General features: G+C 71.4%; 167 protein-coding genes, 7 pseudogenes and 1 riboswitch. Of the genes and pseudogenes, 72 read left to right on the plus strand and 102 right to left on the minus strand.

Features of this window, described 5'->3' with window-relative positions; all coding sequences use genetic code 11:
• Positions 1-129: 129 nt before the first annotated feature.
• The 5 genes from ACIRR8_RS18660 to ACIRR8_RS18680 all read right to left on the minus strand — a co-directional run bounded on the left by ACIRR8_RS18660 (position 130) and on the right by ACIRR8_RS18680 (position 8,333).
• Entirely contained in the window at positions 130-3,777 is a 3,648-nt protein-coding gene (locus ACIRR8_RS18660; protein ID WP_404065684.1) for a LamG domain-containing protein, read from the minus strand.
• Between the two features lie 23 nt (positions 3,778-3,800).
• Positions 3,801-5,210: a VCBS repeat-containing protein gene (locus ACIRR8_RS18665; protein ID WP_404065687.1), complete on the minus strand. Its 1,410-nt coding sequence runs from the start codon at positions 5,208-5,210 to the stop codon at positions 3,801-3,803.
• Positions 5,211-5,895: 685 nt separating this feature from the next.
• The gene (locus ACIRR8_RS18670) at positions 5,896-6,285 is read right to left on the minus strand and encodes a GntR family transcriptional regulator (RefSeq protein WP_404065690.1); all 390 of its coding nucleotides are present in this window, start codon (positions 6,283-6,285) and stop codon (positions 5,896-5,898) included.
• A gap of 850 nt (positions 6,286-7,135) precedes the next feature.
• Positions 7,136-8,131, minus strand: coding sequence for a hypothetical protein (locus ACIRR8_RS18675; protein ID WP_404065692.1), 996 nt, complete (start codon positions 8,129-8,131; stop codon positions 7,136-7,138).
• A complete protein-coding gene (locus tag ACIRR8_RS18680; protein WP_404065695.1) occupies positions 8,121-8,333 on the minus strand; it encodes a hypothetical protein in 213 nt (70 codons plus the stop codon). The genes ACIRR8_RS18675 and ACIRR8_RS18680 overlap by 11 nt, the downstream gene beginning before the upstream one ends.
• Before the next feature lie 113 nt (positions 8,334-8,446).
• Here ACIRR8_RS18680 and ACIRR8_RS18685 point away from each other — a divergent pair, with 113 nt between their 5' ends.
• The 3 genes and pseudogenes from ACIRR8_RS18685 to ACIRR8_RS18695 form a co-directional block, all read left to right on the plus strand.
• Positions 8,447-8,731, plus strand: a complete 285-nt coding sequence (locus ACIRR8_RS18685) for a hypothetical protein (RefSeq protein ID WP_327110994.1) — start codon at positions 8,447-8,449, stop codon at positions 8,729-8,731.
• Between the two features lie 143 nt (positions 8,732-8,874).
• Entirely contained in the window at positions 8,875-9,441 is a 567-nt protein-coding gene (locus ACIRR8_RS18690; RefSeq protein ID WP_404065698.1) for a transposase family protein, read from the plus strand.
• A pseudogene (locus ACIRR8_RS18695) lies at positions 9,386-9,934 on the plus strand (ISAs1 family transposase); the annotation flags it as partial. The gene ACIRR8_RS18690 and the pseudogene ACIRR8_RS18695, both read left to right, overlap by 56 nt.
• 179 nt (positions 9,935-10,113) lie before the next feature.
• Here ACIRR8_RS18695 and ACIRR8_RS18700 read toward each other — a convergent pair.
• A complete protein-coding gene (locus ACIRR8_RS18700) occupies positions 10,114-10,368 on the minus strand; it encodes a hypothetical protein (protein ID WP_404065700.1) in 255 nt (84 codons plus the stop codon).
• A 263-nt stretch (positions 10,369-10,631) separates the two neighbouring features.
• On the opposite strand from ACIRR8_RS18700, the gene ACIRR8_RS18705 reads away from it, so the two are divergent.
• Entirely contained in the window at positions 10,632-11,870 is a 1,239-nt protein-coding gene (locus tag ACIRR8_RS18705; RefSeq protein ID WP_404065703.1) for a pentapeptide repeat-containing protein, read from the plus strand.
• Positions 11,871-12,267: 397 nt separating this feature from the next.
• Here the strand turns inward: ACIRR8_RS18705 and ACIRR8_RS18710 are convergent, their stop codons facing one another.
• From ACIRR8_RS18710 to ACIRR8_RS18735, 6 genes are all read right to left on the minus strand, one after another.
• Complete coding sequence (locus ACIRR8_RS18710) at positions 12,268-13,050, minus strand: phosphotransferase enzyme family protein (RefSeq protein ID WP_404065706.1); 783 nt, start codon at positions 13,048-13,050, stop codon at positions 12,268-12,270.
• A gap of 172 nt (positions 13,051-13,222) precedes the next feature.
• The gene (locus tag ACIRR8_RS18715) at positions 13,223-14,527 is read right to left on the minus strand and encodes an amidohydrolase family protein (RefSeq protein WP_404065708.1); all 1,305 of its coding nucleotides are present in this window, start codon (positions 14,525-14,527) and stop codon (positions 13,223-13,225) included.
• Positions 14,524-14,835 (minus strand): DUF6510 family protein, encoded by a 312-nt coding sequence (locus ACIRR8_RS18720; RefSeq protein ID WP_404065710.1) that lies wholly within the window; start codon positions 14,833-14,835, stop codon positions 14,524-14,526. The genes ACIRR8_RS18715 and ACIRR8_RS18720 overlap by 4 nt, the downstream gene beginning before the upstream one ends.
• A gap of 46 nt (positions 14,836-14,881) precedes the next feature.
• Positions 14,882-15,616, minus strand: coding sequence for an FAD-binding oxidoreductase (locus ACIRR8_RS18725; protein ID WP_404065713.1), 735 nt, complete (start codon positions 15,614-15,616; stop codon positions 14,882-14,884).
• Complete coding sequence (locus tag ACIRR8_RS18730; protein WP_404065715.1) at positions 15,613-16,218, minus strand: sulfite oxidase-like oxidoreductase; 606 nt, start codon at positions 16,216-16,218, stop codon at positions 15,613-15,615. Before ACIRR8_RS18730 ends, ACIRR8_RS18725 begins: the two co-directional genes overlap by 4 nt.
• A gap of 121 nt (positions 16,219-16,339) precedes the next feature.
• Complete coding sequence (locus ACIRR8_RS18735) at positions 16,340-17,317, minus strand: alpha/beta hydrolase (protein WP_404065717.1); 978 nt, start codon at positions 17,315-17,317, stop codon at positions 16,340-16,342.
• A gap of 353 nt (positions 17,318-17,670) precedes the next feature.
• On the opposite strand from ACIRR8_RS18735, the gene ACIRR8_RS18740 reads away from it, so the two are divergent.
• The 3 genes from ACIRR8_RS18740 (at position 17,671) to ACIRR8_RS18750 (ending at position 19,961) form a co-directional block, all read left to right on the plus strand.
• Positions 17,671-18,813 (plus strand): hypothetical protein, encoded by a 1,143-nt coding sequence (locus ACIRR8_RS18740; protein ID WP_404065720.1) that lies wholly within the window; start codon positions 17,671-17,673, stop codon positions 18,811-18,813.
• A gap of 509 nt (positions 18,814-19,322) precedes the next feature.
• Positions 19,323-19,754, plus strand: a complete 432-nt coding sequence (locus tag ACIRR8_RS18745) for a hypothetical protein (RefSeq protein ID WP_404065723.1) — start codon at positions 19,323-19,325, stop codon at positions 19,752-19,754.
• Positions 19,755-19,775: 21 nt separating this feature from the next.
• Entirely contained in the window at positions 19,776-19,961 is a 186-nt protein-coding gene (locus ACIRR8_RS18750) for a hypothetical protein (RefSeq protein WP_404065726.1), read from the plus strand.
• 571 nt (positions 19,962-20,532) lie between these two features.
• Here ACIRR8_RS18750 and ACIRR8_RS18755 read toward each other — a convergent pair.
• Entirely contained in the window at positions 20,533-20,817 is a 285-nt protein-coding gene (locus ACIRR8_RS18755) for a DUF5133 domain-containing protein (protein WP_404065728.1), read from the minus strand.
• Between the two features lie 104 nt (positions 20,818-20,921).
• On the opposite strand from ACIRR8_RS18755, the pseudogene ACIRR8_RS18760 reads away from it, so the two are divergent.
• A pseudogene (locus tag ACIRR8_RS18760) lies at positions 20,922-22,124 on the plus strand (IS3 family transposase).
• A gap of 505 nt (positions 22,125-22,629) precedes the next feature.
• Positions 22,630-22,875, plus strand: a complete 246-nt coding sequence (locus ACIRR8_RS18765; protein WP_030815810.1) for a hypothetical protein — start codon at positions 22,630-22,632, stop codon at positions 22,873-22,875.
• A 449-nt stretch (positions 22,876-23,324) separates the two neighbouring features.
• On the opposite strand, the gene ACIRR8_RS18770 is transcribed toward ACIRR8_RS18765, so the two are convergent.
• On the minus strand, positions 23,325-23,657 hold the full coding sequence (locus ACIRR8_RS18770) for a trypco2 family protein (protein ID WP_404065731.1): 333 nt from the start codon (positions 23,655-23,657) through the stop codon (positions 23,325-23,327).
• 564 nt (positions 23,658-24,221) lie between these two features.
• Here ACIRR8_RS18770 and ACIRR8_RS18775 point away from each other — a divergent pair.
• From ACIRR8_RS18775 to ACIRR8_RS18790, 4 genes and pseudogenes are all read left to right on the plus strand, one after another.
• Positions 24,222-24,350: a hypothetical protein gene (locus ACIRR8_RS18775; RefSeq protein ID WP_404065733.1), complete on the plus strand. Its 129-nt coding sequence runs from the start codon at positions 24,222-24,224 to the stop codon at positions 24,348-24,350.
• A gap of 36 nt (positions 24,351-24,386) precedes the next feature.
• Positions 24,387-25,031 carry a DUF5707 domain-containing protein gene (locus tag ACIRR8_RS18780; RefSeq protein WP_404065736.1) on the plus strand — a complete coding sequence of 215 codons (645 nt, stop codon included), beginning with the start codon at positions 24,387-24,389 and terminating at the stop codon, positions 25,029-25,031.
• 303 nt (positions 25,032-25,334) lie between these two features.
• Positions 25,335-26,123, plus strand: a complete 789-nt coding sequence (locus ACIRR8_RS18785; protein ID WP_404065739.1) for a calcium-binding protein — start codon at positions 25,335-25,337, stop codon at positions 26,121-26,123.
• Between the two features lie 374 nt (positions 26,124-26,497).
• Positions 26,498-26,695: pseudogene (locus tag ACIRR8_RS18790) on the plus strand (hypothetical protein); the annotation flags it as partial.
• A gap of 604 nt (positions 26,696-27,299) precedes the next feature.
• Here the strand turns inward: ACIRR8_RS18790 and ACIRR8_RS18795 are convergent.
• The 4 genes from ACIRR8_RS18795 to ACIRR8_RS18810 form a co-directional block, all read right to left on the minus strand.
• Complete coding sequence (locus tag ACIRR8_RS18795; protein WP_404065741.1) at positions 27,300-28,031, minus strand: carbonic anhydrase; 732 nt, start codon at positions 28,029-28,031, stop codon at positions 27,300-27,302.
• A 520-nt stretch (positions 28,032-28,551) separates the two neighbouring features.
• Positions 28,552-29,802 carry a glycoside hydrolase family 64 protein gene (locus ACIRR8_RS18800; RefSeq protein ID WP_404065743.1) on the minus strand — a complete coding sequence of 417 codons (1,251 nt, stop codon included), beginning with the start codon at positions 29,800-29,802 and terminating at the stop codon, positions 28,552-28,554.
• A gap of 368 nt (positions 29,803-30,170) precedes the next feature.
• Positions 30,171-31,937: a ThuA domain-containing protein gene (locus ACIRR8_RS18805; protein ID WP_404065745.1), complete on the minus strand. Its 1,767-nt coding sequence runs from the start codon at positions 31,935-31,937 to the stop codon at positions 30,171-30,173.
• The gene (locus ACIRR8_RS18810) at positions 31,934-34,771 is read right to left on the minus strand and encodes a PQQ-dependent sugar dehydrogenase (RefSeq protein WP_404065747.1); all 2,838 of its coding nucleotides are present in this window, start codon (positions 34,769-34,771) and stop codon (positions 31,934-31,936) included. Before ACIRR8_RS18810 ends, ACIRR8_RS18805 begins: the two co-directional genes overlap by 4 nt.
• Positions 34,772-35,321: 550 nt before the next feature.
• Here ACIRR8_RS18810 and ACIRR8_RS18815 point away from each other — a divergent pair.
• A complete protein-coding gene (locus ACIRR8_RS18815; protein ID WP_404065749.1) occupies positions 35,322-36,578 on the plus strand; it encodes a ricin-type beta-trefoil lectin domain protein in 1,257 nt (418 codons plus the stop codon).
• Between the two features lie 87 nt (positions 36,579-36,665).
• Here the strand turns inward: ACIRR8_RS18815 and ACIRR8_RS18820 are convergent, their stop codons facing one another.
• The 4 genes from ACIRR8_RS18820 to ACIRR8_RS18835 all read right to left on the minus strand — a co-directional run bounded on the left by ACIRR8_RS18820 (position 36,666) and on the right by ACIRR8_RS18835 (position 40,085).
• Entirely contained in the window at positions 36,666-37,457 is a 792-nt protein-coding gene (locus tag ACIRR8_RS18820; protein WP_404065752.1) for an ABC transporter permease, read from the minus strand.
• A complete protein-coding gene (locus ACIRR8_RS18825) occupies positions 37,454-38,536 on the minus strand; it encodes an ATP-binding cassette domain-containing protein (RefSeq protein ID WP_404065755.1) in 1,083 nt (360 codons plus the stop codon). The genes ACIRR8_RS18820 and ACIRR8_RS18825 overlap by 4 nt, the downstream gene beginning before the upstream one ends.
• 93 nt (positions 38,537-38,629) lie before the next feature.
• Entirely contained in the window at positions 38,630-39,472 is an 843-nt protein-coding gene (locus tag ACIRR8_RS18830) for a DUF4097 family beta strand repeat-containing protein (RefSeq protein WP_404065758.1), read from the minus strand.
• Between the two features lie 100 nt (positions 39,473-39,572).
• Entirely contained in the window at positions 39,573-40,085 is a 513-nt protein-coding gene (locus ACIRR8_RS18835; RefSeq protein WP_404065761.1) for a toxin-antitoxin system HicB family antitoxin, read from the minus strand.
• 276 nt (positions 40,086-40,361) lie between these two features.
• Here ACIRR8_RS18835 and ACIRR8_RS18840 point away from each other — a divergent pair, with 276 nt between their 5' ends.
• Positions 40,362-40,931: a DoxX family protein gene (locus tag ACIRR8_RS18840; RefSeq protein ID WP_404065764.1), complete on the plus strand. Its 570-nt coding sequence runs from the start codon at positions 40,362-40,364 to the stop codon at positions 40,929-40,931.
• 32 nt (positions 40,932-40,963) lie between these two features.
• Here the strand turns inward: ACIRR8_RS18840 and ACIRR8_RS18845 are convergent, their stop codons facing one another.
• A complete protein-coding gene (locus ACIRR8_RS18845; protein ID WP_404065767.1) occupies positions 40,964-41,455 on the minus strand; it encodes an FBP domain-containing protein in 492 nt (163 codons plus the stop codon).
• Positions 41,456-41,537: 82 nt separating this feature from the next.
• Here ACIRR8_RS18845 and ACIRR8_RS18850 point away from each other — a divergent pair, with 82 nt between their 5' ends.
• Together ACIRR8_RS18850 and ACIRR8_RS18855 are read left to right on the plus strand one after the other, a co-directional pair.
• Positions 41,538-42,110, plus strand: a complete 573-nt coding sequence (locus tag ACIRR8_RS18850; protein ID WP_404065769.1) for a TetR/AcrR family transcriptional regulator — start codon at positions 41,538-41,540, stop codon at positions 42,108-42,110.
• A 28-nt stretch (positions 42,111-42,138) separates the two neighbouring features.
• A complete protein-coding gene (locus ACIRR8_RS18855) occupies positions 42,139-43,323 on the plus strand; it encodes a GDSL-type esterase/lipase family protein (protein WP_404065772.1) in 1,185 nt (394 codons plus the stop codon).
• Between the two features lie 49 nt (positions 43,324-43,372).
• On the opposite strand, the gene ACIRR8_RS18860 is transcribed toward ACIRR8_RS18855, so the two are convergent.
• The 3 genes from ACIRR8_RS18860 to ACIRR8_RS18870 form a co-directional block, all read right to left on the minus strand.
• The gene (locus ACIRR8_RS18860; protein ID WP_404065774.1) at positions 43,373-43,957 is read right to left on the minus strand and encodes a DUF998 domain-containing protein; all 585 of its coding nucleotides are present in this window, start codon (positions 43,955-43,957) and stop codon (positions 43,373-43,375) included.
• 107 nt (positions 43,958-44,064) lie between these two features.
• On the minus strand, positions 44,065-44,271 hold the full coding sequence (locus ACIRR8_RS18865; protein ID WP_350681229.1) for a ferredoxin: 207 nt from the start codon (positions 44,269-44,271) through the stop codon (positions 44,065-44,067).
• Entirely contained in the window at positions 44,268-45,518 is a 1,251-nt protein-coding gene (locus ACIRR8_RS18870) for a cytochrome P450 (protein WP_404065776.1), read from the minus strand. The genes ACIRR8_RS18865 and ACIRR8_RS18870 overlap by 4 nt, the downstream gene beginning before the upstream one ends.
• 389 nt (positions 45,519-45,907) lie before the next feature.
• Between ACIRR8_RS18870 and thpR the strand changes: the two genes are divergently transcribed.
• Both thpR and ACIRR8_RS18880 read left to right on the plus strand, forming a co-directional pair.
• Positions 45,908-46,528 (plus strand): RNA 2',3'-cyclic phosphodiesterase, encoded by a 621-nt coding sequence (gene thpR, locus ACIRR8_RS18875; RefSeq protein WP_404065779.1) that lies wholly within the window; start codon positions 45,908-45,910, stop codon positions 46,526-46,528.
• A gap of 269 nt (positions 46,529-46,797) precedes the next feature.
• Positions 46,798-47,658: an oxaloacetate decarboxylase gene (locus ACIRR8_RS18880; RefSeq protein ID WP_404065781.1), complete on the plus strand. Its 861-nt coding sequence runs from the start codon at positions 46,798-46,800 to the stop codon at positions 47,656-47,658.
• A gap of 9 nt (positions 47,659-47,667) precedes the next feature.
• Here the strand turns inward: ACIRR8_RS18880 and ACIRR8_RS18885 are convergent, their stop codons facing one another.
• From ACIRR8_RS18885 to ACIRR8_RS18895, 3 genes are read right to left on the minus strand one after another with little or no spacing between them, the layout of a single operon-like run.
• On the minus strand, positions 47,668-48,504 hold the full coding sequence (locus ACIRR8_RS18885; protein ID WP_404065784.1) for a class I SAM-dependent methyltransferase: 837 nt from the start codon (positions 48,502-48,504) through the stop codon (positions 47,668-47,670).
• A complete protein-coding gene (locus ACIRR8_RS18890) occupies positions 48,501-49,127 on the minus strand; it encodes a hypothetical protein (RefSeq protein WP_404065787.1) in 627 nt (208 codons plus the stop codon). The genes ACIRR8_RS18885 and ACIRR8_RS18890 overlap by 4 nt, the downstream gene beginning before the upstream one ends.
• A 45-nt stretch (positions 49,128-49,172) precedes the next feature.
• On the minus strand, positions 49,173-49,655 hold the full coding sequence (locus tag ACIRR8_RS18895) for a MarR family winged helix-turn-helix transcriptional regulator (protein WP_404065789.1): 483 nt from the start codon (positions 49,653-49,655) through the stop codon (positions 49,173-49,175).
• A gap of 116 nt (positions 49,656-49,771) precedes the next feature.
• Between ACIRR8_RS18895 and ACIRR8_RS18900 the strand changes: the two genes are divergently transcribed.
• Complete coding sequence (locus ACIRR8_RS18900; protein WP_404065792.1) at positions 49,772-50,182, plus strand: Ohr family peroxiredoxin; 411 nt, start codon at positions 49,772-49,774, stop codon at positions 50,180-50,182.
• Between the two features lie 25 nt (positions 50,183-50,207).
• Here the strand turns inward: ACIRR8_RS18900 and ACIRR8_RS18905 are convergent, their stop codons facing one another.
• Positions 50,208-51,734, minus strand: coding sequence for an alpha/beta fold hydrolase (locus ACIRR8_RS18905; RefSeq protein WP_404065794.1), 1,527 nt, complete (start codon positions 51,732-51,734; stop codon positions 50,208-50,210).
• 93 nt (positions 51,735-51,827) lie between these two features.
• On the opposite strand from ACIRR8_RS18905, the gene ACIRR8_RS18910 reads away from it, so the two are divergent.
• Positions 51,828-52,847: a MerR family transcriptional regulator gene (locus tag ACIRR8_RS18910; RefSeq protein WP_404065796.1), complete on the plus strand. Its 1,020-nt coding sequence runs from the start codon at positions 51,828-51,830 to the stop codon at positions 52,845-52,847.
• Here ACIRR8_RS18910 and ACIRR8_RS18915 read toward each other — a convergent pair.
• Both ACIRR8_RS18915 and ACIRR8_RS18920 read right to left on the minus strand, forming a co-directional pair.
• Positions 52,844-53,335 carry a DUF4430 domain-containing protein gene (locus tag ACIRR8_RS18915; RefSeq protein ID WP_404065798.1) on the minus strand — a complete coding sequence of 164 codons (492 nt, stop codon included), beginning with the start codon at positions 53,333-53,335 and terminating at the stop codon, positions 52,844-52,846. The genes ACIRR8_RS18910 and ACIRR8_RS18915 overlap by 4 nt on opposite strands.
• Positions 53,336-53,475: 140 nt before the next feature.
• Positions 53,476-53,591: riboswitch (cobalamin riboswitch) on the minus strand.
• Between the two features lie 105 nt (positions 53,592-53,696).
• Positions 53,697-54,260 carry a TetR/AcrR family transcriptional regulator gene (locus tag ACIRR8_RS18920; protein ID WP_404066554.1) on the minus strand — a complete coding sequence of 188 codons (564 nt, stop codon included), beginning with the start codon at positions 54,258-54,260 and terminating at the stop codon, positions 53,697-53,699.
• 323 nt (positions 54,261-54,583) lie between these two features.
• Here ACIRR8_RS18920 and ACIRR8_RS18925 point away from each other — a divergent pair, with 323 nt between their 5' ends.
• Positions 54,584-56,482 carry an RICIN domain-containing protein gene (locus ACIRR8_RS18925; RefSeq protein ID WP_404065801.1) on the plus strand — a complete coding sequence of 633 codons (1,899 nt, stop codon included), beginning with the start codon at positions 54,584-54,586 and terminating at the stop codon, positions 56,480-56,482.
• Between the two features lie 65 nt (positions 56,483-56,547).
• Here the strand turns inward: ACIRR8_RS18925 and ACIRR8_RS18930 are convergent, their stop codons facing one another.
• Positions 56,548-57,195 carry a TetR/AcrR family transcriptional regulator gene (locus tag ACIRR8_RS18930; protein ID WP_404065804.1) on the minus strand — a complete coding sequence of 216 codons (648 nt, stop codon included), beginning with the start codon at positions 57,193-57,195 and terminating at the stop codon, positions 56,548-56,550.
• Positions 57,196-57,255: 60 nt separating this feature from the next.
• Between ACIRR8_RS18930 and ACIRR8_RS18935 the strand changes: the two genes are divergently transcribed.
• Positions 57,256-58,872: an FAD-binding oxidoreductase gene (locus ACIRR8_RS18935; protein WP_404065807.1), complete on the plus strand. Its 1,617-nt coding sequence runs from the start codon at positions 57,256-57,258 to the stop codon at positions 58,870-58,872.
• A gap of 54 nt (positions 58,873-58,926) precedes the next feature.
• Here the strand turns inward: ACIRR8_RS18935 and ACIRR8_RS18940 are convergent, their stop codons facing one another.
• Both ACIRR8_RS18940 and ACIRR8_RS18945 read right to left on the minus strand, forming a co-directional pair.
• Entirely contained in the window at positions 58,927-61,014 is a 2,088-nt protein-coding gene (locus tag ACIRR8_RS18940) for an FUSC family protein (RefSeq protein WP_404065809.1), read from the minus strand.
• A gap of 55 nt (positions 61,015-61,069) precedes the next feature.
• On the minus strand, positions 61,070-62,203 hold the full coding sequence (locus tag ACIRR8_RS18945; protein WP_404065812.1) for an NADH:flavin oxidoreductase/NADH oxidase: 1,134 nt from the start codon (positions 62,201-62,203) through the stop codon (positions 61,070-61,072).
• A gap of 158 nt (positions 62,204-62,361) precedes the next feature.
• Here ACIRR8_RS18945 and ACIRR8_RS18950 point away from each other — a divergent pair.
• Positions 62,362-62,718 (plus strand): annotated as a pseudogene (locus ACIRR8_RS18950) (ArsR/SmtB family transcription factor); the annotation flags it as partial.
• A gap of 76 nt (positions 62,719-62,794) precedes the next feature.
• Here the strand turns inward: ACIRR8_RS18950 and ACIRR8_RS18955 are convergent.
• Positions 62,795-63,835 (minus strand): NAD(P)-dependent alcohol dehydrogenase, encoded by a 1,041-nt coding sequence (locus tag ACIRR8_RS18955; RefSeq protein ID WP_404065815.1) that lies wholly within the window; start codon positions 63,833-63,835, stop codon positions 62,795-62,797.
• A 153-nt stretch (positions 63,836-63,988) separates the two neighbouring features.
• Between ACIRR8_RS18955 and ACIRR8_RS18960 the strand changes: the two genes are divergently transcribed.
• Positions 63,989-64,897: a helix-turn-helix domain-containing protein gene (locus tag ACIRR8_RS18960; RefSeq protein WP_404065817.1), complete on the plus strand. Its 909-nt coding sequence runs from the start codon at positions 63,989-63,991 to the stop codon at positions 64,895-64,897.
• Positions 64,898-64,944: 47 nt separating this feature from the next.
• Positions 64,945-65,376 carry a GNAT family N-acetyltransferase gene (locus ACIRR8_RS18965; RefSeq protein WP_404065819.1) on the plus strand — a complete coding sequence of 144 codons (432 nt, stop codon included), beginning with the start codon at positions 64,945-64,947 and terminating at the stop codon, positions 65,374-65,376.
• A gap of 9 nt (positions 65,377-65,385) precedes the next feature.
• Here the strand turns inward: ACIRR8_RS18965 and ACIRR8_RS18970 are convergent, their stop codons facing one another.
• The 3 genes from ACIRR8_RS18970 to ACIRR8_RS18980 form a co-directional block, all read right to left on the minus strand.
• A complete protein-coding gene (locus tag ACIRR8_RS18970) occupies positions 65,386-66,069 on the minus strand; it encodes a ScbR family autoregulator-binding transcription factor (protein ID WP_404065822.1) in 684 nt (227 codons plus the stop codon).
• 179 nt (positions 66,070-66,248) lie between these two features.
• Positions 66,249-67,109 carry an SDR family oxidoreductase gene (locus tag ACIRR8_RS18975; RefSeq protein WP_404065825.1) on the minus strand — a complete coding sequence of 287 codons (861 nt, stop codon included), beginning with the start codon at positions 67,107-67,109 and terminating at the stop codon, positions 66,249-66,251.
• A gap of 68 nt (positions 67,110-67,177) precedes the next feature.
• Positions 67,178-68,047: a ScbA/BarX family gamma-butyrolactone biosynthesis protein gene (locus ACIRR8_RS18980; RefSeq protein WP_404065828.1), complete on the minus strand. Its 870-nt coding sequence runs from the start codon at positions 68,045-68,047 to the stop codon at positions 67,178-67,180.
• Positions 68,048-68,285: 238 nt separating this feature from the next.
• Between ACIRR8_RS18980 and ACIRR8_RS18985 the strand changes: the two genes are divergently transcribed.
• Complete coding sequence (locus tag ACIRR8_RS18985; RefSeq protein WP_404065831.1) at positions 68,286-68,924, plus strand: ScbR family autoregulator-binding transcription factor; 639 nt, start codon at positions 68,286-68,288, stop codon at positions 68,922-68,924.
• Positions 68,925-68,962: 38 nt separating this feature from the next.
• Here ACIRR8_RS18985 and ACIRR8_RS18990 read toward each other — a convergent pair whose 3' ends face one another.
• Positions 68,963-69,574 (minus strand): LysE/ArgO family amino acid transporter, encoded by a 612-nt coding sequence (locus ACIRR8_RS18990; RefSeq protein ID WP_404065834.1) that lies wholly within the window; start codon positions 69,572-69,574, stop codon positions 68,963-68,965.
• A 66-nt stretch (positions 69,575-69,640) separates the two neighbouring features.
• Between ACIRR8_RS18990 and ACIRR8_RS18995 the strand changes: the two genes are divergently transcribed.
• From ACIRR8_RS18995 to ACIRR8_RS19010, 4 genes are all read left to right on the plus strand, one after another.
• Positions 69,641-70,555, plus strand: a complete 915-nt coding sequence (locus tag ACIRR8_RS18995) for a LysR family transcriptional regulator ArgP (protein ID WP_404065836.1) — start codon at positions 69,641-69,643, stop codon at positions 70,553-70,555.
• 68 nt (positions 70,556-70,623) lie between these two features.
• A complete protein-coding gene (locus ACIRR8_RS19000) occupies positions 70,624-71,286 on the plus strand; it encodes a response regulator transcription factor (RefSeq protein ID WP_404065839.1) in 663 nt (220 codons plus the stop codon).
• Positions 71,283-72,608, plus strand: a complete 1,326-nt coding sequence (locus tag ACIRR8_RS19005) for a sensor histidine kinase (RefSeq protein WP_404065842.1) — start codon at positions 71,283-71,285, stop codon at positions 72,606-72,608. Before ACIRR8_RS19000 ends, ACIRR8_RS19005 begins: the two co-directional genes overlap by 4 nt.
• 74 nt (positions 72,609-72,682) lie before the next feature.
• A complete protein-coding gene (locus tag ACIRR8_RS19010) occupies positions 72,683-73,531 on the plus strand; it encodes an endo alpha-1,4 polygalactosaminidase (protein ID WP_404065844.1) in 849 nt (282 codons plus the stop codon).
• A gap of 16 nt (positions 73,532-73,547) precedes the next feature.
• On the opposite strand, the gene ACIRR8_RS19015 is transcribed toward ACIRR8_RS19010, so the two are convergent.
• Together ACIRR8_RS19015 and ACIRR8_RS19020 are read right to left on the minus strand one after the other, a co-directional pair.
• Positions 73,548-74,351, minus strand: a complete 804-nt coding sequence (locus ACIRR8_RS19015) for a VOC family protein (RefSeq protein WP_404065847.1) — start codon at positions 74,349-74,351, stop codon at positions 73,548-73,550.
• 95 nt (positions 74,352-74,446) lie between these two features.
• Complete coding sequence (locus ACIRR8_RS19020) at positions 74,447-75,094, minus strand: lysophospholipid acyltransferase family protein (RefSeq protein WP_404065850.1); 648 nt, start codon at positions 75,092-75,094, stop codon at positions 74,447-74,449.
• Between the two features lie 250 nt (positions 75,095-75,344).
• On the opposite strand from ACIRR8_RS19020, the gene ACIRR8_RS19025 reads away from it, so the two are divergent.
• Positions 75,345-76,280, plus strand: a complete 936-nt coding sequence (locus ACIRR8_RS19025) for an aminoglycoside phosphotransferase family protein (RefSeq protein ID WP_404066556.1) — start codon at positions 75,345-75,347, stop codon at positions 76,278-76,280.
• Between the two features lie 83 nt (positions 76,281-76,363).
• Here ACIRR8_RS19025 and ACIRR8_RS19030 read toward each other — a convergent pair whose 3' ends face one another.
• From ACIRR8_RS19030 to ACIRR8_RS19055, 6 genes are all read right to left on the minus strand, one after another.
• Entirely contained in the window at positions 76,364-77,965 is a 1,602-nt protein-coding gene (locus ACIRR8_RS19030; RefSeq protein WP_404065853.1) for a glycoside hydrolase family 13 protein, read from the minus strand.
• Between the two features lie 180 nt (positions 77,966-78,145).
• Positions 78,146-79,099 (minus strand): carbohydrate ABC transporter permease, encoded by a 954-nt coding sequence (locus ACIRR8_RS19035; RefSeq protein WP_404065856.1) that lies wholly within the window; start codon positions 79,097-79,099, stop codon positions 78,146-78,148.
• Between the two features lie 18 nt (positions 79,100-79,117).
• Positions 79,118-80,086: a carbohydrate ABC transporter permease gene (locus ACIRR8_RS19040; RefSeq protein WP_404065859.1), complete on the minus strand. Its 969-nt coding sequence runs from the start codon at positions 80,084-80,086 to the stop codon at positions 79,118-79,120.
• A gap of 3 nt (positions 80,087-80,089) precedes the next feature.
• The gene (locus ACIRR8_RS19045; protein ID WP_404065862.1) at positions 80,090-81,442 is read right to left on the minus strand and encodes an ABC transporter substrate-binding protein; all 1,353 of its coding nucleotides are present in this window, start codon (positions 81,440-81,442) and stop codon (positions 80,090-80,092) included.
• A gap of 701 nt (positions 81,443-82,143) precedes the next feature.
• Positions 82,144-82,305, minus strand: coding sequence for a hypothetical protein (locus tag ACIRR8_RS19050; RefSeq protein WP_356750640.1), 162 nt, complete (start codon positions 82,303-82,305; stop codon positions 82,144-82,146).
• Between the two features lie 193 nt (positions 82,306-82,498).
• Complete coding sequence (locus tag ACIRR8_RS19055; RefSeq protein WP_404065866.1) at positions 82,499-82,786, minus strand: hypothetical protein; 288 nt, start codon at positions 82,784-82,786, stop codon at positions 82,499-82,501.
• Positions 82,787-83,013: 227 nt separating this feature from the next.
• Here ACIRR8_RS19055 and ACIRR8_RS19060 point away from each other — a divergent pair, with 227 nt between their 5' ends.
• From ACIRR8_RS19060 to ACIRR8_RS19070, 3 genes are all read left to right on the plus strand, one after another.
• Positions 83,014-83,982, plus strand: coding sequence for an LLM class flavin-dependent oxidoreductase (locus tag ACIRR8_RS19060; RefSeq protein ID WP_404065869.1), 969 nt, complete (start codon positions 83,014-83,016; stop codon positions 83,980-83,982).
• 117 nt (positions 83,983-84,099) lie between these two features.
• Positions 84,100-86,133, plus strand: coding sequence for an ATP-binding protein (locus ACIRR8_RS19065; protein WP_404065872.1), 2,034 nt, complete (start codon positions 84,100-84,102; stop codon positions 86,131-86,133).
• Between the two features lie 375 nt (positions 86,134-86,508).
• A complete protein-coding gene (locus tag ACIRR8_RS19070) occupies positions 86,509-87,636 on the plus strand; it encodes a serine hydrolase domain-containing protein (protein WP_404066559.1) in 1,128 nt (375 codons plus the stop codon).
• A 66-nt stretch (positions 87,637-87,702) separates the two neighbouring features.
• On the opposite strand, the gene ACIRR8_RS19075 is transcribed toward ACIRR8_RS19070, so the two are convergent.
• Positions 87,703-88,530, minus strand: coding sequence for a PepSY domain-containing protein (locus tag ACIRR8_RS19075; RefSeq protein ID WP_404065875.1), 828 nt, complete (start codon positions 88,528-88,530; stop codon positions 87,703-87,705).
• A 177-nt stretch (positions 88,531-88,707) separates the two neighbouring features.
• Between ACIRR8_RS19075 and ACIRR8_RS19080 the strand changes: the two genes are divergently transcribed.
• A complete protein-coding gene (locus tag ACIRR8_RS19080) occupies positions 88,708-88,956 on the plus strand; it encodes a DUF6296 family protein (RefSeq protein WP_404065878.1) in 249 nt (82 codons plus the stop codon).
• A gap of 138 nt (positions 88,957-89,094) precedes the next feature.
• Here the strand turns inward: ACIRR8_RS19080 and ACIRR8_RS19085 are convergent, their stop codons facing one another.
• Positions 89,095-89,541 carry a hypothetical protein gene (locus ACIRR8_RS19085; RefSeq protein ID WP_404065881.1) on the minus strand — a complete coding sequence of 149 codons (447 nt, stop codon included), beginning with the start codon at positions 89,539-89,541 and terminating at the stop codon, positions 89,095-89,097.
• A 316-nt stretch (positions 89,542-89,857) separates the two neighbouring features.
• Here ACIRR8_RS19085 and ACIRR8_RS19090 point away from each other — a divergent pair, with 316 nt between their 5' ends.
• The gene (locus tag ACIRR8_RS19090; protein ID WP_404065884.1) at positions 89,858-90,295 is read left to right on the plus strand and encodes a protein-tyrosine phosphatase family protein; all 438 of its coding nucleotides are present in this window, start codon (positions 89,858-89,860) and stop codon (positions 90,293-90,295) included.
• A 29-nt stretch (positions 90,296-90,324) separates the two neighbouring features.
• Here the strand turns inward: ACIRR8_RS19090 and lepB are convergent, their stop codons facing one another.
• The 3 genes from lepB to ACIRR8_RS19105 all read right to left on the minus strand — a co-directional run bounded on the left by lepB (position 90,325) and on the right by ACIRR8_RS19105 (position 92,068).
• A complete protein-coding gene (gene lepB / locus ACIRR8_RS19095) occupies positions 90,325-91,014 on the minus strand; it encodes a signal peptidase I (protein WP_404065887.1) in 690 nt (229 codons plus the stop codon).
• 122 nt (positions 91,015-91,136) lie between these two features.
• On the minus strand, positions 91,137-91,445 hold the full coding sequence (locus ACIRR8_RS19100; RefSeq protein WP_404065889.1) for a hypothetical protein: 309 nt from the start codon (positions 91,443-91,445) through the stop codon (positions 91,137-91,139).
• A gap of 113 nt (positions 91,446-91,558) precedes the next feature.
• The gene (locus ACIRR8_RS19105; protein ID WP_404065892.1) at positions 91,559-92,068 is read right to left on the minus strand and encodes a DinB family protein; all 510 of its coding nucleotides are present in this window, start codon (positions 92,066-92,068) and stop codon (positions 91,559-91,561) included.
• A 74-nt stretch (positions 92,069-92,142) separates the two neighbouring features.
• Here ACIRR8_RS19105 and ACIRR8_RS19110 point away from each other — a divergent pair, with 74 nt between their 5' ends.
• The gene (locus ACIRR8_RS19110; protein WP_404065895.1) at positions 92,143-92,508 is read left to right on the plus strand and encodes an iron chaperone; all 366 of its coding nucleotides are present in this window, start codon (positions 92,143-92,145) and stop codon (positions 92,506-92,508) included.
• Positions 92,509-92,514: 6 nt separating this feature from the next.
• Here ACIRR8_RS19110 and ACIRR8_RS19115 read toward each other — a convergent pair whose 3' ends face one another.
• The 6 genes from ACIRR8_RS19115 to ACIRR8_RS19140 form a co-directional block, all read right to left on the minus strand.
• Entirely contained in the window at positions 92,515-93,516 is a 1,002-nt protein-coding gene (locus ACIRR8_RS19115) for an alpha/beta fold hydrolase (RefSeq protein WP_404065898.1), read from the minus strand.
• A gap of 157 nt (positions 93,517-93,673) precedes the next feature.
• Positions 93,674-93,907, minus strand: coding sequence for a hypothetical protein (locus ACIRR8_RS19120; protein WP_404065900.1), 234 nt, complete (start codon positions 93,905-93,907; stop codon positions 93,674-93,676).
• Positions 93,908-93,913: 6 nt separating this feature from the next.
• Positions 93,914-94,582 (minus strand): TNT domain-containing protein, encoded by a 669-nt coding sequence (locus ACIRR8_RS19125; RefSeq protein ID WP_404065902.1) that lies wholly within the window; start codon positions 94,580-94,582, stop codon positions 93,914-93,916.
• 178 nt (positions 94,583-94,760) lie between these two features.
• On the minus strand, positions 94,761-95,276 hold the full coding sequence (locus ACIRR8_RS19130; RefSeq protein ID WP_404065905.1) for a lytic polysaccharide monooxygenase auxiliary activity family 9 protein: 516 nt from the start codon (positions 95,274-95,276) through the stop codon (positions 94,761-94,763).
• Positions 95,277-95,551: 275 nt separating this feature from the next.
• Positions 95,552-96,259, minus strand: a complete 708-nt coding sequence (locus tag ACIRR8_RS19135; protein ID WP_404065907.1) for a DUF4230 domain-containing protein — start codon at positions 96,257-96,259, stop codon at positions 95,552-95,554.
• A gap of 180 nt (positions 96,260-96,439) precedes the next feature.
• Complete coding sequence (locus ACIRR8_RS19140; RefSeq protein ID WP_404065909.1) at positions 96,440-97,141, minus strand: VanZ family protein; 702 nt, start codon at positions 97,139-97,141, stop codon at positions 96,440-96,442.
• A gap of 157 nt (positions 97,142-97,298) precedes the next feature.
• Here ACIRR8_RS19140 and ACIRR8_RS19145 point away from each other — a divergent pair, with 157 nt between their 5' ends.
• Together ACIRR8_RS19145 and ACIRR8_RS19150 are read left to right on the plus strand one after the other, a co-directional pair.
• Complete coding sequence (locus ACIRR8_RS19145; protein WP_404065912.1) at positions 97,299-97,799, plus strand: tetratricopeptide repeat protein; 501 nt, start codon at positions 97,299-97,301, stop codon at positions 97,797-97,799.
• Positions 97,800-98,006: 207 nt separating this feature from the next.
• A pseudogene (locus ACIRR8_RS19150) lies at positions 98,007-98,641 on the plus strand (DUF1275 family protein).
• Positions 98,642-98,865: 224 nt separating this feature from the next.
• Here the strand turns inward: ACIRR8_RS19150 and ACIRR8_RS19155 are convergent.
• The 3 genes from ACIRR8_RS19155 to ACIRR8_RS19165 form a co-directional block, all read right to left on the minus strand.
• Positions 98,866-99,126, minus strand: a complete 261-nt coding sequence (locus ACIRR8_RS19155; RefSeq protein WP_404065914.1) for a type B 50S ribosomal protein L31 — start codon at positions 99,124-99,126, stop codon at positions 98,866-98,868.
• Between the two features lie 92 nt (positions 99,127-99,218).
• Complete coding sequence (gene rpmG / locus ACIRR8_RS19160) at positions 99,219-99,383, minus strand: 50S ribosomal protein L33 (RefSeq protein ID WP_018515115.1); 165 nt, start codon at positions 99,381-99,383, stop codon at positions 99,219-99,221.
• Positions 99,384-99,510: 127 nt separating this feature from the next.
• Entirely contained in the window at positions 99,511-100,362 is an 852-nt protein-coding gene (locus tag ACIRR8_RS19165) for a phosphotransferase (protein ID WP_404065918.1), read from the minus strand.
• Positions 100,363-100,635: 273 nt separating this feature from the next.
• Between ACIRR8_RS19165 and ACIRR8_RS19170 the strand changes: the two genes are divergently transcribed.
• Positions 100,636-102,057 carry a PP2C family protein-serine/threonine phosphatase gene (locus tag ACIRR8_RS19170; protein WP_404065921.1) on the plus strand — a complete coding sequence of 474 codons (1,422 nt, stop codon included), beginning with the start codon at positions 100,636-100,638 and terminating at the stop codon, positions 102,055-102,057.
• A gap of 108 nt (positions 102,058-102,165) precedes the next feature.
• On the opposite strand, the gene ACIRR8_RS19175 is transcribed toward ACIRR8_RS19170, so the two are convergent.
• The gene (locus tag ACIRR8_RS19175; RefSeq protein ID WP_404065923.1) at positions 102,166-103,662 is read right to left on the minus strand and encodes a hypothetical protein; all 1,497 of its coding nucleotides are present in this window, start codon (positions 103,660-103,662) and stop codon (positions 102,166-102,168) included.
• A gap of 231 nt (positions 103,663-103,893) precedes the next feature.
• Between ACIRR8_RS19175 and ACIRR8_RS19180 the strand changes: the two genes are divergently transcribed.
• From ACIRR8_RS19180 to ACIRR8_RS19190, 3 genes are all read left to right on the plus strand, one after another.
• Positions 103,894-105,030 carry an aminoglycoside phosphotransferase family protein gene (locus ACIRR8_RS19180; protein WP_404065925.1) on the plus strand — a complete coding sequence of 379 codons (1,137 nt, stop codon included), beginning with the start codon at positions 103,894-103,896 and terminating at the stop codon, positions 105,028-105,030.
• A gap of 593 nt (positions 105,031-105,623) precedes the next feature.
• Complete coding sequence (locus ACIRR8_RS19185; RefSeq protein WP_404065927.1) at positions 105,624-106,325, plus strand: transglycosylase SLT domain-containing protein; 702 nt, start codon at positions 105,624-105,626, stop codon at positions 106,323-106,325.
• 183 nt (positions 106,326-106,508) lie between these two features.
• Positions 106,509-108,722, plus strand: coding sequence for a germacradienol/geosmin synthase (locus tag ACIRR8_RS19190; protein WP_404065930.1), 2,214 nt, complete (start codon positions 106,509-106,511; stop codon positions 108,720-108,722).
• 187 nt (positions 108,723-108,909) lie between these two features.
• Here the strand turns inward: ACIRR8_RS19190 and ACIRR8_RS19195 are convergent, their stop codons facing one another.
• On the minus strand, positions 108,910-109,410 hold the full coding sequence (locus ACIRR8_RS19195; protein ID WP_026242033.1) for a hypothetical protein: 501 nt from the start codon (positions 109,408-109,410) through the stop codon (positions 108,910-108,912).
• 294 nt (positions 109,411-109,704) lie between these two features.
• Here ACIRR8_RS19195 and ACIRR8_RS19200 point away from each other — a divergent pair, with 294 nt between their 5' ends.
• A complete protein-coding gene (locus ACIRR8_RS19200; protein ID WP_404065932.1) occupies positions 109,705-111,261 on the plus strand; it encodes a hypothetical protein in 1,557 nt (518 codons plus the stop codon).
• Between the two features lie 34 nt (positions 111,262-111,295).
• Here ACIRR8_RS19200 and ACIRR8_RS19205 read toward each other — a convergent pair whose 3' ends face one another.
• From ACIRR8_RS19205 to ACIRR8_RS19220, 4 genes are read right to left on the minus strand one after another with little or no spacing between them, the layout of a single operon-like run.
• Entirely contained in the window at positions 111,296-112,462 is a 1,167-nt protein-coding gene (locus ACIRR8_RS19205) for a thiolase domain-containing protein (RefSeq protein ID WP_404065934.1), read from the minus strand.
• Positions 112,455-113,507 carry a thiolase domain-containing protein gene (locus ACIRR8_RS19210; protein WP_404065937.1) on the minus strand — a complete coding sequence of 351 codons (1,053 nt, stop codon included), beginning with the start codon at positions 113,505-113,507 and terminating at the stop codon, positions 112,455-112,457. Before ACIRR8_RS19210 ends, ACIRR8_RS19205 begins: the two co-directional genes overlap by 8 nt.
• The gene (locus ACIRR8_RS19215) at positions 113,508-114,455 is read right to left on the minus strand and encodes a Zn-ribbon domain-containing OB-fold protein (protein WP_404065939.1); all 948 of its coding nucleotides are present in this window, start codon (positions 114,453-114,455) and stop codon (positions 113,508-113,510) included.
• 23 nt (positions 114,456-114,478) lie between these two features.
• On the minus strand, positions 114,479-115,309 hold the full coding sequence (locus ACIRR8_RS19220) for a crotonase/enoyl-CoA hydratase family protein (protein ID WP_404065942.1): 831 nt from the start codon (positions 115,307-115,309) through the stop codon (positions 114,479-114,481).
• Between the two features lie 166 nt (positions 115,310-115,475).
• Between ACIRR8_RS19220 and ACIRR8_RS19225 the strand changes: the two genes are divergently transcribed.
• On the plus strand, positions 115,476-117,101 hold the full coding sequence (locus tag ACIRR8_RS19225) for an acyl-CoA synthetase (RefSeq protein ID WP_404065944.1): 1,626 nt from the start codon (positions 115,476-115,478) through the stop codon (positions 117,099-117,101).
• A 210-nt stretch (positions 117,102-117,311) separates the two neighbouring features.
• Here ACIRR8_RS19225 and ACIRR8_RS19230 read toward each other — a convergent pair whose 3' ends face one another.
• Positions 117,312-118,832 carry an alpha/beta fold hydrolase gene (locus tag ACIRR8_RS19230; protein ID WP_404065946.1) on the minus strand — a complete coding sequence of 507 codons (1,521 nt, stop codon included), beginning with the start codon at positions 118,830-118,832 and terminating at the stop codon, positions 117,312-117,314.
• 161 nt (positions 118,833-118,993) lie between these two features.
• Between ACIRR8_RS19230 and paaK the strand changes: the two genes are divergently transcribed.
• The 5 genes from paaK to ACIRR8_RS19255 all read left to right on the plus strand — a co-directional run bounded on the left by paaK (position 118,994) and on the right by ACIRR8_RS19255 (position 123,833).
• Positions 118,994-120,289, plus strand: a complete 1,296-nt coding sequence (paaK, locus tag ACIRR8_RS19235) for a phenylacetate--CoA ligase PaaK (RefSeq protein ID WP_404065949.1) — start codon at positions 118,994-118,996, stop codon at positions 120,287-120,289.
• A gap of 181 nt (positions 120,290-120,470) precedes the next feature.
• Positions 120,471-121,364: an ABC transporter substrate-binding protein gene (locus ACIRR8_RS19240; protein WP_404065952.1), complete on the plus strand. Its 894-nt coding sequence runs from the start codon at positions 120,471-120,473 to the stop codon at positions 121,362-121,364.
• Positions 121,361-122,239, plus strand: a complete 879-nt coding sequence (locus ACIRR8_RS19245; RefSeq protein ID WP_404065955.1) for an amino acid ABC transporter permease — start codon at positions 121,361-121,363, stop codon at positions 122,237-122,239. Before ACIRR8_RS19240 ends, ACIRR8_RS19245 begins: the two co-directional genes overlap by 4 nt.
• Positions 122,236-122,988 carry an amino acid ABC transporter ATP-binding protein gene (locus ACIRR8_RS19250; protein WP_404065957.1) on the plus strand — a complete coding sequence of 251 codons (753 nt, stop codon included), beginning with the start codon at positions 122,236-122,238 and terminating at the stop codon, positions 122,986-122,988. The genes ACIRR8_RS19245 and ACIRR8_RS19250 overlap by 4 nt, the downstream gene beginning before the upstream one ends.
• Before the next feature lie 140 nt (positions 122,989-123,128).
• Positions 123,129-123,833, plus strand: a complete 705-nt coding sequence (locus tag ACIRR8_RS19255; RefSeq protein WP_404065960.1) for a GPR1/FUN34/YaaH family transporter — start codon at positions 123,129-123,131, stop codon at positions 123,831-123,833.
• A gap of 42 nt (positions 123,834-123,875) precedes the next feature.
• Here ACIRR8_RS19255 and ACIRR8_RS19260 read toward each other — a convergent pair whose 3' ends face one another.
• The gene (locus tag ACIRR8_RS19260) at positions 123,876-124,895 is read right to left on the minus strand and encodes an endonuclease/exonuclease/phosphatase family protein (protein WP_404065963.1); all 1,020 of its coding nucleotides are present in this window, start codon (positions 124,893-124,895) and stop codon (positions 123,876-123,878) included.
• Positions 124,896-125,137: 242 nt separating this feature from the next.
• On the opposite strand from ACIRR8_RS19260, the gene ACIRR8_RS19265 reads away from it, so the two are divergent.
• A complete protein-coding gene (locus ACIRR8_RS19265) occupies positions 125,138-127,000 on the plus strand; it encodes a glycosyl hydrolase family 18 protein (protein WP_404065965.1) in 1,863 nt (620 codons plus the stop codon).
• A 103-nt stretch (positions 127,001-127,103) separates the two neighbouring features.
• Here ACIRR8_RS19265 and ACIRR8_RS19270 read toward each other — a convergent pair whose 3' ends face one another.
• Positions 127,104-128,603: an acyl-CoA synthetase gene (locus ACIRR8_RS19270; RefSeq protein ID WP_404065967.1), complete on the minus strand. Its 1,500-nt coding sequence runs from the start codon at positions 128,601-128,603 to the stop codon at positions 127,104-127,106.
• A gap of 206 nt (positions 128,604-128,809) precedes the next feature.
• Here ACIRR8_RS19270 and ACIRR8_RS19275 point away from each other — a divergent pair, with 206 nt between their 5' ends.
• On the plus strand, positions 128,810-131,233 hold the full coding sequence (locus ACIRR8_RS19275) for a penicillin acylase family protein (RefSeq protein ID WP_404065969.1): 2,424 nt from the start codon (positions 128,810-128,812) through the stop codon (positions 131,231-131,233).
• A 73-nt stretch (positions 131,234-131,306) separates the two neighbouring features.
• Here ACIRR8_RS19275 and ACIRR8_RS19280 read toward each other — a convergent pair whose 3' ends face one another.
• Positions 131,307-132,857, minus strand: a complete 1,551-nt coding sequence (locus ACIRR8_RS19280; RefSeq protein ID WP_404065972.1) for an acyl-CoA synthetase — start codon at positions 132,855-132,857, stop codon at positions 131,307-131,309.
• Positions 132,854-133,963 (minus strand): NAD(P)H-dependent flavin oxidoreductase, encoded by a 1,110-nt coding sequence (locus ACIRR8_RS19285; RefSeq protein ID WP_404065975.1) that lies wholly within the window; start codon positions 133,961-133,963, stop codon positions 132,854-132,856. Before ACIRR8_RS19285 ends, ACIRR8_RS19280 begins: the two co-directional genes overlap by 4 nt.
• 223 nt (positions 133,964-134,186) lie before the next feature.
• Between ACIRR8_RS19285 and ACIRR8_RS19290 the strand changes: the two genes are divergently transcribed.
• Positions 134,187-136,100, plus strand: coding sequence for a serine hydrolase (locus ACIRR8_RS19290; protein ID WP_404065978.1), 1,914 nt, complete (start codon positions 134,187-134,189; stop codon positions 136,098-136,100).
• 196 nt (positions 136,101-136,296) lie between these two features.
• Positions 136,297-137,460 (plus strand): SGNH/GDSL hydrolase family protein, encoded by a 1,164-nt coding sequence (locus ACIRR8_RS19295; protein ID WP_404066562.1) that lies wholly within the window; start codon positions 136,297-136,299, stop codon positions 137,458-137,460.
• Positions 137,461-137,498: 38 nt separating this feature from the next.
• Here the strand turns inward: ACIRR8_RS19295 and ACIRR8_RS19300 are convergent, their stop codons facing one another.
• Together ACIRR8_RS19300 and ACIRR8_RS19305 are read right to left on the minus strand one after the other, a co-directional pair.
• Positions 137,499-139,082 (minus strand): phytoene desaturase family protein, encoded by a 1,584-nt coding sequence (locus tag ACIRR8_RS19300; protein WP_404065980.1) that lies wholly within the window; start codon positions 139,080-139,082, stop codon positions 137,499-137,501.
• A gap of 101 nt (positions 139,083-139,183) precedes the next feature.
• Entirely contained in the window at positions 139,184-141,451 is a 2,268-nt protein-coding gene (locus ACIRR8_RS19305; RefSeq protein WP_404065983.1) for a tetratricopeptide repeat protein, read from the minus strand.
• A 233-nt stretch (positions 141,452-141,684) separates the two neighbouring features.
• Here ACIRR8_RS19305 and ACIRR8_RS19310 point away from each other — a divergent pair, with 233 nt between their 5' ends.
• The gene (locus tag ACIRR8_RS19310) at positions 141,685-142,134 is read left to right on the plus strand and encodes a hypothetical protein (protein ID WP_404065986.1); all 450 of its coding nucleotides are present in this window, start codon (positions 141,685-141,687) and stop codon (positions 142,132-142,134) included.
• A gap of 57 nt (positions 142,135-142,191) precedes the next feature.
• Here the strand turns inward: ACIRR8_RS19310 and ACIRR8_RS19315 are convergent, their stop codons facing one another.
• From ACIRR8_RS19315 to ACIRR8_RS19365, 11 genes and pseudogenes are all read right to left on the minus strand, one after another.
• Entirely contained in the window at positions 142,192-144,585 is a 2,394-nt protein-coding gene (locus ACIRR8_RS19315; protein ID WP_404065988.1) for an ATP-binding cassette domain-containing protein, read from the minus strand.
• 146 nt (positions 144,586-144,731) lie between these two features.
• Positions 144,732-145,148 carry a VOC family protein gene (locus tag ACIRR8_RS19320; RefSeq protein WP_404065991.1) on the minus strand — a complete coding sequence of 139 codons (417 nt, stop codon included), beginning with the start codon at positions 145,146-145,148 and terminating at the stop codon, positions 144,732-144,734.
• A 10-nt stretch (positions 145,149-145,158) separates the two neighbouring features.
• A complete protein-coding gene (locus tag ACIRR8_RS19325; protein WP_404065994.1) occupies positions 145,159-145,578 on the minus strand; it encodes a helix-turn-helix transcriptional regulator in 420 nt (139 codons plus the stop codon).
• 102 nt (positions 145,579-145,680) lie between these two features.
• Positions 145,681-146,952: an ACP S-malonyltransferase gene (gene fabD, locus ACIRR8_RS19330; protein WP_404065996.1), complete on the minus strand. Its 1,272-nt coding sequence runs from the start codon at positions 146,950-146,952 to the stop codon at positions 145,681-145,683.
• Positions 146,952-148,016, minus strand: coding sequence for a ketoacyl-ACP synthase III family protein (locus ACIRR8_RS19335; protein ID WP_404065998.1), 1,065 nt, complete (start codon positions 148,014-148,016; stop codon positions 146,952-146,954). Before ACIRR8_RS19335 ends, fabD begins: the two co-directional genes overlap by 1 nt.
• Positions 148,013-156,423: pseudogene (locus tag ACIRR8_RS19340) on the minus strand (type I polyketide synthase). Before ACIRR8_RS19340 ends, ACIRR8_RS19335 begins: the two are co-directional and overlap by 4 nt.
• Complete coding sequence (locus ACIRR8_RS19345; RefSeq protein ID WP_404066001.1) at positions 156,416-160,882, minus strand: beta-ketoacyl synthase N-terminal-like domain-containing protein; 4,467 nt, start codon at positions 160,880-160,882, stop codon at positions 156,416-156,418. Before ACIRR8_RS19345 ends, ACIRR8_RS19340 begins: the two are co-directional and overlap by 8 nt.
• Before the next feature lie 24 nt (positions 160,883-160,906).
• The gene (locus ACIRR8_RS19350; RefSeq protein WP_404066004.1) at positions 160,907-171,730 is read right to left on the minus strand and encodes an amino acid adenylation domain-containing protein; all 10,824 of its coding nucleotides are present in this window, start codon (positions 171,728-171,730) and stop codon (positions 160,907-160,909) included.
• Between the two features lie 302 nt (positions 171,731-172,032).
• On the minus strand, positions 172,033-173,211 hold the full coding sequence (locus ACIRR8_RS19355; protein WP_404066007.1) for an acyl-CoA dehydrogenase family protein: 1,179 nt from the start codon (positions 173,209-173,211) through the stop codon (positions 172,033-172,035).
• A 101-nt stretch (positions 173,212-173,312) separates the two neighbouring features.
• Positions 173,313-174,467 carry a methyltransferase gene (locus ACIRR8_RS19360; RefSeq protein ID WP_404066009.1) on the minus strand — a complete coding sequence of 385 codons (1,155 nt, stop codon included), beginning with the start codon at positions 174,465-174,467 and terminating at the stop codon, positions 173,313-173,315.
• A 213-nt stretch (positions 174,468-174,680) separates the two neighbouring features.
• Positions 174,681-174,893, minus strand: coding sequence for a hypothetical protein (locus ACIRR8_RS19365; protein WP_404066012.1), 213 nt, complete (start codon positions 174,891-174,893; stop codon positions 174,681-174,683).
• Positions 174,894-175,057: 164 nt separating this feature from the next.
• Here ACIRR8_RS19365 and ACIRR8_RS19370 point away from each other — a divergent pair, with 164 nt between their 5' ends.
• On the plus strand, positions 175,058-175,612 hold the full coding sequence (locus ACIRR8_RS19370) for a GH25 family lysozyme (protein ID WP_404066014.1): 555 nt from the start codon (positions 175,058-175,060) through the stop codon (positions 175,610-175,612).
• Between the two features lie 205 nt (positions 175,613-175,817).
• Entirely contained in the window at positions 175,818-176,639 is an 822-nt protein-coding gene (locus ACIRR8_RS19375) for an endonuclease I family protein (RefSeq protein ID WP_404066017.1), read from the plus strand.
• Positions 176,640-176,652: 13 nt separating this feature from the next.
• Here the strand turns inward: ACIRR8_RS19375 and glsA are convergent, their stop codons facing one another.
• Positions 176,653-178,005 carry a glutaminase A gene (glsA, locus tag ACIRR8_RS19380; protein ID WP_404066020.1) on the minus strand — a complete coding sequence of 451 codons (1,353 nt, stop codon included), beginning with the start codon at positions 178,003-178,005 and terminating at the stop codon, positions 176,653-176,655.
• A gap of 260 nt (positions 178,006-178,265) precedes the next feature.
• Between glsA and ACIRR8_RS19385 the strand changes: the two genes are divergently transcribed.
• Positions 178,266-179,381, plus strand: coding sequence for a chemotaxis protein (locus ACIRR8_RS19385; protein WP_404066023.1), 1,116 nt, complete (start codon positions 178,266-178,268; stop codon positions 179,379-179,381).
• Between the two features lie 55 nt (positions 179,382-179,436).
• Here ACIRR8_RS19385 and ACIRR8_RS19390 read toward each other — a convergent pair whose 3' ends face one another.
• The 8 genes and pseudogenes from ACIRR8_RS19390 to ACIRR8_RS19425 all read right to left on the minus strand — a co-directional run.
• A complete protein-coding gene (locus ACIRR8_RS19390; RefSeq protein WP_404066025.1) occupies positions 179,437-180,396 on the minus strand; it encodes a D-2-hydroxyacid dehydrogenase family protein in 960 nt (319 codons plus the stop codon).
• A 111-nt stretch (positions 180,397-180,507) separates the two neighbouring features.
• A complete protein-coding gene (locus tag ACIRR8_RS19395) occupies positions 180,508-181,920 on the minus strand; it encodes an NADP-dependent succinic semialdehyde dehydrogenase (RefSeq protein WP_404066028.1) in 1,413 nt (470 codons plus the stop codon).
• Between the two features lie 149 nt (positions 181,921-182,069).
• Entirely contained in the window at positions 182,070-182,528 is a 459-nt protein-coding gene (locus ACIRR8_RS19400; RefSeq protein ID WP_404066030.1) for an ATP-binding protein, read from the minus strand.
• A gap of 179 nt (positions 182,529-182,707) precedes the next feature.
• Positions 182,708-184,804 (minus strand): xanthine dehydrogenase family protein molybdopterin-binding subunit, encoded by a 2,097-nt coding sequence (locus ACIRR8_RS19405; protein WP_404066033.1) that lies wholly within the window; start codon positions 184,802-184,804, stop codon positions 182,708-182,710.
• Between the two features lie 28 nt (positions 184,805-184,832).
• A complete protein-coding gene (locus tag ACIRR8_RS19410) occupies positions 184,833-185,843 on the minus strand; it encodes an FAD binding domain-containing protein (RefSeq protein WP_404066035.1) in 1,011 nt (336 codons plus the stop codon).
• Positions 185,840-186,403 (minus strand): 2Fe-2S iron-sulfur cluster-binding protein, encoded by a 564-nt coding sequence (locus ACIRR8_RS19415; protein ID WP_404066038.1) that lies wholly within the window; start codon positions 186,401-186,403, stop codon positions 185,840-185,842. The genes ACIRR8_RS19410 and ACIRR8_RS19415 overlap by 4 nt, the downstream gene beginning before the upstream one ends.
• A gap of 48 nt (positions 186,404-186,451) precedes the next feature.
• Positions 186,452-186,847, minus strand: a complete 396-nt coding sequence (locus ACIRR8_RS19420; protein ID WP_404066040.1) for a hypothetical protein — start codon at positions 186,845-186,847, stop codon at positions 186,452-186,454.
• A 109-nt stretch (positions 186,848-186,956) separates the two neighbouring features.
• Positions 186,957-187,194: pseudogene (locus tag ACIRR8_RS19425) on the minus strand (LLM class F420-dependent oxidoreductase); the annotation flags it as partial.
• An 88-nt stretch (positions 187,195-187,282) separates the two neighbouring features.
• Here ACIRR8_RS19425 and ACIRR8_RS19430 point away from each other — a divergent pair.
• The 3 genes from ACIRR8_RS19430 (at position 187,283) to ACIRR8_RS19440 (ending at position 189,524) form a co-directional block, all read left to right on the plus strand.
• Complete coding sequence (locus ACIRR8_RS19430; protein ID WP_404066043.1) at positions 187,283-187,639, plus strand: DUF6479 family protein; 357 nt, start codon at positions 187,283-187,285, stop codon at positions 187,637-187,639.
• A gap of 54 nt (positions 187,640-187,693) precedes the next feature.
• Positions 187,694-188,608, plus strand: coding sequence for a cation diffusion facilitator family transporter (locus ACIRR8_RS19435; protein ID WP_404066045.1), 915 nt, complete (start codon positions 187,694-187,696; stop codon positions 188,606-188,608).
• Between the two features lie 100 nt (positions 188,609-188,708).
• The gene (locus ACIRR8_RS19440; RefSeq protein WP_404066048.1) at positions 188,709-189,524 is read left to right on the plus strand and encodes a VOC family protein; all 816 of its coding nucleotides are present in this window, start codon (positions 188,709-188,711) and stop codon (positions 189,522-189,524) included.
• Positions 189,525-189,528: 4 nt separating this feature from the next.
• Here the strand turns inward: ACIRR8_RS19440 and ACIRR8_RS19445 are convergent, their stop codons facing one another.
• A complete protein-coding gene (locus ACIRR8_RS19445) occupies positions 189,529-190,047 on the minus strand; it encodes a DUF6328 family protein (protein WP_404066050.1) in 519 nt (172 codons plus the stop codon).
• A gap of 223 nt (positions 190,048-190,270) precedes the next feature.
• On the opposite strand from ACIRR8_RS19445, the gene ACIRR8_RS19450 reads away from it, so the two are divergent.
• Complete coding sequence (locus ACIRR8_RS19450; protein ID WP_404066052.1) at positions 190,271-190,651, plus strand: VOC family protein; 381 nt, start codon at positions 190,271-190,273, stop codon at positions 190,649-190,651.
• A gap of 10 nt (positions 190,652-190,661) precedes the next feature.
• On the opposite strand, the gene ACIRR8_RS19455 is transcribed toward ACIRR8_RS19450, so the two are convergent.
• Positions 190,662-191,156: a GNAT family N-acetyltransferase gene (locus ACIRR8_RS19455; protein ID WP_404066054.1), complete on the minus strand. Its 495-nt coding sequence runs from the start codon at positions 191,154-191,156 to the stop codon at positions 190,662-190,664.
• Positions 191,157-191,364: 208 nt separating this feature from the next.
• On the opposite strand from ACIRR8_RS19455, the gene ACIRR8_RS19460 reads away from it, so the two are divergent.
• Together ACIRR8_RS19460 and ACIRR8_RS19465 are read left to right on the plus strand one after the other, a co-directional pair.
• On the plus strand, positions 191,365-191,943 hold the full coding sequence (locus ACIRR8_RS19460) for a hypothetical protein (protein ID WP_404066057.1): 579 nt from the start codon (positions 191,365-191,367) through the stop codon (positions 191,941-191,943).
• Entirely contained in the window at positions 191,940-192,581 is a 642-nt protein-coding gene (locus tag ACIRR8_RS19465; protein ID WP_404066059.1) for a hypothetical protein, read from the plus strand. The genes ACIRR8_RS19460 and ACIRR8_RS19465 overlap by 4 nt, the downstream gene beginning before the upstream one ends.
• A 67-nt stretch (positions 192,582-192,648) precedes the next feature.
• Here the strand turns inward: ACIRR8_RS19465 and ACIRR8_RS19470 are convergent, their stop codons facing one another.
• The 3 genes from ACIRR8_RS19470 to ACIRR8_RS19480 form a co-directional block, all read right to left on the minus strand.
• Entirely contained in the window at positions 192,649-192,810 is a 162-nt protein-coding gene (locus tag ACIRR8_RS19470) for a hypothetical protein (protein ID WP_404066062.1), read from the minus strand.
• Between the two features lie 90 nt (positions 192,811-192,900).
• Entirely contained in the window at positions 192,901-193,698 is a 798-nt protein-coding gene (locus ACIRR8_RS19475) for a tyrosine-protein phosphatase (RefSeq protein WP_404066065.1), read from the minus strand.
• A gap of 77 nt (positions 193,699-193,775) precedes the next feature.
• Positions 193,776-194,303: a DUF6325 family protein gene (locus ACIRR8_RS19480; RefSeq protein WP_404066068.1), complete on the minus strand. Its 528-nt coding sequence runs from the start codon at positions 194,301-194,303 to the stop codon at positions 193,776-193,778.
• A 290-nt stretch (positions 194,304-194,593) separates the two neighbouring features.
• Here ACIRR8_RS19480 and ACIRR8_RS19485 point away from each other — a divergent pair, with 290 nt between their 5' ends.
• Genes ACIRR8_RS19485 through meaB form a run of 3 tightly spaced genes read left to right on the plus strand, consistent with a single transcriptional unit; the run spans position 194,594 to position 199,701 of the window.
• Complete coding sequence (locus ACIRR8_RS19485) at positions 194,594-196,456, plus strand: methylmalonyl-CoA mutase family protein (RefSeq protein WP_404066070.1); 1,863 nt, start codon at positions 194,594-194,596, stop codon at positions 196,454-196,456.
• Complete coding sequence (scpA, locus tag ACIRR8_RS19490; protein WP_404066073.1) at positions 196,456-198,693, plus strand: methylmalonyl-CoA mutase; 2,238 nt, start codon at positions 196,456-196,458, stop codon at positions 198,691-198,693. Before ACIRR8_RS19485 ends, scpA begins: the two co-directional genes overlap by 1 nt.
• Before the next feature lie 12 nt (positions 198,694-198,705).
• Positions 198,706-199,701, plus strand: a complete 996-nt coding sequence (gene meaB, locus ACIRR8_RS19495) for a methylmalonyl Co-A mutase-associated GTPase MeaB (RefSeq protein ID WP_404066076.1) — start codon at positions 198,706-198,708, stop codon at positions 199,699-199,701.
• Between the two features lie 77 nt (positions 199,702-199,778).
• Here the strand turns inward: meaB and ACIRR8_RS19500 are convergent, their stop codons facing one another.
• Positions 199,779-200,570 (minus strand): ABC transporter ATP-binding protein, encoded by a 792-nt coding sequence (locus tag ACIRR8_RS19500; RefSeq protein ID WP_404066079.1) that lies wholly within the window; start codon positions 200,568-200,570, stop codon positions 199,779-199,781.
• 148 nt (positions 200,571-200,718) lie between these two features.
• Between ACIRR8_RS19500 and ACIRR8_RS19505 the strand changes: the two genes are divergently transcribed.
• Positions 200,719-201,732: an ABC transporter substrate-binding protein gene (locus tag ACIRR8_RS19505; protein WP_404066081.1), complete on the plus strand. Its 1,014-nt coding sequence runs from the start codon at positions 200,719-200,721 to the stop codon at positions 201,730-201,732.
• Between the two features lie 68 nt (positions 201,733-201,800).
• Here ACIRR8_RS19505 and ACIRR8_RS19510 read toward each other — a convergent pair whose 3' ends face one another.
• Positions 201,801-203,009 carry a M20 family metallopeptidase gene (locus ACIRR8_RS19510; RefSeq protein ID WP_404066083.1) on the minus strand — a complete coding sequence of 403 codons (1,209 nt, stop codon included), beginning with the start codon at positions 203,007-203,009 and terminating at the stop codon, positions 201,801-201,803.
• 138 nt (positions 203,010-203,147) lie between these two features.
• Between ACIRR8_RS19510 and ACIRR8_RS19515 the strand changes: the two genes are divergently transcribed.
• Genes ACIRR8_RS19515 through ACIRR8_RS19525 form a run of 3 tightly spaced genes read left to right on the plus strand, consistent with a single transcriptional unit; the run spans position 203,148 to position 212,121 of the window.
• Positions 203,148-210,458, plus strand: a complete 7,311-nt coding sequence (locus ACIRR8_RS19515; RefSeq protein ID WP_404066085.1) for an amino acid adenylation domain-containing protein — start codon at positions 203,148-203,150, stop codon at positions 210,456-210,458.
• 5 nt (positions 210,459-210,463) lie between these two features.
• Positions 210,464-210,661 carry an MbtH family protein gene (locus ACIRR8_RS19520; RefSeq protein WP_404066088.1) on the plus strand — a complete coding sequence of 66 codons (198 nt, stop codon included), beginning with the start codon at positions 210,464-210,466 and terminating at the stop codon, positions 210,659-210,661.
• Positions 210,658-212,121: a DHA2 family efflux MFS transporter permease subunit gene (locus tag ACIRR8_RS19525; RefSeq protein WP_404066091.1), complete on the plus strand. Its 1,464-nt coding sequence runs from the start codon at positions 210,658-210,660 to the stop codon at positions 212,119-212,121. The genes ACIRR8_RS19520 and ACIRR8_RS19525 overlap by 4 nt, the downstream gene beginning before the upstream one ends.
• Positions 212,122-212,249 lie beyond the last annotated feature (128 nt).

Consider the following 212,249-nt stretch of genomic DNA (forward strand, 5'->3'; position numbering starts at 1 on the left):
GCGGGGCACCGCGCGGTTAAAACCCCCGGCCTGTTATCCCATGCGGGGGACCCCGTCGTTTGTGGGGTTGGGGGGGGGGGGGGGGGGGGGCGGGCCCGGGGGGGCCCCCCCCCCCCCGCCCGGGGAAAATCACATGTCTGGGAGCGGTGTCCCGTTGGCCATCTGCTGGATCGCGGTACGGTCCGCCGCTCCGCTGTAGAGGCGTACTTCGTCTATGGCTCCGGCGAAGTACTCGCTGCCGCCGCCGAGGGCCGAACGGCCCAGCTGCAGGGCGCCGGTGGCGCCCCAGAGGGTGTTGTCGGGGCCGTGGGCGATGTCGGCGAGCTGTCCGGCCACGTACAGCCGGATCTCGTTGGCGAACGCGTCGTAGACGACGGCGAGGTGCTGGCCGGCGATGTCGGTGTCCGGGAGCGTCTGGTCGTCGTGGAAGGTCTTCACCGGTGCCGCCGCCGTGTCGGACTCGGCAACCGCCAGCTCCCACGTCGAGGACGATCCGGCGTCGGGTGCGGGCCGGTAGCGGACGGCGAGGCGGTTGGCCGCCTTGCCCGGCAGGGACAGCACCGTCTGGGGCACGGTCGCGTCCGCCGTCGTGAGCTGGACCCGGGCCGTCGCGGTGAAGCTCGCCGTCCCGGTGACGGGAGCGGTGGCCGTGGACGCGTAGTCCCCGTCGCCGTCGAGCACCAGGTGCCCCGCGCCGACCATCGGGTACGGGCCCGGGAAGTACGGGTCGTCGGAGGGCGCGTTGTAGATCGAGGCGTTGCCGGCGAGGGTCAGCTTCTGGCCGTTTCCGGTGTCCGCCGAGGCTCCGGCGGCCGCCGCGTCGAGCTGCCAGTAGTTCACCCGGGTGGGCTTGACCGTCATCATCTCCGCCACCTGGGCGGCGGGCACGACGCGGTCGAAGACGCGGACCTCGGCGAGGTCGCCGGTGAAGTTGTCCCGGTAGCCGCTCTTGGCCGTGTTGCGGCCGATCTGGAGGGGCCCGTACGACTTCCACACCGACCGGCGGGAGGCAGTCCCCTTGGAGTCCTTGTTGATGTAGAGCCGCAGTTCGGACTTGGCCGCGTCGTAGACACCGGTCAGCAGCACCCACTGGTCGGGGACGACGGTGATGCCGGTGGCGACGGCCTTCCAGTGACCGAGGGTGTCGACGTCGGTCACCGGGACGGAGAAGGCCCAGGTGCCCGCTACCTGGTCGTAGCCGAGGGTGAATCCGGGCTCGCCGGTGCCGTCCTGGCTGACGACCGCCATGTCACGCTTGGGGGTGCCCTTCGGGCGGACCCAGGCACTGACGCTGAAGCTCTTGGCGGAGTCCAGCACGGTTTCGTTGGCGTCGGCGTAGGCGTCGCCGGTGCCGTCGAAGCGGGCGGCCGAGTCGGCCTTTCCGCCGGGACCCTCCACTCCGAAGGTGACACCGGGGCCCGTGGTGGCGGAGAAGGTTTGCGTCTCGTCGTGCGCCTCGGTGCTGCCGGGCTCGTCGGCGAGGTTCCACTGGGCGGCTACCGGGGCGCCCTCGGTCACCAGGAACTCGTAGTGCGCCTTGGTGCTGGGGTTGTCGGCCTTGTCGACCGCGATGACGTCGACCCAGTGCCGTCCGGCTCTGGTGGGCATCCAGGTCACGGTGGCGGAGCCGCCGGGTGTGGCGGCGTTGACCGTGGTGGCCGGGGTGGCGGTGCCGTTGAACGCGTACCGGTACTTGACCACGTCGGTGTCGGGTACCGAGTCGTTCGGGTTCGGCGCGAAGGTGAAGGAGCCGTAGGTGCCGACGCCGTCGTGGTAGACGGTGTCGGACGGGTACTGCTTGGACAGGACGTTCGGCTTGCCCGGCAGTGTCTTGTCGTACATGAACTCGCAGCGCACGGTGTCGCCGTCGTAGCTCCAGGGGCCGGCGCCGTCACCGTCGTGGGCGCGGGCGCTCCAGTAGATGACGGTGTTCTGCGGGATGGACGATTTAACCGTGTGGGTGAACTTGGTGCCGGATGTGGGGGCCAGCCAGGACGGGCTCATGTACGAGTAGGTCTTGGCCTGCTTGGTGACCGGGTCGGTCCAGTCGACCTTGAACTCGACCTTGACTTTGTCGGTCGTGCCGTTGCCGTGGTCCGGGTCGCTGGCCACCGCCTGGAGCTGCGGCGGCACCTCGGTGTAGGGGCGGCCGGCGCCGCTGGTGCAGACGCCGCCCGGGTTCTGGGAAAGCGTGGTGATCTTCCGCGGCAGGTTGTTGTAGCCGATCGACAGGAACGCGTTGCCGCAGATCCGCTTCCACTCGGGGAGCCGCGTCTCGTCGGCGGCACGCAGGCCCAGGGTCATGGACGACCAGCCCTCGCTCGCGGCGGTCTTCACCTCGCTGGTGAGCTCGCCGGAGGCGCCACCCTCAAAGTTCAGGTTGGGCTGGCTGGAACAGCTCGTCGGCGAGATGGCCTTGTCCACCGTGCCGATGTGGTCCGCCCAGTCGTCCTTGGTGTTGGACCAGCTGGAGGAGGAGTTGATGCTGTAGTTCTTGCCGCCGATGCGGTAGAGCCTGATCGGCTCCGCCTTCGGGGTGGCGCTGTAGATGTGCTCGACACGGGCGGAGAACGTCGCGCTGGTGATCTGCTTGCCCTTGTAGAACGACATGGGCATCGTGAACAGCGTGCGGCGCACCCCCACGCCGTTGCACGAGACCGGGTTGTAGTCGGTGGGGCACTTGCCGACGCCCGCGCTGCCGGAGTACTTCCAGTCCTGCTCGCCCGGGATGCCGGACATCACGCCGGTCCACGCGGTGCGCGGGGTGGTGCGCTGGATCGGGTCGATGACGACGGGGAAGACGGTGTCCTCGCCCTGCAGCAGCTTCTGGTCGGGGACGAGGGAGAGCTTGTCCTCGGACACCTCGACGCCCAGCGGCGAGGTCCTGCCACCGCCGCCCGGTCCTGCGAGGGGCGCCTGTGGTGTGACCGCCGGGGCGGGTGCGACATCGGCGGCAGCTGCGGCGAGCGCCTGGGAGACGGCCTTGGGCCCCCGGTGCCTGGCTGCGGTCTCACTGGCCGCGGCCGAGTCCCACATCACCGGCCGGCCGGCCTCGAAGACGGTCCCGCCGACGGTCTCGTCCTCCGCCCGGATGGCGCCGGAGGCATCCTCCTGGACCTTGAGGCCCTCGGTCGTCAGGCCCAGATCCAGGCGGGCCAGCCTCGGATCGTCCGCGGCCTCCGGGGTCTTGACGATCAGGAGGTGGCCGAAGCCGTCCACCTCGGCCCGCACGGTGAGGTCGACGCCCGGCAGCGCGTCCTTGTAGGTGGCCGTGTCACCGTCGATCGAGGGAGCGGCCAGCTTCCCGTACGGCCAGGTCAGAGCCATCTCGCGGCCCGCCTGCCGCATCGTGACGAACGGCTCGCCGGCCGTGCCGTCCGAGAAGGACAGCGCGACCGCCACCGCCTTCGGCGTGACCGTCCCGTCGGGGCGCCGTACGAGGGTCCGGTCGATGTCGACCCAGGTACCGCCCTGGAAGGTTCGGACCGGGTCGACGTACTCACGGGCCGTGAACGTCCCGCCGGGCTCGGCGAAGACCTCCCTGCGCGCGGTGCGCATGCCGAGAACCTCGACCTGCTGCCCGCTCCGGGCGGCGACAGCCAGCGCCTCGGCCTCGGTCGTTGCGGGCTCGGCTGCGGCGGCCACCGACGGGTCGGGGGCCAAGTCGGAAGCAGGGGCCTGCGACGGGGCGTTGAGGATCCCCGTCATCACAGCGCCCGCCACCACCGCGGCGAGGGCACCACGCAGCACCGGGCCACGCCGTATGCGTCCGGACATGCGTCTGTTCTCCAGGTCGTTCATCAACGGGCCACGGCTCCGAACGCGACATCGCCAGTGGGGATGCCGCCCTCGCCGGGCTTGAAGGTGCGGGTGGACGCGCCGCCCGATGCCACGTTCCAGCCGAAGACGTGGACGGCGTGGCCCGCGGCGGGCCCGTAGGGCATGCCCACATACAGGGCGGAGGGGGTCGCACCCAGGCTCATCCCGGCGAGCTGCCGGGGTGCGGGGTCTGCGGGGATGCCCTCACCCGGGGCGATCCAGGCGTCGGAGCCGCCGGGCGCACCGACGAGCGGGAAGATCTGCACGCCCCCCTTCTCCGAGTGTTCCTCAGACGTCTCCTCGCCCGGTACGCCGACCGCGAGCCGGGTGGTGGTGGCCGAAGCCGTGCTGTTGGGTGCGGTGTTGATCGCGGCCAGCCGCTGTCCGAAGAAGTCCCCGGCCTCGGCCTGCTCCTCGGCGTCCGCCAGGTTCTGGTCGATCCAGTTGACCTGGGTGACGGACCCGGAGGCCGTGATGCGGAAGACCTGGACCGCACCGGCGTCGACCGTCGTGGACAGGTCCTCGCCGGGTACGCCGACGGCGAGCAGGGACTCGGTCGTCGAGGTGGCGCTCGCGGGCCGGTAGGGGATCATCGCGAGCGAGGTGGCGAAGCCGTCGCCCGGCTCCTCAGCACCCTGGACGCCTTCTGTGTCCTGGCTCAGGCTCTGCAGCGGCTTGGGGATTTGGGAGACGAGGGTGTGGCTAAAGATCACGGCAGCGCCGGCGAACGGCGCGGAACCGATCGACTCACCCGGTGCGCCCACGGTGAAGTGATTCGGGGAGGCGGCCAGGGACGCACCGAACCGGTCATCCTGCTCAGCGACGCCTTGCACCCCAGGGGTGGCCTGGTTGATGCCCACTGCCGTCGCCGCGTTAGCGGCGACGTAGTAGAAACCGCCAGCCTTCTCAAGCGTACCGATGGCCTCACCGGGTGCGCCGATCAGCAGATAGGAGACTCCGGCAGCGGTCTTTCCGGCGGCGAGGGCGTAGCCGACCCAGTCGCCCGTCTCCGGAGCTCCGCCAAGCGGCGAACCGGAGCCCTGGTGGTATTCCTTGACCGCCCTCCCGTTGCCCAGACCGGTACCCGACCCGTAGACGACCTGGACCCCACCGGCGTCACGGGCCGTGCCGAGGTCCTCATAGGGGACGCCCACAGCGATGTCGCTGCAACCGTCTCCGTCGGCGTCCCAGATAGCCACAGCGAACCCGAACCCGTCGCCAGGTTCCGCTGCACCAGAAACTCCAGGAGTCTCCTGGGACAGCTGCATGCTGCCCTTGCCGCCGCCGTAGACGATGTGGACGACGCCGGCACCCCGGACACTGCCGACCGCTGCCTCGGGATCGGCAATCACCGTGTCCCGGACGCCGTCCCCGTTGAAGTCAGCCTCCACCCCCGAACACCCGGCCGCCAACGCGGCAGCAGATCCAGCAAGGGGCGCTCCCGGCCCCCAGCTCAAGGCCATCGTGACTGCAATGGCTGCGGTAGCAGCCAGGACTCTTCGTCCCCGGGCTGCACGCTGCAGCAGGCACATCGCACTGGTCAAGGAAGTATTCCCCTCTGGGTGGGCCGGGCTGTCCGGCGAACGCTTTTCGGGCATGTTCAGGGCAGGCACCACCGCCGCTTTCGAGGCGAGGGTCCCTGTAATCAGATCTGTCGTGCTTCCCGGCACACGGTCGGTAGCCCTGCCCGCTGCTACCGACGAAGCCGGAGCGGATCTCGTCAGCAGCCCCCCGTCAGGCCACCGGGCGAGCCACCTCACAGGAATGCGCAGCGCTGACCAGCTAGTTGCCACCGTGGCGCCAGAACCTCAATCCTCAGGACAACCACCGGCCCAGGTGAATATGACCTCGGACCGCAGCTCAGGCCGACCGCAAGCGCTGCGCCGGGCTCGGCGATCAGACTCGTCGAGGAAAGGCACGGCCTTCAACGGGTGACACGTTCGCAACCCGTGTCGTGCAATCACCCCTCGGCGGGCGCGACAGCGAACACGAGGGCGTGCGTGCCACGGTCCTTCGGTGTCCCTCTCCTTACTTCTCAGCTCCCATCTCCAGGGGCTCCGCTGTTGACCGGTTTGGCTATGGCTTGTCCAGGGTGGCGAGGGCGTGCCGGATTGCGGCAAGCACCTCATCGTTGGTGGCGTTGAGCTGTCTCGCGGCGGCTGCGTAGGTTGCGGCATGCTCCGCGAGCTTCGCCTTGATATCCGTGGTGGCCGAGGGGGCAATGACCTGGGTACCGGAACCTCGGCGGCTTTTGACCAGGCCCGCGGTCTCGAGCTCCCGGTAGGCCCGCATGACCGTGTTGTTGGCCAGTCCGAGGTCGGAGGCCAGCTGACGTACGGACGGCAGTCTGGCCCCCTGGCCCAGCCGTCCGACCGCGATGAGGTCAGCCAACTGGGCGCGGAGTTGCTCGTACGGCGGGACAGGGGAGGCATGGTTCACGCTGATACTGATGCCGTTGGTCGTCATCGCCGAATCTTGACGTAGGCGCGCGGCAACAGCAGAACGCTCAAGCAGTGGGCTGCCGTGGTGACGGAGACGAGCACCGCGACGGCTAGCCCTGCGATGACAAGACTGTGCGTCGCCCCTCCGCAGGGCACACTCACCACCCCGAGGCCCATCGTCGCGGAGACGACGAAGAGAGGAGCGCTCACCACGACACCCCACACCCCGACAGCCGCCCGGGCACTGATACGGCGTCGATCGTCGTTCCCGGACCGCGCTGTGATCCGCCGCAGGAACAGTGCGCACGCCACGCTCCCCAGGGCAAGCCCGCCCAGGACCGGCCAGGCGTAATGAGGACCTGGCCACGGGGAGAGCAGATAGGCACCTCCCGGACACCCGATGGACAACGCCCGCCCCGGACGCCCCTCCGAGTCCGCCGAGGCCGTCACACCCCCGATTACCAGCAGGACCCACAGGACAACAGCCTGCACGGCCAGAGCAGTCGTCAGCAACCGGGGCACGTAGTCCCGGATCCGGCGCGGAGTCACATCGGCCGCCCGCAGCCAACAAGGCTCAGGACGCGCCACCCTCTCCGCAGCGAGTAGTCCCCCCATGACACACAGACCGAACACAGGTATCCCGAACAGAAGGTCCACATCAGGCTCACGACTGAACTGGACCAGCGCATTGACACCAACACCGGCCACGACGCCAACCCACCGGGCAGACGCCTCCGGCCACGCCCGCCAAGTGCCACTCCTTCCCGCCGTGGCCGACACCACAACTCCCCCCTCCACAAGGTGTCTTGACTGTTTAATACAATCCTCCGACGATCCAACTGTGTCAAGCAGTTGATACGATTGACTTTCCGGTGTCAGCTCCAGCGATGATGAGACCCACACCAGGAGCCAGATCCCTGACGCGATGTGCACCCGTATAGCTTCTCGTCACCGGAAGTCGCACGGACGGCGCACAGGCACAGCAGCAGGCCGGAACGGCAGTCAGTCCGCCCGCGTCCTGCCAGCACGCACGCATGTTTTCGGACACTCCTATTGATCCCGCCCTGCGGACACCAGCCGGATCCGGTCCCGGGAAGCGGCAACCGCAGGGTGGCACTGAAGTGCTGTCGTGCGGCAAACAACCGGCTTAGCGGGTCGGGGGGTCCATCGGCCCACCGGCCGAGGATGTCGCGGTCGTGGCGGGCCTCGTCGCGGCCTCCGCTGGGAGGGACGTTGAAGCTGAGCCAATGATCGCGTTCTTCGGTCGGCAAGTCGCGTCCGAGGTCTCCGAGGTATACCTCGATGAAACCGTCGGGGTTCGTGCCGATAGAGATGCCCCAGAGTCCCAGGCAACTCAGCCGGTCGTTCTCCATTCGGTAGCGGGACGGCTGGGAGGTGTACCGCTTGAGAACGTCGCGCCGGAAGTAGACCCGGGTCAGGTAGTGCGGGGTGCCGCGATCGATGGCGTGTGTGCTCAGCTTTGCGGGATCGCACGTGGAGGTAATGCGCTCCCCGGTGCCGGGGTCGATCGCGACCGTGAACGCCGGGAATCGGCGTTCGGAGCTGTACGAGCGGGCCAGGTCGACAGGTGCCGCGTCAATGGGCAGCACGATCTGTTTCCCGACCAGCCGTACAAAGCCCGGGTGCTCCGAAGCGCGGATATCTCCGCTGTGGAAGGAAAAGTGCCGCGTGTCAGAGCTGTCCACCGCGTCGATGGTCGGTTCGGGTACGTGATCGAGTCTGTGGATGCCATCATGCTGAACCACCAGCAGGCGGCTTCGCACGGCGAGATATCGGCGGAGCGGCGTGCCCGCAATCTCGATGCTCAGTTCGGTATCAGTGCGGCGAGCGCGCACCAGCTCATTTGTCACGGCCGGCGTCGTCGAGGTAATACCAGGAGCCGTCTTTTCTCGGGATGGCGTCGAAGTACCACAGGAACGAAGGGGTCAACTCAAGCGTGGGTTCGGCAAGTCCGTGATGGGTTCGTCGCTGTACAAAGAACTCCGCGTTCTCCTCTTCGTCTCGCAGTCCCTCTTCGAAGACCGTGCGCTTCTCCGGGTAGGAGGTGCTCATCCCGGCGGCAGGGCCTCGGCGAAGTCGTGTAATGCCCGGTTTGTGATCGTGAGGGCCCAGGAGGTGAGGGGTGCCGAACGTCCACGAACTTGAGTGCTGGTAGCTTCGCGCCCGTGATCGTGTATCCGCTGTGGCATGTCGGCCACCAGAACGAAGCTGGCGGCGACGGCTCGACAGTGCACGTCGATGAGAGTGGCGTGTTCTGCGACGAGTCGGACGGCGACGACGTAAAGCTGCTCGGTATCTACTCAACCCTTGAACGGGTTGAAGAGCGTGTACGTCAGGCTCGACTGCTACCGGGCTTCCGTGACGAACCGGAGTGCTTCTACTTCGACCCCTGCGAGCTCGATGAGGATGATTGGACCGAGGGCTTCGTTCGAGTTCCGCCGGGCGAGTAGGTCCGTGGACAGAGCCTTGATGGGCTGCCGTTCCGTGGTCACGTTAGCCTCGGGGCTTCGGTGTTGTCGGATGACGCCTACTTCCTGACGGATGACCAGATTGGGCGGGTTTGGGTGCAGAACAGGCACGGACGCCCGTAATCATGGAGTTCTCTACGCTCTGTGATCCTGGGAAGTCCGTGCCTGCCGACGTATCATCTCTGATCCCCCCTGCCCTGGATCAACTCGGTCCCCGTCCGGGAGCCACCCCCAGGGAGATCCCCGACCTGCCGGAGTGCCTCGCGCAGGTCCCCGACCCACGTAATCCCCGCGGAGTGCGGCATCCGCTCGTCGCGGTGCTGGCCTTGACCGCCTGCGCGGTCCTCGCCGGTGCGAGGTCGCTGCTGGCGGTGAGTGAATGGGTGGGCGATGCCCCCGAAGAACTCCTCGAGCGGTTCGGTATCCGTGTCGACCCGCTCTTCCCGAAACGCTCCTGGCCTGCGGAAACAACAATCCGCAGAGTCCTGGCCCGGATCGACGCAAACGCCCTGGACCGGGCGGTCGGGATCTGGCTTGCCAGCCGGCAGCAGAACGCGGGCGGGTTGCAGGCACTGGCCGTCGACGGGAAGTCGCTGCGGGGGGGGTGCTCGCGCCAAGGGCCGGAGAATCCACCTCCTGGCCGCCTGCGACCACGTCGGCGGGCTGGTCCTCGCACAGATGGACGTCGGTGAGAAGACCAACGAGATCACTCGATTCCGGCCTCTGCTGGACACGCTGCCTGACCTATCCGGCACCGTCGTGACCAGCGATGCCCTGCACACTCAAGTCGACCACGCCACCTACCTGCGTGGGCGGGACGCCCACTACATCGTGATCGTGAAGCGCAACACGAAGAAACTCCGCACGCAGCTCAAGTCCCTTCCCTGGAAACAGATTCCGCTCCAGGACCGCACCCGCACGATCAGGCACGGACGCTGTGAAATCCGCAGGCTGAAGGTCTGCACGGTCAACAACCTGCTCTTCCCCGGCGCCTGCCAGGCTGTCCAGATCGTCCGCCGCCGCGTGAATCGCACGACTGGGAAGATCAGCCTCAGGACCGTCTACGCGGTCACCAGCCTCGCTGCGGAACAGGCCCCGCCCGTCCGGCTCGCCCAACTGATTCGCGGGCACTGGACGGTCGAGGCCCTACACCACGTCAGGGACGTCACCTTCGCCGAGGATGCCTCCCAGCTGCGGACCGGGAATGCGCCCCAGGCGATGGCGACCTACAGAAACCTCGCGATCGGAGCCCTCCGCCTCGCCGGCGTCCGCAACATCGCCGCCGGCATCCGCCGGACAGCCAGGGACCACACCCGCACCCTCGCCCATCTCGGCCTCACGTGATCAAAAAGGACGAAGTCCGACTACGCCGAAGCCTTGATCCCGGCGGAGCCGATCGCTGCCTCAGTCGGGGTGCAGTCCTGGAGGGCATGTGCTTGCGCCGCAGGGGGAGTCAGGTAACTGCTGATCCTCCAGTCGAAGCGGTTCGGGACGATTTCACCCTTTTTGAGGACTGTGACCCACTCCGTTGGCGTGGCGGTGAGCGAAGCCAGGTAGCCACCCGGCTTCGCATGTTCTGGAAGGTCATCGCAGCTTCCGCTGCTGTAGGTCATCGCCACGAACACGAGTGTAGGAAAGAGAAGGTTGACCTGGTGCACGGTTTTCCGCCCTCCAGCTCCGGCGCTTGTGGGCCGGATCGGTCGGCTCGTCTGCGGCGGGGAGTTGGGCTGTTGGAGGCTGCCCAGGTCCGGGGTGGGCGGCTGGCGTGTGGTGCTGGTGACGGAACGTCTGCCTCGGACGGCACTGCACTGGCTCCTGGTTGTGTGTCACAGAGTGGCTACACGCATTCGGCGCTCCCCTCGCGCGCGTGAGGATCGCCAGCGTGACGAATCCCTTGCAGCGACGTCCGAATCAGGACGGCCGCCACACCCCGAACCTCTGGCCCGTGTGGCTTGTCGCCCCCGGGGCCCTGTTCCTCGTCGGCGCAGCCGCCTTCGGCCTCTACCACGGTGCCGAGCTCCTCCTGAGCAGCGAGGCCACCGGTAAGAAGCCGGTCGGTGTGCAGGACGTCATCAAGACGACCGTCACCGTCCTGACCCTGATAGGTGCCGTCCTCGCCGCCCTGTACGCCTACCGCAAACAGCTCCTGAAAGAGGGCACCTCCCACCGGGCCGATGCCACCCAGCTCACGGAGCGGTACGCCAAAGCTGCCGAGCAGCTCGGCCACGACCAGGCCGCCGTCCGTCTCACCGGTGTCTACGCCATGGCACGCCTCGCCGACGACTGGCCCGAACAACGGCAGGTATGCATCGACGTGCTCTGCGCCTACCTCCGCATGCCCTACGAAACCGACATCACCGCACCCGCATTCCGGCACGGCGAGCGCGAAGTCCGCCTCACCATCATCCGCACCATCCGCGACCACCTCCAAGACCCCAGCACCGGCACCACGTGGTGTGGTCTGGACCTCGACTTCACCGGAGCCACCTTCGACGGCGGTGACTTCAGCGGCTCGGCGTTCTCCGGCGGTCAGGTCTCCTTCAGCAGCACGACGTTCTCCAGCGGTGTAGTCGACTTCAGTGGCTCGGTGTTCTCCGGCGGTTGGGTCTCCTTCGGCCGCGCGGCGTTCTCCGGTGGTGTAGTCGACTTCGCCAGCGCGGCGTTCTCCGGCGCCGAGGTCGACTTCAGCGGCTCGGCGTTCTCCGGCGGTCAGGTCTACTTCGGCAGCTCGGAGTTCTCCGGCGCCGAGGTCTCCTTCGGCGGCTCGGTGTTTTCCGGCGGTCAGGTCTCCTTCGGCCGCGCGGCGTTCTCCGGCGCCGAGGTCGACTTCAGCCGCTCGGGGTTCTCCGGCGCCGAGGTCGACTTCAGCCGCTCGACGTACACCAGAGGCAAGGTCGACTTCAGCAACGGGACGTTCTTTGGCGGTCAGGTCGACTTCAGCAGCTCGACGTTCTCCGGTGGTCAGGTTCCGTTCAACAACTCGCGGTTCTCCGGCGGCCGGGTCTCCTTCAGCCGCTCGATGTACACCAGCGGCGCCGTCGACTTCGAGGATTTACAAGTCCTCTCGACGGCCACCGTCCATTGGGGACCCTTCCCACCGATCCCCGTCAACCATCCATGAGCAACAGCAACCGAACTGCCCTTCCGCCGGGCCGGCACACCCACCGGTCCGCCCGGCTCGTTTGTCCGGGCGTGGACACCGCCATCACCACCCGCCGGTTGGCCCTCGGACCGCTCCCCGCCCTCCTGGCCGCCGTGCTCCTCAACGGGTGCGTGGCGGTACCGGGCGACTCGCCGGCTCCCCGGCCCACCCGGGCCGCCACGTCCACTCCGCCCGCGCCCGATGTACCAGCCTGCGGGCGGGTCGAATGTCCTGGTCCGGATCGAATCCGACCACCCCGAGCGTGCCCGCAGCGGCCCGTCGTCCCGGCCGCCCGGCGCTGTGCCCCAGCGCCGCGTGGCCGCGCCGGCTCTTCGACCCGGGCCCAATTTTCGACCTCAGACCAAGAAGAACACGCTCACCCCGCCAGCAGGGCGTGCACCCACTGGTCTTCGCGTTGCTCGGTGTACTCGGCGTCGTTTCGCCAAGCGTCACCGTGACCTTCGGCCCACAGCCTTTTCCAGGGCTGCACACCTAGTGCTGCCTGGACTCGCAGGAAGTCGTGCATGGAGCGCGTACGGCGCCCCAACATAGGCACCAACCGACGGCGTTCGGACTCATCGAGACCGTAGGCGTCGGCGAAGACTCGCAGTCGGCTCGCTGCGTCCGATCGCTGCCAGTCCGGATGCGCGGACAGCGGGATGAACCCGTGAACGGCGTAGGCAACATCCCACAGGCGCGAGCCGGGACCCGCACCGACCCAGTCGATGAACGCCCACCGCGCCTCGTCTGCGACCACGAGGTTCCAGGGGGCCAGGTCGTTATGGGCGATGATGCCATCGCCCTCAGCGGGGATCGGCGCCTGCCACCGCGCATCGGAAGGCGGTGTGAAGTCCTGCACGGCATCGTGGAAGTCCCGGATCAACCGCGCAACGCGAGCCAGCTGTCGAGCAGGATCGACCAGCGAGAACCGGTCGGGCCAGACCACATCACCCGGCATGAAGGTCAGGACCTCACGCCCCTGATCGTCAATGCCGAGCGGACGAGGCGCCGCACCGAATCCCACTTCGTGCAGGTGGGCAAGCAGGGCATGCACAGCCGGAGTCCATGGTCCGGCCGGACGGCGAACGGTGTCCCCGACGCGAACCACACCCTCACTGACGTTGCCACCGGACAAAGGCTGCTCATCATCGCGCCGCATCGAACCAGTGTGTCGGACCAGCTCGCCATGGTCACCCCAATTTGGGGAGCGTCAGAGTAGGAGCGGAGGTTAAAGAACAAGCTGAGTACCTGTGTCTGAACCCACGGTGGGAGCAGGAGCAGAGATTCCGCTGTAGGTGAGGTGTCGCAGCTGGGGGTGACGCGGTTTTTGTTCAGGTGAGGTTGGGTGGGCTTGTGGCCTTGAGTATTCCTGTGCGGTCGATGGCGATGTGTCCGTCCTTGATCACGGTGTGGATGTTGGCAGGGTCGCCGAGGGCGTTGATGTCGGCGAGAGGGTCAGTGCCGCAGATGATGAGGTCTGCTGCTTTTCCCGTGCTCAGAGTGCCGGTGAGGGTGTCGATGCCGCACAGGCGTGCGGCATCGGAGGTGGCGGCGCGGATGGCTTGGAGTGGGGTCATGTTTCCGAATCGGACCATGAGACCAAGCTCTTTGAGGTTGTGACCGTGCGGCGCGGTGAGTCCTGAGTCGGTGCCCATGGCGATGGGCACGTCGGCGTCCACCGTCCGGGCGAAGGCATCTTGGGCGACGCGGTGCCAGCGCACCGCCTTGGCGTGGATGTGCGGGCCGACCTGCCTGGGGTCGGGTTCGGTCATGGTTTCCAGAAGGGTGGGGACGAGGAACTGGCCCCGTTCGGCCATTTCCGCACGGAGTTCGTCGGTGAGGGCGTATCCGTGCTCGATGCTGTGGGCGCCCGCGTGGACTGCGGCGGCGATGCCCGGCTCGCCGATGGCATGAACCGCCACGCGCAGGCCCCCGTAAGCGGCGGCTTCCTCAACTGCTGCGCGTACCAGTTCGGGGCGCAGGCCGAGCCATTCGGGCTGGTCGTGGGGTGAGGTGACTCCTCCGCTGGTGGCGAGTTTGATGCAGTCGGCTCCGGCGGCCACGAGGGATCGGACGCGGACACGGATATCGTCGGAGGTGTCGACGATGCTCGGAGGGCTGCCGGGGAAGGCGACTGCGGCGGCGAGGCCGTCGATGCCTCCGGGGAAGCGGAAGTCGGCGTGACCGGCGGTCTGGCTGAGCATGGAGATGGCGACCAGGAGCCGAGGACCGGGCACACGCCGTTCGGCGACCGCACGGCGGAAGCCGGCGTCCAGGCCCATCAGATCGCGTGCGGTGGTGACTCCGTTGTGCAGGGTGGTCCGCAGGCGCTCCAGGACCTTCAGCACCCGGTAGGTGACGGGCTCTGCGATACCGAGTGCGGGATTTTCACCAGGGCCGGGCAATGCGAAGTGCACGTGGGTGTCGATGAAGCCGGGGCACACGGTGCGGCCGCGCAGATCGAGGCGGGGCACGCTCCTCAGTTCAGGGGTTTCGGGGAGCTGGTCGGCGGGACCACTCCAGCGGATGCGGGTTCCCTCGATGACGAGGACAGCATCGGCAACGGGAGCCGCCCCCGTGCCGTCGATGAGCCGGAGGTGGTCAAGGACGAGGAGCGGCTGATGTATAGGGGTCATCCGGTGGGCCGCTCATACGCTGAGCCGGCCGAGGGGGGCAGAGTGAAGCGGAAGGCTCCTTGGTCAGTGCCGAGTTGGAGCCAGAGACGACCGGGTTGCTGGACGATGCGCAGGGCAAGCTGCTGGCAGTGCGGGCAGCGTCCGGTGAACCCGGGCTGGGGGCCGTAGACGTGCAGTTCCGCGATGGAGGAGAGAGCGCGGCAGCCTGGGCATATGCGCCACGCTGTCATGGGGTCGATGGCGAACAGGTCGGCGAGGGGACCGGCGAGGCTGTTGCCGTCCAGGCGGATCGGAGTTCGCTGGTTCACGAGGGGCTCCCTGTGCGGCGCGGGGTGGGGGCGGTGGGGTTTCCTGTCAGCCGAATCTCTCGGTCCGGATGGTGTCCGGCGGCTGTCCCTGGGACTGGAGGAGATCGGCTGCGTGCTCGACGAACCCGGCGGGCCCGCAGACATAGCACCGGGCCTTCGGCGAGATGGGAAGATCTTCGAGGTCGCTCGCGGTAAGACGGCCTGTGGGGCGGCTCGCGCCGCCGGGTGCGTGGCGGGTGTAGAGAACGCGGATGGTCTCGTTCCCGGAGGCTGCGGAGAGTTCGTCTGCGTACCAAAGGTCCTGCGGGCTGCGTACGGAGCACAGCAGTGCGCAGGTGTCGCTGATCGGGTCCGCTGCGCGCCGGGCGCGGAGCATGGCCATCAGGGGGACGATGCCGCAGCCTCCCGCGATGAGGATGAGAGGTCCTTCGAGCTCCGGTGTCCAGACGAACCAACCGCCCAGCGGTCCTTTGACCTCGACTTCCGCGTTGTCGGGCAGTACGTCGTTCAGGTAGGGGGAGACTTCTCCGCCGGGTGCCGTCTGCACGCCCAGCTCGACGGTGGGGCCGTCGGTGGGTGCCGCGAGGGAGTAGCTGCGGACGGCCTGGTAGCCGTCGTCGGCGGTCAGGCGTACGTCGAGGTGCTGGCCGGGACGGTGGCCCGGCCAGCCCGGCACGTCGAAACGCAGGGTCTGGCCAGTGGCTGTCTGCTCCTGACGGCCGATGAGCCGGGCACGGAGCCAGCCGGCTGAGCCCTGTCGTCTGGCTGCGAGGGTGCTCATCGGTCGCCTTGGTAGCGCTGTTCTCGCCAGGGGTCGCCGTAGTCGTGGTAGCCGACCCGCTCCCAGAACCCTGGTTCACTGTCGGTCGTCAGGCACAGCCCCTTGACCCATTTGGCTGACTTCCAGAAGTACAGGTGCGGGATCAGCAGCCGGGCGGGGCCTCCATGATCGGGTGCCAGCGCGTAGCCGTCGAAGGAATGGACCAGCCACGCCTTGCCCCCGGTGACGTCCGCACGGGGCAGATTGGTGGTGTAGCCGTCGAAGGACTGGGCGACGACGTATCGGGCTGTGCTGTCGACCGCGCCGATCAGGTGGTCGAGGGAGACGCCCTGCCACCGCGTGTCGAATTTGGACCACCGCGTGACGCAGTGGATGTCGACGACCGGCCGGTCCTGCGGCAGGGCGAGGATGTCTTGCCAGGACCAGCTGCGGCTCTCACCGGTCTCACTGGTGACAGTGAAGGACCACTGGTCCGTGGGCACGTGCGGGGTCGGCCCTGCCGACAGCACGGGAAAGGACTCTGTGGGGTACTGGCCAGGGGGAAGCCGCTCGGTGATGCTGCGGCTACCACGGCCGTGAAACCCGGGCGACAGACCGCCCATCGGCATGTCCTCCGTTTCCGCAGGACACGGCATGACGCGTACGGCGCCGCGGAGCGGGCACAGCCGCATCATGCCGTGCAGGGCTCCCGGTCGGGATCACCGGCCGGGAGCCTGGTGGGGGTCAGCTGTCGTGGAGGGCGGTGCGCAGGGCGTCCACGGCGAGTTTGCGAGCGACATTCGCGGCGCGGGTGTCGCGCAGGCTGTCCAGAAGCAGGAAGTCGTGGACCATGCCCGCCACCCGGACCGAGGTCACGTCGACGCCGGCCTCGCGCAGCCTGTTGGCGTACTTTTCGCCCTCGTCGCGCAGGACGTCGGCCTCGTCGGTGATGACCAGGGTGGTGGGCAGGCCCTTGAGCTGGTCCAGGCTCGACTGCAGGGGCGAGGCGTAGTGCTGTTTCCGCTCGGCGGGGTCGCTGGTGTAGGCGTCCCAGAACCACTTCATGCCGTCGCGGGTGAGGTAGTAGCCCTCGGCGAACTGCTGGTAGGACGGGGTGTCGAAGTCGGCGTCAGTGACCGGGTAGAGCAGGACCTGGGCCCTCAGGTCGAGGCCGTCCTCGCGTTCCTTGTTCATGAGCGCGAAGACGGCGGACATGCACCCGCCGACCGACTCACCGGTCACCGCCACCCGGGAGGTGTCCATCCCGTGATCTGCGCCGTTCTTGCGCACCCACTGGCCCACCGCGTAGTTCTGCTCGACCTGCGTGGGGTACTTCGCCTCCGGCGCCCGGTCGTACACCGGGAACACACCCACCGCGTTCGCCCCCACCACCAGCTCACGGAAGAGCCGGTCATGGGTCTTGTCGTCACCGAACACCCAGCCCGCCCCGTGGATGTACACGACCACAGGCAAAGACCCGGTGGCACCCTTGGGGCGGATGATCCGGGTACGCACCGTGCCCCACTCGCCCGCGTCGACGTTCACCCACTCCTCATCGACCTCGGGCCGCTCCACCCCCTCGCCGCTCTGCAGACCGGCCAGGATGTCACGGCCCTGCTCCGGCGGGACCTCGTAGATCCGCGGGTGCGGGTCGGTCGCCTGAGCCAGTTCCCTGGCCGCGGGCTCGAGGAAGGGGGTGACGGGCGGGGGAAGCTGCGTCATGCGGACTCCAGTGTTTGTGAACGCCTCACGTGGAGGCGCAGACCCCGAGCTTCCTGTTCCATGTTTCCCGGTACGAGAAGTGATGCAAGTCGGCCAGGACGTCCGCGCCGAACGCAGCCGGGCCCAGGCTCACCCCGCGAACTCAGCTCGCTTCAGCCGGGTCGCCAGGGTCGCTTTGCGGTGCGCATCACTCTGATGCACCAGCCACCTCCGCCCCTCTCCGGAGTCACCGGTGGCGGCACAACAGGCCGTGTGTGCGGCGCAGTCGGCAGGTTCTGTTCTCCCGGAGAGTCGACACACCTATTTGGCCGTGAATCCCCCGACTTGCATCATTGATAGGTTCCCATTAAGGCATGCCGACAACCTTGCTCCTCCGTGACGAGGCGCGTCGCCGTGTGCGGCGTTCCGCGTTCCGCGCCGCGCTGGCCGTGGTCACGGGGGCGACCGTGACCGCCGCCGCTTTCACGATGGCCGGCACCGGCGCCCGTGCCGCCGAGGGTGATGTGGCCAACAGCGTCCTGGCCGACCTCACCATCTCCGACGCACCCGCCGCCGGGCTGGACGCCTTCGCTGGTGTCTTCGGCACAGCCGGCTCCCCGCCGAACGGGGGCCTTGACAACGGAGACCTCTCCGACCCGTCCGGGGTACTGGACTTCCTGACCGTACGCGGCCAGGCGGTCGCCAGGACGAACGCCGAACCGGACAGGAACTGGGCACAGGCGCAGGCCTCCGGGTTCACCCTCTCGCTGAACGACCGGGACTACCTCAGCGTGGGCTCCCTGGACGCCTACGCCGAGTGCATCCCCGCTCCCATCGGCCCGCTCGCCCTGGCCTACGCTCGAACCGACTCCAACACCATCGGCGTCCTGGGACGCCAGGTACCCACCGGAACGACCCAACTGGAGGTCACCGGAGCGGAACTCGGCGCCGACGACGTCAGCACGGCCACCCTCACCGTCCGGTACGACCAGATCGAGGACCCCGCCGGCGGCGGCTACCAGCCCCAGAGCTCCGCCCGGGCCGGCCTGGACATCATCATCACCGGCGTCCTGCGCGACGAAGAGGGCCAGGAGCTGTACGACGGGCCCCTCGTCGACGTCGAGCTCGGCCACGTGGACGTCACCTGCGACGCCACCACCTCACCGCCCGCCACCACACCTCCGCCCACGCAACCGCCGGTCACAGACCCGCCCATCACGATCCCGCCCGTCACCATTCCCCCCGTCACGGTGCCCCCCATCACCGTTCCCCCGGTGACCGACCCGCCCATCACGATCCCCCCGGTCACCGTCCCACCCGTCACCGTCCCGCCGGTCACGGTCCCCCCGATCACCCTCCCGCCCACCACCCTCCCGCCCACCACACCCCCGACCACCAGGCCTCCGGTCACCAAGCCCCCGACTCCCACCCCGACGGAGCCCGGCCCCAGCCACAAGCCCGATTACGGCTACGGCTACGGCTACGGCTACGGCTACGGCGACCACACCGAGCACTGAGCCGACCTGCAGCGGGCCCCTCTCCCCCTGATGACTGCACATTCAGGGAGCAGGCCGAATCACCGGGATCGTGAGCCCTCTTCAAGCTGGCAGGGCTCACCGCGAGTTGGGCAGTCCTGGGCAAGCGCGCGAAGCTCCTGTCAGACGGGTTCTCGGCCAAGATCACCCGTGTCTGCCAGGAGCTTCGCGCGCTTGCCCACCCGTCGTCGATTCTGCCCAGCCGTACCATGCGGTTCCTGGCCGAGCGACCAACGGTCATGCGACAGGAGCCCGGGACTCTCACGGAGCAGAGCGCTCGAACGGCCACCACCGCACACTGCCCCACCTATGCCAGAACTCCGCAGTTCCCTCTCGGAAACCGACGGATTGCCCCCCAACTCGATTACGCCAGACGGCAGTAGAAGACCATAATTGCTGGATGACGTCGTACGACCACCAGGACACCGGCCGCGTTCCCGGTCCCGGTCCTGGTCCCGGTCCCCTGCCAGTGTTCGCACCCCAGGGCGAGTTTGACTACGAGACGGTGCCTCTCTTGCAGGCCCAGATCACCCCGCCGTGGCCATCCACGGCGGCGTGATCCCGCACACGGCGACGAGCTGGGCCGCACCCGGCAGGGCAACAACAACGTCTACTGCCAGGACAACACACTGTCCTGGATCGACTGGGAGCTGGACGAGGAGCGCGAAGGGCTTCTGGAGTTCACCCGCCGCCTCGTCGCCCTGCGGCACGGCCAGCCCGCGCTGCGCCGCCGTCGCTTCCTGCGAGGGCCCGAGGAGCAGGGCGGTCGGGTCGAGGAGGCCGAGGCCGTCTGGCTGCGGACGGACGGGGAGCTGATGGCCGAGGACGACTGGGTACGCGACGACACCCACGCCCTTGCCCTCTACCTCTGCGGGGACGAGATCCGTGGCGAGGAAACAACCGATCCGGCCCGGCCGCAATAGGCGGACTCCCTGCTGATTCTGGTGAACAGCTGGTCGGAGGAGGTCAGGTTCCAGCTCCCTCCCGCCTCGTTCGGTCAGGCGTGGACAGTCGTCCTGGACACCGCCGATCCGGACCTCGCCGATGCCGACGAGGTCGAGTTCAAGGAAAGCAGCACCATCAGCCTCACCGCCCAGAGCCTTCGGGTCCTCCGCCGCCCCCAGCGGTAGATCGGACTCTCCCGCGGCCTCTCGACGACCGAAGGGTGTCACCACCGCTCCGCCGCACGGACAGGTGCACTCACGCAGCGTACCGGCATCGAAGCGGACGCACCCACGCCTACCCCCGCGGATCCTCGCAGGGCTGCCGGGGAGATGACCTCGTGGGGAATCGGGGAATCGGGTCTTCCCCTCGGTTCACCCGATCGCTTTTGCGCGCCCGACCATCCGGGGAAGGGAATTTCTGAACTGCGGTGAAGGACCGGTCTGAGGGCCCGGGGGCGACTGGTCCCAACATTTCATGGGAGGTCGAGGCCAGCGTTGGCCGGTTCCTGGAGAGCTCGCCGCGCTCCTGAACCAGACCGGGCGGCAGCTCAACAAGCTGCCCGGCAGGCCCCGTAGCTTAGAGGTACGGGGCCTGCCCACCGACTCGCCCAGCGGGTGGCGTGCCTCGCGCCACCGGCACGAGGCATGCGCTTCGTAGCTCGGTGCCGCCGAGCTCGCTGGTGTGGGCCTCAGATCACCGTGGCTCAGGCAAACTGCAGTGAGACAGCTCAAGGTCCAGCGTGACGCAACGCTTGGATTAGGTCGCAGTGGGCTGCGGGGTGTTCGTGGGCGAGCCCGGACGCTCTCGCTGTTCGGTTTCCGCCGCTATCGCGGATATCGCGGGAGCGGGCGTACGCAAGATCCTCTCTGCGCTCAACAGCGCGTCCTGGATAGTACGGGTGCCGGTGGTGACGCACAGTGTGTACGACACGTCCTCCAGGTTTCGGCTCAGCTCCGTCGCGGAGTCCCTGGAGTGCTCCAGCTGCAGTTCGTTGTAGCGAGCCAGCAAGGGGCGCACCGTTTCGGGGCGGGGCATCAGCATCTGTCACCATCCGTCACATCTGTGGGTTGCAACACGGGCCTTGACCTCGGGTTTTGGACACCGGAGACACTTGGATCTTGATGGTCCAGGAGAACGGAGTCCCCGTGGGGATGAAGCACTACCCCGCCGAGTTCAAGGCCGACGCCGTCGCGTTGTACCGGTCGAGGCCGGGAGCGACGATCAAGTCGGTCGCCGGTGATCTCGGGGTGAACACCGAGACGCTGAGGAACTGGATCCGGGCCGCCGACGGCCGCCGGCCTAACGCCCATGCCGGGCCGCCGGCCACCTCGCAGGCCGTCGGCGACGCCGTTCAGGCGGAGCTGGCCGCCGCCCGCAAGAGGATCCGCGAGCTCGAGGAAGAACGGGATATTCTCCGCAAGGCGGCCCAGTATTTCACGACGGAGACGCGCTGGTGAACCACTACCAGTTCGTTGACGATCACCAGCGCCGTCACGGCGTGAAGCGGCTCTGCGAGATCCTCGGCCTGGCCCGTTCGAGCTTCTACTACTGGCGTCGGACCGCGACAGCACGGGCGGCCCGCCAGGCTGTCGAAGCCGGGCTCGCGGCCCGGATACGCAAGGCCCACCAGGACTCCGACGGCACCTACGGAGCCCCCAGGATCACCGCGGAGCTCCGTGACGAGGGCGGCCCGGCGGTCAACCACAAGCGTGTCGCCAGGATCATGCGGACCAGCGGGCTCGAGGGCGTTCGTCTGCGTCGCCGGCACCGCACCACCGTCGCGGACCAGGCCGCGTCGAAGGCGCCGGACCTGATTGGCCGTGACTTCACCGCTGCCAAGGTGAACAGAAAGTACGTCGGCGACATCACCTACCTGCCGGTCAGCGGCGCGAATCCGCTCTACCTCGCGACCGTCATCGACCTCGCCTCACGCCGGCTGGGCCATAGCTGACCACATGCGGACGGAACTTGTCATCGACGCCCTGACGGCGGCTGAGCGGACCCGCGGCACCTTGACCGGAGCGATCATGCACACGGACCACGGATCGCAATACACGAGCAGGGCATTCGCTGAAATCTGCAGGTCAGCAGGGGTCCGTCAGAGCATGGGCGCCATCGGCTCCAGCGCGGACAACGCGGCTGCGGAAAGCTTCAACGCCGCCTTCAAGAGAGAGACGCTCAAGGGCCGCAAAGGCTGGTCGAGCGAGGGCGAGGCCAGGCTCAACGCCTTCCGCTGGCTGACCCGATACAACACCCGCCGCCGGCACTCCCGCCTCGGCCAGCGATCCCCGATCGCCTACGAGAACGCCATCCGACCAGCAGCAACTACCCTGGCCCAAGCCGCATAGACGTGTTCAAAATCCGGGGTCAAGGCCCTACCACTCGCCGCCTGCAACCTTGCAGCCCTCCTCGATCGTCGGCTCCACACGGGACTCAGCGATCAAGACTTCGGTTCGGGGCCCACCGCCCGGGTCGAAGACCTCATCGCCGCCTTCGGAAAGGTCCTGAGCACAGCGGGCAACCGCCCCCTCTCCAGGGCGGCACCGACTCACCCCCATCCAGGCCGCAACCACCTGGACCAGCAGCTGATACCGATGACACGGAGGCGGCCCGCCCCTCAGCCCTGGCTGAGGGGCGGCTGCGCCTCTTCGACGACACAGCCGCGCTCATGCCCCGTGTGAGGACCGGAGCCAGGGCAGGTTTGCCCGGTCGTACGGCTGGAACGCCTTCCGGGCGCCAGGGAACGTCTCTGCCCACCTGTAGAGGGGCGGGCGCCACAAGCTCCGAGATGCGGGCCCGGCGTCCGGAGGCGACGGTGGATGGAGACAGTATCCCTGCACCGACTGGAGTGACATGATCGTCAAGATGTTGCACGAGAAGGGCCTCAAAGCCGAGCACGCCTACACCGCGGCGTTCGCCTCGATCGGCTTGTCCGTCGTCTCCTGGTGCGGATCGATGAAAGTCGAGCCAGCCGGCACCGCGCGGGCCGACCGGTGGGGCATCTTCGTCGGCGAATGGGCACCCACCTTCTTCGCCCTCGGCCTCGCCCTGGCGAACTACGAACGCGACCACGACCTCCTCCACCCCATCACCCACTGACCTCCTCCGGAACTGGAGTCCCGGCCGCAGTAAGCCCGCCTGGACGGAGCGGAACAGTACGACACGGTGGAGTGCGAGCTATCCGGATCAGCACGAACATCGAAGCGGCGGGTAGAAACGGCCGCGCCCTATCCGGGAGCGCATGGTCCTCTGCCTTTCAGGCGCCGCCGAGAGCCCGCCTGCCGACGACCGCAGGGCCCGCGACTGGTCGGTACTGGGGCCCGACCCGCCAGGGGTCCATTACGGCCGTCGAGCAGCCACAGTCGACAAGGCAGCGGGCGGTAACCAGGCAGCCGGTGTGTAGCGGACGACGGTGTCCTCGCACGACCCCTCGGCGAACACCTTCAGCGCGTCGAGCTCGGCCCGGTCACCCCCGCCACCCGCTGCTGCTCCACGCCCGCCCCCCCCCCCCCCGGCTTTCCTTCCGCCTTGCCCAGGGTCCGGCCGTGTCAGTCCGGGATGCGCCCCCACCCGTTACCGGGCCCGTCCGGGCGCTCCTGCCCGGAGCGAACGAGCAGGTCCGTGCCGTCGGGGCGCTTGGGAGTGAGAGTGAAGGAGACCCGGTGGGTGCGGGCCCGGGAGACTCCTGCACCCACCTCGCCGCCGACTGCCCACAGCTTGAACTTGCCCTTCACCGTCGCGTCAGCGCGCACCTCAACCTCGAACTCCATCTCCACCGGACCCACCGCGAACACCACCCCCAGGTCCTGGCCCGCCCTCACGGCGGCTTCGAGCAGCTCGTCGCGCGCCGCCGTGACCGCATCAGCCGGCGGAACATCCATAAGATCTGCCTCCCGTCCAGTACCTGATTTCCAGTCAGATCGATGTGAACACCGCAAAGGCCGCGCAAGGGCCTCCCGACTCGACCGGTCGCAACCCTGACTCTGTCCTCGTCACAGAGCAGCGTTTCGACAGCCGTTCGGAAGGCGCCCCTCGCACCGATGTTCACAAGCAAGGGGGGGCTCAACTTCTGTGACGTGAACAGCCCCGCCCGCCTGATGCGGACGCACCTGCTGTCGACGGGCGCGTACGACAGTCAGAAGCTGCTTTCAAGCCCTGAATCGAGGGCGGGCATGGCAGCGACGGTCGCGCTCTGGAGGCGTCACTGCGTGACGTCTTTTCATGGCGCTACGGGTCGTCCTGATGCAGAAACAAGGTCTGACCTGACCGGCTTGTGCGTACAACCATCGGCCGCATTCGAGTGTCCGATCCAGTGAGCCAGTCGGCTCGTGGATCACTTGGGTCCCGCGGGGCCCTGCCCCGGGGCCTTCTTTCGTTGGGGACACATGCGTATTCGTGCCACGGTGGCCGCCGTTTCCGGTGCCATCGTTCTTTCCGCTCTCTCTGTGCCAACCGCACAGGCCGATGAGGGGCGTTCCTGGACTCTGCAGCCCGGCTTCACGGCCGTCCAGCCCAAGGCCGAGGACACGTCGAAGCAGGTGTTCGACGAGACCGTGACGAGCGGCGACCCGTAGATCACCTCGGCTGTTGTCAACGCCGGGAAGCCGATCGTGCTCGGCACCAAGGTCAAGAAGACGGTCTCCTTCTCCGCCACGGCCACCGCCGGCCCCATCTTCGGCGGTGTCAGCAGCGTTGCCGCGTTCATCTGGGCCGGCAGGTCCATCGATGACGAGGACAGCTTCGGCTTCCGCCCCGACGCAAAGTCAGGCTCTTGCAAGACTGTCAGCGCGACCACCACGACCTGCACGGGCACCATCACTCTTGATCCGGCGGAGATGATCAACTCTCACGCAACCGCGTGGCACGTCGGCGCTTTCGCCGTGACCGGATATAGCGACGGGTTCGAGGACTTCTCGGTCTCCAGGGTCGGCGTCCAGAGCTTCACGCAGCTTACGGTGAACGCCTCCCCGGAGCCGGTGAAGAAGGGCAAGATCATCACGGTCACCGGGAAGCTGACCCGCGCGAACTGGGACACCGGCACCTACAAGGGCTACGTCAACCAGTCCGTACAGCTCCAGTTCAAGAAGAAGGGCGCCAAGAGCTACACGACCCTCAGGACGGTCAAGACCGGCTCGAACGGCATCCTCAAGACCACCGTCAAGGCCACGGTCGACGGGACCTGGCGCTACAGCTTCACCGGCAAGTCGAACACCGCGGCCGTCGCCTCCGCGGGCGACTACGTCGACGTGAAGTAGAACCGCACCGGGCGGATTCGGCAGGACACCGCCCCGCCGAATCCGCCCGCCCGGAGTCCCACAGACGCCGGCGTCGACGGCACTTTTGTTCGTGGCACGGTCACCGCGACCGTTCCACGAACGATCAGGCAAAGCTCCCTTTCCGGACTCACCGCGCGTGACCTGGGGATTCGGGGATTCGGGGATTCGGGGATCAAGAACAGCTTTTGATGGTCATGTGCGTGCCACCCGCGTACCCGGGTGGGCATCATCCGCTCGCCTCGGGACGTTCCTGAGGCGCTTGAACATGGGAGAAACGCTTTCATGCATCACCGCACCGCCGTGGCGGGCTTCTCAGGGGTTCTCGCCCTGTCCACGCTCACCATTCCAGTGGACGCCCAGGCGGATGACTTCTCAGGCGACATCAGGATCACGAAGGTGGTCGTCAACGGAGGGAAGGACATCGTCCTGGGGACCAAGGAGGTGAAGACGTTCACCATCGCGGTGACCGCCACGGACAACTCGGGCATCGAGACGGGAAAAACCTGGCCGACGATGGGACATACACCCCTGCCGAACGGCGATTACCACGGTCTCGTGGGCCCCGACAACATCGCGGGCAAGTGCGTGCGCCAGAGCTCCACCACGACCACCTGCACCCACACACTGAAAATGAACCCGCGCATCCACCCCCAGGACAACACCACGGCCGGAACCTGGACCGTGCGCGCCCACGCCCTGGCCAACGACGGTGACTACTACACCAAGGATCCCGCCGCGAAGGCGAAGGTCCTGCGCAACGCCAGGCTGACAGTGAACGCCTCGCCGGAACCGGTGAAGAGGAACAAGACGATCACCGTCACGGGCGCCCTGACCCGCGCCAACTGGGAGACCTACACGTACGGGGGCTACGCCAAGCAGCCGGTGGCGCTCCAGTTCAAGAAGAGGGGCACCAGCACCTACAAGACCCTCAAGACCGTCAGGACGGACAGCAAGGGCATCGTGAGGACGACGACAAGGGCCACCGCGGACGGCTACTTCCGCTACTCCTTCGCCGGCACGTCCACCAGCCCGGCAATCGCCTCCGCTGCGGACTACATCGACGTGAAGTAGCCCTCGGAAGGATCACCTGTCCTTCAACAGAGGGCCCGCGAGTCCGCGATGAATACGCGTCGGTGACGGCCGCGCGGCCGGGAATGAGCGGTGCCGGCGCTACCTGCGGTGCTGACGCCCGGTCGCCGGCCAGCGCTCGGTCCCGTACGCCTGCACCACACACACGGAAACGTCCGCCGAACGGTCACCGTGACCGTTCGGCGGACAAGTTCGAGGGGCTACCGCCCCTTGCGCGGCGGAACCTTCGGCTGGAACTCGCACTGGACGAGCGGCGCTTCCGCTCATCCTTCGGGTGGGGAAAAGACCATACGGTCGTGCGGCCACGGCGGCGCTCCGCCCGTCGGCTTCGAACTGCCTGTCGGGCGGAGGTTCGGTTCAAGCGGTTTCTTAGCGAGCGCCGCTCCTCGCCCCCGGACATCGGCATCGACGTCGAGTCCGCCCGCCGGCTGGAGGTCTACGACCGGATCATCGATCGGTTCGGCGAGGAGTGTACGGCGTTCACCGGTATGCCCGAGACCTACCGTGCCCGGCACGCCCTGCGGGACACCGGCTCGGCTCTCGGGATCAGCCCGCCTGGTTATGCCCCACCACCGCGAACGCGACCAGGCTGAACTGCCAGCCTGGAAAAGTGAGCCGTGGTCGAACACGGCGTCCATGTGGGCCTCGAACTCCTGCTCCGACAACGCCTCCTCTCCCTCCCCGGCGCTCTCCCGCATCCACGTCGATGCGAGGAGGGAACGGCTCGGCGAGCAGGCGCCCGGGACAGCCGGAACCCCAGTCAGAAGATGCTTGCGCGAAAGGCAGCAGACCGTAGTACGGCGGCCCCTCCCCCAGGCCGTCGCAGACCTCCGCCACGAACGTACGGCAGGGCTCCGGCAGCATGAGGCCGTGCTCCGCCTCGAAGAACCGCACCACCTCCCAACCGGCCGGCGGCGCCCCGGAACGCTGCGCGCAGATCTCACGGAGAGCGGCCGGCTCGGCCCGGCCACAGGTTTCCGTGTTCATGCTGATCATCACGCAAGACCCTGAAGAAGCGGCCCAGCGCTGGCCAGGCTCCGTTCATCCCTGACTGCCGCCCCCCTCGGCCGAGCCACGGTCCCGCCGGCCCGCTCCCACCGCCTCTCGTGAACATCCACGAGCCTGGAACAGAGTGCGCAGCAAGGCGTGTCGAGCGAGTCAGCCCACTCGATGCACCCGTTGCGTACTCAGCTCATATCGCGCGCCTGCTATCTCCAGCTCCCCGGCAGCCACCTTGGCCGCGAGATCGGCCTCGGCCGCCAGACGGGAGCGGGTCAGTCGGACCTGTGCGCTCACCGTGGCGTCCACGCGTGCCTCGCCGTGCTGCGCGTGCACGATCGCGGGCTTGATCTGGTCGGCCACGTACTGGATGTGCGCGGGCAGACGCTCCCCCGTCTCCTCCGCGTGCACAGCGGCCGCCACCGCACCGCACGACTGGTGTCCCAGGACCAGGACCAGCGGGATACCCAGTTCCAGTACGCCGTAGGCGATACTCCCGAGCACCGCCTCGTCCAGGACCTCACCGGCCGAGCGGACGGTCATCAGATCACCGAGCCCCTGGTCGAAGACCAGCTCCGGTGGCACCCGGGAGTCGATGCAGCCGAGTATCAGGGCGAAGGGCGACTGGCCGGACACCAGCGAGCGGCGGAGGGAGCGGGCCTCGTGAGGGTGTTGCTGGTGGTACGTACGCCATCGATGGTTGCCCGCGGAGAGTGCGGCCAGCGCGGCCGCAGGTGTCGCGGGTCTCGACAAACGCTCCGCCGGCGGCCTGGTGACCGCTCCCACGGGCGAAGCGCCGGCTACGAGAACGCCTCCTGCCGCGGTGGCGGCGGAGGCACGGAGAAGGGTGCGGCGCGTGGGTGCCGCCGGTATCTGGGCAGGTCGGGTCATTTTCACCAGCGGACGGTAACTCCCCTTCCCTCACCGGACTTTGGTACTGGACAAGACTTGGCCGCGTCTTGAGTGTCTCTTGGGCAGCCGCAGCCCTGGTGCCCCCTGGCGTCCGCCGCCGCCGCAGGCCTGGAACCTTGCCCTCCGGCGGAGCCGCCCGCGCGTTCGCCCCCGGCAGGCGTACACCGCGAGCAGCGAGCGGACTCAGGCCGGACGGATACCGTCTGCGTGCCGGTCGAGACGGCACGCAGACGGCGCAGTGGTCCAGCGGACCCGAGACCCGAGAGCCGGAAGCCGGAGGCCGGGACCCGGGAGTTGGGAGCCGGAACCCGAGAACCGGAAGCCGGGACCGGGAGCCGAGACCCGGGACCCGAGACCCGGGACCCGAGAACCGGAAGTTGGGAGCCGGGAGCCGGGAGCCGGAACCCGAGAACCGGAAGCCGGAAGCCGGAAGCCGGGAGTTGGGAGCCGGAAGCCGGGACCCGAGAACCGGAAGCCGGGACCCGGGACCGGGAGCCGGTCAGCTGAAGCGGTCCAGGGTGATCCGGGCCTCCTGCGGGTTGCCGTCGTGGACGAGCGACTCGTGGGCGCCCACGTCGTCGAAGGCGAAACCGTACGCCTTGCCGTCCACCATCTGCGCGTGGATGAAGCGGGAGTAGTGGTTGGTCACGGCGTCCTTGTAGAAGTTCGCCGCGTTGTTGTCGGGGTGGTTCGTACCGTTCAGCAGGGTGGAGCGGTTGAAGCCCGCACACAGCGTGCGCGAGATCGGGCCCCGGACCAGATCGTTCGGGGCGTCCAGGTGCTTGTAGCAGCCGAAGATGCTGTCCGAGTCCGGCTTCTGGAACGAGGTCACGACCGCGCCCGCACTGTTGGTGAAGTTCATGACGTTCCCGGACACCCGGCCGTAGTACTTGGTGTTCGGCTCGTGCGCGAACGGGGTCACCGTCAGCGTGGAGGTGCTGTAGCGGCTCCAGACCCGGTTGACGTAGTCGTTCATGATGCCCGCCGGCAGCGCACCCGCGCCGACACCGTGGCCCGGAGACAGCGCGCGCAGGACCGTTCCGTCAGACCTGGTCTGGACCAGACCCGCCCAGCCGCCGGGCTGGTTCCTGAGCGAGGTGAAGACCGCGTTGTAGCCGCCCGGCTTGAGGCGCCCGGTGGACTTGACAGCACCGCCGGGAGCCCTGACACCGACGGAGTACGGGGCGGAGAACATGTCGACCTGCGTGCTGTTGATCCATAGGCCCGCGTCATTGAGCGTGTACTCGGTCCAGTTGAACAGGATGTTCCTGTTCGGGTCGCTCGGGTTCTGGACCGCCGGCTGGACAAGACCGCCCGTGGTGACCTTGAAGACGAGCTTCTGGCCGTACGAGAAATAGACCCGGCCGGAGAACTTCGGCATCCGGATCGTCATCGACTGCCCGTTGCGCGGCCCGGCGATCGACGCGTCCGGCGCCGGAGTGGGCGGATTGCCCCCGGCCGGCCACGGGTGGAACGTCCCGTTCGCGTCGGCCCAGCCCTGACGGCCCGTCGACAACTGCGTTCCCAGGTTGTAGACGTAGACCTGATCGCTACGGCCCGAGTCGTTCGTGAGAGTCAGCGGGATGGTCGCGGGGACCGCCGCCCCGGCAGTGGCCTGACCGGCAGCGGCGGCCTGGCCGGCAGCGGTGGTCAGGCCGGCAGCGGTGGCCTGGCCGGCGACGGTGGTCAGGCCGGCCGCCAGCGCCAGCGCGGCGGTCAGTGAAGCGAGGCCTCTCCAGGAAACAGGCATGCACGTCCTCCTCATCGGGTTGGATCCGCGGGTGGAACGGTAGAGGTCCCAGATCGATTCTGAGAGCGCTCTCAGAATCCTGCCGGGACAGGGCGCTGTCAACGAACCCGGCCCAACTCCTTACACCCACAAGGGAGATGAGTCCCACTTCGCCCTGATGTCTCGATGCCCCGGCCCGGCCCACAAGCCAAAGCCCCGCCGGACCCAACAGCCCAACCCCCGGCCCCCACCACACCGGCCCCCCGCACGCAAAAAACGGCGGCGGGCGCGTTTCGGCGCCACGCCACACCGCCGCCACCGGCCCCACACAGCGACCGGTCCCGGAACCACCACCTCCCGCAGCGACCCCGGAGCCAAAAAAGAACCACTCAGCCAGGAAGTACCCACTTCTGGTTGACGCCGGTGTGACAGGTCCACAGGTGCAGCCTCGTGCCGTCCGCCGAGGAGACCCCGGCAGCGTCCAGGCACTTGCCGGAGGAGGGGTTCTTCAACGTTCCGCCGGGCTGCGGCACCCACTTCTGCGCGCCTGTGCCGTTGCACGTCCACAGCTGGACCCTCGTACCGTCCGCCGTACCGGCACCACTCACGTCCAAACACTTGCCCAGCGCCCGCAACGTGTCATCCGCACCCGCCGTCCACCTCTGCGCGGCCGACCGGTTGCACGCCCACAGCTGGATCTGCGTGCCGTCCGCGCTCGACCCGTTCGCCACATCGACGCACTTGCCGCCGATGCCGGTGACAGCGCCCTCCTTGGGGCCGGTCGTGCCGCCGAGCTCCTTGATCCGGATGTTACGGAAGGACACGTCGTCGCCCTCGCCATGGTTCTGCAGGCCGATGTGGCCCTGCTGGAGGCTGCGGGCGGGGTCGGTGTTGGTGAAGTCGTTGATCTTGCGCCCGTTGAGGAAAAGCTGCAGACGCTCGCCCTCGACCAGGATCTCGTACGTGTTCCACTCCCCCGGCGGGTTCAGAGCCCCATCCCGTACGGCGAGATCGGCGGACTTGAAGCCGTACACGGCCCCGGTGGTGCGGTCGGGAGCATCGGTGGCGTCGATCTGGATCTCGTAGCCGTTGTTCACCGCCGACCACGGGTCGTCGGAGGTCGGGAAGCCCACGAAGACACCCGAGTTGTCGTCACCGGCCTGGCGCCAGTCGAGCTTGAGGGAATAGGACGTGTACTCCCTCGCCTGGTACCAGAACAGGCCGAGGCCGCCCTGGGAGGTCAGCGTGTGGTCGGCGTCGGTGAAGGAGCCCGGGCCCGCCTGCTTCCACCCCGCGGTCCCCGAAGTGCCGAACAAGGTGGTGTAGCCCGTCTCCGGGCGGCAGTCGGCCTCCGTCATCTCCGCGGCCCAGCGGATGCCGCCGAGCACGTGCCGGCGGAAGGCTGTCTCGGCGTAGGACTCCGCCGTGTGACCGCCGCCGGTGTAGAAGGCGCGCCCGCCCCGGTACTCCTTGCACCAGGCGATCGGATGGTCACCGCCCATCGTGCCGCCGCTGTAGGACGACTCATCCAGCGAGGCCAGGACGTGAGCAGAAGTCCGGGGATTGGTGCGGTAGTCGTACCACTCGTCGGTCCGCTGCCACGTCGGGCCGAGGTGCGCGGTGGCGTCGTGGGCACGGTCCTCCACCCTGACCGTGGCCGGCTGGATGTGCGGGTGGGACTTGAACAAAGCGCCGGCCAGGCCGCCGTACCAGGCCCAGTCATACTCGGTGTCGGCCGCCGCGTGGATGCCCACGTAACCGCCGCCCGCCTCGATGTACCCCTCGAAGGCATTCTGCTGGGCCGCGTTCAGGACGTCACCGGTGGTCGAGAGGAAAACCACCGCCTCGTAACCAGCGAGGTTCGCCGAGGTGAAGGCAGCGGCATCCTCGGTCGCCGTGACGGTGAAATTGTTGGCAGCGCCCAACTGACGCAGGGCAGTAACGCCCGCCGGGATGGAGTCGTGACGGAAACCTGCGGTCTTGGAGAAGACCAGCACGTCATACACCGGATCAGCAGCGGCGGCGGCCACCGACGACGTGACAACAGACGCCTCCCGGCCCGGTGCGGCGGCCGTGGAAACTGCCGCCGGCAAAGTGGCGGCAGCGAGCAGGCCGCAGGCGGCCCAACTGGCGAGACGGGTGAGTCGTCGGCTCATGACAGGCTCCACTTCTGGTTGGCGCCGGTGTGGCAGGTCCACAGATGGAGCTTCGTACCGTCCGCCGAGGAGACCCCGGCAGCATCCAGGCACTTCCCGGAGGACGGGTTCTTCAACGTTCCGTCGGCCTGGGCCACCCACTTCTGGGCGCCCGTGCCGTTGCACCCGTACAGCTGGATCTTCGTACCATCCGCCGTACCAGCACCACTCACGTCCAGGCACTTGCCCAGCACCCGGTACGTGTCATCCGCACCCGCCGTCCACTTCTGCGCGGCGGTCTGGTTGCACGTCCACAGCTGGATCTGCGTGCCGTCCGCGCCCGACCCGCCCGCGGCCTCCGCGCACTTGCCGCCGATGCCCCTCAGGTCACGTCCGGCCGGGGTGGTCTGACCGGTGGTGAAGGTGAAGTCGTCCAGGTCGAAGAGCGAGCCACTGCCGCCCTTGAAGACGAGGTAGAGCGTGGTGGTGGCGGCCGGCCGGTTGGCCAGGTCCGCGCTCACGTCGCGGAAGGTGTCCCAGCCGCCGGTGACCGGGACCGCGGCCGAGCCGAGCAGCGTGCCGGTGGGCGAACCGGCGCGAACCTCCAGCGTGCCTCCCGATCCGCCGGAGGAGACCCGGGCGGTCAGCCTGGTGGCGTTGGAGAGAAGGTACGGCGTGAAGGAGATCCAGTCGTTGTTGTCGATGTAACCGACGGTCTTTCCGCCGTTGGCCGAGGCCTTGTCGACGATCTGGATACCGGAGGAACCGCCGAAGTGCTCGGCCTGGCGCTTGCTGCCCTGGCTGATGTTCTGGTCGTGCGTGGTCAGCGCGGGCTGGCCGTTCGCCCCCTTGTCAGTGTACTCCGCATCCCAGACACCAAAAATGTTGGCGTTGGGATCATGCTCGCCGTCGGCGATCGTCTGCACGGTGCCGGAGCAGCCAGTGGCGGAGGTCTGCGGGTGGCCGTGGCTGTCGTGGCCGATGATGAAGGTGACCTTCACCTTGGAGCAGTCGATCGTGCCGTCCTCGGGATCGGTGACCGTGACCTTGAAGGGAACGGCCGCGCCCGGGTCGATGATCGAGCCGTCGGCGGGCAGATCGAGGGTGACGGTGGGTGCGGTGTTGCCGACCGTGATGATCACGGAGGCGGTAGCGGTGTTGCCGGTGCCGTCGGAGACGGTCAGCTCGGCGGTGTAGCGCCCGTTGGCGGTGTAGGTGTGCGAGGGATTCGCGGCCGAGGAGGTACCCCCGTCGCCGAACTTCCAGGCGTACGTGAGCGGGTCGCCGTCGGGGTCGGAGGTTCCGGCCGAGGAGAACGCGACCGCCAGCGGGGCCTGGCCCGAGGTGCGGTTGGCGATGGCCTTGGCGAGCGGGGCGCGGCCTCCGGTGACGTACTCGATGCGGTAGACCGCACTGTTGGCGTCCCCGTTGAAGTAGCCCGTGCCGTAATCCAGGACGTACAGCGCGCCGTCCGGGCCGAAGGCCATGTCCATGACCTGGGTACCCTGCCAGGGGAAGGCGTTGATCGACTGCACGGCGCCGTCGGAGCCCTGCTCGATGCGCTTGATCCACTTGCGGCCGAACTCGCCCGCGAAGTAGTCGCCGTCGAAGCTCTGCGGGAACTTGACCGCGGACGCCGAGGCAGCGTCGTAACGGTAGACGGGCCCGCCCATGGGTGACTCCGAGCCGTTGCCGAACTCGGGGACGGAACCGCCGTCATACGGTATCCAGGCGGGCTGGGCCGGGGGCAGGTCGGTCAGGCCGGTGTTGTTCGGGGAGGTGTTCTTCGGTGCGGCGCAGGAGAACGTGGCGCCCGAGGTGGACGTGGCGAAGTTGTAGTCCACGTAGGGGCTGTTGTTTCCGACGCAGTAGGGCCAGCCGTAGTTGCCGGCCTTGGTGATCCGGTTGAACTCCACCTGGCCGGCCGGTCCGCGTCCCGCGTTCGCCGTACCCGCGTCGGGGCCGTAATCGCCGAGATAGACGATACCGGTGGGCTTGTCGACGCTCATCCGGAAGGGGTTGCGGAAGCCCATGGCGTAGATCTCCGGCCTCGTCCGCGCGGTTCCGGGCGCGAAGAGGTTGCCGGACGGAATGGTGTAGCTGCCGTCGGCGGCGACCTTGATCCGCAGCACCTTGCCACGCAGGTCGTTCGTGTTCCCCGACGAGCGCTGCGCGTCGTACGCCGGGTTGCGGTTCAGGCGCTCGTCGATGGGCGTGTAGCCGTCGGAAGCGAAAGGATTGCTGTCGTCGCCCGTGGAAAGGTACAAGTTCCCTTGCGCGTCGAAGTCGATGTCACCGCCGACATGGCAGCACAGACCGCGGCTCGCGGGGACGTCGAGGACCTTCCTCTCGCTGGCGGTGTCGAGGGTTCCGTCGGTTCTGAGGACGAAGCGCGAGAGCCGGTTGACGCCGTCGAAGGGGGCGAAGTCGGCCGCCGACCCGCCCGCGGGCGCGTCGCCCGCGGGGGTGTTCAGCTTCGGCGCGTAGTAGAGGTAGACGAAGCGGTTGGTGGTGAACGCCGGGTCCACGCCCACGCCTTGGAGGCCCTCTTCGTCGTGCGAGTAGACATCCAGCTTCCCAGCGGTCCTCGTGGTACCGGCCGCGTCGGTGAGGCGAAGAGTGCCGTCCCGCGAGGTATGCAGGACAGACCGGTCGGGCAGCACCGCGAGCGTCATGGGCTCGCCGGTCTCGGCCACGCCCTTGGCGAGAGTGACCTGCTGGAACCCATCGGCAGCAACGCTCGGCACGGGGTCGGGCGCCGCTGAAGCGGGTCTCTGCTGGACGGTGAGGGCCCCCGCGGCGGCGAGCAAGGCGCAGGCCAGTGCCGCGACGGGTCGGGTGAGTCTCCTGTGCACGCGCGTCCTCCGTGTGGTGACGGGGTGAGGTCTGGAGCACAGGCGCGCGCCGTCGCGCCGGAGACCTGGGTGCTCCCGGGGGGAGGGAGGAGCGCTCAGGTCCTGTCGTTCGGTACAGAGCAGGAAGGTAATGGCTTTTTCGCGGACCAGAAAGCCCTTTGACGTAGTCAGCCTCAACTTTCTCTACTGGCGGGACAAAGCGGCTGGTCGAGCTCGACGTCGAAGCGTGCCTACGGGGTGGCCCGCCGGTCCTCGCGAGGGTGCGGCGGCAGCCGGAAGCCGTGCCGTCCAGATCTGTTGTTCCGTCATGTTGCGTATCGAGTAAGGGAATTGGTCCAGACGAACGCCTTGACGGGCCTGCGGCGCGCTCCTTAAATCGTTATCGCCAACTGTTGAACACTGCCGCCCCCGGCCATCCCACATCACTTCACTTCGTGTCCGCTCAAGGGCTGTCGGCATCCAGGAACAGCCATCATCCTGTCATGGACACGTCGCATCTGCTGGTCCCCGCCCGTCTCCGCACGCCCCCACGAAAGCGATGTGATGCCCCATGCGCACGTCCTGGCGCCACAGATCCCTCACCTGGCTGGCGGCGGCCGCCTGCCTCAGCCTCGCGGTCCTCACCCCCACCGCCGTGCAGGCAGCCCCGGCCCCGGCCGCCGGTGCCGTCGCCCCCGCCGCCGTGACCTTCGACGAGAACTTCGACGGCCCGGCCGGTTCCGGCGTCAACACCTCCAGGTGGCAGCTGGAGACCGGCGACAACGTCAACAACCACGAGCGGCAGTACTACACCTCGGGCACGAACAACGCCGCGCTCGACGGGCAGGGCAACCTCGTGATCACGGCGAAGAGAGAGAATCCGGCCAACTACAACTGTTGGTACGGGCGGTGCGAGTACACCTCGGCCCGGCTCAACACGGCCGGCAAGTTCACCGCCCAGTACGGACGCGTCGAGGCCCGTATGAAGCTCCCGCGCGGCCAGGGCATCTGGCCCGCCTTCTGGATGCTCGGCAGCGACTTCGGCAACGTCGGCTGGCCCGCCTCGGGTGAGATCGACATCATGGAGAACGTCGGATTCGAGCCGGGCACCGTCCACGGCACGCTCCACGGACCGGGTTACTCCGGCTCCGGCGGCATCGGCGCCGGCTACACCCTGCCGGGCGGCGCGGCCTTCGCGGACGCCTTCCACACCTTCGCCATCGACTGGAGCCCCAACTCCATCAGGTGGTCGGTGAACGGGAACGTCTACCAGACCCGGACGCCCGCCGACCTCGGCGGCCGCCAGTGGGTCTTCAACAAGCCCTTCTTCATCATCCTGAACCTCGCGGTCGGCGGCTACTGGCCCGGCGACCCCGACAGCTCCACCCGGTTCCCGCAGCAACTCGTCGTGGACTACGTGCGCGTGACCACCGACACGCCGCCCGCCGGCGCCAAGACCATCCGGGGCATCGGCGGAAAGTGCCTCGACGTGGCGGGAGCATCCTCGGCCAACGGCACCGCCGTCCAGCTCTACGACTGCAACGGCACCGCCGCTCAGCAGTGGGACGTCCGCTCCGACGGCACCATCCGCGCCCTCGGCAAGTGCCTCGACGCCAAGGACGGATCCACCGCCAACGGCACCCTCGTCCAGCTGTGGGACTGCAACGGGACCGGCGCTCAACGCTGGGCGGTCCCCGCCGCCCGCGACATCGTCTCCATCCCGGCCGACAAGTGCCTCGACGCCATCGGCAGCTCCTCGGCCAACGGCACCCGCACCCAGCTGTGGACCTGCTCCGGTACGCCCAACCAGAAGTGGACCGTAGCGTGATGAACGCCCGGCCCACCGCCTGCTGAGTCGGTGTGGCGGGGGGGGGGGGGGGGGGGGGGGCGCCCCCCCCCCCCCCCACCACCGCCGTCACCTCGGGTCGCGGTTGAACTTCGCGGCCGACCAGAGGTAGCCGAGCACCGCAAGCCCCAGGCACCAGGCGAGGGCGAGCCACCCGTGGTGGCCGATCTCGCTGCCGAGCAGCAGGCCCCGCAGGGTCTCGATGGCCGGCGTGAACGGCTGGTACTCGGCGATCGGCCGGAACCAGCCGGGCATGGAGCCGACCGGGGTGAAGGCGCTGGAGAGGAGGGGCAGCAGGATCAGCGGCATCGCGTTGTTGCTCGCGGCCTCGGCGTTCGGGCTGACCAGCCCCATGCCGACCGCGATCCAGGTAAGCGCCGTGGCGAAGAGGACAAGCAGCCCGAACGCCGCCAGCCATTCCACGGCGGTCGCGTCCGTGGAGCGGAAGCCGATGGCGAAGGCGACGAGGCCCACGAGGACCACGCTGAGGACCGACTGCAGCACGCTGCCGACGACATGGCCGATGAGCACCGAGGGCCGGTGGATCGCCATCGTACGGAAGCGGGCGATGATGCCCTCGGTCATGTCGTTGGACACGGAGACGGCGGTGCCGACCACGGTGCTGCCGATCGTCATCAGCAGCAGGCCCGGGACGACGTAGGCGATGTACGCGGAGCGGTCCGGGCCGCCGCTGCCGATGACCGAGCTCATCGCGTCGCCGAAGATGTAGACGAAGAGCAGGAGCAGCACGATCGGTGTGAGCAGCAGGTTCAGGGTGAGGGACGGATAGCGCCGCGCGTGCAGGAGGTTGCGGCGCAGCATCGTGGACGAATCGCGTACGGCGAGGGTGAGCGAGCTCATCGGGCGGTCTCCTGGGGCTGGTCGGTCCGGACGGTCTGCTCGGTCTCATCGGTCACGTCGGCCTGCTCGGTCACGCCGGCTTCACCGGCCTCACCGGCCTCACCGGCCTCACCGGCCTCACCGGCCACGGTGGCGCCGGTCAGGGCGAAGAACACGTCGTCGAGGTCGGGGGTGTGCACGGTCAGTTCGTCCGCCTCGGTACCGGCCGACTCCAGTCGGCCGAGGACGGCGCGCAGTTCGCGCTGGCTGCCGTCGCTGGGGACCCGCAGGACGAGCGCGTCATCGTCCCGGCTGACGTCGGGAAGGGCTGCGGCCGCGGCCCCGTACGCGGCCGGGTCGAGGAAGCGCAGTCGTACGTGTCCACCGGGGATGAGCCGTTTCAGCTCCTCCGCGGTGCCCTCGGCGACGATCCTGCCGCCGTCGAGGACGGCGATACGGTCGGCGAGCTGGTCGGCCTCCTCCAAATACTGGGTGGTGAGGAAGACGGTGGTGCCTCCCGACACGAGGTCGCGGATGATCTGCCACAGCGTGCGGCGGGAGCGCGGGTCGAGGCCGGTGGTCGGCTCGTCGAGGAAGATGATCTTCGGGTCGCCGACGAGGGTCATGGCGATGTCGAGGCGGCGCTTCATCCCGCCGGAGTAGCTCTGCGCGGGCTTCTTCGCGGCGTCGGTGAGGCCGAACCGTTCCAGCAGCTCCGCGGCGACCCGTCGGCCCTCGCGCCGGGACAGGTGGTGCAGGTCCGCCATGAGGAGCATGTTCTCCTCGCCGGTGATCAGCCCGTCGACAGCGGAGAACTGCCCCGTGACGCCGATCGCGGCCCGTACGCCGTCCGGGGATGCGGTGACATCGTGACCCGCGACCTGGGCCTGGCCCCCGTCGGCGGTGATGAGCGTGGAGAGGATCTTGACGACGGTGGTCTTGCCGGCGCCGTTCGGCCCGAGCAGTGCGAACACCGATCCGGCCGGGATGTGCAGGTCGATGCCGTCGAGGACGGTGTTGCCGCCGTACGCCTTACGCAGACCGACGGCGGAGACCGCGTCCGGCGGCGTGTGACCGGCAGCCAAACTGGATGTGGGCATGACAGATAGGGGCACGAGGCCCTCCCTTGTGAAGGTGGTTGACGTGGGACGCGGCGGCCAGGAGAGGGCCGGTGAGCCTGGGACGGTTCCCGGTCAGGGCTTGGCGCGGCGGATGTCGATGTTGCCGTGCCGGGTACGGGCGCGGATCCTGACGGAGTCCTCACCCTCCTCCGGGGCCTTCGACGCGGTCAGCGCGTTGCGCACCTGGCCGGAGCCCGAGCTGACGTCGAGCCAGACGGCGGTGGATTCACGGACGCCGACCTCGATGGCGCCGTAGGAGGTCTCCAGCTGCACTGTTCCTCGGGCCACCTCGGCGAGACGCAGAGTGCCGTGTGCGGTGGTCGCGGTGACCGAGCCCTCGGCGCGCGCGATGAGGATGTCACCGTTGGCACCTCTCACCCGCAGGTCGCCGCCTGCCGCGTCGACGCTCGTGGTGCCGTGGGAGTTCTTGAGGACGGCGGCGCCGTCCACGAGGCCGACGCGCACACTGCCGGAGCTGGTGGTGATCTCGGCCGGGCCGTCGACCCGGTCCACGGTGATCGAGCCGTGCGACGCGGTCAGCTTCAGCGGGCCGGTCGCGTCGAGGCGGACGTCGCCGGACGAGGTCTTCACGCCGACCTCGCCGAGCCGTCCCTCGCCGAGCACCTGGAGCCAGGCGCCGGTCACGTCGACACGTGAGCCTTCGGGCAGTTCGACCGTCACATCCACGGTGCCGATGCGGCCGAGCAGTCCGGGCTTGGGCGTCCGCACGGCGAGTGCGCCGCCCACGTACGTGACCCCGGTCTGCCCGGCCGTCCGCACGTCCTGGTCCCGCTTCGGGTCCCGGGGCCTTACGTCGACGACGGTGGCGGGGCCGTCGCCCGCGGTGAACTGGATGGAGCCGGCCTCCACATGCGCGGTGACCGAGATGGGTCCGGGTGTGTCGAAAGAAGGCATGGCTGTCCCGTCCTCATGGGTGCTGGAGACGTCCCCGCTGGTGGGACGTGGTGTGTGCGTGAAGTGGTACGGAGCGGCAGAGGTGCGCCGGCCGGGGCGGCTAGCGCACCCAGCCAGTGAAGCTCTGCCCGACGGTCCGGGTCTTCTCCGTCGTACGCGGCCGGGCGCCGCCGTCGACCGCAGACGCCACCGCCCGGACCAGCCACGCGTTGACCGACAGCCCTTCACCGGCCGCGGCCTCCTCGGCACGGGCCTTGAGGTGGGCCGGCAGACGCAGATTGACCCGGGCGGCAGCACTGTCGTCGCCGTCGGCCGGGGCCCTGAGCGGCTGAACGGGCTCGGCCGGTTCCGGGGCGGCCCCGTCGCCGGTCTGCGGCAGTGTCACCACGAAGTCGGGATCCAGCCCGCGCAGCCGCACATCGACAGAACCGGGGGCGAGTTCGCGCGTGATCTCGTCCATCGCGGCGGAGAGCACATGGAGCATGGTCAGCCTTGTCGCCGACTCCAGAGGGGCGGTGAGCCTCTCCGCCAGCGCACGGGCTTCGTCGCCGCCGGCTTCGGCGGCCACCGCGAGTTCGCGGCGGAGGGAGTCGACATACGGGGTGAGGTCCATGACGCCATGATGGCATCATCGTGGCACCAATTGCAAGCCTTCATGGCACCGAACGGCGCCAGGCGGCACCGCATGGCGCCACGGCGCCCGCTCATGGCACCACGCGAGGCCAGGCGGCGTCAGGAGAGGGCGGCCCTCTGCGGGCTGCCCCGTCAGGAGAGGGCGGCCCTCTGCGAGCTACCCCGTCAGGAGGGGGCCCTCTGCGGGCTGCCGCCGAACGAAGGACGCCGGGCATGGGAGCGTGTGCCTCTCCGCGCGGCGGGGCAGCCGACCGTCATGACTGTTCTGCGCAAGGTCGCCCGCCCCCTGCTCGCATCGATGTTCGTCAGTGGCGGGTACAACGCGGTGCGCCATCCCGCACCCCTGGTCCCTGTCGCCGAGCCCGTGACCGATCGCGTGACCTCGGCGATCGGACGGCGGACGTCCCTGTTGCCGGAAGATCCCGAGAGCCTCGTACGCCTGAACGGGGCCGTACAGCTCGGTGCGGGCCTCCTGCTCGCGCTGGGGCGTGCGCCCCGGCTGGCCTCGGCAGCTCTCGCCGTGACCCTGGTGCCGACGACCCTGGCCGCCCATAGCTTCTGGACGATCGAGGACCCGGAGAAGCGCGCGGCCCAGCGGATCCAGTTCCTCAAGAACGCGTCCCTGCTCGGCGGGCTCCTCATCGCCGCCGCCGACACCCACGGCAAGCCCTCGCTCGCCTACCGCACCCGCCATGCCGCCGGTCATGCCTCAGACGCCGTCGCCCACCAGGCGCATGCCGCCGCCGGCCGGGTCGGTGATGCGGCGGGCAGTGCGGTGGAGAGCGTCACGGATGTCGTCGAGGCGGCCCGCAAACGGCTGCCGTAACCCGGTGGCGCCGCTGCCGGAGGGGTTTCAGGTCAGCCGGTCACCTTGGCGATGAACGCGGCGAGATTCCCCACGGTCCGCTGGATCTGCTCCTCCAGGGTGAGCGACTCCTTGAGCCGCGCGCCGACGCCAGCGTCCTTCTTCCCGCGTACGTAGAGCGAGCAGGCCAGGTCGCTGCACATGTAGGCGCCGACCGAGTTGCCCTGCTGGCCGGCCTTGCCTGACTTCGGGGCCACCAGCAGGGAGACGCCCCCGGTGTGGACGGTCACGCACATCGAGCACATGCTGCGGCGGGTCTGCCAGGAGCCGGCGTCCGAGGAGCGCAGTTGGACGCCGACCGGACGGTCGTCCCAGCCGGCCACGAGGTACGCCCGGTCGGGGGCCTGCGGGTCGCGCCAGCCCAGGAAGTCCAGATCGTCCCAGGGTCGTTCGGCCAGGTCGCGGGGGATGTTCAGGCGCTTGGCCTCGCCCTTGGTGCAGTTCACGAACGAGGCACGGATCTCTTGCTCGGTCAGCGGTTTCATGACAGCCACGCTAATTTGCCTAAAGTCATTAGGCAAACGTATATTTCCTTAGGCATTCACTGGGAAGTGTTCGGAGGGTGGCATGGCGAAGACAGGACCGGCCGCGGAGCGCGTGGTGACAGCGGGGGCCGAGCTCGCGGACGAGATCGGCTTCGAGCAGGTGACCCCGTCCGAACTCGCCCGGCGGTTGGGCGTCAGGACCGCGAGCCTGTATTCGCACGTCAGGAACGCCCACGATCTCAAGACGAAGATCGCACTGCTGGCCCTGGAGGAGCTCGCCGACGAGGCGGCCGCCGCGATCGCGGGACGGGCCGGCAAGGACGCGCTCAGCGCCTTCGCCGACGCGTACCGCGACTACGCCCGCCGGCACCCGGGCCGCTTCACCGCGGCACAGTTCCGGCTCGACCCGGATGCGGCGGCGGCGAGCGCCGGCGTACGGCATTCCCGGATGATGCGGGCCATCCTGCGCGGCTACGACCTGACGGAGGTCCAGCAGACTCATGCCGTACGGCTGTTGGGCAGCGTCTTCAGCGGATACGTCGGCCTGGAGGCGGCCGGTGGCTTCAGCCACAGCGCCCCCGCCTCCCAGGTGAGCTGGACCGAGATCCTGGGCGCCCTCGACGCCCTGCTGCGCAACTGGCCCGCCCCCTCCTGACCCTCACCCTGCGAGGAGAGCCCGGAAGATGAACACCCACCACGGGTGGACCGCCACCCCCATCACCCACGACATCCTGCGCGGCGCCCTCGACCTGGAGCGCACCGGACGCGGCGTACTGCCCCACCGGCTGCCCGCCCACGCCCGGGAGCAGATCCCCGACGGACAGCTGGCCATGGCCGAGTCGCAGCCCTCCGGGGTCCGGCTGGCCTTCCGCAGCCGGGCCACCGCCGTCGAGCTTGACGTCGTCGCCACCAAGCGGGTCTACCCGGGAGCGCCGCCGCGTCCCGACGGGGTGTACGAGCTCCTCGTGGACGGTCACCTCGCGGGCCGGGCGAGTGCGCCTGAGGGCGACACGCTCACCGTCGACCTGGCCTCGGGGACCGCGCACAGCCGCCCGGGTCCTGTGGAGACCCTGCGGTTCACCGGCCTGCCGGACGGTGAGAAGGGCATCGAGATCTGGCTGCCGCACGACGAGACCACCGAACTCGTCGCCCTGCGCACCGACGCGCCCGTCCTTGTCCCGCTGCCCAGCGGCCGGCCGGTCTGGCTGCACCACGGCAGTTCCATCAGCCACGGTTCCAACGCCGCCACCCCGACCGGCACCTGGCCGGCGCTGGCGGCGGCTCTCGGCGGGGCCGAACTGATCAACCTGGGGTTCGGCGGCAGCGCCCTCCTCGACCCGTTCACCGCCCGCGCCATACGGGACACCGCGGCGGACCTGATCAGCGTCAAGATCGGCATCAACCTCGTCAACGCCGACCTGATGCGGCTGCGCGCGTTCGGCCCGGCCGTCCACGGGTTCCTCGACACCATCCGCGAGGGCCACCCCACCACGCCCCTGCTGGTCGTCTCGCCGATCCTCTGCCCCATCCACGAGAACACGCCCGGCCCGTGCGCCCCGGACTTCAGCGCGATGAGCGAGGGGCGGCTGCGGTTCGTCGCCACCGGGGATCCCGCCGAGACCGCCGCCGGGAAACTGACGCTCACCGTCATCCGGGACGAGCTGGCGCGGCTCGTCGGGCAGCGCGCCGCCACCGATCCGCACCTGCACCACCTCGACGGCCTCGCCCTCTACGGCGCGACCGACCACGCCGAGCTGCCGCTGCCCGACGACCTGCACCCGGACCCCGCCGCCCACCGGCGTATCGCCGGCCGCTTCGCCGACCTCGCGTTCGGCGACGGCGGGCCCTTCGCGGCGGAGAACCGCTGACGCCAGGAGCCCGCCCCCTCCTTCAGTCCCACGGCAACACACTCCCCGGTCAGCGCGGACTCCGCCGGCAGGAGACCACCACCAGGAAAGGCCACAGCGCCTGAAGGAACGTCACGACCCGCTCGGCGATGCCGGGCGCGCCCCCGCCCTGCAATTCGGCCAGGAACCAGAACGCGGTCGCCGCCATCAACGCACTCGCGGCGAGCGACACGTCCAGCCTCAGCCCCCACGGAACCGATCCCTTTCCCGAGACGGCGGCGAGGGGAGGCCATACCGCGAGCAGGACCAGGCCCGCGGTGGCCACGGCCCCGTGTTCCGTGGCTCCGCCGCTGCTCGGTGCCGGAACCAGCGTCAGGGCCAGGGCGCACAGTCCGCCGCCGGCCAGGGCGACCCGCCCGGCGAACGACGCCGCCCGGAGCGCGTGCGCCGTGACCACGTAGCACGTGCCCAGCACCAGCAGCATGCCCGTCATCAGCCAGTAGCTGCCGGCCCCGTAGGACGCCAGCACGCTCAGGGTCTGCGTCGCGGGGTCGTACGCCGGGCCCTGCCGCAGCTGCGCGATCGTCCAGGAACCGACCAGCAGCACCGGGGCACACCCGGAGGAGAGCAGAGCCCACCAAGGAGCAGATCGCATCAAGGCATCATAAATGCCGCATCGTTGCTTGTCGTTGACCTAGGTGCCGAGCCACGGGACCCAGGAGGCGGCCCCGCTGCGTCCCGTGGCGGTGGAGCGGCGGTACGTCAGTCGGACGACAGGGCCACCGCCCCCACCGGGCAGGCCCGCACGGCCTCCCCCACCAGCGGGTGGGTCCCGGTCGTCGACTCCCGGCCCGGGAGCACCTCGCTGAGGCCGTCGTCGTCCTGGGTGAACACGTCCGGCGCGGTCAGCGCGCACATGCCGGCCCCCACACAGCGTCCCTTGTCGACCTGGACTCCCACGCCACTCACCAGGCCACGGGGAGTTCGAGCAGCCCTTGGATCGTGTCCCCCGGTTTGTGGAGGATCTCGTGCGCGGGCGCGGCGAGCCTGAGGCCGGGCAGCCGCTCGAACAGCGTGCGCATCGCGATCTCCAGCTCGGCGCGGGCAAGGTTCTGGCCGAGACACTGGTGGATGCCGAAGCCGAAGGCGAGATGGTGGCGGGCGGAGCGGTCCCAGTCGAGTGTCTCGGCGCCGGGGAACACCTCGGCGTCGCGATTGATGAGCGAGGTGGAGAAGACCACACCCTCACCCTTGCGGATCGTCGCCCCGTCGACCTCCAGGTCCTCGACCGCCAAGCGCTGCAGGCCGTCGGCGATGGACAGGAACCGCAGCAGCTCCTCGACGACCACGGCGGTCGTCGTCCCGCCGGCCCGCATCGCCGCCAGCTGTTCGGGGTGGCGCAGCAGCGTGAACGTGCCGAGCGAGATCATGTTCGCCGTCGTCTCGTGGCCCGCGATGAGCAGGATGACGGCGAACGCGACCAGCTGTTCGCGGTCGACCGGTCCGTCCGGATGGTCCCGGTGGATCAGCTCGTCGAGGAGCCCGTCCCCGGGCTCGGTCCGCTTGCGGTCGATCAGCGCGCCCAGGTACTCCTCGAGTTCGTCGCGTGCCCGGTTCACATCGTCGGCTCCCGGGCCGCGCAGGAGCCGCTGCGAGCACTCGTCGAAGAAGGTGTGGTCGGCGTACGGCACACCGAGCAGCGCGCAGATCACCATCGACGGCACCGGCAGGGCGAACGCGCTCACCAGCTCGGCCGGCGGCCCTTGTCGTTCCATCGCGTCGAGCAGTTGGTCCACGGTCTCCTGGATACGCGGCCGGAGCGCGCCGATCCGCTTCACCGAGAAGGCCGGGATGAGCATCCTGCGCTGGGCGTTGTGCTCGGGGTCGTCGACGCCGAGCAGGGCCACGCGGCGCCGCTGGGCGTTCGCGAACCGCTGGGCCGGGATGGGGAAGTCCGGGTGGCTGCGGTCACTGGAGAGCCGCGGGTCGGCCAGCAGCCGGCGGGCCAGGGCGTGTCCGGTGACCGCCCAGACCGGGCGTCCGTCGAAGAGGGTGACCCGGCTCAGCGGGCTCTCCTCGCGGAGCGGTGCGTAGCCGGCGGGCGGGTGGTACGGGCACCCCCGGTCCTGGGGGAAGGACGTGGCGGGGGCCGGGGCGGTGGCAAGGGCGTGGGGGTCGAGGTCCTGGCGGGCCGGGTCCGTGGTGGATTCGGTCATGGGATCGGGTCGCCTCGCAGTGCTCGGTCGTGCGCGCGGAGCCGGTCGTTCCGCGCTTCCTCACCATTGGATGCCTAAGGCACCTATCTGGTCGACGGGTAGACCGGCCAGGTCACCGGGGCCGCGGATCTGGCCAGTGCTGTTCGTACGCGTTCGAACCGCACCGCATCGGCTCAGCTCCGAAGGGGCGCCCGGTCCGTGCCGGCCGTGGCCACCGATCCGCCGACGGCTTGAACCGGATGGGAGAGCGGGGCCTGAATCATGCCCTACGCCGACGGTGCGTCCTCGCGCGGCCTGGAGAGCCCGCTCATGACGTCACCGGCGGCCACGGCTCCGTGGGTGAGACCCGTGTTGTGCCGGGGGCAGGGCCGCCACGTACGGTACGGCAGGTGAACGAACCGCCCGAAGCCGCTGCCGAGCCCGCCGTGGACGAGCGTGCACCGGCCACGACGATCCGCGTGTTCCTGGCACTCGCCCCGCCCGACGACGCCAAGGACGAACTGGCGCGGGCGCTGGGTCCGGCCTACGCGGAGTACCCGCACCTGCGCTGGAACCGGATCGAGGACTGGCACATCACCCTGGCGTTCCTCGGCGAGCTCCCGCTCACCACCGCCCCGCTCCTGATGCCCCCGCTCGCCGAGCTCACCGCCCACCGCGGGCCCCTGCGGCTGGCGTTGCGCGGTGGTGGGCACTTCGACGAGCGGGTGCTGTGGAGCGGGATCGCGGGGGACCTCGAAGGGCTGCACCGGCTGGCCACCGACGTACGCGATGTCGTCAGGGCGTGCGGTGTGTCCTTCCCGGACCGGCCGTTGCGGCCCCATCTCACGCTGGCCCGCTCCCGCCGGGGCGACCACCGCGCCGCCGTGGAGGTCGCCGCGGGACTCGCGGCGTTCTCCGGCCGCGTGTGGGAGTCCGAACGGCTCCACCTGGTCGGCAGCAACTTCGGCCGTGGCCCGGGGCCGATCCGCTACCGCGACATCGAGGCCTGGAGTTTCGGTCACGGATCCTGACCTCCGGCCGTCGCGGTGACCGGTGCGGTCGGTGCAGTGCGATCGGTGGGCAGTGCTCTCGAGGGGCGGGGTGATCAATGCCGTACGTCGTCAACGCGGCGCCGCGCGGCACGAGTCGGGGCCGCGTGTCGCCGCGCCGCAAGCACACCCGGGCCGGTATATGTATGCGAGCACTCGCAAAAGGATCATGGTTGCGGCGAGTGCCCACGCCGATCGCCGGGTGCGTCCGTCACCACCCGCGGTGCACGGCCGCACCCAAGGAGAGAGACATGCGCTACGGAAGCGCGCTGCGCGAGCAGATCCGCACACCCGGGACCACCCCGCTCATCGGCATCTACGACATGTACTCGGCGTCGGTCGCCGCCCGGCACTACGACGGCTTCTTCGTCTCCGGCTTCGGCTTCGCCGCCTCCCACTACGGACTGCCGGACATCGGCTTCATCGCCTGGCCGGACATGGTGGCGTTCACCGAGCGGCTCCGGCTCGCCTTCCCCACCCACCATCTGCTGGTCGACGTCGACGACGGTTACGTGGACCCGGAGGTGGCCTGCCACGTGGTGCAGCGGCTGGAGCGGGCCGGGGCCTCCGGCGTCATCCTGGAGGACCAGCAGCGCCCGCGCCGGTGCGGCCACGCGGACGGAAAGAGGGTGCTGCCGCTGGCCGAGTACCTGGAGAAGCTGAACCTCGTCCTGGAGAGCCGGCAGGACCTGGTGGTCGTGGCCCGCACCGACGCCACCGAGGACGAGGACATCCTGCGCCGCGCACAGGCGCTCGCGGAGACCGATGCGGATGTGGTGCTGGTCGACGGCGTGCGGGACGTCGAGTGGATCCGCCGCATCCGCAAGGTCATCGACGACAAGCCGCTGCTCTTCAACCAGATCGCGGGCGGCAGGTCGCCGAGGCTCTCGCTCTCCGAACTCACCGAGCTGGAGTGCCAGGTGGCCATCTACAGCACGCCCTGCCTGTTCGCCGCGCACGCCGCCATCGACACCGCGCTCGGCGAGCTGAAGCAGGCCGACGGCCGGCTGCCGGAGTTCTCACCCGGCACGTCGGTCGGCGTACGGGCCTCGACCGCGCTGCTGGAGAAGAACATCAGCCGCCACCACTCACCCGGCCTCCGGACCGTCTGATGTGAGGCGTCAACGCCTGTGCGACACCGCCAGCTCGAAGAGGTAGCGCTTGGTCACGCTGCCTCCGTACCGGCCGTCGATCAGCGCGGCGACGCACCCGAGCAGCCCGTTCCTGGCCGCCTCCGGCAGCGCCCGGTGACCGGAGAAGGTCCGCAGGAGTTCCAGATAGCCGGACGTGGTGAAGGTGAGGTCCTGCTCGTAGCGGCGCAGGACCGTGGGGCCGAACCGGCCGGTCAGCGCCACCTCCCGTACGTGGTCCGACGCGTCGACGTCAGCCGTGGCGGGAGGCCGTAGACCGGGTGGTGTCTCCGGGTCGAAGCGCTCGTAGCAGCGCTGGACGTCGGCGAAGAACTCCTCGGTGCCGCCCCTCACATGCTGCCCCCGCACCACGGCGAGCGCCCCGCCGGGCCGCAGCGCGTCGGCGGCCTTCGTCACGCGCACCGCCGGGTCGATCCAGTGGAACGCGGTGGCCGAGACCACCGCATCGTAGGGTTTCGAGGGCAGCGGCCAGCTCTCGAACCGTTCCGTCACCACCTCCGCCTCCGTGGCACCGGCCAGATTGCGGCGGGCGATCGCGGCCATGTGCGGGCCCGCCTCGACAGCGGTGATCCGGCAGCCGCGGGCGGCCAGCACCACCGTCGCCTGGCCGGTTCCGCAGCCCACCTCCAGGACGCGGCTGCCGGGCCGGACACCCGCGAGCCCGGCGAGGCCGTCGTACAGCTGCGGCGGATATCCGGGCCGGGCCCGGTCGTACAGCTCCGCGTCCTCGTCGAAGGTGCGGGCCAGGCGTGCCCGCCGGGGTTCGTCGGGGCTGTCGTCGCGTCGGGTGCCCACCGCGCCGGTCATGCGGATTCCGGGCGGGCGGGCCGGGCGTGGGTCAGGAGGAACTCGGTCGCCCGGGCGACGGCCTCGGCCGAGGTGCCGTGGACGGCCTCGGACTCCTCCTCCTGCCGGTCGGCCGCCGTGGCGGTGTACCACCAGGCGGCCAGGCCCGGGTCGTGGTGGATGACGGCCGAGCCGCCCGCGTACGAGAGGGGGACGGACTCGCCGGCCGACCTCTTGACCACCGCGTGGGGCCACTTGAGGCGGGCGGACTGGCGCTTGATGCCGCCCCAGGCCGAGCCCAGCTGGGAGTAGCTGGCGCCGCTGCGGCCCGCCGCGGTGGCCGCGCTCTCGGCCAGCCGGTCGACGGACCGCTTGGCCTCGTACAGCGCGCGGAGCGTGGCCAGTTGCAGATCGGGAGCGGCCATGAGCGCGGGGTCGAACGGCTCGCCCGCGGTGCGGTAGGCGAGCGCGCGGGTCGAGATCCGCTCGGCCAGCGCGCGGACCGCGTCGAGCACCTTCTCGTCCATGGTGAACGTGTCGTCATCGGCCGGCTCGCTCCAGGCGGGCTCCACCGGTGTCATGACCGCGGTCCAGAAGTTCGCGTCGTTCGTGGCCGGGGTGGGGATGGCCGTCGTCTCGTCCATGCGACAATTTTAACTGTCACGACACGTCAATGACAAGAAGAGCTGTCAGTCGCGAGTTTCCCCCAAGGCCGCGGTGAGGCGGCCGAGAATCTCCTGCAGCCCGAGAACCTCCTCCACCGACAGGCCCGTCGCGGCGAGCACGCCCCTGGGGATGGACAGCGCTCGTTCGCGCAGCCGTACGCCGTCGTCACTCAGCTCGACGAGGACGGAACGCTCGTCCTCGCGACTGCGCTCACGCCGGACCAGCCCGGCCGCCTCCAGCCGCTTCAGGAGCGGCGAGAGGGTCCCGGAATCCAGGTGGAGCCGCTCACCGAGCGCCTTGACCGAGCGGGGGCCGTCCTCCCAGAGCACCAGCATGACCAGGTACTGCGGATAGGTGAGGCCGAGATCCTTGAGCGCCTCCCGGTAGAAGCCGCCGAACGCGCGCGACGCGGCGTGCAGCGAGAAGCAGACCTGGTGGTCGAGGCGCAGCAGTTCCGCGTCGGGCACTGCGGCGAGGTCGGGTGAGGCGTTCGGAGCGGGCGTCATGGATCCAGCGTACCGCTGGCCACGCCATTCAGTTGTGCGCAACTAGATTGTGTGCAATCTTTAACTCAGTCACCGCGACCGATCCGGTCGCGGTCCCGACGAGGAGGGTCATTCCCATGGAAGCGCTGTACACCGCCGCCGCAACCGCCAACGGGCGCGAGGGCCGTGCCGTGAGCACGGACGGGCAGATCGACCTGCCGCTCGCGCTGCCCCCGGCCCTCGGCGGCAACGGCAAGGGCACCAACCCCGAGCAGCTCTTCGCGGCCGGGTACGCGGCCTGCTTCGCCAGCGCGATGGCCGCGGTCTCCCGCGAGATGAAGCTCGACACCAAGGACGTCTCCGTGACCGCCGAGGTCTCCATCGGCAAGGACGGCGACGGCTTCGGCCTCGCGGTCGTCATGCGCGTGGAGCTGCCGGACTCCCTCAGCGGCGAGGTCGGGCAGCGGCTGGTCGAGGCGACCCACGCCTACTGCCCGTACTCCAAGGCGACCCGGGGCAACATCGACGTGGAGCTGGTCATCGAGTGATCCCGCGACCCAGGCGGTCAAGCGGTCAGTGGGCCAGACGGGCCAGCACCGCCCCGACCGCCCGGCGTACGGCGTCACGTGCCTCGTCCGCCGGGCCGAGGGTCTCGAAACCGTGGCGCCCTTCCGGTACGTCGACCACCTCGACGTCGGCCCCGCAGCGCCTCGCGGCGGTCAGGAACTCCTCCACGGTCGCGGCGATCTCGGCCATCTCGCGCCCCGCCCGGACCAGCACGACCGGAAGCTTCCCCGCCCGGGCGACCGCCCGCACCGGATGGAAGCGGGCGTCCTCCACCCCCCAGCTCGGCAGCGGGGCCAGGATCGGGTAGTTGGCGGCCAGGCAGCGGAGCCAGGCCGGGGGTGCGGCCAGCCAGTCCGCGGCGAGGGGGCCGCCGCCGGAGAAGAACCACAGGGCGATCCGGTCCGCGTCGACCCGGGGGTCGGCCCGTACCCGTTCCACCGCGGCGGCCACGTCCTCGGCGGCCCGCTCGTAGTCGGTCAGGGCGTGCAGCCGGTGGTCCACGGTGGCGGCCACGGCTCCGTGCCCGGCGACGTACCGGGCGTACCCCGTGAAAGTCGGCCAGTCCCGGGGCGTCGGCCGCACCCCGGCGGGTACGGGGCCGCCGTGGACGAACACCACGGCCGGGTGCAGCCCTGGCCCATCGGGCAGGTACAGGTCGGTGTTCCCGGTCCGTTCGCGGGGGCGTTCGGGTACGTCGAGGAGGAACGGGCGCAGATGCGGAGGCGGTTCGGCGGCGTCGGCGGGCTTCAGCCGGTGGCCCCGGCCGGCCGCCGCCTCGGCCAGGACCTCGGCCAGTTCGAGGGGGCAGGACAGCATCGGCCAGTGGCCCGTGGGCAGTTCGAAGAAGGTCACCCGGGGGTCGGCGAGGGCCTGGGTCGCGGGTTCGCCGAGGTCCACCATCAGCTGGACCAGCTCGATGCCCGGCCCGTTGCCCGTGCACAGCACCCCGGTCACGGGAACCGCCGCCACGGCGCCGGTGAGCCGCAGCGGCTGGAGGAGTGTGCCCAGGGGCTGCGGTGCCGCGAGGGCGGTGAGCCCGTCGAGGGCCGCCTCGGAGAGCCCGGCGGTGCTCCCCCAGCGGGACCAGGCGTCCCGGGCGGGCGGCGGCAGTTCACCGGCCTGCGCGCCCCCTCCCCCTCCCCCGTCTTGGGCGAGCTCCTCGCGCAGGCGCCGGTCGGGCACCGCGGCCAGGGCCGGGACACCGTCCTGCGGCAGCCCGGAGTCCAGGTGGACGATCCGGGCGATCGACCGTGCCCGCCGGTCCGCCGCGCCCAGCGCCGGGTGGATGCCGTAGTCGTGGCCGACGAGCACGATCTCGCCGCCGCTCCCCGCCGCCACCGAGTCGATCACCGCGAGCACGTCCGCGATATGTGTCTCCAGATCGACGGCGTCGCCGGGACCGGCTGGGCGCCCGCCGAGTCCGGTGAGCGCCACCGTACGCACCTCGGCGCCCTGCGCGGTCAGTCGCGCGGCCGTGTCCCGCCATACGTACGGTCCGGTGAACGCCCCCGCCACCAGGATGAATACGGTCATGGCTCCTCCTCGTCACACGCTCTTGCGCGCACCGGCCCGGTTCTCCGGCAGCGCTCGCCGGTACCGTAGGAACTCCCCCTGAGGGAGGTTCAAGTGTTCTCGTCGCACGACGGTCTCTGCACGATCGGCGAGCTGGCCGAGTACGCGGGCGTCACCGTCAAGACCGTCCGCTTCTACTCGGACGGCGGGCTGCTGCCGGAGGCGTCCCGCAGCGCGGGCGGGCACCGCAGGTACGCCCCGGAGGCCGTGGAGCGGCTGGGCCTGATCCGCTCGCTGCGTGGTCTCGGCCTGCCGGTCGCCGACGTACGGCGCGTCCTCGACGAGCAGGACGCCGGGGAGGCGGCCGATGCGCTGGAAGCGGCGGTGGACGGCCGGTTGCGCGTACTCGGTTCCGAGCTCAGGGCCCTGCGCTGGCGGGAGGCCGCACTCCAGCTCGTACGGGACTGCGCGCCGGAGGAGCGGCCCGCCCGGCTGCGCCTGGTCGGCGCGGTGGCCGCTCCGCCGAGCACCGCCGCACTGGTCCGGTTCTGGCGCGCGTGGCTGCCCGCCAAGATGCCCGCCCGATCGGTCGGGGCGTTCCTGGAGGTGGCGGTGGTGCAGCCGCCCGAGGCCCCCCGGCCGGATCAGGTGCTCGCCTTCGCGCGGCTGTACGCCTTCGTGACCCGGCCGTGCGGAAGGAGCGGCGGCCCGTGCCAGCCCAGGGCGCACAGCGCTGCCGGGGCCCGTGAGTCGGCCGTGCTGTACGCGGGTCTCGCGACGGCGTACGACCTGGCGGGCGGAGAGATGCGGCGGGGCGGTGGGCCGCGCCCGGGTGAGGCCCTGGACGGGTTCGTGGACGCGTACGCGAGCACGTACGGCACCCGCGACACTCCCGGATTCCGCCGCCGGCTCGCCGGTCAGCTCGCGGCCGATCCGCGCATCGACCGGTACTGGGAGCTGACGGCCGAGGTGCTCGGCGCTCCGGACGGCCGCCGGGAGCCGACACCGGGGACGGCCCATGACTGGCTGCTGGAGGCGCTGGACACCCAGCTGTCGACGGGGCTCGGGGAGCGGGGCGTCCGGATGCCGCTGACCGGGCCCGGGCCTGGTACGGCCCGGGCCCGGAAGCCCTAGAAGGCGGTCCAGGTGAACGCGACCTTGTCCCCGGCGTTCAGCTTGAACTGGCAGCCGCCGACCGGGATCGAGGTGCCGTTCACGGCGATGTTCCAGTAGGCCGCTCCCCCGCCGCTGACGTTCTTTATCGTGTCGACGGAGAAGTCGTCGAACGACGCGTACCAGGTGCCGTCCCAGGTGAAGTGTCTCTTCCGCGCGGCGTCGTCGAGGGCGGCGGTCGGCGTGGGAACGGCGGTCGGGTTGGCCCCGCCGTTGGTGCCGTCGCAGCGGTGCGTGCCACCGGTGGCGGTGGTCACGTCATGCCCCTTGGTCTTGATCTTTCCCTTGAACAGGCGCCCGTCCGGCCCCTTCACCGTCAGCGTGACCCTCACCGGGGTGTTCGTGGAAGCGGCCGTGGCCTGCGGCTGGGCGACAGCGGGTGCGGAGGCGAGAGCGAGACCCAGGGCGGCCGTGACGAGGAGGGCGCGGCGGGCGGATGTCAGATGCACGAGTGTGCCTTTCCGGTACGGGACGGCCTGCCGTGCCGCACCGGGACCCGACCGCCCGACCGCGTCCCCCCGCGCGTCTCGGCGGCGTACGCGCAGCCGGTCGGAGCCGCGGGGCTTCGCACTGCAGACCATGACAGGGGAAGCGGTACACGTCACGCGCCGGGCTGTCCGACTCGCGGCCCGGCGGGCCGCACACGGTTGCAGGTCAGCGCCGGATTCCCACCGGCTTCCCCCAGTCGCGCACGCATTCAGTTGTCGCTCCGGGTCCACCGAAGCTCTCGCATCCTACGGCCAGTTGACCGTCGGCCGCCGGGGAACGGGGCGATACGCCGACAGCCGTGAGCCTGCCCGTACGGAACGGTCAGCGGCGGGCGGCCGGGCCGAACCGCTCGGGCGCCAGCGTGGCGAGGAGGGACGTGACCACGAGGTCCGTCGAGGCGGCCATGTCCACGGAGTCCGGCGACAGCAGCCACTGCACCTGGAGGCCGTCCATGACCGCGATGACGGCGTTGGCCGCGTTCGCGGTCGTCTCCGCACGGTCGGCGGGGAGTTCGCAGGCCTCGCGCAAGGCGTCGGCGACGAAGACGCGGAGGCCGTCGTAGCGGTCGCGGAAGTACTCCTGGGCCGGGTGGTCGTCGGTGACGGACTCGGCCGAGAGGACCGCGTACAGCCGGACGATCCCTTCGCGCTCGGCGTTGCGGAGCGCGGTGTTCACCAGGTGGCGCAGGAAGTCCAGCCCCTGCGGGCGGTCCGGGCCGAGCTGTTCGATGTCGGCCCGGTCGCGCAGCTCAAGGACGCTGGTGAGGAGCAGCGCCTTGGAGCGGAAGTAGTGCAGGACGCCCGCCTGTGTGACGCCGACCCGGTCGGCGATCTCGGCCAGTGAGGCGTTGTTGTAGCCGCGGGCGGCGAAGGTGTCCATGGCGATGGACAGGATGTCCTGCTGCCGCTGCTGGGCTTCCGGACTGCGTGGCGTACGGGGCTTGGCCGGCCGGCGCGCCGACCTGCCCGACGACGGGCCCGAGGGCCTGCCCACTGACTGATTCCCCGCTGACTGGTTGCTCACCGGGCCAGCTTAAGCCTGCTAGGAACGGCGGCCCGGCCCGGATCTCCGGCTGTCCCGAGGGCGCGGCAGAACACTGCGACCGACTACTTACTAACCACTTAGTGGGTGTGGTTTCATGCCGTTGCCCCTCCGCTCCATGTCGTCGCCCCCCATGCGTTCACGTACCGACCGAAGGAGAGCCGCACATGCCTCATCCCCGCCCCCTGCGCCTCAGAGCACGCGCGGCAGGCGCCGCGCTCGTCGTGGCCGTCGCCGGACTCGGCGTCAACGCCACCGTCACCACCGCGCAGGCCGCCGACCCGGTCGCCCAGGTCTGGGTCACCACCACCGACGGCGGCAAGAAGCTCACCGCCGACGGAAGCGTTCCGTTCACCGGCACGCCGCAAGGCGTCGACATCCGGATCGACGCGAACAGCAAGGGCCAGAAGTTCACCGGCGCGGGCGCCTCGGTGACCGGCGCCTCCGCCCATCTCATCCAGAGCCTCCCCCAGGCCCAACGGACCACGCTGCTCAGGTCGCTGTTCTCCACGGACGGGGACGGCATCGGGCTCAACTACCTGCGCCAGCCGCTCGGCAGCACCGACTTCGACGCGAACTCCAACGCGTACACCTACGAGGACACCCGCGGTTCCTTCTCCATCGACCGGGACCGGGACCGGATCATCCCTGTCCTGAAACAGGCCACCGCGATCAACCCGTCCATCCGGTTCATGGGCTCACCCTGGTCCCCGCCGGCCTGGATGAAGACCAACAACTCCCTCAACGGCGGCAGCCTGAGGACCGAGCACCACCAGGCGTACGCCGACTACCTCGTCAAGGCGATCCGGGCGTACGGGCAGGAGGGCATCACGCTCACCGACCTCACCGCGCAGAACGAGCCCGAGTTCGCGACCAGCTACCCGTCCATGAGCATGACCGCCACGCAGCAGGCGGACTTCTTCCAGGTCCTGGACCGTACGCTGACCGCAGCCGGCCTCCCCACCAACCTGCTGGCCTACGACCACAACTGGGACCACCCGAACTACCCGCTGGACGTCTTCGCGCGCACGGGCAACATCCGGCGGATCATCGGCGCGGCCTTCCACTGCTACGGCGGGGCCCCGGCGGCGCAGCAGCAGATCGTCAACGCCGGAAAGCGGGTCTTCTTCACCGAGTGCTCCGGCACCGACAGCGCCAACCCGGCAACCACGTTCGGCGACACCCTCAAGTGGCACGCCGAGAACCTCGTCGTACAGAACATGCGCAACGGCGGCGAGACGGTGATCAACTGGAACCTGGCCCTGGACCAGAACGGCGGCCCGCACCAGGGGCACTGCACCAATCGCTGCAACGGCATCGTCGAGATCGCCGGCGGCCAGGTCACCCGGAACGCCGAGTTCTACGTCCTCGGCCATGTCACCAAATTCATCAAGCCGGGCGCGACCCGGATCGGCTCCACCAGCCAGGGTGCCGGGGGCGTGCAGAACGTCGCCTTCCAGAACCCGGACGGCACCCGTGCGGCCGTCGTCGTCAACACCGCCTCCGGCTCGCAGCGGTTCTCGCTGACGGACAACGGCAGGTCCCTCGCGTACACCCTGCCCGCCGGTGCCGTCGCCACCTTCACCTGGAACGGCGACGGCGGTACGACGGAGCCTCCGGCCGGATCCATCGACCCGGCCGCCTGGTACCGGGTGCAGAACACCAACAGCGGGGCCTGCCTGGACGCCGCCGACTGGGGCACCGGTGACGGGACCGCGCTGCAGCAGTGGGCGTGCGGGACCGGGGCCAACCAGGGCTGGCAGTTCCGGCCGACGAGCGGCGGCCACTACCAAGTGGTGAACCGCCACAACGGGAAAGTGTGGGACGTGGACGGCGGGGCCGGTGCGACGGCCGACGGCACCAAGGTCCACCTCTGGTCGTACGTGGGCTCGACGAACCAGCAGTGGCGGCCCGAGCCGCTGGCCGCAGGCGGCCGCTACCGCTTCGTCGCCCGGCACAGTGGCAAGTGCCTCACCGTCGACAGCTCCTCGACGGCCAACGGGGCCCGGCTCTCTCAGCAGCCGTGCACCGGCTCCGCCGCCCAGTCGTTCGCGCTGACCGGCTGACCGCACTGCGCATGTCGGGCCCCGTCGTCCTTTCGGCGGGGCCCGATCGCGTACTCGGGAAGCTCTCAGCCCCGGATCGCCGTCAGCAGCCGGGCGCAGCGCGCCGCCATGTCGTGCGCCGACTGGTCGGGGTGGTGGGTCCACCAGCCGACGAGGGCGCCGACCGTGCCGGTCCACACGTGCTTCAGCGCGTCGGCGTCCAGCGGGTCCTCGTTGCCCTGCCCGCGCAGCAGGTCCGCCGTTCCGGACGCGGCGAGGTCGTCGATGGTCCGCCGGTGCCGGTCCGCGGCGGCGTGCAGGTCGGTTCCGGGCTTCAGCGTCCGGTCGTACAGCACGGACCAGGCACCCCGCTGCTCCTCCAGGACGCCGAAGACGGCGCTCAGCACGCGGTGGGGCGTCTCCGCCTCGGGCCGCCCGTCCGCCATCGCGTCCTCGATCGCGCTGACGAGCCGGGGCGCGATCCGCTCCAGGCAGGCGAGGTAGAGGCCGTCCTTGGAACCGAAGTACGTGTAGAGCATCGGCTTGGTCACGCCCACGCGCCCGGCGATCTCGGCCATCGAGGCCGCCGCGTGGCCGTGGCGGCCGAACTCGTCCATGGCCGCGGCGAGGATCTGCTCCTCGCGTCGCGCGCGCGGAATCCCCTTGGTCCCGGCGCCGGGACGGGCCTTGCTCACGGGTCGGGCGGAAGGTGACGAACCACTTGCCGTGTCCATGACTGTGACTATACCTTCCAGTAAATTACCCAGAGGTAAATTACTGGAAGGTCATATCCCATGCCGGACACCTCCTCCCCTCCTCCGCAGCCCGACAGCACCGGCGCCCGGTCCTGGTGGGGCTGGGGCACCGCCGACCAGGCCCTCCCCGACGCGGAGTGCGCCTCGCTCGCCGCGCTGGTGCCGGGCGCGGCCAGGTCGCCGCTGCCCATCCCGTCGATCGCCTCGCTGGAGCTGCCCGCGCCCCGGGTGAGCGCGCCCGCCGCACTGGCCCCGCTCCTCTCCGCCGGCCCGGCCGACCGTGCGGCCCACACCTACGGCAAGGCCTTCCGGGACGTGGTCCGCGCGCTGTACGGGGACATGGCGGCCGCTCCGGACCTGGTGGGCCGTCCCCGGGACGAGCGCGATGTGGTGGAGCTGCTCGACTGGGCCGCCGGAGCGGACGTCGCCGTGGTGCCGTACGGGGCGGGCAGTTCGGTCGTCGGTGGCGTCGAGTACCGGGCCGGGGACCATTCCGGCGTCCTCTCGCTGGACCTGTCCGGGCTGGACCGGGTCCTGGAGATCGACCGGGTCAGCCGCGCCGCCCGGATCCAGGCCGGCGCCCTCGGCCCCGGCCTGGAGGCGCAACTGCGGCCGCACGGGCTGACGTTGCGCCACTTCCCGCAGAGCTTCGCGTTCTCGACCCTCGGCGGCTGGCTCGCCACCCGCGCCGGCGGCCATTACGCCACCCTCCACACGCACATCGACGACCTGACGGAGTCCTTGCGCGTCGTCACGCCCTCGGGGGTGAGCCAGTCGCTGCGGGTGCCGGGGTCCGGGGCCGGACCCTCGCCCGACCGGCTGTTCCTCGGCTCGGAGGGGACGCTCGGGATCATCACGGAGGCGTGGATGCGGCTCCAGGACCGCCCGTCCCACAAGGCCTCGGCCTCGGTGGTGTTCGAGCGGTTCCCCGACGCCGTGGAGGCCGTCCGGGCCATCGCGCAGTCGGGCCTGCACCCGGCCAACTGCCGTCTGCTCGACCCGGGCGAGGCGGCCCTGTCGGGTGTGGCGGCGGGCGGCGGAAGCGTGCTGGTGCTGGGCGTGGAGTCGGCGCACGGCCCGGTGGACGGCCGGCTCGCCGAACTCGTCGACCTGGCCCGGGGCCACAGCGGCTCACCGGTGGAGGAGGCGTCAGCCGACGGCGACTCGGCGGCCGGCACCTGGCGTTCGGCGTTCCTGCGCATGCCCTACCTCCGCGACGGTATGGCCCGGATGAGCGTGATCAGTGAGACGTTCGAGACGGCCTGCACCTGGGACCGGTTCCCGGAGCTGTACGAGGCGGTGCACCGGGACGTCGGGGCGGCCGTGCGGAAGGTGACCGGTGCGTCCGGCCTGATCAACTGCCGCTTCACACACGTCTACCCGGACGGTCCCGCGCCCTATTTCACGGTGATCGCGCCCGGCCGGCGCGGGGCGGAGGTCGCTATGTGGGACGAGATCAAGGCCGCCGCCATGGAGACGCTCGGCGAGCAGGGGGCGACGGTCACGCACCACCACGCGGTCGGCCGCGACCACCGGCCCGGCTACGACCGGCAGCGCCCGGAACCGTTCGCGCTCGCGCTGCGGGCCGCCAAGCAGGCCCTCGACCCGGCCGGGATCCTCAACCCGGGCGTGCTGTTCGACACGGCGGCGCCGTGAGCCGACCGTCCGGGCCGGGCGGGCCGGGCGGGCCGCCGGAGCCGGGCCGCGAGGTCAGCGAGGACTCGGCCCGGACGACGGCGGGGTCAGCGAGGCGTCGATCCGGGTGAGCTGCTCGGCCAGGCTCGTCATCCACACCTCCAGGTCGACCGAGAGCGGCGTCGGCGGACAGCCGTCCGGTCCAGCCCGTCGCCGAACGGACACCGGGCCGCCGCCGGTCAGCCGGGAGGCGATCCGGTCCGTCTCCGCCACCAGCTCCCGCGCGGTCATCCGGGCCCGGGCGGCGGCCGGGGCGCTCGCGCCGGATCCGGGGCGGAGGCCGAAGCGGGGCAGCCAGTGGGCGCCGAGGAGCATGTGGTTGGCCGCGATGAGCATCGCGTGCCAGTCGGTACGGGTGTCCTCTCCCGGCGCCTCGGTGCGGTACTGCGCGTACGCCGCCTCGGCCAGGCGCAGCCGGTGGACGCCCGGCAGGGTCTGCGGTGAGGCCCGCGAACCGCCCGGCGGCGCCAGCAGCGCGTCCGCCGTCACCGGCACCAGCGGGGCGCACGCGCGCAGCAGCTCCGCCATGGCCCGGTGGACCTCCCGCCGGGCTCCGGCCGGCCAGGCGAGGAGCCCGCACAGCAGGCCGATCACGCTGCCGGTGACGACGTCGACCATCCGCGCCTCGGAGAGCCGCCAGGTGACCGGCTCGATCTGGGCGAACGCGGTGGCGACGACCAGCGTGAACAGTCCTTGCGCGTACGGGATGCCCAGCAGCGGCCCCAGGGCGAACGCCGCCAGCATCACCGGGGCGAGCAGAGCGGCGTAGGCGTCGGTGTGCGGGCCCAGTCCGATCAGGAGCGCTCCCGCCGCGAGCGCCCCGGCCGCGTTCCCGGCCACCGCCAGCCGGACCGCCCGCCAGGTCGCGCCGGCCGTCGTCCGCCCCAGGGTCAGGACGGCGAGCAGCACCCAGAAGCCGTGGGACAGGTCGAGGGAGCCGGCGACCGCGCGGGCCGCCGCGAGTCCGAGCGCGGTCCGCAGGGCGTTCTGGAACAGCACCGACCGGAACGTCACGTTGCCGGTGACCCGCCGGGCCCAGAGTCTCGGCGTGGACAGATCCGCGTACCAGAACAGCCGGCGCGGGACGGCGGGCTCGGTGGGGTGGCCGTGGACGGCGATGTCGGCGGTGATCTCCACCATCCGCGCCGACTCGGCCAGCGCCAGCACCCGCGACTGCCGGCGCAGGACCGCGACCGGCGGCCGCTCGCCGGGCGGCCCGGAGGCCAGCCGTACGCGCTCCGCCTGGAAGCGGCGCATCGCCTCCTCCAGCGCACCGGCCTCCGGTGGGCCGGCTCCGGTGCGCAGGAAGCGGGCGCAGGCGGTGCACACCGCGGAGACCCGGTCCAGCAGGCCGGCGGACGCGGGGTCGGCGGCCGCCGGTGGTGTCTCGGCGAGCGTGGCCAGCTGGTCCAGGAGCCGGCGCACCGCGCGGCCGCCCTGCTCCAGCGCGCGGTCCGTCCGTCCCGCGCCGGCCGGGCGCTCGGCCGGCGGTACGGAGGCCAGCCTCAGCCGCGCGCCCACCGCCCGGAGCTCCTGAGGTGGTACGCCGCCGGGTCCGGCCGCGCGGGCCGCCTCGCCGAGCGCGCGGGCGAGGCGTTCCCGGTAGGAGGCGGCGGGCGGGTCGGGCAGCAGCAGTTCGCAGGCGGCGAGTGCCAGGACGCCGATGGCCAGCCCGGCCAGACGCTGGCCGAGGGTGTCGGGGGCGTACGGCGGAAAGCAGGCGAGGATGTAGAAGAGGTGGAGGCCCGGCGCGACCCCCGCCGGGCGCGGGCCGCCCACCGCCGCGAACGCCAGCAGGAACCCGACCATGAGCATGCCGCCGACGGCCGCCCAGGTGTCCACCGCGAGCAGTGTGCCAAGGGTCGCCAGGACCAGGGCCCACGGCAGCGCCCACAGCATCACCGAGACCCGCTGGCGGCCGGAGCCGGGGACCGGTGAGAGCAGGCCGACGGCGATGGGGGCGAAGAGGGCGTACAGCGCCATGACCGGGAGCCCGGCGCCGTACAGCAGCGGGTAGAACCCCGCGCTCGCCGCGACGGCGACGCGGAAGGCCCGGCGGAGGATGGTCGCCCTCTCCTGCCCGGTGGGGGTCACATCCGCCATTGTCGGCCCGGACCGGGCCGCCCGCGCGCGATGGCGGACGGGCCCGGGCGGGCGGTCAGGCCTTGGCCGGATCCTTCCGAGCGGTGCGGCGGCGGACCACGGCGTAGCCGTACGAGTCGGGCCAGCGGGGCTCTGCGCCGAGGGCGTCGGCCGCGCGGTGGGCCCAGTACGGGTCGCGCAGCAGCTCACGGCCGAGCATGACGGCGTCGGCCTGGCCCGAGGCGACGATCTCCTCGGCCTGGACGGGCTCCAGGATCAGGCCGACCGCGGAGGTGGGTGTGCCGGTGGCCTGCCGTACCTGCGCGGCGAACGGCACCTGGTAGCCGGGGTGGGCGGAGATCTGCGCGTCGCGGACGAGGCCGCCGGTGGAGACGTCGAGCAGGTCGACGCCGTGGGCGGTCAGCTCCTTGGCGAGGCGGACGGTGTCGTCGCCGGTCCAGCCCTCGCGCGGGTCCTCCTCGTTCTCGGTGAGCCAGTCGGTGGCCGAGGTGCGGAAGAGGACGGGCAGGTCGTCGGGCCAGACCTCGCGGACGGCGTCGACCACCTGGAGCGGGAAGCGCAGCCGGTTCTCCCAGCTGCCGCCGTAGGCGTCGGTGCGGTGGTTGGCGGCCGGGGAGAGGAAGGAGTTGATCAGGTAGCCGTGGGCGCCGTGGATCTCGACGACCCGGAATCCGGCGGCGAGCGCGCGCTCGGCGGCCGCGGCGAAGTCGCGTACCAGCTGCTGGATCTCGTCCTCGGTCAGCTCGTGCGGGACGGGCAGGCCGTCGAACGCGACGGCGCTGGGGGCCACCGGCTGCCAGCCGCCGTCGCTCTCGGCGACCGGGCCGCCGCCGTTCCAGGGCTGCTGGGTGGAGGCCTTGCGGCCGGCGTGGGCGAGCTGGATGGCGGGGACCGAGCCGTGGGAGGTGATCGCCGCGGCGATGCGGGTGAAGGCCTCCTGCTGGCGGTCGTTCCACAGGCCGAGGTCCCACGGGCTGATCCGGCCGTCCGGGCGGACGCCGGTGGCCTCGGCCATCACGAGCCCGGCGCCTCCGGCGGCGCGGGAGGCCAGGTGGGTGAGGTGGAAGTCCGTCGGCACCCCGGCCTCGGGGCCGTGCGAGGCGGCGGTGTACATGCACATCGGGGACATCCACACGCGGTTGGGGATCTCCAGGGACCGCAGGGTCAGGGGCGTGAACAGAGCACTCACCGGTACGTCTCCTCGATGGGTCGGGGCACGGAGTGGCGGTCCCGCCCTCGCCGGAGGGCGGGACCGTCATGGCCAGTACGATAGTCCTCGTAGTACGGCAGTTGTCAAACTACGAGGATGTTCGTACTTTAGAGGTGCGAGACCTGAGGAGGCCGCCCATGCCCACGATCGAGCCCGACGTCGCCGCCCCGTCCGGGCGCCGGCTCGCCCATCCCTCCGCGGAGGAGATCCGCCTGGAAGGCCTGCTGCACGCGCTGGCCGACCCCGTCCGGCTGACGATCGTGCGCGAACTGGCGGACGGGCACGCGGACATGGCCTGCATCGCCTTCGACCTCCCGGTCAGCAAGTCCACCACCACCCACCACTTCAAGGTGCTGCGCGAGGCGGGCGTCATCCGCCAGCACTACGAGGGCACCTCTCGCATGAGCAGGCTGCGCGAGGACGACCTGGAGGCCCGCTTCCCCGGGCTCCTGAAGGCCGTCGGGGCGGGGGCGCGCGCGGGCGCGCCTCCCGCCTACGCCCGGTCCGCGGGGCCCCCCGGGCCCTTTCGCGGGCCGGGGCCCCACGGCGTACGGCTGCTGAACAGACCACTCAGATGGTCGCGGTGTCGATCACGAAGCGGTAGCGGACGTCGCTGGCGAGGACCCGCTCGTACGCCTCGTTGACCTGGTCCGCCGCGATGACCTCGACCTCAGCGCCGAGGCCGTGCACGGCGCAGAAGTCCAGCATCTCCTGGGTCTCGGCGATCCCGCCGATCGCGGAGCCCGCCAGCGACTTGTTGCCGCCGATCAGCGAGAAGAGGTTGATCGAGACCGGCTCCTCGGGCGCGCCCACGTTGACCAGGGTGCCGTCCGTCCGCAGCAGCGCGAGGTAGGCGCCGAAGTCCAGCGGGGCCGAGACCGTGGAGAGGATGATGTCGAAGGTTCCGGCCAGCTCCTCGAAGGTCTTCGGGTCACTGGTCGCGTAGTAGTGGTCCGCGCCCAGCTTGAGCCCGTCGTCCTTCTTGCGCAGCGACTGCGAGAGGACCGTGACCTCGGCGCCGAGGGTGTGCGCGATCTTGACGGCCATGTGGCCGAGGCCGCCGAGACCGATGACCGCGACCTTCTTGCCCGGGCCGGCACCCCAGCGGCGGAGCGGCGAGTACGTGGTGATGCCCGCGCAGAGCAGCGGCGCGGCCTCGTCCAGCGCGATGCCTTCGGGGATACCGACGACGAAGCCCTCGGTCACGACGACATGCGTCGAGTAGCCGCCGTACGTCGGTTCGCCGCTGCGGTCGATGGCGTTGTACGTCTGGGTGTTCCCCTCGGCGCAGTGCTGCTCGCGGCCCAGCAGGCAGGCGTCGCACTGTCCGCAGGAGTCGACCATGCAGCCGACACCGACACGGTCGCCGACCGCGAACCTGGTGACGCCGGGCCCGGTCTCGGTGACGATCCCGGCGATCTCATGGCCGGGGACCATGGGGAAGATGCCCTCGCCCCAGCCGTCGCGGGCCTGGTGGATGTCGGAGTGGCAGATACCGGCGAACTTGATGTCGATCAGGACGTCGAACTCGCCCACCGGGCGGCGCTCGATCGTGGTGCGCTCCAGCGGGGCCTTGGCACGGGGAGCGGCGTAAGCGGCAACGGTGGTCATGCCGGAGGTTCTCCTCTGGGTGATGCGGTAGGAACGTCTCCCAGCATCACGGTCCCGGCCGCGCTTACCCAGGTCACCGCTTTGCCTACGTCCAGCGGGCCTACCACCGGCAGGGACAGGCTCGTGCGCGTACGACCAGGAATAATGGGAGCCATGGACGTTTCGCCCGACCCCTCCGCCCCCGAGCCGCTCGACCGGCGCGCCGAGCTCAGCGAGTTCCTGCGCACCCGGCGGGCCCGGCTCCAGCCGCAGGACGTGGGGCTGCCGGAGTTCGGCCGGGCCCGCCGGGTGCCGGGGCTGCGGCGCGAGGAGCTGGCGCAGCTGGCCGGTGTCTCGGTGGCGTACTACACGCGGCTGGAACAGGGCAACGGGCGCAATGTGTCGGCCGAGGTGCTCGACGCTATCGCCCGCGCGCTGCGGCTCAGCGACGCGGAGCACGCGCATCTGACGCACATGGCCAAGCCGGCGCAGCACAAGAAGAAGCGCCGGCCGGCCCGGGTGCAGCGGGTGCGGACCGGGCTGCTGCACCTGCTGGACAGCCTGGACGGCATTCCCGCGTACGTCTCCGGCGCCCGCTCCGACATCCTGGCCTGGAACCCGATGGCCGCGGCGGTCTTCGGCGACTGGGGCGCGCTGCCGGCCGAGGAGCGCAACTGGGCGCGGCTCGTGTTCCTCTCCCCCGCCTACCGGGACCTGTTCGTGGAGTGGGACTCCAAGGCCTCGGACATGGTCAGCTATCTGCGCCTGTACGCGGGCTGCCACCCGGACGATCCGCAGCTCTCCGCACTGGTGGGTGAACTCTCCGTCAAGAACGACGAGTTCAGGCGGCTGTGGGCCACGCACAACGTCAAGGAGAAGGGCCACGGCACCAAGCTGATCCGGCATCCGCTGGTCGGGGAGATGGCCCTGTCGTACGAGACGCTGCACCTGCCGGACGATCCGGAGCAGTACGTGGTCACCTACCACGCCGAACCGGGCTCGGCGTCGGCCGATGCCTTGCGGCTGCTGGCGAGCTGGGGCGCGGACGCGCGGCGTGCGGATGTGGGCGGCAGGGCGGGGTGAGGTCAGGCCGGACGGACCGGACCGGCCGTTGCTCTATCGTGTAATGCATGGAAGACACTGCTGACCCTTACGAGCTCCGGGTGGGCGTACCGTCCGTCGAGCTGTTCCGCCGTCTGCGCACCGACGCCGGGCTCTCCGACAAGGCGCCGGAGGCCGTCGCGATCGCCCTGCCCAACACGTGGCACGGCGTGGTCCTCCACCACGAGGGCGAGCCGATCGGCATGGGGCGGATCATCGGCGACGGCGGCACCGCGTTCCAGGTGGTCGACATCTGCGTGCACCCCGCGCACCAGGGCCGGGGCCTCGGCAGGCGCATCATGGCCGCGCTCACCGAGGAGCTGGAACGCCGGGCGCCCGCCACCGCGTACGTCTCCCTGATCGCGGACGGGCCCGCGCGCTTCCTGTACGAGAAGTTCGGCTTCACCGACACCGCCGCGCACGACTCGATCGGCATGTACCGCTCGATGGGCGCGGGCTGAGCCGCGCGGTCAGATCGGCGCCGCCGTCTCCACGCCGTACGCCTCGCGTCCGGCCCGGCCCGTGATGGCCTCCGTCGCCGCGGTGGTGCCCGACGGGTCGAGCAGGGGCAGGGCCTCCGGGGCGGCGAGGCAGGGCAGCAGGAGGCGCCAGAAGCCGGTGAGTGTCCGTGCGGAGAGCCACTGGGACTCGCAGCGTCCGAGCACCTCGAACCCGGTGGTCGCGGCCACCGTCGCGGCGGTGACGTCCGTACGGGAGACGCCGTCCGCGAGGGTGCCGGCGGCGGCCGCCTCGTCCAGCAACTCGCCTACACACCGCTGCCATTGTGCGGGCAGGCCCGGTTCGCCGCCTCGCTCTCGGTCGTAGCTCAGCCGGAATCCGGCGCGGGTCACCGGATCGCGGCCGAGCAGGTCCACCAGGGCGTGCGCGGTGTCGATCAGGGTCTGCAGCGCCGTGCCCGTTCTGCGGCGGATGGCGCCGGACACCGCCAGCAGGTTGTGCGACGCCTCCGCGACCACGGCCTGGGCCACCGCGTCCTTGTTCTCGAAGTGGAAGTGGAGGGCGCCCGTGCTGACGCCCGCGCCGGAGCTGATCAGGGCAAGCCGCGCCTGCCCGTAACCGTGCTCCTCGAACACGATGGCCGCCGAGCTGATGAGGGCCTGGCGGGTGCGCGCGGCGCGCAGCTGCTTGGTCACCGGGGCCTCCGCAGGAGGCAGATGCGGACGGGAAGGGGCTTTGGGCCGTGGGCCACGGAGGCCGGGGGCTCTCCGCCGGAGCGGTGAAGCAGCGTCATAGGGCATATGAAACCAACTTACCGGTTTGATTTCCAGGGGAATATCTGTGCGGAGCGGGGTCAGTTACCTTGCGAAGGCCGCTATCCGGTGGGTTCGACCGTGCCGAAAGAGTCCGCATGGTCCGTAACCCAGGTACGGAACGTCCTGGCGGGGCGGCCCGTCAGCTTCTCGACGGTGGGCAGCACGACCGCCTTCGCCCCGGCCCGCTGGCGCTCCGCGCTCTCCATGAACGCCTCGGCCACCGGCTGCGGATAGCGCGCGAGCAGCGCCTCGCGCGCCTGGTCCAGGGTGAGCTCCTCGAAGCGCAGCGGCCGGCCGAGCACGTCGGAGAGCTGAGCCGTCTGCTCGTACGCGGTGATCGCCTCCGGGCCCGACACCGCGTACGCCTGTCCCTCATGGCCCTGGCCGGTGAGGACGGCGGCGGCCACCGCCGCGATGTCCCGTGGGTCCACGCACGCGACCGGCGAGCGCCCGTAGAGGGCGCGCACCACACCGTCCGATGCGATGCCCTTGGCCCAGGAGAGCGTGTTGGACATGAAGGTCCGGGGCCGGATGAACGTCCAGGGCACTCCGGACTCCCTGATGACCTGTTCGTTGCTCCGCTGGAGCCGGGTGATGAAGTCGTCCGCGTCCGGCTCCTCCACCGCCATCATCGACAGTTTCACGAGGTGGCGGACGCCCGCCGCCGCGGCCGCGGCGGCGACCCTCTCGTCATCGGGCTCCGTGGGGCTGTTCGTCACGAGGAACACCGAGTCGATCCCGCGCAGCGCCCGGTCGAGCGAGTCGCGGTCCCCGTACTCCCCCGCCACGACGCCGACTTCGGGCCCTCGCACCGTCACCCGCCCGGGCCGCCTCGCCAGGATCCGTACCGGACCGTCGGCCGCCAGCAGACGGGCGACCTCGCCGCCCACCGTCCCGGTCGCGCCTGTCACCAGAATCACGCCACGCACTCCTCACACACCGTCATGATTTGCCTTCCACCTGCGACACCGCGTCCGTGCGCGCGCCTTCAGCCCGCGCCGACCGGGCCCGACAGCACCGTGTCGAAGACCGGCTCGCCGTCCTGGCGTCCTGTCACCCGGATCCTCGCCTCGCCCGGTGACACGCTCCGCAGGACCTCCGCGGCGATCGAGCACGGGCTGCCGAACTCCGCGTACCGGTGGAAGTGCGTACGCCCCTCGACCGGGACGAACCCGCGGTCCCCGGCGGCCAGGCTCGCCGCCTGCCGGGCCGCCTCCAGCAACAGCATCCCCGGCACATGGTCGTTGGGCCGCTGGAAGAGCGTCGGATGCCGGGTGTCCACGCGCAGCTCCCACAGGCCGTCGCGGGAGCCCTCCGAGAGGACCACGTCCTCGGGCCGGCCACGGCCCGCCCGGGTGGCGTCGACCGGCACGGCACGCGGTATCGCCACGCCCGGCTCCGCCGATCCGCCGCGCATCCGCCGGTATACCCGCGGACTGGTGAACCTCGTCGCGCCCATGCCCGTCGCGACCAGCCGGCCCGCGCGACGCACCACCCAGTCCACACGGCCCTGAACCGGCCTCCCACCACGCCACTTGAGCTCGGAGCAGATCACCTCCACGTCGATGATGGTGGGCAGGCCGCCCACGACCAGGCGCTCGGGCCGGATCGCGTAGTCCAGATCCGCCATCAGGAAGTGGTGGCCGACGGGGACTCCGTACCCGGCGTGGAAGGCCAGCATCGCCGCCTGCCGCATCGCCTCCGTCACCAGCAGCGGGTCATGCCGGTCGGCGCCCACCGGAGCGAAGAACGGATGGTCGTGCGGGAGCACCGCCTCCACGTGGAACCGATCCGGCCCCAGCCGCTGCCAGTTGCGCGGAAAGGCGTCCTCGGCCCTGCTCCGGTGAACCAGCTCCATTCCCACCGGATGCACCACTCGGACCTCCGGGCCCACGGCCGACGCCGCTACAGGACCGGTCAACACTGCTGCTTCTGGCATAACTCCCCCCAGGGGTCATGTGTTGGGCGAGCCGTTCCTGCGGTGCACGCGCGCTGATAAGATACAGACTAGGCGGTTTTTTTTCTATGCCCGCAGTTCGCCTGACACCCCGCCGGTCCGGCCGCACGACCGGCACAGCCCGACGAAGGAGACAGGGATGGCCAAGCAGGACCGGGCGATCCGAACCCGCCAGGCAATCCTGATGGCAGCGGCCGAGATTTTCGAGAAGTACGGTTACCAGGCGGCCACCATCACCGAAATTCTCAAGATCGCCGGGGTCACGAAAGGCGCGCTCTACTTTCATTTCCCGTCGAAGGAGGAGCTCGCGCTCGGTGTGATCGAGGCTCAGGAGCCCCCGCCGCCGGCTCCCGACCAACTCCTCAAGCTCCAGGAGCTGGTGGACATGGGGATGCTGTTCACCCATCGCCTCCGCACCAGTCTCCTCGCCCGCGCCGGAGTCCGTCTCTCCATGGACCAGCAGGCCCAGGGCCTGGACCGCACCGGCCCGTTCCTCCGCTGGCACCGGACCACCCACGACCTCCTCGCCCAAGCCGAACAGAACGGCGAACTCCTGCCGCACGTCAACCCCGCGGAGACCGCCGACGTCTATGTCGCGGCCTTCACCGGCACCCAGGCCGTCTCCCAGACGCTGACCAACTACCGCGATCTGGAACAGCGTTACATCACGCTCCAGCGGCACATCCTGCCCAGCATCGCCGCTCCCTCCGTCCTCACCGCCCTGGACCTCAGCCCTCAGCGCACCAGTCACCTGGCCCGGCCGACGCCCGCGTACTGACTTCCCCAAGGCGGTCAGGCGGTCAGGCGGTCAGGCGGTCAGGCGGTCAGGGCCAGCCGGGTGCCGAGGCCGATCATCATCGCGGCGACCAGTCCGTCCAGCACGCGCCACGACGACGGACGGCCGAGCACGCCGCTGAGCAGCCGGGCGCCGAAGCCGAGGGCGGCGAACCAGCAGACGCTGGCGAGGACCGCGCCGAGTCCGAAGGTCCAGCGCCGCGGACCCTGGTCGGCGGCGACGGAGCCGAGGAGGAAGACCGTGTCGAGGTAGACGTGCGGGTTGAGCCAGGTCATCGCGAGGCAGGCGAGCACCACGCCCCGCTTCGCCCCCGAAGGCGCGTCCTGGGCGAGGAGGGCCGACGGGCGGAAGGCACGGCGCGCGGCGAGGAGGCCGTAGCCGATCAGGAACACGCCGCCGAGCAGGGAGACCACGGTCAGGGCGGACGGCCAGGCCACGACGACGGCGCCGACGCCGGCGACCCCGAGGGTGATGAGGACGGCGTCGGAGAGGGCGCAGATGGCGACCACGGCGAGAACGGCCTCCCGGCGGACGCCCTGGCGCAGGACCAGGGCGTTCTGGGCGCCGATGGCGACGATCAGGGAGAGGCCGGTACCGAACCCGGCGGCCGCGGTGGTCAGAGCGTTGGTCATGACCCAGACGCTAGGCAGGTCCGGCATCCGTGTACAGCTAATGATTCTTACGTATCATTAGCTGCTGTGATGTCGGAACTGCCACTCGACCAGGTGCGGACCCTGCTGGCCGTCGTCGACGAAGGCACCTTCGACGCGGCTGCCAACGCCCTGCACGTGACGCCGTCGGCGGTCAGTCAGCGCGTGAAGGCCCTGGAGCAGCGCACCGGCCGGGTGCTGCTGATGCGGACGAAGCCGGTGCGGCCCACCGAGTCCGGCGAGGTCGTGGTCCGCTTCGCCCGGCAGCTGGCCCGGCTGGAGCAGGACGCGCAGGCGGCGCTCGGGATGTCCGGACCCGGCGAGCCGACGCGGGTGACGATCGCGGTGAACTCCGACTCCCTGGCGACCTGGTTCCTGCCGGCTCTCGGCCGCGTGCCGGAGGAGCTGGGCATCTGTTACGAGCTGCGCCGGGAGGACCAGGACCATACGGCAGCGCTGCTCCGCGAGGGGCTGGTGATGGCGGCGGTGACCTCCTCGCCCGAGGCCGTGTCCGGCTGTTCGGTGCGGAGTCTGGGCCGGATGCGCTATCTGCCGGTGGCGACGGCGGCCTTCGCCGGGCGGTGGCTCGGGCTCGGTACGGGGACTCCGTTGCGCGAGCTGATCGCGGACGCGCCGGTGGTGGACTTCGACCGGCGCGACGACATCCAGGACTCCTTCGTCCGCGCGCTCGGGTGCGGTCGGCGGGCGGGTGCGCGGCGCCACTTCGTACCGACGTCGGAGGGGTTCGTGGACGCCGTGGCCGCGGGGATGGGCTGGGGCATGCTGCCCGGTGTCCATGCCCGTCCGCTGCTGGACACCGGCCGCCTGGTCCTCCTCGCCCCGGACCGGCACATCGACGTCCCGCTGTACTGGCAGCAGTGGAAGCTCGACTCACCGGCGCTCGCCACCGTGGCCGGGGCGGTCGTGGCGGAGGCCGCCGAGGCGCTCGACGGGGCCGCTTAGGATGACGGGTCCCTCCCCCAGGCCCAAAGCGCCCGGGGGCCACCCCGAGTGACCCGGAGGCGTACCCCTTGCGCGTGCTGCTGGTGGAGGACGACGACGACCTGCGGGCCGTGATCGCGGCGGGGCTGCGCGAGGCGGGGTTCGCCGTCGACGGTGCGGACGACTGGCCGGAGGCGGACGTGATGCTGTACGTCACCGCGTACGACTGTGTGGTCCTGGACCGGATGCTGCCCTCCGGCGACTCCCTCACGCGGCTGGAGAGCAGGCGCCGGGCGGGCTGGTCGGTGCCCGTGCTCTGCCTCACCGCTCTGGACGCCCTGGACGACCGGGTGCACGGGCTGGAGAGCGGGGCGGACGACTATCTGGCCAAGCCGTTCGCGATGCGTGAGCTGGTCCTGCGGGTGCGCAGCCTGACCCGGCGGGCGGCCGAGCGGCTACCCGCCTTCCTGAGCTGCGCCGACGTGGTGATGGACCTGGCGCGGCGTGAGGTGCGGCGGGGCGGGGTGCTGCTCTCGCTGAGCCCGAAGGAGTACGCCGTGCTCCAGCAGCTCCTGGTCCACCAGGGCAGCGTCGTCACGCGGACGGCGCTGCTGGAGCACTGCTGGGACGAGATGGCCGACCCGGTCTCCAATGTGGTGGACGCGGTCCTCGCCGGAGTGCGGCGCAAGCTCGGCAGCCCGTCTCTCGTGCGGACCGTGCGGGGCCAGGGGTTTCTGATGGGCCCGGCGTGAGGCGCACGAGAGGCACCGGGTCGGCGTGGCGCGGCTCTCCGGCCCGGAGGCGGCTGCGCCGGCTCCAGCTGCGGCTGACCGCCGCGTACACGCTGATCACCGTCGCCGGGCTGAGCTGTCTGTCCTGGCTGGTGATCCGCACCGACGACCGGTCCCGGGAGGCCGCCGAGTACGACGAGATGCGCCGCCGGGCAGCCGTCGCGGCCTCGCTCGTCTACTACCAGGACGACCGCATCCGCCTCGACGGCCTGGCCGACGACGAGGCGACCGCCGGCACGCCGCAGATCGTGGTGCTGGAGGAGCGGCCCGGTGGCGGTCCGGCCGTGGTGTTCCGGGGCAGCGTCCAGCAGTTCGACGTACCGGCCGCGGCGCTCACCCGGGCGGCGGGTTCGGCGATGCGTACGGAGGAGACCGTGCGTCAGGAGGCCCGCGACCGTACGGGCGGTCCTGTCCGGCTGCTGGCCGTGCCCTTCTGGCACGACGCGACCGACGAGGTGGCGGGCGCGGCCGTCGCGGTCGGGGATCCGGCGTACGGGTCGGCCGAGCACCGCAGTCTGGTCCTCTCGCTCGTCGTCGGGTGCGCCGCGCTCACCACACTGGCCGCGCTCACCGGGCATGTGCTCTCCGGGCGGTCCATGCGGCCCGCCTGGCAGGCGCTGGAGCAGCAGGAGCGGCTGCTCGCCGACGCGGCGCACGAGCTGCGGACGCCGGTGGCGGTGATGCGCGGCTCGGTGGAGATGGCCGAGCACGGGACCGGCGGGCCGGAGGCCCATCTGCCGAGGATCCGTCGGGCGGCGGACCGGATGGACCAGGTGGTGGAGAACCTGCTGACGCGGGGCCGGCTGGAGGCCGCCGTGGACTCCGTACGGGCGGAGCCGCTGCGGCTGGACCAACTCGTGGAGGAGGTGTGCGCCGAGCTGCCGGAGGGCGGGCACCGGATGGAGCTGCGGCTGGAGGAGTCGGTGGTCGCGGCGGACGCGGCGCTGGTGCGGGTGGCCGTGCGCAACCTGCTCGACAACGCCGTACGCCATGGCCGTACGCCCGGGGAGGCGAGCGGGGCCGAGGTGCTCGTGGCCGTGCGCGGACCGGAGGTCTCGGTCGCCGACCGGGGTGCAGGGGTGGAGCCCGGGCGGCTGCCGGAGCTGATGGAGCGGTTCCGCTCGCCGGGCGGCGGTACGGGCATCGGCCTCTCGCTGGTGGGCCGGGTGGCCCGCGCTCATCGGGGCGGCCTCACCGTGCGTGCCCGGCCGGGCGGCGGTGCGGTGTTCGTACTGCGGCTCGCGCCGGCCCGGTCGCGGCGGAGACGGAAGGGCGACGGGTGACGCTCACGATTCGCTCATGATCGGCCGTCCATGATGCGGAGGCAGGTACACGGACCACGCACAGGAGCCTCCCCATGCCCCAGCACGCCGCCACCCCGTTCCTCCGCCGCCGCTCCACACTCGCGGCCCTGGCCGGCGGGGTCGCCGTGACGGCCGGCGCGGGTTTCCTGCTCTCCAGCGCCTTCGCGGCCAAGCCCGCGCCGAAGGTCGTCCTCCCGACGGCCAACGCCACCTTCGACTACCAGATCGGCGGGGCCTACACCCCGCCCGCCGGGGTCAAGGCGCTCTCGCGCGACCGGGGCGCCAAGCCCGTGCGCGGTCTGTACAACGTCTGTTACGTCAACGCCTTCCAGACCCAGCCGGACGCGATGGACTGGTGGCAGAAGCAGAACCCGGACCTGCTGCTGCGCGACGGCAGCGGCACGCCGGTCAACGACGAGGCGTGGGGCGAGGCGCTGCTGGACACCTCGACGGCCGCCAAGCGGACCCGGCTCGCGAAGATCGTCGGCGGCTGGATCGACGGCTGCGCGAAGTCCGGGTTCCAGGCGGTGGAGCCGGACAACCTGGACTCGTACGAGCGCTCCGGAGGCCGGCTCACGCGGGCGCACAACGCGGCGTTCGCCAAGCTGCTGGCCACGCGGGCGCACGCGGCGGGGCTGGCGATCGGCCAGAAGAACACCACGGACCTGCTGGGACAGCGCAAGAGCATCGGCTTCGACTTCGCGGTCGCCGAGGAGTGCGGGCGCTACGACGAGTGCGCCGACTACGCCACCGCCTACGGCAACAAGGTCTTCGTCATCGAGTACACCGCCCGCGACTTCTCCAAGGCCTGCTCGGCCGTCGGCTCGAAGCTCTCCGTGGTCCAGCGTGACCTCGACGTCCGGCCCGCGGGCCGGAAGGGGTACGTCTTCCGCACCTGCTGACCCGCCCGCGCACCCATCAAGGGCGGGGTTCGGGTTTCCGGCGGGAGCCGACCGTGAAGAGGGCGCCTTCCAGGTCGGCGATCATCGATTCGGGTCCGTCGTCCGGGGAGAGGGTCGGCGGCGCGACCTCGCCGCCGGCCTTCCGGGCGGCCTCGGTGGCCGCCGTCAGGTCGTCGACCCGGAAGCGGACGTGCCACCGGGGGCGCAGCCGGGGGTCGGGGGACGCACCGTCGCCGCCGCCGCGCAGGGTGGCGACGGTGAGCCCGCCCTGGCGGACGACGACGGTGTCCTGCTGGTACACATAGCCGACCTCGCAGCCGCCGGGGTCGTGCGGGTCCCAGCCGAAGACCTCGGAGTAGAAGATCGCGGCGTCGAAGGCGTGGCTCGTGCGGAGTTCGAGGGAGGCGGGTGCGCTGCCGCGTCCGATGGACCAGGGCGGTGTGCGGCCCTCCCAGAAGCCGAACCCGGCCCCTTCGCGGTCGGCGGCGACGGCCCCTCTGCCGGGGCCGAGCCGGATCGGTCCGACGGCGATGGTGCCACCGCGTTCCCGTACGCGGGCGGCGGTGGCGTCCACGTCGGCGACGGCGAAGTACGGGGTCCAGGTGGTGGCGGTCGGCAGACCGGGCCCGATCCGGCCGATCCCGGCGACGGGCAGCCCGTCGGCGTGCGCGACGGTGAACCCCTCGCCCAGGGTGCCGGAGCGGAAGTCCCAGCCGAGGACGGCCGTGTAGAAGTCCTGTGCGGCGCGCGGGTCCCTGGTCATGAGACTGACCCAGCAGGGAACGCCGTGCACAGGGGGGGTCCGCTCGGCCTCCGTCATCGGGATCCGTCTCCTCGCCGGAACAACGTGCCCTCCATACCTACGCTGCCGGGGTCGGCGGCGCCACCCGGGCGTCGCCCGCCCACCGGGAATGGTCAGAGACTCCCCAGGTGCCGGGCGGCCGTGCGCCAGGCGGCGGTGACGGCTTCGCGGGCGGTGGCGGTCGCTGCGTCGACGCCCATCGGCAGGTGGAGCGGCGCGCCCAGGTGGACGTGGAGGCGGGGGCGGCGAGCGGGGGCGGTGAGGAATCCGGCGATCTGCTTGGCGACCGAGCCGGAGGTCACCCGGCGGGCGCCGGCCTGCCCGAGGGGGACGACGGGCGCGCCGGACGCGTGGGCCAGGCGGGCGAGGCCGCTGCGGAAGCTCTCCGGCGGCGCCTCGGCCGCATCCGTGCGCGGCGGGATCCGGCCCTCCCCGTAGATGAGGACGTGCCGGCCCGACCGGAGCGCGGCGGCGGCCGTGTCGAGAGCCTCGGCTGCCCGGTGGGTGCCCCGGTGTACGGGGACGTGGCCGCCGCTCTCCAGGAGCCGGCCGAGGACCGGGACGCGCCAGAGGCCGGCGGTGGCCAGGACGACCGGTTCGACGTCGAGGCGGAGCAGCGCGGCGAGGACGACGCCGGGGTCGGCGAGGGAGGTGTGGTTGGCAACGATGATGGAGCCGGGGACCGGGGCGGCGGTGTGGTCGGAGGTGACCGTGAGGCGGCCGAGGCAAGGGATGACGGCGGCTGCGACGCTGCTGAGCACGGTTCTCCTGAGGTCCTGGTGGGGTGGCCTGGGCGGTCGTGATCATCGTCGCGGCGGCGTGGGCCTTCGTCCTGAGTGCGGATACTCAGCCGGGGGTGGGTGGGGTGCTCGGCCCGCACGCCACGCCCGGCGGAAAAGGGTGCGCGGGGCGTACGGCCTGGCGGCAGACTGCGAGGGTCGCCGATGCTGCCTCCCGACGCGGTCAGGGGGCGTTCTTTGAGGAGTTGCCCGTATGAGCCCCGGTGCTTCCATGCCCTCCGTCCCCTCTCCGGCCTTCGACGTCCCGGACGCCTTGGTCGCGTCGTACGGTGCGCCCGGCGATGCCCGGGGCCAGGCGTGGCTGGCCGCGCTGCCCCGGCTGGCGGCGGAGTTCCTGGGCCGCTGGGAGCTCCGTCGGGACGGGCAGGTCGCCCACGGCATGGCCGGGCTGGTGCTGCCGGTGGTCCGCGCGGACGGTACCCGCGCCGTGCTCAAGCTCCAGCCGCCCGGTGAGGAGAACGCGGGGGTGGCCGCCGGGCTCCGGGCCTGGGACGGCGGCGGGGTGGTGCGGCTGGTCGAGGTCGATCCGGTGGCGGGTGCCCAGTTGCTGGAACGGCTGGACGCGGGGCGTCCGCTGTCGGCGGAGCCGGACGACGCGGTGGTGATGAGGGTGCTGGCCGGGCTCATGGCGCGGCTGTCGGCGGTGCCCGCGCCGCCGGGGATGCGCCGGCTCGGCGATATCGCCGCCGCGATGGTGGCGCGGGCGCCCGGGGCGCTGGTGCTGCTGCGTGATCCGGCGGAGCGGGAGCTCGTACGCACCTGTGCGGCGGCCGTGGCCGAACTGGCCGGCGAGGCGGGTGACCGGCTGCTCCACTGGGATCTGCACGACGGCAACGCGCTGGCCGGTGAGCGTGAACCGTGGCTCGCGATCGACCCGGAACCGCTGGCCGGGGACCCGGGGTTCGAGCTGTGGCCCGCCCTGGACATCCGCTGGGAGAGGGTGGTGGAGGGCGGGGTGACGGGCCCGGTGCTGCACCGGTTCGACCAGCTCACCGAGACGCTGGCGCTGGACCGGCGGCGGGCCACCGGCTGGACGCTCGGCCGGGTGCTGCAGAACGCGCTCTGGGACATCGAGGACGGGAGGACGGCGCTGGAACCCGCCCAGGTCGCCCTCGCCGCGACCCTGCTGGAGCACCGGGCCGGATGATCCGGCGCCGGGACGGTCGTGGCGGCCTCAAGACCGCCCCCGGACACCGCGACGGCGTCCGGGGGCGGTTTCCTCGTACGCGATCAGACCGCCAGCCACACCGCCGTGTCCTTGGGCAGCCGGCCGTCCTCGTCCAGGGGGTTGCTGGCCAGCAGTACGCCGGTGTGCGCGGGGAGGTCGGCGGGGCTCTCGGCCAGGTTGACCACGCAGACCAGGCCGGAGCCGCGGGCGAAGACGAGGACGTCCCGCTCCTCGCTCAGCCAGCGCAGCTGTCCGGTGTGGAGTTCGGGCAGCGAGCGCCGCTGCCGCAGGGCCTCGCGGTAGAGGGCCAGCATCGAGTCGGGGTCGGTGGCCTGGAGGTCGGCGGCGCGGGAGGCCCAGTCCGCCGGGAGCGGCAGCCAGGGTTCCACCGCGGAGCCGAAGCCCGCGTACGGTTCGTCCGCCGCCCAGGGCAGCGGGGTGCGGCAGCCGTCGCGGCCGGGGGCGCGGCCCTGGGAACGGAAGTACATCGGGTCCTGGATGCGGTCCAGCGGTACGTCGGCCTCCGGCAGACCCAGCTCCTCGCCCTGGTAGAGGTAGACGGAGCCGGGCAGGGCGAGCGAGAGGAGGGCGGCGGCGCGGGCGCGGCGGGTGCCGAGTTCCGGGTCGCTGGGGACGCCGAACGCCTTCGCGGTGAAGGCGAAGCTGGTGTCCTCGCGGCCGTAGCGGGTGACGGTGCGGGTGATGTCGTGGTTGCAGAGGACCCAGGTGGCGGGGGCGCCGACCGGGGCGTGTTCGGCGAGGGTCTCGTCGATGGACCGGCGCAGCCGCTCGCCGTCCCAGGGGCAGCTGAGAAAGCTGAAGTTGAAGGCGGTGTGCAGCTCGTCGGGGCGGAGGTAGCGGGCGAAGCGCTCGGAGTCCGGGAGCCAGACCTCGCCGACGAAGATGCCGTCGAACTCGTCCGCGATGGCCCGCCAGCCCCGGTAGATGCCGTGCAGCTCGTCGCGGTCGACGTACGGGTGCGGTCCCGGGTGTCCGGCGAGGTCCGGGAGCGCCGGGTCCTTGGCGACGAGGGCGGCGGAGTCGATGCGGACCCCGGCGACACCGCGTTCGAACCAGAAGCGGAGGACGTCCTCATGCTCCTGGCGTACGGCCGGATGGGCCCAGTTGAGGTCGGGCTGTTCGGTGGCGAAGAGGTGGAGATACCACTCGCCGTCCGCGACCCGGGTCCACGGCACTCCGCCGAACTCGCTCTCCCAGTCGTTGGGCGGCAGTTCGCCGTCCTCGCCGCGGCCGGGCCGGAAGTGGAAGAGTGCGCGTTCCGGGCTGCCGGGGCCCGCCGCCAGCGCCGCCTGGAACCAGACGTGCTGGTCGGAGACGTGGTTCGGGACGATGTCGATGATGGTCCGGATTCCCGCCTGCCGGGCCTCGGCGATGAGCTTCTCGGCCTCCGCGAGCGTGCCGAAGGCCGGGTCGATCACCCGGTAGTCCGCGACGTCGTAGCCACCGTCCGCCATCGGCGAGAGGTACCAGGGCGTGAACCACAGCGCGTCGACGCCGAGTTCGGCCAGGTAGGGCAGCCGGGACCGCACACCCGTCAGATCGCCGGTGCCGTCGCCGTCGCCGTCGGCGAAGCTGCGGACGTAGACCTGGTAAATGACGGCCGAGCGCCACCAGTCGTCGGCGGCAAGCAGGCTGCCTTCCATAAGGCGGGTTCCTTTCGGACGGGGCGCGGTCGCCGGCGGGGTGTGCCGGTCCGCGCAACAGGGAGGAGCTGGAGGTTCTGACGCCGCCGCCCCGGAGCGGGGCGGGAAGGCCGGGGGCGGCGGCGGGTCGAAGGGGCCCACGGTGCGGCCGGTCGGCCGTCCCTTGGTGCGGCCGGTCGGTCAGCCCTTGGTGCTGCCCGCGCTGATCCCGGCGATGATGTGCCGCTGGAAGACCAGGAACATCAGGACCATCGGGATGCTCGCGATGACCATGGCGCCGATCAGCACCGTCAGGGGCACGTTCTGGGAGAGCTGGACCAGGGCGACGCTGATCGGTTGTTTCTCGGTGTCGGAGAAGACCATCAGGGGCCAGAGGAAGTCCTGCCACACAGCGACGAGCGCGAAGATGGAGACGACGCCGAGCACCGGCCGGGACAGGGGCAGCACGATGGACCGGAGCGTACGGAGCTTTCCCGCGCCGTCGATCTCGGCGGCTTCCAGGACGTCGCGCGGGATCTGGTCGAAGAACCGTTTGAGCAGGTAGAGGTTGAAGGCGTTGGCGACGGCCGGCAGCCAGATGGCCAGCGGGTCGTTCAGCAGGTTGACGTGGATCAGCGGCATGTCCGCGATGGTCAGGTACTTCGGTACGACGAGAGCCTGGACCGGGACCATCAGGGTGGCGAGGATGCCGCCGAGGATCACCTTGCCGAAGGCGGGCTTCAGCTTGGACAGGGCATAGGCGGCGGCCGTGCAGAAGACGATCTGGAGCACCCAGGCGCCGGTCGCCTGGACCACCGTGTTCCACAGGTGGGTCGGCAGCCGCATCAGGTCCCAGGCGTCGGTGTAGCCGGTCACCTGCCACTGTTCGGGGACCAGGGTGGGCGGGGTGCGGACCGCTTCCTCGGGCGGCTTCATCGCGCCCGTGACCATCCAGTAGACGGGGAAGAGGAACGCGAAGGCGAAGAGGACGACGACGAGGGCGAACACCGACCAGTACGTGGCTTTGCCGCGCCGGCCGGCGAGGGCGAGCGGGGAGACGAGGGTGCGTACGGAGCGCTCGGCGGGTGCGTCCGCCGGCCGCCCGGCGAGGGCGGCGGCGGGCTGCTGTACCGGGGGCGGAGCTGTCCGGGTCATGGTGGGCGGCCGCTCCTCTCAGTCGGTGCGGGTGAGTCGCAGATACAGGGCGGAGAAGGCGGTGAGCACCAGCAGGAGCATCACGCTGAGGGCGGACGCGCCGCCGAAGTCGTTGTAGAGGAACGCGTACTTGTAGATCAGGTAGAGCACGGTGACGGTGGAGTTCTCCGGCCCGCCGCCGGTGATGACGAAGGGTTCGGTGAACACCTGCATCGTCGCGATGACCTGGAGCAGCATCAGCATCAGGATGATGAAGCGGGTCTGCGGGATGGTGACGTGCCGGATGCGCTGCCAGAGCGAGGCGCCGTCCAGCTCGGCCGCCTCGTAGAGCTCGCCGGGGATGCCCTGGAGCGCGGCGAGGTAGATGAGGACGGTGCCGCCCATGTTGGCCCAGGTGGCGACGATGACGAGGGAGACCAGCGCGGTGTCGGCGCCGTTGGTCCAGTTCGAGGTGGGCAGGTGGAGGAAGCCGAGCACCTCGTTCGCCAGACCCGCGCCCGGATCGTAGAACCACTTCCACAGCAGGGCGCTGACCACCGGCGGGATCATCACCGGCAGGTAGACGACGACGCGGAAGAACGCCTTGGCGTGGCGGAGCTCGTTGAGGACGAGGGCCATGACGAACGGGATGGCGAAGCCGATGACCAGCGCGAGCACGGTGAAGGTGAGCGTGTTGCGCCAGGCCGCCGCGAACTCCGGGTCCTGGAAGACCCGGGTGAAGTTGGCGGTGCCCACCCACTGCGGGTCGGAGCCGGGTGTGTACTTCTGGAACGCGATGATCACCGACCGGATGGCCGGGTACCAGGAGAAGAGGATGAAGCAGAGGAGACCGCCGGTCAGGAAGGCGTAGGCGGTGGCCTGGTCGGCGATCTTCCGGCGGAGCGGGGAGAGGGGCCCGCGGCCCGCCGGGCGGGCGCCCCCCGGAGGGGGCGTCGCGCCGGCGGGCCGCGTCACCGCGGGTGGAGCGGGCTGGGACGTGGTCTTCATGGCTCAGCCCCGGGTCAGGATTCCGTCGATCTTCGACTGGGCGTCCTTGAGGAGCTGGTCGATGTCGGCGTCCTTCTTGGTTAGCACCGCGGAGACGGCGCCGTCGAGGACGGCGTAGATCTGCTGGCCGTGCTTGGGCTCCAGCTTCATGTCGAGCTGCTGGCCGCCGTCGATGAACGCCTGGTAGTTCTCCACCGGTACGTTGGCGGAGGCCTTCTTCAGCTCCTGGTCCTTGGTGTCGGTGGCGCCGGTGAACAGGCGCGGCTCGGGCAGGCCGACCGGCGACTTGTCCTCTGCGGCGCGGGCGTAGTTGTTCATGTAGCCCTGGCCGGGGGTGAGGAAGGTCCACTCCAGCCACTTGAGACCGGCCTTGATCTGCTCGGGGGTGGCCTTCTTGTTGAACATGTAGCCGTCGCCGCCCATGAGGGTGCCCTCGCCGCCGGGCATCGGGGCGAACGCGAGGTCCTCGTACTTCCCGCCGGCCTCCTTCACGATGCGCGGCACGTTGTCCGGGGCGGCGAGGTACATGCCGAGCTTGCCGGAGCCCATCATCTGGAGGGTGTCGTTGATGATGAGGAGCTGCTTGCTGCCCATGGAGTTGTCGCGCCAGCGCATGTCCTTGAGGTTCTGCAGGACCGCCTTGCCCTCGGGGGTGTCGACGGTGGCCTTCTTGCCGTCCTCGCTGACGACCGAGCCGCCCTGCGAGTAGATGTGGGCGGTGAAGTGCCAGCCGCCCTGGTTCTGGGCGCTGTACTCGGCGAAGCCGACGGTGCCGTTGCCGAGGCCCGCGATCTTCTTGGCGGCGGCCTGGACCTCGGGCCAGGTGGCCGGCGGCTTCTCCGGGTCGAGGCCGGCCTTGGTGAAGAGGGCCTTGCTGTAGAGCAGGCCCATGGAGTAGTTGGTGCGCGGGACGCCGTAGATCTTCCCGTCGACCGTGTACGCGTCACGCAGGGGCTGGGCTATGTCCTTGTACGCCTTGAGGTCCTTGACGTACTCGGTGATGTCGGCGGCCTGGTTGATGGAGACGACCCGCTCGGTGTCGGTGAAGTACGTGTAGAACACGTCCTCCATCTGACCGCCGGCCAGCTTCGCGTCGAACGTCTTGGGGTCCTGGCACGGGAAGGCGTCGCGCGCGGTGATGTCGATGTCCGGGTTCTGCTTCTCGAACGTCTTGACGTCCTCGTCGAACCGCTGGTGGTCGATCTTCGCACTCGGCTGGGGCCAGCAGTTGACCGTGATGCGCGTCTTGCCGTCCGCGGCGCTCTCGCCCTCGGAGTTGCAGGCTGCCAGGCCGGTGACGGCCAGTGCGGTGGCGACGGCGGCGGTGCAGGTACGACGAAGAACGGAACTTCTCATCGGTGGACCCCTTTAGGGCAGGAGTGCGGGAAGCCCACAGCCCCGAGCTGTGCGGCGGACCACACTCAACCACCGCCGACGAATGTCCGCAAGATGTCACGTTGATTTCGTAAATCATTGACAGCTCTCGGCCGTCGCGCATGACAAGCGCCCGCAGAAGTGCGGCCACGAGGCTGTACACCGAGGGGTGGATCCGGCTATTACGGGCACGACGGCTGCGCAACGTTCGCAAGCGGCAGCGGGAGCGGGGGCACCCGGCGGTACGGGACCCGCGGAGGGGTGCGGTGGCGTGCGAGGAGGAGCGGGGAGGCGCGGGGACGTCCGGGATATGCCCCCGCGATGCTTCCGGCGTGGTTTCGGAGGGGTTACGAGGGTCGGATCGGCAGCGCTGACGCACCTGGCCGTCGTCCGTCACCGGCGGGCTGGGAGCGCTCTCCGCACGGATGTGCGGGCCGCTCACCGGGGCAGGGGCGCGTCTTTCAGCACCTGCCGCCGGGTGGCCGCGGTGACACCGGTGCCCCGTCGGGCACTCGGCCGTACCGCGGCCTCACCCACTCTCGCCGACGACGGTTCTTCAGTAAGCCATCGCGTCGGATACGCAAGAATATGGCAATAGTTGCAAGACGTTTATCGTCTCGTGATGGACGCACGGCGTGACGCCGGTTTCCATCTCCTGGCGGTCCGCTCTGTCCGCGCCTGCTCTAGCGGAAGGCGGCGGCCGACCGGGCGCCGCCGAAGTCGACCGCGCGGTCCGCGTCGCGCAGGACCTCCTCGGCCACGCGCCGTACCTCGGCGAGCACGTCTCCCTGCTCCTCCACGAGGCCGGCGTAGATCGGTGCTTCGGTGCTGTCTGCGGAACTCATGCGGATTTCCCTGTCAGGTCTGGTGCGAAAAGCCCCGCCGGTCGGCGGAGCGGGGGCGAGTGTACGTGGTGGGCGGCGGAGGCCGCGATTCCCGGTCCGGGGACCGAGACGCCCCCGGACCTGCCGGAACGACGACCGGACCGCGGTCCCGGCGGCTGCCGGAGGCGGCCCGTCACCGCATGCCGCGTCCGGTTCAAGGCTGTTGCGGGCGAGAGGCGGACGTCCCGTGGGTGCGGCGGCGCCGGGCTGCGGGCAGGGGCCGGTGGCCCTCGGTCCACTCGTTCACCCAGCCGCAGCCCGAGCAGGCGTACCGGCCGTCGAGCCCGGCGATCTGGGTGCCGCACCGGGCGCATCCGATGAACGTGATCTCCGGGTGTGCCGTCACCGGCTCGGCGCGGGGCTGCTTGCCGGACTCCGGAGTGCCGTCCACCGTCATCGCCCGGCCGCGCGCGGGCCGGGCGGCACATCGCTCCACGCCCATGAGCCGGGCCAGGCACCTGCTACGCGTACGAAGTTCGTCATGGCAGCAACGTAACGCAGGGGTCTGACAGCGCCCTCGGCCTCCTGGCGGCCGGGGCCACGGGCCCGGGTTCGCCAGGTTCTCCGTACACCCTTGATCCGTATGCTCCGTCCTTGATCCGTATGCTCCGGCCTTGATCTGTACGCCGTCGGCCTGATCCGTATGCCAAGACCCCGAGGAGAACACCTGTGCCTTCCCCGACCCCCTCCCCCACCGTCGGCGTCCTGCTGCCGCGCGATCTGCCGACCGACCTGATCCTGCCGTTCGCCCGCCGGGCCGAGGAGCTGGGGTTCGGCTCGGTGTGGGTGGTGGAGGACCTCGGGTTCCGCGGCGGGATCGCCCAGGCTGCCGCCGTACTGGCCTCCACCTCCCGGATCAGGGTCGGCATCGGGCTGCTGCCCGCCGGAGCCCGCAACGTGGGGTTCGCGGCCATGGAGATCGCCTCGCTGGCCCAGCTCTTCCCGGGCCGGACCGACATCGGCGTGGGACACGGCATGCCGGGCTGGATGCGGAGCGTCGGACAGTGGCCCCGGAGCCCGCTCACCTTCCTGCACGAGTACATCGACGCCCTGCGCGCGCTCCTGCGCGGCGCGACCGTGGAGAGGCGGGGCCGGTACGTGCACCTCGACGGCGTCCGGCTGGAGAGCGATGCGCTGCCCGAGGTGGTGCCCGACATCCTGGCGGGCGTCCGGGGCCCCAAGTCCCTCGCGGTCTCCGGTGAGGTGGCCGACGGGACGATCCTCGCCGAGCCCGTCGCTCCCGAGTACGCGCAGGCGGCCCTCGGGCACATCGCCGCGACCCGCCCGCACCGCCTGGTCGCTTACAACGTCGCCTCGGTCGACGCCGATCCCGAGGCGGCTCTCGCCGCGGCGCGGCCCGGTCTCGAATGGGTCGGCGAGCCGGACTGGCACGCCCACATCGCCCCGCTCCCGATCGCCCGGGAGCTGGTGGAGCTGCGGGCGGCGTGCTCGACCCGGGAGGAGTTCACCCGCCGTCTGCCCGATGCCTGGGTGTCTCGGCTCACGGTCACGGGAACGCCGGAGACGGCCCGTGCCCGGCTGCGGGAGCTCGGTGGCGCGGGCGTCACCGATGCCGTGCTCGCCCCGGTCGGGCCGGACCCGCTCAAGGCCCTGGAGTCGCTCGCCGGCGTGCTCTGACGGGACCTTTCATCGGTGTCGACTTCCGATCGGACAGGGGACATTGTCAGCCGTTTCTGACTGTTTTTCGCTATGAACGGAGGCGGTGCGGCTCTGCGAGGCAGGATGGCCTCCGTGATGGGCAACCTCCCTGTCGTGACGACCAGCTTCGTCGGCCGCGACAGCGAACTGGACAGCATCGACCGGGCGCTTCGGGATCACCGGCTGGTCACTCTCAGCGGGAGCGGCGGGGTAGGCAAGAGCCGCCTTGCCCTGCGGACCGCCGAGCAGGTCCGGGACCGGTACCCGGACGGCGTGTGGTGGGCCGACCTCTCCCATCTGGACGACGATCAGCTGCTCACCTCGACGGTGTGCGACGGCGTCGGGCTGCTGGACCACAGTCCCCGCCGTCCGGTGGCCGCACTCTGCGAGTGGCTCTCCGACCGGAATCTGCTGCTCGTCCTCGACTGCTGCGAGCGCGTCGTCGACTCCTGCCGGCAGCTCGTCGCCGAACTGCTCTCCGCCGCACCGGGGCTGACCGTGCTGGCCACCAGCCGGCAGCCGCTCGGCGCGGAAGGCGAGCACGCCGTGGAGGTTCCGCCGCTCTCGGCGGGCGAGGACGGCGACGAGGCCGTCCGGCTCTTCCGCGATCGCGCCGCCATCGTCGTCCCGGGGCTCGTTCTCGACTCTCCGGGCGACACGGCCGCCGTGGCCGAGATCTGCCGCCGCCTCGAAGGGATACCGCTCGCCGTCGAGCTGGCCTGCGCGCAGCTCCGGGAGAGCAGCGCGCAGGAGATCACCGGGCGGCTGGCCTCCCGGCTGGACGCGCTGAGCGACGACACGCTCTGGCCCCGCCGCCACCGCGCGCTGCGCACCACGATCGGCTGGAGCCACGAGCTCTGCGCCCCGCTGGAGCGTCTGCTGTGGGCGCGGCTCTCCGTCTTCCGGGGCGTGATCATGGCGGCCGACGCCGAGGCGGTCTGCGCGGGCGGGCCGCTCGGTGCCGCGGAGGTCGCACCGGCGCTGGAGAGCCTCGCCGAGCAGTCCGTGCTCCGGCGCACCGGCGAGGGCTACCGGATGCTGGACACGCTGCGTGAGTACGGAGCGATGTGGCTCGCCGAACTGGCGGAGGACGCGCTCCTCACCGACCGGCACGCCCGGCACTTCGCGCAGACGGCCGTGCAGGCGCACACCGGCTGGCTGGGCCCCCAGCAGGTCGAGTGGTACCGCAGGGTCGCCTCCACCCACGCGGACCTCTGCGCCGCCCTGGAACACCTGCTGGCCGAGGATCCCGAGCGGGCGATGGAGATGGCCGGGTGCGCCGGTCTGTTCTGGAGCTGCTGCGGCCATCTGCACCAGGCCCGCTCCTATCTGGAACGGGTGCTGGCCCTGCCCCTCTCAGCCGGTCCGCACCGCACCCGCGCGCTCTGGGCCCTCGGCATCACGCTGACCCTCCAGGGCGACCACGAGGCGGCCCGCCGCGTCGGCAAGGAGTGCGAGGAGGCGGCCCGGCTCGGCCAGGGCGCCGAAGGGGCCCTTCTGGCGGCCCACTCGATGAGCTTCACCTACCTGATGATGGGCCGGCCGCAGACGGCGCACCTGGTCAGCGACCATGCTCTGCGGCAGAACCCCGGCGACCCCGCCGACGCCCCCTCCCAGATGCGGTGCCGGGTGATACGCCTCTTCGCCCTGTCGGCGCTGGGCCGCCTGGACGAGGCGTACGAGGAGGCGACGCGGCTCCAGCGGATAAGCCTGCGATTCGGCGAGCACTGGGCGCGGGCCTACGCCGATCACCAGCTCGCTCTCATCCACCTGCTCCAGGGCCGCCCCCGCCACGCCGAGAACCACGCCCGCGCGATGCTGGCCAGCAAGCACGAGCTCCACGACAGCCTCGGCATCGCCCTCGGCCTCGACCTCCTCGCCGGTGCCATCGCCGCCCAGGGGGACGGGGTCGCCGCGGCCCGCACCTCCGGCACAGGGCACACGTACTGGCGGATCATCGGCCACCCGCACCGCGGCACGCCCGAGCTCGGGGCGATCCGGGAGCAGTGGGAGCTCCGGGCGCGGCAGGCGGCCGGCAACACGGCGTACGAGAGCGCCTACCGCCGCGCCTCGGCCGACGACGCCGAACGCGGCCTGGCACACGCCTTGGAGCGACAGCTCCCTTCGTGACCGGCGGGTTCCACAGCTCCTTTCGTGAGCGGCGGGTTCCACAACACCCCTCAGCGAGCCGTTCCTCTGAGCCCCCGGCGGCGTGGCACTGATCCGCCGGACGGCCCACTAGCGTGGGCAGGCACCCCACGACCACCTGATGCTGAGCTCACGGCAGCTGGTAACCAGGGAGCTTTCGGGCGAATCGGGTCCGGGACACGGAAGCGGAGCCCGGCCTCCTTCCGTACGGCCTCTCTCAAGGCCCGGCCCGCCGTCCCGATCCCCCTTTCAGGAGGTACGCCCGTGCCCATTCGTCCCCTTCTGCGCGCCCCTTCCCGGCCGCTGCGGCGAAGAGCCGTCGTCGCCGCCGTGGCCGCCGCCTCGCTCGCCGGGCTGATGACCGGCCCGGCCCGGGCGGGGGGTGACGGGGGCGGCGGCCCGCACGGGCCGGCCGACCGCGAACTGCAGCGCAGGCTCCAGGCGCTGGTCGAGACGCCCGGCGGACCGCCCGGGGCCATCGCCGTGCTGACCACCGGTGGCCGGAGCGAGGTGTACCGGGCCGGTACGGCCGAGGTCGGGACCGGGCGGCCGCCGCAGCCCACGGACCACATGCGGATCGCCAGCGTGGCGAAGGCCTTCAGCGGCGCGGTCGCACTGCACCTGGCCGACCAGCGGCGCCTCTCGCTCGACGACACCCTCGGCCGGTGGCTGCCCCGGCTGCCCGCCGCCTGGCACCGGGTCACCGTCGGCCAGCTCCTCGACCACACCAGCGGGCTGCCGGACTACACCGAGTCGCCATCGTTCATCGCCGAGTTCGCGGCCGATCCGCGGCGGCACTTCGACTCGCGCAAGCTGCTGGGGTACGTCTCCGGGGAGCCGCTGCGGTTCCGGCCGGGTTCGGCGTACCGCTACTCCAACTCCGACAACATCGCCATGGCCCTGGTCGCCGAGGCAGCGACGGGCACGCCGTACGAGCGGCTGCTGGCCGAGATCGTCTACCGGCCGCTGGGGCTGCGCGCCACCTCGCTCCCCCAGGGATTCCGGCTGCCGGAGCCGTATCTGCACGGATACGACGTGGACCCGCGCAATCCGCCGGAGGACATCTCCACCGCGATCAGCGCCTCCGGGGTGTGGGCGTCGGGCGGCATCGTCTCCACGCCCGAGGACCTCGGCACCTTCATCCGCGCCTGGGCCGGCGGCCGGGATCTGAGCCCGCGGATCCGCCGTGAGCAGCTCACGTTCGTCGCGGGCGCTTCCGAACCGGCGGGCCCCGGGCGCAACGAGGCCGGACTCGCCCTCTTCGCGTACCGGACCAAGTGCGGAACGGTGTACGGCCACACCGGCAACTTCCCCGGCTACACCGAGCTCGCGGCGGCCACCAAGGACGGCAAGCGGTCGTTGACCGTCTCGCTCACCTCGCAGGTAAACAGCGCGACGAACCCGCGGTTGCTGGCCACCCTGCGCGGCCTCCAGGAGGACTTCGTCTGCCGGCTGCTGGAGCGGCGGAAGCCGCACGGAGCATAGGAGAAGGGGTACGCCGGGTGTCCGGCGTACCCCTTTCCCGCGTGTCGGTGACCCGTCCGGGGACGGTCAGTCGTTGTCGGTCTCCTCGCGGACGATGGTGTCGTTCTTGGCGTCCACGTCGAACGTGGTCTTCTTCCAGTCGGAGCCGACCACGTCGACCGACCAGACGACGCCGCTGCCGTCGTTGCCGTCGGCCTCGTCCAGGCTGACGGAGGTGACGGTCCCCTTCTTCTTCTCCGTGGCGACCTTGGCCGCCTGCTCGGGCGTCTGCGTGGCCTGGGCCAGCCGGTCGGCCGTCTGCTTCTTGTCCTCGGCGTCCTGGTCGGCGTCGACGCGGGCCTCGATCACCTTGCCGTCGACCGCGTTGATCCGCACGGTGTGGACCGTGCCGTCCTTCTCGGCCACCTCCGCGACCCAGACCGGCGCGTCGGCGCCCGGGCTCGCGTTCGGCGAACCGGTCGTGGCGGGGCTGCCGGTCGGGCTCGCGGTGCCGCCCGTCGGGCTGGGGCTGCCGGTCGTGCTGCCGGCCGGGCTGGGGCTCTCGTCGCGGTCGTCGTCGTCCACACCTTCCAGGTCCAGATCGACGAGCTTGCCGCCGGCCACTTCGCCGACCGCGGTCGTCGCGGCGTCGTCGAAGGTGACCTCGGTGGCGTCCAGCACCCTCTTGCGTTCCTGCTGGTCCTCGGTCAGGTCCGCGGTGGCCGACGGGGAAGCCGTCGTCTTCTGCGGAAGGACCTTCGCGGCTTCGGTGGCCGCGGACGTCGCACTGTCCGAGCTCTGACCACAGGCCGTCAGCAGGAGAGCGGCGGCCGCCAGGCAGGCGGCGGCGCCGGTCGCCCGGAGGTTGCGGGAGCGTGGGGAAAGACGGTCTTTTCGTCGGGGCTCAAGTCTCATGTACGCATGCCTAGCCCTCCCGGCGATCAGTCATGTTGTCCTACCGGTCGGAGTCACCCGATCGACCGGCCACCCTCCGCCCGTTGGCCGCCGCCCTCTCCCCGGGCGGCGCGCACCCGGGTGCGAAACAATGGGAGCAGGGCCCGGATTCCGTCGAGGCCCTGCCGGGAGGTCGCCATGGTGCACACAGAGCGTTACGAACTAGTCTTCCAGATGTCCGGCGCAGAGGACGATGTGGTCGCCGTCCGCCTGACGGACCGGAGCGGGGCGGGCGGATCTCCGGTGTACGAGGACGAGACGGGCATCGTCCGTGCCGAGATCAGCGACCGTGGCGAGGTCCGGATGCTCGCCAGCGGAGGACACCAGATCCCCGGCACCCCGCTCCTCGCCCGGCCGCTGAGCGAAGGCGTTCCCGGAAGGCGCTGAAACGGGAGAAGGCGCCGGGCGGGGCGGAATACGCGGTTGGGACGCACCGGATATACGAGTGGGGCGCACCGGCGAAACGGCGCGCCCCACGACGTCATGGTCACATCGAAGGCGACCTCATGTACAACTCCGCAGATCTCAGGTGCAACCCCACAGGGATACGGCGACACCCAGGATGGTCACCCCGACAGGGCCGGTCGCGACGGCCGCTCCGAGCCCGGTCACGCCAAGACTGGACGCGCACTTCCATACCTGCTGTTGCTGCTTGGAAGTGAGTGAAGGACCCGCGATGTACCGGTAGTTCTTTCCCTTGTAGGTGAAGCACCCCACCGAGGAGGAGCAGTACTGGGTTTTCGGCACTTCGCGAAATACCTTCTTGCCGCACTTGGAGCCCGGCGGGCAGTACTTCTTGGTCGTGACGCACTTCCCGGACGGTGCGCAGACACGCTTCGAAGCCGCCTCGGCGGGCGGTGCCGTGGCCATACTCAGCGGGAGCACCGCCAGCGCGGTGAACACCGCACCGGCGACCAGGCGTGAAGATTTTATGTTGCCGTGCGGTTGTGCTGTGGATGTGCTGTTCCCCATTGCAGCCTTCCGAAGTTCTCCAGCATCGATCGGTCCGGCGGCCTCACTCGGTCGAGTTGGTCGAAGGCCTGCCGGTGAGATCAATATGCCATACAGGCCGGGTACACCTATCCCCACCCCCGTCCGCCGACCGGCAGGTAATCGGGCATCAGAGAGGATCGACGCCAATTCCGTTCCGGCGGGGCAGAATTCGCGTAATAGCTCTGCCGATGGGCGCGTCGATAAACTTCACCCGTATCAGGTTCGGATTCCCCGGCCATGCCCTCGTCGCGAAACGAGGTGCACCGTACCGCTGCGGGTGGCTAGATTGACCGGCATGAGTGAGAGCTGGGACGCGGCGGACCGGGCCGTACTGACACTGCCCTCCGGGCGCCTGATCCGCGGCCGGGGGCTGCGCAATCCGCTGCCCGAAGGCCCAGAGCCGGAGTTCGCGGTGTATCTGCTGGGGCGTACGCCTCCGCCTGCCGGCTGGGAGTCGCGGTGGCTGCGGTGGCCGGACTTCCGGCTTCCGGCCGATCCGCACCAGGCCCGGGAGCTGCTGGAGGAGGTGTGGCGGCGGGCGCCCGACGAGCGGGTCGAGGTCGCCTGCGGCGGCGGGATCGGGCGGACCGGGACGGCGCTGGCGTGTCTGGCCGTGCTGGACGGGGTCCCCGCCGAGGACGCGGTGGCGTTCGTCCGGCGCGGATACCACCCGCGCGCGGTGGAGACCCCGTGGCAGCGACGTTACGTACGCAAGTTCGGCCGGGCCGGGTGACCTAGGGGGTGTACTCGACCCGGCCGCCGTCAGCGTGCGGAGAAGGTGGCGGGGACGGGCAGGGTGTTCCAGCGGTCGGCAGGCCAGGCGATGACGACGGCCCGGCCGACGACCTCGTCGACCGGGACCATGCCCTTGTTGCGGTCGTCGCTGTGGTAGCGGGAGTCCGCCGACGCCTGCCGGTGGTCGCCCATCACCCAGAGCTTGCCCTGCGGGACGGTGACCTTGAAGGTGCCCTTGTCGTCGTTGCTGCACGGGGTGTTGCCGGGGAACACATACGGTTCGTCCAGGGCCTTGCCGTTGACCTTCACCGGTCCGTCGCCCGCGCACTCCACGGTGTCGCCGCCGACGCCGATGACCCGCTTGATGAGGTCCTTCTCCTCGGCCGACGGCATCAGGCCGACGAAACTCAGCGCCTTCTGCACGGTGTTGGGCGGGTCGACGGCCACCTCGTCCAGCCAGCCGTCCGGGTCGTGGAAGACGATCACCTCACCGCGTTCCGGCTCGGATCCGAACCACGGGGTCAGCTTGTCGACGAGGACCCGGTCGCCCTTCTGCAGCGTGTTCTGCATGGACTCCGACGGGATGGAGAAGGCCTGGACGAGGAAGGTCTTGATCAGCAGGGCCAGGATCAGGGCGATCCCGATGAGGAGCGGGAGCTCCACCCAGAACGGCCGCTTCTTTCTCGTCCCCGCCCGCCGTGCACCCGCACGCACCATCTCGCCGCTCCTCGCCCCGCGTCCCGCGCACCCGCCCCGGTGGGGAACGGATCTTGTCGGGTCACTCTATGGGGCGCGGCGGACGCGCCGGGTGGCGGCCTCCGGCAGGCCGCGGACAGGCCTCAGGCGGTGGCGGGCGGTGCGGCGGGGGTGGCGTCGTCCGGCGGGACCGTGGCCCCGTCGCCGCCGCGCACCGCCTCGACCACGCTCTGGTGGAAGGCCCGGCTCTCCTCCTCGGAGGCGCACGGCACAGGGCTGCCCGCCAGGGTGAACCAGTCGGAGGAGCCGCTGTACTGCACGGCCACCGACGCCTGACCGTCGGACCACGTCGTATGCACCGTGAGGTCTCCGCTCAGGATGCCGGCTTCTTCGGTGCGGACTCCGCCTGTTCCCGCGAAGACACCGCTGGTCGTCCACGATGCCCAGCTCATGACGTGTCGCCTTTCGGACGATGACAAGCCTCTGCGGCGGACTGCTTTCGAGTATGGCACCGCTGTTGGGAGGGTGCACGGGGTGCGGAGGTGCTTGTTCCGCACCCCGTGGCTCAGGACCGTTCGCGTACGCCCCGGACGAAGGCCGCCTGGCCCGCGTGCTGGAGGTCCTCGGCGATGACGCTGATCAGCCGGGCACCCAGCGTCACCGGCGGTGACCAGGCCTCGTCGACGATGCGGTCGAGGGCCCGGTCGTCCAGTCCCCGGACGAAGGCGAGGGTCTGATCGTGGACGGCGTCGTAGTAGCCGAGGAGCAGGTCGGCGGAGTCGACGCGGACGGCACCGACCTCTTCGCTGCTGTGCCCGTACCCGGTCGCCGCCTCGTCGAACGGGAGCCCGAACCGCTCGGCCCAGCCCTTGGTGAGCCAGACCTGGCCGGTGGAGGCGGCGTCGGCGATGTGGTCGTCCTGGACCCGGGTGAGGTGCCAGACCAGCCAGGAGATCGAGTTCGCCCCGTCGTCGATCCTGGCATTGAGGTCGTCGGCCGAGAGCCCTTCGACGGCCCCGCGGACCGCTTCCCCGACCCGGTCGAACGCCTCCGCGAGCATGTTCGCACTGTTCATCCGTTCACCTTCGCCTCCGGTCCCGCGCGATCCGCGCTCCGACACACGCGCGCCGCCCGCCTTAGGATCGCCGCATGGTGCAGAGCCGCGCGGAAGACGTCGATCAGTACCTCACCGAGCTGCCGGAGGAGCGCCGGGCCGCACTCACCGAACTGCGCGCGCTGTGCCGCGCGGAGCTGCCGGGGTTCCGGGAAGTGATGGCGTACGGCATGCCCGCCTACGAGCGGGACGGGACCGGCGAGGTCGCCTTCGCGAGCCAGAAGCAGTACATCTCGGTCTACCTTCTGCGCTCCGATGTGCGCGACGCCTTCGCGGACCGGCTGGCGGGCCATGACACGGGCAAGGGGTGCCTCCGCTTCCGCACCCCGGAGAAGATCGACTTCACGCTCGTACGGGATCTGCTCCGGGCGACGGCGGCGACGCGGGGCCCTGCCGGCTGAGGCTTCCTACCGCAGCCCGTCCAGCCACTCGGTCAGCAGCCGGTTGACCTCGTCGGGGCGCTCCTGCTGGATCCAGTGGCCGCAGCCTTCGAGGATGTGCGCGGCGGAGAGGCCGGGCAGGGTGGCCGGGTAGGCGTCGATGGCGGCGGCCATCCATGTGGTGGAGGCATCGAGCGCGCCGCCGATGAAGAGGGAGGGCTGGGTGATGGGCGCACCGTGCCAGGCGGCGAGGTCCTCCCAGTCGCGGTCGATGTTGCGGTAGCGGTTGAGGGCGCCGGTGAGGCCGGTCCGTTCGAACTCGCCGCTGTAGACGTCGAGGTCGGCCTCGGTGAGCCAGGCGGGGAGCGGACCGGTGGGGAAGCGGTCGGCGAGGCGCGCTCCTGGTGGTACGAAGAAGAGCTTGCCGTGCTCCTCGGGGGTGAGGGTGCCGCCGGTCAGGCCGGTGTAGAAGCTGGCGAGCCAGCCGCGTACGTCCTGTTCGATCTCCGCCTCGGCCCGGCCGGCGGTCTGGAAGTAGCTGACGTAGAACTCCTCGTCCCCGCCGATCCGGGCGAAGCCGTCGGTGGGGCGGTGGTCGCCCCGGGGCGCGTAAGGGACGCTGAGCAGGCCGACGGCGGTGAAGACGTCCGGCCGGAGCAGCGCGCTGTTGGCGGCGATGGGCGAGCCCCAGTCGTGGCCGACGACCGTGGCGGTCTCCTCACCGAGGGCGTGGACGACGGCGGTGTTGTCGGCGACGTGGGCGAGCATGCGGTACGCGTCGGTGGCGGCGGGTTTCGCGGAGCGCCCGTAGCCCCGTACGTCGATGGCGGCGGCCCGGTATCCGGCGGCGGCGAGCGCGGGGAGCTGGTGGCGCCAGGAGTACCAGGACTCGGGGAAGCCGTGGACGAGGAGGACGAGGGGGCCGATGCCCTGCTCGACGAGGTGGATCCGGCCGCCGGGGGTGTCCACGAGGCGGTGGACCGCGCCCTTTTCGGCGGGGGTGGCGGGGTCCGTGGGGGGCTGCGGCACGGTTCCTCCTTGGACGCTCCAGGGGGTACGGAGCGTTCGTGACGGGTGCGGTGGGGCGGCCGGGCCTCAAGTCCGGCCCGGCCCGCCCGGTCACGATCATTCGCGGGCCTCAGCCGCCTGTACAAGGATCTTTGCCGTATCGGCAAAGGGAGGCGGGTCAGACGAGCAGCCGCAGCAGGTACGCGCAGGCGGTGGGCTCGTCCGGGTGGCGGGCGAGGATGTCGGCCTGGCCGCGTTGGTGTGCGCCGGTCTCCCAGCCGCCGTCCGCCGCCCGTCGCAGGAAGAGGAAGTCGGGCGGGGTGGGGGCCGGCTCGTGGACGCCTTCGATCCGGTAGTAGCCGCCGGGGATCGCGGCCTCCACAAGTGCGGCGTGCAGTGCCTGACGGTCCACGAGATGTTACGCGGCCGGCGTGAGGTAGCCGTGGTCCAGCAGCCACTTCACGTTCAGCCGCCGGCCCTCGCCCGGGTTCAGGAAGACCGGGTCGAGCTTGATCTGCTGGCCGCCGCCGGGCTGCTCGAACCACGGGGCGATGCTGCCCTGCCAGACCCAGAAGGGCTTCGCCACCTTGTAGACGCGGTAGTCGCAAGGGGTAGCCGCTTCGCGGGTGTTGAGGTTCTGCGGGGGCAGCGCACGCTCGGCGTAGGCATCGCCGGCCGGGGCCAGGTAGCCGCCGTACTCCGAGCCGAAACGGTCCAGGCGCTGGCCGGTGCGGAGCTTGGCGGGCTCCTTGTCGATCTCGCCGTTCACCTCGCCGAAGCCGTCGTTGGGCGGGTACTTCCAGCTTCCGGTGTCCGCGGGCCCCTCCCAGTACTTCTTGAGGAAGGCCTGCGGAGAGAGGTCTCCGGTGCGCTGGTAGCCCTTGAGGAGCGGGCCGACCGGGGCCAGGCGGTTGTTCGGCAGCCACTTGGGACCGAGCCGGGCGTCGCCGCGGTGCTCGCCGGTGCAGGGTTCGTGCCGCTCGGCGGCGACCGGTGCGCCGGGCTGCGGCGCGGCGTTCGCGGCGGGTGCGGAGATCAGTCCGGCGGTGATGCCGAGCGCGGCAAGTACGGTACGCATGCGGTTCATTCAGGGATCCCCTCGAGCACTGATGATCAATCAGACAGCTGACGAAGGGTAACCGCTCGGCTACCTGGAGCATCCGCGCCATGCCGGATCCTGCCGCTCCGCACCGGGACGGCATCGCGCCCCGGCCGGGTGCAGCTGCGGCCCGGCCGGGGCGCGATGGGTGGAACAGTGCCTGCGGCTAGCTGACGTTGACGTCGATGCAGGCGTAGAAGGCGTTGACGGTGTCCGCGATGTTCCAGACCGCGAGCACCTTCTGCTGACCGGTCTTGTCGCCGAAGTCGACCTGGTGGGTGACGGTCGCACCGGGCTGCGCGCCGCCGTCGTCGAACTCGGCGATCTTCTCGCCGCCGACGAAGTACTGCCAGGTGCTGGTGGAGTGGCGGGCGGTGATCTTCCACTCGAACTCCTGCGAGCGGTTCACCGGGGTGACCGCCCAGCCCTTGGAGTCGTCGTCGAGCTCGGCGAACCCGCTGTTGCCGCCGCTGCAGCTGGTCAGCCCCTTCGGGCCCTCGACGCTCTGCGGTTCGTAGCTGATCGAGCCGCAGCTGACCGTGCCGGCGGCGCACTGGGCCTGCCTGCTCGGCGGGTTGGAGATGTAGCCGTGGGCGCTGGCGGAGCTCGCCGGGAGGCTCAGGGCGAGGACCGGGGCGAGAACGGCACCGACGGCGAGGGCGGTCTTCCTCTTCGTGTGCATGTTTCTCCTTCACCTGAGACCGCACCGCGCGGTGGCGGGCCGTGGGGGGCCCGGAGTCGGCGGCGAGGCCTCGCTAGTGTGGGGCCTACGAGGCGCGAAGTGCTGCAAGTCCCTTACCGGACAGGCTTGATGACCGGTGCCGGAAAGGCCTTGCACTTGGCCTAGACCATACTCACCGTCGCGTACTCGTCAAGGGAGCGGTGCGTGTGACGGGAGGGGCGGCGACCTGGCGCGGGCCGCGACGGACCGTCACCGCGCCGGGTCGCCGACGGCCATCAGCCCTGGTCGTCGCCGTAGCGGACCGTGACACGCTCGAAGCCGAGGGAGCCGAGCAGACCCTTCAGCATGTCCGCGGTGTTCTTCTCGGCGCGGGCGGTCAGCCCGCTCTCCTTCGCCGCCTCGCCGATGTGCCGGACGGCCAGCTGGTTGACCGACTGTTCGCTGCTCGGGTTGTCGGAGAAGAGGTCGCCGAGCCGGTCGAGGAGCCCGCGCTGCTTGGAGACGGCGTAGGAGCGGTCCGGGTCCAGGGCCGGCTTGCCGAGCACCGCGTGCGGCAGCCGGATCTCGGCGGTGGTGCGGTCCTCGTTGACGACGACGCCGTCCTCGGTGACCTTGCCCAGGTCGACGGAGGCGCCGACGGTGCCCGCGCCGACGAACAGGGTGCGGGTGCCGCGTACCGCGTCGGGCAGGAACTTGGCGTCCTTCTCCAGGTCGACGACGACCTGGAAGTTGCCCGAGGCCGCCTCGTACGCGCTCATGTCCTGGATCGACTTGAGGACCGCGGGGCCGGAACGGTCACGGGTCTCCTGGCCGAAGAGGCTGTCGAGGCCCGGCAGCAGGCTGAGCTTGCCGGCCGCGAAGATCAGGGCCAGGACGGCGGCGCAGACGCCGACGACCTTCAGCACCCCCCGCAGAGCGGGCCGGGACGTGCGCTTCTGCCCGCTCTGCGGGGCGGGATCCGTGGTTGCGTCGCTGGACGTCATGGAGTGCATGTGACCCGCTGCCGGGCTTTCAACCCATCTGCCTTACGGAATGGGCCAGTTCGGGTACGGGGATGTGGACGGGCCCGCGACCGCGCACATGGGCCAGCCGGAGCTCCGGGGCCGCGAGGACCGGCTCCGGTGATCCTCTGCGGCCCCGCGCTCCGGTGAGCCCCGGCGCGGTCAGCGCCTGCGGAGCCGGTTCAGGAGGGCGCGGCCGGAGGCGGGGCGTGTGGTGTCGCCGGTGGGGCGGCCGCCCGGTTCTCCGCCCTTGCCGAGGCGCGTGCCGCCGGTCCGCGTCCCGGCCTTGGACGGCTCCTTCGCCTCGGTCGTGGTCCGGGGCTTCGTTCCGGGCGTGGTCCAGGGCTTCGTTCCGGTCTTCGACTTGGTCCGGGCGGCCGTCGCCTTCTCCTCCGCCTCAGGCTCCGGCACGGGCTCCGCCTCCGGGGTCCGCGGGGTGTGCGCGTGTACGTGGTAGTGGTGGCTGATCCGGCGGCCCACCAGCAGGTAGGCGATCAGCGCGCCCGCCGTGTTGAGGATGACGTCGTCGATGTCGAAGGCGCGGCCGGTGACCAGGGCGCCCTGGATCAGTTCCACGACGATCATCACCGCGGCGGTCAGCAGCGTCATGCTGATCATCCGCAGGCGGCGCGGCACGAGGAACGGCAGCAGCAGTCCGAAGGGCACGCCGAGCAGCAGATTGCCGCCCGCCTGCTTGCACGCCGCGAGGAAGGTGTAGTTCTCGGCGTACTGGCGCAGCGACCGGCCCGGCTGGAGGTTCGAGGTCACGATGTCCTCGGAGGCCGGCGAGGGAGTCAACGTCACCTTGGCCAGGAAGACGGAGAAGGCCACCAGCCCCAATAGCACCACCGTCAGGACGGTCATCCTCAGCAACACGCGCGCCCATGCCCCCTGACGCGTAGGGGGGTTCGTCTCTGCAGTCATGGCGGACAGGTGCCCGCACCGGCGCGGAAAACACACCGACGGGCGTCCGCACCTCGAAAACGCCCGGCCTTCTTGCGCCTCCTGCGACGATGGGCCCATGAGCGCACGTGAGAAGAAGGACCTGCTGGCCGAGACCGACCGGCTGCGTGAGGAAGGCCGGGCCGGGGAGGCGCGGGAGCGGCTGCTCGCCCTGACCGCCGAGTTCCCCGACGACGCGGAGGTGGCGTACCGGACGGCGTGGGTCCACGATGTCCTGGGCCTGGAGAGCGAGGCGGTGGCGTACTACGAACGCAGCCTCACGGGCACCGGGCTGAGCGCGGAGGACCGCCACGGGGCGCTGCTGGGCCTGGGCAGTACCTACCGGGTGCTGGGGAGGTACGGGCAGGCCGTGGAGACGCTCCGCCGGGGCATCGAGGAGTTCCCGGACGACGGGGCGCTGCAGACGTTCCTGGCGATGGCGCTGTTCAACACGGAGGAGCACCACGAGGCGATGCGGCTGCTGCTGCGGCTGGTGGCGTCGACCAGTGACGACCGGCAGGTCCAGCAGTACCGGCAGGCCATCGAGCACTACGCGAAGGACCTCCACGAGACGATGTGAACCGGGAGCCACGGCCTGCGTGAGCGGTGAGGCTCCGGACGCCCGGCCTACGGCGTCGAGCGCCGGCCCGGTGGAGCGGCGCGGCGCGCGGGCCGGACGTGTGCGCGTACCGAGAATGCTCGCGTGCACTCCCCTCCTGCGCTTCCGTCCTCCTCGTCCGCCGCGCCACGGGCCGGGAGTCCCTGTCGGCGCGGCGCGTGGGCGCTGCTGCTCCTGTCCGCGGCCTCCGGGGCGGCGGACGCGTTCGCCTTCCTCTGTGTGGGCCAGGTCTTCGCGGGGGTGATGACCGGGAATCTGGTCCTGCTCGGCGCCTCGGCCGCCGGGGCCGGTGAGGACGGGGTGGCGCTTCGGGTGGTGACCGCCTTGGCCGCGTACGCCTGCGGGGTGGCGGGTGGGGCGCTGATGGCCGGGCTTCCGTTGCGGGCTCTGCTCCTGGGCGAGGTCGTCCTGCTCGGGGTGGCGGCCGCGCTGTGGGGGTTCGGCCTGGTCGCCTCGTACGGTGAACGGCTCGGGCTGCTGGCTCTGGTGGCGCTGGCGATGGGCGTCCAGGGGCGCGTAAGGGGGGCACCGACGAACTACTTCACCGGGACCCTCACCTCGCTCGCCGGACGCGCGGCGGCGCGGGAGCCGGCGCCTGGGGACGTCTGGGTGCTGGGGCGGCTGGGGCGGTGGTGGCCGGGGCCGCGCTCGCGGCGTCGGCCGAACGGTGGTGGAGCCCCGGGGCCGCCCTGGGGGCGGTCGTGCTGGTGGCCGGGGCGACGGTCCTCGATCCCGGGAGGCGCAAGGGCTCGGATACGAGGAAGCCCCGGCCGGATCGGGGGAATCCAGCCGGGGCGGCTTGAGTGCGTGCGTGAAGGGCGGTCGCCTCTCGGCGAGGGGCTCCACGGGGCTTCGGCGGTACGAGCTTCCCCATGGGCTGGTGGTGAGGCCCGGGGACACGGTCCCCCTCACACCCACGTATAGATGAACGATAAACCATCTAGGACTGTTCCGGGGAACCCGCCCCCATGGATGTGATCCATGGCACGGAATGCCCGGTTCCGCCGCCGGCCGGAGCCGGCGCCGGTCAGCTCCTGGACGCCTCGCCGGTGCCGTAACGGCGACGGAACCGCTCCACGCGGCCTTCCGTGTCGAGCACCTGGCGGCCACCGGTGTAGAACGGGTGGCTCGCCGACGAGGTCTCCACGTCGATGACGGGGTAGGTGTTGCCGTCCTCCCAGGCCACACGCTCGCCGGAGTCGGCGGTCGAGCGGGTCAGGAAGGCGACGTCCGCGGCGCGGTCACGGAAGACCACGGGGCGGGAGACGGGGTGGATACGGGGCTTCATCGATGCGTTCCTTCCTCACCGCCGGTGGCGGCGGTGGTGACGTGCGAGGGCTTCCTGCGTGCGGCCGGGCCCGTGCGGCCGGCTCCGTGCGGTCAGCGGGTCTCGCGGAAGAGGACGTGCTGACCGGCGGCGGCGTCGAACTTGCGCAGTTCCAGCCGGTCGGGGGTGTTGCGGCGGTTCTTGCGGGTCACGTAACTGCTGCCCGTTCCGGCGGTGGACCGGAGGGTCACGACGGGCCTGAGTTCGTTGCGGGCCATGGGCGCCTCCCGTGGTGCTCGACGACTCCACCCCCGTAACGGGAATGGGATTCGTTTTCGTTCTGATGGAGTAACGCGGCCCGCCCCGTCGGCATTCCCGGGCCGGACCGTCCTGCCCCGGCAGCCGTCAGAGCCGCCGCGCCCGGCCCTCGTACGTTCCGCGCTCCACCGCCTCCGTGGCCGCCAGGAACCGAGCCGCCTCCTTCTCCCCTGCGCGCCAGGACGGGTCGACCAGCCCGCTCAGCGCGACGAGCCGGAAGATCAGGGCGCGGATCAGCATCTGCCGCCAGCGGGGGTCGCCTCCCCCACCGACGAGGTGGCCGGGGCCGGGCTCGTACCAGAGCAGGCCATCCGCGATGATCACGGCCTCCGCGTAGAGAGGCGGGCGCCAGTAAGGGGAGAAGTCGATGACGACGGGGACCCGCCCTGGTGCGAACAGCACATTGCCGGCGAGGTCGCCGTGGACGAGCTGCGCCACCGCCTCCACGGGCCGACGGAGGGACAGCAGGCGTTCGAACGGCTCGGCCAGCTCCGCGACCACGTCACCCTCCTGCTCGCCCCACGCGACCCGGTCGGCCACCGCCCAGGGGTGTGTCCGGCGGTCGAGGAAGTCCGGGCGCGGCCGATCGCGTACGGCGGCGTGGAAGGCGCGGCCGACGGCGACGACGTCAGGCCACCGCCCACCGGGGCCGGAGCGGCCCTCCATGAACTCGGCGGCCGTCCAGCCGTCGACCACACCGGCCCCCGCCGCCGACCGCAGCGGCCGCGGCACACGGAAACCGTCACCCCTCGGCAGCCCTTCGAGGAGGGACGCGGCCCATTCCGATTCACCCTCGGTCCCCTCCGCCGGCTTCAGGACGGCTCCACCGACCCGCACGCTGCGCCCCTGACCACCGGTGAGCGGCTCGGGAGTGCCCCGTACGCCGAAGGCGTCGAGAACGGAGGACGGGGGAAGGATGACGGACGGCTGCTCGGGCATGGGAGGCATCCTGCCGGGCGGTCCCGCCGCGCGCACGCGCATTGACTGCCGGGCCGCTCAGCCCGGAGCGCGTATGCCACCGGGGCAGGCCAAAACCCCTCAACCGCACGCCCGTTCGGAGCATTTCCTCTCTCACGCAGCCGCTGGCATATGCCAGAAGCAACAACGCGTCGAGTGTCGTCGAATCCCTTACGGGCTGCCGCGGCCTGTGCGACAGTCGATAGCGGTCGACCCCGGAAACCCGGCCGCACCGCGCCTGTATCGGAGTACGAGATGCCGTCCCATCTGTTCGCGGACCGCCCCGCACCACAGCCTCCCGCGCACGATGCCGTCGACGCCTTGATCCATCGCGCGCGGCGACTGCGCGGAGACGTGGACGCCGTGGGACGGAACACGGCGGCGACGAACGAGGACGACCCTCAGGCGCGCTGGCAGCGCGCCCTGTGCGATCTCGCCGTCCAGCACCTCGACAACCTCGACCAGCACCTCGGTCAGCTCAAGGCCGGTCCGCCCGCCCAGCGCTCCGCCGGTCGGGACGACCGCGCGGCCGAGGACGACACGGCGGCCGGCGCCACGCCGCACCGGGTCGGCAGCGCCGAATGGAACCTCCTCACCGATGAGGTCAGCTGGTCCGACGAGCTGTACGAGATCTTCGGCCGGCCGCCCGGTTCGCCACCCCTCTCCCTGGACGACCTCCCCTCCGTCCTGCTCCCCGGAGACCAGCCGAAGCTGACCTCCATGGTGACGGGCTGCCTCGTGGACGGGCAGCCGATGGACGGGGAGTTCCGCATCGTCCTCCCCGACGGCCAGGTGCGCACGCTGCACATGACGGGCGAGCCGGTCCTCGACTCCGAGGGGTGCACGGCCGCCATGTGGGCCGTGCTCCGCGACGTCGGCGAGCTGCGCCGCAGCGAGGAGACCGTCGACCGGAACCGGGATTCGACGCGGCGCGAGGAGCACGTCCAAGGCGCGGAGAGCCGGACCCTCGTGGCTCAGGAGACCGCCGTGCCGTCGTGGCGCGGTTCGCTACGGCTTCCGCGACAGCGCGTCGGCGCCCTGGACATCGCCGCTCACCACCTCCCCTCCGTGGACGGCAGCCTGACCGGCGGCGACTGGTACGACGCGATGGAGCTGCCGGACGGCCGGACCCTGCTGGCCGTCGGCGATCTGACCGGGCACGGTCTCCCCGCCACCTCGGCCCTGGCCATGGTGCTCGGCGCGCTGCGCGGCATGGCCGTCGCCGGTATCGAGCCGGGCGCCCTGATGGGTCACCTCGACCACCTCCTCGAAACATCGATGCGGCCCGCTCTGGGCAGCGCCTTGTGCTGCCGCTTCGACGCGGCGACCGGCAGCCTCTCCTGGGCACAGGCGGGACATCCCGCCCCCTTGCTCTTCCGCGACGGAACGGGGCGTCGGCTGCAGCCCCCGGACGGCGTGCTGCTCGGTGCCGCCTCCCAGGTGGCCTATGAGCAGGACGAGGTGCGCCTGCTCCCCGGTGACGTGCTGATGCTGCACACGGACGGCCTGACGCGGCGCAGCGACCGGGGTGCGGGCCCGGAGCGACTGCTCGCCCTGGCCCCTGTGTTCGCACGGGCCCGGGACGCGCAGGAGTGCGTACGGGGCGTGGCCGAGGAATTCGGCGGGGCCGAGCGCCTGGACGACGCGTGTGTGCTGGTCGCCCGCATCGAGGCGTGAGGGGGCGCGGGACCGGCCTTCAGGACCGCGGCCCTCAGGACTGCCGGTGCGTCATGTCGGTGGGCACGCGCGACGGTTACGGCCTCCGCCGGCGTTCGCGTACGGGGATCAGGCCTGCGCACCCCTGGCCCTCTTGGCGACCGGACTCTGCGGCAAGGAGAGCTCGATCTGCTCGCGGAGGTCCTGGATCTTGGCGTACCCGGCGAACTGGCCGGTGAGCCGGTACATTTCGCGCAGCCGGTCCCAGGTGCGGTGCGAGGAGGTCTCCCCCATCGACACCAGCGCGAGCCGGGCATACCGGTCGGCCTGCTCGGGATCGTTGGCGATGAAGCAGGCCGAGGCGAGCGAGATGTAGTCGAAGATCTTGGACCGCTGGCGGCCGTTGATCCGCAGCTCCAGGGCCTGCTTGGCGTGGCGCTGGGCGATGGTCGCGGCCGCCGGGTCGTGCTCGGCCAGCGTGCGGAAGGCCAGGGCCTGCATGCCGCGCATATCGGCCTCGTCGAACATCTGCATCCAACTCGGCGCCGGCACATCGCCCTCGTCCGAGACGAAGAGCTCCTCCGCCTCGCCGAGGGTGCGCCGCATGGCCTGGCCCTTGCCCATCGCCGCCTGCGCCCAGGCCTCGATGGTGCGCAGCATGGCCTGCGTGCGGGGCAGGGTCTCCTCGCCCGAGCCGGATTTCGCCAGCTTCATCAGGTCGAGGGCGTCGTCGGGGCGGCCCAGGTGGACCATCTGGCGCGCGGCACGGGAGAGCGCCTCACCGGCGCGCGGCCGGTCGCCGCCCTCCCTGGCCGCGTGCGCGGCGATGACGAAGTACTTCTGGGCGGTGGGTTCCAGACCGACGTCGTGGGACATCCAGCCCGCGAGTACGGCGAGGTTGGCGGCGACGCCCCACAGGCGGCGCTGGAGGTGGTCGGGGTGGCGGTAGGCGAGCATGCCGCCCACCTCGTTGAGCTGGCCCACGACGGCCTTGCGCTGGAGTCCCCCGCCGTGGGAGGCGTCCCAGGCGCGGAACACCTCGACCGAGCGCTCCAGGGCCTCGATCTCCTCCGAGCCCACGGGCGCGGCCTCGTACCGGTCGAATCCGGCGGGGTCGGCGTGCTGGGGATCGTTGGCGCGTGGCGCGTCGGTGGCGGAAGCGGGGCTGCTGCGCAGCCAGTCATACATGGGGCCGGCGATGGTTGAGCCGGCGGCGAGCGCGGCGCCCGCGCCCACCATGCCGCGTCGGTTGAGCATGAGGTCCATTCCCGTGAATTCGGTGAGGACCGCTGCCGTCCGTTCGGGCGCCCACGGCAGTTGCTCGGGGTCGTGTTCCTTCCCCGCGTCACGCCGTTTCCCCACACGCCCGCGTCGGCCGAACCCGAGGTCCTCGATGGTCACGACACGGCCGAGCCGCTCGGTGAACAGGGCTGCCAGCACTTCGGGCACGGGATCACGGGGCGATTCCCCCATGTCGATCCAGCGCCTGACCCGCGAGGTGTCGGTGGCCAGCTGCGGGTGGCCCATGGCCGCCGCCTGCCGGTTCACCATTCTCGCGAGTTCGCCCTTGGACCAGCCGGCCAGGCCGAACAGGTCAGAAAGGCGGGTGTTGGGTTCTCCGGTCACGTCAAGCCCCCAGGTTCTCGGCTGACTTGACACTAACCCCCTGTCAGATGCGCTGTGACTATTCGCCAGGGTTCGCCAGGGTCCGCCAGATGGTCTGCCACCCGTGACTCGTTGTCAGGTAGGAAAGCGCCACCCCGCCCGGCAGCCCTAGGTACTCCCCAGGGTGCCGAACGGCCGTCGGCCGGGTTGGCGCACGTAACTTGTCGGCGCACGAAGGGATCTGTATCGCCCATGTACACAGCATCGTCCTCCGTGTCCGCCCCGCCCCGGCCGCTCCGTCCCATGGGGGCGGGCGGCGGGCCGTATCTCGCCCCCCACGCCGGTGCGCCGGCGCAGGGTCTGGGCCGGACCCGGCGGGCGGCGGGACCGGGTGCCGGACCTCTCAGCGGAAGGATCGACCTCTCCGGACCGCAGGGCGCGCAGGTGCGGATGGCCATCGCCTCCGTGCAGCGCATCTGCCCCGAGTTCAACCCGGTCCAGGTCCTGCGGCGCAGCGGCCGTTCGGTCCTGATCGTGGGCGCCACCGGGCGGACGACCGCCGTGGCGAAGTGTTTACTGGACCACTCCCCCGCCTGGACCGAGCGGTTCCAGCACGAAATAGCGGCGTACCGCGCGTTCGTCCGGCACCGCCCCCCGGTTCGGGTGCCCCGGCTGATCGCGGCGGACCCGGAGAACTGCACGCTGGTGATCGAGCGGATGCCCGGCCGGGTGGCCGCGCTGACCCGGCACCCGGCGGAGGCTCCGCCGCGGGCCGACATCCGTGCGGCGCTCGGTGCGATCGCCCGGGTGAACGCCTGGCGGCCGCCGCCCGGGCTGTTCGAGGCGCCGCTGGACTACGGTTCACGGATCGCGCGCTACCACGAGCTCGGCCTGTTCACCGACCGTGACCTGGGCGACCTGCAGAAGCTGCTGCACGGCCTGGCCCAGGCGGGCGGCCGCCAGGGCATGGGCCAGTTCTGCCACGGGGACGCGCTGCTGTCCAACATCCTGCTCTCCCCGACCGGTCCGGTGCTGGTCGACTGGGAGCACGCGGGCTGGTATCTGCCGGGCTACGACCTGGCGACCCTGTGGGCGGTGCTCGGCGACGCTCCGGTGGCGCGCCGCCAGATCAGCCAGCTGGCACAGGCCAGGGGACCGGCGGCGCGGGACGCGTTCCTGGTGAACCTGATGCTGGTGCTGACCCGGGAGATCCGTAACTACGAGACGGCCGTGCAGCGCACCATGCGCGAGGCGCCCGCGGTGGGCGCGGGCCAGGACCAGCCAGGCGCGCTTTCCTCCGGCGAGGAGCAGCGGCTGCTGCTGCGCCGACTGCACGACGACTGCGCGATGGCGCGGCGGGCGGTGCGGGCGGCGGTCGGGACGCGCTGAGCCGGCGCGGCCGCGTGGGTCTCCGGGGGAGGGCGGGTGTGCCGCCTCCCGCCGAAGACCCACGGCGGAGAGGCCACTGTGTAAGGGAAGCGCGCTGCGGACCGGTGCCGACACACCGGTCCGCAGCGCGCTGTTCTGCGTGCCGCCCGCCGGCCGGGCAGATGGGCCCGCTGGTCTGCGTTCCGCCCACCGGCCGAGCCGTCCCGCCCCCAGCCGAGCCGATGCGGCGGCCTCAGCGCCCCCGCAAGCCACGCCCCCGCGTGACCGGGCGCTGACTCTGCGGCGCCCGGACGTCCTCCCCGGGTGAGGCGCGCCACGAGACCCACGTCACCTACGAGGTTCGGTAGTAGGTGCGGGCCCGCTCCTGCGGCGGCACGAAAATGCTTAAACAGATATTTCCCGCCATCTCCTACTGAGGGTAGTAAATAGGGTCATTGCGTCCTGTTCCGGTGGCCGTTAACCATGGATCCCGGCAAGCACCGAGACCGAGCCTGCGACGAACGCCCACCGGCGGTCGGCAGCCGAACCCCCCTCGGTCTCCGCTCACGCGGCCACGGGCCGCAGATCCCGTCCCCAACAGGAAGAGCTCACGCATGCCCCGCACCATCCGCATCACCCGCTCCCACAAGCTCGCCACCGCCGTGCTCGTCGCGGCCGGTTCCGTCACGGCCATCGCCGCGACCGGCGGGCAGAGCGACGCACAGCCCGCCGCGGCCAAGACCTCCATCGCCGCGGAGAAGGTCGCCGGTGCCTCCACGGCGAAGGAAGCCGCGGCCAAGAAGGCCGCCCAGGAGACCGCCGCGAAGAAGGCGGCCGCGGACCGCAAGGCCGTCGCCGAGCGCAAGGCCGCCGCGGAGAAGGCCGTGGCCGACCGCAAGGCCGAGGCGAAGAAGGCCGCCGAGAAGGCGCGCTCCGAGAAGCAGGCCGCCAACCGCTCCACCGAGCGCAAGGCCGTCGCCGCGCCCAAGCAGTACAAGAACAACCTCGACGGCTGGATCCGCGAGTCGCTCGACATCATGAAGAAGAAGAACATCCCCGGCTCCTACGAGGGGCTGCACCGCAACATCATGCGCGAGTCCAGCGGCGACCCGAACGCCGTCAACGACTGGGACATCAACGCGCAGAACGGCATTCCCTCCAAGGGCCTGCTCCAGGTGATCCAGCCGACCTTCGACGCCTACCACGTCAACGGCACCGAGAAGAAGCTCACCGACCCGGTCGCCAACATCACCGCCGCCGCCAACTACGCCGCGGACAAGTACGGCTCGATCGACAACGTCGACTCCGCGTACTGAGAACTCGTGCGCTGAGTCCACTCCGCCCGCCGGGCGGACCGCCGCCGACGGGCACAGACCAGACCGTGATTATCCGACTAATCGCCCTGGTGCGTGCCCCGGTTGGCCGAAGGGTAGAGCTGGCGCGGACACCACTGGTCCGCGCTCTCACCGCGCGGAGGCTTCCGGAAAGGCCTGACGCACATGGCACAGCCCTTCTCACTGCCGGACTTCTATGTTCCGTATCCGGCACGGCTCAACCCTCATGTGGAGGCGGCCCGGACGCACACGCGTCGGTGGGCGCGCTCCATGGGGATGCTGGAGGGATCCGGCGTCTGGGAGGAGAAGGACCTGGAGGCGCACGACTACGCCCTGCTCTGCGCCTACACCCACCCCGACTGCTCGGCCGAGGCTCTGTCCCTGGTCACCGACTGGTACGTGTGGGTCTTCTTCTTCGACGACCACTTCCTGGAACTGTTCAAGCGCACCCCCGACCGTGAGGGTGCCAAGCGGTATCTGGACCGGCTGCCCGCCTTCATGCCGATGGAGCGCGGGGCCGCGACCCCCGAGCCGGAGAACCCCGTCGAGGCGGGCCTCGCCGATCTGTGGACGCGTACGGTCCCCGCGATGTCGGACGCCTGGCGGGCCAGGTTCGCGGAGTCGACGGAGAACCTCCTCAACGAGTCGATGTGGGAGCTCTCCAACATCAACGAGGGCCGCATCGCCAACCCCGTGGAGTACATCGAGATGCGCCGCAAGGTCGGCGGCGCCCCCTGGTCGGCCGGTCTGGTGGAGTACGCGGCCGACGCAGAGGTGCCCGCCGAAGTGGCCGGCGCACGACCGCTGCGCGTCCTGCGCGACGCCTTCTCCGACGGGGTGCACCTGCGCAACGACCTCTTCTCGTACCAGCGAGAGGTCGAGGAGGAGGGCGAGAACAGCAACGGGGTCCTCGTCCTGGAGACGTTCCTCGGCTGCTCCACGCAGGAGGCCGCCGATGCCGTCAACGACCTGTTGACCTCACGGCTCCAGCAGTTCGAGAACACCGCCCTCACCGAACTGGGCCCGCTCTGCGCCGAGAAGGGCCTCGACCTGGCGCAGACCGCGTCCGTCCTCGCGTACGCCAAAGGGCTCCAGGACTGGCAGTCCGGTGGCCATGAATGGCACATGCGCTCCAGTCGGTACATGAACGGTGGCGGGGCCGGCGAGGCGGTGCCGGGATTCGGCATGTCGGCCGCGTCAATCACGTTCACGCCGCGTTCGGAGACGGCCAGGGCGCGCAGCCACAGCCATCTGCCGTTCCAGCACGTGGGCCCCTCGATCGTCCCCGACCTGAAGCTGCCGTTCGGGACGACACTGAGCCCGCATCTCGAAGGCGCCCGGGTCCGGCTCGTCGACTGGGCGCGGCGGATGGGCATCCTGGAGGCGCAGCCGGGCGTTCCGGGCTCGCACATCTGGGACGAGGAGCGGATCATCGCGATCGACCTCCCGCTGTGTGCGGCGGGCATCCATCCGGACGCCTCACCGGAGGAGCTGGACATCTCCTCGGCATGGCTGGCCTGGGGGACGTACGGGGACGACTGGTTCCCGGTGGTGCACGGCCGGGCCAGGGACCTGGCCGGGGCCCGGGCGGCCAACGAGCGGCTCTCGCTCTTCATGCCGCTGGACGGTGAGGCAGCCCCGGAGCCGGTGAACGCGCTGGAGCGGTCGCTCGGCGATCTGTGGCGCAGGACCGCGGCACCGATGGACCTGGACGCGCGGCGCACCTTCCGGGACACGATCGAGTCGATGACCGAGAGCTGGCTGTGGGAGCTGGCCAACCAGGCGCAGAACCGCATCCCCGATCCGGTCGACTACGTCGAGATGCGGCGGGACACCTTCGGCTCGAACCTGACCATGAGCCTGTGCAGGCTCGCACACGGCAGAAAGGTGCCGAGGGCGATCTACCGGAGCGGCCCGATGCAGTCGCTGGAGAACGCCGCCGCCGACTACGCGTTCCTGCTGAACGACCTGTTCTCGTACCAGAAGGAGATCGAGTACGAGGGTGAGGTGCACAACGGCGTCCTGGTCGTGCAGAACTTCTTCGGGGTCGACTACCCGACGGGCGTGGCGGTCGTGCACGACCTGATGAACTCGCGGCTGCGGCAGTTCCTGCACGTGGCGGAGGTCGAACTGCCGGTGCTGTACGACGACTTCGACCTGGACGCCGATGCGCGGGAGGTGCTCGCCGACTATGTGCTGGAGCTCAAGCACTGGATCGCGGGCATCCTGATCTGGCACCGGGGCTGCCGCCGGTACCGCGAGGAGGACCTGCGGCGCGGCCACGGCGCCCCCTGGCACCTCAGCGGCCCCACCGGGCTCGGCACGTCGGCGGCGCAGGTGACGCGGCTGTTCACCGAGCTGGCGGGCAGCAGGGCCTAGGGGGCTTGTCGATCAGGCCGGAGCAACGCCGCAAGGTGCGGCACCAGGGCACGCGGGCCCGGCATGATCGGCCGGACACCTCCTAGGCACAAGTCGCTCCCGGCCCGTCACGACAACCTCGTGACGGGCCGGGAGCGGCCATGAAAATAGGCCTCCCGCATATGCGAGAGGCCTATGCAGTGACGTTTCAGCCCTGCTGGAACAGCTCTGCGGGGAGGGGCTTGAGGAGGGTGTACAGATCGTCGGTGATCGGCCGGTCCCAGCTGGCGATGGTGACGAGCACCCCGTCGCTGCGGTCGAACTGGACGCAGGCGATCCGGCTCTCCGAGAGCTTGACCCGGCGGACGATCAGCAGGTTGTCGCCCTGCATCACGGGGACGTCCTCGCTGCTGACGACTTCGATCGGCTCGTCGTTCTCCAGGGCCAGCAGCAGCTGCGCGACCTCGAAGGGAACCTGGCCGTCCTCGGTCTCGCGGGCGGGCGAGCCGGCCGGCAGATTACCGATGATCATGGCCGGGCCGCGGCCGCCGTACAGGTCGTAACGGAGGAAGACGCCCTGACAGCTGCCGTCAGGCGCGGGGAGCAGACCGGCGCCGAGGTTGCCGGGCCAGTCCCCCGGGTCCATGGCCAGGACGTCGAAGTCCGGGCCCGCGGGTGTTGCGGCGCTACGGCGGCGGAGGAAGGACATGCAGCCATCGTACGTGGCCCGGCTCACCTCGCGGAGCCGGGCCCGAAGCGGAACGCGGCCCTTCGCCGAGGCCCCTCCGCGGTGCGTACGAGGCTCCTCCGCGGTGCGTACGAGGCCCCTCCGTGGCGCGTACCGGACTCTTCCGCGTGGAATAGGCGCAAGTTCGCCCGCGGCGAGGCCATGTGCCGCATACCGTTGGATCACCGCCGTGCGCCGTCCGTCGCGGCAGCGGCGCGTACGGGGCGACGGCAGGCAGCAGGACGGGTACGGCGATACGCCGGAGGAGAGGACAGGATGACGGTGGAGGGCACAGTGAGCGGGCTGGAAGAGCGGGTGGTGGGACGCGCGTGGATGGTGCGTCTGGACCCGGCCGACCGGGGAGGCACCGCGGTGCGCGTCTCGTGCGGCCGTCCGGCCTGCGCCCCCCAGGTCCTGCCCTCCGCCGCCGTCGGCCGGACGACGGCCGTCGCGCACCTCGCGTCGCATCTGCGCGCCGCGTCGGGGCCCCGGCCCGGGGCGTACTGCGCCTGCCGGGCCGAGGAGTGCCACACGCACGTCCGGGACGAGGGTCCCCGCGACCGTACGCCGGCCTCGCGGTGCGGAGGTCCGGTGGTCCTGGCCGTCATCAACGACCGGCAGGGCCGCTGGTGGCGGGCGCTGGAGTGCTGCGCGCGCTGCGCGGCCGCCCACCCCTCCGCCAAGATCGTCGCCACCGCTCCGGCCGCCGCCCCACCGGCGCCGACGGCGGGAGCGCGCGCGGCGGCGGGCCGTCCGCCCGTCCCGGCCGGCCCGCAGTTCTCCCACGCCGCCTCGTCCGAGCCCCCCGTGCCCGAGTCGGTGCCCGCTCCGCGCACGCCCCGCGCGAAGCCCCGGCGCAACCGCAGGACCGGAAAGATCGCGCAGCGCTTCGTCCCGTACGACCTGCACCCGATCGCCCTGCGCGACGAGCTGATCGAGCTGGGCGACCTCTTCCGGGCCTACCAGGAGCGCCCCGAACCCGACCTGGAGCAGCTCGCCGAGCTCCATGCCCGCAAGGCGAAGGCCTTCATCACCTGGGCGGAGGTCACCGGCGAGACCGAGCTGCGGCTGGAGGCCCGGCGCGCCGAGCAGGCGGCCGCCGCCGCTCTCCTCCAGCACCAGCAGCGCACGGGCCAGAGCCCGGTCGGCGAGGGGGAGGTCACCAACCGGCTGCTGCCCGGGCTCACGCAGTGGGAACACGCGCGGACGGTCCTCGCCCATGTCGCCGACCACACTCCGCTGCCCGGCCCGGAGGCCCGGCTGATGGCGGTGGTGCTGACCCTGCGTTCGGCGCTCACCGGCACCGGCAACCTGGTGGGCCAGGATGTCCGGGGTCTGCCGCTGACGGAGCCCGAGGCGCTGATCGGCCGACTCGTGGAGTGCGGCTGGCTCTCCGTCCCCGGCACCGCCGACGATCTGCTCGCCTCCCGTCCGGAGAGCCCGACCCCGATCACCATCCCGTCGCTGATGCCCGGCGAGGACGGGCAGGGCCCGTTCGACTTCGGCCGCAAGACCCGCCCCAAGCTCAGCGGCTGGGCCCAGCGGGTCATCGGCGACAAGAAGCTCCGCAAGAAGAAGACGGGTGCCGCCACCCGGCTCCTGGCCCTGGCCCTGGCGGTCCGGACCACGACCGACGGCCGGCTGGGTCAGGGCGGCGAAGGCGTCGACCTGGCGGTCCTCACCTCCTGGTGTGCCGTCGAGCCCGGTGAACTGGAGCCCTTGGTGGAGCAGTTGACCGTGGCGGACTGGCTGGAGGAGGCCGCCGTCACCGACGGCCGCCTCACGGGCCGGCTGACCGAACGGGTGATGCAGGTCAGCTGCCCGCTGCCGTGAGACCCGCGCACCGGCCCGGCAGGCACTGGGGCCGTCACCCCGGCGGAGGCTGCGATCCGACGAGCCACATGGCGAAGAACTGCGCCCCACCCCCGTAGGCATGGCCGACCGCCCGGGTGGCCCCGTCGATCTGGTGCTCGCCCGCCCGTCCTCGTACCTGAAGGGCCGCCTCGGCGAAGCGGATCATGCCGGACGCGCCGATGGGGTTGGTCGACAGCACTCCGCCCGACGGGTTGACCGGGAGGTCGCCGTCGAGTTCGGTGACGCCCGCCTCGGTGAGTTTCCAGCCCTCGCCCTCGCCGGCGAAGCCCAGGTTCTCCAGCCACATCGGCTCGTACCAGGAGAACGGTACGTAGATCTCGGCGGCGTCGATCTCCCGGCGCGGGTCGGTGATCCGGGCCTGCCGGTAGACGTCGGCGGCGCAGTCCTTCCCGGCCTGCGGTGAGACGAAGTCCTTGCCGGCGAAGAGCGTCGGTTCGCTGCGCATCGCGCCGCCGTGCACCCAGGCGGGCGGGTGGGGCGCGCGGGCGGCACCGGCGCGGTCGGTGAGGATCATCGCGCAGGCCCCGTCGGAGGAGGGGCAGGTCTCGGAGTAGCGGATCGGATCCCAGAGCATGGGCGCGGCCTGGACCTTCTCCAGCGTGATGTCCGTGTCGTGGATGTGCGCGTACGGGTTCTTGAGCGCGCTGCGGCGGTCCTTGTACGCGACGAGGGAGCCGACCGTGTCCGGTGCTCCCGTACGGCGCATGTACGCGCGCACGTGCGGAGCGAAGAAGCCTCCGGCCCCGGCCAGCAACGGCTGCTGGAAGGGAACCGGGAGGGAGAGGCCCCACATGGCGTTGGACTCGGACTGCTTCTCGAAGGCGAGGGTCAGGACGGTCCGGTGGACGCGGGCGGCGACCAGGCCCGCGGCGACGAGCGCGGTCGAGCCGCCGACCGAGCCCGCCGTATGGACGCGGAGCATCGGCTTGCCGACGGCTCCGAGCGCGTCGGCGAGATACAGCTCCGGCATCATGACGCCCTCGAAGAAGTCGGGCGCCTTGCCGATGACGACGGCGTCGATGTCGCTCCAGGTCAGCCCGGCGTCCTCCAGGGCTCGGACGGCCGCCTCGCGGACCAGTCCGGCGATCGAGACGTCGTGCCGGGCCGCGACGTGCTTGGTCTGACCGATGCCGACGACGGCGACGGGCTCCTTAGCCATGAGCGCTCTCCCCTTCCAGGACGGCGACCAGGTTCTGTTGCAGGCAGGGCCCGGAGGTGGCGTGGGCGAGGGCCCGGTCGGACGCGCCGCGGTGAATGCGGGCGGCGGCCTCGCCGAGCCGGATGAGGCCCGCGGCCATGATCGGGTTGGCGGCGAGCGCGCCTCCGGACGGATTGACACAGGTGTCGTCGCCGAGTTCGAGGGCCTTGCGCAGGATGACCTCCTGCGAGGTGAACGGTGCGTGCAACTCGGCTGTGTCCACCGGTCGTTCGAAGGCTCCGGCGTGCTGGGCGGCGAGCCGGGTGGAGGGTGAGTCGGTCAGGTCGCGGACGCCGAGGCTGTGGGCCTCGATGCGGTGGTCGATGCCCCGGATCCAGGCGGGCCGCGCGCACAGGGCGCGGGCGGTGTCCCCGGCGGCGAGGATGACGGCTGCGGCGCCGTCGCCGATGGGTGGGCAGTCGCCGGTGCGCAGTGGCCGCACGAGGTGGTCGCCCGCGGGGACGTCGCCGGTGAGCTGGGCGTACGGGTTGGTGGTGGCGTCGGCGCGGCTGCGGGCGGCGATGGAGGCGAGGGCCGCCTCGTCGGTGTGGCCCGCGTCGATGAGCGCCTGGGCCTGGAGAGCGGCGAGCGCCACGGAGTCCGGCCAGAGCGGCGCGAGGTAGTACGGGTCGAGCTGGCGGGTCAGGACGTCGCGCACCTGGCCGGGCGAGGACTTGCCGTACGAGTAGACCAGCGCGGTGTCCGCCTCACCGGTCATGATCTTCACCCAGGCCTCGTACAGCGCCCAGGCCCCGTCCATCTCGACGTGCGACTCGGAGATCGGCGGGTGCGCGCCGACGCCGTCGAGCGCCATGGTGAAGGAGAAGGCCCGCCCGGCGAGGTAGTCGGCGGAGCCTGAGCAGGTGAACCCGATCTCGTTGGCCCTCAGGCCCGTCGCCTCCAAGACCTCGTGGAGGACGGGCATCAGCAGGTCGACCTCGGAGAGTTCGTCCGTACGCCGCCGGTGCGGGCTCTGGGCGAAGGCGACGATCGCCACGTCTCGCATCTACACCAGCTCCTTGTACGTGTCGTAGTCGGCGTCGGGCTCCCCGGTGGGCCGGTAGTGGTCGGGGTGGCGGGCTCCCTCTATCCAGACGGGCTCGACGCGCAGGCCCATGCGGACCTGGTCGTACGGGATGCCGGCGATGCGGCCGTGGAGGGCGAGGTCGGCGCCGTCGAGGGCGATGTGGGCGTAGACGTAGGGGACTTCGATGTCCAGGTTCTTCGCTTTGATGTTGACGATGCAGAAGGTGGTGACGGTGCCGCGCGGGCCGACCTCCACCTGTTCCGCGGTGGCGATGCCGCAGGTGGGGCAGGCTCCGCGCGGCGGCACGTAGACCTTGTGGCAGGCAGGGCAGCGTTCGCCGACGGTGCGGTGGCCCTCCAGGGCCTTGAGGTAGGCGCTCTGGGCGCGGCCGGGGGTGTGGGTGTAGTCGAGGCGGGCGGGGACGGTGATGCCGGTGATCGGATCGGTGAACTCCCCGTCGTGCGAGGCGGGTTCGGTCGGGCCGGGCTCACCGTCGTACGGTTCGAAGCAGGCGATGTCGGTGATCGCGCCGGTGCGGTCGGCCGCCCAGCGGATCCGGACCCGCATCCCGGTGTGCACGGCGTCGGCTCCGGACGCGTCCAGCGCGTGCAGGAGCGCGGTGCCGGCGCCGTCGAGGCGGACGAGCACCCAGGCGAACGGGGTCTCCAGCGGCTGGGCGCGGCGCGGCGACGGGTTCCAGGCCCAGGTGGTGACGGTGCCGGTGGCGGCGACCTCCACCAGCTCGCGGAGTTCGTTCGCGGTGACGGGGTCGTACTCGACGGGCGGGACGAGCACCGTGCCGTCGTCCGTACGGACACCGAGGACGGTGCGCTCGCGCAGTCCGGTGAGGAACGCGCTCTGGACGGGGCCGAGGGAGCGGGTGAAGGGGAATTCGACCACCAGCGGGGCGCTGAGGATCTCGGTCATGGTTCTCTCCAAGGACTCAGGGTTCAGGCGCGGCGGTAGACGGGCGGGCGCTTCTCGGCGAAGGCACGGGCGCCCTCCTTGGCGTCCTCGGTCGCGAACACGGGCCAGCCGCGCTTGAGTTCGGCGGCCAGCGCCTCGCTCTCGGTCAGCTCGGCGCCCTCGTAGACCGAGGCCTTCACCGCCTCGACGGCGAGCGGCCCGCAGGCGTTGACCCGCTCGGCGACGGCGAGGGCCTCGTCCAGCGCGGTGCCGTCGGGGACGACACGGCCGATGAGCCCGATGGAGGAAGCCTCCTGTGCGGTGTACGGGCGGCCGGTGAGGAGCATTTCCAGGGCGTGGGTACGGGGGATCTGGCGCGGCAGCCGGACGGTGGAGCCGCCGATCGGGAAGAGGCCGCGCCGGACCTCGAAGAGGCCGAAAGTGGCGCCCGCACCCGCGATGCGGATATCCGTTCCCTGGAGGATCTCGGTGCCGCCGGCGACGCACGGCCCCTCCACGGCGGCGATCACGGGCTTGCGCGGCCGGTGGTGGCGCAGCATCGCCTTCCAGTGCAGGTCCGGGTCGGCGGCCATCCGCTCCCGGCACTCCTGGCCTTCCATCCCGTCACCCGCAAGCGCCTTGAGGTCCATGCCGGAACAGAACGCGCCGCCCGCACCCGTGAGGACGACCGAGCGCACCTCGTCGTCGGCGTCGGCCGCGAGCCATCCGTCGTACAGGCCGACGAGCATCGGCAGTGACAACGCGTTCCTGGCCCGCGGCCTGTTCAAGGTGAGCACCAGCGTGGCGCCCCGGCGCTCCACGGTGAGGTGTTCCGTGCCGAGGCCTTCCGTACCGACGTGTTCCGTACCGCCCATGACGAACTCCCGTCTGCAGACCTGGAACAGGTTGCAGTAGGCGGGGTCGCAGTTCAATAGTTTTCTGACAGTCAGTCAGATTCTTTCGACGCGGCCCCTTCCCACTTGTGCCGACCGGCGCTCTAATGACGGCCGAGTCACCAGTCATCCGGGGTCAGGAGGAACGGTGGAGTACAACCTTGCCGACCTGTTCGAGTCGGTCGTCGACGTGGTCCCCGACCGCGAGGCGCTCCTGTACGTGGACCATCCCGGTACGGGTGCCGAGCGGCGCCTCACCTACGCCGAACTCGACGACGCCGCCAACCGGATCGCCCACCACCTCATCGACGCGGGCCTCCGCCCGGGCGAACACCTGGGGCTGCACCTCTACAACGGCATCGAGTATCTCCAGACGGTACTGGGGGCGTTGAAGGCGCGACTGGTGCCGGTGAACGTCAACTACCGTTACGTGGAGGAGGAACTGGTCTACCTCTACCGGGACGCGGACCTGGCGGCGCTGGTCTTCGACGGCGAGTTCGACGAGCGGGTGGCGGCGGCGTCCACCCAGGCTCCGGCCCTGCGCCATCTGGTCCGGGCGGGATCCTCAGCCCCGCCCCCGGGCCTGGACGCGGTCCCCTTCGCCGAGGCCGAAGCGTCCGGCTCCCCCTCTCGCGGCTTCGAACCACGTTCCTCCGACGACCAGTTCATCATCTACACCGGCGGCACGACCGGGATGCCGAAGGGAGTGATGTGGCGTCAGGAGGACCTGTTCTTCTCCGGACTCGGTGGTGGTGCGCCGACCGGTGAGCCGGTGAAGAGCCCTCAGGAGCTGGCGGAGCGAGTGGCGGCGGGCGGCGACGGCATCAGCTTCTTCCCCACTCCCCCGCTGATGCACGGCACCTCGACGCTGACCGCGTTCATCGGGTTCAACTTCGGCCAACGGGTGATCGTGCACCGGAAGTTCGCCCCCGAAGAGGTGCTGCGGACGATCGAGAAGGAGAGGGTCACCAGCGTGTCGCTGGTGGGTGACGCCATGCTGCGGCCGCTGATCGACGCCCTCAAAGGGCCGCTGCGCGGGACGGACTGCTCGTCGCTGTTCTCCGTCTCCAGCTCCGGTGCGATCATGTCGGACTCGGTGCGGGCGGAGTTCCAGGCGCTCGTGCCGACCGTGATGCTGCTCAACAACTTCGGCTCCTCCGAGTCCGGCTTCAACGGCACGGCCACCGCTGACTCCGGCCCCGAGCGCGGGTTCCGGGTCCAGGTCAACTCCCGTACGGCCGTGGTCGATCCGGCGACGTACGAGCCGGTGACGCCGGGCGAGGTGGGCCGCATCGCGCAGCGCGGCCATGTGCCGCTCGGCTACTACAACGACCCGGCCAAGACCGCCGACACCTTCTTCCGCAAGGACGATGAACGGTGGGTACTGCTCGGCGACATGGCGACCATGGACGCGGACGGCATCGTCACCGTGCTCGGCCGGGGCTCGCAGTGCATCAACACCGGTGGCGAGAAGGTCTATCCGGAGGAGGTCGAGCAGGCACTGAAGGCCCATCCGGACGTGTACGACGCGCTGGTCGCGGGGGTGCCCGACGCGCGCTGGGGCAGCAGGGTCGCCGCTGTCCTCGAACTGCGCGAGGGCGCTTCGGCGTTGGACCTGGAGGCGGTGCAGAGCCACTGCCGGACCCGGCTCGCCGGCTACAAGATCCCGCGCGCACTGGTCATCGCCGACCGGATCCAGCGCTCGCCGAGCGGCAAGGCGGACTACCGCTGGGCGAAGGCGGTGACGGCAGACGCGGTCGCGGCGGAGGGCTGATCAGGGGACTACGGTCGACCGAAGCACACTTACGGCTTCAGCTCGACGAGGAAGGCCCCCTGTGACCAGTGCACCCCGCACAGACCCGTCCGCCACGCGCACCACCCCCTTCTGGTCCGTGGGCGACCACACCGTCCACCGCATCGACGAGTCGGCGCTGCCGCCGGAGACCGGTACCGGCTGGTCCCGGTCCCGCCGGAGAACTGACGGTCAGCCCAGGCCGAACGACCGGAGCGCGGCGAGGAACTCCTCGGGCCGGGTGGTGTGGACGAGGTGGCCCGCCTTGATGGTGACGAACGCGCCCCCGGGAATGGTGTCCGCCATCCGGGCGAGCTGCTTCTGGTCGATGTGGCTGGTGGGGCCGCCGCCGATGACGAGGGTCGGAGCGGTGATCTCCGCCAGCCGCTCCCGGCCCGCCGGGTCGGGGTCGTTGAGCTGGGCGTCGGTGTCCGGGACGACGGGCCAGTCGAAGTCGAGCTCGCCTTCGGGCCGTTCGGCCGGCGGGCGGGGCGGGTCGAGCGGGAGGGGCGGCGGGGCGTCCTCGATGACGAGCCGGCCGATGAGCCCCGGTTCACGCTGGGCGAGGAGGTAGGCCGCCACTCCGCCCATGGAGTGCCCGATCACGGTGGCGCCGGTCAGGTTGCGGGCCTCCAGGAAGGCGTGGAGGTCGTCGCGGAAGAGCTCGAAGGAGTAGCGGCCGGGCCAGTCGCTGAACCCGTGGCCCCGGAAGTCCGGTGCGTACACGCGGTGTTCCGCGGCGAGCGCCTCGGCGATCCGGGTCCAGGTGAGGGAGGAGCCGGCCCGGCCGTGCAGGAGGACGACCGGCGGTGCGGCGGGCTCGCCCCATACCCGGTAGGCGAGCCGGACCCCGCCCGCCCGCACGGTGAGGAGGCCGGGATCGAGGAAGGCCGCCACGGTACGGGAGAAGCCGCCCGGGTCGTCGAGCCACGGGAAGTGCCCCGCGCCCCGCAGGACGGTGAACTCGCCGTACGGGAAGAGCGCGGCCAGCTCCGTCGCCCGGTCCGGGCTCGGGACGCCGTCGTACTCACCGGCGAGCACGAGCACCGGCACGGACAGCTCGCGCAGGGCGGGGACGGTGGCGGCGGGATCGTACGCGCCCTCGTCGAAGCGGCCGCGCGCCTCGGCGTTGGTCTGCCCGGCGGAGGCGGCGGCGTGGTCCCTGGCCGCGTCGTCCCAGCGGCCGTAGGTGAGCGGCCGGACGGCGGGCCACAGCTCGGCGAAGGGCCCGCCGGCGAACAGCGCCTCCTGGGCGGCCCGGGCCTCGGCGTACCAGGGCTCGGCGCTGCGCAGCTCGGCGGCCTCGCGGAGGTCCTGGTCGGTGACGGGGATGCCGACGGCGCGGGTGGCCGGGGTGATGAGGCTGAGGGTGCGCAGGCGGTCCGGGTGGCGGGCGGCGTACAGCAGGGCCAGGCTCGCGCCGGCGGAGTGGGCCAGCAGGTCGATCCGGTCCAGGCCGAGGTGTTCGCGCAGCGCTTCCACGTCGTCGACGAGCCGGTCGCAGCGGTAGGTCGCGGGGTCCTCGGGTGCGGCGGATCCGCCCGTTCCGCGCAGGTCGAGCAGGACCAGCTGCCGTACGGCGGAGAGCCCGCCCAGGTCGCCGAGGTACGCGCTCGCCCGCATGGGCCCGCCGGGCAGCACGATCAGCGGCTCGCCCTCCCCGACCAGGTGGTAGGCGAGCGGAGTGGTGTCGTACGCGGAGAAGATCGGCATGCGTCCATCCAACAGGAACGCCTGGCGGGCCGGCACCGCCCTTCGCCACGAGCCGATCCGGGGGTTCACCCCCTTGCCAGCGCACCCGGTCTCCTGAATTACTGGTCCCGGCAAGATCGACCGAATGGTCGGTCGTCCGGTTCGGGAGAGGAAGGGCCCTGATGACAGCCATGCTGGACGCGGCGGAACAGCTGAGCCGCACCGACCTGGAGGTCCTCCAGCTCGAACGGCTCCGCACCACGCTCCGCCACGCCTACGAGAACGTGCCGTTCTACCGGTCGGCGTTCGACGCCGCGGGGCTGCGGCCCGAGGACTGTCGTACGCTCGCCGACCTCTCCCGCTTCCCGTTCACGGCGAAGACCGACCTTCGCGACCACTATCCCTTCGGCATGTTCGCCGTGCCGGAGCGGGAGGTCCGCCGCATCCACGCCTCCAGCGGCACGACCGGCCGGCCGACCGTCGTCGGCTACACCGAACGGGACCTGGACACCTGGGCGGACGTGGTCGCCCGGTCGATCCGCGCGGCGGGCGGAAGGCCCGGCCACAAGGTCCATGTGGCGTACGGGTACGGGCTGTTCACCGGTGGCCTCGGCGCGCACTACGGGGCCGAGCGGCTCGGCTGCACGGTGATCCCGGCGTCCGGCGGGATGACCGCGCGCCAGGTGCGGCTGATCCAGGACTTCAGGCCCGAGATCATCATGATCACGCCGTCGTACATGCTGACCCTGCTCGACGAGTTCGAACGTCAGGGCGTCGACCCGCGCACGACCTCGCTCAAGGTCGGGATCTTCGGTGCGGAGCCGTGGACCGAGGCGATGCGGCGGGAGATCGAGCAGCGGTTCGCGATCGACGCCGTCGACATCTACGGGCTCTCCGAGGTGATGGGCCCCGGCGTGGCGCAGGAGTGCGTGGAGACGAAGGACGGGCTGCACATCTGGGAGGACCACTTCTATCCGGAGGTCGTGGACCCGTTCACCGGTGAGGTGCTGCCGGACGGTGAGGAGGGCGAGCTGGTCTTCACCTCGCTCACCAAGGAGGCGATGCCGGTGATCCGCTACCGCACCCGCGACCTGACACGGCTGCTGCCCGGAACGGCCCGCACGTTCCGCCGGATGGAGAAGGTCACCGGACGCAGCGACGACATGGTGATCCTGCGCGGGGTCAACCTGTTCCCGACGCAGATCGAGGAGATCGTGCTGCGTACCCCCGCCGTCGCCCCGCACTTCCAGCTCCTGCTGACCCGGCAGGGCCGACTGGACGCGCTGACGGTACGGGCGGAGGCGCGGGCGGACGCGACGGCGGCCGAGCGGGAGAAGGCGGCGCTCGCGATCGCGGCGGCGGTGAAGGACGGGGTCGGGGTGTCGGTGGGCGTCGAGATCGTGGAGCCGGAGTCGCTGGAGCGCTCGGTGGGCAAGATCCGGCGGATCGTGGACCTGCGGGAGTCCGGCGCGGAGTGAGCGGCCCTGGTGACGGGCGTGTGAGCGGCGAGGTGAGGAGCATCGGCGCCGGGCGCATTCACAGCGAGGTGAACAGCCCCGGTGACCGGTGTGTTCACATCACCGCAACACCCGTTCCCACTATGCGGACACCTGCTCGAAAATCTCGACAGCGAGGCCCGCGCACTGCCAGTCTCCCGCTATGCATCTCGCCAACCGTTCCCTGGTCACCACGGTCACCGCCGTCACCTCCGCCGTCGTCCTCTGCGCCGCGCTGACCGGCTGCGCGCCGCAAGCGGAGGAGAAGCCGAAGGCCTCGGGTCAGGCCGGCGCGACGACCGAGGCGTGCGCGCCGGGCGGGCTCGCCACCGAGGTCGAGGGGAAGCTGACCGTCGGCACGGACAAGCCCGCGTACGCGCCCTGGTTCTCTGACGACGAGCCGTCCAACGGCAAGGGGTTCGAGTCGGCGGTGGCGTACGCCGTGGCGAAGCGGCTCGGTTACGGCCGCGATGCGGTGGTCTGGCAGCACGTTCCGTTCAACAGCGCGTTCGCGCCCGGCGCCAAGAAGTTCGACTTCGACATCAACCAGGTCTCCATCAGCGAGTCCCGGAAGAAGGCCGTGGCGTTCTCGTCCGGCTACTACGACGTCCGTCAGGCGGTCGTCGCGCTCACGTCGTCGAAGGCGTCCGGAGCGAAGAGCGTGGCGGATCTCAAGGACGTCAAGCTGGGCGCCCAGGTGGGCACCACCAGCCTGGAGTTCATCAACGACCTGGTGAAGCCGGACACCAAGCCGGCCGTCTACCAGCGCAACGACTTCGCCAAGTCGGCTCTCAAGACCGGCCAGGTGGACGCCATCGTGGTGGACCTGCCGACCGCGTTCTACATCACCGGGGCCGAGGTGCCGGAGGCGAAGGTCGTCGGCCAGTTCCAGAACTCGGCCGATGATCCTGAGCAGTTCGGCCTGGTCCTGGACAAGGAGTCCACGCTGACCTCCTGCGTGAGCGGCGCCGTGGACGCCCTGCGGAAGGACGGCACGCTCGCCGCCCTGGAGAAGGAGTGGCTCTCCGACGCCGTCGACGCGCCGGTGCTCAAGTGACGCTGCACAAGGCGCTGCCCGGCGAGGACACCTATGTCCCGTCCGAGCGCCGGATCGCCCGCGAGCGCCACCGGCGGGCCCGCACCCGGCGGGCGACCGCGATCGCCGCGACCAGCACGCTGGTGGTGGGCACGGTGCTGTTCCTGCTGATCACGGGCTCGCCGGGCTGGGACCGTACGCAGGAGACGTTCTTCAGCCCGCACTACGCACGCGTCGCCCTGCCGCAGGTCCTGGAGGGCCTGTGGCTGAACCTCCGCCTGCTGGCGGTGTGCGGCAGCGCCGTGCTGGCGTTCGGCCTGCTGCTCGCCGTGGCCCGTACGCTGCGCGGGCCGGTCTTCTTCCCGGTCCGGGCGCTGGCCACCGCCTACACCGACTTCTTCCGTGGACTGCCGCTGATCATCTGCTTGTTGATGGTCGTCTTCGGCGTGCCGGCGCTGCGCCTGGAGGGCGTGACGAACGATCCGGTGCTGCTGGGCGGCGCCGCGCTGGTGCTGACGTACTCGGCGTACGTGGCGGAGGTCTTCCGGGCCGGCATCGAGTCCGTGCACCCCTCGCAGCGGGCCGCCGCGCGGTCGCTGGGACTCAGCAGCGGCCAGACGCTCCGGTTCGTCGTGCTGCCGCAGGCGGTACGCCGGGTGGTGCCGCCGCTCCTCAACGACCTGGTCTCCCTCCAGAAGGACACCGGGCTCGTCTCGATCGCCGGGGCGGTCGACGCCGTGTACGCGGCGCAGATCATCGCCAGCAAGGACTTCAACTACACGCCGTACGTCGTGGCGGGCCTGGTGTTCGTCGCGCTGACCATCCCGATGACCCGGCTCACCGACTGGGTGACGGCCCGGATGGACCGGCGGCGGGCCCAGGGAGGACTGGTATGAGCAGCGCGCCCGTGCTGCGGATGGAGGCGGTCCGCAAGTCGTTCGGTACGTCGCTGGTCCTGCGGGACGTGGATCTGGAGGTCGCCCCGCACACCGTGACCGCGCTGATCGGCGCCTCCGGCTCCGGGAAGTCGACCCTGCTGCGGTGCGCCAACCTCCTGGAGGAGATCGACGACGGGGCGATCTGGCTGGAGGGCGAGGAGATCACCGACCCCCGGACGGACCCGGACGCGGTGCGCCGGCGGATCGGCGTGGTCTTCCAGGCGTACAACCTCTTCCCGCACCTCACCGTCCTGCAGAACATCACGCTCGCCCCGCAGCGCGTCCACGGCCTCTCCCGCGCCGAGGCGGAGGGACAGGCCCGCGAGCTGCTGGATCGGCTGGGGCTCGGCGCGAAGGCGGACGAGTACCCGGACCGGCTCAGCGGCGGCCAGCAGCAGCGTGCGGCGATCGTTCGGGCGTTGGCGGTACGGCCCCGGCTGCTGCTCCTGGACGAGATCACCGCCGCCCTGGACCCGGAGCTGGTGGGCGAGGTGCTGGGCCTGGTCCGTGAGGTGAAGGACGAGGGCATGACGATGGTGATCGCCACCCACGAGATGGCCTTCGCCCGCGAGGTCGCCGACCAGGTCTGCTTCCTGGACGCGGGGGTGGTGCTGGAACGCGGCACACCGGGCGAGGTGTTCGGCGCGCCGCGCGAGGAGCGTACGCGGAGGTTTCTGCGGCGGATCGTGGAGGCGGGGCGGCTGTGAGAGGTGCCGGGCGCTCCGGGCCTTGCACCGGCGCGCCGGCCTCCGCCCCACGTCGCGCCGGCCTCCGCCGGGCCGGACGCGGGTGAGATCGGAGGCGACGCCGTGCCCGGGAGCCGGTCCAGGACTCGTACGCTTGCGCGGTGTCCCAGGAATCCGGCCCGAACGGCCCCTCAGAACCGCTGACCACCGACGCGGTCACGCGCATCGTGCTCCGCCCGATCGCCAGCCCGCTGCCGCTGGGCTTCTTCGCCCTCGGCATGGGCAGTACTGTCCTGTCCTCGCTCCAGCTCGGCTGGGTACCGGCCGCGCAGAGCAGCATCCTTCTGCTCCTCGTCCTCATCTTCGTCGTGCCGCTCCAGCTCGTCGGCGGGATCTTCGCCTTCCTGGCCCGCGACGCGGGCGCCGGCACGGCGCTGCTGCTGCTCGGTGCCGCCTGGGCGGGGACGAGCGTGACGTCCCTGGATTCGCCGCCCGGCAAGCCGGTGGTGGCCCAGGCCGTCTTCCTCCTGGCCCTCGTCCCGTTCGTGCTCGCGCTCGCCGGGGCGGCCGCGCAGTCCAAGCCGCTGTTCGCCGCCCTGCTCACCATGACCGCGGTGCGCTTCGCCCTCACCGGCCTCTACGAGGCGGGCCTCGGGAACACGCTCCAGGTCGCGGCGGGCTGGACCGGCCTCGGCATCGGCGTCTTCGCGCTCTACGGCGGACTCGCCCTGCTCGTCGAGGACGGCAAACAGCGCACCGTGCTGCCCCTCTTCCGCCGCGGCAAGGCCCGCGAGTCCATCGAGGGCGACCTGCGCGAACAGCTCACCGAGGCCCAGCAGGAGGCCGGGGTCCGCCACCAGCTGTGAGGCCCGCCGGAGGGGGGACGCCCGCCGGCGGCTGTGCCGGGCTCAGCAGCGGTCCGCGCTCCAGCTCAGCTCGGCGTAGACGGCGTTGTGGTCGGACCGCCGGCGGTGGACCTCCGCCCACCTGGCGTCCTCCTCGGCCTGGCTGGTGACCCGTGCGGGCTCTCCCCGGTCCTTGTAGACCTCTCCGGCGCCGACGACGCAGCGCAGGCCCGTGCCGTGGAAGAGGTGGTCGATGGGGAGGTTCCGGTAACCCCGGCCGGGCCCCGCCGACGGCCCCAGGACCGGGCTGTAGGCGGTGGTGAACTCCGTCCGGTGGAGCGTGCTGGTCCGGCGGTCCACCGGGACGGCGTCGGCGAGGCGGCCGGTGTACCGCTCGAAGGCCTGGTTCAGATGGGTTCCGGCCGTGTCGTCGTTCCTGGTGGAGTTGAAGTCGCCCGCGAGGACGGTGCGGGTGCCCAGCGGGAGCTGCCGGGTGATCCCCTCGGCCAGCCGGTCGACCTCCCGCCGCTGCCGGGGGCCGTCACCGTGCGCCAGGTGCACGTTGACGACCGTGACCCGGTGGCCGGTCCCCTTCCGCGCGAACTGGGCCCAGGGAAAGACCTTGGTGTCAGGCTGCGGCTCCCCGACCCCGACCACGCCGCCGTCGGTCCTCGTCAGGGTCGCGGTGTTGTACAGAATCCAGCGCTGGTCCTGCTTCTGGGCGATCCGATACCCCGGGAAGGCCCGCTCCAGCTTCTCGCCGTTCCCCTCCGGTCCCGTACTGACCTCCTTGTAGTGCGCCTCCTGGAGCGCGAGCACATCGGGGCGCTTCGTGCCGCCGTCCCGTCCGATGACCCACTCACCGATCTGGGCGAGGCGCGCGTCGGTGCCGGAAAGTCCGTACGCCTGGGAGCACTTGGTGTTCATGCAGACGTTGTACGTGAGCAGGCGGACGGTTTCCGGGTCCGGATTGTCCGCGACGACCGCGTGCGCGGGCGCCCCGGCGCCTGAGCAGATCAGCAGCGACGCCAGCGCTACGGCGACCGCGCGGGCCCGATGACCACGCGACGACTGGACGGCCATGTCCCGCTCCTCCCGACGGTCGGAACAGTCTCGCAGAAGGAGAGCGCGACGACCGGCCGGCCGCCGGTTTCCGACGCTCAACGATCTTTTGGTCCAGACCTCTTGACGATTGGTCTAGGCCTTCTTAGGGTCACGGCAACACTGCAGAGGTGCCGAGAAGAGACATCACGTGCTCGAGGCCACGCAGGGTTGTCAGGCCAGGGACCCCCCATGGCCTCCGGAGTTCACCCGAGGAGCCTTCCTTGAGCACCGACGCACGATGGCGCAGAGCCAGACCCACCCGGAGCACCAGCCCGAACAAGCGGTCCAAAGCCCTCGCGGGCGCCACCGCACTGCTCCTCCCGCTGGCCGCCATGGTCGGCCTCGCCAGCCCCGCGGAAGCCGCGACCTCGGCCACCGCCACCTACACCAAGGCCTCCGACTGGGGCTCCGGTTTCGAGGGCAAGTGGACGGTGAAGAACACCGGCACCACCACGCTCACCTCCTGGACCGTCGAGTGGGACTTCCCCGCGAACACCAAGGTCACCTCGGCCTGGGACGCGACCGTCACCAACTCCGCGAACCGCTGGACGGCGAAGAGCCTCGGCTGGAACGGCACCCTGGCCCCCGGCGCGTCCGCCTCCTTCGGGTTCAACGGCTCCGGCTCCGGCGCGCCCTCCGGCTGCAAGCTCAACGGCAACCCCTGCGACGGCGGCCCCACCGTCCCCGGTGACAACGCCCCCTCCGCCCCGGGCAAGCCCACCGCGAGCGACATCACCAACACCTCGGTGAAGCTGTCCTGGGCGGCCGCCACGGACGACAAGGGCATCAAGAACTACGACGTCAAGCGCAACGGCGCCACCGTCGCCACGGTCACCGGCACCAGCTGGACCAACACCGGCCTGACCGCCGGCACCGACTACAGCTACACCGTGGTCGCCCGCGACACCGCCGACCAGACCGGCCCGGCCTCGGCCGCCACCACGGTCCGCACCACCGGCGGCGGTGGCGGCGAGAACCCCGGCGGCGGCAAGATCAACCTGGGCTACTTCACCAACTGGGGCTCCTACACGGTGAAGAACCTCGTGACCTCCGGCTCCGCCGAGAAGATCACGCACATCAACTACGCGTTCGGCAACGTGCAGAACGGCAAGTGCACCATCGGCGACGCGTACGAGGACTACGAGAAGTCCTACACCGCCGCCAACTCCGTCGACGGCAAGGCCGACGTCTGGGACCAGCCGCTGCGCGGCCACTTCAACCAGCTCCGCAAGCTGAAGGCGCAGTACCCGCACATCAAGATCCTGTGGTCGTTCGGCGGCTGGACCTGGTCCGGCGGCTTCGGCCAGGCCGTCCAGAACCCGACCGCGTTCGCGCAGTCCTGCTACGACCTGGTCGAGGACCCGCGCTGGGCCGATGTCTTCGACGGCATCGACCTGGACTGGGAGTACCCGAACGCCTGTGGTCTGACCTGTGACAGCAGCGGCCCGGCGTCGATCAAGAACATGATGCAGGCCATGCGCGCCAAGTTCGGCCCGAACAACCTGCTCACCGCGGCCATCACCGCGGACGGCTCCAACGGCGGCAAGCTGGACGCGGCCGACTACGGCGGCGCCGCGCAGTACATCGACTGGTACGACGTGATGACGTACGACTACTTCGGCAGTTGGGCCGCGCAGGGTCCGACGGCCCCGCACTCCCCGCTGACCTCGTACCCCGGCATTCCGGCTCAGGGCTTCAACTCGGCGGACGCGATCGCCAAGCTGCGGGCCAAGGGCGTCCCGGCCTCCAAGCTGCTGCTCGGCATCGGCTTCTACGGCCGCGGCTGGACCGGAGTCACCCAGTCCGCCCCCGGTGGCACCGCCACCGGCCCGGCGGCCGGCATCGAGCCCGGCAACCAGTACTACAAGGTCCTGAAGACCACCTGCCCGGCCACCGGCACCGTCGGCGGCACGGCGTACGCCCACTGCGGCAACAACTGGTGGAGCTACGACACCCCGGCGACCGTCGGCACCAAGATGGCCTGGGCGAAGAGCCAGGGCCTGGGTGGCGCGTTCTTCTGGGAGTTCAACGGCGACACCGCCAACGGCGAACTCGTGACCGCGATCAGCAACGGTCTGAAGTAGGCACGGCCTGAAGTAGGCACCGGTACGACGCCGAGCCCGCCCTCCCCCGTACGTGGGGAGGGCGGGCTCGGCGTCTGTTCCGAGGACCGGCGGGCGCGGTCCGTCAGACCAGCCGGTCCCGCAACTCCCGCTTCAGGATCTTCCCGCTGGCGTTGCGCGGGAGTTCGTCCACGAAGACGACCCGCTTCGGCGCCTTGAAGTGGGCCAGCTTCTCGCGGGCGTGGTCGATGAGTTCGGTGTCGCTCGCCTCCTCGCGCAGGACCACGACGGCGGTGACGGCCTCGACCCAGCGTTCGTCGGGCAGACCGATGACGGCTGTCTCGGCGACGGCGGGATGGGTGTAGAGGGCGTCCTCCACCTGGCGGGAGGCGACCAGGACGCCGCCGGAGTTGATGACGTCCTTCACCCGGTCGACCACGGTGAAATAGCCCTCGGCGTCGCGGATCGCGAGGTCGCCGGAGCGGAACCAGCCGTCGCGGAAGGCGTCGGCCGTCTCCTCGGGCTTGTCCCAGTAGCCGGTGCAGAGCTGAGGTGAGCGGTAGACCACCTCGCCCGGCGTTCCGTCCGGGACCTCGCGGCCCTCCTCGTCGACCACGCGGGCCTCCACGAAGAGGACGGGCCGGCCGCAGGACTCCATCCGGCCCTCGTGCTCGTCGGGGCCGAGGACGGTGGCGAGCGGGCCGATCTCGCTCTGGCCGAAGCAGTTGTAGAAGGCCAGGTGCGGCAGGCGGGCCCGGAGCCGTTCCAGGACGGGTACGGGCATGACCGACGCCCCGTAGTACGCCTTGCGGAGCGCGGAGAGGTCGCGGGCGGCGAAGTCCGGGTGGCCCGCGAGGCCGATCCAGACGGTGGGCGGGGCGAACAGGCTGTCGGCCAGGCCCGCTTCGACCAGGTCGAAGATCCGGCCGGCGTCCGGCGCGTCCAGGATGATGTTCTCCGCGCCGACCGCCAGATACGGCAGCAGGAACACATGCGTCTGCGCCGAGTGGTAGAGCGGCAACGAGTGCACGGGCCGGTCGCTCGCCGCCAGATCGAGCGCGGTGATGGCACTGACGTACTCGTGGACCAGGGCCCCGTGCGTCATCATCGCGCCCTTGGGGAGGGCGGTGGTCCCGGAGGTGTAGAGCAGCTGCACCAGGTCGCCGGAGCCGGGCGCGCGCTCCGGGGTGAAGGGCCTCGCGGTGTCCAGGACGTCGAGGAGCGAGCCGGGGGCGTCCCGCAGGGCACGTACGGGACGGCCGGCCGGGACGCGGTCCGCCAGGTCCGGGTCGGTGAGGACGAGGGCGGAGCCGGACTGGTCCAGGAGGTACGCCAGGTCGTCGCCGGTCAGGTTCTGGTTGACGGGCACGTGGACGAGGCCGGCCCGGGCGCAGGCGAGGAAGGCGATCAGGTAGGCGTCGGAGTTGTGCGCGTACGAGGCCACCCGGTCGCCGGGGTGCAGCGCGTGTTCGGCCGTCAGGACGGCCGCCGCGGTGGAGACCGCCGCGTCCAGGGCGCCGTAGCTCCAGGCCCGGTCGCCGTACCGCACGGCGATCCGTTCCGGGGTGCGGCGGGCGCTGCGGGTGAGGACGCCGTCGACGGTACTGCTGCGTACACCGGTCATGGGCGTGATCCTGTGCGGCCGGACGCGGCGGGTCAAGGGGCCGTCGGGGAGTTCCGGGCGGTGCCGGGAAACGATCGGGGGCGTCGGAGCGGCTGGATACCGACCAGACGGTTGACAGAGGGACGAGTGCCCTGGCTGAGTGGCGCGTGGCTGCCCGGCGGTTCGGGCAACCTCCTCGGCCACCCGCCTTGTTGGGAGGAACACCCTTGACCTTCCGTAACCGTCTGAGACTGTTCGCGGTCTCGTCCCTAGCCCTGTTCACCGTGGCGGCGTCGCTGCCACCGGCCGTCGCCTCGCCAGGAACTGAGGCCCGGCGCCTGTCCGGCGGCGGGCTCTCCGCCACCATCCGGTACACGGAGTACGGCATTCCGCACATCGTGGCGAAGGACTACGCGAACCTGGGCTTCGGCACCGGCTGGGCGCAGGCCGCCGACCAGGTGTGCACGCTGGCCGACGGGTTCGCGACCGTGCGCGGCGAGCGGTCGAAGTACTTCGGGCCGGACGCGGCGCCGGGCGGCTCGCTCTCCTCTGCGACCAAGAACCTCTCCAGCGATCTGTTCTTCCGGGGCGTCCGGGACAGCGGGACGGTGGAGCGGCTGCTGAAGGTTCCGGCTCCGGCGGGTCCGAGCCGGGACGTCAAGGAGTCGATGCGCGGGTTCGCCGCCGGGTACAACGCGTGGCTCGCGCAGAATCGCACCCGCATCACCGATCCCGCCTGCCGTGGCGCCGCCTGGGTGCGGCCGGTGAGCGCGCTGGACGTGGCGGCCCATGGCGCCGCACTCTCCGTGCTCGGCGGCCAGGGGCGCGGCATCGACGGCATCACGGCCGCACAGCCGCCGACGGTCGCACCGCCCGCCGCCGGAGTCACGCCGCGGGAGGCGGCGGCGGCCGCCGAGCGCCTGCTGTCGACCGGACACGCGGACATGGGCTCCAACGCGGTCGCCTTCCGGGGCTCGACCACGGCGAACGGGCGCGGCCTGCTCCTCGGCAACCCGCACTACCCGTGGGACGGCGGCCGCCGCTTCTGGCAGTCGCAGCAGACCATCCCCGGCGAGCTGAACGTGGCGGGCGGCTCGCTCCTCGGCTCGACGACCATCTCGATCGGCCACAACGCGGACGTGGCCTGGAGCCACACCGTGGCGACCGGCGTGCCGCTGAACCTGCACCAGCTGGCGCTGGATCCGTCCGATCCCACGGTCTATCTGGTGGACGGGGTGCCGGAGCGGATGACGCGGCGTACGGTCACCGTGCCGGTGAAGGGCGGGGCGCCGGTGACGCGGAGCCAGTGGTGGACCCGGTACGGCCCGGTCGTCACCGCGTTCGGTGCGGCGCTGCCGCTGCCCTGGACGGCGACCACCGCCTACGCGCTCAACGACCCGAACGCCGCGAATCTGCGCGCCGCCGACACCGCGCTCGGCTTCAGCAAGGCCCGCTCCACCGCCGGGATCGAGCGGTCGCTCCGCCGCTCGCAGGGGCTGCCGTGGGTGAACACGATCGCCGCCGACCGGTCGGGGAACTCCTTCTTCTCGCAGTCGCAGGTGCTGCCGAGGATCACGGACGAGCTGGCGGCCCGCTGCTCGACGCCGCTGGGCCGGGCCACCTATCCGTCGGCCGGTCTCGCGGTGCTGGACGGCTCGACGTCGGCGTGCGCGCTCGGCCGCGACCGGGACGCGGTACAGCCCGGGATCTTCGGGCCGGGCCGGATGCCGACGCTCAGAGGCGCCCCGTACGTCGAGAACTCCAACGACAGCGCCTGGCTCACCAACGCCGACCGGCCGCTGACCGGCTACGAGCGGGTCTTCGGCACGGTCGCCACGCAGCGCTCCATCCGGACCCGGGGCGCGATCGAGGATGTCGCGGCGATGGCGGAGCGCGGGCGGCTGCGCGTCGGCGACCTGGAGCGCCAGCAGTTCGCGAACCGGGCGCCGACCGGCGATCTGGTCGCGGCCGACGTGGCACGGTGGTGCGCGGCGCTGCCGGGCGGGACCGCTGTCGGCGGCGACGGTACGGCGGTCGATGTGTCGGCGGCCTGCCCGGTGCTGCGACGGTGGGACCGGACGGTCGACAGCGGCAGCCGGGGCGCGCTGCTCTTCGACCGGTTCTGGCGCAAGGCGGCTTCCTCGGTGCCCGCGGCCGCGCTGTGGAAGGTGCCGTTCGACCCGGCCGATCCGGTACGTACGCCGCGCGGCATCGACACCACCGCGCCCGGCCTGTCCGGGGCTCTGGCCGACACGGTGACGGAGCTGCGGGCGTCGGGCATCGCGCTGGACGCACCGCTGGGCACGCACCAGTTCGTCGTACGGAACGGGAAGCGCGTCCCGGTCGGCGGCGGCACGGAGTCGCTCGGCATCTGGAACAAGATCGAGCCGGTGTGGAACCCGGCGGCGGGCGGCTACACGGAGGTGTCGGCCGGTTCCAGCTACATCCAGGCGGTCGGCTGGAACGCCGGCCGGTGCCCGGTGGCCCGGACGCTGCTCACGTACTCCCAGTCGTCGAACCCGAACTCGCCGCACTACAGCGACCAGACGCGGCTGTTCTCCGGTGAGCGGTGGGTGACGTCCCGGTTCTGCGAGAAGGACATCGCGCGCTCGCCGCAGCTGAAGGTGGTGCGCGTGCATGAGCGGCGGTAGCCGACCGGCGGGGTCGGTGAGGGGTTTTCCTCTCACCGACCCCGCTTACCGGGGCCGTTCTCTCACAGACCCGCTACAAGGGCCGTTCGTGGCCCTGCCAGTACGGTTCGCGCAGCCGCCGCTTGTAGAGCTTGCCGTTGGGGTCACGGGGCATGGCGGCGATGAAGTCGAGGGAGCGCGGCCGTTTGTAGCCGGCGAGCCGTTCCTCGCAGTGCGCGAGGATCTCGGCGGCGAGCGCGTCACCGGCCTCGTACCCTTCGGCCGGTTCGACGACCGCCTTGACCTCCTCGCCCCGGTCGGCGTGCGGGATGCCGAAGGCGGCGGCGTCCGCGACGGCGGGGTGGGTGAGCAGGGCGGACTCGATCTCGGCCGGGTAGATGTTCACGCCACCGGCGATGATCATGTCGATCTTCCGGTCGCGGAGGAAGAGATAGCCGTCCGCGTCCAGCACACCGAGGTCGCCGACGGTGAAGAAGTCGCCGATGCGGTTCTTCCGGGTCTTGGTCTCGTCCTTGTGGTAGCTGAAGCCACCGGTGCTCATCTTCATGTAGACCGTGCCGAGTTGACCGGCCGGCAGCCGGTTTCCCTCGTCGTCGAAGACGGCGAGTTCGCTGATCGGCCAGGCCTTGCCGACAGTCCCGGGCTTCTTCAGCCACTCCTCGGCCGTGGCGAACGCGCCGCCGCCCTCGCTGGCCGCGTAGTACTCCTCGACGCAGCTCCCCCACCAGTCGATCATGGCGCGTTTCACATGGTCGGGGCAGGGCGCGGCCCCGTGGATGGCGTGCCGCATGGAGGAGACGTCGTAACGGGTCCTGATCTCGTCGGGCAGCGCGAGGAGTCGGTGGAACTGGGTGGGGACCATGTGCGTGTGCGTGCAGCGGTGGGTGTCGATGAGGCGGAGCATCTCCTCGGGCGACCAGCCGTCCATGAGGACGAGCGGGTGTCCTATGTGGAGAGCGGCGCTCGCGAATTGGAGCACTGCTGTGTGGTAGAGCGGCGAGCAGACCAGGTGGACGTTGTCGTCGAACGGCCGGATGCCGAAGATGCCGAGGAAGCCGCCGAGGTACGTCTCCTCCGGGAGCTTGCCGGGCAGCGGTCGGCGGATGCCGCGCGGGCGGCCGGTGGTGCCCGAGGTGTAGTTCATGACCCAGCCGAGCGTGCGGCCCTCGGGCGGGGTGGCGGGGTGGCCGTCGAGCAGCTCGGCGTACGGGCGGCAGCCGGGGACCGTGCCGACGGCGTAGCGGTGGCTCTCCGGGAGACCGGCCTCGTCGGCGGCGGCCGTCGCGGCGGCGGCGAAGCGTTCGTGGGTGATGAGGACGCGGGCGCCGGAGTCGGCGACGATCCAGGCGATCTCGGGGCCGACGAGGTGGTGGTTGACCGGGACCAGGTAGAAGCCGGCCTGGGAGGCGGCGAGGTGGGCGGTGAGGAGCGCGGTGCCGTTGGGCAGGACGACGGCGAACGCGTCGCCTTCGCTCATCCCGGCCGCGCGCAGTCCGTGGACCATGCGGTTGACGTCGGCGTGCAGCCGGCCCGCGCTCCACTCCTCGCCGTCGGGCGCGACGAGGACGGTGCGGTCGGGGTCGGCGGCGGCCTGGGCCCAGAAGCCGTTGGGCGGCTGGTTCATGTGGCGCTCCTTCCGGCGATGCGGTTGATGCGGGTGACGGCCCGTTCGAAGCCGCGCGTCAGGTCGTCGACGACCGCCCGCACCGTGCGTACGGTCTCCATCCGGCCGACGATCTGGCCGACGGGCGTGCCGAGCAACTCGCCGACCTCGTACTTCTGGATCCGGGAGACGGCGTCGGCGACCAGCAGGCCCTGGAGCGGCATGGGCAGGGTGCCGGGGCCGGCCGGGTCGTCCCAGGCGTCGGTCCACGCGGTACGGAGCTGGCGTGCGGGCTTCCCGGTGAGGGCGCGGGAGCGGACGGTGTCGCCGGATCCTGCGGCGAGGAGCTTGCGGGTGAGGGCATCGGAGTGGAGGTCGGCCTCCTCCGTGGTGAGCCAGAGGGAGCCGAGCCAGACGCCCTGAGCACCGAGGGCGAGTCCGGCGGCGGCCTGTTCGCCGCTGCCGATGCCTCCGGCGGCCAGTACGGGCAGCGGGGCGACGGCTTCGACGACCTCGGGGACGAGCACCATGGAGCCGATCTCGCCGGTGTGGCCGCCCGCCTCGTAGCCCTGCGCCACGACGACGTCGATGCCGGCCGCCGCGTGGCGGCGGGCGTGTTCGGCGCTTCCGGCGAGGGCGGCGACGAGGACGCCGTGGCTGTGGGCGCGGTCGATGACGTCGGCGGGCGGGGAGCCGAGGGCGTTGGCGAGGAGCTTGACGGGGTAATCGAAGGCCACGTCGAGCTGGCCCCGGGCGACCTCCTCCATCCAGCCGGTGATCCGCCAGCCGCTCGCCTCGCCTTCGGGGAGTTCCGGGACGCCGTGGCGGATCAGCAGGTCCTGGACGAAGCTCCGGTGCGCGTCTGGGATCATCGCCTCGACGTCCGCCTCTGTGACACCTTCGACCTTCTTGGCCGGCATGACGACATCGAGTCCGTACGGCCTGCCGTCCGCCAGCTTGTCCAGCCGGTCCAGGTCGCGGGCCAGCTCGCGCGGGTCGGTGTAGCGGACCGCGCCGAGCACACCGAAGCCGCCGGCTCTGCTGATGGCCGCCGCGACGGCGGGGAACGGCGTGAAGCCGAAGATGGCGTGCTCGATGCCCAGTTCTCTGCTCAGCTCCGTCTCCATGGGCGGCAGGATGCCGCAGCCGTTCGGCCGAGGGAAGAGATTTTCTGATGCAGTGTCAGATTCTTTGCGGGCCCGGAGGCGTACGGGACGGCGGAGGCGACAGTAACCTCTGCGGCGGCAGGAACTTTCACTGCTCGGCGAAATCTCGGAAGTTACTTTCGCGCCGGAGCGGTCGTACGGGGATCGGCCCGGCGGCCCTTCTGGGCATGGGAAGGGGTTGCGGATGACCGGGTACGCGACGGAGAACGGGGACACGGCGGGCGGCGGGGAGCCGGGAGGGACCGGGCACACGGCGGGCGACGGGAAACCGCGAGGAAGCGGGAGCGGCATCGGCCGCCGGAGGCTGGGCGGCGGGATACTGGCACTCGGCGGCGCGCTCGCCTTGGCACCGATCCCTCTGGCGGGGGCGGCCGAGCGGGGCGCGCCGGGCACGGTGGCGGCGGAGACGGGAGCGGGCATGGGATCAAAGGCCCGCCGGCCCGGGCCCACGTTGCGGCGCGGCAGCGCCACACGCGCCGGGCTGCTCCAGGGGCCGCTGGACCGGCTCGTCCGGGAGGCGGAGGCGTACCTCGCCGACTCGCCCAAGCACCCCTGGTACGCGGGCGCGGTGCTGCTCGCCGGACGGGGCGGCACGGTCGCGCTGCACCGGCCGATCGGCCATGCCGTGCGCTACGCGGGGTACGACGAGAGCACGGACACCGGGGTGGAGTTCCCGGTGGAGCAGCAGATTCCGATGGCCGAGGACACCGTCTTCGACCTGGCGTCGATCTCCAAGCTGTTCACGTCGATCCTGGCGGTGCAGCAGATCGAGCGCGGCGCGCTGGAGCTGGAGGCCACCGTGGCCTCGTATCTTCCGGATTTCGCGGGCGGTGGCAAGCAGTCCGTCACGGTCCGCCAGCTGCTCACCCACACCTCGGGTTTCCGTTCCTGGATCCCGCTCTACCAGGAGCCGACCCGGGAGGGAAAGCTCCGGATGATCTGGAACGAGGTCCCGGCGAGCACCCCCGGCAGCGCCTACCTCTACTCCGACCTCAACCTGATCTCGCTGCAACTGATCCTCGAAGAGATCACCGGTCGCACTCTGGATCTCCTGCTCCACGACGAGATCACTGCTCCGCTTTCGATGCACCGCACGCGCTACAACCCGCCCGCCTCCTGGAAGCCGAAGATCGCGGCCACCGAGGATGCCCGGCTCCCGTGGTCCGGCCTGGAACGCGGCCTGGTGTGGGGCGAGGTGCACGACGAGAACGCCTACAGCTTCGACGGCGTGGCCGGTCACGCCGGGGTCTTCTCCTGCGCCTGGGACCTGGCCGTCCTGGCCCGGACGCTGCTCAACGGCGGTGTCTACGGCCGCGCCCGCATCCTCTCCGAGGACTCCGTCGACCTCCTCTTCACCGACTTCAACACCGCCTTCCCCGGCGACGAACACGGCCTCGGCTTCGAGCTCTACCAGCACTGGTACATGGGCGCGATGGCCACGCCGCGCTCGGCGGGCCACACCGGCTTCACCGGGACCAGCCTGGTGCTCGACCCGTCCACCGACACGTTCCTGATCGTGCTGGGCAACTCGGTCCATCCCGTACGGAGCTGGCGCTCGGGCAGCGCGCCCCGGGTGGCGACCGCCAACCAGCTGGCCCGGGCGGTGCCGGTCCGGCCGGAGCGAGGACGTACGGCCTGGTTCTCCGGCATGGCGAGCGCCTCCACCGCCACGCTCACCCTGCCCGCACTCCGCCTGGACTCCCCGCGCCCCAGGCTGGAGTGCGCCCTGTGGTGGGACACCGAGCCCGGCTCCGACCGGCTGGTGCTGGAGGCCTCGGCCGGCGGGGCGTGGCAGCCGGTGCCGTTCACCACGGTGGGCCCGGGCCGCCACCGCCCGGCACCTCAGCCGCACCCGGAGGGCTGGGTCTCGGGCTGGTCCGGGCGGGTGTGGCACCGGGCGGAGGCGGACCTGTCGGCGTGGCGCGGCGGAAGCGTCCGACTGCGGTGGCGGTACGCGACGGATCAGCTGTACGTGGGGCGCGGCGCGTATGTGGACTCCCTGCGGGTACGGGACGGCGTCGGCACGGTCTTCGACTCCGGCCGCCCCCGGGACGCGGGCCGGATCGCGGCGGCGGGCTGGGTGCTGTCGGCCGACTGAGCGGCTGGGCGGGCGGCGCGCCGCGTCATGGGCTGTCGCGCGCCGCCGGCTGCCGCCAGAATGGCAGCACCGTTCCGCCCAGGGGCTGTTGGACGTCACCGAGCCCCGTCCAGGTCGGTCCGCGTGCGCGTTGCCCAGGACCGATCACCGGAGGCCCGACCCCATGAGCAGCGTCCCGCACACCGCCGCCCTCCCCGTGACCGGCCGGGCTCCCGCGACGGCGAGGCGAGGTCTGCTGTACGCGGCCGCCACCGGCATGGCGGCGGCTCTCACCGCCCCGGACGCGCGGGCGGCCGGTCACCGCGAGGCCGCCCGCCCGCACCCCGCCACGCCCTGGACCACCTCCTGGGCCACCGCGCAGACCTCGCCCACGGCGGACGATCCGCTCGCGGCAGCCGGGCTGACCGACGGGCTCTGCACCACCCGGCTGCGGCTCTCGGCGGGCGGGCAGGTCAGACTGCGGTACGCGCACGCCTTCGGGACCGCGCCGGTACTGGTGGGCCCGGTGACCGCCGACGGCCGCCCCGTCACCTTCGCCGGGCAGCCGCAAGGATGGCTGGCCGCCGGCGCGACCCTCACCAGCGACCCGGTGGAGGGCCTCCGCGTGCCGGACGGCTCCCCGCTGACCGTCGCAACGCGGCTCCCGGGCCCCACCGGCCCGCTCTCCTTCCACCGCGACACCCACGCCTGGCACACCGTCGACGGCGTCCGCACCCGGTCCGTCCTCCTCCTGACCGGCATCGAGACGACCGGCGCGCGCGGCCCGGTCGTCGCCGTGCTGGGCGACTCCATCGCCGAGGGCGCCGGCACACCCGACGACGCGGACCTGCGCTGGCCCGACCAGCTGGCGCGCCGACTGCCCGGCTCCGCCGTCGCCAACCTCGGCATCAGCGGCAACCGGCTGCTGCTCGACAGCGACCGCTACGGACCTGGTGGCCAGGCCCGCTTCGACCGGGACGTGCTGTCGCTGCCGGGGCTGCGGACGGTCCTGGTGCACCTGGGCGTCAACGACCTCTTCCATGTGCCCGCCGAACGCGACCCGTCGCGCATGGTGGCCGCGTACCGCCAACTGGCCCTGCGCGCCCGGTCCGCCGGGCTGCGGGTGGTGGGCGCCACCATCACGCCGTTCGAAGGGTGGCCGCGGTGGACGCCGGAGCAGGACGCGGTACGCCGACGGGTCAACGAGGCCGTGCGGACCGGGCGGATCTTCGACGCCGTCACCGACGTCGACGCCGCGCTCCGCGACCCGGACCGTCCGTCCCGGCTGCTGCCGGAGTACGACAGCGGCGACGGCCTGCATCCGGGGCCCGCGGGCCACACGGCCATCGCCGCCGCCGTCGAACAGCGGCACCTGCGGTAGGGGCTGGGGGTGTCCGGCGGATCAGGGCCGGACACCCCCTAACCCAGCGCCGCCATCGCCGCGTTGTGGCCGGGCACCCCGCTGACCCCGCCGCCGCGCACCGCGCCCGCTCCGCAGAGCAGGACGTTGGCGTGGGCGGTCTCGACGCCCCACTTCCCGGTGGCCTCGGTCGCGTACGGGAAGGAGAGGTCGCGGTGGAAGATGTGGCCGCCGGGCAGGCGGAGGTCCCGTTCGAGGTCGAGCGGGGTCTTGGCCTCGATGCAGGGTTCGCCGTTCTCGTCGCGGGCCAGGCAGTCGGTGATCGGCTCCTCCAGGTGGGCGTCGAGTTCGGCGAGGGTGGCCTTGAGCAGGGCGACGCGGGTGGCGTCGTTGTCGGCGGTGAAGAGGCGGGCCGGGGTGTGGAGGCCGAAGAGGGTGAGGGTCTGGTAGCCGCGCGCGGCGAGGCCGGGGCCGAGGATCGAGGGGTCGGTCAGCGAGTGGCAGTAGATCTCGGACGGCGGTGCGGCGGGCAGCCGTCCGGCCGCCGCGTCCCGGTAGGCGTCGGCCAGCTGCCCGTACCCCTCGGCGATGTGGAACGTACCGGCGAAGGCCTGCCGGGGGTCGACGGACCGGTCGCGGAGGCGCGGGAGCCGGGTGAGCAGCATGTTCACCTTGAGCTGGGCGCCTTCGGCGGGCGGTGGCGGGGTCTCCCCGAGGAGGGCGGCGAGCGCCTGCGGGGAGGCGTTGACGAGCACCCGGCGGGCGGCGACGGTGTGTTCGCCGTCCGGGGTGCGGACGGTGACCTCGGCGTGCGTGCCGTCGGTCTCGATCCGGGTCGCCTCGTGGCGTACGCGGATCTCGGCGCCCGCCGCACGGGCGGCCCCTGCCAGCGCGTCGGTGAGGGCGCCCATGCCGCCGACGGGGACGTCCCAGTCGCCGGTTCCGCCGCCGATCACGTGGTAGAGGAAGCAGCGGTTCTGGAGCAGCGAGGCATCGTGGGCGTCGGAGAAGGTGCCGATCAGGGCGTCGGTCAGCACCACGCCGCGCACCAGGTCGTCGCTGAATTCGCGTTCGACGGCCACGCCGATCGGCTCCTCGAACAGCGTCCGCCAGGCTTCCGGGTCGTCGATCCGGGCCCGTAGCGCCTCCCGTTCGGGCAGCGGTTGGGTGAGGGTCGGGAAGGCCCGTTCGGCGACGCGCCGCGTCATGGCGTAGAAGCGCTGCCACGCCTCGTACTCGCGCTCGCCTCCGGTCAGCGCGGCGAACGACTCCCGCGTCCGGTCGCCGCCGACGAGGAGCCCGGTGGCACGTCCGTCGCGGAGGGCCGGGGTGTACGAGGACACGGTCCGCTTCCGTACGGCGAAGGCGAGGCCGAGATCCCGGACGATCTTCTGCGGCAGCAGCGAGACCAGATAGGAGTAGCGCGAGAGGCGGGCGTCGACGCCGGCGAAGGGGCGGGTCGAGACGGCCGCTCCCCCGGTGGTGTCCAGGCGCTCCAGGACGAGGACGGACTGTCCGGCGCGGGCGAGGTAGGCGGCGGCGACCAGACCGTTGTGGCCGCCGCCCACGATCACGGCGTCGTAGCGGCCTCGGGCGGGTGCGCCGGGGTGCGGAGCGGACGGTTCAGGTTCAGGTGCGGGCATGCACCTTCGTAACATGGAGGGCTGTCCTCCGGCCAGAGGTCCCGGGGCCGTTTCCGCAGGCGGGGGCTTGTTCCCGGGGGCGGCTTCCGCAGGCGGTGGCTTCAGTTCGGCGGCAGGGCGTTCTGGGCCCGGTGGGCGGCGAGCGTGCGGAACAGCTCGGCGGACTCCTCCTTCCGCCCCAGCCGGTCCAGGCAGTGCGCCTCGTCGTGGCGGGCGGCCAGGGTCTCCGGATGGTCGGGGCCGAGAGCCCGGCCGCGTGCCCCGGCGACCGTCCGGTACGCGGTGAGGGCGTCGGTCCACCGGCCGAGCCAGCCGAGGGCGACGGCGACCTCTCGGCAGCTGGTCACGGTGTCCGGGTGGTCGGCGCCGAGCGTGCGCTCGCGGATCTCGCACACGTCGCGCGCCTCGGCGAGCGCCTCCTCCCAGCGGCCCATCCGCCCCAGGTTGACGCCCAGGCCGTGGCGGGCGCGGAGCGTCTCGGGGTCGGACGGTCCGCCCACCCGCGTACGGTCGGTGACCAGGCCCCGGTACAGCTCCAAAGCCTCGGCGCTGCGGCCGAGCCGGCCGAGGCTGATACCGGCCTCGTAGCGGGCGGCGAGGGTGTCGGGATGGTCGGCGCCGAGCGTGGCGGCGCGGGCCCCGGCGACCTCCTGGTAGGTCTCCAGCGCTTCCGCCCAGCGCCCCAACCGGCCCAGGGTGTAGGCGACTTCGTACCGGGTGGCGAGCGTGTCGGGGTGGGTCGCGCCGAGCAGCCGGGCCCGGTCTTCGGCGACCTGGGTGGCCAGCTGCCACGACTCCTCCGGCCGTCCGAGACGGCTGAGGTTGAACGCCAGATTGTGGCGGCAGCGCAAGGTCTCCGGGTGGTCGGGGCCCATCGAGCGGGTGCGGGCGGCGAGGACCGCCGCGTACACCTGATGGGCTTCGAAGTGGCGGCCGAGCTGGCCGAGGACGTGGGCGGTCTGCTGCCGGGCGGCGAGGGTCTGCGGGTGGTCGGGGCCCAGGGCGCGTTCGCGGCCCGCGGCGACCTGGCCGAACTCGCGCAGGGCGTCGGCGGCCCGGCCGGTGCGGCTGAGGGTGAGGCCGACCTCGTACCGGCTGGCGAGCGTGTCCGGATGGTCGGGGCCGAGCACGCTCTCGCGCTCCGCCGCCACCGCGCGGTGCACCTCGCCCGCCTCCTCCCACCGGCCCAGCCGTCCCAGGTCGACGCCCGAGCTGTGGCGGCCGGCGAGGTCGGCGAGCAGCTCGGGGGTGGGGGCGATGGGCCTCAGCCCGGTGGAACCGTCGGTGTCGGAGGGCGCGGTGGTGGGTTTCGCGGTGGTCCAGCGGCCGGTGAGTCCTTCGGCGGGGTCGGGCAGGGCGGCCCCCGGGACGAGGGAGGCGGAGGCCTTGTGTCCAGGCGTCATGCCACGGGCCCAGGACGGCAGTCCGGAGTCCGGACGGAGGACGGCGGGCCCAGCGGCGTCGGGCGGGCCGGTCAGCGGGACCGACGGGTACGCGAGGCCGGTCACCGCCTGACCGCCGGTGCGGCCGAGCACGATCCGGCGGCGCAGATCGCCCGCGTCGGCGGGCCGCTCGTCGGGGGCCTTGGCCAGCAGGTCCAGGACGACACGGTCGAAGAAGCCCGGGAGTTCGGCGCGGTGGGTGCGCGGCGGTTCGGGCTGGGTGTCGCGGTGTCCCACGAGTACCGCCCAGGCGTCGTCCAGGTCGAACGGCGGTACACCGGTGGCGATCTCGTACAGCACACAGCCGAGCGAGTAGAGGTCGCTGCGGTGGTCGACCTCCTTGCCGCCGATCTGCTCGGGCGACATGTAGTGCGGGGTGCCCATGGCGATGCCGGTGGTGGTGAGCCGGGAGGTGACGCCGATGTCGTGGCCGAGACGCGCTATGCCGAAATCGCAGATCTTCACCGTGCCGTCGGTGAGCCGCATGATGTTGGCGGGCTTCAGATCACGGTGGACGATGCCTTGCCGGTGCGTGTAGCCGAGCGCGTCGGCGACCTGCTCGGCGATGTCGACGACATGGTCGACGGGGAGCGGGCGCTGCTGGTTCTCCTCCAGGAGCTGGCTCAGGTTGTGACCCTCCAGCAGCTCCATGACGAGGTAGAGGACGCCTTCGTGCTCGCCGAAGTCATGGACGACGGTGACGCCCCGGTGCTGGAGGGAGGCGGCGACCCGGGCCTCGCGGCGGAAGCGTTCGCGCAGGATGCGGGTGGAGGCCTGGTCGTGCTGCGGGACCATGGGCTTGAGGCACTTGACGGCGACCAGACGGCCCAGCGACTCGTCCCGCGCCCGCCACACCTCGCCCATGCCGCCGCGCCCGATCAGATCGAGCAGCCGGTACCGGCTCTGGATCAGCCTGGTGTCCGCCATCTCCCGTTTCTCGCCCCCGTCGTTCCCCGCCACTGCCCGCGCCCTCCCCGGCCCGTCCAGTATGGCGGCCTCCCGGCGGAGCCGGTACGCGGCGGGGCGCACTGCCGGACGACGCCTGGGCGTACGGGCGGTGCCAGGACGCGTAACAAGATCAGGAACAATGGTACGACGCGGGGCCTCCGGGGAGGGAGAGCCGCCGCGGCACGGCGGAACCATCGACGAGCGGGGGAATCATGCCCAGGTGGGGGCTGCTGGTGGAGCAGAACCTCGGGCTCGGCGGTCAGCGCCGGGTCTGGTCGGCCGGTGTCATGGACCATGTGGACGGTACGCGCGAGGAGGCGCTGGCGGTTCTGCGGCAGCGGGCCGAGACGTACCGGCCGGTGCATCCGGCGAGCCCGAAGCGCCGGAGGCTCTACCGGGAGTCCGACGGGTTCGTGCTGGTCCTGGACGGGGCCTGGCAGAGCTTCCACTGCCGCTTCACGGTGATCGAGGAGCTGTACGACAGCGCGGCGCCGAAGCCCGTACCTCCGGCCGCCCCCGAACCGGAGCCGGAGCCGAATCCGGTGCTCCCGCCTCCGCCACCACCGAAGCCGCGGCCGGAGCCGGAGCCCGAACAGCCGCGGGCCTGGGACGCGGATGTTCCCGAGGTCCCGTCGTGGCTCCACCGCGACCGGCCGTCCTGAGCCGCGAGGGCCGGTTCGGGGCCGGAGGGCGTCCCCCGGCCCCGTAAAGCACTCCCGTCAGCCTCCGACGTACGCCGCGAGGTGCTCGCCCGTGAGGGTGGAGCGGTCGGCGACCAGGTCGGCCGGGGTGCCCTCGAAGACGATCCGGCCGCCGTCGTGTCCGGCGCCGGGGCCGAGGTCGATGATCCAGTCGGCGTGCGCCATGACCGCCTGGTGGTGCTCGATGACGATCACCGACTTTCCGGACTCGACCAGCCGGTCGAGCAGCCCCAGCAGCTGCTCCACGTCGGCCAGGTGCAGACCGGTGGTCGGCTCGTCGAGAACGTACACACCGCCCTTCTCGCCCATGTGGGTGGCCAGCTTCAGCCGCTGGCGCTCACCGCCGGAGAGCGTGGTGAGCGGCTGGCCGAGGCGGAGGTAGCCGAGCCCGACGTCCGAGAGCCGGGTGAGGATCTTGTGCGCGGCGGGGACGCGGGCCTCCCCCTCGGCGAAGAACTTCTCCGCCTCGTCCACCGACATCGCGAGGACCTCGCTGATGTCGCGACCGCCGAGCTGGTGGTCGAGCACGGAGGCCTCGAACCGCTTGCCCTCGCACTCCTCGCAGACGGTGGCGATGCCCGCCATCATCGCCAGGTCGGTGTAGATGACCCCGGCGCCCTTGCAGGTGGGGCAGGCGCCTTCGGAGTTGGCGCTGAACAGGGCGGGCTTCACGCCGTTGGCCTTGGCGAACGCCTTGCGGATGGGTTCGAGGAGCCCGGTGTAGGTGGCCGGGTTGCTGCGGCGGGAGCCACGGATCGCGGTCTGGTCGATGGAGACGACGTCCTCGCCGGCCGGGATCGATCCGTGGATGAGGGAGCTCTTGCCGGAACCGGCGACACCCGTGACCACGCAGAGGACTCCGAGCGGGACGTCGACGTCGACATCCTGGAGGTTGTGGGCCGAGGCGCCGCGGATCTCCAGCGTGCCGGAGGGAGTGCGCACCTTCTCCTTGAGGACGGCCCGGTCGTCGAGGTGGCGGCCGGTGAGCGTCCCGCCGGCCCGCAGTCCTTCCACCGTGCCTTCGAAGCAGACGGTGCCGCCCGCGCTGCCGGCGCCGGGGCCGAGGTCGACGACGTGGTCGGCGATGGCGATGGCCTCCGGCTTGTGCTCCACCACGAGCACGGTGTTGCCCTTGTCGCGCAGCCGCAGCAGCAGGTCGTTCATGCGCTGGATGTCGTGCGGGTGGAGGCCGATGGTGGGCTCGTCGAAGACGTACGTGACGTCCGTGAGCGAGGAGCCGAGGTGGCGGATCATCTTGACGCGCTGCGCCTCACCGCCGGACAGCGTGCCCGAGGGCCGGTCGAGCGAGAGGTAGCCGAGGCCGATCTCGACGAACGATTCGAGCGTGCCGAGCAGCGCGCCGAGCAGCGGCGCCACCGAGGGCTCGTCGAGGTCGCGCACCCACTCGGCCAGGTCGCTGATCTGCATCGCGCAGGCGTCGGCGATGGAGATCTTCTTGATCTTCGAGGAACGGGCACCCTCGCTGAGCCGGGTGCCCGCGCACTCGGGACAGGTGGTGAAGGTGACGGCGCGTTCCACGAAGGCCCGGATGTGCGGCTGCATCGCCTCCTTGTCCTTGGAGAGGAACGACTTCTGGATCTTGGGGATCAGCCCTTCGAAGGTGAGGTTGGCGCCTTCGACCTTGACCTTGGTCGGCTCCCGGTAGAGGAAGTCCTGCATCTCCTTCTTGGTGAATTTGCGGATCGGCTTGTCCGGGTCGAGGAAGCCCGACTCGGCGTAGGTCCGCACGGTCCACCAGCTGTCCGACTTCCAGCCGGGGATGGTGAACGCGCCTTCGGAGATCGACTTGGTGTCGTCGTACAGCTGGGTGAGGTCGATGTCGGAGACCGTGCCCCGGCCCTCGCAGCGGACGCACATGCCGCCGGTACGGGTGAAGGTCTGCTTCTCCGTCCTGGTACCGGCGCCGCGCTCCACCGTGATCGCGCCGCTGGCCTTGACCGACGCCACGTTGAAGGAGAACGCGTTGGGCGAGCCGATGTGGGGCTTGCCGAGCCGGCTGAAGAGGATGCGCAGCATCGCGTTGGCGTCGGTGGCGGTGCCGACGGTGGAGCGGGGGTCGGCGCCCAGCCGCTGCTGGTCGACGATGATGGCCGTGGTCAGCCCTTCGAGCACGTCGACCTCGGGGCGGGCCTGCGTCGGCATGAAGCCCTGGACGAAGGCGCTGTAGGTCTCGTTGATCAGCCGCTGCGACTCCGCGGCGATCGTGTTGAACACCAGCGAGCTCTTGCCGGAGCCGGAGACCCCGGTGAACACCGTCAGCCGGCGCTTCGGGATCTCGATGTCGACATCCTTGAGGTTGTTCTCGCGCGCCCCGTGCACCCGGATCACTTCGTGGCTGTCGGCGACCGGCTGCGCTGCCGACTGCGATCCGGTCCTTGCGGCCTTGCTCATCGTCTCTCCATCTGTCGCGCGGGGCCGCCGCCGCTCACGTCCGTCTCCGGCGGCCCCGGCCCGGTCTCACCAGGTTCGAACGTTACGTTCTATTCTCGTCCGCCCCGGTCCCGCACCGCAGCGGAACCGGTCCAACGGCGGAGGCTTCAGCCCTTGCGCGGCTGGTTGAAGCGCAGCATGTTGCCGGCCGGGTCGCGGAAGGCGCAGTCACGGACTCCGTACGGCTGGTCGATCGGCTCCTGGAGCACCTCGCCGCCCGCGGCGCGGATGCGCTCGAAGGTCGCGTCGACGTCGTCGGTGGAGAAGATGACACCGCGCAGCAGGCCCTTGGCGAGCAGCTCGGCCATGGCCTGCTTGTCGGCGGCCGGGGCGTTGGGGTCGGCGAGCGGCGGTTCGAGGACGATCTCGACGTCCGGCTGCGCCGGGGAGCCGACCGTCACCCAGCGCATCCCCTCGAACCCGACGTCGTTGCGTATCTCCAGGCCGAGAACGTCCCGGTAGAAGGTGAGCGCCTTGTCGTGGTCGTCGACGGCGATGAAGGTCTGTGCGAGCTTGATTTCCATGAGGTTCACGCTACGGACGGGGTGGCACTTTCGCTTCTCCATTCCTGACCGGTCGCGTGTGGATCTTGGCGACACAGGCCGGGATGGCGGCGCCTTCCTCGTGCGGCCGCGCCCGGTAGGCGCTGGGGCTCTCGCCGACCAGCTCGGTGAAACGGGAGCTGAAGGACCCGAGCGAGGTACACCCGACGGCGAAGCAGACGTCGGTCACCGACAGGTCCCCGCGGCGCAGCAGCGCCTTGGCCCGCTCGATCCGGCGGGTCATGAGGTAGCCGTACGGACTCTCGCCGTACGCGGAACGGAAGCTGCGGGAGAAGTGCCCCGGCGACATGAGCGCACCGCGGGCGAGCGCCGCCACGTCGAGCGGCTCCGCGTACTCACGGTCCATGCGGTCACGGGCCCGGCGCAGCCGGACGAGGTCCTCCAGCGTCACTCAGCCATCTTCCCATGGGAGCGGGGTGAGCGAGAGGTCGCGCCCCCGCTCGCCCCACCCGCTCAAGGAGGCAGAACGACGTAATGCCGCAACCGGCGCTCCTCACGCGAGGGCGCGGATCGCGTCGATGGTCCGGTCCACGGTGAGGGTCCCGTTCGCGCAGTCGCGCAGCAGGGCCGTCACCCGTTCGTCCTGGTATTCGCGCAGAGGCGCGGGTGGGGCCTCCGGCGCCGCGGCGGGGGTGACGGCTTGGGAGACGGCTGGTGCGATGTCGTCGCGGGTCAGGAGGTGGTCCGCCAGGGCCGCGCAGGAACGGTGCTGGAAGATGACGTCCGGCTTGACCGTAATGCCGAGGACCGTCCCGGCCCGGCGGGCCAGGCGTACGTAGATGATGGAGTTCAGGCCGAGCTGCCGGAACGACGCGTCCTCGTCGAAGCTCAGCGCCTCGTCGCCGATCTCCGGCTGGAGGATTTCACGCCTGATGCGCTCGATCAGGTCTCGGCGCGGGTCGGGCGCGGGCTCCTGCGCGGTGGTGATCCGGTCGATGAGCGAGGTGAGCACCTTCGATTCGCCGAGTTCGATGAAGACCGACACGCCCGCGTCCCGCAGATACCGGATGCACTCGGTCCAGCGGACGGGCTGGGCGATCTGCTCGGCGAGCAGTGCGCGGACCTCCCGCGCGTCGGGGCCGAACGGCCGGCCGGTCACGTTGGAGATGACCGGTGTCCGCAGTTCGGCCAGGTCGACCGAGGCCAGGAGGTCGCCGAAACGCGCGGCGGCCGGGGCCATGGCCGGCGAGTGGAAGGGTCCGCTGACCCGGACGGGGATGAAGCCCCGGACACCCTCCACCTTCTCGAAGACCGGCTTGATGTGCGCCAGTTCCTCGTGGCTGCCGGAGAGCACGATCTGTTCGGGCGCGTTGTAGTTGGCGATGACGACGCCGGTGGCGCCGTGCCGCTTCAGGGTCTCCTCGGCGATCTGTTCGGAGACACCGACGACTGCGGCCATCGCACCGCCGCCGACCTCGCCCATCAGTTGCGCACGGCGTTGCACCAGCGTCAGGCCGCCTTCGAAGTCGAAGGCGCCGGCCGCGAGCAGGGCGCTGTACTCGCCGAGGCTGTGGCCCGCGAAGAAGTCCGCGGGTGGCAGATCCTCCTGCGCCGCCGACCAGTGCAGCGCGTTGACGACGTAGATCGCCGGCTGCGCGTACGCCGTCTCGGAGAGCCGTCGTTCCGGGTTCTCCAGACAGAGCTCCTCGATCGAGTATCCGAGCACCCGGTCGGCGCGCCGAAGGAGGTCGGGAAACCTTGCGAACAGGCTGCGTCCCATCCCCTTCTTCTGGGTGCCCTGTCCCGGGAACACGTAGCAGCGCATCAGATCCGCCCGGCCCCGAGGTCGAATCCGGCCGGCCGCGTCGGCCACGCGGGAAGTTCGGTGATCCGGACCACGGCGCACGTCCAGGTGAAGCCGGCGCCGACGCCGAGCAGCATGCAGAGGTCGCCGACGTCCACGGCGCGCTCCCGTACGAGGTGGTCGAGTCCGGCGATCTGGTCGCCCGCGCCGAGGTGGCCGACCGTGCGGCCCCAGGACCAGGTCGTGAGATCGAGGTCGATGTCGAGTGCGGCGAGGACCTCGCGCTGCAGCACGGTGCGTCCGAAGTGCGGGACGACGAACCGGGCGATGTCGCCCAGACGTATGCCTGCGTCCCGCAGGGCCCCGTCGACGCAGTCGCTGAGGCCGGCCCGGAACCGGCGGGTGAACTCGTCGAGCTCGACGTCTCCCAGGTACTGCAGCTTGCGCAGCCGCAGGTCGATGGGGAGCGTCGGGTCGTGGTGGGGCGTGAAGGGCGCGTCGCCGCGGTGCAGGCGCTCCAGGGTGGGATCCGACACCGTGGAGGTGCTCAGCACCTGGGCGAACCCGGACCTCTTGCTGAGCACCATCGCCGACGCGCCGTCGCCGGGGACGATGCCGATGTCGCTGTTCCAGCGGTCGATCGCGGGCAGGCTGACCTTGTCGGCGGTGGTCACCAGCGCCGCCACGTCGTCGGTGGCCGAGAGGGAACGCGCCGCGATGTCCAGCGCGGTCATACAGCCGTTGGAAGCGTTCTTGACCTCGAAGGCGAGCACCGAATGGTCCCCGAGCACTTCGCGGTGGATGTAGGAAGCCGTCGGATAGAGCTCCAGTCCTTGGAAGTACACGCAGGCGTGCAGCAGCAGCGCGATGTCCTCGGCCCGGTGACCCGACCTTCGCAGGGCATCTTCGGCAGCGGCCACCGCCATCTCGGGCGGAGCTTCGTCCGTGGCTTCGCAGACCGATTCGAGTTGCGTGTCCTCGGCGTCCTGGGCGTCGAACCGGCCGTCGGCGACGGCCTGTTCGACCTTGGTCGCCGGAGGCAGGTAGGTCGCGGTACCCGCGATGAACAGGGCCTCTGTCTTCACTTCTCGTTCCCTCTCAGGTGGTGGCGTCGTGGAGCAGGAGCCCGGCGATGGCCTCGGCGGTCGGGTAGTCGAACACCAGGGTGGCGGGCAGCGTGGTGTTCAGCCGCTTGGCGAGGCGCTTGCGCAGCTGGACCATGGTGAGCGAGTCGATCCCGAGGGAACGCAGTGCCCGGTCGGCCGGCACGCTGTCGGGTCCGGGCAGGCCGAGCACGTCGGCGACCTCGCTGCGGACGAGCTCCAGCAGCAGGGCCGGTCGTTCGGCGTCGGTGGCGTCCGCCATCCGCGTATCGAGCGACTGCACGGTCCCGGAGGCTTCGGCCTCGCGCCCCTTGGTGGTTCGCCGCAGCATGGCGCGCAGCAGAGGAGGCGTTTCCGCATCGCCGAGCGCGTGTCGCAACGATGCCAGTTCCAGGCGTACGGGCATCAGCTGGGTCTCGGGCCGCGCGAGTGCGACGTCCAGGGCGTGCAGGCCCTCGGCCAAGGTCAGGGCGCCGATCCCCTGACGCCGCAGGCGTCCCAGCTCGGCCTTGCCGAGGTGGGCGGTCATGCCCACTCCGGCCTGTTCCCAGAGTCCGAAAGCGAGGCTGAGTCCGGCAAGGCCCCGCTTGCGCCGGTTCGCCGCCAGGGCGTCCAGCGTCGCGTTGGCCGCCGCGTATCCGCTCTGTCCCGCGGTGCCCAGCGTTCCGGCTGCAGAGGAGAAGAGGACGAACGCGGCCAGGTCCAACCGCTCGGTCAACTCGTCCAGCAGGCGCGCGCCCTGGACCTTGGGTGCCATCACCCGGTGCAGCCGCTCCGCGGTGAAGCCCTCCACCAGGCCGTCGTCGAGCACGCCGGCGAGGTGGAACACGGCCGTGAGGGGATGGCCCTGGTCGATCCCTTCCAGTACGGCGGCCACCGCGGCCCGGTCCGCGACGTCGCCCGCGACCAGGTCCACCCGCTCGGCGCCCGCGGCTTCGAGCTCCCGCACGAACGAGCCGGCTTCGGGCGCGTTGCCGCCGCGCCGCGACAGCAGCACGAGCCGCCGCGCTCCGTGCGCGCGGACCAGGTGTGCGGCGAGCGCGCTGCCGAGCTCACCGAGACCGCCGGTGATCAGCACCGTGCCGTCCGGGTCGAGGGCGCGTGGCAGGGTCAGCACGGTCCTGTGTGCGGCGTTCTGCTGCGCGTGGCGCAGGGCGTACGGCGCTTCGCGTACGTCGAAGGCGGTGAACGCCCCCTCGTCCTGCCTCAGATCGGAGGCGGACGGACCGGCTGCGGCCTGGGCGAAGGTGAGGTGCGCGGGCGTCGGCCTGAGAGCGGCACCGTCCACGCGGATCTCATCGCCGAGCGCGCCTGCCGCACGGCCCATGACCCGGTCACCCACGCGTACGGAGGTGACGCCGCTGCCGACCTCCCTGACGATCCCCGCGAACTCCAGGACCTGTGGTGCCTGCTCCGGTCTCATCCCGGCGGCTCGTACTCCGACGCGGACTTCCGACGGCGCCACCTCCTCGTGCGGGGCGGCGATGACGTCCAACCGACCGTCATCCCGCCGGTCCACCTGCCAGCCACCTCCGTCCGGCAGGACGAGCGCGTCGACCTCCGCGACGGTCGGCCTTGCCCGTGGTACGTGGGCGGTCTCGCCGCGCAGTACGCACTCCGGCTCGCCGGCGGTCTCGATCACGCGCGCCAGAAGCCGGAAGTCCGGGGTGCCGGGACCGAGGTCGATCAGGCGCAGGAGCCGCTCAGGCTGTTCCGTACGGGCCGTGCGTACCATGCCCCACACGGCGGCATGGGCCCAGTTCCCCACCTGATCATCAGGGCTCGACGACACCGCGTCGCGGGTGATCCACCCGAGCTCCGCGCCCTGGAGCCGGGCGTCCCCGAGGCACACCTGGAGCGTCCGCAGCGTTTCGGCGGCGCTGCGTTCCGCGTCGTCCGGCCGGGCGGACGCGTCGTCGGGCAGCGCGAACAGCAGCCGCCGAGGCGCATGCGCCCGGGCATCGAGCCGCGCCACGAGGGCGTCCAGGTCGGGTACGACGTCGGCGCCGAGCCCCGCGCCCAGCTCCGTGTCACCGACCACGAGAGTGCCCGCCGGGTCGAAGGCTTCGGCCCCGAGGTGTACGGGTTCGAAGCCGACGCGGTAGAGGTGCTCGGCGAACGGGTGGCCGCGGCGTCGGCCGGGCTGGAATTTCAGCCCGCCGATCCGGGCCACCGGCCCGCCTGCCGGGTCGGCCAGCCACACGGTGGCCGCCGCGAGGTCCTCGTCCCCGCCGGACTCGTACGACACGCGCACGGTCAGTTCTCTGCCTGCGGTACGGAACAGCTCGACGTCCGACCAGATGAACGGGACGAGCGGCCCGGGAGCCGCACCCGCTTCCATCAGACCGGCGACGACGACCTGGAGGGCCGCGTCGAACAGCGACGGATGCAGGCCGTGGCCGGCCGTGTCCAGCTCGTGCGGAAGGGACACCCGCGCGTAGTGGACGCCGTCGCGGCAGGCGAGTTCGCGCAATCCCCGGAACGCCGGGCCGTAGTCGAGCCCGCCTGCGAGGGCGCGTCCGTAGAAGGCTTCGGTGTCCAGGGCCCGGGCATCGGGCACCGGCCAGTCGTCGAGGTCCGGCGGCATGGTGGCGTCGGCTCCCGCACGGGTCACACACTCTCCGCTCACGTGCTGCTGCCAGACCAGCGGCTCATCCGTGTCCTCGGGCTGGCTGTGGAGCGCGAACGGGCGTCGTCCGTGCGCGTCCGGATCGCCGACGGTGGCCTGGATCCGCAGCGTACGGCCCGGAAGGAGGACGACCGGCTCCAGCAGCGTCAGGTCTGCCAGGGCGTCGGCACCTGCGGTCCGGGCGGCGAACAGCGCGGCGTCGATCAGGCCCGCGCCCGGTACGTAGACCTGTCCGCCGACGACGTGATCGGCCAGCCACGGGTCGTCGTCGAGCGACAGCCGACCGGTGAACAGGTGACCGCCGCTGCCGGCAAGCGTCGTGATCGCGTCGAACCACGGGTGGCCGTCCGCAGCCTGACCGGCCGTCACCGTGACGGGCCCGGAGGGAAGATCGCCGAGCCAGAAGCGTTGCCGTTGGAACGCGTACGTCGGGACGTCGGCCTTTCCGGCGCCATGGGACCCGAGGACTCGCTCCCAGTCCAGAGGGAAGCCCCGCTCGAACAACGTGGCGGCCGCTCGCCAGAGCTGGTCCACGCCGCCAGAGCCGCCGTCGGAGGACGGGCCCACCTCGACGAACGCTCCGATCCCCTCGCCGCGCAGCCGCTCCAGCGCACGGTCGAGCCCCATGGGCTCCGACTCCGGCTCTTGCTCCGGCCCTCGCTCTCGCTCCGGCTCTTGCTCTTGCTCTTGCAGATCGCGGAGCCAGTAGTCGCCGCCGAGCTGCGAGCCCGGCACGACCTCGCCCGTCAGGCCCGAACGGAAGGGGACGGAAGTCCGGGCAGGGACCACCCCTGACATCGCACCGCCGACCGCGTCCCCCGAGCGCGCGCCGGCTCGAAGGGCCATGACGCGGGCGCCGTCCTCCAGGCTCAACGCCCCGCTCACCACGGCGGCGGCGACCTCGCCCTGCGCGTCGCCCACCACCGCCGCCGGCTCCACACCCCAGCTGCGCCACAGCGCCGCGCGTCCGAGGCAGGTCGCGAACAGCGTGCACGGCAGCACATCAGGACCGCTCACGTCCTCCTCGCCGCGCAGCACCTTCAGCACGGACCAGCCGGTCAACGGCGAGAGGACCGCGTCGCACTCCGCCACGGTGTCGCGGAACACCGGGCTCTGCTCCAGCAGTTGACGGCTCGCTCCCGGCGACTGCGCCTCCTGGCCGCGGAACACGAAGGCGATCTTCCCCAGCGCCGTACCGGAGCCGGGCCCGACCGCTCGCAGGGCCTCTGCGGCATCCACGGCGTTGCCCGCGAAGACCACGGCGCGCGCGTCGAAGTGCGTACGGCCGACGGCGGAGGTGTGGGCGATGTCCCGCATCGACGCGGCGGGCCGCGCGTCCAGCCACTCGGCCCAGTTCCGGGCCTGCGCACGCAGGGCGGCCGCGTCGGTGCCCGAGATCACCAACGGATGGACGGGACCGTCGCCGGGCCGGTCCGCGACGACGGCCTGCGGTGTCTCCGGTGCTTCTTCGATGATGACGTGGGTGTTCGTGCCGCTGATACCGAAGGAGCTGATGCCGGCGCGACGCACCCGCCGGGTCCGCGGCCACTTCCTCGGCTCCCGCAGAAGCTCCAGTTCGCCGCCGGTCCAGTCGATCCGGGTGTTCGGCTTCTCCGCGTGGAGCGTGCGGGGCAGCGACTCGTGCTGGAGTGCCAGCACCATCTTGATGACGCCGATGACGCCGGACGCCGCCTGGGCGTGGCCGATGTTGGACTTGGCCGATCCCAGGTGCAGGGGTCGTACGCGGCCGGAGAACACCGAGGCAAGGGCGCCGGCCTCGATGGGGTCGCCGAGCACGGTGCCCGTGGCGTGCGCTTCGACGGCGTCGATGTCGGCCGGGGTCAGCCCTCCGTCGGCCAGGGCACTGCGGACCACGCGCTGCTGCGCGAGGCCGTTCGGCGCGGTGAGGCCCTGGCTGCGGCCGTCCTGGTTCATGGCGGTGCCCCGTACGACGGCCAGCACCCGGTCACCGTCGCGCCTCGCGTCCGAGAGCCGCTTGAGCACCAGGACGCCGCAGCCTTCCGCCCAGCTCGTCCCGTCGGCGTCGTCGGCGAAGCTCTTGCAACGGCCGTCGGCCGCCAGCCCGTTGAGGCGGCTGAACTCGACGAAGATCTGCGGGGTGCTCATCACGGTCACTCCGCCGGCGAGCGCCAGGTCGCATTCACCGTTGCGTAGCGCCTCGCAGGCCAGGCGCAGGGCCACGAGCGAGGAGCTGCACGCGGTGTCGATGGTGAGCGCCGGTCCGGACAGGCCGAGGGTGTAGGACACCCGTCCGGAGATCAGGCTCGACCCGTTGCCGGTGATCTTGTAGCCGTCGCTGCTCCCGACGTCCCAGCGCCGGGCGACGTCGTAGTCCGAACTCATCGCGCCGAGGTAGACGCCTGTGTTGCTGCCTTCGAGGGACGCGGTGCGCAGATTGGCCCTCTCGATCGCCTCCCACACGACTTCCAGGACGAGCCGCTGCTGCGGGTCCAGGGACAGCGCCTCACGCGGGCTGAGCCCGAAGAACGCGGCGTCGAAGTCCTCGACGTCGCGTACGAAGCCGCCCTTGCGCTCGAAGCGCCTGCCGGTGGCGGCGCGCTCCGTCTCCTCGATGGTGTCGAGGTCCCATCCGTCCCAGCGCCGCGGGAACGGGGAGGAGGCTTCGCGGCCGTCGGCGAGCAGATCCCAGAACGCTTCGGGCGTGTCGATTCCGTCCGGAAGCCGGCAGGCCATCGACACGATCACGACGGGGTCGTCATCGTCGGGCCGCGCGGGCAGCTCGGCGACGGCGGGCGAGACCTCCGGGGCCTCGTCCCGCGCGTCCTGCGTATCGGCGTGCGTCAGCAGCAGCGTCGCGATGGCTTGCGGTGTGGGGTAGTCGAAGGCGAGCACGGTGGGCAGCGAGACCCGTGTCCGTGCGCTGAGCCGGTTGCGCAGCTCGACCACCATGAGGGAGTCGAAGCCCTGTTCGCGCAGCGTCAGGTCGGGGCGCACGCCTGCCGCGGGCCGGCCGAGCAGGGCCGCGGCCTCCTGCGTGACGAGTGCGACCACTGATCCCGGGCGCTCGGGTTCGGGCAGGGCCATCACGTCCTCGCGCCACGAGCCGTTGTCGACGGCCGGGACCGCGTCGTCATGTTCGTCCAGCCAGTAGCGGCGGTGTTCGAAGGCGTACGTCGGAAGGTCCGCCCGGCGCGTGTCCGGGGCCGAGAACGGGATGGGGACCCCTTGGACGTGCAGCTCCGCCAGCGCCCGCAGCGGCTGTTCGATCCCGCCGCGCTCGCGGCGCAGGCTGCCCACCACGACGGCCGCCGCGTCGGCTTCGGTGCCCTGGGCCAGGGCTATCTGGAGCACCGGATGCGGACTCACCTCGACGAAGACCCCGAACCCGTCCGCCCGCAGACGTTCCAGCGCGCGATCGAAGCGGACCGGCTCGCGCAGGTTGCGGCACCAGTAGTCCGCGCCGAGCTCCGGACCGGCTGCCCGCTGACCCGTCACGCTTGAGTAGAAGGCGATCCCCGCATCCGCCGGGGCAAGGCCCGTGAGCTGCTCGCGCAGCGCGGGCAGCAGCACGTCCATGTGCGGGCTGTGCGATGCGTAGTCCACGTCCACACGCTGGCAGTACGCGCCGGTGTCCTCCATCTGCGCGAGGAACCGGTCCACCGCCTCGGCGTCTCCGGCCACGACGGTCGAGCGCGCGGTGTTCACCACCGCGACGGACAGCGCCTCGCCGTAGGCCGCCAGCTGCTCGGTGACTTCGCCGACCGGGCGCTCCACGAGTCCCATCGCCCCGTCCGGCGCATGGTCGTGCACGGCCCGGGCGCGCAACGCCACGATGCGAGCGCCGTCGGCCAGGCTCAGCGCCCCGCTGACGACCGCCGCGGCCACCTCACCCTGGCTGTGGCCGACGACCGCCGAGGGCTCGACGCCCCAGGCGCGCCACATCGCGGCGAGCCCGACGTACATCGCGAACAACGCCGGCTGCACCACGTCCGTACGCGTGAAAGGCGGCGCGATCCCGTCGTGCCCACGCACGACTGCTGCGACCGAGAACCCGGTGTGCGGGGCGAGGGCCTCGTCGCAGGCCGTCACGGCCTCGCGGAACGCATCGTTCTGCTCCCAGAGCGCCCGGCCCATCCCCCACCACTGGGCGCCCTGGCCGGGGAAGACGAACGCGACGCGGCCGCGCTCGGCGGCCGCGCCCGTCACCACCGCGTCATGGTTCTCGTCCGCGGCGAGCGCCCGCAGACCGGCGACCGCCTCGTCCGGCGTGGCGGCGATCACCACGCCGCGCGTGGGGTGCTGCGTACGGGTCGTCGCCAGCGAGTGGGCGACGTCGGACAGCCTCGTCCCGGGCGACTGCCCGAGGTGGCTCGCCAGCCGTGCGGCGTTGCGCGCGAGCGCGTTCGGGTTCGTGCCGGACACCGTCAGGCAGACCGGAGCACCCGCGTCCGGTGCGCCCGGTGCCGGCGCGCCCTCGGGCGCCTCGCCGAGGGCGACATGCGCGTTGGTGCCGCCGTATCCGAAGCTGCTCACCCCCGCGAACCGCGGCCCGTCCGGCCACGCGGCTGCTTCGGTGACCACTTCCAGACGTTCGGCGGAGAAGTCGATGCGCGGGTTCGGTGTGCGGAAGTGCAGGCTCGGGGGAATGACGCCGTGGTGCACCGCCAGCGCGGCCTTGACGAGCCCGAGCACGCCGGCCGCCGGTTCGAGATGGCCGAAGTTCGTCTTCACCGAGCCGATGCGCAGCGGTGCGGGCCGGTCGGGCCCGAACACGGCGCCGAGCGCGCCCGCCTCCGTCACGTCGCCCAGCGGCGTGCCCGTGCCGTGCGCCTCGACGTACGACACCGCACCCGGCGCGACGCCCGCGTTCTCCCACGCCGATCGCAGCACCTCCGTCTGCGCCTCGCGGCCGGGGGCGGTCAGTCCGTCCGTCGCGCCGTCGTTGTTGACGGCGCTGCCGTGCACCAGGGCGTAGACGCGGTCGCCGTCGGCGAGCGCGTCGGACAGCCGGCGCAGCACGACCACCGCGCAGCCCTCGCCTCGTGCGTAGCCGTCGCCGTCACCGTCGAAGGCGCGGCTCAGGCCGGCAGCGCTCTGTGTGCCGAGTTTCGTCATGGCCACCGAGGTGTTCGGATGCAGCATCAGGTTGACGCCGCCGGCGAGGGCGAAGTCCGACTCGCCGGAGCGCAGACTCTGCACGGCAAGGTGCACCGCGACCAAGGAGGAGCTGGACGCGGTCGCCACGCCCATCGCGGGGCCGCGCAGCCCCAGCGCGTACGCGATGCGGGACGGGATCACCGAGGTGTCCCAGCCGATGGCCGAGTGGGCGTGGATCGCCTCGGCGGCGCCCTGAGTGAACAGCGGGTACTCCTGCCACATCGCGCCCATGAAGACACCGGTGCGCGTGCCGGCGAGACTCGTCGTGGAACGCCGTGCGTCCTCGACGGCGGCGCACGCCACCTCCAGGGCGATCCGCTGCTGCGGGTCCATCTGCCGGGCCTCTGCCGGTGGGATGGAGAAGTACTCCGCGTCGAATCCCGTGACGTCGTCGAGGAATCCACCGCGCCGGTTCGCCGCTCCGCCGGACGCCTCCGCGTCGGCCCAGGCGGTGGCGTTCCACCGGTCGGCGGGCACCTGGCGCACGGCGTCGACACCGTCGAGCAGCGCCTGCCAGAGTGCGGTCGGGTCATCGATCCGGGCCGGCAGTCGGCAGCCGATGCCGACGATCGCCACCGGCTCCTGGCGGCCGTACGTCCGGGCGGCGGTCTGGTCAGCCACGGGTGGCCCCGATCTCGTCGGGCGCGTAGAGCGCCAGGCAGGTCTCCTCGATCGCGGTGAGCGGCTCCGCGTCGTTGAGGATCGTCATGTGGTTCGCGGCGTCGATCTCCACCAGGCGCAGGCCCGGCAGCTCGCGCTCCCAGTCCTGCCGGTAGTTCACGTGGTCGAGGGAGAAGGTTTCGCCGGCGAGCTGGAAGTAGGGTTCGACCTCGCCCAGGAAGAGCCCGCGCCGGTTGCGGAAGTAGGTGCACACCACGGCTTCCGGCCGCGGCAGGGGCCTGATGGTGTGCTCGCCGAGCCGGTAGGCGAGCTGGATCGCCATGTTGCGCCTGACGAACCGCGCGGTCCGGTCAGGTCTCATGGCAAGGCCGCGTTCGGCCGCCAGCTCCGCGAGCCGCAGGACGAACGCGTCCTCGTCCAGGTTCTCCGCGACCTCGTCCCGGTGGACGAGACGGGCACGCAGGACCGCCGGGTCCTTCTCCCCCGGCGGCCAGAGCAGGGAGTTGACGACCTGGAGGGCCGCGCTCCGGGCGGACTGGAACCCGTTCGCGTTCGCCTTCGCCAGACCGGTCCCGTCCGGCGAGTCCACCATCGTCAGCGAGGCCACGTCCTGCCCCTGCTCCTGCAGCCGCCGGGTCACCTCGTAGGCGACGATGCCACCGAGACAGAACCCGCCGACGTCGTACGGCCCTTCGGGCTGCACCGAGCGGATGACCTCGGTGTAGTACGCGGCCATGGCCGTGACGCCCTCGATCGGCGGGTCTTCGGACAGTAGGCCGCGGGCCTGGATGCCGTAGAACGGGCGGTCGATCCGCTCGGCGATCGTGCGGTAGGACTCGACGCCGGCGAGGGCGCCGTGGATCCAGAACACCGGCCTGCCCTCGGTCGCGCCGTTGAGGCGGACCAGCTCCGGGGCCGACACGCGCGGGGAGCGGGCCTCCGCCTCTGACAGCCTCGCGACCACGTCGTCCAACGTGTCGTGCGGCTGCCACCATTCTGGCCGGAAGCCCGGAAACGCGCTGCTGATCCGGCCGAGCATCGCGACCAGGAGCAGGGAGTTGAGGCCGTAGTCGGCGAGCGACCTCGTACCGTCGATCTCGTGGCGCGGCAGGCCCAGCACCGAGGCGACGAGATCGGCGACGAAGGCTTCGCGGTCCTCGCCGTCCACTGCGTCCGCACCGCCAGGGGAGCCGTCGCCGGTGTGCGCGGACTGATCCGACCGCGGCACCTGATCGGCGAAACACGCCAGGCGGGCGAAGGGATACCCGGGCAAGGGGATCCGCCTGCGCCGAGCGCCGCGACGCATCACGCCCCAGTCGATGGACGTGCCCGCCACCCAGTGTTCCGCCACGTCGTCGCGGTGCGTCGGCTTCCCGTCGTACCCGGGGCCGGCAGCGGGGTCGGCGCCGTCGGCGAACGCCACGCGGGCGAGCGTGTCCGGGTCGCCGTCGAGCCAGGCGTCCAGAACGCGAGCGGCCTCGTCGGTGCTCCGCGCCACGAACGCCAGCCGGCAGCTCATCGCCTCCCGGCCGACCTGCAACGTGTATGCGATGTCCGCCCAGGAGCGCGGATCCGCTCCGGCCAGCCGGTGCGTCAGCCGGCGTGCCCGCTCGCGCAGAGCGTCGACGCTCTGCGCCGAGAGCACGAGGATCTGCTCACCCGGGTCGTCGTCCGGGTGTGCGGGGGCGATGTACTGCTCCAGTACGACATGCGCGTTCACGCCGCCGATCCCGAAGCTGTGCATGCCCGCGCGGCGCGGCAGCGGCCGGCCGGCGTCGTCGGTGCGCTCGGGCCACGGCAGGTTCTGCTCGGCGATGCGCAGCCGCGTCCCCTTGAGGGAGAGCTCGGGGTGCAGCTGCCCGAAGCCCGGGATCGCCGGGATCACGCCGTGCCGTATCGCCTGCGCGGTCTTCACCAGCGCGGCCAGGCCGGAGACCACCTCCGTGTGCCCGATGCAGGGCTTCACGTTGCCCAGATACGTCACGTCCGCGCCGTGGTTCCCGGTGCGGAGTCCGGCGCCGAGCGCCGCCAGCTCCGCGCTGTCCGCCAGCATCGAGCTCATGCCGTGGGTCTCGATGTACTCCACGGCGCCCGGATCGATCGCGGCGTCGGCGTAGGCGTGCGCGACGGCTGCCTTCATGCCCTTGATGTTGGGTGCCGTGAAGGACACCCCCCTGCCGCCGTGGGACACGCCGGTGCCGCGTACGACGCAGTGGACGAAGTCCCCGTCCTCCACGGCCCGGCGCAGGGGTTTGACCAGTACGGCGGCGACGCCCTCACTGCGCGCCGTACCGTCGGCGCCCTCCTGGAACGGCCGTACGTCACCGCTCGGGCTGAGCATCCCGGCGGCCCGCATCCCGCCGAAACCCGCAGGCGACATCACCAGGTTCACCCCGCCGACGATCGCCTGCTCGCACTCGCCGTCGCGGATGGACCGGATCGCCCGGTGCAGGGCCACGAACGAGGACGAGCACGTCGTGTCGTACTGCTCGCTGGGGCCGTTGAGGTCGAGCAGGTACGAGATCCGGTTGGGCACCATCGCGGGCGACGGCAGGCTCATCAGGTCGCTGACAGCGGGCCGGTATTCGCTCTGCGTCGTGGCGACGAACACCCCCGTGGGCCGGTTCCGCAGCTCGGCCGGCCGGTAGCCGGCGTCCTCGACGGCGTTCCACGACGCCATCAGCAGCAGGCGCAGCTCCGGCGTCACCTGGCGCGCCTCGGTCATCGACATGCGGAAGAAGAGCGGATCGAACGCATGCACCCCGTCGAGGAATCCGCCGCGCAGGGCGGCCGCCTCGTCGCTGTCGTACGACGCCCAGTCCGCGCGTTTCTCCGGCGGTGCGGTGATGTGCCGTCCGCCCTGCTCGACGATCCGCCAGAACTCGTCGATGTCGTCGGCCCCGGGGAAGCGTGCGGACATGCCGACGATCGCCATGCCGTCGAGCGCCGCCTCGTCGACCTCAGCCTGAGGTCGAGGTTGAGGGTCAGGCTGTACGGGACCGGATACCCCGTCCGGCGGTGCGGGCTCCGGCGGAAGCGCGTCCCGCAGCTCCTCGGCGTACTCGGAGACGATGAACTCGCCCAGCTCGGCCAGGGTGTTGTGCTCGAACAGCACCGTGATGTCGAGGTCGATGCCCAGCGTCCCGCCCAGGGTCCGGGCCACGTTCACCGCGAAGATCGAATCGAGCCCGTAATTCGAGAAGGACTCGTCCCGCCCGATCCTCGTTCGCGGGATGTCCAGCGCCTCGGCCAGCACATCGAGCGCGACTGCCTCGATGTGGACGCGCAGCCGGTCTCCGGGCTCGCTCGCGTCGCTGTGATCGGTTACGGTTCGCGCCGGACTCTCGCGCACCGGTGCCGCGTGCGGCGCGGACGGGCGCGGTACGGCCGTCGGCCGCCGTATGACGCCGTCGCTCTCGGCCACGATGATCTGCTGTCCCAGATCCTCGGCATCCCGCGCGGGCAGAGCGACCGCGCGGAATCCTTCCTGCGTCAGGGCGTCCCGCCAGTGCTCCGTGGAGAGCAGCGGGCTGCCTTGGATCCGCAGGTGCGGGTCCTCGTAGCGCCACCATCCGTCGAGAAGACCGAATGAGAACTGGCTGAGCAGATTGTTCGCGGTCAGTTCGTTCAGGACAAGGAGTCCGCCGGGCCGGAGCAGCGCCTTGGCGTTGCGCAGGGTGTGGCGGATGTCCCGGGTAGCGTGCAGGACGTTGGCGGCGACCACGGCGTCGTACGCGCCGAGGGTGCGGCCCTGATCGGCCACCGGGCGCTCGATGTCCAGGATTTCGCAGGTCAGCCAAGGGTTCTCCGCACCGAAGAGACGCTCCGCGTGGTTCAGGAAGACCCTTGATATGTCGGTGTAGCAGTACTCGCGCACGTCCAGCCGCGCGGACCGCAGCGCCGCCAGGACGACGGCGCTCGTGGCTCCCGTACCGGCGCCGATCTCCAGGATCCGCGCGCCGTCCGCCGTCCGGGCCTCCGCCCGCCGTCGCAGCCGCGCCACCAGGTCGGCGGCCAGCACCTGGTTGAAGAACGCCGACGCCGGGTTGGTCGCGTAGGCGTTCTGCACCAGCTCCAGCGATCCGCCGGGGAAGATGACCTCGGTGGCCGGCCGCCGTCCGGTGAGGATGTCGGGAAAGGCACGCAAGGTGGTCTCCACCAGGAGGTGGGTGGCCGCGAGGTCGGAATTCTCCCGCCACGTGGGCCTCTCCGTCTCCCACTCGCGCCACAACTGCTCGACCGGCCGGTGCGGCCTGGCCTCGTCGAGCAGGATCCTGCCGTCCCGCCGCTCGATGTAGCCGGCCCCTTCGAAGATGCGCAGGCACTCGTCGAACCAGGCGCCGTACCCCGGCGCGAGGCCTGCCGACTCCCGTGCGGCCTCCGGGGTCTGGCCGGAGACCCGGAACGCGCCGAGCGTGCGCAGATGGGACCAGAGGAAGCCGAGCAGCAGGTGTTTCATGGTCAGTCCCTTCGATGGCCGCGATCAGATCGCGAGCGCGGTCAGCTCGGCGATGCGGGCGCGCAGCCGGTCCAGGTCGAGGGCCGGGGCCGGCGCCGGTTCCTGGACGTCGGCGGGCACGGCGTCCGGCTCCACGGCCGAGGGGAGGATGACGTCGTCGTCGCCCAGGACGATGCCCCGGTCGTTGAGCGCGGGGCTGAACTTCATCAGCGTCAGCCTGCTGACCGGCGCCGCGCACAGTCGTTCGATCGCCGCCGTCAGCTCGTCCGGCTGGATGAGAGGCGCCTGCGCTCCGACCACCGCGCCCCGCTCTCCGTCGGTGGGTGCGTTGTTGAAGCAGTAGCCCAGGTTCAGCACCTTGCCGGCAGCGCCGTACCGGTGTCGCACCGTCAGCGCGAACGTGTCGAGGAACGTGCAGGCGGCAGCGTAGTTCGCCTGCTTGATGGCCTTGAGGTAGGAGTTGATCGAGGACAGGAACAGGGCGAAGTCGAGCGAGTCACCGCCGAACACCTGCATGCACCGGACGCTCGCGTCGACCTTGGAGCGCAGCACGTCTTCGAACTGCGCCTCGCTCATCCGGGCCAGGCTCGCCCCCGAGAACACCAGGCCCGAGTGGATGACGCCGTGCACCGCGCCGAACCGTCGGACGATCTCGTCCTTCGCCGCGCGCAGGGCCGCGAGGTCGGTGGCGTCGCACCGCAGGTACAGCGGCGCGGGCCCGTCCGCGCCGGTCGCCTGAGCAAGGGCGGCTTCGACGCGCGCGTCCTGCGGCCTGCGTCCGAGCCACACCACCTGGGCGCGGTACCGGCGGATCAGGTACGCGCTGATGACCGTGCCGAGGGCGCCCGCGCCGCCGACGATGACGTACGTGCCGCCCTGCCGCAGCCGGGACGACGTCGGTGGGGCCGGCTGAACCGTCATCAGCCGCTGCCCGTGCCACCGGCCGTCGCGGTGGATGCGCAGGTTGCCGTCCGGGTCCGCGGCCAGGCCGAGCACCGCGTCGAGAGAGGGCGCGTCGTAGGCCGCGACGTCCGCCACCCGCACCCGCCAGTTCGGGTACTCCTTCGCGGTCGACCCCGCCAGGCCGGCGACACCGGCGTGCGCCGGGTCCACGGCCTCGGCCTCATGAACGGCGTGCGCCCGCTCGGTGATGAGGGTCAGCCCCAAGGGGCGGTCGCCGTACCCTGCGGCCAGGAGTGTCTTCACCGTACGGAAGGCATGCAGCGAGCCGCCGGCCTGGCCCTCGACGACGCTCGCACCGGACCGGTCGTCCACGGCATCGGGCGCCACCCAGATCAGATGGTCGAGTTCGGGGGCCGACCGGAGAGACGCCTCCAGGTCGTCGTACGTACGCGGCGACGGGTCCGCGAGCACGTGCGCGCCTGGCAGGCGCGCGAGGAGAGCGTCCCGCGCCCGCCCAGGAGCCGCGACGATGCCCACGGATGCGGAAGTCTGCGGCCAGGTCGCGGACTCCGTCCGCTGAAGGGGATCCCACACCGGCACCAGCGTGGTGACACCGTCCACCGGGTCCGGCGCCTGCTCGGCACGCGCCCGGTCCGGCGTCCGCTCGGTTCGACGGCCTGCGATGCCTCTCAGCCGCAGGCACACGGTGCCGTCGTCGGTCGCGAGGTCGATGTCGATCCGGTCCGCGCCACGCGTGTCTTCGGCGCGGCGCACCAGGGCCCACATGGTCGTCCCGCCGGGGGCGAGGACTTCGGCCGACTTGATGGTGAACACCAACCCGACCCGATCGCCGTCGCCGTCGCCGTCGCCGTCGCCGTCGAGCAGTCTCATGCACTGCATCGCCGAGTCCACCAGCGCGGGATGCGGGACGGCCCCGTCCGCGGTTCCTGACGCCGTGCCGGGCAGCCGCAGTTCGGCGAGCACCGCGTTGTCACCACGGTGCACCGCCACGACCCCCTGGAAGGTGGGGCCGTAGGCGATGTCGCGCTCCCGCCATTCGGCGTAGAACCGCTGGGGGTCGAACGCTGTGGACCGGAACCCCCGGAGCAGCGCGGGCAGATCGAGTGCCCGCGCGGCCGTCGGCTCCGCGGCGGACACCTCGCCCTGACAGTGGAGTACGGGTTCGTCTGCGGCGGACTCCGTGGAGGACACCGTGAACCGGGTGGCGTCGCCGTCCGCGCGAAGATCCACCCGCAGTGCGCGCGGCACGCCCGACACCGCGAGGGGCCGCAGGAAGACGATGTCCTTCAAGCGAACCGGGTCGCTCGCGGTCCGCCTCGCCCCTGCTGCTGCCCAGTGCAGATACATCGCTCCCGGGGCGATCCCGGTTCCCTGCACCTGATGTTCCCGCAGGTAGAACTCGTCGCCGGTGAGGACTTCGTCATCGCGCCGCGGCCCGTCGTCCGCCGTCGCGCGGTTCGGCAGCGCATAGCGTTCCCGCTCGAAGGGGTAGCCGGGCAGCGGAACGCGGCGGTAGCGGCTGTCGCGGAACAACTCGGCGAATTCCGGTGCCTGACCGTCGAGGAACTGCTGGGCGAGTGCCCGCAACCCGGAGTCCGCGCTCTGCGCCGGGACGTCCTGCCCGGAGAGCCATGCGGCGCACCGGCTCTCCAGTTCCGCGACGTCCCGGACCACCATCGCCCATCGGTGCCGCAGGTGCCTGCGGCCGAGGAGAAGGGTGTGGCTCACGTCGCCGAGATCGAGGTCCGGGTGCTCGCGGCAGTGGTGCGCGAGCCGGGCCACCTGTTCGCGAAGGGCGTCCTCCGTGGCCGCCGACAGCGCGATCAATCGGGCCCCGTCCTGCCTGCTGTGCGGCGGCTCGGACGGCTGCTCGATGACGGCGTGGGCGTTGGTTCCGCTCGCGCCGAGCGACGTGACCGCGGCGCGCCGCCTGCCGCCTTCCGGCACGGCCCAGCGCCTCGGTTCCGTGTGTACGAAGAACGGGCTGCCGGCCAACGTGACGCTGGAGTTCGTCTCCGTGTGGTGGGGCAGACCGGGGATCACCTCGTGCCTCATCGCCAGCAGTGTCTTGATTACGCCGATCACGCCGGCCGCGGCCTGCGCATGGCCGATGGAGGCCTTGGTCGAGCCGAGCGAGCAGAACCCCTCGGCGTCGGTGAAGCCACGGAACGCCCGGTCGAGCGCCCGGAATTCCACCGGATCGCCGAGCTTGGTCCCGGTGCCGTGTGCCTCGACCAGCCCGATCCCCGCCGGGTCGATGGCGAAGTCCCGGTAGATCTGCCGGATCAGCCGTTCCTGCGAGGTCCCGTTCGGCGCGGCGATCCCGTTCGTCGTGCCGTTGTGGTTGATCCCGATGCCACGGATCACGCCGTGGATGTGGTCGCCGTCCGCCTCGGCGTCCGAGAGCCGCTTGAGGACCAGCGCACCGACCCCCTCGGCGGGCACGAATCCGTCGGCAGCCTGGTCGAACGCACGGCTCCGGCCGGTCGGGGAGAGCATTCCGGCCCGCGACGCCGCCAGGTACAGCCGCGGCGAGTTCTGTACGTAGACCCCGCCCGCGATCGCCGTGGTGACCTCGCCCGCCCACAGCGCCTGACACGCCAGGTAGAGGGAGACCAGCGAGCTGGAGCACGCGGTGTCGACCGCGATCGCCGGCCCGTGCAGGTCCAGGTAGTACGCGATGCGGGACGGCACGAGCGAGTTCATGTTGCCCCACAGCGCCTGGCCCGGGTAGTCGGACGGCCCCGTCAGATCCAGGTAGTCGCCCGCGGCGCAGCCCACGTAGATACCGCACCGGTCGCGGTCGAGCGAGTCGCCCGCGTGGCCCGCGTCCTCCAGCGCCCGCCACGCTTCCTGGAGGAACAGCCGCTGCTGTGGCTCCATGTAGACGGCCTCCGCACCGGAGATCCCGAAGAAGAGCGGGTCGAACTCATCGACGCCGTCCAGGAGTCCGCCGTCCAGGCAGACGCTGCCCAGCCCCGCGAGGTCCCAGCGGTCCACCTTGGAGACGGCATCCCGCCCGGAGGCCAGGAGGTCCCAGAACTCATCGGTGTCCCGGGCCCCCGGGAACCGGCCGCTCATGCCGACGATCGCGACGGGCTCCCGGCCACCGCCGGACGGCCCGGAGACGCCGGACAGCTCGGGTACGGCGGACAGCTCGGATACGGCGGACGCCTCGGGTGAGCCGGACGCCTCACGTACCGCTGACGCCTCGGATACGGCAGACACCTCACGCACCACGGCCGGCTCGGGCACCGCGGCCGCGACGGCGGCGCCCTCCTCGTCGACGATGAAGCTCGTCAGCCGCCTGATCGACGGGTTCTCGAACAGCACGCTCGGATCCAGGTCCGTGCTCAGCGACTCGTTGAGCCGCTGCACCAGGGAGACGCCGGTGAGCGAGTCCAGTCCGTAGTCGGCGAAGGGCTTTTCGGGCGCGAGCTCGTCCGCCGTCAGCTTCAACGTTTCGGCGAGGATCCGCTCGACGTTCGCGCGGACGTGCTGCTCGACCGAACCGGACGGGGCAGGCGGCGAAACCCGGCGCGGGACAGGCGAACCGGCGCGCGCCAGCAGTACCTGCTGGCCCAGGCTGCGGGCGGGCTCCGCCAGCAGGTCGACCGTGCCGAACCCGCACTCCCGCAACACCTCGTGCCACGCGTCCGAGGACAGCGCCGGTCCGCCCTGGATACGCCTTCCGTCCGTGAACCGCCACCACCCGTCGAGGAGCCCGAAGGTCAGGTGCGACCACCAGTCGTTCCGGGCGAGTTCGTTGAGTACGAGGACTCCGCCGGGCCGCAGCAGTGCTCGGGCATGACGCACTGCCCGCACGATGTCCTGGGTGGCGTGCAGGACATTGTTGGCGATGACGATGTCGTACCCACCCGTGGCAAGTCCCTGCGCACCGGGCTCCCGCTCCACGTCGAAGGTCGAGAAGGACACGTACGGCACCTGGCCGCCGAACCGCCGCTCCGCGTCGATCAGGAACGCCTTCGAGATGTCCGTATAGCGGTACTCGGCGACGTCGCGGCCCGTCAGCCGGGCGAAAACGTGCTCGCTGGTGCTGCCGGTGCCCGCTCCGATCTCCAGCAGCCGGATGCCGTCGCCGCGGGCGTCCACCTCCGCGCGCACCGCGCCGGCCGTCACGTCGTTGAAGTAGTCGGCCGTCGCGTTGCCCCGGTACGCCGGTTCGACCAGCTCGAACGAGCCGCCCGGGAACATGACCGCCGTGGCCTTCGTCCGCCCGGACAGGATCTCGGGCAAGGCCTCGGTCATGCGCTCGGTCAGGCCGGTCTTGGCCGCCAGCTCCGGATCGTCGGCACGGGCGTCCTTCCACACACTCCAGGCGCGCCACGCCTGTTCGAGGCTCGGCGCACTCTTCCTGGGCGCCACGAAATCGCCCTCACGCACGAGTTCTCCGTGGTTCAGCAGCACGGTCACCGTGTGATCGAGCCACGGGGCGAGGGACGGCGCGATCCTCTGCCCGCTCAGGCCGGTCAGGTCGCGGCGGACGGGCGCGTCGAAGAGCCCCGCCGCCACGAGCTGGGCGAGCACGAGCGGGCGCGAGAGGCTGTCCAGCTCGTCCGTGGCGGACGTGCGACCGGACAGGAACGTCTCGACGCTCTCCGGCCCGGCCGCGGCCGCGAGCAACGAGGCCGCGTCGACCGGGTCGGTGGCCCGGGGAACCGGCACGGCATCGAGCGGCCCGGTCACCCGAGGAGCAGGCGCGGCGTCGAACGGGTCGGCGGCCCGGGGAACCGGCACCGCCTCGGCAGTCGGCCAGTACCGTTTCGCGGCGAACGGATACGTCGGCAGGCTCACCCGCGCCGACGGATGCGCGCGGTGGTAGGCGTGCCAGTCGACATCGACGCCGTTCACCCACAGGGGCGCGATCTTGTCCCACTCCCCGCGTTCGAGCCACCCGGCGACCAGGTCCCGCAGCTCCCCGGGGCGTTCGAACATGGCCCGCAGCTCGTCCTCGGGCCGTCGGGCCGTACCTTCGGACACCGTTGCGCGTGCGCCGCGCGCCCCGCGCTCGACGTAATGCTCCAGGGTGGCGATCAGCCCGTCGATGTCGTTCGCGACGAAGACCACGCGTTCGGCCATCGCCCGCCGCCCGACCTGCAGCGTGTACGCCAGCGATGCCAGATCACCGTGCGCGTCCCGGTATCCCGGCAGGAACTCCAGCAGCTGCCGCGCGAGAACGCCGAGCCGCTCCCCGTCACGGGCCGAGAGGACCACCGCCTGGGGGCCGGGACGTCCGGCGGCCCGCGCACCGGTCGGCGCCTGTTCCAGTACGGCGTGCACGTTCGTACCGCCGATCCCGAAGGAGCTCAGTCCCGCACGTGCGGGTTCGTCGCCGTCCAGCGGCAGATTCCGGTCGGTCACGAAGAACGGCGACTCGTCCCAGTCGATCTCCGAGCTCGGCACGTCACTGTGCAGGGTCCGCGGAACCTCGCCGTGCTGCAGGGACAGGGCCACCTTGATGAGGCCGGCGATCCCCGCGGCCGCGTCCAGGTGGCCGATGTTGCTCTTGACCGAGCCGATGCCGCAGTACTGGCTGCGTTCCGTGTAGTGGCGGTACGCCTCGGTCAGCGCCGCGACCTCGATGGGATCGCCGAGCCTGGTACCTGTGCCGTGCGCTTCGACGTAGCTGATGGTCGACGGGTCCGTGCCCGCCTTGTCCAGCGCCTCGCGGATCACCTCGGCCTGGCCGCGCACACTGGGCGCGTAGAACCCCGCTTTGTCGCCGCCGTCGTTGTTCACCGCGATGCCGCGGATCAGGCAGTAGATGTGATCGCCGGCGGCGATCGCCTCAGCGGCGCGTTTGAGGACGACCACGCCGACACCCTCGCCGCCGGACATGCCGTCGGCGCCGTCGGCGAAAGCGCGACTGCGCCCGTCGCTGGAGAAGTTCAGGCCCGGCTGGTGCACGTATCCCAGTTCCCCGGCGGAGAACAGGCTGGCCGCACCGACGACCGCCTGGTCCACGTCGCCGGCCAGGAGTCCCTGACAGGCGACGTTCACCGCGCTCAGAGCGGAGGAGCAGTTGGTGCTCACCGCCATGCTGGGGCCGCGCAGGCCCAGCTTCGTGGAGATCATCGTGGGCACCGTGCCGCCTTGGGCGAACAGCCACGCGGCGTACGTCTCGGAGCCGGCCAGGACGCGCGGGCCCGACGCGTTCGCCATCAGAGCCGGGAGCAGGGCCTGGTAGAAGTTCGTGCTGGTGGACGTGGTGACGCTGGTCCGGGGGACGTCCTCCGGGCGGTAGCCGGCGTCCTCCAGCGCCTGCCACGCGTGCTGCAACAGCAAGCGCGCCTGCGGGTCCATGAACTCGGCGTCACGCGGGGAGATGTCGAAGAACACCGCGTCGAACTCCGCCCTGCCGTCCACGACCGACCGCTGCGGCACGTAGCCGCTTCGGGTGATCAGTTCCTCCGGCACTCCGAGCGTACGGAGCTCCTCGGCCGACCAGGACGTTGAGCCGCTGCGTCCTTCCACGAGCGAGGACCAGAAGGCGCGGTGGTCCATGGCGCCCGGGAACCGGCAGGAGATGCCGATCACCGCGATCGAACCATCGAGTGAGGCGTCGTCGTCCGCCGGATTGGCAGGGCGCGGATCAGGGTGCTGCTCGGGCTCGACCGGCTGCGCCGCGGGCGCCTGCCCGGCAGGCAGCAGTCCCGTCAGGTGCCGGGCCATCGCCGCGACGGACGGGTGGGCGAAGACGCTGGTGGGCCGCAGCGAGCAGCCGAACTCGCGGTTGATCCGCTCCACCGCCTCGATGGCCGCGAACGAGTCTCCGCCGATGTCGAAGAAGCCCGCGGCACGGTCGATGTCATGCGAGCCGAGCACCTCTTCGAAGATCCCGCGCACGGTCCGCTCGATGTCGAGCGCGGCCACCGAGCTGTCGGGCACCGGGCTGCCGGCGGCCGGGCTGCCGGCACCCGGGCCGTCGGCATCCGGGAGCGGCACCGTCCGGGCGGCCTCGGTCAGCTTCGCCCGGTCGACCTTGCCGTGCGGCGTGAGCGGAAAGGCGTCCAGGGCCACGAATGCGGCGGGCAGCATGTAGGCGGGGAGGGTCTTGGCGAGTTCCGTACGCAGCGACGCGGCGTCGACCGGCGCATCCCCCGTCCCGCTCCCGGCGGTGTAGTAGGCCGTGAGCCTGTCCGACAGGCCGGCGTGTTCGAGCAGGACGACGCTTCGGCCGATCTCCGGCCGGGCGTCGAGCGCCGCCTCGATCTCACCGAGTTCGACGCGGTGGCCGCGCAGTTTGATCTGGTGGTCCATCCGGCCCAGGACGACGATCTCGCCGTTGGGCAGTCGGCGCGCGCGGTCGCCGGTCCGGTACAGCCTTCCGGGCGCGAACGGGTTGTCCAGGAAGCGCTCGGCCGTCAGCTCCGGCTTCCGGTGGTAGCCCAGGGCGACCCCGTCGCCCCCGATGTGCAGCTCGCCGGTCACCTCGACCGGCAGGGGGTTCAGGTTCTGGTCGAGGACGTACAGCTGGGTGTTGGCGATGGGGCTGCCGATGGTCACCGGCTCCTCACGGCTCAGCCGCTTGGCCGCCGACCAGATGGTCGTCTCCGTGGGCCCGTACAGGTTCCAGGCCTCGCCGCGCGCCACGAGCTGGTCCTTCAGGCCATCGGGCAACGCCTCGCCGCCGCACAGCACCTTGACGCCCTCGGTGTTCCGCCACCCGACGCGCACCAGCATGGCCCAGGTCGCCGGAGTGGCCTGCATGATGGTGGGCCGCCAGTCGGCGACCTTCTCGGCCAGCAACGTGGCATCGGCGGCCGTGGCCGAGTCGGCGACGCAGACCTGCCCGCCGGTGATCAGCGGGAGGTAGAGCTCCAGGGCGGCGATGTCGAAGCTGTGCGTGGTGATGGCCAACAGCCGGTCTTCGGAGGTCACTCGGAGCGTGTCCGCCATGGCCAGCAGGAAGTTGGTCAGCGCCGTGTGCGGAACGACGACGCCCTTGGGCTTCCCGGTGCTGCCCGAGGTGTAGATGATGTAGGCGGCTCGCGGGCCCGCCGCATCGGAGGCCGTCTCCCCCGCCGCTGCGGCTGCCCGGGCGACCTGATCGTCCTGGCGATCGGTCGCGTACAGCTTCACCCCCGGCATCTCCACGGCGGCCAGCCTGTCCATCACCGCCTCATGGCAGATGACGAGGTGCGCGCCGCTGTCCTCGGCCATGTAGGAGAGGCGTTCGGCCGGCAGTCGGCTGTCCAGGGGCAGGTAGACCGCGCCGAGCCTCATGACGGCGAGGAGGGCCACGACCAGGTCGAGTGACCGTTCGTAGCAGACCCCTACGACGTCCCCGGTGCCGACGCCTCGACGCGTCAGCGCCTGCGCCAACGCCGAGCTGCGGTCGGCGAGTTCGCCATAGGTGAGCGTCCGCTCGCCGCAGGCGACCGCCGGGGCGTCCGGTTTCGCCTCCGCCCGCTCCGCGAAGAGATCCCAGCACGTCCGATGCGCGGGAAAGTCGGCCTCGGTGCGGTTCCCTGCCTCGACGGCGAGGCGCCGCTCCTCGTCGTCGAGCAGGTCCAGCGCGCCGATCGGCGACTGCCCGTCCGAGCCGAGGATGCTGTCCACCAGGGTGGCGAAGTGTTCCGCCATGCGCGCGACGGCGTCGGCCGAGAAGGCGTCGGGGTGGTACTTCCAGTTCACCAGGAACCCGTCGCCGGGAGCCACGTCCACCGTCAGGTCGTACTCGCCCAGCTGGTACAGCCCGTCGACGAGTTCGAAATCGCTCTCGCCGGTGGCGCGGGCCCGTTCGCCCAGGTATCCGGAGAGAGCGGAATCCTGGTAGTTGTAGACGATCTGGTAGAGGGGCGACCGCGGATTCACGCCCCGGGCACCGAGGTCGTCCACGATTCGGTGGAAGGGGTAGGTCCCGTGCTCCAGCACGTCGAGCACCGTGGACCGGACGCGCCGGGCGAACGACGTGAACTCCTCGGAGGCCTCCGGCCTGCTCCGGACGGGCAGCGTGTTGACGAAGCAGCCGACGACCGGGTCGAAGTGTTCCGTCGGGCGCCCGGCCACCGGCATCCCGATGACGAGGTCCTCGCTCCCGGTGTACCGGTGCAGCAGCGTCAGGAAGGCCGCCAGGAAGAAGATCCCCGGGCTGATCCCGTGCGAGGCGGTGAAGGCCGCGATGGCGGCGGCCCGCTCCTGCGGCAGCCGGCTGGTGTGCACCTCGCCCACATGCGGCGCGTCCGGCGGTAAGGCCACCTGTGAGGGCAACCCGGTGAGGACGTCCGCGCCGGCGAGCTCCCGTACCCAGAACTCGCGGTCCTCCTCGGCGCGTTCACCGGCGAGTGCGTCCCGCTCCCACGCGACGAACTCACCGAAAGAGGCGGAGCCCACCTCACTCGGCACGTCCCGCCCCTCGGCCCGCGCCCGGTACGAACGGAACAGCGTGTCGACGACGAGACGCCCCGACACCCCATCGATCACCAGGTGATGGACGACCAGCAGAACGTACGTCTCGGACGCGGACCGGCGCAGCACAGCCAGTCGGGTCAACGGACCACCGGCCAGGTCGAACGGCCGCCTCGCCCTCTCCTTCAAAAGGTCCGGCACCCGATCGGACGGCACATCGGAGATGTCCACGTACTCGACGGAGAAACCGTCCGCGTCTCCGTGGGACAGACGCGGCCCGTCCTCCGTCTCGCGCACCGTGGCCGAGAGCAGCGGATGCCGGGAGAGCGTGTCGCGGAAGGCGGCCTGAAGGGCCGCAGTGTCCACGTCCGCGCACGAGAAGCAGACGGGAACGTTGTACGCGTACGTCTCCGGCTCCATCCTGGCGAGCGCCCACAGGCCGCGCTGCCCTTCGGACAGAGGAATGTCCACGCGTCTGCCGAGTTCGGCCAGTACCTCCGTCGTCGACATCTCGCCGTCGGCGTACATGCGGGCGAGCGCGCGAAGGCTCATGACGCAATCCTTCCCGCCACGCCACCCGGACATGGCGCGGCGGCAGAAGAGCGAACACGGGAGCTCTGCCCGAGCCCGCGCCAGGGGAGGGTGACCCGACGCGCCATTCCGGCCGGGCGTTCCATGCCTGCGCGCAGCGGCGAACAGCAGGCGTCCACGGAGGTGGCCGTCGGTGTCATGACCATCAGTATGGCCCGCGGACCGTTGCGTGTTCGCACGTCTGTTCCGCTGTGGGATACGTCACTTATATGTTTCGGCCAGCGCGGACGACGTGGTGGATGGCGCCGCCGCGCGTGGGAGGACTACCGCCGCACCCGAGGCATCCCCAGCCCGATCCAGGAGATGATCTCGCGCTGGATCTCGTTGTTGCCGCCGCCGAAGGTGAAGATGACCGCCGACCGGTAGCCGCGTTCCAGTTCGCCGTGGAGGACCGCTCCGGCCGAACCCTCCTTCAGGGGGCCCGCCGAGCCGATGATCTCCATCAGCCAGGCGTAGGCGTCGCGGCGGGCCTCGGAGCCGTAGACCTTGACCGCCGAGGCGTCCTGCGGGGTGAGGGTGGCGTCCTGGAGGGCCGAGACCATCTGCCAGTTGAGCAGTTTCATGGCGTCCAGGCGGGTGTGGGTGCGGGCGAGGCGGGTGCGGACCCAGGGGAGGTCGATGACGCGGCGGCCGTCGGTGAGCTTGGTGTCGGCGGCCCAGCGCTGGACGTTGTGCAGGGCGCGGACCGCCATCGTGCCGTGGGCGGCGAGGGTGACGCGTTCGTGGTTGAGCTGGTTGGTGATGAGCCGCCAGCCCTTGTTCTCCTCGCCGACGCGGTGGGTGAGCGGGACACGGACGTTCTCGTAGTAGCTGGCCGTGGTGTCGTGCGAGGCGAGCGTGTTGATCAGGGTGCAGGAGTAGCCGGGGTCGCTGGTGGGGACCAGGAGCATGGTGATGCCCTTGTGCGGCGGGGCGTCGGGGTCGGTGCGCACGGCGAGCCAGACCCAGTCGGCGGTGTCGCCGTTGGTGGTCCAGATCTTCTGGCCGTTCACGAGGTACGTGTCCCCGTCGCGGACCGCGCGGGTCTTGAGGGCGGCGAGGTCGGTGCCGGCGTCCGGTTCGCTGTAGCCGATCGCGAAGTCGATCTCTCCGGCGAGGATCTTCGGCAGGAAGTACGCCTTCTGCTCGCCGGTGCCGAACTGCATGATCGTGGGCCCGACGGTGTTCAGGGCCATCAGCGGCAGCGGTACGCCCGCCTGGGCCGCCTCGTCGAAGAAGATGAACTGTTCCATCGGGGTGAGCCCGCGGCCTCCGTACCCCTTCGGCCAGCCCACGCCCAGCCAGCCGTCGGTGCCGAGCCGGCGGACCGTCTCGCGGTAGAAGCGCTTCTGGGCGGCGGGTTCCGCGTAACGCGCGTAGGCGTTGTCGGGGACCAGGGCGGCGAAGTAGTGACGCAGTTCGGTGCGCAACTGCTCTTGCTCAGGCGTGTATTCGAGGTGCACGGCCCCTCCGGATTCTCGCGTCTGCGTCGCCGGTGTGCGGCGGCGCACACAGTAGAACGTGTTGCAAGAATCTGGAAGGGCCGCGGCGACGCCGCTCCGCGTCAGCGCTTCACCGCGCGCAGGACCACGAACTTCGGGTCGCCCGCGACGGTCGTGCAGTTGCCGAAGATCCGGCGCAGGTGCGTGTGGTACGAGAGGTGCCGGTTGCCGACCACCCAGAGTTCGCCGCCCTGTCGCAGCGCGGTGCGCGCGCTGACGAACATCGTGCGGGCGGTGGCGTCGGTGGTCGCCATGTGGGAGTGGAACGGCGGGTTGTTGAGCACCAGGTCCAGGCTGCCCGGCGCGAGGTCCGCGAGTCCGTCGCCCACCAGGAAGTCCGCCTTCGCGCCGTCCGGCGCACCCAGGCGGAACGTCTCTTCGGCCGAGGCGACCGCCCCGTACGACTCGTCGACGAAGGTGACGTGCGCGTCGGGATTGGCGAGCGCCGCGGAGAGGCCGAGGACGCCGTTGCCGCATCCGAGGTCGGCGACCTCGACGGATCCGCCACGGGTCGGCAGGTGCTTCAGGAAGAAGCGGGTGCCGATGTCCAGGCGCTCGGCGCAGAAGATCCCGGCGTGGTTGACGGCGGTTCGGCCGGAGACCGGGCCGACGTCGGCGGGCAGCTCGTAGCGGTACGGCCACGGGCTCTGCGTGCGCGGCAGCTCAAGGTCCGGCGTGGCGAAGATGAGCCGCGCCTTGCGGACCGCGAGCGAGGTGCGGGTCGGCCCGACGATCCGCTCGAAGAGCTTGAGGGTGGAGGTGTGGATCTCCTTGACCATGCCGGTGCCGATGACCACCGTGCCGGCGTGGAGCGCCGGGGCGATCCGGTGCAGCTGGTCCTCCAGGAACGCCAGCGACTTCGGCACCCGGACCAGCAGCACGTCGATCCGGTCCGGCGGGGTGTCGCGCGAGGACAGCGGCGTCACGGCGCCCCCGTCCAGACCGTTGCGCTCCAGGTTGGCCGAGGTGGCGCGCCGGGCCAGGTAGGAGTCGCTGATCTGTACGGGACGGTGGGCGGCCAGCGCGGTGGCCAGGGCACCCCACCGGTCCCCCACGACGGCGACCGTGCCCGAGAGGTCGACGGGACCCGTCTCGGAGTCCGTCAGCTGCCGGAGCAGGTATTCGTCGGCGGCGTCCCAGGCCCGGAAGGGGTCGCTCGGGTGCTCGGGGAAGCGGGCCAGCTCGAAAGTGCCCTGTGAGGTCGTCAAACGGTTCATATGTCACTCAGGCTAACCGAGGAACCAGGCCGGACCGGCCGAGGAACCAGGCCGGACCGGCCGAGGAACCAGGCCGGACCGACCGAGGAACCGCGACGGGCTGACCGAGGGGCCGGGGGCGCCCCACACGCTCCCCGGCCCCTCGGTCGTATCACTCCGCCGCCCGGTGCGCCGAGCACGCTCCCCCGACTTCCGGGCGGGCGGCCGGACCGGTCAGGGCAGCTGCCTGTCGAGCGCGGAGCGCCCCTCGTCGGCCAGCTTGCGCCGCGCCCACTCCAGGGTCTCGGGCGTCAGGTCCCGCCCGGAGGCGAGCACCACGTCCTCCGGGCTCGGCCGCTCGCTCGCACCCGTGTGCAGGAGCCGGTCGGGGGTGACGCCCGACGCCTGGGGCACGGCCGCGGATGCGGATTCGGGATCTTCGCTCATGCCGCCTCCTCCTCGTCCTTGCGGCAATTCTCGCGCCGCACGGGCCCGGCCGCATCCGAGAGCGCCAGGACCGGTGGGCCACCCGGGAGAGTGAACCGGCCATTGGGCCGTACGAGGCGTGGGCAGAACCGGAATGTCGGTTCTCATCTCTTGAGGCGGTGCCCATGCTCCACGGCGTCGACGTCAGCGCCTACCAGCCCTCCTACGACACGGACGGCCTCGACTTCGTCTTCGTCAAGTCGACCGAGGGCCGCAGCTATGTCAATCCACGTCTCGACGCACAGGTGAAACGGGCCCGGGACGCCGAGTGCGTCGTCGGCTTCTACCACTTCCTCTGGCCGGGCGACGTGGCGGACCAGGTGGCGTACTTCCTGAGCAGGACCCCGGAGAAGGGAGGCGATCTGCTCGCCGTCGACTGGGAGCGGACCGGCGGCGGAACACGTGCGAGCAGCGCCGAGAAGGACCGCTTCATCCGTGCGGTGAAGCGGGAGCGGCCCGGCCACCGGGTGCTGCTCTACTGCAACCGTGCCTTCTGGCGCACCCACGACACCAGCGACTACGCGGGCGACGGGCTGTGGATCGCCGATTACGTCTCCGCCGGCAGGCCCCGGATCGAGGCGTCCTGGCGGATCCATCAGTACACCGACGACCCGCTCGACAAGAACGTGGCCGACTTCGACTCGGTCCAGGCCCTGCGCGACTGGGCCGCCACCGGCTAGCGATCCTTTCCGCCCCCTGGAGCGACCGCACCCAGGGGTCCGGCCAGGCTCACTCTTGACCTGCACATGATAGGTACACAGCGTTCACACGCGGGCCACGGTGCGTGTGGAAGGCTCCCGCGTACCACCCACCGCCCGGCCGCCCCGACCGGCGCCCCCACCCAGGGCCGGCGTCGCGGTGACCGCGTTCGAGAGGACACCCCACATGTCCCGTCTCCATCCGTTCTACGCGCGTCCACTCCTGGCCACCGGGGCCGCCGTCGCCGTCCTCGCGGGCACCGCGGCGGCCGCACCCGCCGCCGACACCCCGCCCGACCGTCCCGCCACCCTCGCCACCGCACTCGACGACACGTACTACCAGGACGCCCTCGGAAAGACCGGCACCGAGCTCAAGGCGGCTCTGCACACGATCATCAGCGACCAGACCAAGCTCTCCTACAGCCAGGTGTGGGACGCGCTCAAGGCCACCGACGAGGACCCGGCCAACTCCTCCAACGTGATCCTCCTCTACACCGGGCGCTCCCAGTCCAAGAACGACAACGGCGGCAACGCCGACCAGTGGAACCGTGAGCACGTCTGGGCCAAGTCGCACGGCGACTTCGGTACGGCCACGGGCCCGGGCACCGACATCCACCATCTGCGGCCCGAGGACGTCTCGGTCAACTCCGCCCGCGGCAACAAGGACTTCGACAACGGCGGCAGCCAGCTGGGCGAGGCTCCCGGCAACTACACCGACGGCGACTCCTTCGAACCGCGCGACGCGGTCAAGGGCGACGTGGCCCGCATGATCCTGTACATGGCCGTGCGCTACGAGGGCAACGACTCCTTCGCCGACCTCGAACCCAACGACCAGGTGAACAACGGCTCCGCGCCGAAGATGGGCAAGCTCTCCGTGCTGAAGCAGTGGAGCCAGGAGGACCCGCCGGACGCCTTCGAGAAGCGCCGCAACGACGTCATATTCGAGCGGTTCCAGCATAACCGGAACCCGTTCATCGACCACCCGGAGTGGGTCGACGCCATCTGGTAGGCCCGGTTCCGGCTCACTCCTCCCCGGCCAGGGCCTCCGCGCTGCCCTGCACCGCCGCCTCGCGGGTGGCGTAGCGCGGCAGGTCCTGGCCGATGCCTTCCCGTACGACGTCCGGTGGGCCCAGCAGATCGCGCGGGTCGACGACCGCGGCACGCCGGCCGTCGCTGGAGAGCCGGGCGAGACCGATGTGGAGCATCGACAGGGCGACCGAGTCGACAGCGGTGACGTCGTGCAGGTCCAGCACGACCGACCCACTGCCGTCGGCCGCCGTCTCGTCCAGCGCGTACAGCACGCGCTCGGCCGCCGTGAAGTCGATGGCCCCCTGCGCGACGACCACGCCGACCTTCTCGTGCAGGACCCGCTCCCGCTCCGCCGAGGGCGCGGACGGCAGGTCGTCGGCGGTGGTGACGAGGCTGACCGTGGAGCCGGGCAGCGCCGGGTTGAGCATCAGGTGGAGTCCGTACCGCTGCGAGAGCGCCCCGAGTGCGGCCTGGCCGCGGACCGACGTACCGGTCGTGTCCAGCGGCGGACTGTAGGTGGCGAGGCCGAAGCGGGCCGGGCCGACCGCGATGAGGCCGCCGGAGACGCCGCTCTTGGCGGGCAGCCCGATCCGCAGCAGCCACTCCCCCGAGCCGTCGTACATGCCGCAGGTCGCCATCACGGCGAGCACCCGGGCCGCCACCTCCGCCGAGACGACCCGCTCGCGGGTGACCGGGTTGACTCCGCCGTACGCGAGGGTCGCGGCCATCGTCGCGAGGTCGAGGGCGGTGACGCGTACCGCGCACTGGCGGAAGTACCGGTCCACCGCCAGCACCGGGTCGACGGGCATGGTGCCGGTGGCGCGGATCAGGTAGGCGAGCGCCCGGTTGCGGTCGCCGGTCGCCGACTCCGAGGTGAACACCTCCTCGTCCACGTCCAGTTCGCGTCCGGCGAAACGGCCGAGGCAGCGCAGGATGCGGTCGAAGGAGGGCTCGCCGGGTCCGTCGGGGATCAGCGCGGTGGTGACGATGGCTCCGGCGTTGACCATCGCGTTGGCCGGGCGACCGGTGCCGGGTTCGAGGCTGATCGCGTTGAACGCGTCGCCGCTCGGCTCGGCGCCCACCCACCGGCTCACCTCGTCGAGACCGAGGAGGGAGAGCGCGAGGGCGTAGATGAACGGTTTGGAGACCGACTGGAGGGTGAAGGGGGTCTCGGCCTCGCCCGCGCTGTAGCGGTGGCCGTCCATGCTGACCAGGGCCAGGCCGAAGGCGTCGGGGTCGGCCAGGCCCAGTTGCGGGATGTAGTCGGCGGGCCGGCCGCCGGGCAGGTCGCCGAATTCGGCGCGCATCCTCTTGAGCGAGTCGGTCACCGCGTCGGCGGCACTCATCCGCGCCGCCCCTCGGCCACGGCGGGGACCAGGAGCCGGGCTCGGCGGCGCGGCGAGGGATTCGCTTTCACGGACGGTCCGTCCAATCGGGGGATGAGGAGAAGACGAGCGGGAGGGAGGCGGCCGCGAGCGCGGACATCGCGCGCGCCTCTCCGCAGCCGATGATCACCAACTCGCTCATACTAGGATCAAACGGTATGAATTGACTCGTCGAAGCATCCGCTTCATACGGGAGCGGGTTCGATCCCCGGGAGGGAACGATGGACACGGACGCCCTGACCGCCGGCCTGTTGCGGGAGCTGCGGGCGACCCGGCCCTATCCGGCCCTGTCCCTGACGATGCCGACCCACCGCACCGCCCCGGACAACGCCCAGGACCCCGTGCGGCTGCGCAACCTGGTGGCGGAGGCGGTCCACCGTCTGGACGCCGATCCGCAGGTGAGCCGGGAGACGGCCGCCGCGATCAGGGCCGAGCTGGACCGGGCGGTGGACGAGGTGGACCCGCGCCGGGCGCTGGACTCGCTGGTCGTGCTGGCCACGGCCGACGAGCACCGGATCTGGCAGCTGCCGCGCACCGTGCCCGAACGGGTGGTGCTCAGCGACACCTACCTCACCCGCAACCTCGTCGCCGCGAAGGCCCAGGCCCGTCCGTACTGGGCGCTCACCGTCGCCGCCGACCACGCCACCCTGTGGCACGGCACGGACGGTTCCATCGAGGTGCGGGAGACCGGCGGCTTCCCGCTGACCGCGCCGAAGGAGCCGCCCAACCCGCAGCGCGAGGAGCGGATCGGCGATACCCCGAGCACGTTCACCGACGAGGACACGCGGAACTTCTTCCGTACCGTCGACGAGAAGCTGCGGGCCCTGCTGGCGGCCGACCCGCGCCCGCTGTACGTGATGGGCCTGCCGCCCGCCCTCTCGCTCCTGGACGACGTCGGTGAGAGTGCGAAGGCGGCGGTCGGACGCGTCGCCAAGGGCGCACCGGCCGAGCTGCCGCCGGCCGAGGTCCTCCAGGAGCTGCGGCCCGCGCTGGAGGAAGGCGCCCGGCAGGCCACGGCCGACGTCGAGCGGCGCCTGGACAACGCGCGCAGCGCCCACACGTTCGCCGGCGGGCTGGACGAGGTGTGGGCCGCGGTCCGGGAGGGCCGAGTGGGTCTGGTCGCGGTGGAGGAGCACTTCCAGACCACGGTGCGGGTGACCGACGAGCACCTGGAGCCGGTCGCCGAAGGGACCACGTCGGCGGAGGATCCGGAGGTCCGCGAGGACATCGTGGACGAGCTGATCGAAGCCGCGCTGGACGGCGGGGCCGACGTGGTCTTCGTCGCGGACGACTCGCTGGCCGAGCACGGCCGGATCGCGGCGGCGCTGCGGTTCTGAGTTCTTCGGGCGGAGCTGTACGAGGGCGCCCCGGCACACTCCCGCCGGGGCGCCCTCAGCCGATCCGCCGCACCGGCTCACCATCGAGGAACGCCCGGATGTTCTCGACCGCCTGGCCGTAGTACGTCGCGTAGTTGGCGCGCGAGACGTATCCGAGGTGCGGCGTGGCGAGCAGGCGCGGGGCGGTGCGCATCGGGTGGCCGGCCGGAAGGGGCTCGGTGTCGAACACGTCGATCCCGGCGCCCGCGATGGTCCCGGCGCGCAGCGCCGCGAGCAGGGCGTCCTGGTCGACGACGGCGGCCCGCGAGGTGTTCACCAGGTAGGCGGTGGGGCGCATCCGGGCGAGCTCGGCGGCCCCGATCAGGCCCCGGGTGCGCTCGCTCAGGGCCAGGTGTACGGAGACGAAGTCGGCGCTCTCCAGCAGCTCTTCCCTGGACCAGGCGAGGGCGGTGCCGACCTCGCGCGTACGTTCCTCCGTGAGGTTCTGGCTCCAGGCGACCACCTCCATGCCGAAGGCCCGGCCCACCTGCGCGACCCGGCTGCCGATCTTGCCGAGGCCCAGCAGTCCGAGCGTCCGGCCGTGCAGGTCGGCACCGACGGTGGACTGCCAGGGCCCGTCCGTACGCAGGCCGTTCGCCTCGGGGACGATGGAGCGGGCGAGGCCGAGGAGCAGGGCCCAGGTGAGCTCGACGGGCGGGGTGGAGGAGCTGGCGGTTCCGCAGACGGTGACGCCGTGGAGCTCGGCGGCGGCGAAGTCGATCACCGAGTTGCGCATGCCGGAGGCGATCAGCAGCCGGAGCCGCGGCAGCCGCGCGAACACCTCGGCCGGGAACGGGACGCGTTCGCGCAGGGTGACGACGATGTCGAACTCCGCGAGAGCGGCAGCCACTTCCTCCGTCGAGCCCAGATGCTCGGTGAACGTGACGACCTCCACCTCCGCCGTGACGGGCGACCAGTCGGCGACGGTGGTGGCGGCGGACTGGAAGTCCTCGATCACGGCGCAGCGCAGCTTCATGAGGGGCTCTCTCCGGCGGGCGGGGCGGGCGGACACCGACCATGATCGCCCGAAAGCTCTCAGCCGCTCCAGCCCCGTTCCGCGGCCTCGGGAAAGGCCGGGGATCAGGGCTCAGGACTTCTCGGGGCCGTACCAGAGCGTGGTCGCGTTGCAGAACTCGCGGATGCCGTGTCCGGCCAGCTCACGCCCGTAACCGGAGCGCTTGATACCGCCGAAGGGCAGCGCCGGGTGCGAGGCGGTCATCCCGTTGAAGAAGACCCCGCCCGCCTCCAGGTCACGCGCGCACCGCTCCTGCTCCCCCGCGTCCCGCGTCCATACGTTGGAACTCAGCCCGAAGGGGGTGTCGTTGGCCAGGTGCACCGCCTCGTCGAGGTCGGCGACCCGGTAGAGGGTGGCGACCGGGCCGAAGGTCTCCTCGCGGTGGATGCGCATGGCGGGCGTGATCCCGGCGAGCACGGTCGGCCGGTAGAACCAGCCGTTCTCCAGGCCGCCGCCGAGCTTGTCGGGCCGGCCGCCGCCGCACAGGACGGTGGCGCCGCGCTCCACGGCGTCGTCCACCAGCTCCTCCAGATCGGTGCGGCCCTGTTCGCTGGAGAGCGGCCCGATGTCGGTGTCCTCCTCCAGCGGGTCGCCGACGGTGAGAGCCCGCATCCCGGCGGTGAAGTGCTCGGCGAACGTGTCGTAAACGTCGGCGTGGACGATGAACCGCTTGGCCGCGATACAGGACTGGCCGTTGTTCTGGACGCGCGCGGTGACCGCCGTGGCCGCGGCCTTCTCGACGTCGGCCGAGGGCAGCACGACGTACGGGTCGCTGCCGCCGAGCTCCAGCACCGTCTTCTTGATCTCGTCACCGGCGGTGGCGGCGACGGCGCGGCCGGCCGGTTCGCTGCCGGTGAGGGTGGCTGCGGCGACCCGGGGGTCGCGCAGGACGGCGTCGACGGCGCCCGAGCCGATCAGCAGCGTACGGAAGCAGCCGGCCGGGAATCCGGCGCGGTGGAAGAGGTCCTCCAGGTAGAGCGCGGTCTGCGGCACGTTCGACGCGTGCTTGAGGAGGCCGGTGTTGCCCGCCATCAGGGCGGGAGCGGCGAAGCGGACCACCTGCCAGAGCGGGAAGTTCCACGGCATCACGGCGAGGACGACACCGAGCGGGCGGTAGCGGACCAGGGCCCGGGAGGCACCGGAATCCTGTACGTCATCGGAATTCGGGTGCTCGTCGGCGAGCAGGCGCTCGGCGTTGGCCGCGTACCAGCGCATCGCCTTGGCGCACTTGGCCGCCTCTGCGCGGGCCGCCGTGACCGGCTTGCCCATTTCGAGCGTCATCGTACGGGCGATGGTGTCGCGGTCCGTATCCAGCAGGTCGGCGGCCCGGTTCAGCCAGGCGGCGCGCTGTTCGAATGTGGTGGTGCGGTACTGCTGGAAGGTGGTGTGGGCGGCGGCGATCCTGCGCTCGGTCTCCTCCTCGCCCAAGGCGTCGTAGGACCTGATCAGTTCGCCGTTCGCGGGGTTGACCGTCGCGATGGGCATGGTAGTGGCCTCCTTGCATCGATGCTTCGACGGTGCCGCGTCGTCGGACGCGACGCGGCCCCTCCTCCCGCACGTACCCGGCCGACACGGATCATGCGTGCCGGGTGGGGCACGTTCCGCGTCGGCCGGGCGGGCGAGCTGTCGGGGACCTACACGAGCGCCGCCGAAGGGGTGCGGCGGGATTCGCGGACGCCTGGCAGCGGCGGGTACGGGAGCAGTCCCGCGGTCTGCTGCGCCTGGGCGTAGCGGGTGAACCAGACCACCTTGCCGTCCGTGGTCCGGCACGTCCCCCAGCTGTCGCTGAGCGCCATCACCCGGCTCAGCCCGCCGCCGGCCGGCAGCAGCCGCGGCATCCGCGCGCTGTCGTCGGCGACGGAGACGGTGACGTGCCGTCCGGTCCAGCGGAGTTCGACGACACACCGGTTGGTGTCGCCGACATGCCGGTGGACATTGGTCAGGAGTTCGTCCATGGCCCGGCACACCGGCCGGACGTGGAGTTCGAGACTCCAGTGACGAAGGTGCGCGGCGACGATGCGCCGCACCTGGGAAACGCGCTCTGCCGACACCTGCAGTTCGACCGAATAGTGCCGGTCGAGTGGAACGGTCATCGTCGAGGCTCCTCATCGCGAGGCCCACATGCTTCACCTCGTCGTACCAACGACCCCCGAACACGAAGCGTGAGCACCAATCACTTCTGGGTCACTCAACAGGGTGACTCGGGTGCGCCGTCCGCGCAACAGATGAGCTGTCGGCGCTGGTGAGGGGCGTCGGGCCGGCGCGAAAGCGGTCAGAGGAGGTACGGCAGCAGCCGGTCCGGGGTGAGCGGCAGTTCGCGGATCCTGGCGCCGGTGGCGTGGCGGACCGCGTTGCCGATGGCGGCCGCCGTGCCGACGATGCCGATCTCGCCGATGCCCTTGGAGCCCATGGGGTTGAGGTGGCGGTCGTCCTCGTCGATCCAGTGCGCCTGGATGTCGAGCGCGTCGGCGTGGACGGGCACGTGGTAGGCGGCGAGGTCCTTGGCCGTGAAGTCGCCGAAGACCGGGTCGATGGCGGAGCCCTCGGTGAGCGCCATGCCGATCCCCATGACCATGCCGCCGGTGAACTGGGAGCGGGCGGTGCGGGCGTTGAGGATCTTGCCCGCGGCGTAGACGCCGAGGAGCCGGCGGACCCGGACCTCGCCGGTGACGGAGTCGACGGCCGTCTCGGCGAAGTGGGCGCCGAAGGCGTGCCGGGCGTACGGGGACTCGGCGGCGGTCTCCTCCCCGGTGTCGCCGGTGGTGGTGAACCCCTCGGCTGGCAGCGGGCCCCGGTGCTCGGCGAGGCGGGCGGCGAGAGCGGTGGCCGCCTTGTGCACGGCCCAGCCCCAGGAGGCGGTGCCGGAGGAGCCGCCGGCCAGTGGCGCGGTGGGCAGGTCGGTGGAGCCGATGGCCACGTCGACGCTCTCCACGTCCGCGGAGAGCGCCGAGGCGGCGATCTGCGCGAGGACGGTCCGGGCGCCGGTGCCGATGTCGGTGGCGTTGACCTCGATCCGGAAGGCTCCGTCGGCCGCCGCGTGGGCGCGTGCGGAGGACCGGGAGACGAGGACGGGGTACGTCGCGGAGGCCACGCCCGTACCGAGGAGCCAGCGGCCCTCCTGGCGGGCGGCGGGACGCGGGTCGCGGCCCTGCCAGCCGAACCGCTGGGCGCCCTCGCGCAGGCAGGCGGCCAGGCCCCGGCTGCTGAAGGGGCGGTCGCTGTCCGGTTCGGTGGCCGGGTCGTTACGCAGCCGCAGTTCGACCGGGTCCATGCCGAGCGCGGAGGCGAGTTCGTCCATGGCCGACTCCAGCGCGTACATCCCGGGGGCCTCGCCGGGTGCGCGCATCCAGGAGGGGCTGGGGACGTCGAGGGCGGTCACCTGGTGGGTGGTCGTGCTGTCCGGCGATCCGTACATCGTGCGGGCGGGTACGGCGGCCTGCTCGACGAACTCCTTGAGGGTGGAGGTCTGGGTGACGACCTCCTGCGAGAGCGCCTGGAGCGCGCCGTCGAGGTCGGCGCCGAGGCGCACCCGCTGGATCGTCGGGGCGCGGTGGCCGACGACCTCCGCGAGCTGGGCGCGCGGGAAGACCATCTTCACCGGGTGGCCGGTGTGGCGCGCGGCCATGGCGGCCAGGACCGCCTGCGGCCGGGTCGTGCCCTTGGAGCCGAAGCCGCCGCCGACGTGCTCGGAGACGACGGTGATGTGCTCGGAGCCGAGGTCGAGGGCCTGGGCGAGGCTCTTGCGTACGGCGTCGGAGCCCTGGCTGGAGTCGTGGACGGTGAGGTGTCCGTCCGTCCACCACGCGGTGGCGGCGTGCGGCTCCATCGGGTGGTTGTGGAGCGAGGTCAGGTGGTAGGTGGCGTCGACCTGGACGGGAGCGGCGGCGAAGGAGCGCTCGAAGTCGCCGCGCCTGCGGACGGCGGGGAAGCCGCCGTTGGCCTCCTCGGGTGTGTAGAGGCCCGGGTGGTCCTCGGTGAGGGTCACGTCGTGCTCGGTGGACTCGTACTCGACGAGCAGCCGCCCGGCGCCCGTCCGGGCCGCCTCCGGGGAGTCGGCGACGACGAGGGCGATCGGCCAGCCGTGGTGCGGGACCCGGTCGCTCTGGAGGACGGCGAGGATCGGGTCGTCGGGTTCGGCGAGCCGGGGCGCGTTGTCGTGGGTGAGGACGGTGTGCACGCCGGGGACGGCGAGCGCGTCGACGGCGCGTACGGCGGTGACCCGGCCGGCGGCGATGGTGGCCGGGACCGGCCAGGCGTACAGGCATCCGGGCGGGGTGTGCTCGGCCGCGTACCGGGCGGTGCCGGTGACCTTGTCCCGGGCCTCCCTGCGGACGACGGGCGCACCGGTGAGCTGCGGGGCGTGGGACATGGCGGCGGGGCCTCCGGTCGGTGGGGGGTCAGGCGGTCGGGTCGGCCTCGGAACTCCGCGGGCCGGTGAGCTCGCCGAGGACGTCGAGGGCGACGCGGCGGACGAGGTCCACCTTGAAGGCGTTGTCGCGCAGCGGCTGGGCCTCGGCGAGTTCGGCGATCAGGGCGTGCTGGAAGGCGGCTGGTGTGGCGGGGGCGCCGAGCAGTTCGGCCTCGGCGCGGCGGGCGCGCCACGGGCGGTGGGCGACGCCGCCGAACGCGAGCGTGGCCCGTTCCACGCGGCCGGCATCGACCTGGAGGGTGGCGGCGACGGAGACCAGGGCGAAGGCGTACGACGCGCGGTCGCGGGCCTTGCGGTAGCGGGAGACCGTGCCGGGGGCCGGCGGCGGGAGCACCACCTCGGTGATCAGCTCGCCGGGGCGGATCACGGTGTCCTGGTCGGGGTTCTCGCCGGGCAGCCGGTGGAACTCGGTGACCGGGACCGCCCGTTCGCCTTCGGGTCCGAGCAGCAGCAGGGTCGCGTCGAACGCGGCGAGGGCCACGGCCATGTCGGACGGGTTGGTGGCCACGCACTCGGTGGAGTGCCCGAGGATCGCGAGGTCGCGGTGGTGGCCTTCGCGGGCGGGGCAGCCGGAGCCGGGGAGCCGTTTGTTGCAGGGCTTGGAGACGTCCTGGAAGTAGGTGCAGCGAGTGCGCTGGAGGAGGTTGCCGCCGGTGGTGGCGGTGTTGCGGAGCTGTCCGGAGGCTCCGGCGAGCAGCGCCTGCGAGAGCGCCGGATAGGTACGGCGTACGTCGGGATGCGCGGCGAGGTCGCTGTTGCGGACGGTGGCGCCGATGCGCAGGCCGCCGTCCGGGGTCGGGGCCACCCGGTCCAGCGGGAGCCTGGTGACGTCGATGAGGAGGCCGGGTTCCTCGACGCCGAGTTTCATGAGGTCGACGAGGTTGGTGCCGCCGCCCAGGAAGCGGGCTCCCGCTCCTTCCGCGCAGAGCCGTACGGCTTCGGCGGTGGTGGTGGGTCGCTGGTAGCCGAACGGTTTCACGGGGTCACGTCCTCGATGGCTTCGACGATCCGGGGGTAGGCGCCGCACCGGCACAGGTTGCCGCTCATCCGCTCGCGGATCTCGTCCGCGTCGAGAGGGGCGGGGTCGGCGGTCAGGGCGTCGGGCGGGGTGGCGTGGGACGGGTGGCCGTCGGCGGCCTCCTTGAGCATCCCGACGGCCGAACAGATCTGCCCGGGCGTGCAGTAGCCGCACTGGAGGGCATCGCGTTCCACGAAGGCCTGCTGCAGAGGGTGGAGGGTGTCGCCGTCGGCGAGACCCTCCACCGTGGTGATCGCGGAGCCGTCCTGGGCGACGGCGAGCAGCAGGCAGCTGTTGGCGCGACGGCCGTCCACGAGGACCGTGCAGGCTCCGCACTGGCCGTGGTCGCAGCCCTTCTTGGCACCGGTCAGGCCGAGCTGTTCGCGTAGCAGGTCCAGGACCGTGGTGCGGTGGTCGAGCGTCAGCACGGTCTCCTCCCCGTTGATGTGCAGGGTCACGGTGGACCGTTCGACGGTGACCGGTTCCGGTGCGGTGACCGTCTCCAGGGCGAGGGAATCCATGCGTGAACACCTTTCACTTCGGGCTGCTGTCGGGGCGACGAGGGCGCGTCAGCGGTTCTCCAGGCGCAGCCGTACCTCCTGCTCCTGGTCCCCGGCCGCCGTACCGACGACGCGTACGGCGAACGCGCCGGTGAGGTGCGTACGGAGCCGGTCGACGGCCCAGTAGCCACCCTGGGCGTCCACCGTGACCGGCGCGGAGAGCGTGACGGGTTCGGCGGCGGCCTTCGGCTCGGAGACGTCGACGGTCGTGACCCAGACGGTCGGGCGGGGGCCGCTCGTGGCCTCGGGCTCGTCGCCCGCGTCGCGGTCGGAGTCGAAGGCGCTGCCGAGCACGCCGAACACGCTCCGCGCGTCCGCGAGGTCGCACCGGCTCAGCGACACCAGGACCTCCTCGCCGTGGCCGGCCGTGGCCGCGTCACCGTTTCGTTCCGGGGTGCTGTTCACGAAGGTTCCTTCCGTGGGGTGCCGGCCTCCTGGTCACCTCCAGGCTCACCCCGCACCGGGCCGACGGCGACACGGGAGGGCCGAAGGGCGCTACAGCTCGCGCAGAGCGGGCGGGAGGGACCTCTCCGCCCCCGAGATGAAGGACTGCCGGTGTTCCCCCGCCGATCTGGACGTTCTCGGCGAGGATCTGCAGCGTCGCGGCCTTCTGGGCGACGAGGGCCAGGTGGTAGCGGGTGGTCGGAGGTGACGGAGAAGTCGAATCCCGCCCGCTCCGCGGCCACCACATCCCGGACGAGCTCTCGCGGTCCGGTCTGCCCGGTCATCATCGCGAAGCCGATTCGCACCATGCGAAACGCTTTTCCCGTGACATACTCATAAAACATGAATTGATGTGACTGGCCGACTGACAACCTTCCCCCGGGGTATGCGGCAACCATGGACGTATCGAACGGAGCCACGCAGTCGCTGGCCGCCCTGCTCGCCGACGGGACGGGCGCGTTGGCGGCCATCCTCTTCCCCATCGCCGCGCTCGCCGTGGTGGGGCTGCTGATCGGGGGGTTCGTGCTGGGCAAGCGGAAGAAGGATGCCGAACTGCCTCCGCCGCTCCCCCACGAACAGCCCGTGAAGCCGGAGGGCCGCACCCACATCGACGCGCACGACCCGCACGCCTCCGACCGCTTCCCCGAGGACGGCAGCGCCCTCACTCCTCACCAGCTGGACGACCACGGCAACGCGCCGCTCCCACCCCACCAGGATGATCCGCGCACCGATACGGATCCTCCCCGCAGCTGATCCGTTCCCCTACGGGGGACGGATCCGCCGGCCCCCTCGTCACCGGAGGTAGTGATGAGCCGGTCGGCAGCCGACCGACAGACCCGCCTCACCGTCCTGGTCGCCCTCGCGGCCAACCTGGTGATCGCGGCCGCCAAGACCGTGGGCGGGCTCATCTCGGGCTCGCCCGCGCTGCTGTCCGAAGCGGCCCACTCGGTCGCCGACAGCCTCAACGAGATCTTCCTGCTCGCCGCGCTCCGGCGCAGCCGCCGCCCCGCCGACGCCCGTCACCCGTTCGGCTACGGCAAGGAACGCTACTTCTGGGCGCTCCTCGCGGCGGTCGGCATCTTCGTGATGGGCGGCTGCTTCTCGTTCTACCAAGGGCTCCACGCGCTGCGGCGCGACGACGACGAGTCCCCCACCGGCTACACCGCGGGGCTGATCGTGCTCGGCGTCGCCCTCGTCGCCGAGAGCACCTCGCTGGCGCGGGCGCTTCACCAGGCGCGCGGCAAGAAGGGCGCGGCCATCGACCCGGCCCTGCGCACGGTCATCGCGGAGGACAGCACGGCGGTGCTCGGCGTCAGTCTGGCCATCGCCGGCATGTCGCTGCACCTGGCCACCGGCAGCGTGGCCTGGGAGGCGGCCGCCTCGCTGGGCATCGGGCTGCTCCTGGTCTACGTCGCCTTCCGGCTCGGCCGGAACGCCCGGGACCAGTTGATCGGGGAGTCCGCCGACCCGGAGCTCCAGCGCGAACTCGTGGGCTTCCTGATGCGCCAGCGGGAGATCGACAACGTGGCCGAGCTCCTCACCATGCGCATGGGCATGCACTCCGTCCTGGTGGCGGCCCGCATCGATCTGGCCCCCGGCATCGACAGCGAGCAGGTGGAGGAGGTCTCGATGCGCGTCCGGCGGGCGATGTCGCAGCGGTGGCCGCAGGCGGACCAGGTCTTCCTGGACATCACGAACGCGCCGCCGCGCATCGGGCTGTGAGCGTGGCCCGCGTTGCGCCGCCGCACGGGCCGCCCGAAGGTGGGTGCTGGACCGCAAGCGGCCGCCCCCGCGCCGCCCACCCGTGAGAAGGCAGTGGACCATGACCGGAAGCGAGCCCCGTACGGCCCCCTCGGCGGCGCCCCTGACCGGCCCCGCCGCCCCGTGCTGGGTCACCTTGATGACCCGGGACCTCCAGGCCGCCCAGCGGTTCTACGGCGGTCTCCTGGGCTGGTCGTTCCGCCCGGGACAGGTCGGCGCGGAGTTCTCCGTGGCCCGGCGCAAGGGCATCCCGGTGGCGGGCATCTTCGCCGTGTCGACCGCGTACCAGGTGGCGGTGGCCTGGACGCCGTACTTCTCGGTGGCCGACGCGGACGTGGCCGCCGCCCGGGTGCGGGAGCGCAGCGGCACGGTGGCGGTGGGGCCGCTGACCCTCGGCAAGGGGCGCGGCGTCCTGGCCTCCGACCGGGACGGTGCCGCGTTCGGCCTCTGGGAGCGCACCGAGCCCGGCACCTCGCCGCCGGCTCCTGACGGCCACGCGCACGCCTGGCTGCGGCTGCGGACCCGCAACGCCTTCGACGCGGCGATCTTCTACGGCCAGGTACTCGACTGGGCGAGCGGACGTCCCGGATGCTGCGACGTCGCGTACGAGGGTGACGAGGTCATCGTGCGGTGCGAGGGGCGGCCGCTGGCCCGGATCAGCTCCGGTGCGGTGGAGGCGGCCGTCGATCCGCTGGTGCGCCCGCACTGGCAGGTCCAGTTCCCGGTGGCGGACGTCCCCGTGACGGTCGCGGCGGCCGAGCGGGAGGGCGGCTCCCTGGTCGAGGAGCGGTCCGTCCTCGGCGGCAGGGAGGCCACCCTGCGGGACCCCGACGGCGCCCTGTTCACGGTGACCGACGTGCGGGGTCCGGAGAGCTGACCGCTCAGCTTTCGGAGCGGACGCGCGGCGCGTCCTCGCGAGGTCCGGAGCGGCCGCGGGCCAGGGCCCAGAGGGGGAAGATGAACCAGCAGGCCAGGAACCACAGCGCTATCCCGCCGACCAGCCAGAGGGCGAACGTGTTGTGGAGCGCGACCCGCATGATCAGCAGCAGGGTCGAGCACATCGTCAAAAAGAGCAGCACGAGACCGAGGACGGTCATGCGTGACGCCCAGATCACCGTCTCCGGCTTCATCCGGCGGCCGGTGAGCAGCCGGTGGTAGGTGACGGGGCCGATGAGCGCGGCGACGGTCGCGGAGCCGAGCACCACGGTGACGACGTAGATGTCACGGTCCACTTCCGAAAGGTCGCCGAACCTCGGCTGGAACACCACGGCGAGGAGAAAGCCGAAGAGGATCTGTACGCCGGTCTGGGCGACGCGCAGCTCCTGGAGCAGCTCGGACCACTGCCGGTCCGCTCTCTCGTCCTCGGTCTCCTCGCGGCCTCTGCCGTTGCCCTCCGACACGCGGATCCCCTCTGTTCGATATGACCGGGCGCTGACACACCCGTTCGATCCGGGACTACAGATGCCCCGGTCGCCCAGAACCAATCCACCGGGAACGGCGCCCACTTCCCACTCGACCCGGTCGCGCCGGCCCACTAAGATCTCTGCCACGGCATCGCGCGTCGGTCACCGTCCGGGTGAGGCGTGGAGGTGGCCCGTGAGTGCCCGTTGGAGGCATTCCACCGTGTCGGTCGAGTTGAACCACACCATCATTCATTCCCGCGACAACCGCGAGTCCGCCGCGTTCCTGGCGGATCTGCTGGGCCTGGAAGTCGGAGAGGAATGGGGCCCGTTCATCCCCGTCGTCCTCGCGAACGGCGTCACCCTGGACTTCGCGACGGTCCCCGAGGAGTCCATCGCTCCGCAGCACTACGCGTTCCTCATCTCGGAGGCGGAGTTCGACGCGGCGTTCGACAGGATCCAGGAGCTGGGCATCGCCTACTACGCAGATCCGCATCGAAAGCTCCCGGGCGAGATCAACCACAACGACGGCGGCCGGGGTGTCTACTTCCCCGATCCGAGCGGCCACGGCATGGAGATCATCACCCGCCCCTACGGCGGCTGAGCGCGGGCCTTCAACGCCCCACGGGGAGCAGGAGCTCGGGGCGGTCCCACATCACCGCGGGCGGGTTCGCCCGGACGGTGCCGGTGGTCTCGGCGCCGACACTCCGGTAGAAGCCCTCGGCGGGCGGGTGCGCCACGATCCGTACGCCGCTCAGGCCCGCCCGCCGTGCCTCCTCGCGCAGATGACCGATGAGCAGCCGCCCGATGCCGAGCCCCTGCGCCTCGTCGGCGACGAACATCAGGTCCAGCTCGGGCGGCTGGAGGACCAGCGAGTAGAAGCCGAGGACCCGGTCGTCGCCGGGGTCGGCGGCGACGAAGACCCGGTGCGCCTCGATGTAGTCCGGTCCGACGCGGTAGCCGGCGACCATCGGGGCGTACGGGCCCTCGTAGGCGCGTGACGTCCGCACCAGCCGGGTGAGCCTGCGGGCGTCGCGGGCGGTGGCCCGCCGGACCAGGGGGTCCGGGCGGTGCGGGCCGCGGCCGGAGTTCGTAACACCTGGTCTCATGCGTCGAGTATTACGTACGACAGCATCGGCACGCCATGTGCACGGTACACGGAGCACTCCGTGAGGCCGTCACGCATGAACGGCTGTTCGGGGGTACACGGACCCTGCACGTCGCCCGGTGGTTGCTCCGCCGGGCCGGACGAGAGGGGTTGACCACCGTGCGACAACGAAGCTGCGGACCGGCCGATGAGCGGCGGGGGCGGTAGCCGTGACAACAGTGATCATCATCATCGCCGTGGTCCTCGTCGCGGCCGCCGGCGTCTACTTCTTCCTGGTCCGCGGCGGCGCGGGCGGCGGGCGGAGCCTGCGCGGCCGCTTCGGCCCCGAGTACGACCGGGTGGTCGAACGGCACGGCGGCGACACCAAGGCGGCCGAGCACGAGCTCGGTGAGCGGGTGAAGCGCCACGGCGACCTGGAGAAGCGGCCGCTGACCGAGGCGGCCCGCGCGGAGTACACCGCACGCTGGGCCCGTACGCAGGAGCAGTTCGTCGAGTCGCCGCAGCAGGCGCTCCACGAGGCCGACGCGCTGCTGGCCGACCTCGCCCGCGACCGGGGCTTCCCCGGCGAGAGCTTCGAGGACCGCACCGACGCGCTCTCCGTCCACCACGCCGACCATGTCCACGGCTACCGCAGGATGCACACCGCACGGAACGACTCCACCGGCACCGAGGAGATGCGCGAGGCCTTCGTCGAGGCCCGCGGTCTCTTCGACGCGCTCATCGCGGACGGCCCGGCGCCTCGCGACCACGGCAACCGACAGCTCACGAAGGAGCACGGCACATCATGACGCAGATTCCGAACAGCACCGGCGACACCGGCTCCACGCCGAACCGGCCCACCCCGTCGACCGGGGCCGAACGCGTCCCGCCGGTGACTCCTCCCGGCGACCCGCTCGGCACGCCCGTAGCGCCGACGGCAGCCAAGCCGTCCGGCTCCCCGCAGACGACCACCCGCACGGATGGCACGACCACGTCGGCGGCCGATCCCGCGCACACCGACAAGACGCACACGGACCCGGCGCACACCGACAAGACCCACGCCGACCCGGTGCACGCCGACAAGACCCACGCCGACCCGGCCCGTACGGACAAGGCGCGGGAGACCGGTCGCACGACGGCCTCCTCCGGGCGGACGGACACGGCCGGGGAGAACGGCCGCCCGCTCTTCGCGGCCGAGGCGCGGGAGAAGTTCGACGCACGCATCCACCAGGCCGTGGCCGGTTTCGTGGAGAACCCGCGCCAGGCGGTGCAGGAGGCCGACGCCACCTTCGACGAGGTCGTCGCCGAGCTCACGAAGGCGCTGGCCGACCGGTCACGCCTGCTGCGCGCGGACCGGGACGGCGAGCGGTCGGAGGCGGGGACGGAGGATCTGCGGATCGCTCTCCAGCACTACCGCGACCTGACGGAGCGCCTCGTACGCCTCTGAGCGGTGACGGACAAGGGCCGGCCCCACCTCGGTGGGACCGGCCCTCGCTTGCGTGCGGCCCGCGCGCTCACTCGCCGTGGCTCTCCCCCTGGTGGGTGGCGGGCCGGCTGGTGCCGGGTCCGGGCGTGGGCTCCGGGTCCGGCCCCGCCACCCGGCCGACACCGAAGGCGATGGCGAAGACGGCGGCGACCGCGGCGGCGAAGGCCGCGATCCTCAGTCCGGTGTTCATGGCAGTCCCCCAGCGGACGACGACGGATTCCGATGCCGCTCAACATACCCCCTAGGGGTATAAGTGTCACGCCGGAGCCCGCACCGGAGCTCAGCCGGTGATCACCAGCCCCTCGCGCAGCCGGTCCAGCACGGGTTCGGGGATCCGCAGACCGGCACGTACGTATCCGTCGAGGCCGCCCCACCGCTCGTCCATCGCGTCGAGCGCCGCCTCCAGATAGCGCGGGCGCACCTCGACGATGGCCGCGGCGACGGCGGGATCACCGCCGCCGTCCAGGAACTTCTGGACGTATGGAGCGAAGGCGGCCCGGACGGCCGGGTTGACCGCGAGGAAGTCCTGTCGAACGGTCTCGCGGGAGGCACCCAGGATCATCAGCAGAACGGCCGCGCCCCACCCCGTACGGTCCTTGCCCGCCGTGCAGTGGAAGAGGACCGGCCTGGCGCCGGGGTCGGCGGCGGTCTCCAGGAAGGCCCGGTAGGCGGCCGCCGCGCCGGGCGAGAGCACCATCTTGCGGTAGGTCTCCGCGAACAGCTCCTCGGCACGGCCGCCGCCCAGCGCGCGTTCCGCCTCGCCCGGATCGGCGAGCAGCGCCTTGAGCCGGGCCGGCGCGACGCCCGGGTGGTCGCCGAGGACGTCGGCGACGAAGAGCCGGGCCCGGTCGGGGAGCCGGTCCGGGGCCCACTGGCGTTCGTCGGCGGTGCGCAGGTCGACGACCGTACGGATGCCGAGCGCGGCCACCGCACGGTCGCGGTCCGGCTGCAGGTCGCTCAGCTGTGCCGAGCGGAAGAGGACGCCTTGCCGCACCCGGCGGTCGCGGCCCAGGGCGATGCCGCCCAGGTCGCGCAGATTGACAACGGTGGCGGCCGGAACGGTCCGGGCGGTCTGCACGATGAACTGCCTCTTTCCTGATGAGAACGCCTGGGGCTCCAGCGGCCCAACGACCCACCCAGCCCACCGGCCGGAACTCAGTCCGCCAGCAGATTCGCCTTCTGCTCGGCGAACTCGGCGTCCGTGAGCACGTCCCGCCCCCAGAGTTCGGCGAGCCGCTCCAGCCGGGTGATGATGTCGTCGCCCTCGCCCTCCCCGGCCTCGTCCGTCTCCGCCGCGGCCGCGCCGAAGCGCTCATGGGCGACGAAGCCGCCGCCGGCCTCCCGGAAGGTGCGGGCGAGCGGCGAGGTCCACAGGTCCTCCCGGACGACGAGAGCGACCACCTCACCCTGCGGCACGCTCCGCTCCAGCACCGCGATCTCCCCGGCGCCCAGCGCCACGGCCGCCCCGCCCTCCGCCGCAGCCGGCGAAACCGTGCCCTCCGGATCCAGCTCCCCCAGCTCCACCGGCGCCAGCGCACCGCCTTCGGCGCGGCGGACGAAGGCCAGGTCCGCTGCGCGCACGGCACCGGAGGCCACGGCATCGGCGAGGACGGGCACGACGGCCCCGGTGAAGCCGCTGCCGGGGAAGGCGATGACGAGGTGTTCCACAGGTCCGACGGCCACGGTCGCGTCCTCTCCGCATCCCGGCGGCCGCGAGGGCTCCGGGGTGGATACGGGCATTCCAGGGATTGCATAAGAAACCGGAAAACTTCGCACATAATATGCATCAACAGTCGAATTCACCCCGTTGTCGAGATGGCCGTGTTGCACCCAAAACGCCCGGACTCCGAGCGAGCGAAGACGTCGTGCCCAGTAACGCGACGGTACGTAAACGTTCAAGCGCGGACCGGAGAGGGCAAGGTCACAGCACGTGCCCCTGCTGCTCATTCCCCGCGCTGGCCTAGCATCTGAGCATGACGGTCCAGCCTGCTGACGGGCTCTCTCCGGCCGCCGCGTTCCCCGACCCCTCCCATGACCAGTGGCAGAGCCTCGTCGAAGGCGTACTGCGCAAGTCGGGCAAGGAAGTCTCGGGCTCGGCCGCCGAGGAAGCGCTGTCCACCACAGTGGAGGACGGGCTCACCACCCGGCCTCTCTACACCGCGCACGACACCTCGCCGGACACCGGTTTCCCCGGCTTCGCGCCCTTCACCCGGGGCAGCCGCGCCGAAGGGAACGCGGCGGGCGGCTGGGACGTGCGCCAGCGCCACGCCCTGAGCGACCCCGCCGGGCTCAACGAGGCGGTGCTCGGCGACCTGGAGAACGGGGTCACCTCGCTCTGGCTCACCGTGGGCGGCCCGGCCGGCGTCCCCGTGGGCTCGCTCGGCCGCGCCCTGGAAGGCGTCTACCTCGACCTCGCACCCGTCGCGCTCGACGCTCCGGCCGATCTGGACGCCGCCGCCACCGAGCTGCTGGGTCTGTACCAGGAGCGGGGCGTCGCCCGGAGCGAGGCGCGCGGCACGCTGGGCGCCGACCCGCTGGGCCACGAGGCCCGGACCGGCATCGCGGCGGACCTCACCGCCGCCGTCCACTGGGCGAAGGTCTGCGGCGCGGAGTATCCGGGGCTGCGCGCGGTCGCCGTGGACGCGCTCCCGTACCACGAGGCCGGCGGTTCGGCCGCCAAGGAGCTGGGACTCTCGCTGGCGACCGGCGTCGCCTATCTGCGGGCGCTGACGGCGGCCGGGCTCGGTGTAGGGGCGGCCTGCGCGCAGCTGGAGTTCCGTTACGCGGCCACGGCCGACCAGTTCCTGACGATCGCGAAGCTGCGGGCCGCGCGCCGGCTCTGGTCGCGGGTCGCCGAGGCGTCGGGAGCGCCCGGGGCCGGAGCGCAGCGCCAGCACGCCGTGACATCGCCGGTGATGATGACGCGCCGCGACCCGTGGGTGAACATGCTCCGCACCACACTCGCCACACTGGGCGCGGGGGTCGGCGGCGCCGACTCCGTCACCGTTCTGCCGTTCGATCACGCGCTGGGCCTGCCGGACGCGTTCGCCCGGCGCATCGCCCGTAACACCTCCACGATCCTGATGGAGGAGTCGCATCTGGCCCGGGTCATCGACCCGGCGGGCGGCTCCTGGTACGTGGAGCGGCTGACCGACGAACTGGCCGCGGCTGCGTGGGCGTTCTTCCAGGAGACCGAGCGGGCGGGCGGACTGCCCACAGCTCTGCGCTCCGGAATGGTCGCGGAGCGGCTCGCCGCCACCTGGGCGGCCCGCAGTGCGAAGCTGGCACGCCGCAAGGAGCCGGTGACCGGGGTCAGCGAGTTCCCGATGCCGTCCGAGCGGCCGGTGGAACGCGAGCCGGCGCCCGATCCGTACGCCGGTGCTCCGGGCGGTCTGCCCCGGGTACGGCGCGACGAGGCGTTCGAGGCGCTGCGGGCCCGGTCGGACGCGCACCTCGCGGCGACGGGCGCGCGGCCCAAGGTGTTCATCGCCGCGCTGGGTCCGGCCGCCGCGCACACCGCACGGGTCTCGTTCGCCGTCAACCTCTTCGGGGCGGGCGGGATCGAGGCGGTGCATGAGCCGGTGTCGGTGGACGCGGCGAGCGCCGCCGACGCGCTGACCGCCTCCGGTGCGGATGTGGCCTGTCTCTGTTCGTCGGACGCGCTGTACGCCGAGCAGGCGGATCAGGTGGCCGGGGCGCTGAAGTCGGCGGGCGCGGCCCAGGTGTTCCTGGCAGGACGTCCCGGCGAGTACGCCGGTGTCGACTCCTACGTCTTCGCGGGCTGCGACACGATCGCCGTTCTCACCTCCGTACTCGACCGCATGGGAGTGGCGTGATGCAGACATCGCCCACGGAACAGAAATCCGCCGGGAAATCCACCGTTCCGGACTTCTCCGAGGTCGCGCTGGAGTCCTCCGCTCCCCCGGCCGCCTCCGCCCGGGAGTGGCAGGCCGCCGTGGCCGAGGCGGCCGGCGGGGCCGAGGCCCCGCTCTGGGAGACGCCCGAGGGAATCACCGTCAAGCCGCTCTACACCGGTGAGGACCTGGAGGGCCTGGACGCGCTGCACAGCTACCCGGGCATCGCCCCGTATCTGCGCGGTCCGTACCCGACGATGTACGTCAACCAGCCCTGGACGATCCGTCAGTACGCCGGTTTCTCCACGGCCGAGGAGTCCAACGCCTTCTACCGGCGCAACCTCGCGGCCGGGCAGAAGGGTCTGTCGGTCGCCTTCGACCTGCCGACCCACCGGGGGTACGACAGCGACCATCCGCGCGTCACCGGTGACGTCGGTATGGCCGGGGTGGCGATCGACTCCATCTACGACATGCGCCAGCTGTTCGACGGCATTCCGCTGGACCGGATGTCGGTGTCGATGACGATGAACGGCGCGGTGCTGCCCGTACTGGCGCTGTACATCGTGGCCGCCGAGGAGCAGGGCGTACCGCCCGAGAAGCTGGCCGGGACCATTCAGAACGACATTCTGAAGGAGTTCATGGTCCGCAACACCTACATCTATCCGCCGACCCCGTCGATGCGGATCATCTCCGACATCTTCGCGTTCACCTCGCAGAAGATGCCGCGCTACAACTCCATCTCGATCTCCGGGTATCACATCCAGGAGGCCGGTGCGACGGCCGATCTGGAGCTGGCGTACACGCTGGCCGACGGGGTGGAGTATCTGCGCGCCGGGCAGGAAGCCGGCCTGGACGTCGACGCGTTCGCGCCCCGCCTGTCGTTCTTCTGGGCGATCGGGATGAACTTCTTCATGGAGGTCGCCAAGTTGCGGGCGGCCCGGCTTCTCTGGGCGCGCCTGGTCAAGCAATTCGACCCGAAGAACCCCAAGTCCCTTTCGCTGCGCACCCATTCGCAGACCTCGGGCTGGTCGCTGACCGCGCAGGACGTGTTCAACAACGTGACGCGTACGTGCGTGGAGGCGATGGCCGCGACCCAGGGCCACACCCAGTCGCTGCACACCAACGCGCTGGACGAGGCGCTGGCACTGCCGACCGACTTCTCGGCGCGGATCGCCCGCAACACCCAGCTCCTGCTCCAGCAGGAGTCCGGTACCTGCCGGGTCATCGACCCGTGGGGCGGCAGCGCATACGTCGAGAAGCTGACCCGCGACCTGGCGGAGCGGGCCTGGCAGCACATCGAGGAGGTGGAGGCGGCCGGCGGGATGGCGAAGGCCATCGACGCGGGCATTCCGAAGCTCCGGGTGGAGGAGGCGGCCGCCCGTACGCAGGCGCGGATCGACTCCGGGCGGCAGCCGGTGATCGGGGTGAACAAGTACCGGGTGGAGACCGACGAGAAGATCGACGTGCTCAAGGTCGACAACTCCTCGGTGCGCACCCAGCAGATCGAGAAGCTGCGCCGGCTGCGCGAGGAGCGCGACGAGGTGGCGTGCCAGGAGGCGCTGCGGGCGCTGACGGCCGCTGCCGAGCGGGTGCCGGGTCCGGGGCTTGAGGGAAATCTGCTGGCGCTCGCCGTGGACGCGGCGCGGGCGATGGCCACGGTCGGTGAGATCTCGGACGCGTTGGAGAAGGTGTACGGGCGGCACGCCGGGCAGATCCGTACGATCTCCGGTGTGTACCGCAAAGAGGCAGGAGACTCCCCGTCGGTGGACCGCACCCGCGCGCTGGTCGACGCGTTCGAGGAGGCGGAGGGGCGCCGGCCGCGCATCCTGGTCGCCAAGATGGGCCAGGACGGCCATGACCGGGGCCAGAAGGTGATCGCCACGGCCTTCGCCGACCTGGGATTCGACGTGGACGTCGGCCCGCTGTTCCAGACGCCGGGCGAGGTGGCACGGCAGGCGGTCGAGGCGGACGTGCACATCGTGGGCGTCTCCTCGCTGGCTGCCGGGCACCTGACGCTGGTGCCCGCGCTGCGCGAGGAGCTGGCTGCCGAGGGCCGGGAGGACATCATGATCGTGGTCGGCGGGGTGATTCCGCCGCAGGACATCGAGGCGCTGCACGAGGCGGGCGCAACCTCGGTCTTCCCGCCGGGAACGGTGATCCCGGACGCGGCCCACGACCTGGTGACGCGGCTCGGTGCCGCGCTCGGCCACGAGCTGTGAGCCGCTGACCGGATGGCTGCCAAGATCGACATCGACAGTTATGTGCGGGGAGTGCTCGACGGGAAGCGGGCGTTCATCGCCCGCGCGATCACGCTCGTCGAGTCGACGCGGGCCGAACACCGGGTGCTGGCGCAGGAGTTGCTGAGCCAGTTGCTGCCGCACGCCGGGAAAGCCCGGCGGATCGGGATCAGTGGTGTGCCGGGCGTGGGCAAGTCCACGTTCATCGACGCGCTCGGCACGATGCTCACCGGGCTCGGCCACCGGGTGGCGGTGCTGGCCGTCGACCCGTCGTCCAGCCGTACCGGCGGCTCCATCCTGGGCGACAAGACCCGGATGGAGCGGCTGGCGGTGGACACGGCCGCCTTCGTACGCCCCTCCCCCACGGCGGGCACGCTGGGCGGGGTGGCGAAGGCGACCCGCGAGTCCATCGTGGTGATGGAGGCGGCAGGGTATGACGTGGTACTCGTGGAGACGGTGGGGGTCGGGCAGTCGGAGACGGCCGTGGCCAACATGGTCGACACGTTCCTGCTGCTGACACTGGCCCGCACCGGCGACCAGTTGCAGGGCATCAAGAAGGGTGTCCTGGAGCTGGCGGACGCCATCGCGGTGAACAAGGCGGACGGCCCGCACGAGCGCGACGCCCGGTCGGCGGCGCGTGAACTGGCGGGCGCACTGAGGCTGATGCACCCGGTGGACGCGGCCTGGACGCCTCCGGTGCTCACCTGCAGCGCCCGCGAGTCGACCGGGCTCGACACGCTGTGGGACCGCCTGGAGCAGCACCGTACGGTCCTGGAATCCACCGGCCGACTTGCGGCCAAGCGCCGTGACCAGCAGGTGGACTGGACCTGGTCCATGGTCCGCGACGAGCTGCTGGACAGCCTGCGCAGCCACCCTGCCGTACGGAAGCTGGCGCCGGAGCTCGAACAGCGCGTACGCGAAGGGTCGTTGACGGCGACGCTGGCCGCCGAGGAGATCCTGCACGCGTTCCGGGGCGACGAGCCCGCCTGAGCCGTCGCGATACAGACCGATGGGCCCCTGGACGGAGGGGCCCATCGGCGTTTCAGGGGACGTCGGCCGACCGGGGGTCAGGCGGCGACCGGGGGTGCGCTCACGGTCGGCACGACGACGGGGGTGCCGTCGGAGGTGGCGGTGAGGATCTCGGCCTCGATGCCGTACAACTCCCGTACGAGGTCGGCGTCGACGATCTCGCGCGGCGGGCCGGAGGCGACGATCCGCCCGGCGCGCATGGCGACCAGGGTGTCGGCGTACCGGGCGGCACCGGCCAGGTCGTGGACGACCATGACGATGGTCCGGCCCTGCGCCGCGACCTCGCGTACCAGGTCGAGAACCTCCACCGCGTGGCCGATGTCCAGGGCGCTGGTGGGCTCGTCGAGCAGGACGATCGGGGTCTCCTGGGCGAGGGCCATGGCGAGCCAGCACCGCTGGCGCTGGCCGCCGGAGAGCTGGTCGAGCCGGCGGTCGGCGAGGCCGGTCGTGCCGGTCGCCTCCAAGGCGCGGGTCACCGCTTCCTCGTCCTCGTGCGACCACTGGCGGAACAGCCCCTGGTGCGGGTGGCGTCCGTACCGTACGAGTCCGGCGACGGTCACCGCCTCGGGGGCCTGCGGGGCCTGGGGCAGCAGGGCGATGCGGTGGGCGGCGTCCCGCTGGCGCAGCTCCCAGATGTCGGAGCCGCCGGCGAACACCTGGCCCGAGCGGGGCTGGTGGAGCCGGGCCACACAGCGCAGCAGGGTCGACTTGCCGCAGCCGTTGGGCCCGACGATGGCCACCACCTGGCCGGATCCGACGGTCAGATCGACACGGTCCACGGCGGTATGACCGGCGTATCCAGCGGTGAGCTGTTCAACACGGATGTCCACGAGGACCGGCCTTTCCAAGGAAATGGGGCATCATCTTGCCTGACGCCAGTAAAGTAAGGCTAACCTTATCTCGCCGAGGAGGCGTCGGCGGCCTCGTGCTGCCGGAAGCCCCTCGTCGCCTCATGTCCCGTTGATTCCGGAGCCCTTGATGACCCTGCACCACCGCCCCGTCCGCATCGCCTCCCGAAGAGCGGCCCAGGCCGTCGCCACGCTGGGAGCGGCGGTACTCCTCCTGACGGCCTGCGGAGGCGGCTCCGACACCGGCAGCAGCAAGCCCTCCGGCGACAAGGGCGTCGCGGCGGACTCCGCCTCGGCCAAGACGCGCACCGTCAAGGACGCCACGGGGACGGCCGTGGAGATACCCGCCGAGCCGAAGCGCATCGTGACGCTCACCCAGGAGGATCTGGACGCGGTGCTCGCGCTGGACATCAAGCCGGTCGGCATCACCAACGGGCAGGGTCTGGACAAGCCGCCGGCCTACCTGGCGGACAAGGTCGAGGGCATCGACATCGTCGGCAACCTGCTCCAGCCGGTCATGGACAAGGTCGTCGCCGCCAAGCCCGACCTCATCCTCGCCGGTGACATGCAGGACGAGCAGGTGCTCAAGCAGCTCCGCGAGATCACTCCGGCCACGCTGGTGACGATGGCGCCGACCGACGACTGGAAGCTGTTCTTCCGGGGTGTCGGCAACGCCGTCAACAGGCTGGACACGGCCAACAAGTTCATCACCGACCACGAGGCCGCAGCGAAGGCCGCCGGTGAGAAGCTCGGCAGGAACAAGGGCGCCGAGGTCTCCATCGTCCGCTGGAACCCGGACGGACCGAGCTGGATGGAGAACAAGCAGTTCGCCAGCGGCGTCGCGCTGGAGATGGGGCTGAAGCGGCCCGCGTCCCAGAACAAGGACGGCAACGCGCACACGCCGTCGCTGAGCCTGGAGAAGATCAACGAGATCGACGGTGACTGGCTGTTCCTGTCGACGCTGACCTCGGACGGCGCCAAGGCGCTCAAGGACGTCCAGGACAAGCCGGCCTACAAGGAGCTCGGCGCCGTCAAGAACAAGCAGGTCGTGACGGTGGACGGCTCGGTGTGGTCGACGCGCGGCGGGCCGCTGGCGGCCGACGTCGTGATGGCGGACTACGTCAAGGCGCTCTCCGCCAAGTAGCCCTGTCCCGCTGTGCCGTTCGGCCCGGCCAGGGTCTCCGGGCCGGGCCGGGCCGCGCTTCCGACGGGTCAGGCGGGCGGAGCGGCCCCAGCACCTGCCGTACGGGCCGTCGCGAAGTCCGCCGCCGTCCACGCCATGCCCACCGCGCCGTCCAGCAGGGCCTGTTCGGCCTTGGGCGAGACGGCTGCGGCGACGAAGCCGGGCTCGTGCGGTCCGCAAGCGCCACCGCTGATGTCGAGCACCGGATGGATGGACGGCACCACGTGTGACACGTTGCCCATGTCCGTACAGGCGAAGGCCGGGCGCTCGACGGATTCGGCGCGGCCCAGCTCGCGGGCGTTGGCGGTCCAGAGCCGGAGCAGTTCGGCGTCGCCGCGGAAGTCCAGGTAGTCGGGTTCGGGCTGTTCCAGCGCCACTTCGCATCCCGTGGCGAGCGCACCGGCCCGGAAGCAGTCCTCGACGCGCTGCCGCAGCTCGCGCAGGTCCTCGGCGGCGAGCGCGCGGATCTCGTACGTCGCGGTGGCCCGGTCGGGTATCGCGTTGGGCGAGGTACCGGCTGCCGTCGTGATGCCGTGCACCCGCCACTGGGGCGGCAGTTGCTGACGCAGGAGGCCCAGCGCGACCTGGGCGACGGTGAGCGCGTCGGCGGCGTTGCGGCCCTCGTGCGGGTTGAGGCTGGGGTGCGCGGAGCGGCCGGTGTAGGTGACGTCGAGGGTGCCGAGGGCGAACGACCTGAAGTCGGCCAGCTCGAAGGGGCAGGGGTGGACCATCATCGCGGCGTCCACGCCGTCGAACGCCCCGGCCTCCAGGAGCAGCGCCTTGCCCGCCCCGCGCTCTTCGGCCGGAGTGCCGATCACCCTTACGGTCAGGCCGAGTTCGTCCGCGTACGGGGCGAGGCCGAGCGCCGCGCCGACCCCGGCGGCGGCGATCAGGTTGTGGCCGCAGGCGTGGCCGAGGCCGGGCAGCGCGTCGTACTCGCAGGCGATGGCGACGGTGACGGGGCCTGAGCCGACCGTGGCCCGGAAGGCCGTCTCCAGTCCGTGGGCCGGTGCGGTGACGTCGAAGCCGTGGGCGGCGAGGAGTCCGGCGCAGAGCGCGGCGGAGCGGTGCTCCTGGAAGGCGGTCTCGGGGTCGGCGTGGATGCGCCGGCTGAGGTCGAGCAGGGCGTCGGCGTGCTCGGTGACCGTGTCCCGGACGGCCGCTTTGAGGGCGCCGAGCCGTTGGTCGGCACCTTCGTCGGACGGGGACGGCGGACGGCCGGTTCCGGGGGCGGTCATGGGCTCTCCTGGCGTTCCGGACCGCCCGGGGACGGTCGTCTGCACTGTCGAGGATAGGTTAACTTAGCCTTACCTAAGTGCGTGCCGGAGAGCCTGGTGGCCCGGTGTCCGTTGTCCTTCAGGGGAGTCGTCACACACATGCATGAGCGTCCGAACCGCCCGACCAGCTCTTCGGCAGCGCACCCCGGCGGCCCTCCCTCCCGAGCGCTTCCTCTCCTTACCGCGCAGGCGGGCATCTACTACGCGCACCAACTGGCGCCGCTCGGCACGGAGCTGAACACGGCCGACTGCGTGGAGATCGAGGGACCGCTCGACGGGCATCTGTTCACCGAGGCCCTCGCCCGGACCGTGGGCGAGGCGGACACGCTGGCCGTACGGGTCTCCGAGGCCGACGGCACGCCGGTGCAGCACGTCGTGCGGGGCGAAGTCCTTGTGCAGCAACTGGAGCTGACGTCTGATCAGGCTGAGGCGTGGATGCGAGAGGACCTGGCCCGGCCGGTGGATCTCGCCTCCGCCGAGGGGCTGATGACACAGGCGCTGATCCGTGTCGGCCCGGACCGCCACTGGTGGTACCAGCGGGTCCACCACATAGCCGTCGACGCCTACGCGCTCTCGCTGATGGGGCGCCGGGTCGCCGAACTGTACTCGGCGGCCGTGGCCGAAGAGCCCGCGCCCGAGGGCCGGTTCGCCCCGCTGAGCGAGCTGACCGACGACGAGACGGCGTATCTGTCCGGTGAGGACTACGCGGCGGACCGGGCCTTCTGGGCCGAGCGGATGGCCGGGTACGCCCCCGAGGCAGCACCCGTGAACGCCGGCGCGTCGGCCGGCGGCGACCTCCTCCACCGGGTCACCGACCTTCCCGCGAGCACGCTGGACCGGCTCTCCCGGGCGGCTCGCGCCGCGAAGGCGACCTGGGCGGAGCTGGTCGTGGCCGCGACCGCCGGTCATCTGCACCGGCTCACCGGCACCGAGGACGTGGTGCTGGGCCTGCCGCTGACCAACCGGCGCGGCCCGGCCGCCCTGCGCACTCCGGCCATGACGGTGAACGTGCTGCCGCTGCGGATCCCGGTGCGGCCGCAGGACACCGGGGCGGAGCTGCTGCGCCGGGTGGTGCTGGAGATCCGCGCGGTCCGGCGCCACCAGCGCTACCCGCAGGGCGACCTCCGCCGCGATCTGGCCCTGGAGTCGGCCGACGCACCGCTGACCGGTCCGATGGTCAACATCAAGCCTTTCGACAGCGCCCTGGACTTCGCCGGTGTCCCCGGCACCGTACGCAATCTCGCCGCCGGTCCCGTGGAGAGCCTGGCGGTCGGTGCGGCCCCGGGCCCGGACGGCGGCCTGCGGCTCACGCTGGACGCCGGCCCGGCCGCGTACGGGGAGGCGGACCTCGCCGCGCACGAGGCGACCTGGCTGCGCTATCTCGACGGCCTGGCCGAGCTGCTGCTCACGGCCCCGGACCGGCCGGTCGCCACGCTGGACCTGCTCACGGACGACGAGATACGGGAGGCTACCGGGGGCCGCACCGAGCCGGCCGTCGCCTTGACCGTCCCGCAGACCCTCACCGGTCAGGCCGCACTGACACCCGAAGCCGTCGCCGTACGCTCCACCCTCGCGGGGACGTTCCGGGGGACGGGACAGGGCAAGGCCGAGCAGGCGGAGGGTGCCGGGCAGGCGGCAGGTGCCACCCTCACCTTCGCCGAGCTGGACACCGCGTCCGACCGGCTGGCCCACCTGGTGGCCGGGCTCGGAGCACCCGCGCGGACCGGTGCCACCGTGGCGCTGGCCCTGCCCCGGACCACCGACATGGTGGTCGCCCTGCTCGCCGTGCTCAAGGCGGGCCTCGTCTGCCAGCCGCTGGACCTCGGCCATCCTGCCGCCCGGACGCTGGCCGTCCTGGAGGACGCCGGTCCCGTCTGCGTCATCGGCACGGCCGCGACCCTGGCCGCGCTGCCGCCGCACGGCGTGAGGGCAATCGCGCTCGACGAACCCGCGACGGCCACCGCCCTCGCCACCTGCCCCGAAGGGCCGCTGCCCGCCGGGCCCGCACTCGGTGACCCCGCCTATCTCATCCACACCTCCGGTTCCACCGGGCGTCCCAAGGGCGTCCTCGTCAGCCACGCCTCACTCGCCAATCTCGGCGCCGGTCACCTCACCGACCACATCGCCCCGGCCGTCGCCCGCACCGGCCGGGAGCGGCTCCGGGTCGCGCACAGCGCCTCGTTCGCCTTCGACGCGTCCTGGGACCCGCTGCTGTGGATGGTCCACGGCCATGAGCTGCACCTGCTGGACGACTCCGCCTACCGGGACCCCGCCGCCCTCACCGCCTACGTCTCCACCCACCACGTCGACTACCTCGATGTCACCCCTTCCTACGCCGAAGCGCTGATCGCCGAAGGCCTGCTGGACGAGGGCCGCCACCACCCCGCCCACCTCGTCGTCGGCGGCGAGTCCGTGCCCCCGGCCCTCTGGGAGCGGCTCACCGACGCCGAGGCCGTACACCCGGTCAACCTCTACGGGCCGACCGAGACCACCGTCGACGCCTACTACTGGCTGCCCGGCGACTCCGCCGGCCGGCCCGAGGGCCGACCCGTGCGGGGATCGCGGGTCCATGTCCTGGACTCCTCCCTGCGTCCCGTGCCCGCCGGGGTCACCGGTGAGCTGTACGTCGCCGGGCCCTGCCTGGCCCTCGGCTACCTCGGCCGCCCCGACCTCACCGCCGAGCGGTTCGTCGCGGACCCGTTCGGCGCGCTCCACGGCACTCCCGGCGGCCGGATGTACCGCACCGGCGACCTGGTGCGCCGCCGCGAGGACCACACCCTGGAATTCCTGGGCCGCAGCGACGACCAGGTGAAGATCCGCGGCTTCCGCATCGAGCTCGGCGAGATCCAGGCCCGGCTGGCGGCCCACCCCCAGGTCGCGGCGGCAGCCGTCATCGCCCGGGAGACCGGCCACGGCAAGCGCCTCCTCGCCTACGCGGTCCCGTCGAAGGACGGCGAGGCACCGCCCACCCCGAACGCCCTCCGCGACCACCTGGCCGCCGCCCTGCCCGAGCACATGGTCCCCGCGGCCGTGACGTTGCTCGACGCCCTCCCCCGTACCGCCAACGACAAGCTGGACCACCGCGCGCTGCCCGACCCCGAACCACTCGCACCCGTCATCGGGGCCGAGGTCGTCGGTGAGAGCGGCCCGCACACCGAGATCGTGCGGGGGCTCTACGCCGACGTGCTCGGTATCGCGGAGCCCCCGGCCGCCGACGCGGGCTTCCTCGACCTCGGCGGGCACTCCCTGCTCGCCGCCCGGCTGGCCGCCCGTGTGCGTGAGCACTTCGGCGTCCCGTTCTCCATCGCCGACGTCTTCCGCCACTCCACCGCGGCCGCCGTCGCCGCCCAGGTCCGCACCCGCAGCGGCGCGGCCACCGCCTCCGTACCGCTCTCCCCGCTCCCCCGCACCGGTCCCCTCCCGCTCTCTCCGGCCCAGCAGCGACTCTGGTTCCTCCACCGCCTCGAAGGCCCCAGCCCGACCTACAACATCCCGCTCGTCCTCAGCGTCAACGGCCCCCTCGACCGGGACGCGCTCCAGCTCGCCCTGCGCGATCTGGTGGATCGTCACGAGACACTCAGAACCGTATATCCACCCACTGACAACGACCTCGGAGCGGACGCGGACGGCACCCCCCACCAGGTGATTCTTCCTCCGGGCCACGAAGCGGCCCGTCCCGTGCTGCGCCTGGCGGAACCCGGCAGCGACCTCACAGCGGCGGTGCGGTACTGCTTCGACCTGGCGACCGAGCCACCCTTGCGCACGGTCCTGTTCAGCGACTCCCCGGACCACCACACGCTGCTGCTCCTGCTCCACCACATCGCGGGCGACGGCGCCTCCACCACACCCCTGGCCCGCGACCTGGCCACGGCCTACACGGCTCGCCTCGCGGGCCGCGCGCCCGACTTCACACCGCTGACCGGCCAGTACGCCGACCACGCCGCCCGGCTCCAGCAGCTCCTGGGCAGCCCCGCCGAGCCGACTCCCCTCGCCGAGGCGCAGCTCGCCCACTGGCGCGGGGCGCTGGCCGGGCTGCCGGACCAGCTGGAGCTGCCCACCGACCGGCCCCGCCCGCCCGTCGCCACCTCGGCCGGCGACACCGTGCCCTTCGCCCTCGACGCGGCGACGCACGAGGCGCTGCGCCGGCTGGCCAGGGCGCACGGCGCGACGGTCTTCATGACCGTGCAGGCCGGCCTCGCCGCCCTGCTGACCCGGCACGGCTGCGGAACCGACATCCCGCTCGGCACCCCCGTGGCGGGCCGCGACGACGACACCACGGCCGGGCTCGTCGGCTTCTTCACCAACACCGTGGTCCTGCGCACCGACACCTCCGGCGACCCCGGCTTCGGCGCCCTGCTGGACCGGGTGCGGGCGACGACGCTCGCCGCGTACGAGCACGACGCGCTGCCCTTCGACCACCTGGTGGAGGCGCTGAACCCGCCGCGCTCGCTGGCCCGGCACCCGCTGTTCCAGATCATGCTGGCCTGGCAGTCGATCGCGGACGGGCCCGCCGCCTTCGGACCGGACGCCACCGCGCGGCTCGCCGCCGTACCGTCGGGCACCGCCAAGTTCGACCTGACCCTCAACGCGGGCGAGCTGGCCGACGGCGGGATCGCCGGGTTCCTGGAGTTCCGCACGGACCTCTTCGACCGGGCGACCGCGCAGGCGCTCGCGGACCGGCTGGCCCGGCTGCTGACCGCCGCCGCAACGGAGCCGGAGACCCCGGTCGGACTGCTTCCCGTGCTCGGGGCGGACGAGGTGCACCGGGCCCTGGTCGAGGCCAACGGCGTGCCCGCCGACCCGCCGGTGCCGCTGACACTCGCTGAGGTCTACGAGGTGGCGGCGCGCCGTCACCCGGACCGGGTGGCCGTGAGCTGTGCGGGCGAGTCGCTCACGTACGCGCAACTCTCATCCCGTGCGCAGTCGTTGGCGCGGCTGCTCGCGGCCCGCGACATCGGTCCCGGCTCGATCGTGGCCCTCGCGCTGCCACGCTCGCTGGACCTGGTGGCCGGGCTGCTCGCGGTGTCGCTGTCGGGCGCCGCGTACCTGCCGATGGACCCGGACTACCCGGCGGACCGGCTGGTGTACATGCTGGAGGACGCCCGGCCGGCCGCGCTGATCACGGACGCGGCGACGGCGGACCGGCTGCCCGCGCACGAACTGCCGCTGATCACAATGGGCGAGGCGGCTGGCTTCCCCGACGGACCGCTGAGCCAGTCGGACCGGACGCGGCCGCTGAGCCCGCAGGACCCGGCGTACGTCATCTACACCTCGGGATCCACCGGGCGCCCCAAGGGAGTTGTGGTCACCCAGCACAATGTGACGCGGCTGATGACGGCGACCGAGCACTGGTTCGCGTTCGGTCCTGAGGACGTGTGGACGCTGTTCCACTCCTACGCCTTCGACTTCTCGGTGTGGGAGCTGTGGGGCGCGCTGCTCTACGGCGGCCGGGTCGTCGTCGTACCGCACCTGACGAGCCGTGACCCACAGTCCTTCCTCCGGCTGTTGGCCGATGAGCAGGTGACCGTCCTCAATCAGACGCCGTCCGCGTTCTACCAACTGTCCGCCGCCGACCGGGAGGCCCCGGGGCACAACCTGGCGCTGCGGTACGTGGTGTTCGGTGGTGAGGCGCTGGAGCTGGGCCGGCTGGCCGACTGGTACACGCGCCACCGGGAGAACGCGCCGACGCTGGTCAACATGTACGGCATCACCGAGACCACGGTCCATGTCTCCTACCTGGCGCTCGACCGGGAGACGGCTGCCTCCGCCGTCTCCAGCACCATCGGCGTCAACATTCCCGACCTGCGCGTCTATGTGCTGGACGCCCGGCTCCAGCCGGTTCCGCCCGGGGTGACCGGTGAGATGTACGTCGCCGGTCAGGGTGTAGCTCTGGGCTATCTGGGGCGGCCCGACCTGACGGCGGGGCGTTTCGTCGCGGATCCGTTCGCGCATCTCTTCGGGGAGAGCGGGACCCGGATGTACCGCTCGGGTGACCTCGCCCGACGGCGTACCGATGGGGCTCTCGAGTACTTCGGGCGCGGCGACCAGCAGGTGAAGATCCGCGGGTTCCGTATCGAACTGGGCGAGATCGAGGCCGTGTTGGCCGCGCATCCGGAGGTCGCCGATGTCGCGGTCGTCGTACGCGAGGACGTGCCGGGCGACAAGCGGCTGGTGGGGTACGTCGTTCCGGCGCCCGGCACCGATCCGGTCCCGGGTGAGCTGCGCGAGCACGCGGCGGCGGTGCTGCCGGTGCACATGGTGCCCGCGGCAGCGGTGGTGCTGGACCGGCTGCCGCTGACCGGGAACGGCAAGCTGGACCGCAAGGCGCTGCCCGCCCCGGGCGCTCCGGTGAGCGGCGGGGGCCGGGCGCCGCGTACGGTGCGCGAGGAGCAGCTCTGCTCGATCTTCGCGGAGGTGCTGGGGCTGCCGGCGGCCGGGGTGGAGGACAACTTCTTCGACCTGGGCGGCCATTCGCTGCTCGCGGTGCGTCTCACGGGGCGGATCAAGTCGGCGTTCGGCATCGAGGTGTCGATCGGCACGGTCTTCCAGGCGCCGACTCCGGCCGCGCTGGACGCGGCGCTGGACGTCTCGCGCGAGGAGGACCCGCTGGACGTCCTGCTGCCGCTGCGGCCGGCCCGCCCCGGCGACCGCTCCCCCGTCCACTGTGTGCACCCGGCGGGTGGTCTGAGCTGGTGCTACGCGGGACTGATCCGCCATCTCCCCGCCGATGTGCCGATCTACGGGCTCCAGGCCCAGGGCGTCGGCGAGGCGACGGCGGACGAACCGCTGCCCACCACGCTGGAGGAGCTGGCCGCCCACTACGCGTCCCGTATCCGCGAGGTCCAGCCGGAGGGGCCCTACCGGCTGCTCGGCTGGTCGACCGGCGGCATCATCGCGCATGCCATCGCGGCGGTGCTCCAGGAGGCGGGCCACGAGGTCGAGTTGCTGGCGATCCTGGACGCGTACCCCGCAGAGGGCTTCCGCTCCCTGCCGGTGCCCGACCGGGCCGAGGCGCTCGAATCGCTGCTCACCATGGGCGGTTTTGGCCCCGACAGCCTCGGGGACAAGGAGCTGACGACGGCCGGCGTGGTGGAGGTGCTGCGCCGTGAAGGGTCTCCGCTGGCCGCGCTCTCGGCCGCGAAGATCGAGGCGCTCGGCGAGGTGTACCTCAACACCAACGACCTCGTACGCGCCTACGACCACCGGGTGTTCCGGGGCGATGTGCTGTTCTTCCGGGCCACGGTGGACACCATCGACGACACCCTGACGCCGGAGACCTGGACCCCGTACGTGAGCGGGCGCATCGACAACACGGACGTCGCCTGCTCGCACAAGGACATGACCCTGCCCGAACCGATCACGCACATCGCGCGCGTGGTCGCCGACCGACTCACCGAGCTGGAGAAGTGACACCGATGAGTGACGCACCCGCCAACCCCTTCGATACGGACGGGGAGTTCCTCGTCCTGACCAACGAAGAGGGTCAGCACTCGCTGTGGCCGCTCTTCGCGGCGGTGCCCGCCGGCTGGTCGACGGCTCATGGTCCGTGCGCCCGTCAGGAGGCGCTGGACTGGATCGGCGCCCACTGGTCCGGCCCCCTCGCCGCCCGGTGAGCGGGTTGCTGATCCGGCCCCGGATACGTCCCCGGCTCGCCGTCGTCCTCGTCTACACGGCCGCCATGTGCATGAACGGCCTGGACTCGACGATCGTGAACCCGGCCCTCTTCACGATCGCGGGCGACTTCGACCGCCCGGTGTCCGCCGCCAACACCGTGGAGACGGCCTTCCTGGTCGCGCTCGCGGTGGGGCTGCCGGTGGCGGGGTGGCTGGGCGACCGGTTCGGGACGAAGCGGGTGTTCCTCGGTGCGCTCACCGCGTTCACGGTCTCCTCGGCGGTCTGCGGGCTGGCGCCCGACCTCGACACGCTCGTCGTCGCCAGGGCTGTACAGGGCCTGGCCGGTGGGCTGTTGACGCCGGTCGGGATGACGCTGCTGTTCCGGGCGTACCCGCCGCACGAGCGGATGAAGCTGGCCAAGGTGCTGATCGTGCCGACGGCCCTGATGCCCGCACTCGGCCCGCCGCTGGGCGGACTGCTCACCGAACACCTCTCCTGGCACTGGCTGTTCTTCGTGAACGTGCCGATCGGCGCGGCGGCGGTCCTGCTCGGTGTCTTCGGCCTGCGCGAGCATGTGGAGGGCCCCGAGGGAAAGTTCGACACGGTCGGCTTCTGGCTGGCCACTCCTGCGCTGGGGCTGCTGACGTACGCGCTCGGCTTCGGCCCCTCCCAGGGCTGGACCCGGCCCGCCGTCGCCGTCAGCGCGGCGCTGGGCTCCGTCCTGCTGGTGGCGGCGGTACTGCACCAGCTGCGGGCGAAGACGCCCTTGCTGAAACTGCGGCTGCTCGCCGACCGGGTGTACGGGTCGGCCTCGGCACTCGCCGGGGTGACCGCGGCCGGGCTGATGGGCGTGTTGTTCGTCTTCCCGCTCCTCTACCAGGCGAGCCTCGGCGCCTCGGCGCTGGACGCCGGGCTGAGCGTCTTCCCGGAGGCGGTCGGGCTGATGCTGGCCTCGCAGGTGGTGGACCGGCTGCTGCCGCGGCTCGGCCCGCGGCTGCTGACCGTACCGGCGCTGCTGGTCGCGGCGGCAGTCTTCGCGACGCTGGCGATCCCGGGCGTGGCGGAGAACGCGTGGAGCGTGCGCGGACTGATGTTCCTGATCGGTCTGGTGCTCGGGACGGCGGTGCTCACCGTGCAGATCTCCGGATTCGAGTCGATCGGGCCCGCCGACATGGGCCAGGCGATGGGCCTGTTCCAGATCGTCCGCACGCTCGGCGGTGCGCTGGGCATCGCCGCCTGCGCGGCGGTCATCGGGGGCGGCCATGTGACGGAGACCGCCGCCGACCCGGGCCCATACCGCACGGCGGTCTGGGTGACGGCGGGGCTCGTCGCGGCCGGAGCGCTCATCGCGCTGCGGCTGCCGCGCGAGGCCCCGCAGCCGCCGCCGTTCGACGACGAGGACGCGCCGCCGCCGGGTGGGGGCCTGGCGGTGGACGAGGCACCGGCCGTCAAGGGCTGAGAGCGCACAGAGGAGGGGCGGGGGGGGCGCCCGCGGGGGTTGGCCCCCCCCCCCCAGACGGGGTGTGGGGGGGGGGCGTTGGGGGTTTAGGGGTGGGGCGGCCGTTTATGGGGGAGATCGCAAACGGC

Origin of the sequence: Streptomyces sp. NPDC101178, assembly GCF_044767965.1 — a bacterium.
Classification (GTDB): Bacteria; Actinomycetota; Actinomycetes; order Streptomycetales; family Streptomycetaceae; genus Streptomyces.

Bases quoted from the DNA above. Each gene is read 5' to 3' on its own strand.
- ACIRR8_RS19350 (WP_404066004.1), bottom strand. From the start codon at position 171,730: ATGAGCCTTCGCGCGCTCGCCCGCATGTACGCCGACGGCGAGATGTCG.
- ACIRR8_RS18960 (WP_404065817.1), top strand. From the start codon at position 63,989: ATGGACGTTTCGCCCGACCCCTCCGCCCCCGAGCCGCTCGACCGGCGC.
- ACIRR8_RS18955 (WP_404065815.1), bottom strand. From the start codon at position 63,835: ATGACCACCGTTGCCGCTTACGCCGCTCCCCGTGCCAAGGCCCCGCTG.
- ACIRR8_RS19360 (WP_404066009.1), bottom strand. From the start codon at position 174,467: ATGAACCGTTTGACGACCTCACAGGGCACTTTCGAGCTGGCCCGCTTC.
- ACIRR8_RS18990 (WP_404065834.1), bottom strand. From the start codon at position 69,574: ATGACCAACGCTCTGACCACCGCGGCCGCCGGGTTCGGTACCGGCCTC.
- ACIRR8_RS19515 (WP_404066085.1), top strand. From the start codon at position 203,148: ATGCATGAGCGTCCGAACCGCCCGACCAGCTCTTCGGCAGCGCACCCC.
- ACIRR8_RS18755 (WP_404065728.1), bottom strand. From the start codon at position 20,817: ATGCTGATGCCCCGCCCCGAAACGGTGCGCCCCTTGCTGGCTCGCTAC.
- ACIRR8_RS19180 (WP_404065925.1), top strand. From the start codon at position 103,894: ATGTACACAGCATCGTCCTCCGTGTCCGCCCCGCCCCGGCCGCTCCGT.
- ACIRR8_RS19050 (WP_356750640.1), bottom strand. From the start codon at position 82,305: ATGAGTTCCGCAGACAGCACCGAAGCACCGATCTACGCCGGCCTCGTG.
- ACIRR8_RS18680 (WP_404065695.1), bottom strand. From the start codon at position 8,333: ATGAGCACCTCCTACCCGGAGAAGCGCACGGTCTTCGAAGAGGGACTG.
- ACIRR8_RS19075 (WP_404065875.1), bottom strand. From the start codon at position 88,530: ATGAGACTTGAGCCCCGACGAAAAGACCGTCTTTCCCCACGCTCCCGC.
- ACIRR8_RS18820 (WP_404065752.1), bottom strand. From the start codon at position 37,457: ATGAGCTCGCTCACCCTCGCCGTACGCGATTCGTCCACGATGCTGCGC.
- ACIRR8_RS19210 (WP_404065937.1), bottom strand. From the start codon at position 113,507: ATGCGAGACGTGGCGATCGTCGCCTTCGCCCAGAGCCCGCACCGGCGG.
- ACIRR8_RS18725 (WP_404065713.1), bottom strand. From the start codon at position 15,616: ATGAGCACCCTCGCAGCCAGACGACAGGGCTCAGCCGGCTGGCTCCGT.
- ACIRR8_RS19310 (WP_404065986.1), top strand. From the start codon at position 141,685: ATGCCCAGGTGGGGGCTGCTGGTGGAGCAGAACCTCGGGCTCGGCGGT.
- ACIRR8_RS19195 (WP_026242033.1), bottom strand. From the start codon at position 109,410: ATGTCCTTCCTCCGCCGCCGTAGCGCCGCAACACCCGCGGGCCCGGAC.
- ACIRR8_RS19030 (WP_404065853.1), bottom strand. From the start codon at position 77,965: ATGGAAGGCAGCCTGCTTGCCGCCGACGACTGGTGGCGCTCGGCCGTC.
- ACIRR8_RS19260 (WP_404065963.1), bottom strand. From the start codon at position 124,895: ATGGCCGTCCAGTCGTCGCGTGGTCATCGGGCCCGCGCGGTCGCCGTA.
- ACIRR8_RS19390 (WP_404066025.1), bottom strand. From the start codon at position 180,396: ATGAAGCTGCGCTGCGCCGTGATCGAGGACTTCCAGTCCGCCGCCACC.
- ACIRR8_RS19305 (WP_404065983.1), bottom strand. From the start codon at position 141,451: ATGGCGGACACCAGGCTGATCCAGAGCCGGTACCGGCTGCTCGATCTG.
- ACIRR8_RS18935 (WP_404065807.1), top strand. From the start codon at position 57,256: ATGCCGGACACCTCCTCCCCTCCTCCGCAGCCCGACAGCACCGGCGCC.
- ACIRR8_RS19250 (WP_404065957.1), top strand. From the start codon at position 122,236: ATGAGCAGCGCGCCCGTGCTGCGGATGGAGGCGGTCCGCAAGTCGTTC.
- ACIRR8_RS19035 (WP_404065856.1), bottom strand. From the start codon at position 79,099: ATGACCCGGACAGCTCCGCCCCCGGTACAGCAGCCCGCCGCCGCCCTC.
- ACIRR8_RS19105 (WP_404065892.1), bottom strand. From the start codon at position 92,068: ATGAACAGTGCGAACATGCTCGCGGAGGCGTTCGACCGGGTCGGGGAA.
- scpA (WP_404066073.1), top strand. From the start codon at position 196,456: ATGCAGACATCGCCCACGGAACAGAAATCCGCCGGGAAATCCACCGTT.
- ACIRR8_RS19220 (WP_404065942.1), bottom strand. From the start codon at position 115,309: ATGGGCGGTACGGAACACGTCGGTACGGAAGGCCTCGGCACGGAACAC.
- ACIRR8_RS18940 (WP_404065809.1), bottom strand. From the start codon at position 61,014: ATGGCGGATGTGACCCCCACCGGGCAGGAGAGGGCGACCATCCTCCGC.
- ACIRR8_RS18815 (WP_404065749.1), top strand. From the start codon at position 35,322: ATGCGCACGTCCTGGCGCCACAGATCCCTCACCTGGCTGGCGGCGGCC.
- ACIRR8_RS19155 (WP_404065914.1), bottom strand. From the start codon at position 99,126: ATGAAGCCCCGTATCCACCCCGTCTCCCGCCCCGTGGTCTTCCGTGAC.
- ACIRR8_RS19290 (WP_404065978.1), top strand. From the start codon at position 134,187: ATGACCGGGTACGCGACGGAGAACGGGGACACGGCGGGCGGCGGGGAG.
- ACIRR8_RS18740 (WP_404065720.1), top strand. From the start codon at position 17,671: ATGCCGACAACCTTGCTCCTCCGTGACGAGGCGCGTCGCCGTGTGCGG.
- ACIRR8_RS18860 (WP_404065774.1), bottom strand. From the start codon at position 43,957: ATGCGATCTGCTCCTTGGTGGGCTCTGCTCTCCTCCGGGTGTGCCCCG.
- ACIRR8_RS19365 (WP_404066012.1), bottom strand. From the start codon at position 174,893: ATGAGCGAAGATCCCGAATCCGCATCCGCGGCCGTGCCCCAGGCGTCG.
- ACIRR8_RS18770 (WP_404065731.1), bottom strand. From the start codon at position 23,657: ATGGATGTTCCGCCGGCTGATGCGGTCACGGCGGCGCGCGACGAGCTG.
- ACIRR8_RS19080 (WP_404065878.1), top strand. From the start codon at position 88,708: ATGGTGCACACAGAGCGTTACGAACTAGTCTTCCAGATGTCCGGCGCA.
- ACIRR8_RS19415 (WP_404066038.1), bottom strand. From the start codon at position 186,403: ATGGATTCCCTCGCCCTGGAGACGGTCACCGCACCGGAACCGGTCACC.
- ACIRR8_RS19400 (WP_404066030.1), bottom strand. From the start codon at position 182,528: ATGACCGTTCCACTCGACCGGCACTATTCGGTCGAACTGCAGGTGTCG.
- ACIRR8_RS18840 (WP_404065764.1), top strand. From the start codon at position 40,362: ATGACTGTTCTGCGCAAGGTCGCCCGCCCCCTGCTCGCATCGATGTTC.
- ACIRR8_RS18965 (WP_404065819.1), top strand. From the start codon at position 64,945: ATGGAAGACACTGCTGACCCTTACGAGCTCCGGGTGGGCGTACCGTCC.
- ACIRR8_RS19345 (WP_404066001.1), bottom strand. From the start codon at position 160,882: ATGAAACACCTGCTGCTCGGCTTCCTCTGGTCCCATCTGCGCACGCTC.
- ACIRR8_RS19405 (WP_404066033.1), bottom strand. From the start codon at position 184,804: ATGTCCCACGCCCCGCAGCTCACCGGTGCGCCCGTCGTCCGCAGGGAG.
- paaK (WP_404065949.1), top strand. From the start codon at position 118,994: ATGACAGCCATGCTGGACGCGGCGGAACAGCTGAGCCGCACCGACCTG.
- ACIRR8_RS19065 (WP_404065872.1), top strand. From the start codon at position 84,100: ATGGGCAACCTCCCTGTCGTGACGACCAGCTTCGTCGGCCGCGACAGC.
- ACIRR8_RS19280 (WP_404065972.1), bottom strand. From the start codon at position 132,857: ATGAACCAGCCGCCCAACGGCTTCTGGGCCCAGGCCGCCGCCGACCCC.
- ACIRR8_RS19375 (WP_404066017.1), top strand. From the start codon at position 175,818: ATGTCCCGTCTCCATCCGTTCTACGCGCGTCCACTCCTGGCCACCGGG.
- ACIRR8_RS19185 (WP_404065927.1), top strand. From the start codon at position 105,624: ATGCCCCGCACCATCCGCATCACCCGCTCCCACAAGCTCGCCACCGCC.
- ACIRR8_RS19230 (WP_404065946.1), bottom strand. From the start codon at position 118,832: ATGCCGATCTTCTCCGCGTACGACACCACTCCGCTCGCCTACCACCTG.
- ACIRR8_RS18895 (WP_404065789.1), bottom strand. From the start codon at position 49,655: ATGACGCCCGCTCCGAACGCCTCACCCGACCTCGCCGCAGTGCCCGAC.
- ACIRR8_RS18800 (WP_404065743.1), bottom strand. From the start codon at position 29,802: ATGCCTGTTTCCTGGAGAGGCCTCGCTTCACTGACCGCCGCGCTGGCG.
- ACIRR8_RS19205 (WP_404065934.1), bottom strand. From the start codon at position 112,462: ATGGCTAAGGAGCCCGTCGCCGTCGTCGGCATCGGTCAGACCAAGCAC.
- ACIRR8_RS19465 (WP_404066059.1), top strand. From the start codon at position 191,940: ATGACGCAGATTCCGAACAGCACCGGCGACACCGGCTCCACGCCGAAC.
- ACIRR8_RS19015 (WP_404065847.1), bottom strand. From the start codon at position 74,351: ATGACGGAGGCCGAGCGGACCCCCCCTGTGCACGGCGTTCCCTGCTGG.
- ACIRR8_RS19130 (WP_404065905.1), bottom strand. From the start codon at position 95,276: ATGCACACGAAGAGGAAGACCGCCCTCGCCGTCGGTGCCGTTCTCGCC.
- ACIRR8_RS18905 (WP_404065794.1), bottom strand. From the start codon at position 51,734: ATGACCGTATTCATCCTGGTGGCGGGGGCGTTCACCGGACCGTACGTA.
- ACIRR8_RS18930 (WP_404065804.1), bottom strand. From the start codon at position 57,195: ATGGACACGGCAAGTGGTTCGTCACCTTCCGCCCGACCCGTGAGCAAG.
- ACIRR8_RS19270 (WP_404065967.1), bottom strand. From the start codon at position 128,603: ATGACCGGTGTACGCAGCAGTACCGTCGACGGCGTCCTCACCCGCAGC.
- lepB (WP_404065887.1), bottom strand. From the start codon at position 91,014: ATGGTGCGTGCGGGTGCACGGCGGGCGGGGACGAGAAAGAAGCGGCCG.
- ACIRR8_RS18885 (WP_404065784.1), bottom strand. From the start codon at position 48,504: ATGACCGGCGCGGTGGGCACCCGACGCGACGACAGCCCCGACGAACCC.
- ACIRR8_RS18730 (WP_404065715.1), bottom strand. From the start codon at position 16,218: ATGGGCGGTCTGTCGCCCGGGTTTCACGGCCGTGGTAGCCGCAGCATC.
- ACIRR8_RS19090 (WP_404065884.1), top strand. From the start codon at position 89,858: ATGAGTGAGAGCTGGGACGCGGCGGACCGGGCCGTACTGACACTGCCC.
- ACIRR8_RS19505 (WP_404066081.1), top strand. From the start codon at position 200,719: ATGACCCTGCACCACCGCCCCGTCCGCATCGCCTCCCGAAGAGCGGCC.
- ACIRR8_RS19320 (WP_404065991.1), bottom strand. From the start codon at position 145,148: ATGGAAATCAAGCTCGCACAGACCTTCATCGCCGTCGACGACCACGAC.
- ACIRR8_RS19215 (WP_404065939.1), bottom strand. From the start codon at position 114,455: ATGACCGAGATCCTCAGCGCCCCGCTGGTGGTCGAATTCCCCTTCACC.
- ACIRR8_RS18785 (WP_404065739.1), top strand. From the start codon at position 25,335: ATGCATCACCGCACCGCCGTGGCGGGCTTCTCAGGGGTTCTCGCCCTG.
- ACIRR8_RS18795 (WP_404065741.1), bottom strand. From the start codon at position 28,031: ATGACCCGACCTGCCCAGATACCGGCGGCACCCACGCGCCGCACCCTT.
- ACIRR8_RS19135 (WP_404065907.1), bottom strand. From the start codon at position 96,259: ATGACGTCCAGCGACGCAACCACGGATCCCGCCCCGCAGAGCGGGCAG.
- ACIRR8_RS19520 (WP_404066088.1), top strand. From the start codon at position 210,464: ATGAGTGACGCACCCGCCAACCCCTTCGATACGGACGGGGAGTTCCTC.
- ACIRR8_RS19010 (WP_404065844.1), top strand. From the start codon at position 72,683: ATGCCCCAGCACGCCGCCACCCCGTTCCTCCGCCGCCGCTCCACACTC.
- ACIRR8_RS18890 (WP_404065787.1), bottom strand. From the start codon at position 49,127: ATGGACGAGACGACGGCCATCCCCACCCCGGCCACGAACGACGCGAAC.
- fabD (WP_404065996.1), bottom strand. From the start codon at position 146,952: ATGCGCTGCTACGTGTTCCCGGGACAGGGCACCCAGAAGAAGGGGATG.
- ACIRR8_RS18805 (WP_404065745.1), bottom strand. From the start codon at position 31,937: ATGAGCCGACGACTCACCCGTCTCGCCAGTTGGGCCGCCTGCGGCCTG.
- ACIRR8_RS19300 (WP_404065980.1), bottom strand. From the start codon at position 139,082: ATGCCCGCACCTGAACCTGAACCGTCCGCTCCGCACCCCGGCGCACCC.
- ACIRR8_RS19190 (WP_404065930.1), top strand. From the start codon at position 106,509: ATGGCACAGCCCTTCTCACTGCCGGACTTCTATGTTCCGTATCCGGCA.
- ACIRR8_RS18880 (WP_404065781.1), top strand. From the start codon at position 46,798: ATGCGCTACGGAAGCGCGCTGCGCGAGCAGATCCGCACACCCGGGACC.
- ACIRR8_RS18980 (WP_404065828.1), bottom strand. From the start codon at position 68,047: ATGGAGCTGGTTCACCGGAGCAGGGCCGAGGACGCCTTTCCGCGCAAC.
- ACIRR8_RS19040 (WP_404065859.1), bottom strand. From the start codon at position 80,086: ATGAAGACCACGTCCCAGCCCGCTCCACCCGCGGTGACGCGGCCCGCC.
- ACIRR8_RS19070 (WP_404066559.1), top strand. From the start codon at position 86,509: ATGACCGGCCCGGCCCGGGCGGGGGGTGACGGGGGCGGCGGCCCGCAC.
- ACIRR8_RS18735 (WP_404065717.1), bottom strand. From the start codon at position 17,317: ATGACGCAGCTTCCCCCGCCCGTCACCCCCTTCCTCGAGCCCGCGGCC.
- meaB (WP_404066076.1), top strand. From the start codon at position 198,706: ATGGCTGCCAAGATCGACATCGACAGTTATGTGCGGGGAGTGCTCGAC.
- ACIRR8_RS18825 (WP_404065755.1), bottom strand. From the start codon at position 38,536: ATGCCCACATCCAGTTTGGCTGCCGGTCACACGCCGCCGGACGCGGTC.
- ACIRR8_RS18670 (WP_404065690.1), bottom strand. From the start codon at position 6,285: ATGACGACCAACGGCATCAGTATCAGCGTGAACCATGCCTCCCCTGTC.
- ACIRR8_RS19440 (WP_404066048.1), top strand. From the start codon at position 188,709: ATGACCGGAAGCGAGCCCCGTACGGCCCCCTCGGCGGCGCCCCTGACC.
- ACIRR8_RS19240 (WP_404065952.1), top strand. From the start codon at position 120,471: ATGCATCTCGCCAACCGTTCCCTGGTCACCACGGTCACCGCCGTCACC.
- ACIRR8_RS18715 (WP_404065708.1), bottom strand. From the start codon at position 14,527: ATGACCCCTATACATCAGCCGCTCCTCGTCCTTGACCACCTCCGGCTC.
- ACIRR8_RS18925 (WP_404065801.1), top strand. From the start codon at position 54,584: ATGCCTCATCCCCGCCCCCTGCGCCTCAGAGCACGCGCGGCAGGCGCC.
- ACIRR8_RS18855 (WP_404065772.1), top strand. From the start codon at position 42,139: ATGAACACCCACCACGGGTGGACCGCCACCCCCATCACCCACGACATC.
- ACIRR8_RS18765 (WP_030815810.1), top strand. From the start codon at position 22,630: ATGATCGTCAAGATGTTGCACGAGAAGGGCCTCAAAGCCGAGCACGCC.
- ACIRR8_RS18830 (WP_404065758.1), bottom strand. From the start codon at position 39,472: ATGCCTTCTTTCGACACACCCGGACCCATCTCGGTCACCGCGCATGTG.
- ACIRR8_RS19085 (WP_404065881.1), bottom strand. From the start codon at position 89,541: ATGGGGAACAGCACATCCACAGCACAACCGCACGGCAACATAAAATCT.
- ACIRR8_RS19055 (WP_404065866.1), bottom strand. From the start codon at position 82,786: ATGGGCGTGGAGCGATGTGCCGCCCGGCCCGCGCGCGGCCGGGCGATG.
- ACIRR8_RS19145 (WP_404065912.1), top strand. From the start codon at position 97,299: ATGAGCGCACGTGAGAAGAAGGACCTGCTGGCCGAGACCGACCGGCTG.
- ACIRR8_RS18690 (WP_404065698.1), top strand. From the start codon at position 8,875: ATGGAGTTCTCTACGCTCTGTGATCCTGGGAAGTCCGTGCCTGCCGAC.
- ACIRR8_RS18710 (WP_404065706.1), bottom strand. From the start codon at position 13,050: ATGCGGCGCGATGATGAGCAGCCTTTGTCCGGTGGCAACGTCAGTGAG.
- ACIRR8_RS19315 (WP_404065988.1), bottom strand. From the start codon at position 144,585: ATGAGCAAGGCCGCAAGGACCGGATCGCAGTCGGCAGCGCAGCCGGTC.
- ACIRR8_RS19395 (WP_404066028.1), bottom strand. From the start codon at position 181,920: ATGCCCATCGCGACGGTCAACCCCGCGAACGGCGAACTGATCAGGTCC.
- ACIRR8_RS19455 (WP_404066054.1), bottom strand. From the start codon at position 191,156: ATGAGACCAGGTGTTACGAACTCCGGCCGCGGCCCGCACCGCCCGGAC.
- ACIRR8_RS18660 (WP_404065684.1), bottom strand. From the start codon at position 3,777: ATGTCCGGACGCATACGGCGTGGCCCGGTGCTGCGTGGTGCCCTCGCC.
- ACIRR8_RS19140 (WP_404065909.1), bottom strand. From the start codon at position 97,141: ATGACCGTCCTGACGGTGGTGCTATTGGGGCTGGTGGCCTTCTCCGTC.
- glsA (WP_404066020.1), bottom strand. From the start codon at position 178,005: ATGAGTGCCGCCGACGCGGTGACCGACTCGCTCAAGAGGATGCGCGCC.
- ACIRR8_RS19025 (WP_404066556.1), top strand. From the start codon at position 75,345: ATGCCCTCCGTCCCCTCTCCGGCCTTCGACGTCCCGGACGCCTTGGTC.
- ACIRR8_RS19170 (WP_404065921.1), top strand. From the start codon at position 100,636: ATGCCGTCCCATCTGTTCGCGGACCGCCCCGCACCACAGCCTCCCGCG.
- ACIRR8_RS19470 (WP_404066062.1), bottom strand. From the start codon at position 192,810: ATGAACACCGGACTGAGGATCGCGGCCTTCGCCGCCGCGGTCGCCGCC.
- ACIRR8_RS18835 (WP_404065761.1), bottom strand. From the start codon at position 40,085: ATGGACCTCACCCCGTATGTCGACTCCCTCCGCCGCGAACTCGCGGTG.
- ACIRR8_RS18850 (WP_404065769.1), top strand. From the start codon at position 41,538: ATGGCGAAGACAGGACCGGCCGCGGAGCGCGTGGTGACAGCGGGGGCC.
- rpmG (WP_018515115.1), bottom strand. From the start codon at position 99,383: ATGGCCCGCAACGAACTCAGGCCCGTCGTGACCCTCCGGTCCACCGCC.
- ACIRR8_RS19435 (WP_404066045.1), top strand. From the start codon at position 187,694: ATGAGCCGGTCGGCAGCCGACCGACAGACCCGCCTCACCGTCCTGGTC.
- ACIRR8_RS19165 (WP_404065918.1), bottom strand. From the start codon at position 100,362: ATGCCCGAGCAGCCGTCCGTCATCCTTCCCCCGTCCTCCGTTCTCGAC.
- ACIRR8_RS19200 (WP_404065932.1), top strand. From the start codon at position 109,705: ATGACGGTGGAGGGCACAGTGAGCGGGCTGGAAGAGCGGGTGGTGGGA.
- ACIRR8_RS19385 (WP_404066023.1), top strand. From the start codon at position 178,266: ATGGACACGGACGCCCTGACCGCCGGCCTGTTGCGGGAGCTGCGGGCG.
- ACIRR8_RS19285 (WP_404065975.1), bottom strand. From the start codon at position 133,963: ATGGAGACGGAGCTGAGCAGAGAACTGGGCATCGAGCACGCCATCTTC.
- ACIRR8_RS18900 (WP_404065792.1), top strand. From the start codon at position 49,772: ATGGAAGCGCTGTACACCGCCGCCGCAACCGCCAACGGGCGCGAGGGC.
- ACIRR8_RS19430 (WP_404066043.1), top strand. From the start codon at position 187,283: ATGGACGTATCGAACGGAGCCACGCAGTCGCTGGCCGCCCTGCTCGCC.
- ACIRR8_RS19370 (WP_404066014.1), top strand. From the start codon at position 175,058: ATGCTCCACGGCGTCGACGTCAGCGCCTACCAGCCCTCCTACGACACG.
- ACIRR8_RS19485 (WP_404066070.1), top strand. From the start codon at position 194,594: ATGACGGTCCAGCCTGCTGACGGGCTCTCTCCGGCCGCCGCGTTCCCC.
- ACIRR8_RS18845 (WP_404065767.1), bottom strand. From the start codon at position 41,455: ATGAAACCGCTGACCGAGCAAGAGATCCGTGCCTCGTTCGTGAACTGC.
- ACIRR8_RS19110 (WP_404065895.1), top strand. From the start codon at position 92,143: ATGGTGCAGAGCCGCGCGGAAGACGTCGATCAGTACCTCACCGAGCTG.
- ACIRR8_RS18985 (WP_404065831.1), top strand. From the start codon at position 68,286: ATGGCCAAGCAGGACCGGGCGATCCGAACCCGCCAGGCAATCCTGATG.
- ACIRR8_RS19125 (WP_404065902.1), bottom strand. From the start codon at position 94,582: ATGAACCGCATGCGTACCGTACTTGCCGCGCTCGGCATCACCGCCGGA.
- ACIRR8_RS19100 (WP_404065889.1), bottom strand. From the start codon at position 91,445: ATGAGCTGGGCATCGTGGACGACCAGCGGTGTCTTCGCGGGAACAGGC.
- ACIRR8_RS19510 (WP_404066083.1), bottom strand. From the start codon at position 203,009: ATGACCGCCCCCGGAACCGGCCGTCCGCCGTCCCCGTCCGACGAAGGT.
- ACIRR8_RS19045 (WP_404065862.1), bottom strand. From the start codon at position 81,442: ATGAGAAGTTCCGTTCTTCGTCGTACCTGCACCGCCGCCGTCGCCACC.
- ACIRR8_RS18870 (WP_404065776.1), bottom strand. From the start codon at position 45,518: ATGACCGAATCCACCACGGACCCGGCCCGCCAGGACCTCGACCCCCAC.